217 protein-coding genes, 1 other RNA gene, 8 pseudogenes, 1 riboswitch and 3 other annotated features are annotated in these 209,615 nt (G+C 54.2%); of the genes and pseudogenes, 75 read left to right on the top strand and 151 right to left on the bottom strand.

Annotation, left to right across the window (positions count from 1 at the left end; translation table 11 throughout):
• The 14 genes and pseudogenes from ACTQ33_RS08680 to ACTQ33_RS08615 all read right to left on the bottom strand — a co-directional run.
• On the bottom strand, nt 1-737 hold a 737-nt coding region (locus ACTQ33_RS08680), incomplete at its 3' end, for an IS110 family transposase (RefSeq protein ID WP_441463921.1).
• A gap of 409 nt (nt 738-1,146) precedes the next feature.
• A pseudogene (locus ACTQ33_RS08675) lies at nt 1,147-1,347 on the bottom strand (manganese catalase family protein); the annotation flags it as partial.
• 20 nt (nt 1,348-1,367) lie between these two features.
• A complete protein-coding gene (locus tag ACTQ33_RS08670) occupies nt 1,368-2,933 on the bottom strand; it encodes a recombinase family protein (protein ID WP_441463919.1) in 1,566 nt (521 codons plus the stop codon).
• A 72-nt stretch (nt 2,934-3,005) separates the two neighbouring features.
• Nucleotides 3,006-3,155, bottom strand: a complete 150-nt coding sequence (locus ACTQ33_RS08665; protein ID WP_418523508.1) for a hypothetical protein — start codon at nt 3,153-3,155, stop codon at nt 3,006-3,008.
• Nucleotides 3,156-3,605: 450 nt separating this feature from the next.
• Nucleotides 3,606-3,857, bottom strand: a complete 252-nt coding sequence (locus tag ACTQ33_RS08660; RefSeq protein ID WP_441463917.1) for a helix-turn-helix domain-containing protein — start codon at nt 3,855-3,857, stop codon at nt 3,606-3,608.
• A pseudogene (locus ACTQ33_RS08655) lies at nt 3,838-4,236 on the bottom strand (RNA polymerase sigma factor); the annotation flags it as partial. The gene ACTQ33_RS08660 and the pseudogene ACTQ33_RS08655, both read right to left, overlap by 20 nt.
• A 33-nt stretch (nt 4,237-4,269) precedes the next feature.
• A pseudogene (locus ACTQ33_RS08650) lies at nt 4,270-5,083 on the bottom strand (recombinase family protein); the annotation flags it as partial.
• 85 nt (nt 5,084-5,168) lie between these two features.
• Complete coding sequence (locus ACTQ33_RS08645) at nt 5,169-7,070, bottom strand: AAA family ATPase (protein ID WP_002592865.1); 1,902 nt, start codon at nt 7,068-7,070, stop codon at nt 5,169-5,171.
• Nucleotides 7,071-7,304: 234 nt separating this feature from the next.
• Nucleotides 7,305-7,835 (bottom strand): annotated as a pseudogene (locus ACTQ33_RS08640) (recombinase family protein); the annotation flags it as partial.
• 31 nt (nt 7,836-7,866) lie between these two features.
• Nucleotides 7,867-8,163, bottom strand: a pseudogene (locus ACTQ33_RS08635) (conjugal transfer protein TraG); the annotation flags it as partial.
• The gene (locus ACTQ33_RS08630; RefSeq protein WP_441463914.1) at nt 8,160-8,531 is read right to left on the bottom strand and encodes a PcfB family protein; all 372 of its coding nucleotides are present in this window, start codon (nt 8,529-8,531) and stop codon (nt 8,160-8,162) included. The gene ACTQ33_RS08630 and the pseudogene ACTQ33_RS08635, both read right to left, overlap by 4 nt.
• Nucleotides 8,491-8,670, bottom strand: a pseudogene (locus ACTQ33_RS08625) (DUF6017 domain-containing protein); the annotation flags it as partial. The pseudogene ACTQ33_RS08625 and the gene ACTQ33_RS08630, both read right to left, overlap by 41 nt.
• Before the next feature lie 351 nt (nt 8,671-9,021).
• Nucleotides 9,022-9,249, bottom strand: a pseudogene (locus ACTQ33_RS08620) (manganese catalase family protein); the annotation flags it as partial.
• Between the two features lie 70 nt (nt 9,250-9,319).
• Complete coding sequence (locus tag ACTQ33_RS08615) at nt 9,320-10,204, bottom strand: LysR family transcriptional regulator (protein ID WP_441463913.1); 885 nt, start codon at nt 10,202-10,204, stop codon at nt 9,320-9,322.
• A 176-nt stretch (nt 10,205-10,380) separates the two neighbouring features.
• Here ACTQ33_RS08615 and ACTQ33_RS08610 point away from each other — a divergent pair, with 176 nt between their 5' ends.
• Together ACTQ33_RS08610 and ACTQ33_RS08605 are read left to right on the top strand one after the other, a co-directional pair.
• Nucleotides 10,381-10,602 carry a hypothetical protein gene (locus ACTQ33_RS08610; RefSeq protein WP_441463911.1) on the top strand — a complete coding sequence of 74 codons (222 nt, stop codon included), beginning with the start codon at nt 10,381-10,383 and terminating at the stop codon, nt 10,600-10,602.
• A gap of 1 nt (nt 10,603) precedes the next feature.
• A complete protein-coding gene (locus ACTQ33_RS08605) occupies nt 10,604-11,641 on the top strand; it encodes an alcohol dehydrogenase (protein ID WP_441463927.1) in 1,038 nt (345 codons plus the stop codon).
• Between the two features lie 60 nt (nt 11,642-11,701).
• Here the strand turns inward: ACTQ33_RS08605 and ACTQ33_RS08600 are convergent, their stop codons facing one another.
• Complete coding sequence (locus tag ACTQ33_RS08600; RefSeq protein WP_441463909.1) at nt 11,702-11,872, bottom strand: hypothetical protein; 171 nt, start codon at nt 11,870-11,872, stop codon at nt 11,702-11,704.
• 27 nt (nt 11,873-11,899) lie between these two features.
• Nucleotides 11,900-12,070 carry a hypothetical protein gene (locus ACTQ33_RS08595; protein ID WP_441463907.1) on the bottom strand — a complete coding sequence of 57 codons (171 nt, stop codon included), beginning with the start codon at nt 12,068-12,070 and terminating at the stop codon, nt 11,900-11,902.
• 185 nt (nt 12,071-12,255) lie between these two features.
• Here ACTQ33_RS08595 and ACTQ33_RS08590 point away from each other — a divergent pair, with 185 nt between their 5' ends.
• Nucleotides 12,256-12,477, top strand: coding sequence for a hypothetical protein (locus tag ACTQ33_RS08590; protein WP_441463905.1), 222 nt, complete (start codon nt 12,256-12,258; stop codon nt 12,475-12,477).
• Nucleotides 12,474-13,997, top strand: a complete 1,524-nt coding sequence (locus ACTQ33_RS08585; RefSeq protein WP_441463904.1) for a recombinase family protein — start codon at nt 12,474-12,476, stop codon at nt 13,995-13,997. Before ACTQ33_RS08590 ends, ACTQ33_RS08585 begins: the two co-directional genes overlap by 4 nt.
• 101 nt (nt 13,998-14,098) lie before the next feature.
• Here ACTQ33_RS08585 and ACTQ33_RS08580 read toward each other — a convergent pair.
• Both ACTQ33_RS08580 and ACTQ33_RS08575 read right to left on the bottom strand, forming a co-directional pair.
• Nucleotides 14,099-14,290, bottom strand: a pseudogene (locus tag ACTQ33_RS08580) (manganese catalase family protein); the annotation flags it as partial.
• Nucleotides 14,290-14,745 (bottom strand): spore coat protein CotJB, encoded by a 456-nt coding sequence (locus ACTQ33_RS08575; RefSeq protein WP_441463902.1) that lies wholly within the window; start codon nt 14,743-14,745, stop codon nt 14,290-14,292. The gene ACTQ33_RS08575 and the pseudogene ACTQ33_RS08580, both read right to left, overlap by 1 nt.
• Before the next feature lie 139 nt (nt 14,746-14,884).
• Between ACTQ33_RS08575 and ACTQ33_RS08570 the strand changes: the two genes are divergently transcribed.
• On the top strand, nt 14,885-15,616 hold the full coding sequence (locus ACTQ33_RS08570) for an N-acetylmuramoyl-L-alanine amidase (RefSeq protein ID WP_441463900.1): 732 nt from the start codon (nt 14,885-14,887) through the stop codon (nt 15,614-15,616).
• Nucleotides 15,606-16,964 (top strand): DNA repair protein RadA, encoded by a 1,359-nt coding sequence (radA, locus tag ACTQ33_RS08565; protein WP_441463898.1) that lies wholly within the window; start codon nt 15,606-15,608, stop codon nt 16,962-16,964. Before ACTQ33_RS08570 ends, radA begins: the two co-directional genes overlap by 11 nt.
• A gap of 44 nt (nt 16,965-17,008) precedes the next feature.
• Here radA and ACTQ33_RS08560 read toward each other — a convergent pair whose 3' ends face one another.
• Nucleotides 17,009-18,421 (bottom strand): DHHW family protein, encoded by a 1,413-nt coding sequence (locus ACTQ33_RS08560; RefSeq protein ID WP_441463897.1) that lies wholly within the window; start codon nt 18,419-18,421, stop codon nt 17,009-17,011.
• Nucleotides 18,422-18,435: 14 nt separating this feature from the next.
• Nucleotides 18,436-19,530 (bottom strand): MBOAT family O-acyltransferase, encoded by a 1,095-nt coding sequence (locus ACTQ33_RS08555; protein ID WP_441463895.1) that lies wholly within the window; start codon nt 19,528-19,530, stop codon nt 18,436-18,438.
• 677 nt (nt 19,531-20,207) lie between these two features.
• Between ACTQ33_RS08555 and ACTQ33_RS08550 the strand changes: the two genes are divergently transcribed.
• Nucleotides 20,208-20,978 carry a DeoR/GlpR family DNA-binding transcription regulator gene (locus ACTQ33_RS08550; protein ID WP_441463893.1) on the top strand — a complete coding sequence of 257 codons (771 nt, stop codon included), beginning with the start codon at nt 20,208-20,210 and terminating at the stop codon, nt 20,976-20,978.
• 117 nt (nt 20,979-21,095) lie between these two features.
• On the opposite strand, the gene rplL is transcribed toward ACTQ33_RS08550, so the two are convergent.
• The 7 genes from rplL to rpmG form a co-directional block, all read right to left on the bottom strand.
• Nucleotides 21,096-21,473, bottom strand: coding sequence for a 50S ribosomal protein L7/L12 (gene rplL / locus ACTQ33_RS08545; protein ID WP_441463892.1), 378 nt, complete (start codon nt 21,471-21,473; stop codon nt 21,096-21,098).
• Nucleotides 21,474-21,511: 38 nt separating this feature from the next.
• Nucleotides 21,512-22,042 (bottom strand): 50S ribosomal protein L10, encoded by a 531-nt coding sequence (gene rplJ / locus ACTQ33_RS08540; RefSeq protein ID WP_441463890.1) that lies wholly within the window; start codon nt 22,040-22,042, stop codon nt 21,512-21,514.
• Nucleotides 22,043-22,053: 11 nt separating this feature from the next.
• Nucleotides 22,054-22,193: a sequence feature (ribosomal protein L10 leader region), on the bottom strand.
• A gap of 123 nt (nt 22,194-22,316) precedes the next feature.
• Nucleotides 22,317-23,006 (bottom strand): 50S ribosomal protein L1, encoded by a 690-nt coding sequence (gene rplA, locus ACTQ33_RS08535; protein WP_441463888.1) that lies wholly within the window; start codon nt 23,004-23,006, stop codon nt 22,317-22,319.
• Between the two features lie 89 nt (nt 23,007-23,095).
• Nucleotides 23,096-23,521 (bottom strand): 50S ribosomal protein L11, encoded by a 426-nt coding sequence (gene rplK, locus ACTQ33_RS08530; protein WP_441463886.1) that lies wholly within the window; start codon nt 23,519-23,521, stop codon nt 23,096-23,098.
• 107 nt (nt 23,522-23,628) lie between these two features.
• Nucleotides 23,629-24,156 carry a transcription termination/antitermination protein NusG gene (gene nusG, locus ACTQ33_RS08525; RefSeq protein ID WP_441463884.1) on the bottom strand — a complete coding sequence of 176 codons (528 nt, stop codon included), beginning with the start codon at nt 24,154-24,156 and terminating at the stop codon, nt 23,629-23,631.
• A gap of 9 nt (nt 24,157-24,165) precedes the next feature.
• Nucleotides 24,166-24,402, bottom strand: a complete 237-nt coding sequence (gene secE / locus ACTQ33_RS08520) for a preprotein translocase subunit SecE (protein ID WP_441463882.1) — start codon at nt 24,400-24,402, stop codon at nt 24,166-24,168.
• A 35-nt stretch (nt 24,403-24,437) separates the two neighbouring features.
• The gene (rpmG, locus tag ACTQ33_RS08515; RefSeq protein ID WP_441463880.1) at nt 24,438-24,587 is read right to left on the bottom strand and encodes a 50S ribosomal protein L33; all 150 of its coding nucleotides are present in this window, start codon (nt 24,585-24,587) and stop codon (nt 24,438-24,440) included.
• 242 nt (nt 24,588-24,829) lie between these two features.
• Here rpmG and ruvX point away from each other — a divergent pair, with 242 nt between their 5' ends.
• Nucleotides 24,830-25,243 (top strand): Holliday junction resolvase RuvX, encoded by a 414-nt coding sequence (gene ruvX / locus ACTQ33_RS08510; protein WP_441463878.1) that lies wholly within the window; start codon nt 24,830-24,832, stop codon nt 25,241-25,243.
• Here the strand turns inward: ruvX and ACTQ33_RS08505 are convergent.
• The 7 genes from ACTQ33_RS08505 to ACTQ33_RS08475 all read right to left on the bottom strand — a co-directional run bounded on the left by ACTQ33_RS08505 (nt 25,202) and on the right by ACTQ33_RS08475 (nt 29,355).
• Complete coding sequence (locus tag ACTQ33_RS08505) at nt 25,202-25,594, bottom strand: sulfite exporter TauE/SafE family protein (RefSeq protein WP_441463876.1); 393 nt, start codon at nt 25,592-25,594, stop codon at nt 25,202-25,204. The two genes, ruvX and ACTQ33_RS08505, sit on opposite strands and share 42 nt — an antisense overlap.
• Nucleotides 25,591-25,947, bottom strand: a complete 357-nt coding sequence (locus ACTQ33_RS08500) for a TSUP family transporter (protein ID WP_441463874.1) — start codon at nt 25,945-25,947, stop codon at nt 25,591-25,593. Before ACTQ33_RS08500 ends, ACTQ33_RS08505 begins: the two co-directional genes overlap by 4 nt.
• A gap of 54 nt (nt 25,948-26,001) precedes the next feature.
• A complete protein-coding gene (locus tag ACTQ33_RS08495) occupies nt 26,002-26,724 on the bottom strand; it encodes a tRNA threonylcarbamoyladenosine dehydratase (RefSeq protein ID WP_441463872.1) in 723 nt (240 codons plus the stop codon).
• A gap of 67 nt (nt 26,725-26,791) precedes the next feature.
• Nucleotides 26,792-28,276: a peptidylprolyl isomerase gene (locus ACTQ33_RS08490; RefSeq protein WP_441463870.1), complete on the bottom strand. Its 1,485-nt coding sequence runs from the start codon at nt 28,274-28,276 to the stop codon at nt 26,792-26,794.
• Nucleotides 28,277-28,495: 219 nt separating this feature from the next.
• Nucleotides 28,496-28,699, bottom strand: a non-coding RNA gene (gene ssrS, locus ACTQ33_RS08485) — 6S RNA.
• Between the two features lie 9 nt (nt 28,700-28,708).
• Nucleotides 28,709-28,993 (bottom strand): DUF1292 domain-containing protein, encoded by a 285-nt coding sequence (locus ACTQ33_RS08480; RefSeq protein WP_441463868.1) that lies wholly within the window; start codon nt 28,991-28,993, stop codon nt 28,709-28,711.
• Between the two features lie 86 nt (nt 28,994-29,079).
• Entirely contained in the window at nt 29,080-29,355 is a 276-nt protein-coding gene (locus ACTQ33_RS08475; RefSeq protein ID WP_441463867.1) for a hypothetical protein, read from the bottom strand.
• Nucleotides 29,356-29,552: 197 nt separating this feature from the next.
• On the opposite strand from ACTQ33_RS08475, the gene ACTQ33_RS08470 reads away from it, so the two are divergent.
• From ACTQ33_RS08470 to ACTQ33_RS08435, 8 genes are all read left to right on the top strand, one after another.
• Nucleotides 29,553-32,174, top strand: a complete 2,622-nt coding sequence (locus ACTQ33_RS08470) for a PBP1A family penicillin-binding protein (RefSeq protein WP_441463866.1) — start codon at nt 29,553-29,555, stop codon at nt 32,172-32,174.
• 30 nt (nt 32,175-32,204) lie between these two features.
• On the top strand, nt 32,205-33,068 hold the full coding sequence (locus ACTQ33_RS08465) for a class I SAM-dependent methyltransferase (protein WP_441463864.1): 864 nt from the start codon (nt 32,205-32,207) through the stop codon (nt 33,066-33,068).
• 20 nt (nt 33,069-33,088) lie between these two features.
• Nucleotides 33,089-33,958, top strand: coding sequence for an energy-coupling factor transporter ATPase (locus tag ACTQ33_RS08460; RefSeq protein WP_441463862.1), 870 nt, complete (start codon nt 33,089-33,091; stop codon nt 33,956-33,958).
• A 3-nt stretch (nt 33,959-33,961) separates the two neighbouring features.
• Entirely contained in the window at nt 33,962-34,819 is an 858-nt protein-coding gene (locus ACTQ33_RS08455; protein ID WP_441463860.1) for an energy-coupling factor transporter ATPase, read from the top strand.
• A gap of 1 nt (nt 34,820) precedes the next feature.
• Nucleotides 34,821-35,624 (top strand): energy-coupling factor transporter transmembrane component T family protein, encoded by an 804-nt coding sequence (locus ACTQ33_RS08450; protein ID WP_441463859.1) that lies wholly within the window; start codon nt 34,821-34,823, stop codon nt 35,622-35,624.
• Nucleotides 35,625-35,647: 23 nt separating this feature from the next.
• Entirely contained in the window at nt 35,648-36,409 is a 762-nt protein-coding gene (truA, locus tag ACTQ33_RS08445) for a tRNA pseudouridine(38-40) synthase TruA (protein WP_441463857.1), read from the top strand.
• Complete coding sequence (locus ACTQ33_RS08440) at nt 36,402-37,583, top strand: DUF5711 family protein (protein WP_441463855.1); 1,182 nt, start codon at nt 36,402-36,404, stop codon at nt 37,581-37,583. The genes truA and ACTQ33_RS08440 overlap by 8 nt, the downstream gene beginning before the upstream one ends.
• A 72-nt stretch (nt 37,584-37,655) precedes the next feature.
• Nucleotides 37,656-39,953, top strand: coding sequence for an AAA family ATPase (locus ACTQ33_RS08435; protein ID WP_441463853.1), 2,298 nt, complete (start codon nt 37,656-37,658; stop codon nt 39,951-39,953).
• A 200-nt stretch (nt 39,954-40,153) separates the two neighbouring features.
• Here ACTQ33_RS08435 and ACTQ33_RS08430 read toward each other — a convergent pair whose 3' ends face one another.
• On the bottom strand, nt 40,154-41,461 hold the full coding sequence (locus ACTQ33_RS08430; protein ID WP_441463851.1) for a hypothetical protein: 1,308 nt from the start codon (nt 41,459-41,461) through the stop codon (nt 40,154-40,156).
• Nucleotides 41,458-42,018 carry an RNA polymerase sigma factor gene (locus tag ACTQ33_RS08425; protein ID WP_441463849.1) on the bottom strand — a complete coding sequence of 187 codons (561 nt, stop codon included), beginning with the start codon at nt 42,016-42,018 and terminating at the stop codon, nt 41,458-41,460. The genes ACTQ33_RS08430 and ACTQ33_RS08425 overlap by 4 nt, the downstream gene beginning before the upstream one ends.
• Before the next feature lie 160 nt (nt 42,019-42,178).
• Between ACTQ33_RS08425 and ACTQ33_RS08420 the strand changes: the two genes are divergently transcribed.
• The 6 genes from ACTQ33_RS08420 to ACTQ33_RS08395 all read left to right on the top strand — a co-directional run bounded on the left by ACTQ33_RS08420 (nt 42,179) and on the right by ACTQ33_RS08395 (nt 46,261).
• Nucleotides 42,179-43,684 carry a Y-family DNA polymerase gene (locus ACTQ33_RS08420; protein WP_441463847.1) on the top strand — a complete coding sequence of 502 codons (1,506 nt, stop codon included), beginning with the start codon at nt 42,179-42,181 and terminating at the stop codon, nt 43,682-43,684.
• A gap of 16 nt (nt 43,685-43,700) precedes the next feature.
• Nucleotides 43,701-44,141, top strand: a complete 441-nt coding sequence (locus ACTQ33_RS08415; protein WP_441463845.1) for a hypothetical protein — start codon at nt 43,701-43,703, stop codon at nt 44,139-44,141.
• An 89-nt stretch (nt 44,142-44,230) separates the two neighbouring features.
• Nucleotides 44,231-44,785 carry a M48 family metallopeptidase gene (locus ACTQ33_RS08410; protein ID WP_441463844.1) on the top strand — a complete coding sequence of 185 codons (555 nt, stop codon included), beginning with the start codon at nt 44,231-44,233 and terminating at the stop codon, nt 44,783-44,785.
• Nucleotide 44,786: 1 nt separating this feature from the next.
• On the top strand, nt 44,787-45,173 hold the full coding sequence (locus tag ACTQ33_RS08405) for a (deoxy)nucleoside triphosphate pyrophosphohydrolase (protein WP_441463843.1): 387 nt from the start codon (nt 44,787-44,789) through the stop codon (nt 45,171-45,173).
• A gap of 135 nt (nt 45,174-45,308) precedes the next feature.
• Nucleotides 45,309-45,521 carry a helix-turn-helix transcriptional regulator gene (locus tag ACTQ33_RS08400; protein ID WP_441463842.1) on the top strand — a complete coding sequence of 71 codons (213 nt, stop codon included), beginning with the start codon at nt 45,309-45,311 and terminating at the stop codon, nt 45,519-45,521.
• The gene (locus tag ACTQ33_RS08395; RefSeq protein WP_441463840.1) at nt 45,518-46,261 is read left to right on the top strand and encodes a DUF3169 family protein; all 744 of its coding nucleotides are present in this window, start codon (nt 45,518-45,520) and stop codon (nt 46,259-46,261) included. Before ACTQ33_RS08400 ends, ACTQ33_RS08395 begins: the two co-directional genes overlap by 4 nt.
• A gap of 129 nt (nt 46,262-46,390) precedes the next feature.
• On the opposite strand, the gene ACTQ33_RS08390 is transcribed toward ACTQ33_RS08395, so the two are convergent.
• Entirely contained in the window at nt 46,391-47,761 is a 1,371-nt protein-coding gene (locus ACTQ33_RS08390; RefSeq protein WP_441463838.1) for an MATE family efflux transporter, read from the bottom strand.
• A gap of 174 nt (nt 47,762-47,935) precedes the next feature.
• On the opposite strand from ACTQ33_RS08390, the gene ACTQ33_RS08385 reads away from it, so the two are divergent.
• The gene (locus ACTQ33_RS08385) at nt 47,936-48,505 is read left to right on the top strand and encodes a DNA-3-methyladenine glycosylase I (RefSeq protein WP_441463836.1); all 570 of its coding nucleotides are present in this window, start codon (nt 47,936-47,938) and stop codon (nt 48,503-48,505) included.
• Here ACTQ33_RS08385 and ACTQ33_RS08380 read toward each other — a convergent pair.
• Both ACTQ33_RS08380 and trxB read right to left on the bottom strand, forming a co-directional pair.
• A complete protein-coding gene (locus ACTQ33_RS08380; protein ID WP_441463834.1) occupies nt 48,486-48,677 on the bottom strand; it encodes a DUF6132 family protein in 192 nt (63 codons plus the stop codon). The two genes, ACTQ33_RS08385 and ACTQ33_RS08380, sit on opposite strands and share 20 nt — an antisense overlap.
• Nucleotides 48,674-49,603 carry a thioredoxin-disulfide reductase gene (gene trxB, locus ACTQ33_RS08375; protein ID WP_441463833.1) on the bottom strand — a complete coding sequence of 310 codons (930 nt, stop codon included), beginning with the start codon at nt 49,601-49,603 and terminating at the stop codon, nt 48,674-48,676. Before trxB ends, ACTQ33_RS08380 begins: the two co-directional genes overlap by 4 nt.
• Before the next feature lie 171 nt (nt 49,604-49,774).
• On the opposite strand from trxB, the gene ACTQ33_RS08370 reads away from it, so the two are divergent.
• Nucleotides 49,775-50,434 carry a Crp/Fnr family transcriptional regulator gene (locus ACTQ33_RS08370; protein ID WP_441463831.1) on the top strand — a complete coding sequence of 220 codons (660 nt, stop codon included), beginning with the start codon at nt 49,775-49,777 and terminating at the stop codon, nt 50,432-50,434.
• A gap of 66 nt (nt 50,435-50,500) precedes the next feature.
• On the opposite strand, the gene ACTQ33_RS08365 is transcribed toward ACTQ33_RS08370, so the two are convergent.
• Nucleotides 50,501-51,670, bottom strand: coding sequence for an ABC transporter ATP-binding protein (locus tag ACTQ33_RS08365; protein ID WP_441463830.1), 1,170 nt, complete (start codon nt 51,668-51,670; stop codon nt 50,501-50,503).
• Nucleotides 51,671-52,564: 894 nt separating this feature from the next.
• On the bottom strand, nt 52,565-53,542 hold the full coding sequence (gene pfkA / locus ACTQ33_RS08360) for a 6-phosphofructokinase (protein ID WP_441463828.1): 978 nt from the start codon (nt 53,540-53,542) through the stop codon (nt 52,565-52,567).
• Between the two features lie 310 nt (nt 53,543-53,852).
• Between pfkA and ACTQ33_RS08355 the strand changes: the two genes are divergently transcribed.
• The 18 genes from ACTQ33_RS08355 (at nt 53,853) to ACTQ33_RS08270 (ending at nt 73,588) form a co-directional block, all read left to right on the top strand.
• Entirely contained in the window at nt 53,853-54,575 is a 723-nt protein-coding gene (locus tag ACTQ33_RS08355; RefSeq protein ID WP_441463826.1) for a WecB/TagA/CpsF family glycosyltransferase, read from the top strand.
• 2 nt (nt 54,576-54,577) lie between these two features.
• The gene (locus tag ACTQ33_RS08350) at nt 54,578-55,246 is read left to right on the top strand and encodes a dTMP kinase (protein ID WP_441463824.1); all 669 of its coding nucleotides are present in this window, start codon (nt 54,578-54,580) and stop codon (nt 55,244-55,246) included.
• Nucleotides 55,247-55,249: 3 nt separating this feature from the next.
• A complete protein-coding gene (locus ACTQ33_RS08345; protein WP_441463822.1) occupies nt 55,250-55,804 on the top strand; it encodes a DJ-1 family glyoxalase III in 555 nt (184 codons plus the stop codon).
• A 25-nt stretch (nt 55,805-55,829) separates the two neighbouring features.
• Nucleotides 55,830-57,257: an endolytic transglycosylase MltG gene (gene mltG, locus ACTQ33_RS08340; protein ID WP_441463820.1), complete on the top strand. Its 1,428-nt coding sequence runs from the start codon at nt 55,830-55,832 to the stop codon at nt 57,255-57,257.
• Complete coding sequence (locus tag ACTQ33_RS08335) at nt 57,254-58,474, top strand: peptidase U32 family protein (protein ID WP_441463818.1); 1,221 nt, start codon at nt 57,254-57,256, stop codon at nt 58,472-58,474. The genes mltG and ACTQ33_RS08335 overlap by 4 nt, the downstream gene beginning before the upstream one ends.
• A 50-nt stretch (nt 58,475-58,524) precedes the next feature.
• Nucleotides 58,525-59,730, top strand: coding sequence for a MalY/PatB family protein (locus ACTQ33_RS08330; RefSeq protein WP_441463816.1), 1,206 nt, complete (start codon nt 58,525-58,527; stop codon nt 59,728-59,730).
• A 25-nt stretch (nt 59,731-59,755) separates the two neighbouring features.
• The gene (locus ACTQ33_RS08325) at nt 59,756-60,775 is read left to right on the top strand and encodes an acyltransferase (RefSeq protein WP_441463814.1); all 1,020 of its coding nucleotides are present in this window, start codon (nt 59,756-59,758) and stop codon (nt 60,773-60,775) included.
• A gap of 316 nt (nt 60,776-61,091) precedes the next feature.
• Nucleotides 61,092-63,773, top strand: coding sequence for an alanine--tRNA ligase (gene alaS, locus ACTQ33_RS08320; protein ID WP_441463812.1), 2,682 nt, complete (start codon nt 61,092-61,094; stop codon nt 63,771-63,773).
• Between the two features lie 23 nt (nt 63,774-63,796).
• Complete coding sequence (locus tag ACTQ33_RS08315; RefSeq protein ID WP_441463810.1) at nt 63,797-64,135, top strand: histidine triad nucleotide-binding protein; 339 nt, start codon at nt 63,797-63,799, stop codon at nt 64,133-64,135.
• A gap of 101 nt (nt 64,136-64,236) precedes the next feature.
• A complete protein-coding gene (locus tag ACTQ33_RS08310) occupies nt 64,237-66,483 on the top strand; it encodes a DNA internalization-related competence protein ComEC/Rec2 (RefSeq protein ID WP_441463808.1) in 2,247 nt (748 codons plus the stop codon).
• Nucleotides 66,484-66,488: 5 nt separating this feature from the next.
• Nucleotides 66,489-67,535 carry a DNA polymerase III subunit delta gene (holA, locus tag ACTQ33_RS08305; RefSeq protein WP_441463806.1) on the top strand — a complete coding sequence of 349 codons (1,047 nt, stop codon included), beginning with the start codon at nt 66,489-66,491 and terminating at the stop codon, nt 67,533-67,535.
• The gene (locus tag ACTQ33_RS08300; protein ID WP_441463804.1) at nt 67,532-68,125 is read left to right on the top strand and encodes a toprim domain-containing protein; all 594 of its coding nucleotides are present in this window, start codon (nt 67,532-67,534) and stop codon (nt 68,123-68,125) included. Before holA ends, ACTQ33_RS08300 begins: the two co-directional genes overlap by 4 nt.
• Complete coding sequence (abc-f, locus tag ACTQ33_RS08295; RefSeq protein ID WP_441463802.1) at nt 68,122-70,017, top strand: ribosomal protection-like ABC-F family protein; 1,896 nt, start codon at nt 68,122-68,124, stop codon at nt 70,015-70,017. Before ACTQ33_RS08300 ends, abc-f begins: the two co-directional genes overlap by 4 nt.
• A complete protein-coding gene (locus tag ACTQ33_RS08290; protein WP_441463800.1) occupies nt 70,014-70,751 on the top strand; it encodes a YdcF family protein in 738 nt (245 codons plus the stop codon). Before abc-f ends, ACTQ33_RS08290 begins: the two co-directional genes overlap by 4 nt.
• Nucleotides 70,752-70,931: 180 nt before the next feature.
• The gene (locus tag ACTQ33_RS08285; protein ID WP_441463798.1) at nt 70,932-71,915 is read left to right on the top strand and encodes a tyrosine recombinase XerC; all 984 of its coding nucleotides are present in this window, start codon (nt 70,932-70,934) and stop codon (nt 71,913-71,915) included.
• Nucleotides 71,916-72,028: 113 nt separating this feature from the next.
• A complete protein-coding gene (spoVAD, locus tag ACTQ33_RS08280) occupies nt 72,029-73,045 on the top strand; it encodes a stage V sporulation protein AD (RefSeq protein WP_441463796.1) in 1,017 nt (338 codons plus the stop codon).
• 4 nt (nt 73,046-73,049) lie between these two features.
• On the top strand, nt 73,050-73,406 hold the full coding sequence (spoVAE, locus tag ACTQ33_RS08275) for a stage V sporulation protein AE (protein WP_441463794.1): 357 nt from the start codon (nt 73,050-73,052) through the stop codon (nt 73,404-73,406).
• Nucleotides 73,407-73,465: 59 nt separating this feature from the next.
• The gene (locus ACTQ33_RS08270) at nt 73,466-73,588 is read left to right on the top strand and encodes a hypothetical protein (protein ID WP_441463793.1); all 123 of its coding nucleotides are present in this window, start codon (nt 73,466-73,468) and stop codon (nt 73,586-73,588) included.
• A 53-nt stretch (nt 73,589-73,641) separates the two neighbouring features.
• Here the strand turns inward: ACTQ33_RS08270 and xerD are convergent, their stop codons facing one another.
• Both xerD and ACTQ33_RS08260 read right to left on the bottom strand, forming a co-directional pair.
• The gene (gene xerD / locus ACTQ33_RS08265; RefSeq protein WP_441463791.1) at nt 73,642-74,526 is read right to left on the bottom strand and encodes a site-specific tyrosine recombinase XerD; all 885 of its coding nucleotides are present in this window, start codon (nt 74,524-74,526) and stop codon (nt 73,642-73,644) included.
• 533 nt (nt 74,527-75,059) lie between these two features.
• Nucleotides 75,060-75,455 carry a hypothetical protein gene (locus ACTQ33_RS08260; protein ID WP_441463789.1) on the bottom strand — a complete coding sequence of 132 codons (396 nt, stop codon included), beginning with the start codon at nt 75,453-75,455 and terminating at the stop codon, nt 75,060-75,062.
• 176 nt (nt 75,456-75,631) lie between these two features.
• Here ACTQ33_RS08260 and ppk1 point away from each other — a divergent pair, with 176 nt between their 5' ends.
• A complete protein-coding gene (gene ppk1, locus ACTQ33_RS08255; protein WP_441463788.1) occupies nt 75,632-77,803 on the top strand; it encodes a polyphosphate kinase 1 in 2,172 nt (723 codons plus the stop codon).
• A 110-nt stretch (nt 77,804-77,913) separates the two neighbouring features.
• Here ppk1 and ACTQ33_RS08250 read toward each other — a convergent pair whose 3' ends face one another.
• From ACTQ33_RS08250 to ACTQ33_RS08220, 7 genes are all read right to left on the bottom strand, one after another.
• Nucleotides 77,914-78,912, bottom strand: a complete 999-nt coding sequence (locus tag ACTQ33_RS08250; protein ID WP_441463786.1) for a GGGtGRT protein — start codon at nt 78,910-78,912, stop codon at nt 77,914-77,916.
• Between the two features lie 18 nt (nt 78,913-78,930).
• Entirely contained in the window at nt 78,931-79,623 is a 693-nt protein-coding gene (locus ACTQ33_RS08245; RefSeq protein ID WP_441463784.1) for an iron-sulfur cluster assembly scaffold protein, read from the bottom strand.
• A gap of 230 nt (nt 79,624-79,853) precedes the next feature.
• The gene (upp, locus tag ACTQ33_RS08240; RefSeq protein WP_441463782.1) at nt 79,854-80,486 is read right to left on the bottom strand and encodes a uracil phosphoribosyltransferase; all 633 of its coding nucleotides are present in this window, start codon (nt 80,484-80,486) and stop codon (nt 79,854-79,856) included.
• Nucleotides 80,487-80,488: 2 nt separating this feature from the next.
• Entirely contained in the window at nt 80,489-81,205 is a 717-nt protein-coding gene (tsaB, locus tag ACTQ33_RS08235; RefSeq protein WP_441463780.1) for a tRNA (adenosine(37)-N6)-threonylcarbamoyltransferase complex dimerization subunit type 1 TsaB, read from the bottom strand.
• On the bottom strand, nt 81,186-81,629 hold the full coding sequence (gene tsaE, locus ACTQ33_RS08230; RefSeq protein ID WP_441463778.1) for a tRNA (adenosine(37)-N6)-threonylcarbamoyltransferase complex ATPase subunit type 1 TsaE: 444 nt from the start codon (nt 81,627-81,629) through the stop codon (nt 81,186-81,188). The genes tsaB and tsaE overlap by 20 nt, the downstream gene beginning before the upstream one ends.
• 59 nt (nt 81,630-81,688) lie before the next feature.
• Nucleotides 81,689-81,976, bottom strand: coding sequence for a DUF2089 family protein (locus tag ACTQ33_RS08225; RefSeq protein ID WP_441463776.1), 288 nt, complete (start codon nt 81,974-81,976; stop codon nt 81,689-81,691).
• 203 nt (nt 81,977-82,179) lie between these two features.
• Entirely contained in the window at nt 82,180-83,301 is a 1,122-nt protein-coding gene (locus tag ACTQ33_RS08220; protein ID WP_441463775.1) for a hypothetical protein, read from the bottom strand.
• Nucleotides 83,302-84,415: 1,114 nt separating this feature from the next.
• Here ACTQ33_RS08220 and ACTQ33_RS08215 point away from each other — a divergent pair.
• Nucleotides 84,416-85,636, top strand: a complete 1,221-nt coding sequence (locus ACTQ33_RS08215) for an MFS transporter (RefSeq protein WP_075680193.1) — start codon at nt 84,416-84,418, stop codon at nt 85,634-85,636.
• 80 nt (nt 85,637-85,716) lie between these two features.
• On the opposite strand, the gene ACTQ33_RS08210 is transcribed toward ACTQ33_RS08215, so the two are convergent.
• Both ACTQ33_RS08210 and ACTQ33_RS08205 read right to left on the bottom strand, forming a co-directional pair.
• On the bottom strand, nt 85,717-86,517 hold the full coding sequence (locus ACTQ33_RS08210) for a helix-turn-helix domain-containing protein (protein WP_002575858.1): 801 nt from the start codon (nt 86,515-86,517) through the stop codon (nt 85,717-85,719).
• A gap of 78 nt (nt 86,518-86,595) precedes the next feature.
• Nucleotides 86,596-86,859: a hypothetical protein gene (locus tag ACTQ33_RS08205; RefSeq protein WP_002575859.1), complete on the bottom strand. Its 264-nt coding sequence runs from the start codon at nt 86,857-86,859 to the stop codon at nt 86,596-86,598.
• A gap of 228 nt (nt 86,860-87,087) precedes the next feature.
• Here ACTQ33_RS08205 and ACTQ33_RS08200 point away from each other — a divergent pair, with 228 nt between their 5' ends.
• The 5 genes from ACTQ33_RS08200 (at nt 87,088) to ACTQ33_RS08180 (ending at nt 90,928) form a co-directional block, all read left to right on the top strand.
• Nucleotides 87,088-87,501 (top strand): cysteine-rich VLP domain-containing protein, encoded by a 414-nt coding sequence (locus ACTQ33_RS08200; RefSeq protein ID WP_002575860.1) that lies wholly within the window; start codon nt 87,088-87,090, stop codon nt 87,499-87,501.
• A gap of 111 nt (nt 87,502-87,612) precedes the next feature.
• Nucleotides 87,613-88,008 carry a replication initiator protein A gene (locus ACTQ33_RS08195; RefSeq protein ID WP_441463772.1) on the top strand — a complete coding sequence of 132 codons (396 nt, stop codon included), beginning with the start codon at nt 87,613-87,615 and terminating at the stop codon, nt 88,006-88,008.
• A gap of 173 nt (nt 88,009-88,181) precedes the next feature.
• Complete coding sequence (gene mobV / locus ACTQ33_RS08190) at nt 88,182-89,126, top strand: MobV family relaxase (protein ID WP_002575862.1); 945 nt, start codon at nt 88,182-88,184, stop codon at nt 89,124-89,126.
• A 4-nt stretch (nt 89,127-89,130) separates the two neighbouring features.
• The gene (locus ACTQ33_RS08185; protein ID WP_321118048.1) at nt 89,131-89,322 is read left to right on the top strand and encodes a hypothetical protein; all 192 of its coding nucleotides are present in this window, start codon (nt 89,131-89,133) and stop codon (nt 89,320-89,322) included.
• A 94-nt stretch (nt 89,323-89,416) separates the two neighbouring features.
• On the top strand, nt 89,417-90,928 hold the full coding sequence (locus ACTQ33_RS08180) for a recombinase family protein (RefSeq protein WP_002575864.1): 1,512 nt from the start codon (nt 89,417-89,419) through the stop codon (nt 90,926-90,928).
• Between the two features lie 18 nt (nt 90,929-90,946).
• Here ACTQ33_RS08180 and ACTQ33_RS08175 read toward each other — a convergent pair whose 3' ends face one another.
• From ACTQ33_RS08175 to ACTQ33_RS08155, 5 genes are all read right to left on the bottom strand, one after another.
• Entirely contained in the window at nt 90,947-91,318 is a 372-nt protein-coding gene (locus ACTQ33_RS08175; protein ID WP_441463769.1) for a hypothetical protein, read from the bottom strand.
• 17 nt (nt 91,319-91,335) lie between these two features.
• A complete protein-coding gene (locus ACTQ33_RS08170; RefSeq protein WP_441463767.1) occupies nt 91,336-91,773 on the bottom strand; it encodes a hypothetical protein in 438 nt (145 codons plus the stop codon).
• A gap of 31 nt (nt 91,774-91,804) precedes the next feature.
• A complete protein-coding gene (locus ACTQ33_RS08165) occupies nt 91,805-92,131 on the bottom strand; it encodes a DUF6054 family protein (RefSeq protein ID WP_441463766.1) in 327 nt (108 codons plus the stop codon).
• 38 nt (nt 92,132-92,169) lie between these two features.
• Nucleotides 92,170-92,850 carry a hypothetical protein gene (locus ACTQ33_RS08160; RefSeq protein ID WP_441463764.1) on the bottom strand — a complete coding sequence of 227 codons (681 nt, stop codon included), beginning with the start codon at nt 92,848-92,850 and terminating at the stop codon, nt 92,170-92,172.
• Between the two features lie 75 nt (nt 92,851-92,925).
• A complete protein-coding gene (locus tag ACTQ33_RS08155) occupies nt 92,926-94,017 on the bottom strand; it encodes a PTS transporter subunit IIC (RefSeq protein WP_441463763.1) in 1,092 nt (363 codons plus the stop codon).
• A 169-nt stretch (nt 94,018-94,186) separates the two neighbouring features.
• On the opposite strand from ACTQ33_RS08155, the gene ACTQ33_RS08150 reads away from it, so the two are divergent.
• Nucleotides 94,187-94,705 carry a 3H domain-containing protein gene (locus tag ACTQ33_RS08150; RefSeq protein ID WP_441463761.1) on the top strand — a complete coding sequence of 173 codons (519 nt, stop codon included), beginning with the start codon at nt 94,187-94,189 and terminating at the stop codon, nt 94,703-94,705.
• Nucleotides 94,706-94,744: 39 nt separating this feature from the next.
• Here the strand turns inward: ACTQ33_RS08150 and ligA are convergent, their stop codons facing one another.
• From ligA to ACTQ33_RS08070, 16 genes are all read right to left on the bottom strand, one after another.
• A complete protein-coding gene (gene ligA, locus ACTQ33_RS08145; protein ID WP_441463759.1) occupies nt 94,745-96,718 on the bottom strand; it encodes an NAD-dependent DNA ligase LigA in 1,974 nt (657 codons plus the stop codon).
• A 19-nt stretch (nt 96,719-96,737) separates the two neighbouring features.
• Nucleotides 96,738-97,388: a sporulation protein YunB gene (gene yunB / locus ACTQ33_RS08140; protein ID WP_441463757.1), complete on the bottom strand. Its 651-nt coding sequence runs from the start codon at nt 97,386-97,388 to the stop codon at nt 96,738-96,740.
• Nucleotides 97,389-97,428: 40 nt separating this feature from the next.
• Complete coding sequence (locus tag ACTQ33_RS08135; RefSeq protein WP_441463755.1) at nt 97,429-99,798, bottom strand: ATP-dependent helicase; 2,370 nt, start codon at nt 99,796-99,798, stop codon at nt 97,429-97,431.
• A 64-nt stretch (nt 99,799-99,862) separates the two neighbouring features.
• A complete protein-coding gene (locus tag ACTQ33_RS08130) occupies nt 99,863-100,573 on the bottom strand; it encodes a SigB/SigF/SigG family RNA polymerase sigma factor (RefSeq protein WP_441463753.1) in 711 nt (236 codons plus the stop codon).
• Nucleotides 100,570-101,010: an anti-sigma F factor gene (spoIIAB, locus tag ACTQ33_RS08125; protein WP_441463751.1), complete on the bottom strand. Its 441-nt coding sequence runs from the start codon at nt 101,008-101,010 to the stop codon at nt 100,570-100,572. The genes ACTQ33_RS08130 and spoIIAB overlap by 4 nt, the downstream gene beginning before the upstream one ends.
• Nucleotide 101,011: 1 nt before the next feature.
• Nucleotides 101,012-101,326, bottom strand: a complete 315-nt coding sequence (locus ACTQ33_RS08120) for an STAS domain-containing protein (RefSeq protein ID WP_441463749.1) — start codon at nt 101,324-101,326, stop codon at nt 101,012-101,014.
• 127 nt (nt 101,327-101,453) lie between these two features.
• The gene (locus ACTQ33_RS08115) at nt 101,454-104,090 is read right to left on the bottom strand and encodes a valine--tRNA ligase (protein ID WP_441463748.1); all 2,637 of its coding nucleotides are present in this window, start codon (nt 104,088-104,090) and stop codon (nt 101,454-101,456) included.
• 69 nt (nt 104,091-104,159) lie between these two features.
• Nucleotides 104,160-104,378, bottom strand: a binding site (T-box leader).
• Between the two features lie 96 nt (nt 104,379-104,474).
• Nucleotides 104,475-104,972, bottom strand: coding sequence for a hypothetical protein (locus ACTQ33_RS08110; protein ID WP_441463746.1), 498 nt, complete (start codon nt 104,970-104,972; stop codon nt 104,475-104,477).
• A gap of 13 nt (nt 104,973-104,985) precedes the next feature.
• Entirely contained in the window at nt 104,986-105,471 is a 486-nt protein-coding gene (gene coaD, locus ACTQ33_RS08105; RefSeq protein ID WP_441463744.1) for a pantetheine-phosphate adenylyltransferase, read from the bottom strand.
• A complete protein-coding gene (gene rsmD, locus ACTQ33_RS08100; RefSeq protein ID WP_441463742.1) occupies nt 105,468-106,028 on the bottom strand; it encodes a 16S rRNA (guanine(966)-N(2))-methyltransferase RsmD in 561 nt (186 codons plus the stop codon). The genes coaD and rsmD overlap by 4 nt, the downstream gene beginning before the upstream one ends.
• Nucleotides 106,025-107,854 (bottom strand): excinuclease ABC subunit UvrC, encoded by a 1,830-nt coding sequence (gene uvrC / locus ACTQ33_RS08095; RefSeq protein ID WP_441463741.1) that lies wholly within the window; start codon nt 107,852-107,854, stop codon nt 106,025-106,027. The genes rsmD and uvrC overlap by 4 nt, the downstream gene beginning before the upstream one ends.
• A gap of 87 nt (nt 107,855-107,941) precedes the next feature.
• Nucleotides 107,942-108,202 (bottom strand): HPr family phosphocarrier protein, encoded by a 261-nt coding sequence (locus tag ACTQ33_RS08090; protein WP_441463740.1) that lies wholly within the window; start codon nt 108,200-108,202, stop codon nt 107,942-107,944.
• A gap of 146 nt (nt 108,203-108,348) precedes the next feature.
• Nucleotides 108,349-109,677 carry a GerMN domain-containing protein gene (locus tag ACTQ33_RS08085; protein ID WP_441463738.1) on the bottom strand — a complete coding sequence of 443 codons (1,329 nt, stop codon included), beginning with the start codon at nt 109,675-109,677 and terminating at the stop codon, nt 108,349-108,351.
• The gene (locus ACTQ33_RS08080; RefSeq protein ID WP_441463736.1) at nt 109,674-111,041 is read right to left on the bottom strand and encodes a sensor histidine kinase; all 1,368 of its coding nucleotides are present in this window, start codon (nt 111,039-111,041) and stop codon (nt 109,674-109,676) included. The genes ACTQ33_RS08085 and ACTQ33_RS08080 overlap by 4 nt, the downstream gene beginning before the upstream one ends.
• 55 nt (nt 111,042-111,096) lie before the next feature.
• Nucleotides 111,097-111,777 carry a response regulator transcription factor gene (locus ACTQ33_RS08075; RefSeq protein ID WP_441463734.1) on the bottom strand — a complete coding sequence of 227 codons (681 nt, stop codon included), beginning with the start codon at nt 111,775-111,777 and terminating at the stop codon, nt 111,097-111,099.
• A gap of 13 nt (nt 111,778-111,790) precedes the next feature.
• Entirely contained in the window at nt 111,791-112,204 is a 414-nt protein-coding gene (locus ACTQ33_RS08070) for a ComEA family DNA-binding protein (RefSeq protein WP_441463732.1), read from the bottom strand.
• A 115-nt stretch (nt 112,205-112,319) separates the two neighbouring features.
• Here ACTQ33_RS08070 and ACTQ33_RS08065 point away from each other — a divergent pair, with 115 nt between their 5' ends.
• The 7 genes from ACTQ33_RS08065 to ACTQ33_RS08035 all read left to right on the top strand — a co-directional run bounded on the left by ACTQ33_RS08065 (nt 112,320) and on the right by ACTQ33_RS08035 (nt 117,128).
• The gene (locus ACTQ33_RS08065) at nt 112,320-113,780 is read left to right on the top strand and encodes a D-alanyl-D-alanine carboxypeptidase family protein (RefSeq protein ID WP_441463730.1); all 1,461 of its coding nucleotides are present in this window, start codon (nt 112,320-112,322) and stop codon (nt 113,778-113,780) included.
• A 6-nt stretch (nt 113,781-113,786) separates the two neighbouring features.
• Nucleotides 113,787-114,365 carry a uracil-DNA glycosylase gene (locus ACTQ33_RS08060; RefSeq protein ID WP_441463728.1) on the top strand — a complete coding sequence of 193 codons (579 nt, stop codon included), beginning with the start codon at nt 113,787-113,789 and terminating at the stop codon, nt 114,363-114,365.
• A 60-nt stretch (nt 114,366-114,425) separates the two neighbouring features.
• Entirely contained in the window at nt 114,426-114,791 is a 366-nt protein-coding gene (locus ACTQ33_RS08055) for a nuclear transport factor 2 family protein (protein ID WP_441463726.1), read from the top strand.
• Nucleotides 114,792-114,840: 49 nt separating this feature from the next.
• Nucleotides 114,841-115,347, top strand: coding sequence for a GNAT family N-acetyltransferase (locus tag ACTQ33_RS08050; protein WP_441463724.1), 507 nt, complete (start codon nt 114,841-114,843; stop codon nt 115,345-115,347).
• A 61-nt stretch (nt 115,348-115,408) separates the two neighbouring features.
• On the top strand, nt 115,409-115,861 hold the full coding sequence (locus ACTQ33_RS08045) for a cytidine deaminase family protein (RefSeq protein ID WP_441463722.1): 453 nt from the start codon (nt 115,409-115,411) through the stop codon (nt 115,859-115,861).
• Between the two features lie 37 nt (nt 115,862-115,898).
• A complete protein-coding gene (locus ACTQ33_RS08040) occupies nt 115,899-116,099 on the top strand; it encodes a DUF6440 family protein (RefSeq protein ID WP_441463720.1) in 201 nt (66 codons plus the stop codon).
• A gap of 30 nt (nt 116,100-116,129) precedes the next feature.
• A complete protein-coding gene (locus tag ACTQ33_RS08035) occupies nt 116,130-117,128 on the top strand; it encodes a S66 family peptidase (RefSeq protein WP_441463718.1) in 999 nt (332 codons plus the stop codon).
• 49 nt (nt 117,129-117,177) lie between these two features.
• On the opposite strand, the gene ACTQ33_RS08030 is transcribed toward ACTQ33_RS08035, so the two are convergent.
• The 5 genes from ACTQ33_RS08030 to ACTQ33_RS08010 form a co-directional block, all read right to left on the bottom strand.
• On the bottom strand, nt 117,178-119,499 hold the full coding sequence (locus tag ACTQ33_RS08030; protein ID WP_441463716.1) for a transglutaminase-like domain-containing protein: 2,322 nt from the start codon (nt 119,497-119,499) through the stop codon (nt 117,178-117,180).
• Entirely contained in the window at nt 119,496-120,479 is a 984-nt protein-coding gene (locus tag ACTQ33_RS08025) for a hypothetical protein (protein ID WP_441463714.1), read from the bottom strand. The genes ACTQ33_RS08030 and ACTQ33_RS08025 overlap by 4 nt, the downstream gene beginning before the upstream one ends.
• A gap of 8 nt (nt 120,480-120,487) precedes the next feature.
• Nucleotides 120,488-121,429: an AAA family ATPase gene (locus tag ACTQ33_RS08020; RefSeq protein WP_441463712.1), complete on the bottom strand. Its 942-nt coding sequence runs from the start codon at nt 121,427-121,429 to the stop codon at nt 120,488-120,490.
• A gap of 61 nt (nt 121,430-121,490) precedes the next feature.
• A complete protein-coding gene (locus ACTQ33_RS08015; RefSeq protein ID WP_441463710.1) occupies nt 121,491-122,225 on the bottom strand; it encodes a type 1 glutamine amidotransferase in 735 nt (244 codons plus the stop codon).
• Between the two features lie 11 nt (nt 122,226-122,236).
• A complete protein-coding gene (locus ACTQ33_RS08010) occupies nt 122,237-123,607 on the bottom strand; it encodes a MurT ligase domain-containing protein (RefSeq protein ID WP_441463708.1) in 1,371 nt (456 codons plus the stop codon).
• A 137-nt stretch (nt 123,608-123,744) separates the two neighbouring features.
• Here ACTQ33_RS08010 and ACTQ33_RS08005 point away from each other — a divergent pair, with 137 nt between their 5' ends.
• Nucleotides 123,745-124,509: an exodeoxyribonuclease III gene (locus ACTQ33_RS08005; protein ID WP_441463706.1), complete on the top strand. Its 765-nt coding sequence runs from the start codon at nt 123,745-123,747 to the stop codon at nt 124,507-124,509.
• Nucleotides 124,509-125,594, top strand: coding sequence for an NlpC/P60 family protein (locus tag ACTQ33_RS08000; RefSeq protein WP_441463925.1), 1,086 nt, complete (start codon nt 124,509-124,511; stop codon nt 125,592-125,594). Before ACTQ33_RS08005 ends, ACTQ33_RS08000 begins: the two co-directional genes overlap by 1 nt.
• 50 nt (nt 125,595-125,644) lie before the next feature.
• On the opposite strand, the gene ACTQ33_RS07995 is transcribed toward ACTQ33_RS08000, so the two are convergent.
• The 4 genes from ACTQ33_RS07995 to ACTQ33_RS07980 all read right to left on the bottom strand — a co-directional run bounded on the left by ACTQ33_RS07995 (nt 125,645) and on the right by ACTQ33_RS07980 (nt 127,841).
• Entirely contained in the window at nt 125,645-126,142 is a 498-nt protein-coding gene (locus ACTQ33_RS07995) for a hypothetical protein (RefSeq protein ID WP_441463704.1), read from the bottom strand.
• Between the two features lie 59 nt (nt 126,143-126,201).
• A complete protein-coding gene (locus ACTQ33_RS07990) occupies nt 126,202-126,702 on the bottom strand; it encodes a hypothetical protein (protein ID WP_441463702.1) in 501 nt (166 codons plus the stop codon).
• Between the two features lie 53 nt (nt 126,703-126,755).
• On the bottom strand, nt 126,756-127,109 hold the full coding sequence (locus ACTQ33_RS07985; protein WP_441463700.1) for a type II toxin-antitoxin system PemK/MazF family toxin: 354 nt from the start codon (nt 127,107-127,109) through the stop codon (nt 126,756-126,758).
• 156 nt (nt 127,110-127,265) lie between these two features.
• The gene (locus ACTQ33_RS07980) at nt 127,266-127,841 is read right to left on the bottom strand and encodes a hypothetical protein (protein WP_441463698.1); all 576 of its coding nucleotides are present in this window, start codon (nt 127,839-127,841) and stop codon (nt 127,266-127,268) included.
• A 412-nt stretch (nt 127,842-128,253) separates the two neighbouring features.
• Between ACTQ33_RS07980 and pheS the strand changes: the two genes are divergently transcribed.
• The 5 genes from pheS to ACTQ33_RS07955 all read left to right on the top strand — a co-directional run bounded on the left by pheS (nt 128,254) and on the right by ACTQ33_RS07955 (nt 133,792).
• Nucleotides 128,254-129,279: a phenylalanine--tRNA ligase subunit alpha gene (gene pheS, locus ACTQ33_RS07975; protein WP_441463696.1), complete on the top strand. Its 1,026-nt coding sequence runs from the start codon at nt 128,254-128,256 to the stop codon at nt 129,277-129,279.
• A gap of 18 nt (nt 129,280-129,297) precedes the next feature.
• On the top strand, nt 129,298-132,012 hold the full coding sequence (pheT, locus tag ACTQ33_RS07970; protein WP_441463694.1) for a phenylalanine--tRNA ligase subunit beta: 2,715 nt from the start codon (nt 129,298-129,300) through the stop codon (nt 132,010-132,012).
• A gap of 99 nt (nt 132,013-132,111) precedes the next feature.
• Nucleotides 132,112-132,357 (top strand): IreB family regulatory phosphoprotein, encoded by a 246-nt coding sequence (locus tag ACTQ33_RS07965; protein ID WP_441463692.1) that lies wholly within the window; start codon nt 132,112-132,114, stop codon nt 132,355-132,357.
• Between the two features lie 219 nt (nt 132,358-132,576).
• Nucleotides 132,577-132,867: a hypothetical protein gene (locus ACTQ33_RS07960; protein ID WP_441463690.1), complete on the top strand. Its 291-nt coding sequence runs from the start codon at nt 132,577-132,579 to the stop codon at nt 132,865-132,867.
• Nucleotides 132,868-132,907: 40 nt separating this feature from the next.
• Nucleotides 132,908-133,792, top strand: coding sequence for a C40 family peptidase (locus tag ACTQ33_RS07955; RefSeq protein ID WP_441463688.1), 885 nt, complete (start codon nt 132,908-132,910; stop codon nt 133,790-133,792).
• A 113-nt stretch (nt 133,793-133,905) separates the two neighbouring features.
• Here the strand turns inward: ACTQ33_RS07955 and yajC are convergent, their stop codons facing one another.
• The 4 genes from yajC to ACTQ33_RS07935 form a co-directional block, all read right to left on the bottom strand.
• The gene (yajC, locus tag ACTQ33_RS07950; RefSeq protein WP_441463686.1) at nt 133,906-134,232 is read right to left on the bottom strand and encodes a preprotein translocase subunit YajC; all 327 of its coding nucleotides are present in this window, start codon (nt 134,230-134,232) and stop codon (nt 133,906-133,908) included.
• 66 nt (nt 134,233-134,298) lie between these two features.
• Nucleotides 134,299-135,429, bottom strand: a complete 1,131-nt coding sequence (gene tgt / locus ACTQ33_RS07945) for a tRNA guanosine(34) transglycosylase Tgt (RefSeq protein WP_441463684.1) — start codon at nt 135,427-135,429, stop codon at nt 134,299-134,301.
• 20 nt (nt 135,430-135,449) lie between these two features.
• Entirely contained in the window at nt 135,450-136,484 is a 1,035-nt protein-coding gene (gene queA, locus ACTQ33_RS07940; protein ID WP_441463682.1) for a tRNA preQ1(34) S-adenosylmethionine ribosyltransferase-isomerase QueA, read from the bottom strand.
• A gap of 18 nt (nt 136,485-136,502) precedes the next feature.
• Nucleotides 136,503-138,209 carry a SpoIID/LytB domain-containing protein gene (locus tag ACTQ33_RS07935; RefSeq protein ID WP_441463680.1) on the bottom strand — a complete coding sequence of 569 codons (1,707 nt, stop codon included), beginning with the start codon at nt 138,207-138,209 and terminating at the stop codon, nt 136,503-136,505.
• A gap of 229 nt (nt 138,210-138,438) precedes the next feature.
• On the opposite strand from ACTQ33_RS07935, the gene asd reads away from it, so the two are divergent.
• Entirely contained in the window at nt 138,439-139,530 is a 1,092-nt protein-coding gene (gene asd, locus ACTQ33_RS07930; protein WP_441463678.1) for an aspartate-semialdehyde dehydrogenase, read from the top strand.
• A gap of 69 nt (nt 139,531-139,599) precedes the next feature.
• On the opposite strand, the gene tyrS is transcribed toward asd, so the two are convergent.
• From tyrS to ACTQ33_RS07805, 25 genes are all read right to left on the bottom strand, one after another.
• Nucleotides 139,600-140,823, bottom strand: a complete 1,224-nt coding sequence (tyrS, locus tag ACTQ33_RS07925) for a tyrosine--tRNA ligase (RefSeq protein ID WP_441463676.1) — start codon at nt 140,821-140,823, stop codon at nt 139,600-139,602.
• Between the two features lie 69 nt (nt 140,824-140,892).
• Nucleotides 140,893-141,127, bottom strand: a binding site (T-box leader).
• Nucleotides 141,128-141,160: 33 nt separating this feature from the next.
• Nucleotides 141,161-142,813, bottom strand: coding sequence for a DNA repair protein RecN (gene recN, locus ACTQ33_RS07920; RefSeq protein WP_441463674.1), 1,653 nt, complete (start codon nt 142,811-142,813; stop codon nt 141,161-141,163).
• A 13-nt stretch (nt 142,814-142,826) separates the two neighbouring features.
• Nucleotides 142,827-143,279, bottom strand: a complete 453-nt coding sequence (gene argR / locus ACTQ33_RS07915; protein ID WP_441463672.1) for an arginine repressor — start codon at nt 143,277-143,279, stop codon at nt 142,827-142,829.
• An 8-nt stretch (nt 143,280-143,287) separates the two neighbouring features.
• Nucleotides 143,288-144,148: an NAD(+)/NADH kinase gene (locus ACTQ33_RS07910; protein ID WP_441463670.1), complete on the bottom strand. Its 861-nt coding sequence runs from the start codon at nt 144,146-144,148 to the stop codon at nt 143,288-143,290.
• A gap of 5 nt (nt 144,149-144,153) precedes the next feature.
• A complete protein-coding gene (locus ACTQ33_RS07905) occupies nt 144,154-144,957 on the bottom strand; it encodes a TlyA family RNA methyltransferase (protein ID WP_441463668.1) in 804 nt (267 codons plus the stop codon).
• Nucleotides 144,947-146,794, bottom strand: a complete 1,848-nt coding sequence (gene dxs, locus ACTQ33_RS07900; RefSeq protein WP_441463666.1) for a 1-deoxy-D-xylulose-5-phosphate synthase — start codon at nt 146,792-146,794, stop codon at nt 144,947-144,949. Before dxs ends, ACTQ33_RS07905 begins: the two co-directional genes overlap by 11 nt.
• A 146-nt stretch (nt 146,795-146,940) precedes the next feature.
• Entirely contained in the window at nt 146,941-147,813 is an 873-nt protein-coding gene (locus tag ACTQ33_RS07895) for a polyprenyl synthetase family protein (RefSeq protein WP_441463664.1), read from the bottom strand.
• Nucleotides 147,806-148,036: an exodeoxyribonuclease VII small subunit gene (gene xseB, locus ACTQ33_RS07890; RefSeq protein ID WP_441463662.1), complete on the bottom strand. Its 231-nt coding sequence runs from the start codon at nt 148,034-148,036 to the stop codon at nt 147,806-147,808. Before xseB ends, ACTQ33_RS07895 begins: the two co-directional genes overlap by 8 nt.
• Nucleotides 148,014-149,246 (bottom strand): exodeoxyribonuclease VII large subunit, encoded by a 1,233-nt coding sequence (gene xseA / locus ACTQ33_RS07885; protein WP_441463660.1) that lies wholly within the window; start codon nt 149,244-149,246, stop codon nt 148,014-148,016. The genes xseB and xseA overlap by 23 nt, the downstream gene beginning before the upstream one ends.
• A 1-nt stretch (nt 149,247) precedes the next feature.
• Nucleotides 149,248-150,168: a DNA-binding protein gene (locus tag ACTQ33_RS07880; RefSeq protein ID WP_441463658.1), complete on the bottom strand. Its 921-nt coding sequence runs from the start codon at nt 150,166-150,168 to the stop codon at nt 149,248-149,250.
• A complete protein-coding gene (nusB, locus tag ACTQ33_RS07875; RefSeq protein WP_441463656.1) occupies nt 150,165-150,611 on the bottom strand; it encodes a transcription antitermination factor NusB in 447 nt (148 codons plus the stop codon). Before nusB ends, ACTQ33_RS07880 begins: the two co-directional genes overlap by 4 nt.
• Before the next feature lie 95 nt (nt 150,612-150,706).
• A complete protein-coding gene (locus ACTQ33_RS07870) occupies nt 150,707-151,087 on the bottom strand; it encodes an Asp23/Gls24 family envelope stress response protein (RefSeq protein ID WP_441463655.1) in 381 nt (126 codons plus the stop codon).
• A gap of 62 nt (nt 151,088-151,149) precedes the next feature.
• Nucleotides 151,150-151,707, bottom strand: a complete 558-nt coding sequence (locus ACTQ33_RS07865; protein ID WP_441463653.1) for a SpoIIIAH-like family protein — start codon at nt 151,705-151,707, stop codon at nt 151,150-151,152.
• Nucleotides 151,708-151,723: 16 nt separating this feature from the next.
• On the bottom strand, nt 151,724-152,251 hold the full coding sequence (locus ACTQ33_RS07860) for a hypothetical protein (RefSeq protein ID WP_441463651.1): 528 nt from the start codon (nt 152,249-152,251) through the stop codon (nt 151,724-151,726).
• Nucleotides 152,248-152,733 carry a hypothetical protein gene (locus tag ACTQ33_RS07855; RefSeq protein WP_441463649.1) on the bottom strand — a complete coding sequence of 162 codons (486 nt, stop codon included), beginning with the start codon at nt 152,731-152,733 and terminating at the stop codon, nt 152,248-152,250. Before ACTQ33_RS07855 ends, ACTQ33_RS07860 begins: the two co-directional genes overlap by 4 nt.
• A complete protein-coding gene (locus ACTQ33_RS07850; RefSeq protein ID WP_441463647.1) occupies nt 152,730-153,824 on the bottom strand; it encodes a stage III sporulation protein AE in 1,095 nt (364 codons plus the stop codon). The genes ACTQ33_RS07855 and ACTQ33_RS07850 overlap by 4 nt, the downstream gene beginning before the upstream one ends.
• The gene (locus ACTQ33_RS07845; protein ID WP_441463645.1) at nt 153,821-154,222 is read right to left on the bottom strand and encodes a SpoIIIAC/SpoIIIAD family protein; all 402 of its coding nucleotides are present in this window, start codon (nt 154,220-154,222) and stop codon (nt 153,821-153,823) included. The genes ACTQ33_RS07850 and ACTQ33_RS07845 overlap by 4 nt, the downstream gene beginning before the upstream one ends.
• Complete coding sequence (spoIIIAC, locus tag ACTQ33_RS07840; RefSeq protein WP_441463643.1) at nt 154,222-154,416, bottom strand: stage III sporulation protein AC; 195 nt, start codon at nt 154,414-154,416, stop codon at nt 154,222-154,224. The genes ACTQ33_RS07845 and spoIIIAC overlap by 1 nt, the downstream gene beginning before the upstream one ends.
• 87 nt (nt 154,417-154,503) lie before the next feature.
• Nucleotides 154,504-154,998 (bottom strand): stage III sporulation protein AB, encoded by a 495-nt coding sequence (locus tag ACTQ33_RS07835; protein ID WP_441463641.1) that lies wholly within the window; start codon nt 154,996-154,998, stop codon nt 154,504-154,506.
• A 5-nt stretch (nt 154,999-155,003) separates the two neighbouring features.
• Nucleotides 155,004-155,897 (bottom strand): ATPase, T2SS/T4P/T4SS family, encoded by an 894-nt coding sequence (locus ACTQ33_RS07830; RefSeq protein ID WP_441463639.1) that lies wholly within the window; start codon nt 155,895-155,897, stop codon nt 155,004-155,006.
• Nucleotides 155,898-156,139: 242 nt separating this feature from the next.
• Entirely contained in the window at nt 156,140-156,571 is a 432-nt protein-coding gene (locus tag ACTQ33_RS07825; RefSeq protein WP_441463637.1) for a hypothetical protein, read from the bottom strand.
• Between the two features lie 18 nt (nt 156,572-156,589).
• Nucleotides 156,590-156,961 (bottom strand): hypothetical protein, encoded by a 372-nt coding sequence (locus tag ACTQ33_RS07820; protein WP_441463636.1) that lies wholly within the window; start codon nt 156,959-156,961, stop codon nt 156,590-156,592.
• A 131-nt stretch (nt 156,962-157,092) separates the two neighbouring features.
• On the bottom strand, nt 157,093-159,801 hold the full coding sequence (locus tag ACTQ33_RS07815) for a DNA translocase FtsK (RefSeq protein WP_441463634.1): 2,709 nt from the start codon (nt 159,799-159,801) through the stop codon (nt 157,093-157,095).
• A 24-nt stretch (nt 159,802-159,825) separates the two neighbouring features.
• A complete protein-coding gene (locus tag ACTQ33_RS07810) occupies nt 159,826-160,662 on the bottom strand; it encodes an undecaprenyl-diphosphate phosphatase (RefSeq protein WP_441463632.1) in 837 nt (278 codons plus the stop codon).
• A gap of 80 nt (nt 160,663-160,742) precedes the next feature.
• Nucleotides 160,743-161,432: a ClpP family protease gene (locus ACTQ33_RS07805; protein ID WP_441463631.1), complete on the bottom strand. Its 690-nt coding sequence runs from the start codon at nt 161,430-161,432 to the stop codon at nt 160,743-160,745.
• 130 nt (nt 161,433-161,562) lie between these two features.
• On the opposite strand from ACTQ33_RS07805, the gene ybaK reads away from it, so the two are divergent.
• Nucleotides 161,563-162,033: a Cys-tRNA(Pro) deacylase gene (ybaK, locus tag ACTQ33_RS07800; RefSeq protein ID WP_441463629.1), complete on the top strand. Its 471-nt coding sequence runs from the start codon at nt 161,563-161,565 to the stop codon at nt 162,031-162,033.
• 28 nt (nt 162,034-162,061) lie between these two features.
• On the top strand, nt 162,062-162,331 hold the full coding sequence (locus ACTQ33_RS07795; RefSeq protein WP_441463628.1) for a TIGR03905 family TSCPD domain-containing protein: 270 nt from the start codon (nt 162,062-162,064) through the stop codon (nt 162,329-162,331).
• 103 nt (nt 162,332-162,434) lie between these two features.
• Here ACTQ33_RS07795 and ACTQ33_RS07790 read toward each other — a convergent pair whose 3' ends face one another.
• From ACTQ33_RS07790 to ACTQ33_RS07780, 3 genes are all read right to left on the bottom strand, one after another.
• On the bottom strand, nt 162,435-162,890 hold the full coding sequence (locus tag ACTQ33_RS07790) for a CD1247 N-terminal domain-containing protein (protein ID WP_441463626.1): 456 nt from the start codon (nt 162,888-162,890) through the stop codon (nt 162,435-162,437).
• 37 nt (nt 162,891-162,927) lie between these two features.
• Nucleotides 162,928-163,491, bottom strand: coding sequence for an elongation factor P (gene efp / locus ACTQ33_RS07785; protein ID WP_441463625.1), 564 nt, complete (start codon nt 163,489-163,491; stop codon nt 162,928-162,930).
• Between the two features lie 138 nt (nt 163,492-163,629).
• Entirely contained in the window at nt 163,630-164,127 is a 498-nt protein-coding gene (locus tag ACTQ33_RS07780; RefSeq protein WP_441463623.1) for a YqeG family HAD IIIA-type phosphatase, read from the bottom strand.
• Between the two features lie 183 nt (nt 164,128-164,310).
• Here ACTQ33_RS07780 and ACTQ33_RS07775 point away from each other — a divergent pair, with 183 nt between their 5' ends.
• Nucleotides 164,311-165,081 carry a hypothetical protein gene (locus ACTQ33_RS07775; protein ID WP_441463621.1) on the top strand — a complete coding sequence of 257 codons (771 nt, stop codon included), beginning with the start codon at nt 164,311-164,313 and terminating at the stop codon, nt 165,079-165,081.
• Nucleotides 165,082-165,135: 54 nt separating this feature from the next.
• On the opposite strand, the gene rpsU is transcribed toward ACTQ33_RS07775, so the two are convergent.
• The 22 genes from rpsU to ACTQ33_RS07665 all read right to left on the bottom strand — a co-directional run bounded on the left by rpsU (nt 165,136) and on the right by ACTQ33_RS07665 (nt 190,732).
• Nucleotides 165,136-165,318, bottom strand: coding sequence for a 30S ribosomal protein S21 (gene rpsU, locus ACTQ33_RS07770; RefSeq protein ID WP_441463619.1), 183 nt, complete (start codon nt 165,316-165,318; stop codon nt 165,136-165,138).
• Nucleotides 165,319-165,431: 113 nt separating this feature from the next.
• Nucleotides 165,432-167,864 (bottom strand): leucine--tRNA ligase, encoded by a 2,433-nt coding sequence (gene leuS / locus ACTQ33_RS07765; RefSeq protein WP_441463617.1) that lies wholly within the window; start codon nt 167,862-167,864, stop codon nt 165,432-165,434.
• Nucleotides 167,865-167,882: 18 nt separating this feature from the next.
• Nucleotides 167,883-168,242: a ribosome silencing factor gene (gene rsfS / locus ACTQ33_RS07760; protein WP_441463615.1), complete on the bottom strand. Its 360-nt coding sequence runs from the start codon at nt 168,240-168,242 to the stop codon at nt 167,883-167,885.
• A 47-nt stretch (nt 168,243-168,289) separates the two neighbouring features.
• The gene (locus ACTQ33_RS07755; protein WP_441463613.1) at nt 168,290-169,993 is read right to left on the bottom strand and encodes an LCP family glycopolymer transferase; all 1,704 of its coding nucleotides are present in this window, start codon (nt 169,991-169,993) and stop codon (nt 168,290-168,292) included.
• The gene (gene nadD / locus ACTQ33_RS07750; RefSeq protein WP_441463611.1) at nt 169,990-171,189 is read right to left on the bottom strand and encodes a nicotinate (nicotinamide) nucleotide adenylyltransferase; all 1,200 of its coding nucleotides are present in this window, start codon (nt 171,187-171,189) and stop codon (nt 169,990-169,992) included. Before nadD ends, ACTQ33_RS07755 begins: the two co-directional genes overlap by 4 nt.
• 50 nt (nt 171,190-171,239) lie before the next feature.
• Nucleotides 171,240-171,689 carry a YhbY family RNA-binding protein gene (locus tag ACTQ33_RS07745; protein ID WP_441463609.1) on the bottom strand — a complete coding sequence of 150 codons (450 nt, stop codon included), beginning with the start codon at nt 171,687-171,689 and terminating at the stop codon, nt 171,240-171,242.
• Nucleotides 171,676-172,278 (bottom strand): XTP/dITP diphosphatase, encoded by a 603-nt coding sequence (locus ACTQ33_RS07740; protein ID WP_441463607.1) that lies wholly within the window; start codon nt 172,276-172,278, stop codon nt 171,676-171,678. Before ACTQ33_RS07740 ends, ACTQ33_RS07745 begins: the two co-directional genes overlap by 14 nt.
• Nucleotides 172,275-172,991, bottom strand: a complete 717-nt coding sequence (rph, locus tag ACTQ33_RS07735; protein WP_441463605.1) for a ribonuclease PH — start codon at nt 172,989-172,991, stop codon at nt 172,275-172,277. Before rph ends, ACTQ33_RS07740 begins: the two co-directional genes overlap by 4 nt.
• 12 nt (nt 172,992-173,003) lie before the next feature.
• A complete protein-coding gene (gene ftsY / locus ACTQ33_RS07730; RefSeq protein ID WP_441463603.1) occupies nt 173,004-173,909 on the bottom strand; it encodes a signal recognition particle-docking protein FtsY in 906 nt (301 codons plus the stop codon).
• A gap of 22 nt (nt 173,910-173,931) precedes the next feature.
• Nucleotides 173,932-177,498 carry a chromosome segregation protein SMC gene (gene smc / locus ACTQ33_RS07725; RefSeq protein WP_441463601.1) on the bottom strand — a complete coding sequence of 1,189 codons (3,567 nt, stop codon included), beginning with the start codon at nt 177,496-177,498 and terminating at the stop codon, nt 173,932-173,934.
• A gap of 26 nt (nt 177,499-177,524) precedes the next feature.
• Complete coding sequence (locus ACTQ33_RS07720; protein ID WP_441463599.1) at nt 177,525-178,547, bottom strand: elongator complex protein 3; 1,023 nt, start codon at nt 178,545-178,547, stop codon at nt 177,525-177,527.
• 48 nt (nt 178,548-178,595) lie between these two features.
• Nucleotides 178,596-179,276, bottom strand: coding sequence for a ribonuclease III (gene rnc / locus ACTQ33_RS07715; protein ID WP_441463923.1), 681 nt, complete (start codon nt 179,274-179,276; stop codon nt 178,596-178,598).
• Nucleotides 179,269-180,306, bottom strand: a complete 1,038-nt coding sequence (gene plsX / locus ACTQ33_RS07710; protein ID WP_441463597.1) for a phosphate acyltransferase PlsX — start codon at nt 180,304-180,306, stop codon at nt 179,269-179,271. The genes rnc and plsX overlap by 8 nt, the downstream gene beginning before the upstream one ends.
• A 15-nt stretch (nt 180,307-180,321) precedes the next feature.
• Nucleotides 180,322-181,626 carry a methylenetetrahydrofolate--tRNA-(uracil(54)-C(5))-methyltransferase (FADH(2)-oxidizing) TrmFO gene (gene trmFO / locus ACTQ33_RS07705; protein ID WP_441463596.1) on the bottom strand — a complete coding sequence of 435 codons (1,305 nt, stop codon included), beginning with the start codon at nt 181,624-181,626 and terminating at the stop codon, nt 180,322-180,324.
• Nucleotides 181,623-183,980: a type I DNA topoisomerase gene (gene topA, locus ACTQ33_RS07700; protein ID WP_441463594.1), complete on the bottom strand. Its 2,358-nt coding sequence runs from the start codon at nt 183,978-183,980 to the stop codon at nt 181,623-181,625. Before topA ends, trmFO begins: the two co-directional genes overlap by 4 nt.
• A 44-nt stretch (nt 183,981-184,024) precedes the next feature.
• Nucleotides 184,025-185,329, bottom strand: a complete 1,305-nt coding sequence (gene dprA / locus ACTQ33_RS07695) for a DNA-processing protein DprA (RefSeq protein WP_441463592.1) — start codon at nt 185,327-185,329, stop codon at nt 184,025-184,027.
• 21 nt (nt 185,330-185,350) lie between these two features.
• Nucleotides 185,351-186,109: a TrmH family RNA methyltransferase gene (locus ACTQ33_RS07690; protein ID WP_441463590.1), complete on the bottom strand. Its 759-nt coding sequence runs from the start codon at nt 186,107-186,109 to the stop codon at nt 185,351-185,353.
• Nucleotides 186,106-186,753, bottom strand: coding sequence for a potassium channel family protein (locus tag ACTQ33_RS07685; protein ID WP_441463588.1), 648 nt, complete (start codon nt 186,751-186,753; stop codon nt 186,106-186,108). The genes ACTQ33_RS07690 and ACTQ33_RS07685 overlap by 4 nt, the downstream gene beginning before the upstream one ends.
• 10 nt (nt 186,754-186,763) lie before the next feature.
• The gene (locus tag ACTQ33_RS07680; RefSeq protein WP_441463586.1) at nt 186,764-188,146 is read right to left on the bottom strand and encodes a TrkH family potassium uptake protein; all 1,383 of its coding nucleotides are present in this window, start codon (nt 188,144-188,146) and stop codon (nt 186,764-186,766) included.
• 285 nt (nt 188,147-188,431) lie between these two features.
• Nucleotides 188,432-189,832, bottom strand: a complete 1,401-nt coding sequence (locus ACTQ33_RS07675; protein ID WP_441463584.1) for a M56 family metallopeptidase — start codon at nt 189,830-189,832, stop codon at nt 188,432-188,434.
• The gene (locus ACTQ33_RS07670; RefSeq protein ID WP_441463582.1) at nt 189,829-190,206 is read right to left on the bottom strand and encodes a BlaI/MecI/CopY family transcriptional regulator; all 378 of its coding nucleotides are present in this window, start codon (nt 190,204-190,206) and stop codon (nt 189,829-189,831) included. The genes ACTQ33_RS07675 and ACTQ33_RS07670 overlap by 4 nt, the downstream gene beginning before the upstream one ends.
• Before the next feature lie 61 nt (nt 190,207-190,267).
• Complete coding sequence (locus ACTQ33_RS07665; RefSeq protein WP_441463580.1) at nt 190,268-190,732, bottom strand: hypothetical protein; 465 nt, start codon at nt 190,730-190,732, stop codon at nt 190,268-190,270.
• A 23-nt stretch (nt 190,733-190,755) separates the two neighbouring features.
• Between ACTQ33_RS07665 and ACTQ33_RS07660 the strand changes: the two genes are divergently transcribed.
• From ACTQ33_RS07660 to ACTQ33_RS07650, 3 genes are all read left to right on the top strand, one after another.
• Entirely contained in the window at nt 190,756-191,040 is a 285-nt protein-coding gene (locus ACTQ33_RS07660) for a hypothetical protein (protein WP_441463578.1), read from the top strand.
• A gap of 281 nt (nt 191,041-191,321) precedes the next feature.
• Nucleotides 191,322-191,873 (top strand): hypothetical protein, encoded by a 552-nt coding sequence (locus ACTQ33_RS07655; RefSeq protein WP_441463576.1) that lies wholly within the window; start codon nt 191,322-191,324, stop codon nt 191,871-191,873.
• 21 nt (nt 191,874-191,894) lie between these two features.
• Nucleotides 191,895-192,098, top strand: coding sequence for a hypothetical protein (locus tag ACTQ33_RS07650; protein ID WP_441463575.1), 204 nt, complete (start codon nt 191,895-191,897; stop codon nt 192,096-192,098).
• Between the two features lie 288 nt (nt 192,099-192,386).
• On the opposite strand, the gene ACTQ33_RS07645 is transcribed toward ACTQ33_RS07650, so the two are convergent.
• On the bottom strand, nt 192,387-192,599 hold the full coding sequence (locus ACTQ33_RS07645) for a helix-turn-helix domain-containing protein (protein WP_441463573.1): 213 nt from the start codon (nt 192,597-192,599) through the stop codon (nt 192,387-192,389).
• Nucleotides 192,600-192,764: 165 nt separating this feature from the next.
• Between ACTQ33_RS07645 and ACTQ33_RS07640 the strand changes: the two genes are divergently transcribed.
• Together ACTQ33_RS07640 and ACTQ33_RS07635 are read left to right on the top strand one after the other, a co-directional pair.
• Nucleotides 192,765-194,039, top strand: coding sequence for a tyrosine-type recombinase/integrase (locus ACTQ33_RS07640; protein WP_441463571.1), 1,275 nt, complete (start codon nt 192,765-192,767; stop codon nt 194,037-194,039).
• Between the two features lie 649 nt (nt 194,040-194,688).
• A complete protein-coding gene (locus tag ACTQ33_RS07635; protein ID WP_441463570.1) occupies nt 194,689-195,099 on the top strand; it encodes a hypothetical protein in 411 nt (136 codons plus the stop codon).
• A 442-nt stretch (nt 195,100-195,541) separates the two neighbouring features.
• Here the strand turns inward: ACTQ33_RS07635 and lysS are convergent, their stop codons facing one another.
• From lysS to ACTQ33_RS07595, 8 genes are all read right to left on the bottom strand, one after another.
• Nucleotides 195,542-197,044: a lysine--tRNA ligase gene (lysS, locus tag ACTQ33_RS07630; protein WP_441463569.1), complete on the bottom strand. Its 1,503-nt coding sequence runs from the start codon at nt 197,042-197,044 to the stop codon at nt 195,542-195,544.
• A 21-nt stretch (nt 197,045-197,065) separates the two neighbouring features.
• Complete coding sequence (greA, locus tag ACTQ33_RS07625; RefSeq protein WP_441463568.1) at nt 197,066-197,548, bottom strand: transcription elongation factor GreA; 483 nt, start codon at nt 197,546-197,548, stop codon at nt 197,066-197,068.
• A gap of 94 nt (nt 197,549-197,642) precedes the next feature.
• Entirely contained in the window at nt 197,643-198,818 is a 1,176-nt protein-coding gene (locus tag ACTQ33_RS07620) for a S41 family peptidase (RefSeq protein ID WP_441463567.1), read from the bottom strand.
• 84 nt (nt 198,819-198,902) lie between these two features.
• Nucleotides 198,903-200,174: a murein hydrolase activator EnvC family protein gene (locus ACTQ33_RS07615; protein WP_441463565.1), complete on the bottom strand. Its 1,272-nt coding sequence runs from the start codon at nt 200,172-200,174 to the stop codon at nt 198,903-198,905.
• A 17-nt stretch (nt 200,175-200,191) separates the two neighbouring features.
• On the bottom strand, nt 200,192-201,079 hold the full coding sequence (ftsX, locus tag ACTQ33_RS07610) for a permease-like cell division protein FtsX (protein WP_441463563.1): 888 nt from the start codon (nt 201,077-201,079) through the stop codon (nt 200,192-200,194).
• Nucleotides 201,066-201,755, bottom strand: a complete 690-nt coding sequence (gene ftsE, locus ACTQ33_RS07605) for a cell division ATP-binding protein FtsE (RefSeq protein WP_441463561.1) — start codon at nt 201,753-201,755, stop codon at nt 201,066-201,068. The genes ftsX and ftsE overlap by 14 nt, the downstream gene beginning before the upstream one ends.
• 22 nt (nt 201,756-201,777) lie before the next feature.
• Nucleotides 201,778-202,872 carry a PucR family transcriptional regulator gene (locus ACTQ33_RS07600; protein WP_441463559.1) on the bottom strand — a complete coding sequence of 365 codons (1,095 nt, stop codon included), beginning with the start codon at nt 202,870-202,872 and terminating at the stop codon, nt 201,778-201,780.
• Between the two features lie 220 nt (nt 202,873-203,092).
• On the bottom strand, nt 203,093-203,785 hold the full coding sequence (locus tag ACTQ33_RS07595) for a pseudouridine synthase (RefSeq protein ID WP_441463557.1): 693 nt from the start codon (nt 203,783-203,785) through the stop codon (nt 203,093-203,095).
• Nucleotides 203,786-203,883: 98 nt separating this feature from the next.
• Between ACTQ33_RS07595 and ACTQ33_RS07590 the strand changes: the two genes are divergently transcribed.
• Nucleotides 203,884-204,360, top strand: coding sequence for a DUF4830 domain-containing protein (locus ACTQ33_RS07590; protein ID WP_441463555.1), 477 nt, complete (start codon nt 203,884-203,886; stop codon nt 204,358-204,360).
• Here the strand turns inward: ACTQ33_RS07590 and ACTQ33_RS07585 are convergent.
• Together ACTQ33_RS07585 and ACTQ33_RS07580 are read right to left on the bottom strand one after the other, a co-directional pair.
• Nucleotides 204,326-204,847 (bottom strand): SLOG family protein, encoded by a 522-nt coding sequence (locus ACTQ33_RS07585; RefSeq protein WP_441463553.1) that lies wholly within the window; start codon nt 204,845-204,847, stop codon nt 204,326-204,328. The two genes, ACTQ33_RS07590 and ACTQ33_RS07585, sit on opposite strands and share 35 nt — an antisense overlap.
• Before the next feature lie 113 nt (nt 204,848-204,960).
• Nucleotides 204,961-205,449, bottom strand: coding sequence for an NUDIX hydrolase (locus ACTQ33_RS07580; protein ID WP_441463551.1), 489 nt, complete (start codon nt 205,447-205,449; stop codon nt 204,961-204,963).
• Between the two features lie 134 nt (nt 205,450-205,583).
• Nucleotides 205,584-205,699, top strand: a riboswitch (FMN riboswitch).
• An 81-nt stretch (nt 205,700-205,780) separates the two neighbouring features.
• On the opposite strand from ACTQ33_RS07580, the gene ACTQ33_RS07575 reads away from it, so the two are divergent.
• A complete protein-coding gene (locus ACTQ33_RS07575) occupies nt 205,781-206,536 on the top strand; it encodes an ECF transporter S component (protein WP_441463550.1) in 756 nt (251 codons plus the stop codon).
• Nucleotides 206,537-206,586: 50 nt separating this feature from the next.
• Here ACTQ33_RS07575 and ACTQ33_RS07570 read toward each other — a convergent pair whose 3' ends face one another.
• The 4 genes from ACTQ33_RS07570 to ACTQ33_RS07555 all read right to left on the bottom strand — a co-directional run.
• The gene (locus tag ACTQ33_RS07570) at nt 206,587-207,072 is read right to left on the bottom strand and encodes a methylated-DNA--[protein]-cysteine S-methyltransferase (protein ID WP_441463548.1); all 486 of its coding nucleotides are present in this window, start codon (nt 207,070-207,072) and stop codon (nt 206,587-206,589) included.
• A 52-nt stretch (nt 207,073-207,124) separates the two neighbouring features.
• Nucleotides 207,125-208,654 carry a sodium/proline symporter gene (locus tag ACTQ33_RS07565; protein WP_441463546.1) on the bottom strand — a complete coding sequence of 510 codons (1,530 nt, stop codon included), beginning with the start codon at nt 208,652-208,654 and terminating at the stop codon, nt 207,125-207,127.
• A gap of 178 nt (nt 208,655-208,832) precedes the next feature.
• Nucleotides 208,833-209,423 carry a TetR/AcrR family transcriptional regulator gene (locus ACTQ33_RS07560; RefSeq protein ID WP_441463544.1) on the bottom strand — a complete coding sequence of 197 codons (591 nt, stop codon included), beginning with the start codon at nt 209,421-209,423 and terminating at the stop codon, nt 208,833-208,835.
• Nucleotides 209,389-209,615 (bottom strand): TetR/AcrR family transcriptional regulator (locus ACTQ33_RS07555; RefSeq protein WP_441463542.1); only part of this gene is annotated, 227 nt, incomplete at its 5' end. The genes ACTQ33_RS07560 and ACTQ33_RS07555, both read right to left, overlap by 35 nt.

The following is a 209,615-nucleotide window of genomic DNA, read 5'->3' as shown; positions in this document are numbered from 1 at the left end:
TCACGGATAAGCCGGATGGTATGTTGCAATTCCAGGGATTTGGCAGGCATACAGGACCCAACAGAATTCTGAGCAGCGCTCCGGATAGTAACAGCCATATCCCGACCGTAGCGACCTTTGGAGGCGTTTCCCAAAAGGGTTTTGAGCCTTGTCAGGTGTGCCTTGGCAATCTGTTTGGAACCTGGAAACTCTTCCAGCAGAGCGTAGACAGTCGCCAAATGGAGAGAGGACACCAGCTTCTCCAGTTCAGGGAAGAGAATGCAAACCAGTCTGGAAATTGAGCTTTTCAGCTTTGCTCGTTCTTTCACCTTGTCAAAACGGTATCTGGTGAGTGACTTTAGTTCCTCGTTGTGATATGCTGTATTCGTGTAGGGTTTGAGGCCCACATCGGATAACAGCATAGCAGCAATGGTTCGAGCATCTACACGGTCGGTCTTGGTCTTTCGCAGGCTGAGACTTTTCCGGTAGAGATTCGTGCGTAAGGGATTCAAGACATAGGTGGCCAGACCGTTGTCCAGAAGAAACCCAAGAATGTTGTAGCTGTAATGCCCGGTTGCCTCAAGCCCTACTTTTATTTTGTCCTGCGGTGTAGTACAAGCTCGAATTTTTTCCAGTAGAGCATCAAAACCGTCCATGTTGTTAGGGATAGTAAAAACATCCGCCAGAACTTCACCCTCTGAGCTTACAATGAAGCAATCATGCTTGTTTTTTGAGACATCAATGCCAACAGAAACCACCATAACAAATACCTCCAGAGAAAATATGTGATGCTGCATCCACAGTACACCTTACTTTTGTAGCCTTGTTCCACATAAACCGTCTGGCGGTATTTAACTGATTAACAAAATTGTAAGGGGCTGTGGTTGGAACCTTTCGTGAACCATCTTGTGGTAGGAGCCGCCAACCAATCCACAGCATCCCTTACAGTGTAGCACAGCCCTTGGAGAGGGGCTCTAATAACTACTACTCTATAATACAAGGTAGCCGCCAGGCGGTGAACAAATGGATGCCCGGCCAGTGTGTATCCAGCACGGGTTTTCTCCTCCAAATGGCGGAGTGGTCCTGTTTTTTCGCATAAGGTCCAGTCAAACAAAAAAGCGGGAGCCTGCCAACTTGGCAAGGCTCCCGCAACGTTTTCAGATTTCCTTATAAGTCGATGGCAGGATTCATAAAATAAATGTTTTTCTGATCCAGCTTTTCCCGGAGCAGCTGCATCGCTTCACCAAACCGCTGGAAGTGGACGATTTCCCGCTCCCGCAAGAACTTGATGGCGTCATTCACATCAGGATCATCAGACAGCCGCAGAATATTGTCATAGGTCTTCCGTGCTTTCTGCTCTGCTGCAATCATATAAGAACAACTTTTCATTAAAAGTTCCAATGAATTTCAATGGGAACGTCCCTTGTTCCCGGAATACGCTTGCCAACGGATATATAATCAATCAGCGTTTCCACAATTTCGCGGGTAAGGCGTTCCAAGTTAGTGTACTGTTCAATCAGTTCGCGGCGATTATCGCCCGCCGCAATTTTTTCTTCGATTTCGGATAACTGCTTTTCTCCGTCAGCAATAACGCGCTCCAGGCGGTCGCGGTCTGTGGTAAATTCTTTAGACATTTCCACATAATCGCTTTCGGAAATTAAGCCCTTGACCTTATCCATATAAAGCTCTCTGATACCTTTTGAATACTCTGCAACCTTTTTTTGATAGGTGGCAATATCAGTAAGCAATCGGTTTTTCTGCCCCTGCAAGTTGTCGCAAAACTCAATGTTCTGTTCTAACTCGTCTTTGTCAAGATACTCTGCGGATAATCGGTTCAGCTCGTCTATAACAAGCCGTTCCAATTTATCAACGGAGATAAAGGAGCCAATACAAGCGTCCTTTGCTACATGGCGGTTAGAGCATTGTAAATAATGCTTGCTGCCGCGTTGGGGAGAGGTTTTAGAGGAGCGCATTGTATAACCGCAGTTAGCGCAGCGGGCTTTTCTTGCGAATAAACCGATTGTGCCAACATCAAAGGGTTTTGCCCTTTGTTCGATTAACGCTTGTACTCTGTCCCAAAGTTCTCGGTCAATAATCGGCTCATGCGTCCCCTCGACACGATACCATTGCTCTTTTGGGCGTGGCTTATTTTGCTTTGTCTTATAGGACACGCTGCCGTATTTACCTTGTACCATATTGCCGATATAGATTTCATTTATCAGCATATCAGAAATAGCAAAGTATTTCCAAAGAGTGCTGTTTTTTGTTTTCGGCTGTTGGTAACGTAAACCATGCAGACGCTTATATTCAGTTGGATTAGGTATGCCCCTGTCATTGAGCATACGGGCGATAGCAGTTTTTCCGTACCCCTGTGAAAACAGGGTAAACACTTCTCGGACAACGGCTGCGGCTTCCTCGTCGATTATCAAATGTCCTTTTTGGTCGGGGTCTTTCTTATAGCCATAGAGGGCAAAAGCACCGATATGAAAACCATTTTCCCGCCTGTTCGTCAAGACGCTGCGGATATTCTCGGACATATCCTCTAAATACCATTCGTTGACAAGTCCGTTTATCTGCCGGGACTTTTTGTTTCCTTTGTTTGCGGTATCAGCGTTATCAACAATACTGATGAAGCGAATACCCCATATAGGGAAAAGCCCGTGTATATACTTCTCAACCAATTCCAATTCACGGGTAAAACGTGATTGTGTCTTGCAGAGGATAATATCAAACTTGTGTTGCTCCGCGTCCTTTAGCAGACGGTTAAATTCCGGGCGGCGTCTGTCAGACCCGGTATAGTCGTCATCGCTGTAAATGTTGTAAAGTTCCCACCCCTGTTCCATAGCGTATTGCAATAGCATAGCCTTTTGGTTTTGTATGCTGTTGCTGTCGTCAGTTTCAAATTGCTTGTTTCTATCTTCTTCGGATAAGCGGCAATAAATAGCTACTTTCATGTTCATATCTCCTTAGAGATAGGAACAAGCTGTTTTCTGTACTAATTATACCATACAGAAAACAGCTTGTCATTATCGCCGCGTCGCGGTTACACCTTTATTTTTTTCTAATCTATTGATAAGTTCAATCCACATTTTTGTGAACTGGCTTTTTGAAGTAGTGTTTTCGCCGCTTTTGAAAACACTCTTGCAAGTAGCTTGAGGTTGTTCGTTATTTGCCATAATTAGCCCCCTTTCAAGAATGGCTAATACACTATATGAATAGTGGCAAGTCCACTATTACAACATATAAATGGGCTTTTATCAGACGGTCGATTAGCTTCTCAACCTCACGGGAATTGCACCCCTGCGCGGTTCTCGCGCAGCCCTACCCATTGCCTGCGACGCTTTTAACGCTCGGACTGTGGCTATAAGGGAGTATCATTATGTATTCTGCGCGTCGTCGCTTACAAGTCGCTACACTTGTTTTCCGGCGTGAGTGTTAATCGCTCGGCAATCCGGGGCAGGAAATTCCGCCGGGATTGCGTCATGGCGCACCCGCCGACAGGCTCGGCGCAAAAGGAACGTATCTGATTTGCCCTATACTGCGCCGCCGTTATCTTGCGTCGCTTTCTTTTTCAAGGTACAAAAGACAGAAATATGCAAAGAGGAAAGGGGAGAAACACTTTGCGTTTATTTCTCTGTCTTAAAGGATAGGACAGCCCGCATGAGCTTTGCTTGCAGCCGTTCCCGTAAGTCCTCGTCTATGCCGTAATAGGTGTTGCCGCTTTCGTCGCGGAGCTTTCTCATAGACAGATGGGCTATGTAGCTTTGGTAATGCTGCACCACAATTTTCATGGCGTCGGGGTCGCCCTTTGTCGCGGCTAAAATGACCGGGTAGGGTAATAAGCCGCGCTCGTTTTCATCAAAATTCGTTCCATTCATCAGCGCGTTCCTCCAAAAATCTTTTTAGCAGCTCAAAAGAGCTTGTCCGTCGGTACTGTACTGTGCTGCGGGGTACTTTCATCAGTTCCGCGATTTCAGCGTCGTTCATTCTGAAAAAATAGTACAGCAGTACGGCTTGCCGTTTTTTTTCCGGCAGGGAGTGCATAGCGTCGGCAAGGAGCTTCGCCGTAATTCTCAAACCGCCTGCACAAAAAGCCTCCTCGTTCTCGTCAACAAAATATCTGTCAACGGTGTAAAGCTGCTTTTCTTCGTGCGGGGAAAGGTCTGAAAAGTTGACTTCGTGCTTCTGCCTGCTTTTACGTTCCCGGCAAGCGTCAATCAGTTCATTGCGTAAAGCACGTTTGCAGTACGCATTAAACTCGCATCTCGTTTGCCATTCCAACCGATTAGGGTAGCCATAGCTGACACTGCCGGAGCAGCGCAAGCCCTTTTCCATTCTCGACTTGAAAACGGTCTTGATTTTCCGGCTGGTGTCGGCAACATACCACTCGTTTATCACATCTCGGAAAATGGACATTATATCAAAGCCGTTGGCGGTATCAAGATTGTCATTCGCCGCAATAAAGCGTACATGGTACTCGTCAAAGGTGCGCTTCAAAAGCCCCACTTCGACAACATCACGGCCAATCCTGCTTTGGTCTTTGATAATGACCGTAGCCACATTTCCCGCCCGGATTTCTTCCAGCATGGCGTCCAGCCCCGGACGCTTGAAAGTCGTTCCCCGCACTCCGTCATCGGTGAAGTGCCGGATATTCGTAAAGCCGTTCTTTTGGGCGTAGTCCTCCAAAATGCGCTTTTGGTTTTCTATCGACACGCTTTCCCCGGCTCGCTCATCGTCATGGGAAAGACGCTCGTACAGGGCTGTGATTTTTCCCTTGTCCGGCTGTTTCTTCATGGGGTGTAACCTCCTTTCTTGAGGGTGCGCGCTCCCTTTATCCTTATTGTAAATTACCATTCGGGTCGGTGCAAACGAAACTGACAGGAAAATCCTTTGACATACATTGCATAAGGTTTGGCTTGACGAAAAAGCGGGTCTTGCCGCTTCCGCTGCCGCCTATGACAAGAATGTTTTTGTTTCTCGCGTATTTTGGCTGCTTCGGGCGGCTGTTCATTGTCAGCCGTTCCGTCTGTGTCAGCAGTACATTGTTTTCAAATACGGGGTCGATATATGGCTTAATGTCGGCGGCATTGCCCCATGAAGCGTTTTGTCAAGTGCTTTTTTGAGTTATTGACGCAAATTCTTGTGAAAGTGCGAAAGTGCAAAGTGCAAAGGGTCTGCGTTTTGCACTTTCAGCTTGCGGGTTCGGGCGGCTGCTTCTTCTTGATGAAGTTATACCATTGACCGCCGACACGCCTTGCGCCCAAAATGCTGCCCATGTTGCGCTTGGCGTTCTGTACCGTCCTCTCGGATATTCCGGCTTCGGCTGCGGCCTTTACAATGTCCTCGCTGGCAAGCTCTTTCCCGTCTGCAAGCAGGTCAAGTATCAGCTTCTCGGCTTGTTCGGTCTTGGTGGCGGTGTTCCCGCCCGCGCCGGATAGCAGCTCGTCGGCGGTTATGTCGTATTCGCCTATCCATGAAAAGCCTGTTTCCGGGTCAAGGCAAAAGGCAACGGGCTTGCCCTCCGGCGCCAGGGAAGATTTGTCATGGACGATAACACGCACATTCGGCTCCCGCTTCACGCGCCCGATCAGCAGGACGCTCCTTGCTGCGGCGCGGAAGTCGATAGAACCTAAGCCCCGGTATGCGCTCTGCCCTCCGGCAGCTTTGTTCAAGTGTCCGATAAGGATAACGGCGCACCCGGTACGCTCGGCAACATCGGCAAGACGGCGGAACATGGGGCGCACTTCGTTTGCCCGGTTCATGTCGGTCTTTTCGCCCATGTACGCCTGTATTGGGTCAAGGATAATCAACCGCGCCCCGTTCTGCGTGATTGCCTTTTCTATGCGCTCGTCGGAGAGGGTAAGCTCCCGCTTGGCTTCATCAATCACAAGCACGCGGTCAAGGTCGGCTTCGGCTTCTATCAAGCGGGGCTTGACGGTATCGCCCAGCCCGTCCTCGGCGGTCTGGTAAATCACTTGGAATGGCGGCAGGGGCTTCATTCCCGGCAGCGTTCCCCCGGTGGTGCAGGCAGCGGCAAGGCGTAGGGCAAAGGTGGTCTTGCCCTCGCCGGGGTTGCCTTGCACAATGGTTACTTTCCCGAAAGGGATATACGGCTCCCATAGCCATTCAACGGTCTGCGTGTCAACCTCGCTCATGCGGATAATCTCGACGGTTTCTTCCTGCGGCGGCTCTTTCAGGCCGTAAACTGCTTCCTGGATATACTTCCCGTCTGTGATTTCTGCCCGGTGCTGCAATACCTCGTTCCAGTCCTTAAACAGCGGCACAAGGCGGTGGACGGTCAAGCCCTCCGGCACAAGCTCCGCAAGGCGGCTACAAGCGTCGTTTCCGGCTTGGTCGCTGTCAAGGCAGAGGTAAACGGTCTTGATGTTCGGACGGTCAGAAAGGAAACGCAATAGGGCTTTTTCTCCCACGCCGCCCAATGACAAATAGCTCTGCTTCTGCCATTCCTTTTTGAACAGGCAGAGGAAAGAGAGCAGGTCAACGGGGGCTTCAAAGGCAAAAAGCCTGTCGCCCTCGCCCCGGTAACAGAAATTAAAGGCTTTGTCGCTGCCTTTCACATCGAGCCGGAAGTTTCCCGCCGTTCCCTTGCTGTGGGCGTAGCGCGGTATTCCGTCCTCGTCCCGCCCCACAAATACGGCGTTGTGGTGGGCTGCGTCCTCGTAAATATCGCCGCGGGCAAAGAAAAAGCCCGTCACATCTTCATCAATGCGGCGGGCTGCTGTGAGGTAGTTCCTCGCTGTTCGGTTGTCGCTGTTTGGGGGTGGTAGCCGGAAGTCGGAAAGGGACGCGGGGCAAGGTCTGTCCGGCGGCGGTGCGGCTCCCTTTTCTCCTGTGAGAAGTTCCACGGCTTCGGTGAAGCTCTTGCCGAAAAACTCTATAACAAAATCAACGGGGCCGCCGCCCTTGCTCTGGCTGTGCCTGTACCATTTGTTTCCCCGGACGGTCAAGCTGTCGTGCCGTTTCCAGCGGTATTCATTCCCGGCGCGGGTAAGCTGCTCGCCCTGTGATTGCAGGAAAGAAACAAGGTCGGCTTGATTCGCCCGGTCTATCTGTTCTTGGGTGTAGTACAAAAATCTCAACTCCATTCATCGTTCTAAGTCGTGCCGCTTGGCGCGGGTCTGCTCCGGCTGGTCGGCTTTCAGTGCAATATCAACGCACTTGCGGATATTGTGCAGCTCGGCAACCTCGGCGCGGGTTTCTTTCAGCTTGGTATATTCCGCTGTTCTCTGCCCGCTGAGAGTGGCGTACTCTTTTTCCCATTCAGAGATAGGCAAGGTCTTTGTCCCTTTCGGCAGATTTGCATGGAGATAGCCATAGAGAGCTTCGGTGGCAATCGGCTTTCCACTCATGCCCTTCGTCTTAATGCCGGTCTTTACTTTCTTGCTGATGTCCTTTGCGTACCACTCCGACATGATGTTGATAAAGGGCGCAAACTCCAATGTGTCGGGCTTCTCGCTGTCTATCCCGTTGTTGACCGCGATAAAGCGCACATTGTTCCGTCTGAATATCTCCATAGCGTTGCCGACTTGGAGATAGTCGCGCCCCCAGCGGGTCATGTCTTTCATAATACACACGCCGATTTTACCGTTTTCTACGTCCTCTATCATGCGGGAGTAGGCGGAGCGGTCGAAAAATCTGCCGCTTTCATCGTCGTCAATGTAGTGCCGGATATTCGTCAATTTTAGCTGTCTGGCGTAGCTTTCCAAAAACTTCTTCTGGTTCTGTATGGAGTTGCTTTCGCCGCCGTCCCTGTCCTCGTCGCCTACGGAAAGGCGGGAGTAAAGGGCTGTGATTTTGTTGTAATCATTCATGTGCATATCCTCCTGTGCGTCCATGTAGAGTTCTTTACACTTAAGATTATGCACTCCAACGTGCGCTGCCGTATTCCATGCCTTTGCGATATTTCTTTGCGTTCTTGCCTTTCATATAGACAGCAACCCAGATAACCGCCGCCCCTGCAATGCCGATAAGCAGGTCTGCGGGGTCAAAGCTCGGCAGGGCATTTGAAAAGGCAGCAGAAAAACCGTCCCCGATAGACAAGAGCTTTGCGCTCAAATCTGCGCCGGGGGATAGCCGGAACGCCTGTCCGATTTTATCAAAGAGATACACAAAGAGCAGATACGGGGCATTTAGGATAAGCAGCTTCTTAAAGTCTTGCTTCATAGCGATACCTCCCTGTCCTTGTGCTTTGTCTTTTGACGGTTTGCGTTAAGCTGCTTCGCCGCTTCCCGGAATGTGGCAAGTGCCTTTCGGATAGAGGGCTTTTGCTCCTGCGTCAGCTTCTTTGCGGAAAACTCCTTAAAGGCTGCGGTCAGCGCGTCGGCGTCCCGTCCCTTGAAAAAGACAAGGTAACGGGGCGGCGTTTCGGTAGCGTTTTTCTTTAAGGCAAAGTCAATCCCATATTTCTTCGCCGTATGCTCAAAGGCTTTGATATTCTCACTTGTGATTTCGATATTGGACAGTCCCGCGTTCTGCTTTGCAAGCTGCTTTAGCGTCGATACTTTCCCGGTTGATGTAGGACAGCCCCGCAAGGGTGTAGTCCCAATTCTCCGGCAAGGACAACATTTGCGATAACAGCCCTTTTGCCTTTAAGGATAGTTCCTTGTTTCGTAAGTGGTGGTTGCTCATTACGGTATAGCCCGTGTTGCGCTCCACGCGGAAAACTGCCATAGCTTCATCACTCCTTTGCTGTGGTTTTGTTACGCAGTAGAACAGCGATTTTGAGAGAAAAGGTATAAACCCTTTGCCCTTTGAAAATAGCATCTGTAAAGCCGCTTGCAGCAAGGCTTTTTCTACCCCTACTGCGTAACATGAGGGCATGAAAAAAGCGGCGTTCCTATATTCCCAAAAGGGAAGTAGTAAACGCCGCCTTTGCGGTACATTTTTAGTTGAAAACAGCTTGTCCTATCAGTATTTTGTGGCAAGTTGTTCTTATCACAACGCAGCCGGAAAAGACTTGTCCTACAAAGAATGTAGTGTTTATGGGGCTTTTCAGCTTTGTTGTTCTTACGCAGTCGTACCATCCGCTGCCATATCTTCCGACAGATCCGCAATGGGATCGCCGCTGCACTGCATACCAGCAGCGCTCCAGGGGGTACCGGAAGCTGCGGTAGGGTAGACAGCAGCCGTATGATCCACGAAATAGGGGGCGAAGCCCTTAGATTTGATCTGTTCCTCAGTGAGGTTCCGAGTCAGCTGGTGGACTATGGCACCGATCATCTCTAAGTGTCCCAGTTCTTCTGTACCTACAAACGATTCAAAATGGAACCGTCATAGTTTCTCCGCTGTTGCGGCTGCTGGATGAATGCTGTCCCCTAGGTCATTCTGTCAGGTGCATCTGTTGTTGCAGCTGCTGTAAAAACAACTCCGCTGGTTTGGAAAACAGTTGGGATTTCTTCCAGACCAGATACATACCCAATTCCAGGCGTGGCTCCAATGGCCGAAAGCAGAGACTGCTACCGGTGGTATTGATCAGTTTGTCCAAGGCAAACGCATAGCCCATACCCTCATCCACCATCAAAGAAGCATTGAAAATCAAATTGTAGGTGGCCACGGTATGCAGTTCTGAGGCTTCCCGACGCAGCCATCGATGGAGCCCCCCTTTATTATCCATCTGCCGGGACAGAATCAACGGTTGGTCCCAAAGATCCTCCGGGGTGACCGCCGCTTTCTGTGCTAACGGGCTGTCCCGCCGCATTAAAACCCCCCAGGTATCCCGCATGGGAAGTTCCAGATAGTGATATTTTGTTTTATCAATATCCCCCAGGAGCATACCGAAGTCCAGCAGACCCTTATCCAGCTGTTCGCAGACATCCGCAGCGTCATCGCTGACGATGTGGAACTGTACTGCTGGGTATTGCTCCTGCAGAAAGCAGGCAACCCGAGCAATCTGCCGGACACCGTCGGTTTCTCCGGTGCCGATATAGATATCTCCGCTGACGGTTTCCGAGGACTGCATGATCTCCTTTTCCGTCCGTCCAACCAGGTCCAGGATTTCCTGCGCTCGCTTTCGAAGATGCTGCCCCTCTTCTGTCAGAGTAATGGTTCGATTGCCTCGAATCATCAACTGCTTGCCTAATGTTTCTTCCAACTCTTTGATCTGCCGGGAAAGCGTGGGCTGGGTCAGATGCAGCGATTGGGCCGCCGCAGAAATGCTCTGCTCCCGGGCAACCGCCAGAAAATATTGTAAAACCCGTAATTCCATGGATACCGCCTCCTTGTCGTTTTCAGTATATCGTCTTTCTTGTGGACTGACAAGAGATCGGTGCACACATACCCTGTGACGGTCTCGCCATGCCGTCTCGTTTTGTTTTACAATCTGTGAAGAATCTGCTATACTATTGGTGTAGATCCACCGGACGAAAAAAGGGAGTGATCGAAATGCAGCAGTACGGCAATATCAGTGGTGTTTCCGATGTGGCAGCCTTTGAAATTGCTCCAACGTATATTGACGTCAAGTTTCACAATTCTTCCAGAATTTATCGGTATTCCTACACTTCAGCCGGAGAAAGCCATGTGGAAACCATGAAGCAGCTGGCAGCGCAAGGCTACGGTCTGAACGCCTACATTAATAGAATGGTGCGGTATCGATATGAAAAATGAAATGCTTGCGTACACCTATGTCCGGCAAGGGGAGTTTGCGTTACAGCGGAAACCCACGCCAGTATTGGAACAGAAACGGGATGCCATTGTGCGGGTGACGCTCAGCAGTATCTGTACCAGCGATCTGCATATTAAACATGGTTCTGTTCCCCGGGCGGTACCGGGTATTACAGTGGGCCATGAGATGGTAGGTGTGGTGGAGGAAGTTGGCAGCGAAATCACTGCACTCTGTCCTGGAGACCGAGTGGTGGTCAATGTGGAGACGTTCTGCGGCCAGTGCTTTTTTTGCCGACATGGCTGGGTCAACAACTGTACAGACCCCAACGGCGGTTGGGCCCTGGGCTGCCGGATTGACGGTGGCCAGGCGGAATATGTACGGGTGCCCTATGCCGACCAGGGGTTGACCAAAATTCCTGACAATGTAACGGATCTTCAGGCTTTACTGGTGGGTGATGTATTGGCCACTGGCTATTGGGCCGCAAAAATCTCGGAGATACAACCCCAGGATACGGTGCTGATTTTGGGCGCAGGTCCCACAGGTCTATGTACGCTGCAATGTGTCCGGCTTCATAACCCACACTGCATTATCGTATGTGACCGGGATGTTGAACGATTGGCCTTTGTGCGTCGTCACGATTCGGGTGTAATTGCCGTGTTACCGGAAGAACTGTTGGCAGCAATTCGACAGTACAGCGCTCACGGCGGCGCCGATGCAGTGCTGGAGGTGGCAGGCAGTCCCGATACGTTCCGTATGGCTTGGGAATCTGCCCGCCCCAATGGTATTGTTACGATAGTAGCTTTGTATGACGGACCACAAGTGCTGCCCCTGCCGGAGATGTACGGTAAGAATTTAACCTTTAAAACGGGTGGAGTAGACGGCTGTCATTGCCAGGAAACCCTGTTGCTGATTGCCGAGGGCAAATTGGATCCTACGCCGCTGATCACACATCAATTCCCGCTGTCAGAAATCGAACGGGCTTATGCGCTGTTTGAAGCGCGTCAGGATGGCGTAATCAAAGTGGCTATCCGATGTAGTTGATGCAGAATTACATAGTTGCAAAACCGGCTCTGCCTCAAACGCAGAGTCGGTTTTTTGCGGTTATTTCCGGCGGCGCAGGAACCGAACTACCAGCACAATCAGTACAGCAATTCCTACAAGAGCCAACACAAACAGCAGTAATTCCGTTTGACCAGCCACAAAGACAGCCGTTGGGCCATCCGCGCCGCCGATGACACCAAGAGAAAATAGAAATGTGGAATAGATCTGCACTGGAATGCTCCTTTCTGGAAAGTATGTTCAGTATTTCACAACAAAGTAAATTGCATAAACCCAGCTGAGCAACCCGTGAAAAATTGCCCATCCAACGGAATGCCAAGTGGTGTAGCTGATGACCATGGCCAAGGCGCTGCCAAAGGATATGCCGGTTTTGACAGTTTTGTGGACGATATTCTGTTTAGACTCTTCCATGAGTTACTCCTCCTAAATTTAAAACGCATATCCACCAATATCATAGCACAATTTCCGATTTTTGCAAGAATATTACTGGTTTTATCATTTGGTAGGCAACTATAACGGATGGCAAAGAAGAGCATCTTCCCCAGTCAATTTGGACGCCTAAACCGCATAGATTGGACCGAAAGGAGACATGTGATATGGGCAAACAATTCGCAAAGCTGAAACAGATTCTTCAGGACCACCCCATTACGCCAGAGACAGATGCGTTTTTTTTATATCATTTGAAAAAGGCGTTGCTGCTGGCTTTAAAAGAACAGGGGCAACTCGGCGCTATGCAATGCCGCGCAGCTTGTGACCGGCTGGAACGACAGCAACGAAATGCCATACGGCCATCGTCGGTTACGGGAGAATCAGTATGATCTACGTCGCCAGCTATTGCCGCGTGTCCACCGATCAGGAAGACCAACACAATTCTTTTGCGTCGCAGCAGCGGTACTTTCAAGACTACATTCAGCATCATCCCGATTGGGAGCTGTATGCCGTCTATGCCGACGAAGGGATCACCGGAACCAGCACCAAAAAGCGCGCCCAATTTAATCGGATGATTGAAGATGCCCATGCCGGAAAATTTCAGCTGATTCTGACAAAGGAGGTCAGCAGGTTTTCCCGCAATATCCTCGATACCATCACCTATACCCGTGAGCTGAAAACACTGGGTGTAGGGGTCCGCTTTTTACTGGATGGTATTTGTACGCTGGATTCTGATGCAGAACTTTATCTGTCCATTATGGCCTCCATGGCCCAGGAGGAGAGTCGTAAGACGTCTAGCCGGGTAACCTGGGGGCAAACCCGACAGATGGAAAAGGGCGTGGTATTCGGCCATTCTCTGCTGGGCTACACGGTGCAAAATGGAGTGCTTACCGTGGAGCCGTCCGGTGCGGAATTGGTCCGGCGGATTTTTGAACTCTACGCCTTGGAAAAAATCAGTACGGTTGAAATTGCACGGCTTCTAACCCGAGAAGGACACCGGACGCATAATGGCCGTGGGAAATGGACAGCGAACGGTGTGCTTAAGATTTTGAAAAATGAGAAATACATGGGAGACCTGGTGCAGAAAAAAACGTATACACCGGATTATCTAACCCACGAAAAGCGAAGAAATGCCGGAGAAATCCCATTAATCCGCATAGAAAATCACCATACCCCCATTATCGACCGTACACTCTGGGACATGGCCCAGGCACAGATGGCAAAAAACCGAAAACAGCCCGGCAGCGGCGGACAGTCCAATCGATACATCTTTTCCGGAAAAATTCATTGCGGCCAATGCGGCGGCATCTTTGTGGGAAGATTTCGGTATGCGAAGGATGGTACCAAAACGCGCCGATGGTGCTGCAATACAGCAGCAAGAGACGGTGCGTCTACCTGTTCTGTGGGAAAGCTGGTACGAGATGATGACGCTATGCACATGCTGCGCACAGCACTGATGCAGCTATCCATGGACCGCGATGCCATTGTCGCTCACGTGACAACACTGGCTATGGAGGTGATCCGAGCCAACGGATGGGAGTTGACAGAGGCCCCAGAACAGGTGGAAGCAGAGATGGCACAAATCCAGCGCAAAAAAGAGGCGGCCATGGACGCTTGCTTTTCTGGTCAGATCACTATGGAAGATTTGCAAGCCATGCAGCAGCGGTATACACAGCAGCTACAGCAGTTGGGGCAGCGGCATGCAAAGGCCCGGCAGCTACAAGCAGCCGGTCAGGACTTGGAGCAGCGAAAAATGGAGATTGCAGCCCAGCTCCAGTCCATTTTGTATTTGGAGACAGAAAGTGACGTATTCTGTAAATCTATTCTGGAACGATTGACTGTGTGGAAGGATCGCCACATGGAACTGAGACTACAGCATCTGCCCCAGGTATTCTGCTTCATGGAATAAGGGCTTGTATGTTGAATAAACAGCGGTTCTATGCTACAGTATCTTTGTATGGATTCAGGCTGGAATAACAGCATGACGCCTATGGTGTTACAGTTTGACCCTTCTGTACCGATGTCGGTCAGCAAACCTTTCAACTCCGGAAACGGCATGGAATACCGCTGGGACAGATAGCGCAGGGAAGCGCCGAGCTCACCGTCCGGGCCACCATACTGGGTCAGTATGATGGTGGCCAGATCTGGATTGGTATGGGCGATACGTACCGGGTATTGGAGCTTTTTCTCATAGACGAACATTACTTGGTACCTCCATCCTTCACATAATCCCAAGGCCAGGGGTCTTGCAGCCAGACGTAGTTTCCGTCTGTGACGCCGTTATTTTGCTGCAGAGGACCATATTGAGCTTCATAGGTCCGGCGGCCCTGCTCATAGAGTCCGGCATACTGTTGGAACAGTTTGGTGGCCTCCACATCATTCTGATGGGTGTCCAGATAGAGACCCAATTCATGCATGGCGAAACTCAGAGCCATCAGTTCGCCCATAGGTGTATTTTTTTCTGTTCGATTGACCAAACCCATAAAAGGCAAATCCAGTCCGGGGAACAGCGTACCTCGGATCAGAGCTTTGGGGGCTTGATAGGTCTCGGAGTTTTCCCGCTGAAAGGGAACAAAGGGGTTAGCCAAAGGTGCACAGGCCGGCAGACAGCCGTTTTTGTCATTACAGGCAGCCGGTCGGATTACAGTGGTATCCAATGAAGATTCCTCCTTCTGTCATACTGCTGGGGAGTTCCCCACGATGCAGTCTATGCCAACGACTTTCGACGTGTTCCAACGACGGCAGCTTTTAGCATATTTGCACCAAAGGACCGTATGCTGTAGGGGGGTGATATGAATGAAAAAACCACTGGCTCTATGGCTTGGATGTTTGGTTCTTTTTATCAGTTTGACGCTGGCAGGGCTGCAATCCGGCAACCGTACTACCCACAGCGGTATGGCTGCTGTCCTGGGCAGTACGGCAGATGGCTATACAGTGGTGGTGGATGCCGGTCATGGCGGGGAGGATGGCGGCGCCACGTCCATTTCTGGCGTACAGGAAAGTCGGCTCAACCTGGAGATTGCCCGCCGGACGGATACATTTCTGGCCTTTCTGGGGTTCCCGACAAAAATGATTCGGGAAAGCGACACTGCCATCTATGACGCTGCGGCAGAAACCATCAGTGAGAAGAAAGCATCCGATCTGAAAAATCGGGTACAGATTGCCAACCAAACACCAGGCGCTGTTCTGGTCAGTATCCATCAGAATATGTTTGAAGATGGCCGCTATTCCGGCGCTCAAGTGTTTTACGCTGCAACGGAATCCAGCAGGGAACTGGCAGAACGGATGCAGGAAACACTGCGCAGCGCAGTAGCTCCGGATAACCAGCGGCAGACCAAACCGGCGGAGACCGTCTATCTGATGAATCATATCCAATGTCCCGGTATCCTCATTGAATGTGGATTTCTCTCCAATGAAGCGGAGGATCTGCTGTTGCAGGACGGAGATTACCAAAAGAAACTGGCCCTGGCCATTGGTGTCGGCATCAATGGCTGGGCCGCAGAGGAGCAGAACAAACGTGAAGTCTAAAACCATCTATTTTTGTACCAGTTGTGGCAATGAGACCATGAAGTGGCAGGGCCGTTGCCCAGCCTGCGGCGCGTGGAATTCCATCGAGGAATACAAGGAACAGAAATCGCCCCTGCCCAAAACGGCTTCGCCTGTCCGTGGAACAGTTCGGAAACCCCGAACCCTGGCCGAAGTGGAGGGGACCGAGGAAATTCGATTTTCCTCCGGTTCCGCCGAGCTAGATCGGGTTCTGGGCGGCGGAGCCGTCAAAGGCTCGCTGGTTTTGGTAGGCGGTGCGCCGGGTATCGGTAAATCCACTTTATTGCTGCAAATCTGCCGCCATGTGTGCCAGGAACACACCGTACTGTATGTCTCCGGCGAAGAAAGCGAGCGGCAGCTGAAAATGCGGGCTCAGCGATTGGCCGTGGATAGCGAAAAGCTGTTGGTTCTGTCGGAGACCAGTATGGGTGAGATTCTCAGTGCCGTCGGCGAGGTTCAGCCCGACATTCTCATTGCCGATTCCATTCAAACATTGTACGACGCCGACAGCACTTCCACTCCTGGCAGTATTTCCCAGGTAAAGGACTGCACCATGTCGCTGATGCGGCTGTCCAAGGCGTATGGCATCACAGTGTTTGTGGTGGGCCATGTCAATAAAGAGGGCGCCATTGCCGGCCCAAAAGTTCTGGAACATATGGTGGACTGTGTCCTGTATTTTGAGGGCGACCGCAGCACCAACTATCGCCTTTTGCGGGCAGAAAAGAACCGTTTCGGCTCCACCAATGAACTTGGCGTCTTTGAAATGATCGATACGGGCTTGAAAGAAGTCCCCAACCCCTCGGAAATGCTGCTGGCGGGCCGTCCGCTGAACACGCCGGGCACTTGTGTGGCCTGTGCCATGGAAGGGACACGGCCGGTGCTGGCGGAGGTCCAGGCGTTGGTGACAACAACCACCTTCAATGTACCCCGTCGTACCACAGACGGCTTTGACTATAACCGGGCTGCGCTGCTGCTGGCTGTCATGGAAAAGCGCGGCGGGATGAATCTGTCGGCCTGTGATGCGTATGTCAACGTTATCGGCGGTCTGCGTCTCGACGAACCGGCGGCAGATTTGCCGGTAATATTGGCGGTTGCTTCCAGCTTTCGAGACAGTCCCATTTCGGACGCATTAGCGGCGGTTGGCGAGGTTGGTCTTACCGGTGAAATTCGGTCTGTGTCCAATCTTCCCCAGCGATTAGGGGAAATTGCCCGTCTCGGCTTTAACAAGTGTATCATTCCCCGGCAGGGAACAGAACAGTTGATTGCGCCGAAAGGCATGGAACTGCTACGGGTCTGTAATATTCGAGAAGCCATTGAAATCGCGCTGTAATCAGCAAGAAACGCTCGACCCGCTGGGCCGAGCGTTTCTTGCTGTCAGGAGGGAATCAGGCGATTCAGCAGACTGACGTAGTAGGAGTTATTGATCATAAAGGGATAGTTGATCACCAGCAGATCATCCACGCCCTGCTCCTTGGCAAAGGCGGGCAAATCTAAACTGGGCTTGCCATCCTGATTAAATTGCCGAGGATCAATGACGACTATCTTGCTGTAATGGCTGGTGAGGAATGGAACAAAGGCATTGCCGTAGGACTCTTTCAGCACCATGCAAACCGGGCCGTCCTCAACGGCTGTCTCCACCACACATACCGGCGTATCGCCGCCAATAAAGCAAAGATATTTATTGGACACATTTTCCGCCAACTTGGTGTAGACAACGCTGATGGCAATTCCATCCGACAACGTAGCATCGGAGTAATACTTGGCATGGGTCTCTACGATGGGTAAATAATAGGTCAGTGTGTCAGGATTATCTTTGAGGGCTTGGCTCTGGGGGTACTTCTGCGTATAGGTGTACATGGAGCCCAGGAAATTCTCATAGGTGCCGGTTTGAAACTGATTCAACGGTACCGGGTCGAATCCCGTAGCCTTGCAGTACTGGGTATACGCATAGTAGGCGCCCAAAGCGGTCCAATGGTGATCAGTCCGGAAATAAATGTATTCATTGGCATGGTTCCGCAGCGCCGAGTAAGCGTCCACGGTCACAATATTATTGTTCATAGCGCCGTAGCACCGATTGATCATGTCCTTTTGGGAGTGGGAACCGGTGTGGAAGCTTTCCGGGGAGTAGAATTCACCAGAGTTGGGCGTCACCAGGGAAATGGTCCGCACATCGGGCCCCAATGCCTGAGACAGGTTGTTGACCGCATCGGCATAGGAGTCAATGACCTCATTGTTTGCTGTAGGGATATCCATGGCGTTGTCGCCATCAACATAGATCGTGCCGATAGCCGTACCTTCATTTTCATCAGGAACGTCAATCTCCGGCGGCGTTGTGGTTTCTTCATTAGTGTTATCGGTAGAGGGTGTTTGCTCCGGTGTATTGGTCGACGGGTCTTTGGTCTCCGGAGCAGTGGTGTTGCCGGAATCTTCAGAATTATTGAGGGCGTTCTCCACATCGTGGAGGGACTCGCCGCCCTGTTCCGCGCCGCCGTTAAAATCGATCGCCAGATAGTTGTTGTCGCCGCCACCAGAGTAATAATAAAACTTGTTCAACTCCTGATTCAGGGGCATCAGCTTTTCCCGGAACGGAAATGTATCCGTATAGTAGGACTCCAACTGCTGTACATAGGAGCCGTCCAGCAACGCACCCCAGGAGAATTTGGGCTTTTCAATCTTGCGGTTTTCACCGGCCAAAACCGTAGGGTCCGTATCCAGCAGGGAGATCGCGCCGACGGCGGTCAGCACAGCCAGCAAAGCGCCCATCAGACAGATATACAGTTTTTTCACGAAAACACCTCCTGTCAGAAGCGGAAATAAAGGAATGGGTTGAAACTGGAACCGATGAGGGAGACAATCGACAGGCCCAGCAGTACCAGATCGAATCCATAGACAACCAAGGTGTAAACAATGCGCTTTTTGGGTTTGAACTTGGGATTTTCTGCACAGAGGCCGCTGAAAATCATACCAATAAACCGGGGAATAGGGGTGCTACCCAGAATGCAGACCAGCAACAAAGGTAAATTATTCAGCAGTGTGATATTCATCTGCGTATCGGTGAAACCGATACCTACCTGGCCAAAGAGCAGCCCAAAAGTTTGGCCCAGCTGGGTCAAATTCGTGCAGTAGAACAGGACCCAGCCCAAAACCACCAGGAAGAAGGTGCCCAGACACCGCAGAACCGTGGGGATTTTCTCCAGAACATGGGGGATGGACTTTTCGATGTACAGCAGCACAAAGAAATACAGGCCCCAAAGCGCAAAGTTCCAACTGGCGCCGTGCCACAAACCCGTCAATGTCCAAACGACAAGCAGATTGAGGACGTGGTGACGGCGATTACCACCTAACGGAATATAGACGTAGTCTCGGAAAAAGCTGCCCAGAGAAATATGCCAGCGCCGCCAGAACTCTGTGATTGAGCGAGACATATAGGGCAGGTCAAAATTTTCCGAATAGCGGAAGCCGAATACACGACCTAGACCAATGGCCATGTCTGAATAGCCGGAAAAATCAAAATAAATTTGGAACGTATACATCAAAATGCCCAACCAGCCGCCCAATGTCGTGGTAGCTGACAACGTACCACCTAAAAGTTGTGTGGCTACCTTGCCCGCATAGTTGGCTAAAAGGACCTTTTTGGCCAGACCAATGCAGAATCGCAGCAATCCATAAAAGATACTGGCATAGTTGATTTTCCGCTGGGAAAGCTGGGGTTCAATCTCTGAGTATCGGACAATGGGGCCTGCAATCAGCTGTGGGAACAAAGACACATACAGCAGGAAGTCTCGGTAGGAACGCTGAACCGCTACCTGACCACGATAAACGTCAATGACATAGGATAGGGTCTGGAAGGTGTAGAAGGAAATGCCAATGGGCAGGGAGACCTGTGGAGCAGTCAAATGAAGTCCCAAGAGGTTCAAGTTTTCAACCAAAAATCCAATGTATTTGAAATAGCCTAGCAATGACAGGTTAAAGATGACGGAGAGGATCATCCATAGCTTGCCACGTGGATTGTCTGGGCCGCCAATCAATCGCCCAATCAGATAGTTTATAAACGTGGAAAAGAGGAGAAGCAGTACATACAACGGCTCGCCCCAGGCATAGAAAAATAGGCTGAATACAACCAGGACCCAGTTTTTATAGGAAATGGAAGGTCTGGCAAAGTAGAGCAAAACACAGGCTGGTAAAAAAAGAAACAAAAATATCAAACTGGAAAAAACCATGGACGCCCGTCCCTTCACAAATTTACATAATCACAGACCAATGGGGGCTGCTGTGATCTATGCTATCAAAGGATGACGAAAAAAGCAACTATCAATTTGAATTTTTCAAAGAGAAATTTGCGATATTCCCCTGTAAAATACGTTTTCATGGGCAAAAAGCTACAAAAGTGTGACAAAAGAAAAAAAGGTAACAATACTAGTCGAAAAAATTTTAAAAAGTTACGGTCTATGGAAGAAACCAATTAAAACAATGTAATCCAACATAAAACTTGATTTTTTTAGAATACAGGATATAATGAACAGGAGAGAACAATCTGCGGAAATTCGCTCCGCACGGGATAAGGTGGGACCATATGCTTGCTATCGAACGGAAAAACGAGATTCTCAATAAGCTTCGGCTGGAACAGCGGGTACTTGTAAGCCAGCTGGCGGCACACTATGGTGTGACCGAAGAGACCATCCGCCGGGATCTGGACAAGCTGGAAAAGGAAGGCTACGCCACCAAGACGTATGGCGGTGCCATTTGGGGCAACAGCACAAAGACGGACTTGTCGTACACCATCCGCAACAAGACCAATGTGGAGGCAAAACGAACTATTGCCAAGCTGGTGTGCAGCCAGATTGTCGATGGGGACCATATCATGCTGGACGACAGCTCTACCTCTCTGTATATTGCCAAACAGTTGAAGGACAAAAAAGAGTTGACCATTATTACTAACTCTGTAGAGATTGTGGTGGAGCTCAGCGACGTGGAGGGCTGGAATATCCTGCTTACCGGTGGACGCCTCAAACGGGATACCATGGCACTGGTGGGCTCCCAGTGCCACCAAATGTTGCAGAACTACCACGTAGACAAGGCCATTATGTCCTGTAAAGGCGTAGACCCAGTCTCCGGCATTACTGATTCCAGCGAAGACCACGCATCGACCAAGCAGGCCATGATGCGCGGTGCTAATATACGGATTCTGGCGGTGGATTCCTCCAAGTTCGAGAAGATCTCCTTTGTCAAAATCGCGGAACTAGATCAAATCGATTGTATTGTTACAAACCGACCGCCGGAGAAATCGTTTTTACAGTTATTAGAGCAGCGTCAAGTGCAATGCATCTATCCAACCGAAGGATAGTGAAGTGGGCGGCCCGCAAGTATCGTGCTTGCAGACCGCCTACTTTACAATGCAAAAAAGAGCTGCCGGGAAACCCAGCAGCTCTTTTTGCACAAATTAAAGCCAGCAAGAAATTTCTTACTTGGCCTCGGCCTCAGCGCCAGCCTCCTTCAGCTTGGCAACCAGAGCCTCGGCATCGTCCTTGGACATAGCCTCCTTGACCTTGGCAGGAGCACCGTCAACCATAGCCTTAGCTTCCTTCAGGCCCAGGCCGGTAGCCTCACGGACAACCTTGATAACAGCAATCTTGTTGGCGCCGGCGCTCTTCAGCTCGACGTCGAACTCGGTCTTCTCCTCAGCAGCGGCAGTAGCAGCGCCGGCAGCGGGAGCAGCAACAGCGGCAGCAGCGGCGGAAACGCCGAAAGCCTCTTCCAGAGCATGTACCAGCTCGGACAGCTCCAGAACAGACAGAGCCTTAACTTCCTCGATCATAGCCAAAACTTTTTCGCTAGCCATTGTAAATATCCTCCTAAAATGTAGTTTAGAGTCGTAAATTAGCCTTCAGTGGTCTCAGCAACAGCAGTATCGCCGCCCTGAGCCTTGCAGATCTGGTCGAGCACGACGGCCAGGCTGGTGATGGGAGCCAGGAAAGTACCCAGGACCTGAGACAGCAGAGCATCCTTGGAGGGCAGCTCGCCAAAAGCGTTCAGCTCTTCGGCAGTCAGAACGCTGCCTTCAATGATGCCGCCCTTGATCTTCAGCAGATCCTTGTTCTTCTTGGCAAACTCGCAAACAATGCGAGCGGGGGCGATGGGATCGCCGGTGGTGCAGGCCAGGGAAGTGGTGCCGTTGAGCAGCTCATCGAACTGGTTGTAGCCAATCTTGTTGGCGGCAAATCGAGTCAGAGTGTTCTTGACAACCGTGTACTCCACACCGGCAGCACGGAACTGGTTACGCAGCTCAGTATCCTGAGCAACCGTAATACCCTTGTAGTCCACAAAGACGGCAGCGGTAGCACCCTGCAGCTTCTCAGCCAGAGCATCAACGGCAGCCTTCTTGCTTTCCAGTACCTTTGCGTTGGGCATTTGAAGTGTCACCTCCGAAAAATAAAGTGTCCTCGCGCCAAAAGACGTGAGGACACAGAAAAAAGCTTATACTGTGCAATCACCTCGGCAGGATGGGATGTCCCATTACGGCGTAGCCTCCTGCTGTCTCTGGCAGCTTGATTATTATAGCTTGCAGCTGATAAAATGTCAAGCACTTTTTTCTAAAAAATCGAAAAACCATGGCATTGCACAGTCTCACGAAAACCCGCCGGCGTAAACCGGCGGGGAAACTAGATTCGTTTGATCGAATCTCTTAGTACTTGCTGGTAGAAACCTTCACGCCGGGGCCCATGGTGGAAGCCAGGACGCAGCTTCTGATATACTGGCCCTTGGCCGCGGAGGGCTTGGCCTTGATGACAGCGTTAATCAGGGCCTCAAAGTTCTCGGTCAGCTTCTCAGCGCCGAAAGAAACCTTGCCGATGGGGCAGTGGATAATGTTGGTCTTATCAAGACGGTACTCGATCTTACCAGCCTTAATCTCCTTAACGGCAGCAGCAACGTTAGGAGTAACGGTACCGGCCTTGGGGGAGGGCATCAAGCCCTTGGGGCCCAGGACCTTACCGAGACGGCCAACAACACCCATCATGTCGGGGGTGGCGACAACGACATCGAAGTCAAACCAGTTCTCCTTGGTGATTTTCTCCACCAGCTCCATGCCGCCGACATAGTCCGCACCGGCCTCCTTGGCCTCGTCCACCTTGGCGTCCTTGGCGAACACCAGGACCTTGCGGGTCTTGCCGGTGCCGTTGGGCAGAACGATAGCACCGCGGACCTGCTGGTCAGCGTGACGGGAGTCAACGCCGAGCTTGATGTGAATCTCAACAGTCTCGTCAAACTTGGCGGTGGCGGACTTGACAACAAGGCCCATGGCCTCAGCAACGTCGTACTGGACACTGCGGTCGATCAGCTTAGCGCTGTCGGTATATTTTTTACCTCTGAACAATGTAATATCCTCCTTAAAGTGGTGATGCGGAATAATCCTCCCACATTTTGAGGCACGGCAGCAACTGCCGTATGGCCTCGGTCAGCATTTTACTCGACAACTGTAACGCCCATGCTGCGGCAAGTGCCGGCAACCTGAGACATGGCAGCCTCAATGCTGGGGGCGTTGAGGTCGGGCATCTTCTTCTCAGCAATCTCACGAATCTGAGCCATGGTGATGGTGCCAACCTTATCCTTATTGGGAACGCCGGAACCCTTCTCCAGGCTGATGGCCTTCATGATCAGAGCAGGGGTGGGGGGCGTCTTGGTGATAAAGGTAAAGCTGCGGTCGGCGTAAACGGTAATCACAACGGGGATCTTGAAACCGGCCTGATCCTTGGTACGCTCGTTGAACTCCTTGATGAACTGCGCGATGTTCACGCCGTGCTGGCCGAGAGCGGGACCGACAGGGGGAGAGGCGGTAGCCTTCGCTGCCGGGATCTGCAGTTTGATATAACCTGTAACTTTCTGTGCCATTACAGAGCACCTCCTGAAGAAAATGTGGTATTGGTACGCCCGTCCGGCGTACATTGGCGGGGTTTAGCACCCCTCCCACGTTCCTTGCCGTCAAATGCGGCGAGTACTTATGTTTCGTCGAGTAATTCGACCTGTTCCAGATCTAACTCGACAGGTGTTTCACGTCCGAGCATGGTGACGAGAACGCGCACCTTGTTGCCGGGGATGTCGATGGACTCGACTGTGCCGGTAAAATTGCTCAGTGTGCCGTCCACGATGGTGACACGGTCGCCTACACTGTAGGAGACAACAACCTCGTGCTTTTCCACGCCCATCTGGGCCACTTCCTCATCGGTGAGGGGAGTGGGCTTGGTGCCGGATCCGACAAAGCCCGTGACGCCACGGACGTTCTTAATCACGTACCAGGACTCATCGGACATGACCATCTTCACCAGCACATAACCGGGGAAGACTTTGCGCTCATAGGTCTTGGGGCCCTTTTCGGTGAGTTCGGTGACCGTCTCCAGTGGAATCGAAACCTCATGGATCAGATTCTCCAGATGCCGGTTTTCCACCGTCTTTTCGATGGTGGCCTTTACGGTATTTTCGTAGCCGGAGTATGTGTGAACCACATACCATTTTGCAGTATCCGCCATGAGAACACCTTAACCCTTGACCAGGGAGATGATACCGTTGACGACCAAACCGGCCACGGCGTCAAACGCCCAGATAAAGATACCCACCAGCAGCACGCAGAACAGCACAATAATGGTATTGTTAATCATCTGCTGCTTGGTAGGCCATACGACCTTTTTCAGCTCGCTTCTGAGCTCGCGGAAGAAGCGCTTGGTTTTAGAACCGACGCGGACAAAAAAGTTTTCCTTTTTGCTTGCTTCTGCCATAGTTTACACCCTTTCAGCAGTGCAGAATCACTGCATTACTTCGTCTCGTTGTGGATGGTATGCTTTCTGCAGAACTTGCAGTACTTCCGCATCTCCAGACGATCGGGGTCGTTCTTCTTGTTCTTCATGGTGTTGTAGTTTCTCTGCTTGCACTCAGAACAACGAAGGGTAATCTTTACACGCATGTTTCGGCACCTCCTTAAATATTGCCTCCCTGTATCATCACCGGCTATCATAAATTTAGAGGACGGCGCACCGTCGGTCCGGGACTGAAAAAGGGCATAAAAAATAAACCTCTTTTTCACAGGTGAATCTATTTTATCACAGAGAAAGCGGCCGGTCAAGCACAAAATATAAAAAATCACTGCTGTTTTCGCCGGTTGACGCCTGTGATACAATGGAGAAAACGTAGGAGGTATGCAGTCCAATGCGAATTATGGCAATCGATTACGGGGACGCCAGAACGGGCGTCGCCATTTCCGACCTGACCGGCTCCATTGTAGGTACGACCCTAGTGGTTCCGTCTTATAACCGGGAGAAAACCCTGCTCCAGCTCAAGCAACTGGTAGAGCAGCACGGTGTGACAGAATTGGTCATGGGATTCCCCAAGAACATGGACGGAACCGAGGGCCCCCGTGCAGCACTGTACCGGGAATTTGCCGCATTGCTGCAAGAGGCCACAGGGTTGGAGCCTGTACTCTGGGATGAACGACGTACCACAGTGGATGCTCACCGCATTCTTTCGGACAACAACCGCCACGGCAAAAAACGCAAGGCGACCGTGGACGCCGTAGCGGCTTCACTGATCCTGGAAGGGTACTTGGCGTTTCGCCGGCGGTGATGTTTTTTTTCGGAGCTCCAGTACACCAATCACCAGCAAAAAGATACCAAAAGCCTTTCGCAGCAATGCCGCATCCAGGCAGGAAGCCGCCCAGGCACTGAGGGCTGCTGTCACCACACCGGCCAGGATGGCCGGAACGGCAGCCCGCCAGTAAATCTGTCGATTGTGAATGTGGAAAATCAGACTGATAGAAGCGGCAGGCAGGAAGTAAAGCAGATTGATGGCCTGTGCGGTCTGCTGCTCCATATCCAGAACGGCGGTCATCCAGATCATCAGCAGCGATCCACCCCCGATGCCGAAGGCTGACAGAACGCCGCAGACAGCACCCGCCACCGCCGCGCCCCAGCTCATACCAAAAGCCGGATGCCGCCCCAGAGGATCAAAGCACCCAGCAGTTTGTGCAGCACTCCGGCGGAGACACGGCGAAACAGCAAACCGCCAACGGCACCGCCCACAGCGCCTCCGATCAGATAGGGAAGCGATTCCGCCAGTGGCAGAGGCGCATGGCAACCATAAACCACAATGGAAACGATGCACAACGGCAATATGATGCTGATAGCAGTGGCGAACGCATGTTTGTCCGATAAACCGCACCAGCCGATGAGCATAGGAACCAGAACCATGCCGCCGCCAGCACCCAGCAACCCGTTGATGGTTCCGGCCGCAGCGCCGGACAGGGCGGCGCGCCATGTAATACGTTGCAAAAAAATCCCTCCATTCCCCATCAGTTTGGGCAATGAAGGGATTTTTTATACAGTTTATCGCGGCGCGATTTGCAGCAATTCCCGGACCACATGACCGGCAATCATCAATCCTGCCACAGAGGGGACCCAGGACACAGACGCCGGGATACTGCGGCGGCCCGGCGGCGGCGTCTCCAGTTCCAGCGGCTTGGCCGGCGGCTCCTCACTGAACAGCACCGTGTGGTGCTCAATACCGCGATTGCGTAATTCTTTGCGCATGACACGGGCCAGGGGACAGCCGGTAGTCTTTGCAATGTCGGTGATGACAAAGCGGGACGGGTCCAGCTTGTTGCCGGTACCCATGGAACTGATACAGGGAATACCCATCTGCCGCGCCGTCTCGATCAGGCTCAGTTTGCAGGACACCAAATCGATGGCGTCTACAATGTAATCATAGTCGGCGTTATCGAAGAAGCGGCCTTTGGTCTCGGCATTGTATAGTTCCGGAATAGAGACCGCCTGACACTGGGGATTGATATCCCGAGCACGTCGGGCCATGACGTCGGACTTGTACTGGCCCAAGGTGGAATGGAGCGCAATGAGCTGGCGGTTGAGATTGGTCTCACCAACGGTATCATTGTCCACAAAGGTAAGACGGCCGATTCCCGCCCGGACCAATGCCTCCGCACAGTAACTGCCCACGCCGCCAATGCCGAACACAATCACATGGCAGCCACTTAGCCGTTCCAGGCCGTCAGGCCCCAGAATCATTGCTTCCCGCAGAAACGCTGGATTCATAGAAAAAACCTCCGAAAAGTCAAGCAAGAGGCGGACAGGGGAGTCCGCCTCTTGGATAGGGTTGCAGTCAGTCGGCGTCGGTGAAGAGCATGCCGAAGCTGTGAGTTGTCACGGTCTGGGCTTCGCCCAGCCCCACAATCCAGTTACTGACATCGTTGGAACGCATAGCAGTTTCCGTGCGGTAGTCCATGGCGTTACCGCCCTCGCCAACATAGTACATGACGTGGTACCCGTACTCCGACTCCACAATGCCCGTATCGCCGGGCTTCCGGGATTCGTCAAAGCACCAGTCCTCAAAGGGTTCCACCATATCGCCGGGGCAGATATTCTCAATGAGGCCACCTTCGGCAGCGGTGCTGTCTGCAGAGTGCTCAACGGCCAGGGCGGCAAATGCCTCCTCTGTCTGATCGCCAGCTAAATACTCGTCCAGAATCTCCTGGGCACGAATCTCGGCTTCCGTATCAGCCACAGCCTCGTCATCGGATTCCGTTGCCTGAATGAGGATATGGCGAACTGTGCGGGTATTGACATTGAACTTTTCAGGACCACTGACAAACATGACCACTTTCCAGGAGCCGTCTTCATTCTCAATGGCTGTAGTATCGCCATAGGCGCGAGACGTGTCTGTGAGCCAATCCTTGATGTTTTCAGGCAGACTGTTAGCGGTAGCCTTGGAGGTCAGTGTGGCATCGTCGTCCGCATAGGTGCTCTGCTGATCCTCAGAAGCATTCTCACGGGCCTGCTCGGCAAAGGCAGTCTCGTCGCCCTGAACAGCCTCTGCCATTTCCTTGGCCTGTGCCTCAGAAGCGGCATTGTCCACGATGGTGTTTCCTTCTTCGTCAGTCTCGGTGCTGTCCACGGAGCAGGTGAAAGAACGATAGTCGTAGACGTCCAGTTCCTCCTTGTGCTCGCTATAGTACGTGGCAATGTCGTCAGCCGTATAAGTCAGGCTATCGGAATAGACGGCCTGATAGGAAGTGGCTACCTGTAGCAGTTCCCGATATGTGCGGAAATTGTCAGTGTTGCTGCCGGTGCCATAGGCGCTGGACAGATAAGCGTTGGCAGAAACGCCCTGCGAAGCAGCCTGGGAGGAAAGGCTGGCCATATACTCATCCACAGCGGCGGTATCATCATCCGTCATGGTATAGCCGGCTTCCATAGCCGCGTCATAGACACCATAGGTTTCGGCAATCAAGCCGTTGGTTTCCTCATTGAGATAATCAGCCCAGGTTTGTCCGGTAGTCGCGTCAATCACCTGATCGGCCAAGGATTTGTTGGGGTCTGTCATATACCCGGCAGCACTCTTCGTATATACATCTTTATAGAAGTAGTTATACATTACCGGCGACAGCTCATGGGAGCCGACCGTGGCGGCCGTGGTGTGATTTTGCAGCAGGCCGGAGTTAAGAATGGCAAAGAAGATCGCCAGTACCACCAATACGGCTACACCGATACTGCCTGCAATCCATGCGCCGCGGCTGCTGGAATCATTTTGGGAAGCGGCGGCGGGAGCTTGGTTCTGCCGGCGCTTTTTCTGCTGGGAAGCGCTCATACGTTAGATCAATCCTCTCATAGTACTTACTGCTGTAGGAGTGAATAGGTCAATGATTTCCAAAGCCCCCACAGCCATATAGCGGCATTCATTATAGGACATTTCCCCGATGTATGCAAGTTTTTTCTGAAAATGTGAACAACCAGGGTAAAAAGTTTACAAATAAAAAGAAACACCGCATTCACTGCGGTGTTTCACACAAGGTACTTCTCAACAAGAATAAACCCCGCTTCAGCCGTGTGGATCCAGTTATAACCTGCACGTCTCGGCAGGTGGGTCGCCTCTTCTGCGCTTCACTGCTTCCAACTTCCATTGCCGGTCAAAGCCGGAACGGGAGGCCTGCAATCCACGCAGAAAGTTTTCCAGCGTCCCTAGGAAAAAATGTGGGTTTAAAAGAACCCATCACGCACCAAGCAGGGAACATAGCGGTGGTTATTGGAGTTCGGTTTCCTCGTCGTCGTAAAGCAGGTCCATCATGGCGTTGTAGACCTCTTCCAATTCCTTTTCATCCTCAATAGCCAGGAGCATTTCCTCCCCGTCCACTTCGGAGGATTTCAGAATGCTGACCTCCATATCGCCGGTGTCATCGGCGTCGGCAGGAATCAGCGCCAGATACTCCGCGTCCTTGTATTCAAACTGCGCCAGAATCTCCAATTCATAGGAGCGGCCATCTTCGTCGGTAATGGTGATCAGATTATCACCGAACTGCTGATCCATGGGCTTCCTCCGTACTTGTTCTTGATACCGTTATTCTAATCGGAGAGACGAAGAAAATCAAGAGGAAAATCACAATAGATTTTCTTTCAAGAACAAAAATCTTCCAGAGCCCGCGTCAGCGCGGCGCTGTCAGCCAGTTCCAACCCCTGCTGCAGCAGCTGACGGTCCTGTTCCGTGAGCATGGCAGCTGGAACAGCGGAACGCAGATGCCAGTCTCCAGTGCAGTGGTCCCAGACGGCGATGAAGCCATCTGCAATGGTCATGGTATAGGCCGGAACGGCAGCCCGAACATTGAATACCATAGAACAGAGCAGCAGCACTGGAATGACCAACCGCCACAGAAAGCAGGTATGCACCTTCATGTCGTTCACCTCATGGACAGTGTGTCCCGTACCGATGATTTCTATCACCGTAAAAATTTTGTAACACAAGAATTTGACAGATGTGATATAATAAATCATACGCTGGAATCGTATCGCTTTCCGAATAAGAAATACATCTGAAACACAGGATATTTCTGCTGTTTATTCCATGAAAATAGAACTTTGGAGGTGCTTTTATGGCGTCCAATCCCGAGATGCAAAGGCCTTCGGTCGCCCGCCGGATTTTTGGTGCTATCGGCAAATTTTTTGCCGTTCTAGGCAAAATTCTTGGCACACTGCTGCTGGTAGGTCTGCTGACAGGATTGATCTTCGGTTGTATTTTTGCAAAATACGTCCAGGAGGTTTTGATTCCGCAGTCCGACGTCCCCCTGGAAAACTTCACGCTGGACCAAACCAGTGTCATCTATTATACTGATCCGAACACGGGGGAGGCGGTAGAGCTGCAACGGCTCTACGGCAAAGAAAACCGCACTTGGGTCACCTACAACAAAATTCCCAGAGATCTGGTCAACGCTGCCATTGCCATTGAAGATAAGCGGTTCGAGGAGCACCAAGGCGTGGACTGGCTGCGTACTGCCAGCGCCAGCGCCAATATGTTTCTCGGCGGTGACTCCACTTATGGCGCGTCCACCATTACCCAGCAGTTGATCAAAAACCTCACCGAACGGGATGAGGTGACCGTCCGCAGAAAGTTGCTGGAAATTGTCAGTGCCTTGGAATTTGAAAAAGATCACTCCAAACAGGAGATCATGACCTGGTACCTCAATACGATCTATTTGGGAGAGGGCTGTTACGGCGTTCAAAGCGCCGCCCGTGTCTACTTCGGCAAGGATGTATCGGAACTGACCACAGCCGAGTGTGCTAGCCTCATCGGCATTACCAAGAATCCGTCCTATTATGATCCCTATATTAACCCGGAAGCCAACCGGGAACGGCAGCTGACGATTCTGTGGGAGATGTACGACCAGGGGTACATTCTGACAGAAGAAGCCTACCGAGCCGCCGTCAATCAGGAGATGGTGTTTACCAACGCCAGCGGTCAGGAGACGGAAGGTTACGATGACAACAGCGAGTATTATTCGTATTTTGTAGATCAGGTAATCCGCGACGTGACGGAAGATCTGTGCAAGACGTACAACTACACAGAGGAAATCGCGGAACAGGTGGTGCGTTCCGGCGGCCTGTCCATCTACTGCACCATGAATCCGGATGTTCAGTCGGTGGTAAACGAGGTATACGAGAATCTGGATAACATTCCAAAAACCGACAGTGCCCAGCAGCTGCAATCGGGCATCGCTATCATCGACAATCAAACCGGTGATCTGGTGGCCGTTTCCGGCGGCGTCGGTGAGAAAACGGGCAGTCTGACCTTTAACCGGGCCACCCAGGCCCTGCTGTCGCCAGGTTCCACCATTAAGCCCCTGACCGTTTACGGCCCGGCCTTTGACAAGGGCATTATTACCCCGGCCACCGTATATGACGATACGCCCTATTCCTTTGAGGGCGGCGCCTGGCCAAAGAATACCAACCGCAGTTATTCTGGTTTAATGACCATTCGTTCCGCCATCAGCATGTCCACCAACACGGTTGCCGTCAAGGTCCTAGCGGACCTGACGCCGGCCTACAGCTATCAGTTTGCCGTAGAAAAGCTGGGCATGGATACGCTTGTGGAACAGGAGGTCATCGGTGGCAAGACGTATTCCGATATCAATCTTGCGCCCTTGGCCATGGGTGGTTTGACTCACGGCGTCACCATTGAGGATATGGCGGCGGGATATGCCACCTATGCCAATGGCGGTGTATACCGGGAACCCCGCACCTATACCAAAGTAACCAGAATGGTGGATAACCGGGAGGAAACGGTGCTCAACAACACGCAGGATACCGTCACAGCCGTCAGCACCAAGGCGGCATGGTATATGACCGATATGCTGCAATACGCTGTGGAGCACGGTACCGGTTCTCCCGCCAAGATTGAAAATATGGCAGTAGCCGGTAAAACCGGTACCACCACCAGCGATTTCGACCGTTGGTTCTGCGGTTATACACCCTACTATTCTGCTGCCGTCTGGTGCGGCTATGATGTGCCGGAAGAGGTCAACCTGACGGAATCCTCTACCAATCCTGCCGCGTATCTCTGGCAGAAGGTCATGGCGCAAGTTCATGCGGGACTTCCGTCGGCAACCTTCCAGCAACCCACAGATGTGGTGGAAGTATGGTATTGCCGCGACAGCGGTCTGCTGGCCACCGACGCTTGTAAGAGCGATCCCCGCGGTTCCCGCGTTGTCAAGGGTTCCCTTGCCATGGATGACGCGCCGACAAAATACTGTGACGTACACACCTATGTGGATCTGTGCGATGAAACGAACCAGGTTGCCAATGAATTCTGCAGTCAGGTAGAAGGTAACGGTACTCATACAGTGGCTCTACTAAACCTGAACCGCAGTTTCCCCATATCCGGCATTGTGGTTGCAGACCAGCAGTATGCCATTTACAGCGGCTCTATTCCCAGCGGCTATTATCCGGCGCTCAGTCCGTCTGGCACCAGCATGGGACAGACGTGTACGGTGCATACAGAGGAGAGTTTGCCGCCGGAAGAGCCGGAGGTGCCGGAGGACCCGACAAATCCAACGGACCCTGCAGACCCCAACCAACCGGTGGACCCCAACGCTCCCGTGGATCCCAACCAGCCCGTCGATCCGAATCCGGAAATACCTGATGGGGAAGGCGGCACAACGGAGCCGCCGTACCACGGCTGGGAGGACCCAGCCAACGGTGGAGTAGTCCCCAACGATTGACGATATTATAAACAGAGTGAGGAATTATCCATGTGGAGAGCGGAAAAATGGAAGGATTATGAGGTCATTGACACCTCGGACGGCGAAAAGCTGGAGCGCTGGGGAAAATTTACCCTAGTGCGTCCTGATCCCCAGGTTATCTGGAATACGCCGAAGAAAAATCCTCTGTGGAAACACTACGACGCCCGGTATGCCAGAAGCAACAGCGGCGGTGGCAAATGGAATGCTAACCGCCTGCCGGAGCGCTGGCAGGTGCGTTACGGAACGTTGACATTCAATGTCAAGCCCATGAACTTTAAACATACCGGCGTCTTTCCGGAGCAGGCGGCCAACTGGGATTTCATTCAGGAGCAGATCGCCAAGGCGGGACGACCCCTCAATGTGCTGAACCTGTTTGCTTATACCGGCGGCGCCACCTTGGCCGCTGCAGCCGCCGGGGCCTTGGTTTGCCATGTGGACGCCGCCAAGGGAATGGTAGCTTGGGCCAAGGAAAATGCCAAATCCTCTGGGCTGGAAAGTGCCCCTATCCGGTGGATTGTGGATGATTGCGCCAAATTTGTAGAGCGAGAGATTCGTCGCGGCCGCCGCTACGACGCTATCATCATGGACCCTCCTTCTTATGGTCGCGGACCATCCGGAGAAATTTGGAAGCTAGAAAAAGATCTCTATCCTTTTTTGCAGTTGGTAGCTGGTGTCCTGTCTGACGACCCGGCCTTCTTTATCATCAATTCCTATACAACCGGTCTGGCCCCATCGGTCCTGGGTTACCTGCTGGACACCGTTGTATCATCCAAATACGGCGGTCATACGGAATGTGACGAGTTGGGGCTGCCCGTCACCGATACGGGACTGACGCTGCCCTGCGGCGCCACAGGCCGGTGGACTAAAGATTGAAAGAAAAGAGAACAAAGCCTATGGAACAAGCAATCCGCGTGGACAACCTGACATACCGCTATCCAAAGCAGGAGGATGCTCAGGAGATAGAAGTCTTTTCGGGCCTGGATTTAAATATTGAGCAGGGCAGCTTCGTGGCAATCCTGGGCCACAACGGCTGTGGTAAATCCACGCTGGCCAAGCATTTCAATGCCATTTTGCTGCCCAGCGGCGGCAAAGTATGGGTCTACGGCAAGGACACCACGATGGAAGACGAGCTCATAGCCATTCGGCGGGCTGTGGGCATGGTGTTTCAGAATCCTGACAATCAAATTGTTTCCAACGTGGTGGAGGAGGATGTGGCCTTTGCACCTGAGAATCTGGGCGTGGAACCGGAAGAAATCCGGCGTCGGGTGGACGAGGCGTTGCGCATGGTAGGGATGTATGAATTCCGGGAGCACGCACCTCATCTATTGTCCGGTGGTCAGAAACAGCGGGTTGCCATCGCCGGTGTCATTGCCATGCTGCCCAAATGCATTGTGCTGGACGAGCCCACGGCCATGCTGGACCCCCAGGGCCGGCGGGAGGTGCTGGAGACGGTACACCGCCTCAACCGGGAGCGTGGTATTACAGTCATTCTGATCACCCACCACATGCGGGAAGCCGTGGATGCCGACCGGGTCATTGTTATGAGCGGCGGCAAAATTCTGGCTGACGGTACGCCCCGGCAGGTTTTTTCCCAGGTCGAGTTGCTCCAGTCGGCCCAACTGACAGTGCCGGAGACGACGCAACTACTGTATGCGCTGCGGCAGCAGGGCGTAGATGTACCGCTGGATGCCCTGTCGGTGGAGGAATGCGTACAGGCCATTTACCGAGTCTTTGGAGCCGGTACGGCATTGGAGGAGAAGTGAAGCGTGGAGCCCATCATTGAAACTAAACAGTTGTGTCACGCCTATGGCGTGGGCACTCCCTTTGAACGACATGCCCTGCAATCAGTGGATTTTTACGCTGAGCAGGGGGAATTTATCGGCCTGATCGGCCATACGGGCTCCGGCAAGTCCACATTTATTCAGCATCTGGATGGTCTGCTGCGACCCTCCAGCGGCCAAGTTCTGTTCCGCGGAGAGGATATCTGGAAAGATAAGCAGTTCACCCATCAGATTCGCTTCAAGGTGGGACTGGTGTTTCAGTATCCGGAATACCAGCTTTTTGAGGAGACGGTCTTTGCCGATATTGCCTTTGGTCCCAAGAATATGGGCTTGGATGAAGAAGAAGTGCGCCGTCGGGTTCTGCGGGCCGCTGGATTTGTTGGCCTGGAGGAGTCTGATTTGGAACGCTCTCCCTTTGATTTGTCCGGCGGTCAGAAGCGCCGGGTTGCCATTGCCGGCGTCATTGCCATGGAGCCGGATGTATTGATTCTGGATGAACCCACAGCAGGCCTGGACCCCAATGCAAGAGAAATCGTTTTGCAGAATATTCGCGATTATCAGCAGGCACAAAATGCTACAATCCTCATGGTCAGCCATTCCATGGAAGAAGTGGCAGCCAATGTGGACCGGCTGTATGTGATGAACCACGGTACTGTAGCCATGACCGGCACGCCCCGGGAGGTCTTTGCCCATGCGCAGGAACTGACGGAGATGGGGTTGGATGTGCCGGTAGTCACCGCCATTTTCCACCGCCTGCGGGAACTAGGCCTTGATGTGGACCCCAGCGTGTACACGGTGGAGCAGGCTGTGGCTGCCCTTGGGGCTTTGAGGGGAGGGGCATAAGGTGCTGAAAGATATCACTCTGGGACAATATTTTCCCGGCAACACCGTGGTGCACCGGCTGGACCCCCGTACAAAGCTGTTGATGGTGGTACTGTTCATTGTAGCACTGTTCACGGCGGAGGGACCCATCGCTTATCTTACGGTATTTCTGTTCCTCGGTGTTGCTGTGGGACTGTCCAGAATCCCGCCCCGCACCATTCTCAAGGGTCTCAAGCCCTTGGTGGTCATCATCTGTTTGACAGGCCTTCTAAACCTGTTCTATACGCCTGGTACCCCTGTGGTCACGTTTTGGATTCTAACCATTACCCGGGAGGGCATTTTCAGTGCCCTCTTTATGATCTGGCGGATTCTGATGCTGATTACCGGTACGTTTATGCTGACCTATACCACGTCGCCCATCGCTCTTACCGACGGTCTGGAGCTGCTTCTGAACCCACTCAAGCGCATCAAGGTCCCGGTCCATGAGCTGGCCATGATGATGAGCATTGCCCTGCGCTTTATCCCCACCCTCATTGAGGAGACCGACAAGATCATGTCGGCCCAGAAGGCCCGGGGCGCCGACTTTGAGACCGGCAGCATTTTGCAGCGGGCCAAGGCGCTGATTCCCATTCTGGTGCCGCTGTTTGTTAGCGCTTTGCGCCGTGCCGATGAGTTGGCGGTGGCTATGGAATGCCGTTGCTATCAGGGCGGCAAGGGCCGGACCCGCATGAAGCGGCTGCGCTTCGCCGGTCGGGACTATGTGACCTTAAGCCTTGGCATTCTGCTGGTGGCGGCCATGATTGTTCTGCGCGTGGTGGGAATCTGATTTTTTCCTGGAGGAAACCGTATATGCGGAATATCGCATTATTTTTGACTTATCTGGGCACAGCCTATCACGGCTGGCAGGTGCAGAAAAACGACGTCACCGTAGGGGAAACCATGGAAAAGGCCACAGCGGCAGTGGTGGGCCACAAGATCAAGATGACCGGCTGCGGCCGTACCGACGCCGGTGTCCATGCCAAACGGTATGTCGCCAATTTCCGCACCACCTCCCGCATTCCTGTGGACCGGCTGCCCTATGCCCTCAATACCCATCTGCCAGAGGACATTGTGGTGACGGACGCCATGGAGGTTCACGACGGCTTTAATGCCATCGGCTCCTGTGTCCGGAAGGAATACACTTATCTGATCTACAATTCCCGTATCGGTGATCCCTTCTATGTCAACCGGGCCTGGTTTTATCCCAAACACTTGGATGAAACCATCATGCAGCAGGCAGCGTCCCAGTTTGTAGGCACCCATGATTTTGCCGCCGTCCGCAGCGTTGGTACCGTAACCAAGACTACGGTCCGCACCGTGTACTATTACGATGTGGAACGGCAGGGAGATCTGATTTATTTGCGGGTCTGCGCCGACGGTTTCCTCTACAATATGGCCCGCGCGATGGCCGGCACAGTAGTCTACTGCGCTGAGGGTAAGATTGCCCCGGAGGAAATCAGCGTGCTGTTGGAGAGGGGAGATCGGACAGCTGCCGGACCGACCGTACCGCCGGGCGGACTCTACATGACCCATCTGTGGTACGATGACGGGCAGGTGAAGTTCCATGTCTGAGTGGGATACATCCAAAGTCACCCCGCTCCACCCGGAACAGGCGCGGCGGCGCCGATACCGGCGGCGTCTGCGGTGGCTGATTATTGTGACAGTTGTTGTGCTCGCGGTTCTGGCATTGGTTTTGTTTTGGAGAGATCTGAACTTTGACCGTTTTCGGCGCTGGGTGACGTATATGGGCGTGGAGCCGGGCGGGACTTACGGCAGTTGCCAATATCCGGCCTATGACAGTAACACCTATGCCATTTATGAAAACGGACTGCTGGTAGCCACCAGCAGCGGACTAATGCTCTATGATGAAACCGGCAGTCCCTCGACAAATGTGAGCGCCGCCATGGATAACCCCAATGTGAACATAGCTGGGAATTACGCTGCGGCGTGGGACATTGGCAGCACAACCCTCTGTGCTGTGCGCAATGGCGAAGAGCATCTGAACCGAACATTGGATCACACCATTCTCGATGTGGATTTGTCTGCCAACGGCGACATGGTCTTTGCCAGCAGCGCCGACGGCTACCGTACCATGTTGACCATGATGGACAACCAGACGCAGGAACGGTTCAAGTGGTACTCGTCCGGCCAGTATTTGCCGCTCTGTGCTGTAAACAACGGCGGCACCCAGCTGGCGGCAATTGCGCTGGGGCAGGATCAAGGCACGTTCACCAGCAGTCTGCTACTGCTGGACCCCACTGTGGCGGACCAGGAGCCGGTGCAAATTTCGCTGGGCAATCAGCTGATCTATGAGCTGGACTATTTACAGGATCGTTACCTTTGCGCCGTAGGTGAGACCAGTTTGCAGCTGCTGCGTACCACTGGAGAGGTCTACGGCACCTATGGATACAACGGGGAACACCTGATGAAATATGATATCGGCGGCGACGGCTTTGTGACATTGGCATTGAACCCCTACCAGACCGGTTCTCAATATGTGTTGAAAACAGTGGATTACAACGGTCAGGAACGGGGAAGCCTCGCCTTGGGGCAGGAGGTCCTGCACTTGTCGGCCGCTGGAGATTATGTAGCCGTTTTAACGGCTTCGGGGCTGCAAATTTATACATCCGACCTGCGGCTCTACGCGCAAACCGATGGTGTCCTGGGTATCACCCAGGTCCTCATGCGGGAGGATGGTACGGCTGTTCTGGTGGCGGCGAACCATGCGTCGCTGTTCCTGCCATAAAAATTCATTGCATTTTTGAGCAGCTGTAGTATAGTATGAACCATGGAATCCTTCGATAAGGAGATTAGTGATATGCACCCAACCTTATGTTCCAACTGTAAGAAAAATGTTGCAGTCATTTTTATCACAAAAATTGAAAATGGCAAAACGGTCAATGATGGTCTCTGTCTCAAGTGCGCCAGGCAGCTGGGCATCAAACCGGTGGACGATATTATGAAGCAGATGGGTGTCACAGACGAAGATCTGGAGACCTTATCTGACGAAATGATGCACATGATGGGCAATCCATCCAACCCCGGCGAATTGACAGACCCGGCGGAGGATGACGAATCCGACAGCCGCACAGCCACATTCCCGTTTCTGAACAAGCTGTTCGGTGGTGAGCGGGGGGACCAGTTGGCCCAGCCTGTGGAACCGGAACAGCCCAAGGAAAAACCTTCCTCCGGCCGCCGGGACAAGAAGCGCAAGTTCCTGGACAGCTACTGCCTGAACCTGACGCAGAAAGCCCGGGACGGCGGTCTGGATCAAATTGTGGGACGGCAGGTGGAGACTGAGCGAGTCATCCAGATTCTCAACCGCCGCCAGAAAAATAATCCCTGCCTCATTGGCGAGCCCGGCGTTGGTAAGACTGCCATTGCCGAGGGCCTGGCGCAAAAGATTGTCAGTGGTGACGTTCCCTTCAAGCTGCGGGATAAAGAGGTTTATCTGCTGGACCTGACAGCTCTGGTGGCTGGGACCCAGTTCCGCGGTCAGTTTGAGAGCCGTATGAAGAGTCTGATTGAAGAGATCAAAAAGACTGGCAATATCATTCTGGTCATCGATGAGGTCCACAATTTGGTGGGCGCCGGCGATGCAGAAGGCTCCATGAATGCCGCCAACATCCTTAAACCCGCCCTATCTCGTGGAGAGATCCAGGTCATCGGCGCCACTACCTTTAATGAGTACCGCAAGTATATTGAAAAGGATTCGGCTCTGGAACGCCGCTTCCAGCCGGTGACCGTCAACGAACCCACCATGGAAGAAGCCATTGCCATCATCCGCGGTATCGCCCACTATTATGAGCAGTACCACGGCGTGGAGATTCCGGCGGAAATTGCGCGCCAGACAGTCATTCTGTCGGAGCGGTATATTACTGACCGGTTCCTTCCCGACAAGGCCATCGATCTGTTGGACGAAGCCTGTTCCGATTTGAATCTGCGCAGCAAAACCATTAGCCGTATGGGAGAACTGCGAAAAGAACGGGACGATTTAAATTTGGAGATTTCCATGCTGACGGAGCAGACGGAGGAAGAGCACTATGAGCGTCTGGCAACCCTGCGCAGTAAGTGTTTGCAGGTGGAAGCTGAACTCAATGCACTGGCCGCTCAGCCCCGGCCTCAGCTGACCATGGAAAATCTGGCCCGTATCATCGAATTGTGGACCAAGATCCCTGCCAGCAAAATTCAGGCGCAGGAGTATGAGCAGCTTAAGAGTTTGGAAGACCGTCTCAAGACCCGCATCATCGGGCAGGATGAAGCCATTGCCGCCGTTTCTGCTGCCATTCGCCGCAGTCGCGTTGGTATCGCTGTGAAAAAGCGCCCTGTTTCCTTTATTTTTGTCGGGTCTACCGGCGTCGGTAAGACAGAGCTGGTTCGTTGTCTGGCTGATCAACTCTTCGACTCCACCGAGTCGCTGATTCGTCTGGATATGTCCGAGTATATGGAAAAGCACTCGGTTTCCAAGATTATTGGTTCGCCTCCCGGCTATGTAGGCTATGACGAAGCCGGGCAGCTGACAGAAAAAATACGCCGCAAGCCCTATTCGGTGATTCTGTTCGACGAGCTGGAAAAAGCCCACCCCGATGTGCTGAACATTCTGCTGCAAATTTTGGATGACGGCCGCATTACCGACGCTCAGGGACGTGTGGTCAACTTTGAGAACACCATCATTGTCATGACCTCCAATGCCGGTTCCGAGCGTAAGGGCGGCTCCTTGGGCTTCGACCGGACGCTGACAGATCAGAGCCGTGACAAGGCCATGAAGGCCCTCAGCGACTTCCTGCGGCCTGAATTCCTCAACCGGGTGGATGAGATCATCTGCTTCAATCGTCTGACGGAAGAGAACTTCCAGGCCATTGCCGCTATTATGCTGGGCGAATTGAAGACCGCTCTGGAAGAGCGCGGCGTAGCACTAACCTGGTCCGACGATGTGATGACTTGGCTGACGAAAAAATCCTATTCCGCCACCTATGGTGCCAGAAATCTCCGTCGTACCATTCAAAAGGAGATCGAAGACCCCATCGCGGAGGCCATCATCGATAGCTTCCAGCATCCCATTCATGCCATTGCGCTGCAAGCTGGAGAAGACAAAATTCAGCTGTCCGTATCATAACGTAAAAAAGTTTCCCGTCTCTTGTGAGATGGGAAACTTTTTTTGCCCACTGGGAACTGCCGGCAGCAGATTTTGTCTATTATTTCGAGAAGTTCAATTAGGGGAAGCAGTCCATGAAAGAGCGAGTCATCCGCCCAATGTTTCTGACTGCCGCCCTGTCTATGGTCCTATCAAAACCTACGATGGAAAGAAGACGTTGTTCAAGGCTGCAATACCATCAGTTGTTTGTAAATCCACTGGGGATCCACACTCTTGGACTGGACTTCCACAATGATATCGCCATAGCGAACTCCAAAATTCATACGGGCACCATCACTGTCACCAGCGTCAGCGGCAGTATCGGCCCGGGTGGAAAGTACTTCCCATGTTAGCTCTTCCGCTTCAAAAATGGGATGCTCCACCATCTTTCGTAGGTATTCCGGCACGGAATCCGCCCGCGGAATGGGGTATCGGGACAGGTCATATGTTTCCGGTTCAGAGATATCAACCAGATAGTCTGCATCCTCTGTTGTCATGTACCGAACCTCCCAGCGCAGCTGACCATATTCGCTGGTCCAGAGACCCCAAAGAGCATTGGTATTCTGATCTTGGTACCGGCAGATAGATTCTTCTGCAAATCCCGACGGTGCTGTTGGCAGAAACCAAGCACCAAAGTCTGGGTCTGCCAGCGCCTCCGTCTGGGACAGGTTCTTGTCCTGCCATGGAGGAATTTCTACAGCTGTAACGGCTGAAAGATTTGGCATACCTTGCTCATAGAATGTAAAGCATTCCAGAATGTCCTCAAAATCGGCCTGAGCTTGTTTTTTTGCGTCAGCTGTCGTATGCAGGGAGAGCGTAAACCAGATACCGTGCATCTGCGATTCCGCCCGCAGACTGATACCGCCGGATGGGTCCACCCACCGTCCCAGACGATATTCCACACCGTTGCAAGTGGAGGGAACCGCTTCCTCCGGCAGCAGAAAGCAGGGCGAAGGTCCATCCGGGGACAGGGTGACTGTAACGGTCGTGTCCGGTTGGGACGTGGTAACCCACAGAACCACTTCCAGCAGGTTGCCCTCTCCATCGAATCCGGCTTCGCCGGAGAAGGTCATCCATTCCAACCACATACCAGGCTGCACGGCATCCAACTCCGTTTGGTCCAGGGCCTCCTGGAAATAGCCGGGACTATACTGCCTTGCTGCGTCCACCATATGGTCAATTTCGTTGTAATAGAAGTCCCACACAGAAGCTGGCCTCTCCACGTCTTCTGTTGTTTCACTTTGCGTATCTTCCGCGTCTGGTATGGTAACGGGCGGTAGTCCACTTTCTGTACCATTGGGTGGCACAGGCTGGCCTGGCGTTGGAACTTGTCCCAGCCAGAGACCTCCGACGGCGGCCAGCAGGGCAATACAGGCTGCAACGGCGGCCCAGCGGTGATTGGGGCGGACCGGTTGACGGGGGATTGCGGCGGCCTCCACATACACGATGTCCACCAGGGACAGCTTATCCAGTAATTCGCTGCCTCTCATAGTTCATAGCCCTCCTTTTGCAGATACTGCCGTAGTTGTCTGCGGCAGCGAAACAGCGTGGTCTTTACCTTGCTCTCGGTACAGTGCAGCGCGGCGGCAATGGATGCAATATCATCCAAATACCAATAACGCCGCAGAAATATATAACGCTTTTCCTCACTCAGAGTCGCCAAATAGCCGTTAATGATTTGCCGTAGCACCGTATCTTCCAGGCAACAGGCAGCGTCATCAGGGGTGGGAATACACTGTTCCAGTTCGGCACTGAGGGTACAGATTTCCGCGCTGCGCTTGAGACGGCTGCGGTGTCGGCAGCAGTTCAGTGCCAGATGGCGGGTGATTCTGGCCAGATAGGCATAGAGATAGTCTCTCGGCTCATGGGGCGGTATGGAACGCCACGCCTCCCAGTAGGTATCGTTTTCACACTCCTGCGCCGCACCAAGGTCTTTTACCATACCCAATGCCAGTCTCCGCAGACGGGCGCCGTATTTCTCACCAGTGTGGCGGATGGCCGATTCATCCCGATGCAGATACAGCTCCACGATCTGCACATCTTCCATGGCGGATTCCTCCTTTCGCTCTGTCTCTTCACCCCAATAAGCGCCGCAGAGCCAGGTAGCGTTACAGCATTTGTGGCAAGAATTTCTGCTTGATAATATCGAACAAATGTTCTATTATATAGATAGTATTTGAAAGACCTGCGGAGAGGAGGACCGCACCGTGCGCAGCTATCTTGCCATTGACTTGAAATCCTTTTATGCTTCCGTAGAATGCCTGGAACGGGGCCTGGACCCTATGACTACCAATCTGGTGGTAGCTGACCATGCCCGCACAGAAAAAACTATCTGCCTGGCTGTCAGCCCATCTCTGAAATCGTATGGGATATCCGGTCGAGCCAGACTGTTTGAGGTGGTCCAGAAGGTGGCAGAAGTCAATGCCCGCCGCCAATGGCTGGCTCCTGGACGGAAATTGTGCGGCGCGTCCAGTGACGACCGACAGTTGAAAACCAATCCGGCACTGGCGCTGGAGTATATTGTAGCACCGCCCCGTATGGCCCACTATCTGGAGTACAGTACCCGCATCTATCAAGTCTATCTCAAGTATGTAGCCCCGGAGGATATCCATGTCTATTCCATCGACGAAGTCTTTATAGACGTGACCCATTATCTGGGGCTTTACAGCTTGACGCCCCGGCAGTTGGCACAAAAAATATTAAAAGATGTTTTGGAAATCACCGGTATTACCGCCACTGCCGGCATCGGCACCAATCTGTATCTGGCCAAAATTGCCATGGATATCGTAGCGAAACGGATGCCTGCCGACCAATACGGCGTCCGTATTGCGGAGCTGGACGAACTCAGCTACCGGCGGACGCTGTGGGCTCACCGGCCTTTGACAGACTTCTGGCGTATTGGCCGCGGCTATGCCAAAAAGCTGGAGCGGCACCGGTTGTTTACCATGGGTGATATCGCCCGCTGTTCTCTGGGCAGACCCACAGATTTTTATAACGAGGAATTGCTGTACCGGCTCTTTGGTATTCAGGCGGAGCTGCTGATTGATCATGCCTGGGGCTGTGAACCCTGTACTCTGGCAGATATCCGTTCCTATCAGCCGGAGAGCCGCAGTACTGTCTCTGGACAAGTGCTGACCTGTCCCTATCCCAGCGATAAAGCAGCGCTGGTGGTTCGGGAAATGACCGACGCGTTGAGCCTGGAACTGGTGGAAAAGGGGCTGGTGACCGATCAACTGGTGCTGACGGTGGGATATGATATTGAAAACCTCAAAGACCCGGAGAGGCGGCGGCGTTATGCAGGACCGATCACCACCGACGGCTACGGCCGTCAGGTCCCCAAGCAAGCCAATGGCACGATCAATCTCAATGGTTATACCGCTTCCACCCGAGAGATGATTGGGGCCATTATGGACCTGTACAGCCGTATTGTGGACCCGTCTTTACTTGTTCGGCGCATGAGCGTCACCGCCAATCATCTGTTGGCGGAACAAAACGTGATCCAGCGGCAGCCGGACGTACAGCTGGATTTATTTTCAGACCGACAGGCAGAGTCGACCAGGCAGTTGGCACGGGAACGGGAACGTCGAATGCAGCAGGCTCTGATTGCTATCCGAAAGCGATACGGTAAAAATGCGGTCCTCAAAGGCATAAGCTATGAAGAAGGCGCTACCGCCCGGGAACGAAACGGGCAAATCGGCGGACACCGGGCATAAAAAGGGGGCACACAGCATGGAACACATGGAACACGGGCACAGATATGATGATATTCTCTACCGGTCCCGGCCGGTATCCGTCCGCCACTTGCCCATGTCTCTGCGGGACAGGGCGGCACAATTTTCGCCATTTGCCGCTCTATCCGGCCATGAAGAGCAGATCAATGAGACGGCACGGCTGACGGATGGCCGCGTGGAACTCAGCGAAGAAGCCCAGACCGAATTGGACCGGACCCAACAGTGGCTGCTGGACCATCTGTTTCAGCAGCCGACAGTGTCTGTAACGTATTTTATACCCGACAGCCGCAAGAGCGGCGGTGCCTATCAGACCGTAACCGGCATTGTTAAAGGCGTGGACCCTTGCCACCGCTGGCTATTGTTGGCCGACGGCAGGCGCATTGCCATGGATGAGGTACTCCTTCTGAAACTCTGTGATGCCGCAGAAAAAGCAGAATAACTTGCCGCTCTCACACCGTATTCATTCTTGAAAAGGAAGCAATATTTGCTATAATAGAACGGAACAACCAGAGAAATGGAGCATTACCCATGGAACAGCCCAATGTAACCGTCATACCCAGCCGCCGCAAAACCATCTCCATTGCCATAGAGCGAGACTTGCGGGTAGTGATGCGGGTGCCATTGGGGACGACGCAAGCAGAAATTCGGAATATATTGGAAGAGAAGCGATCTTGGCTTCAATATCATTGGGAACTGGCGCAACAGCGGCAGAAGAATGCGGCACCGCCTTTGACAGAAGCCGAACTGCGGGCGCTGACAGAAGAAGCAAAAAGGGTGTTGTCTGCGAGGGCAGCATACTTTGCGCCGCTGGTGGGCGTCACCTATGGACGCATCACCATCCGCCATCAAGTTTCCCGGTGGGGCAGCTGTTCAACCAAGGGCAACCTAAATTTTAACTGTCTTTTGATGCTTTGTCCAGCGGAAGCAGCGGATTATGTCGTTGTCCATGAATTGTGCCATCGACTGGAAATGAATCACTCCGCCGAATTTTGGGCCCATGTGGCGCGGGTCATGCCAGAGTATGCGGTCCACCGCCGGTGGCTCCGGGAACATGGTGCACAACTGATTGGGAGGTTACGATAACATGGTGGAAGTGGTGGCAGCGCTGATTTGGGACGGCGACCGATTTTTGATCTGTCAGCGACCGGCCCACAAAGCCCGTGGACTCCTGTGGGAGTTTGTAGGCGGCAAAGTGGAGCCGGGAGAGACGAAAGAACAGGCGTTGATTCGGGAGTGCCGGGAAGAATTGAACATCGAATTAGAGATCGGCGCACCCTTTATGGACGTACAGCACCAGTATCCGGACCTGACGGTACACCTGACGCTGTTTCTGGCAGCAATCCGGCAGGGCACACCTCAAATGTTGGAGCATAATGATATTCGCTGGATTACCGTACCAGAAATTCCGCAATACGAATTCTGTCCAGCCGATGTGGAGATTCTGGAGAATATCCAAGCCGTTTACGGTTAATCTGTCATTGCAGGAGCAAACCGCTCCTGCAATTTTTTATCTCACCTATTGACAAACATCTTTGTCAATGCTATGCTATGTATGACAATGATCTTTGTCATATTGGAAAGCATATTTGTCAAAGGAGGGCTGCACATGCCATTGGGAAATCGGCTCAAGGAATTTCGGGCAGCCGGTGGCCTCAACCAGCAGGAGCTGGGGACCTTGGTGGGCGCGTCCCGGCAAACCATCAGTCTCATTGAGCGCGGTGATTATAACCCGTCCATCACACTGGCACTGAAAATTGCCCGGGTATTCGGAAAATCGGTAGAAGAGGTCTTTTATCTCACCGGGGAGGAAGAAGCATGAAAGCAGAAAGAACAAAAAAACAAATTGCCCTTCGATTTTTTCTGGTGATCGCAGGGTGCGGTCTGCTGGGCGCAGGCGCCGGGCTGGCTCTGGTGAAAGCCGGTACCAGCGCGATAGAGTGGATGGCCGAATTGGAACACCTACTGGCCGGATTTGGTCCCTGGTGGTATCTACCCGGCGCGGTGCTGTTAGTACTTAGTACCGGTTACTATGTGGCTGGGAAGCGGCAGCTACCCCATACAGAAGAGGAGGAGGAGTTCCGTGCAGCTGACCGGCTTTTAGAGCTGTCCATGGTCTTCAGCGGCATTACATCGGTTTATGCGGTTGTCGCTATGGCGCTGAGTTACTTCGCCCCCATTGGGCCTTCTATCCTGCTACTGCTTGTGGAGGTCGCCTGGACCGTAACCATTCAATCCAAAACCATAAGTGCCATCAAAGTTTTGTATCCTGAAAAGCGCGGCAGTGTATGGGATACTAGATTCCAAAAAGACTGGTACGGCAGCTGCGACGAAGCGGAACAGCAGTTAATCGGACAATGCAGCTATCAGACGTTTTTGACCATGAACCGAGTCTATCCCGTTGCCATGGTGCTGTTGGCCCTTTTAGCTCTGTTTGATATGGTGACGCCCTTTGCCTGTTTTCTGGTTGGTCTCCTATGGCTGATCCAGCAAACAGTGTATATGATCACAGCCCATAAAAAAGAGTACGGGAAAGCACGTAGCGGTAAGGTTCGGTTATAACCGCAGTAACCATAGCTTTATGGAATAATTTACTCATTTTATGCCAAGTTTAATCTCATTTGTTTTCAACTAGCGTAAAATAACCCTGGTGGAACCACTATAAGGCAGCGATTCCACCAGGGTTATTTATTATTCCTTGTTGAGCAGCGGGGACGGCTGTAAACGACGGCGCAGCACTGCAATACACCGCATACTGGCCGGGATCAGGAACAGGTCAGCCGCAATCCACGCCATCGGCGAAGCAAAGCAGACGGCATTAAAACCAAATCGGGGAACAAACCACAAAGCGATGACAGTACGAGCCACCATTTCCAGAAGACCGGCAAAGATGGCAAAAACGCTGAAGCCCATGCCCTGAATGGAAAATCGGACCGCGTTGACAAGCGCCAGCGGGAAAAAGAACGCGGTCAGTGTGACAATGTATTGACTGGTTAGAGAGATAATGCGCTCCAACTCTGCTTCGGTGGGATCCATAAACAGCATAGTAGCCTGTGGGGCAAACAAGGCCATAGTGCCGAACGCCAGCAGGGAATAGCCCAGACCCAGGACCGCGCTGGCCCGAAGGCCCTGTCCCAGACGATTCAGCTTACCAGCGCCAACATTTTGGCCGCAGTAAATCGCCATGGTGCTGCCCAGAGCGTCCAGCGGGCAGCACAACAGCTGAAACAACTTGGTACCGGCAGTGACAGCAGCCACGCTGAGGGTACCCAGCGTATTAACAGCTGTCTGCAAAATGGTGGATCCGATAGCGGTGACGGAGTATTGCAATCCCATGGGTAGCCCGATATAGCAAAGCCGCATACAGAGCTGAGCATCTATACGCCGTTCTGTTCCGGTCATTTTCAGGACATGGAATTTTTTCCGCATATAGAACAAACAGGCAATTCCAGAAATGCCCTGGGACACCACTGTGGCAACCGCCGCACCAGCCACGCCCATATGGAACCAGAGAATCAGGGAAAAATCCAGGAAAATATTAAGGATGGACGACAGTGCCAAGAAATACACCGGCGTTTTGCTGTCGCCGAGTGCCCGGATGATACCGGCCAGCAGGTTATAGAGAAATGTGGTGGGAATGCCCAGAAAAATGATAAAAATATAGCGGTTGGCGTTATCAAAAATATCCGACGGCGTCTGCATCAACCGCAGAATCTGTTCACAAAGGAGGGCGGTCACAGTGGTCAGGACCACAGCAAAGGCCGCCGAAAGATATGCGGCATTGGCGGCAAAACGGCGCATGGTGCTCAGGTCATTGGCACCGACCTGCTGGGCAACCGGAATAGAAAAACCATTGCACAATCCCATACAAAAGCCGATTACCAGAAAGTTGATGGCACCGGTAGACCCGACGGCCGCCAAAGCCTGGGCGCCCAACAACTTTCCGACAATCATGGTATCCACCAGATTATAGAATTGCTGAAACAGCATACCCATCAGCATGGGAATGGCAAACGTCAAAATCAGGTGCAGTGGTTTTCCTGCGGTCAGGTCTTTTCGCATGGGATGATGTCTCCTCTTATCGATGCTGGAATCTGTTGCCACTGTAGCAACGGTTACTCATTATACATCCGATGCGCACTGGTGTCCAGAGTATTTTTTCCTAAATATCTTGTCAGATAGGCCAGCAGGAACTATACTAAAAAACAATAGAAACAGTATGGCAGGTGAACGATCATGCAGCGGTGCTTTTGGTGTAATGAAAGTAATCCGGTCTATGTGGCCTACCACGATACAGAATGGGGCGTTCCACAATTCGATGACCGGTATCTTTTTGAAATGCTGGTGCTGGAATCCTTCCAGGCCGGATTATCCTGGGAATGCATTCTGAACAAACGCGAACACTTTCGTCGGGCATTTAGTAACTTTGACCCGGAGATCATCCAAAACTATGACACAGAAACGGTGGAACGGCTGATGCAGGACACGGGCATTGTGCGCAACAGGCGGAAGATTCTGGCCGCCATCTGCAACGCTGCCGTATTCCTGGATATCATCGCAGAACACGGCAGCTTTCTCGCATATTTAAAAACCTTTTGGGATGGGGTGATCCGCATGGAAACAGGGAAGACCCATTCTGACCTTTCCGACACACTTTCCAAGGATTTGCAGCAGCGAGGAATGAAGTTTGTGGGTACTACTATCCTTTACGCATATCTTCAGGCCATCGGAATTGTTAATTCCCATGAGCCAGACTGTTTTCTCCATGGAACGCTCTCTACGCCGTCTACGCCGTTTTCTCCGTGACGACGCCTAAAAGTCCGCCAATCAATGCGGTATAGACCATAGTTCGGACGGGACTGGATGTGATGGCGCAACCGCTGGTGCAGCCCCAAAATCGGTAATACACCCAGCCCAATCCTGCACCGATGCCAATAAAGAGCACATAACGCAGCAGTTTTCCGGGAGTCCATTTCATGGCCGCCCCTCCTTAGTCAAATACGCTTCGATCTGGTGTACCGCAGCAGCGCCGTCGGAGACCGCCGTAACCACTTGCCGCAGATCTTTCCGCCGTACATCACCCACAGCATAAACGCCTGACACATTGGTTTCCAGAGACTCTCCGGCGTCGATGTAGCCGTTCCGGTCCAGAGCAATCTGGCCGTCCAGCAATTCGGTGGCGGGTTTCCGGCCAATACTGACAAACACACCCTCACAGGGAATCACTGACTCTTGACTGCTCTTAACATTCCGAACGCGAACACCGGTAATACGGTCTTCGTGAAGCAGCTCCGTCACCACAGAATCCCAGAGGAACTGCACATTGTTGGCCTCTTCCAGCGCCTGCTGGTCAATCTGATCTGCACGCATGGTATCACGACGGTGGATAATGATTACCTGCTTTGCCACACGGGACAGCAACTTAGCGTCGGCAGCAGCCGAATTGCCGCCACCCACTACAACTACTGTACGATTGCGGAAAAACATACCATCACAGGCGGCGCAATAGCTGACACCACGGCCTACCAACTCCCGCTCCATTGGTATACCCAGGGGTCTGGGATTGGCACCGGTGGCCAGAATCACTGTTCGACCCAGATAGTCTCCGTCGCTGGTATGGGCGGTTTTGACATCACCGGCCAAGTCCAGAGAGTGGACCTCCGTCATCACCGTTTGGGCGCCGAAGCGTTCAGCGCCCTGCTGCATTTGCTGTGCCAGAGAAAAACCGTCGATGCCATCAACAAACCCGGGGTAATTGTCGATCTGATGGGACAGCGCCATTTGTCCACCGGGCGCCAGCTTTTCCAGAACAATGGCATCTAGGCCGGCCCGGGCAGCGTAAAGCGCAGAGGTGTATCCAGCAGGTCCGCCACCAACAATGAGAATATCATAAATATGGTTCATATAGATTTCCTGACTTTCTAGCTTTTTTTATTGACAGTATACCCAGCCGCGGTGAAAAAATCCGTGATTTTGTCACCGAAGTGGGTGCAGCATTGACATGGAGACTGTCCTTTTTTATACTAACAGCAATCCGGTTAGATTTCCAATCCGGTTGGTAATGAGGTGAGATATATGGAATTTGCGCAGTTTTTTCCCGTATGGGACAAGCTGACCGCAGCACAGCAGACATTGCTGATGGACTCTGTCACAGAGCGCACAATTCAGAAAGGGGAGACGGTCCACAATGGGGCCGTATCCTGTACCGGTGTGCTGCTGATTCACAGCGGTCGCCTTCGGTCATACATTCTGTCGGAAGACGGCAGGGAAGTGACGCTATACCGGCTGTTCGACCGGGATATGTGTTTGCTGTCTGCGTCCTGTATGCTGCGTAGCATTGCGTTTGAAATCGTGGTGGAGGCAGAGGAGCAGACAGATCTTTGGGTGATTCCTCCGGAAACCTACCGGGCTATCATGGAAGAATCGGCGCCGCTGGCCAATTATACCAACGAAATCATGGCCAGCCATTTTTCCGATGTCATGTGGCTGGTGGAGCAGATTCTTTGGAAGAGTCTTGACAAACGTCTGGCAGAATTTCTTCTGGAGGAACAAGCCATCTGCGGCGATACCACGTTGAAAATCACCCATGAGATCATCGGCAATCATCTGGGAACAGCTCGAGAAGTCATCACCCGTATGTTGCGATATTTCCAATCAGAAGGCTTGGTAAAACTGACACGAGGTACTGTGGAACTGACAGATATACCTGGTTTAGCGCATCTATGCGGCCATTAAATACAGAAATAACCCCGGACATGAGTTTCACGTCCGGGGTTATGCATAACTACAATGCTACCTACATCAAATCAGGTTCTTCTCCGTATTGGGGTCAAACAGGTGGATGCACTCAGGCAGGAAGTCCAGCTCCACCTTGTCCGTGTGGTTACCGGTACCCAAGGTAGAGACAATTGCAATGATCTCCGTACCGTTGGCGTTAACATGAAGATGCTGCTCGCTGCCCATCATTTCGCAAACTTCCAGATTTGCGGGGATACCTCCATGCTTCAGCTGTACATGGACCGGACGGACACCGGCAACAACGGCGCCGGGCTGACGGTTGGAAGCCTTGAGTGCCTCCTGCTGCTGGGTGCCTAGAACGAAACGGCGGCCCAAAATCTCCACAGCGTACTGGCCGTTCTCCAGAAGCAACTTGGCGTCTTTGAAGAAGTTCATCTGCGGCACACCGATGAAGCCAGCAACAAAGATATTAGCAGGGTGGTTGAAGACCTCCTGAGGCGTGCCGATCTGCTGAATGAAACCGTCCTTCATGATGACAATGCGGTCGCCCAGGGTCATAGCCTCGGTCTGATCATGGGTAACATAGATGAATGTGGTGTTGATACGCTGGCGGAGCTTGATGATCTCAGCACGCATCTGGTTACGCAGCTTGGCATCCAGATTGGAGAGGGGCTCATCCATCAGCAGAACCTTGGGCTCACGGACGATGGCACGGCCAATTGCCACACGCTGCCGCTGGCCACCGGACAGAGCCTTGGGCTTGCGGTCCAGGTACTGTGTAATATCCAGAATCGCAGCCGCTTCGCGAACCTTCTTATCAATTTCGTCCTTGGGCATTTTCTTCAGCTTCATGGAGAACGCCATGTTTTCATAAACGGTCATATGGGGGTAGAGCGCATAGTTCTGGAAAACCATGGCAATGTCGCGGTCCTTGGGCGCCACGTCATTGACCAGCTTGCCGCCAATGTACAGCTCGCCATCAGAAATCTCTTCCAGACCGGCAATCATTCGCAGCGTAGTGGACTTACCGCAGCCGGAAGGACCGACGAGAACAATGAACTCCTTGTCGGCAATATCCAGGCTGAACTGCTGAACAGCTACGACGCCTTCGTCTGTAATTTGCAGATTGGCCTTGGGCTCGTCAGACACATGGTCTTTCTTCTTCTTGACCTTCTTGCCGCCGGCGGCGTTGGGATAAATCTTCTTGATGTTTTTCAAAACCAGGTTTGCCATAAGTACTTACCTTAACTGTTGTGCCTCCGCATGCAACAGCCTCGCAGCCGATACAATTCATCGGACTGCTTTACGACAGGTCTCCACACTGCCGCACCGCAGGTAACGCGGGATTTCCTCCTTTAATTTCAGAAACTGGCCGCAAGGAGTGGAGTGCGGTCAGCCCTTCAATCTATATGCCAGTGCACAATGTACACAAAGCACCTGAACTGGGGGAGGAGTGTTCAAGCAGCAAGTCATGCCAGCGACGCCGTCCTCCCATATTTCCGGCCTGTTCCTACGCAGTCATACCAGTCCTGTGCCATCTGCACAAAACGGTAGTCAGAGCATAACAGCCATATATCAGTATTACAGTATCATATAATTACACGCCTGTCCAGACCTAGAGCGGACTTTAAACAGTATTTTGTACAAAAAGTACAATGGCAGTGCAATAATATGTAAATCTTGCCTAAATTCAAAAAAAGAGAACGACGCTGCCCATCAAGGGCAACGTCGTTCCGTTCGCTGGGAGAGAGAAGAAAGAGAGGTGTATAACGCAACACAGCAGTTTTGGAATGCTGTGGGTCTGTCTTTGATGATTGCAGTATAACCGGTAAATTTGAAAGAATTATGAACAAACAGCCAATAATTTTTGAACTTTTTCGTTAAAAAACTATTGCATTTTTGTTCATGACCTGTTCAAAGTCCCAAGATACACTGATACCATCAAGGCAGGCCCCCTCGTTACAAAGAGATAACGGCACGGCTGGGCAACCTTTTTTCATATTCTCCTTCTTTTTTCTTCCTTTCGACGACAGGCGGGTGGTATATCCATCCGCCTGTCGTCACTTTGTAAAAATGTACCGGCAGCCCGGTGGGCTGCCGGTATGATACTTTGTGATCTAATAAGAATCAGACGCCTGTCATGGCTTCCAGCACATCGTACTGTTGCTGGGAGAGGGTCTTTTTCATGGACAGGCCTTCGGCCAAATCCACATCCTGCAAAATGCCGCGCACCGTACAGACCAATCGGTTCTGACGGCCTTCCGCCAAAACCTGCACGGCGTGGTAACCCATCCGGGTTGCCATCACACGGTCACGGGCAGAAGGCGTGCCGCCGCGCTGAATATGACCCAAAACAGTGACACGGGGATCCAGTGAGATGGTTTCCTTGATCTTTTGTGCGATTTCCATGGCGCTGGAAACACCCTCAGCCACCACAATCATATAGTGAGTTTTACCACGCAGTCTGGAGGTGCGAATCTTCTCAATCACGTCCTTTTCAAAGTCCAGAGGCTTCTCCGGAACCAGAACCGCCGTGGCACCTACAGCAATACCCACATACATGGCCAGGTGGCCGGCATTGCGGCCCATGACCTCCACCACAGAACAGCGTTCGTGAGACTGCATAGTGTCACGCAGCTTATCAATAGCTTCCACTGCGGTGTTGGATGCCGTATCGTAGCCCAGTGTGTAATCGGTACAGGCGATATCGTTATCAATGGTGGCGGGCACGCCTACCACGGGGATACCGTAGGTGGATAGCGCCTGGGCGCCACGGAAGGTACCATCGCCACCGATGGCAACGATGCCGTCCAGTCCCAACAGCTTGCAGGTATCCACCGCTTTCTTTTGGCCTTCCTCTGTCATAAATTCCTGACTGCGGGCCGTATACAGAATGGTGCCTCCACTGCTGATAATATGATTGACACTTTCAGCATCCATTTTTACAATATCTCCGTGAATCAGTCCATTCCATCCGCGCCGGATGCCGACACACTCAATACCGCGGTAGATGGCGCTTCGGACCACGGCACGAATGGCTGCGTTCATGCCTGGGGCATCTCCACCGCTGGTCAAAACACCAATGCGCTTAACAGTACTACTCATATTGAACACCTCATTTAATATTGGACTGCCGGACTGCTCCGCAGGCAGGGACTTGCGCCGCTGCATCCGTTTTGGCAATATGGGCATATGATTATTTTAATTGTGTAAAAAGAAAATGTAAACTGTCAAACTGCTGATTATGCTCCGATTTTTACGCCGCCACAGGCGCTTCACTGTACAATTTGAGCAACACTGTCTCCTCCATGCTTCTGCCCATTTCACACCATGGAAGTTGTTGAGACCATGGACAAATGGGTGGCTCTATGGTATGATAGCGCTGTATGTAACGCAAAATCTGGAGGTATTCTCTGTGAAAATTGATGTAATGGGCGTCCAGTTCGACAATGTCACCATGAACGAAGCGCTGGAACAGGCCGAGGCGATCCTGGCAGAAGGCCGGACTGTCTACTGTGTAACGCCCAACCCCGAAATCGTATATGAGGCCATGGGCGACGCCTCCTTCCAACAGCTGCTCAACAATGCCGCCTTGGTGTTGCCCGACGGCGTGGGAGTCCTGCTGGGAGCGAAGATTTTGGGAACGCCTTTGAAGGAAAAAGTCTCCGGTGTCGATTTTGCCACCCATTTGCTCCCCATTTTGGAGCAACATGGGAAAACGCTCTACTTATTGGGCAGCAAGCCCGGTGTTGCAGAGTTGGCAGCCCAGAATATGTTGGCCCACTGCCCAAAGCTGCAAATCTGCGGAATGGCTGACGGCTATTTCAAAGAGGAAGCCCCTGTGGTGGATGCCATCAACCGTGCCGGAGCCGATGTACTCTTTGTCTGTCTCGGCTCTCCGAAACAGGAACGGTTTATGCAGGCCCATGTACAGGATTTGAATGTGTCCCTGATGATCGGGCTGGGCGGCTCTCTGGATGCATTTGCCGGTACGTTCAAACGAGCGCCGGACTGGGTCATCCGCATCGGTATGGAGTGGTTCTACCGGCTGTGCAAAGAGCCGCGTCGCTGGAAACGCATGCTGCGGCTACCGAAATTTGTGGTGGCTGTGACAGTCAAACGTCTGAGAGGTGCCTGAACATGGGAAAACTAATTGTTTTGGAGGGTACTGACGGCTGCGGAAAGTCCACCCAAGTCCGTTTGCTGACGGAGAGGCTTGCCCGGGAGGGCAAAGACTTTCGACAACTGCGGTTTCCTCGGTATGATCAGGAGTCCTCAGCATTGATTCGTCTGTATCTGGGCGGTGCTTTTGGCCAGGACCCGAACGCCGTTAACGCCTACGCAGCATCCACCTTTTATGCCGTGGACCGCTATGCATCCTATTTGCAGGATTGGGGAGAGTACTACCGTAACGGCGGCGTCCTCATCGCCGACCGCTACACAACTTCTAATGCCATTCATCAGGGGGGCAAGCTGCCAGAAGGGGAGAAGCATGACTTTCTCCGTTGGCTGGAGGAATTGGAATATGAACGCATGGAACTGCCCCGACCGGATCGGGTCCTGTGGCTCAACATGCCGGTGGAGCAAACCTTAATTTTAATGCAGCACCGGCAATGCACCAGCGGCAGCTCTGCCGATATCCATGAACTGGACGAGGGGTATCTGCGCCACTGCTACGATACCGCTCGAGATACCGCCCATTTCTGCGGCTGGACCACCATTGACTGTGTCCGCAACGGTGTAATCCGACCGGCAGAGGAAATCGCACTCGAGATTTATACAACTGTATTGGACTGTATGGAGGAATAAATTATGGTATATGTCATTCTTGGAACCGGATTCGAAGAAGTCGAGGCCATAGCCCCGGTAGATATTCTGCGCCGTTGCGGCGTCAAAGTGAAGACAGCTGGTATCGGCGGCCTTCAGATCACCGGTTCCCATAATATTACCGTTACCGCAGACTGCACGGTGGAAGCAATGGATCTGGATGCCATGGATATGATTGTACTGCCTGGCGGTTTGGGTGGTGTGGCATCCATTAACGGTTCGGAAACGGCGCTGGCTGCCGTCAGCAAGGCCTGGAACGACGGAAAGTATGTGGCTGCCATCTGCGCCGGGCCCACGGTGCTGGCCCGTCTGGGCCTGACTTCCGGCAAAACCGTCACTGGCTATCCCGGCACGGAGCCGCAGTTGGGTGATTGCCGGTATGTTCCGGATGCACCCGTAGTGGTAGATGGCCGCCTGATCACCAGCCGCGGTCCCGGCACAGCGATGCTGTTTGGTTGGAAACTGGCAGAGATACTGTGCGGTGCAGAAGCTGCCGCACAAGTGGCCGCCGGTATGCTGCTGACGGAAGCACAGTCCTGAACCCCTACAGAAACGGAGTTATTGTATGGCAGATGAACGCTGGCTCAGAGATTTGAACCACGACCCGGACCTGGTACGTCTGGCAGGGGATGATGTGGACGAACTCATTAAGAGTACCAGAGAAGAGCTGGACTATGCGGATCGGATCATGCGGTCCGGGCGGCCGCAAGAACCGGAGTATTCCGCACCGCAGTCTTATCAAAAAGAAGTGTTTCAACCGAAGATCCCCGATATCTATGCGGATTGGACACAGGAGGAAGAGGAACCGGAGGAACCCATTAAGCCGCCGAAGAAGCGTTTGGCAGCCGGATGGCGGGTTTTGATCTATGTGTTGTCCGTCGTGGCCGCTTCGGTGCTGTTGGCCTTTGCCGGCTGGCACTGTGCCGACGATGTCATGGCTCTGACGAAGCCGGATCGGTCGGTCAGCATTACTGTAGGTGAAAATGACACCATAGCCGACATTGTGGATACCCTGAAGGCCAATGATCTCATCGATCTGCCGTGGCTGTTCCGCTTTTACTGTTGGTTCTCCAATGCCGAGGAAAAAATTGTCCCCGGTACGTATGAACTCAACAATGTATATGACTATCATGCACTGGTCAGCGGTATGTCCGGTAACTCCAACCGGATTACCCGTACCGTGACCATCCCCGAAGGCTACAGCTGCGATCAGATTTTTACCATGTTGGAGCAGGAGGGTGTCTGCCGCGCTGAAGACCTTTACGACGCTGCGGCCAACAGTCAATTTTCCTATGACTTTTTGCAGAGCTTGCCCTACGGAAAGAAAAACCGGCTGGAGGGCTACCTGTTCCCGGATACGTACGAGTTCTACTCGGTCAAATCGGAAAAAGATAACAGCAACGTCGATTGGACGTGGCCCGACGGTGCGGTAGGCGACGATCCGGAACGGGTATTGGAAAAGTTCCTCGACAATTTCCAGCGGAAATTTACTGAGGATATGAAAACTTCCATCGATACGCTGAACCAGGAACTGACAGCTCGCATGGAAGCCAACGGTTTCAGCAGCGAAGAAATTGCCGCTGGTCAAATGGACCTCCACAAAATTGTGATTGTCGCATCGCTGATTGAAAAAGAGACCGCCTCTGTATCCGAATCACCTTTGATCAGTTCCGTCATCTATAACCGTCTTTGCAGCAAAGACTATCCGCTGCTGCAAATCGACGCTACCGTGCTCTATGCGTTGGGTGAGCATAAGGAAACCCTGACAGCAGAGGATCTGATGGTGGACAGTCCCTACAATACTCGCCGGTACCCTGGTTTGCCCGTCGGTCCCATCGCCAATCCGGGTCTGTCCAGCATTCAAGCAGCACTGAATCCTGAAAATACCGATTACTTCTTCTATGCCCTGGATACGGATGGTACCCACCACTTCTCCGAAACCAACCAGGAGCATGAGCAATTCCTTGCCCAACTGGAGAATGATGCAGAATGAGAAAGAAACCGGAACTGCTGGCCCCGGCCGGCGATATGGAACGGCTGCGCCTTGCCGTTCTCTACGGCGCCGACGCCGTGTATCTGGCCGGCACCAGCTTCGGCATGCGCTCCTTCGCCGGTAATTTTACCGACGAGGAGCTGCCCGTGGCGGTGGAGTACGCCCACAGCCACGGCGTCCGCGTCCATGCAACGGTCAACACCATGCCCCGTTGTGACGAAATTACACACTTGCCCGCCCACCTGGAACGGCTCAATGACGCAGGGGTGGATGCGCTGATTATGGCAGATCTGGGCGTTTTTCAGATGGCAGCAAAATACGCTCCCAACTGTGAACGTCATGTGTCCACCCAGGTGTCCATTGCCAACGACGCTTGTGCCACTGCCTGGTATGAATTGGGCGCTAAGCGAGTCGTGTTGGCACGGGAACTGACTTTAGAGGAAATCCGCACCATCCGGTCCAATACGCCCAAGAAGTTGGAGTTGGAAACCTTTGCCCATGGCGCCATGTGCGTCAGCTATTCCGGCCGCTGCCTGCTTTCCAACTACATGACCGGCCGCGACTCCAACCGTGGTGCCTGTGCCCAGCCCTGCCGCTATCAGTACGCACTGGTGGAAGAAAAACGGCCCGGGGAGTATTTCCCGGTCTTTGAGGACGAAAAAGGTACCTATATTATGAATTCCCGGGATATGTGTATGATCGACCATCTGGACGATCTGATGGACGCAGGAGTGGACTGCATCAAGCTGGAAGGCCGGGCCAAGTCTGCCTACTACGCTGCCATTGTCACCGGTGCATATCGCCATGTGCTGGACGATGTGGCCGCAGGCCGTCCTGTGGACCCGGTCTGGCGGGATGAAGTAGAGCATGTCAGCCACCGCCACTATTCTACCGGCTTTTACTACGGCGAACCAGGTCAGTATACTGAGAGTGCACGGTATCTTCGGGAATGGCAGGTCATTGCAATGGTGACAGCCTGCGATAATCAGGGTAATGCCACACTCAGTCTGCGCAATAAATTTGCCGCTGGAGATACAGTAGAGCTGGTGGGGCCGGACACAAAACCCTTTTCCTTCACCGTTCCCATGATGAAAGACTTGGACGGCAATCCCTTGGCAGAGCCGCGAACGCCCCAAATGGAATTTCGTATGAAATTGCCCAAGGCAGTTCCAGCTTGGTCTATTCTGCGCCATGCTGTGGCGCTGTCCGGCAAATAAATAACTGCGGCTCCGGATTTCCGGAGCCGCTTTGCAAAGGAGCGTTTGTCATGGAGTTTGACTTTACCTCAGTGATCAATCGCCACGGCTGGGATGCACAAGCCGTGGACAATTTGGGCCAAGGCAATGCACCCCAGCCGCCCAAATCGGGATTCGACTGTATCCCTATGTGGATTGCCGATATGAATTTTGCCACTGTCCCGGCAGTACCGGAAGCCTTGGTACGCCGGGCCGCACACCCTGTCTATGGGTATTTCCAACCATCGGACGCATATTATGAGGCCATCTCCCAATGGCATCAGACGCAGAAGGGGACAGCACCAATTCCCAGAGAGGCTATCGCCTATGATAACAGCGTTCTGGGCGGCATTGTCAGCGCCATGGCGGCTATCTGTCCCAAGGGTGGACCCGTGCTGCTCCATACGCCGGGCCATGTGGGATTTACCCGTGTATTAAAGGCCAACGGCTACAATATGGTTTTCAGCCCGCTGGTTCGGGATGAAGATGGCGTATGGCGCATGGATTTCGACCAGATGGAACAGGCCATCCGGGAGAATCATATCCATGCCGCCATTCTCTGCTCGCCCCACAATCCTTCGGGCCGTGTCTGGGAACGGTGGGAGTTGGAACGGGCCATGGAGCTGTTCCAAAAATACGATGTTTATGTAATTTCCGATGAGATCTGGTCTGATTTGTTATTGGATGGTAACCGGCACATTCCCACCCATTCCATATCTGAAGATGCCAAACTGCGGACCATCAGTTTGTATGCGCCATCCAAGACCTTCAATCTGGCCGGCCTGATTGGCAGTTATCGCATTATCTACAATCCCCGCCTTCGAGACCGGGTGGAGCAGGAGGCCGGGCTCTCGTTCTATAATCATATGAACGTGATGACGATGCACGCCCTGACCGCAGCCTATTCTGAACAGGGTGCCCGGTGGATGCTGGAACTGCGGCAGGTGCTCTCTGATAATGTTCATTATGCAGTATCGTTCATTCGGGAGTACTTCCCCGGCGTAGAAGTTGCCATGCCGCAGGCTACCTATTTGCTGTATTTGGACTGTGCCGGCTGGTGTAAAGAACACGGCATCTCTTTGGACCAGCTATTGATGCAGGGGAGCGATGTGGGCGTCGGATGGCAGGACGGCCGGAAATTCGGCGGCAAGTGTCATATCCGGATGAATGTAGCACTGCCCAAAACGCTGCTGGAAGAAGCATTTTCCCGTCTGAAACAGTTTGTGTTTACTGCATAAGTATACAAAAAGGGAGAGAAAGAACGTGGCAGAGAGAAACTACAGCGTCGATCTCGTCAAAACCATTGCCATTGTCTGCGTCATCATCATTCACACCTGTTCGCCGGGCTACACAGTGTTTGCATCCTTTGACTGGAATGCGGCACTGTTCTGGGGTGCATTGGCCCGCCCGGCGGTTCCACTGTTTCTGATGTGCAGCGGAGCGCTGCTTTTGTCTCCGCAAAAGGAGTTGGGACTGAAAAAATTGTTCTTTCACTCCATGCTGCGTCTTGTTCTGGCACTCTTTTTCTGGGCCGCATTCTATGCGGTCTATCACCTGTATATGGAGGGAACCTTTACAACGGTGGCACTGGTGCGGAGTATCAAAGATATTATCCTGTTCCGGCATGAGTTCCATTTGTATTATCTGCATATTATCCTTTTGGTGTACCTGTTTCTGCCGGTAACCCGTCTCCTCATTCGTAACGCCAACCGGGAGCAGCTGAACTATATTATTGCTGTCTGGTGCGCGTTAGGTATTTTATATCCTACCGTCCGGACCTTCTGGCCGTTCCGTCTACTGGGTGGGATTCCCGCACAATGGGCCATGAATATGACATATGCCGCCATCGGCTACGGGATTTTAGGATACTATTTGCAGAAATATCCGCTCAGCCCCCGAACTTCGGTTATCCTGTGGTCAGCAGGCTTTGCGCTGACCTGGGGCGGCTCCTGGTGGAATTCCATGGAGCAGGAGCAATTTTACCAGCAGTTTTTGCAGGGAATGAGCCCGGGCGTCGCCATGATGGCCGCTGGCGCTTACGGTGTCTGTCTCAGCCACGCGCCGCACACAGAGCGAATCCGAGCGGTATGCCGATACATATCCCGCGGTTCATTCTGCGTCTATCTGGTTCATGTGCTATTCTATTATATGGTTCTGAATCGGGTAACACAGCTGCCGTGTCTACTGTCGATTCCTCTGTTCAGCTTTTTGATCCTGGCGCTGTCTTTGGCGGTTTATGCGGTATTGTCCCGTATTCCTGTTGTACGCCGGTGGCTGATTTAATGGGGAAACCCATTGACAAACGAAAAAACTGTGATAGAATAGGAAAGAAAATACGCAGTGCAATGAGGAAACGAGCGGTTTTGAAAGGCCCAAGCGAGAGGGGAGACGGTGCAAGCCCCTTGGTTGGAAAAAATCGCAGCCACTTCCGAGCAGGCCGTGAGGAGCGGCCCGGTTCATCCCCGATATCCGATGGCTGAGATACCGGTTTTCCGGGTAATCAGGGTGGTACCGTGAAGCAGCCGCTTCGCCCCTGTTTTGGGGCGAAGCGTTTTTTTATTGCACTGCAAGCGATTGAATAATGGAGGTATCCAAACCCATGGCACAGAAAAAATACGGACTCAATGAGCTCCGCGAAATGTTCCTGAAATTCTTTGAGACAAAGGGCCATCTCCGCCTGCCCAGCTTTTCCCTGATTCCCCAGAATGATGCGTCCCTGCTGCTGATCAACTCCGGCATGGCGCCCATGAAGCCCTTCTTCACCGGTGAGCAGGAGCCGCCCCGCCATCGCGTCTGCACCTGCCAGAAGTGTATCCGTACCGGCGACATTGAGAACATCGGCAAGACTGCCCGCCACGGCACCTACTTTGAAATGCTGGGCAACTTCTCTTTCGGCGATTATTTCAAAAAGGAGGCAATTCACTGGGCCTGGGAGTTTTTGACCTCTCCCGAGTGGGTAGGGCTGGACCCCAACCGTCTCTATCCCTCTGTTTTTGCCGGCAATGAGACTACCCCCGCTGACGATGAAGCGTTCCGTATCTGGAATGAGGAGATCGGCATTCCTGCTGAACGCATTTTCAAGTTCGGCAAAGAGGATAACTTCTGGGAGCATGGTTCCGGCCCCTGCGGCCCTTGCTCTGAGATCTACTATGATCGCGGAGAGAAGTGGGGCTGCGGCAAACCCGGCTGCACCGTAGGCTGCGACTGCGACCGCTATATTGAGGTGTGGAACGTGGTGTTCTCTCAGTTCGACAACGACGGTGAGAACCATTATACCGAACTCAAGCAGAAGAACATCGATACCGGCATGGGCCTAGAGCGTTTGGCCTGCGTGTGCCAGGATGTCGCCTCTCTGTTTGACGTGGACACCGTCATGAACATCACCAACAAGGTCAGCGAAATTACTCATGCCCACTACGGTGAATCCAATGCCAAAGATGTTTCTCTCCGCGTCATCACCGACCATATCCGCTCCGCCACCTTTATGATCTGCGACGGTGTTTTGCCGTCCAATGAGGGCCGCGGCTACGTTCTGCGCCGTCTGCTGCGCCGCGCCGCCCGCCATGGCAAGCTGCTGGGCGTCAATGAGCCTTTCCTGTATACAGTCTGTGATACGGTGGTTCACGAGAATGAAGGTCACTATCCCGAGCTGCGGGAGCGCCAGGGCTATATCACCAAGGTCATCCGTACCGAGGAAGAGAACTTCGCCAAAACCATTGATGGCGGCATGAACATCTTCAACGAAATGCTGCGGGGCCATCAGGAGAAGGGCGAAAAGGTCTTTTCCGGCGCCGATGCGTTCAAGCTGTACGATACCTACGGTTTCCCCATTGATCTGACCATGGAGATGGTGGAGGAGCAGGGCATGACCGTGGACCAGGACGGCTTCAAGGCTCTGATGGACGAGCAGCGTCAGCGCGCCAGAAAGGCTCGTGAGGCCCTGGGCGATTTAGGCTGGGCCGGTGTAGAGTTCGGCAAGGACGTCCCCGAGACCCAGTTTGTGGGCTATGAAACCGGCACCGTCACCGATGCCAAGGTGGTAGCTCTGGTAGTGGAAAACGAACAAGCCGAGGAGCTGATGCCCGTCGTTGACGCCATCGTGGTTCTGGACAAGACGCCCTTCTACGCGGAAATGGGTGGCCAGGTTGCTGACCACGGCCAGATTGTCATTGATGGTGAGCACGGCTGCTGCTTCCAGGTAACCGACGTCCAGAAAAACAAGGGCGGCAAGTTTATGCACAGTGGTAAGCTGGTGGAGGGTACGCTGAAATTGGGCAATACCGTTCGGGCTCAGATTGATCCCGTCCGCCGGAAGGCCATTATGCGTGCGCACTCCGCCACCCATCTGCTGGATGCAGCGCTGCGCGCTGTTCTGGGCGATCACGTCCATCAAGCCGGTTCTCTGGTGGAGCCCGACCGCCTGCGCTTTGACTTTACCCATTTTTCCGCACTGACAGCAGAAGAGCTGAGCCGTGTGTCTGCCATGGTAAACGAGATGGTGCTGGAGGGATATCCCGTCATCACCGAGGAAATGCCCATTGAGAAGGCTAAGGAGCGCGGCGCCATCGCCCTGTTTGGCGAGAAGTATGGCGACGTGGTCCGCGTTGTGGAGATGGGCAACGGCTTCTCTGTGGAGTTCTGCGGCGGCACCCATCTGGACAATACCGCCAAAGTTGGTGTCTTCCACATCACCAGTGAGTTCTCTGTGGCCTCCGGCGTTCGCCGCATTGAGGCTACCACTGGCGCCGTTTCTCTGGAAACCATGAATCACAATCAGGAGAAACTGTTTGAAGCTGCTGCCGTGCTCAAGACCAAGCCCGGCGAACTGCGGGAAAAGGCTGAGCAGACCATTGCAGAACTGCGGGAGCTGCGCCGCATGGTGGAGCAGTTTAAGGCCAAAGAGGCGGCCGGTGAATCGGAGCGCTTCCTCATGGGTGGCCATGCCGTGGGCGATTTGAAGGTGCTCACCGCCACGCTGCCCAATGCCGACGCCAATAAGCTGCGCCAGATGGGCGATATGCTTCGAGACAAGCAGGCCAATGTGGTGGCCGTTCTGTCCACAGTTAACGACGGCAAAATCACCTTCCTGGCTGTTTGCGGCAAGGAAGCTGTCGCCAAGGGCATCAAAGCCGGTGAGATCATCAAGAGCATCACTGCCATCTGCGGCGGCAAGGGCGGCGGCAAGCCTGACTCTGCCATGGGCGGCGGCACCGATGTTCTGAAGCTGGATGACGCTCTGGCCACGGTGGACAATCTGGTGGCCGAAAAGCTGGGACTGTAACGCAATAGAAAGGGGACTGTACTATGTCTGACTGTCTGTTCTGTAAGATCATTTCCGGGGAAATCCCTTCCAACAAGGTCTATGAGGATGAAATTTGCTACGCCTTTTATGATATTTCTCCCATGGCCCCCACACATTTTCTGGTGATTCCCAAGGTTCATTTTGCATCGGCCGCCGAGGTGACGGAGGAAACCGCCCCTGTCATTGGCCATATCTATATGGTCATTGCAAAGCTGGCCAAAGAAATGGGATTTGCCGATGGATTCCGTGTGGTCACCAACTGCGGCGAAATTGCCGGACAGACGGTGCATCATATTCATTTCCATGTCCTTTCCGGTAAACAGTTGGGTTCGTTCAACTAAACCAGCCGTACGCAGGGACGCCGCTTCAGTGGCGTCCCTGTTTTGCTTGCGTATGAGACCGGAAAATGGTAGAATGGGTCTGAGGTGAGAATGTGCGAATTTTGGCCCTATTTGCTGCCGGTTTTTCCGGGGCAGTCCTCTTCAATATGATGGGCCTGCCATATGGTACGGTACTGTCGGGCAGTTTGCTGGCTGTGGCTGTGGTACTGTTTCTGCTGCGCTGTCCATGGTCCATACGGCTCGGGTTGGTAGCCCTGGGCGCTTCCATTGGTTTGGTCTGGTCCTGGTCCTATGTGCAGCGGGAGGTACGCTGGACGGATGACTACGATGGCCGTGTACGAACATTGTCAATGGAGGCTGCCGCATACAGCAGGACCACGGCATATGGTACCGCTACGACCGTTTCCGGCGTGGTAGATGGCCATTCATTCACTGCTGTACTCTACGGTGAATATGATTTATCACTGAAACCAGGCGATATGGTTCACGGCTTGGTAAAACTGCAATCCACCGATACCTACTGGGGAGAAGAAGATCTCTTTTACGGGACGCGCGGCGTGGACTTTACGATGCGTCTGTATGATCGGCACCAAGTTCAAAAAGCCGATTCGATTCCCGTCCGATATTGGCCACTGTATTTTTCGCATATTCTCCAGGAGCAGTTGGGAAAACTGTTGCCGGAAGTTGAAAAGGGCTACGCCGTAGCACTGCTCAGCGGTGACCGCGGCGGCCTGTCTGAACTATTTCAGACACAGCTGAGCCAGTCAGGCACCAATCATATCGTGGCTGTCTCCGGAATGCACATCGGCATTCTGATGGGCGCTATTATGCTGTTGTTAGGACAGTACGGCTGGAAATCTTCTGTTGTCGGTTTACCTCTGATCTGGATTTTCGCTTTGTCGGTGGGTATGACGGCCTCTGTGGTCCGCTCGGCGATAATGTTCAGTTTATTGCTGATCGCATATTTGGCACATCGAGATAACGATATACCGACGACGATATTACTGGCGTTGCTTCTGATCATTCTGCCTAATCCCAGAGCCATTCTGGATGTGGGATTGCAGTTGTCCTTTACCTCGGTAACTGGTATTTTACTGTTCTCCAGCCGGATTTTTCAGCGGTTTTGGACATCGCAGCCCATACAGTGGCTTGTGTCCCAGCACCGGATATTCCGCAAACTGATACGGCCGGTCTGTGCCGGCGTCGCATCTTCTATTGCAGTCATTCCGCTGACCATGCCATTGAGTCTGCTATATTTTGACAGCTTTTCTCTCGTCACACCCTTGAGCGGAGCTGTGATCGTGCCGTTGATTCCCGCGTGTTTTCTGCTTTCCATGATTGCGGCACTGATCAGTTTGCTCTCTATGCCGATGGCTATAGTTTTATCGTATCCGCTGCAATGGTTGATCGGTATGACCATGGGATTGACCCGTTGGGTGGCCGGTCTGCCGTTCGCCTGGATGACCATGGACAATGGATACGCTCTCATTTTTCTGGTTCTGTTTTATGGTATCGTACTGGTCTTGCTGCTGGACTTTGCGCAATCCATCCGGCTTTGGATACCGGTTGCCGCCATCGGTTGCTCATTCCTAGGCTGTCTGCTGCTGAGTTCTCTGGAATATGACCGGGCGCAGTTATCTGTAACCATGCTGAATGTGGGACAGGGGCAGTGCATTTATGTGGAATCCAAGGGTATTTCCGCCATGTACGATTGTGGTGGGGAAGACCGTCCCGCCGCTCGCGCCGTCAGCTTTCTCCATTCCGCTGGACGATTCCGGCTCCACGTCCTATTGGTCAGTCACTACGACAGCGATCACGCCGGTGGAGTTCCGGAATTGCTTCGTTCTGTGAGGGTCGATACCATTTATCTGCCTGCAACAGCTGATGACGGCGATATGCAGGCGCAGATTGTAGCCGCCGCGGAGGAAACTGGAACACAAGTGTACTTCGTAAAGCAGGATCTGACCATGACGTTCGGCGCTTCGGTATTGTCGGTTTATGCGCCGGTTTTTGCTATAGACGGGAACAACGGCAGTTTGTCGGCCCATTGGCGGTATGATCAATTTGATGTACTTATGACCGGCGATATGGATACCACCGCAGAACGGATACTGCTGAACCGTCAGAGCCTTTCTGCTATTGAAGTTCTGGTGGCAGGCCATCATGGAGCCGCCACCTCCACCGGAGATACGCTGCTGGAGCAGTTGACACCAGAACTGGTTTTGATCTCCGTCGGTGCGGAAAATTCCTACGGGCATCCGGCAGCGGAAACGCTGGAGCGGCTGCGGCAGTCGGGGGCGTCCGTCTATCGCACGGACCAATGCGGTAATATTACCATTCGGAGGTAACTTTCATGGCAAAAAAGCCATCTACAGATAATGAGGCCTATCAGCAGTTAAAGGCGGAGATCAAGCAGAATGCGCTGCGCTCCTGCTATCTCTTCTACGGGGAAGAGGCCTATCTCCGGGAAGCCTATCTGGGGCAAATCCGTAAAAAGCTCCTGGATGGTCCGGCTGCGGAGTTCAATTTTCATCGGTTCCGCAAGGACTCTCTGGACTGGGATCAAGTATCTGCCGCTGTGGAAGCCATGCCTATGATGGCAGAACGTACCCTGATTCTGGTGGAGGACGTGGACCTCTATAAGGAGTCAGACACATCTCGAGAAAAAATTATCTCCATCCTGGAAGACTTGCCGGATTACTGCTGTCTGATTTTTATTTACGATACTGTGGACTACAGCCCAGATAAACGGCTGAAAAGGCTGCACGCCGCACTGTCACAATATGCGTTGGCTGTGGAATTTCGCAAGCAGTCTGGCAGCGAAATGCGCAGTTGGATTCAGCGGCAGGCCCGCAAAGGCGGCAAAGTCATTGATAACGCCACAGCGGACTATCTGGCCTTTCTCAAGGACAATTCTCTCAGTGCCCTGGTAGGTGAAATTGAAAAGCTGACTGCCTATGCAGGCGGAGAGGCTATCACCAAGCTGGATGTGGATACTGTGGTGGAACCAACCTTGACGGCGGCTACCTTTGATATTTCCAACGCTTTGGCTGACGGCGCTTATGAACGGGCACTGCTGAAGCTGCGGGATCTGCTGGCGTTGCAGGAGGACCCGATTTTGCTGCTCGGTACCGTAGCAGCTCAAATGCGGCGGCTGCTTTATGGCCGCGTACTCTATGAAAACGGTAAGTCACCGGAGGAATTGGTAAAATTATTGGGCGGTTCGCCCTATGGTGCCCGGATGACCATGGACAGTGTGCGCAAACTGACGTCGGCCTTTTGCAAACGGGCGGTGCTCCTGTGTCTGGAAGCAGACCGCCGGATGAAGACTTCACGAGATACGCCAGAACGTATTCTCGAATTGCTGATTTTACAGCTATCCAGGGAGGCGCGGCCATGATCCGGATTCGGGAAGCCATCGTCGTAGAAGGGCGATACGACAAAAATACCCTGTCCCAGCTGGTGGATGCCCCCATCTTTGAAACGTCCGGCTTTGGCGTTATGAACAACCGAGAACTGTTGGCCTTTTTGCGAGAAGTGGCCCGCCGACGGGGACTGATTATTCTCACGGATTCTGACGGCGCTGGGTTTGTGATCCGCAATTATCTCAAAGGCGCGCTGCCGAAGGAGCAGGTACTTCATGCCTATATTCCCGATATAACGGGTAAGGAGCGCCGCAAGCGCCAGGCAGGTAAGGAAGGAAAGTTGGGCGTAGAAGGGATGACACCGGAAATTCTGCTGAGAGCCCTTCGGGATGCCGGTGCGCATATAGAAGGGGAGACGGCACAGGCAGCAGGGGAGCCTATTACCAAACTGGATTTATTTGAGCTGGGCCTGTCCGGTACCGCCGACAGCAGCGAACGGCGATCCGCTTTAAAGAGAGAACTGTCCCTACCGGAGCATCTGAGTGCCAACGGCTTACTGGACGCTCTCAATATTCTGTTTCGCCGTGAAGAATTTCTGGAACGATACAAAAGGAGCAATCCATGATCGATATTTCTGTGAAAAATCTGGTCAAATCCTATGATGTAGACGTAAATTTAATTGATGGCCTTTCCTTTGATATACAAGAAGGGGAGAGGGTAGCCATTCTCGGCCGCAACGGCGCCGGTAAGTCGACGCTGTTTAAAATACTCACCGGTGAAATCGACTATGATACCGGGGAGATCAGCATCGCCCCCGGCAAACGAATGGGACTAATTTCCCAGATTCCCCACTACCCGCCGGAGTACACTGTGGAAGATGTGCTGCGCTCCGCGTTTCAAGACTTGCAGAACATTAAGAAGAAGCTGCGGGCCTTGGAGGAGCAGATGGCCCGGCAGACGTCGCCGGAGATTTTGCGGCAATATGACGATCTTTCTAACCGGTTTACCGCCGGTGGCGGCTATGAAATGGATGTGGCAGCCGACAAAACCTGCAACGGCCTTGGTATCCCGTCGGATATGCGGGAGCGGCTGTTCTGCGAGCTGTCCGGCGGTGAGAAAACCCGGGTAAACCTGGCCCGTTTGCTACTGGAAAAAACCGACATTCTGCTATTGGATGAACCCACAAACCATCTGGATCTGAAAAGTGTAGAATGGTTGGAGGACTATATTCTGCGGTTTAAGGGAACCGTGCTGGCCATTTCCCATGACCGATATTTTCTGGACCGGGTCATTGACCGGGTCATAGAACTGCGGGGCGGTCGGGCAGAATTTTACAGCGGCAACTACTCATTCTATGTGGAAGAGAAGCAGGCCCGGTATGAATTGCAGTTGAAGCAATACGAGCAGGAGCAGGCAAAGCTGAAGCAGCTGGGCTATACCGTGGAGCGGATGAAAGGCTGGGGTATCAATAACCGTTCCATGTACCGTCGGGCCATGTCCATTCAGCATCGCATGGAGCGGATTGAGAAGACGGAACGGCCCCAAAAGGAACAGACCCTGTCGGTTCGTTTTGCAGAGAAGTCCTTCCACGGCGACGAGGTATTGAAAATCAAGGACCTCTCCAAAAAATTTGGAGACAGAACGCTTTTTTCCAATGTGGACCTGCTGATCGAAGGCGGTCAGCGGATTGCATTTTTGGGGGACAACGGCACCGGTAAATCTACCTTCCTCAAAATCATTTTAGGGGAGGAGCCACCCACCACCGGCCGTCTGCGATTTGGACCGTCGGTGAAATGGGCGTATTTGCCGCAGATCATCCACTTTGCCCACCCGGAGCGCAGCCTTCTGGATACCATGCTGTACGAAAAGAACTGTACCACTCAGATGGCCCGCGACCGGCTAGGCTCATTTATGTTCCGGGGAGAGGACGTATTCAAGCCGGTTTCCAGCCTGTCCGGTGGTGAGCAGTCCCGATTGCGGCTGTGCATGCTCATGGATGAAAAAATCAATCTGCTGATCCTGGACGAACCCACCAATCATCTGGATATTGCATCCAGAGAATGGATTGAGGCTGCTCTGGAGGAATACGAGGGAACGCTGCTGTTCGTCTCCCATGACCGTTACTTTGTGGATCGGTTTGCCACGCGAATTTGGGAGCTGAAAGACGGGAGCATCCGTGACTTTCCCTGCGGTTATCAGAAATATCGCTCCATCTGTGAGCATGAGCAGCAAGCAAAACCGGCTGTCCCAACACCCACTGTGCAGGAGAAAAAAGAGATCAGGGAAAAGCCAAAGGGTGGTACGAAAAATCTCGATAAGCAGATTGCCAGATTGGAACGGGAAATCGAAAAACAGGAAGAGGCTGTGGCGGCCTTTGATCCGCAAATTGCAGCAGCATCCAGCGACTATCAGGAATTGGCCCGGCTAATGGAGGAAAAGCAGCAAGCAGAGGAACAGTTGGCAGCTCTCTATGACCAGTGGGAAACGCTGTCGGCCCAGTTGGAGGAACGGTCATGAAGCGAGCAGCGGCTGGTAGTGTTTTGATTGTCCTGGGCGTGATTCTTGTATTGCTGCCATATGGCCTGATCATGACCAGCTTATGTCTTTGGGGCTACGCGGGGCTGCTGCTGGTTGACGCATGGACCGAGCGTTTTTCCTGGCACAGGAGGATACGAATGATTTTAATCAGTCTTGGTGGAGCCGTATTTCTATTCTTGTCCGTCGGTATGATCTATGTGGGCAGTCGTGCCGAAAGTCAGTGGGAACAGGCGAAAACGTCTTCTTACGCCATTGTTCTGGGGGCTCAGGTACAGGGGAATCAGCCGTCCAGAACATTGCGGCAGCGGCTGGATGTGGGATTGCTGTATCTACAGGAAAATCCAACCGGAGTACTGATCGTTTCCGGCGGTCAAGGGCCTGATGAAGACGATACGGAAGCGGCCGTTATGTACGCATATCTGGAACGCCATGGCGCCGATATGCAACGTGTCATCCAAGAACCTCAGGCATCCAACACCCGGGAAAATCTGATGTTTTCTGCGGTGCTGGCACAGAAAGCTGGCTGCAATGCGGCACAGCCGACCATCATTACCAGTGAATATCATCTGTGCCGCGCCCAATATATCGCCGGAACGCTGGATATGGAGCCCACAGGGCTAGGCAGCAAAACCACACCATGGATTTTGATGTGGAACTACGAGTTGCGTGAGGTTTTTGCTCTGGTGAAAGCCTGGTTTGTAGCCAGTACATAACACACCCAATGCGCAGACCGTTTTGATGGTCCGCACATTGGTGCAAATGCTCCGATGATACGCCAGGGGAGTAGATTACAGGCCCCATAGCCATGGAAAGAACACCTTTACAGCCCCCACCCCCAACGCAACAAAATAAAAATTTTGTTGCGTTGGTGGTAATTAGACAAAGGAGACTCTATGAATACCAATGATTGTCCGCAAATCCTGCGGGAATTTCTCAGCTACCACGAAACCATCAAAGGCCAATCGCTCAAGACCGTTTCCGAATACTATTTGGATTTACGGATGTTTTTGCGGTTTATGAAGCTTATGCGTCTGGAACTGCCATACAATACGCCGCTGGATTCCATCTCCATCAAAGATGTAGATTTGGAGTTTCTGCGCAATATCCATGTGACTGATATCTACGATTTTCTATCGTATCTGGCCAATGACCGCACCACTGGAGAATCACCGTCCGACAGCGGCATCGGCGCGGCCGCCAGAGCGCGAAAACTGTCAGCTATTAAGTCCTTTTTTAAGTATCTGACGGTCCGCACAAAACAGCTGGAGGAAAATCCCGTCCAGGACCTGGAATTTCCCAAGCTTCGGAAAGCGCTTCCCAAATATCTTACGTTGGAGGAATCCAGCCGTCTTCTCCAATCTGTGTCCGGTCCCAACGCCAAGCGTGACTATGCCATTTTGATGATCTTTCTCAGTTGTGGCATCCGCCGTTCTGAGTTAGTCGGTTTAAACATTACGGACATCTACGAAGACCGTATCCGCGTTGTTGGCAAAGGCAACAAAGAACGCATTGTCTATATGGGCAGTAACTGCAAACAAGCCATCGATGACTACTTGATCGAACGCAACAAAATCGAATTAACGGATAATCGTGCGCTGTTCGGCTCCCGTAACGGCAATCGGATCAGTGTTACTGCCGTACACCGTCTAGTCAAAAAGCACCTCCTGGATGCGGGTTTGGACGCCACGCAATTTTCCGCCCATAAGCTGCGCCACACAGCCGCCACGCTTATGTTGTCCGGCGGTGTCGACGTGAAGACGGTCCAGGAGGTTTTAGGCCATGAACATCTGAATACAACAGAAATCTATACCCACATTGAAAACACCGAATTGAAAATCGCCGCAGAAGCCAATCCCATCTCCAAGCTTTCCAAATGACGACTTCCCTACTGCATCATCCCGGGCCCCGTTCGATCAGCGGGTCCCGGTTAATTTTTTCCGGACTGCACATACTATTGCCAAATCTCATGTTTGTGCAGGAGTTGATAAAATTGAGCGTACAGCGCACTGGCCGCCAAACTTTGGTGTTTCAACATCGTCCGGTTCTTCTGACCACCGCCGCTGTCGGCGGGAAAAAAGAACTGGAAGGTCCGCTGCACCAATGGTTTGACCATCTAAATCCCGATACAAAATTTGGACAGCCCTCCTGGGAGAAAGCAGAAACCCAGATGCAGTCCCTGGCCGTGCAAACGGCGCTGGAGAAAGCCCATTTACAGCCAAAAGACATTGATATTCTCTTTGGCGGCGATTTGCTGAATCAATGTATTGGAACCAGTTTTTGTCTGCGTGATTTGAGCATTCCGTTTCTGGGACTGTATGGAGCCTGCTCCACCATGGCGGAGAGTTTGCTGTTAGGCTCCATGGCCATCAGCGGCGGCTTTGCACAACGCGTCATTGCCATGACCTCCTCTCATTTTGCCTCTGCAGAGCGGCAATATCGATTCCCGCTGGTCTATGGTGGGCAGCGTCCACCTACAGCCCAGTGGACTGTCACCGGCTCCGGATGTGCCCTACTGGGCCGAGAAGGCAGCGGGCCGCGGATCACTGCCGCCACCATTGGACGTGTAGTGGACTGGGGCATAAAAGACGCCAACAATATGGGCGCCGCAATGGCACCCGCTGCCTATGATACACTGACACAACACTTTGCGGATTTGAATACCGGCCCCAACGCCTACGATCTCATTGTCACCGGCGACCTGGGGCAGTTAGGATGGCAGATTGTCGGTGACCTGTTCGCCAAAGATGGCGTTGCCATGGATGGTGTGTATCAAGACTGCGGCATCATGATCTATGACCAGGAGACACAAGACGTCCATGCAGGCGGTTCCGGCTGCGGTTGCAGTGCGGTAGTCCTGTGTGGCTATTTGTATCGGCAGATGCTGGAACACCGCTATCGAAAAATACTTTTCTGCGGTACCGGCGCACTACTGTCGCCCACCTCTACCCAGCAGAAAGAATCCACCCCAGGCATTTGTCATGCCATTGCCATAGAACTGGAGGATTGAATCTATGGAATATCTTAAAGCATTTTTAGTTGGTGGTGCCTTCTGCGCCCTGGGTCAAATTCTCATTGATCGTACCAAACTGACACCGGCCCGGATTCTGGTCAGTTTTGTGGTAGCCGGTGTCATTTTAGGCGGTCTGGGTGTCTATGAGGCCATTGTGGACTTTGCGGGAACAGGCGCTACCATTCCCCTAACGGGCTTTGGCTACACATTGGCCAAAGGCGTTCGGGAATCTGTACAGGAAAACGGATGGGTAGGTGCACTTCTCGGCGGCGCCACAGCCAGTGCAGGCGGTGTAACAGCAGCAATTTTTTTCGGATATCTTGCCGCATTGATTTTCAAACCGAAGGATAAAAGCTGAAAAATGGGATAACCTATCTCTGCGGAACACCGCAAATATTGATTTGGGAGGACTCCAAAATGGATAAGGCAACCAATCAGAACAAGAATCAGAAGATGAAGAACAAAGCGCAGAACATGGAGCAGAACAAGGCTCAGAATGGCATGGAGAACAACGGTCAGAAGCAGGACTGCAGAGGCTGATTTCCCCTGCCAATATCGGAAAAGAGTGGCCACTCTCCGGAGTGACCACTCTTTTAAAATGCCTTGGGGTGAAATTTATTATAAACATTCTTTAAGTTTTGTTTGACTAGCTGGGTGTAAATATGTGTGGAAGAAATATCGCTGTGCCCAAGCATCTCCTGTATCGACCGCAAATCGGCACCGTTCTCCAGCAGATGAGCCGCAAAGCTGTGACGCAGTGTATGCGGCGTAATATCTTTGTCGATCTCCGCCAGTTCCTGATAATGCTTGACAATCTTCCAGAATCCCTGTCTGGACATACGCTCACCGCTCAGGTTGACAAACAAAGATTGCTCCTCAGGATGTGCGATCAACTTGGGCCGAACATCCTGAATATAATCCGTCAACGCCTGCACAGCTGCGGGATATAGCGGAATGATACGGCTCTTCCCTGACGGCCCGCACTTAATAAAGCAGCCTGGCAAATTGACATCGCTGACATTCAAAGAAATCAGCTCTGTCACACGAATACCGGTGGCATACAGCAGTTCCAGCATGGCCTTGTCCCGAAAACCTTTTGCGTCGGTACACTTGGGCTGTGACAGCAACAGTTCTACCTCTTTGCCGGTCAGAATTTGCGGCAGCTTCTTCTCAGTCTTCTGGACCTGAATGTTCCGAACTGGATTCTCTCCAACACACCCGCTGTTCAAAAGATAATGATAGAAGCATTTCAGCGAAGCCAGGGTACGGGAAATGGTAGCAGGCGATTTGCCCTGCTCTGTCAGCCAGTGGGTATACGCGATGATCTGCGGTCGCTCCACAGTCTCCGGCTCCAGTTCCTCAGCCTGCAAATAGTAGATAAACTGCTGTACATCTCGCATATACGAAGTAATGGTATTCCGAGAAGCCTGTTTCTCATTCATCAAATAGTTCTCGAATCCATCCAGTAAAGTTGCCATGTCTCTGTCCTCTTCTTTGCCATGATTCACCGCTCTGTCTCCAAATCAGTCTATCAATCTCCGATTTGTAAACCGGCAGGCAGTATGAGCTAAACCGGCAGAGTAAGCGGTATCAAATTGTTGTAGAAAAACGCTTTTACCGCAACAGCACAAAAACAAGCGGAAAGCGGAAAAACAAACGATCAGAAGGGTACGGCAAACTGCACTGGATCAATGTGTGAGGGTGTACGATGCGCATTCAAACGGTCGGAGCAATACTCTCTACCGCATAATGCTGGAGGCAAACAGATGTAATATCTACCAGACATTCTCGATACGGTTACTATACCGGAATCAAGGGAGAATTTCAAGGAAAATACGAAAATTTTCAAATATTTGTGCAGAATGACGTAGTATTATGTCTACTGATTATGTCAATATAGGTTTATTCGCTTGTTTTTGGGAGAATAAAAAATAAGCAAATTGCACAAAGTCATGAAATGCAGGATTTTATGCAAATACATTTCAAAGCATTTCGCAGGATATCTTGCATCTTATCGTCGTGTCAACCGCATCCCCAGCAGACCACTCACAAAAACAGCACATGCAATGATAATCCAGAGAACGGCCCCTTCATTGCCACCCCCCTGCGGCCAGACCGCGTTGTTGAACAGTGCGAATAGCGCAGTCCAGAGAATCCCGTATCCGCAAGCAATGGGCAGCGGATATTTACCGATCAGTTTAATCATAGGCAGCGGCGCCAGAAGGTAGAATACCGCCGCTGTCAGATAGGACAGATAACGAATGCCCGTCTGCGGCACCCACTGACGTATGGCGACCATGCCGCTGAAAGCTGCAACTGCTAATAACAACACCAGCGGTACAATCATACCCCGGAGTATCAGCTGCCACAGCTTCCATTGGCCGGTCCGTTTCGCAGTTCTTGTCATGATGGTCCACTCCTTTTATCTGCTTCAATTTACCTATATTAGATGCCTCGATTTCCAAATTTTTTTAAAAACACCGTGGCAACTTCCTGCTATATGTAGTATGATAATGGAAGGGTAAATATGAACGTACCATAGAAGGCCCAAGAGATTGTTGTGACACACAAGGAGAGGTTATCATGTCTGAACATCCTGCGAAACAGCCCCGAGATTACAGTTATACACAGAATCGTGAACTCAGTTGGCTCCGCTTCAATCGTCGTGTACTGGAAGAGGCCGCCGATCAAACGGTTCCGTTGCTGGAGCGGCTAAAATTTATTTCCATCTTTACCAGCAATCTGGATGAGTTTTTCATGGTACGTGTCGGCAGTTTGTTTGATCTGTCGTTGATTTCTCCGGACGAAATTGACAACAAGTGCAATATGACGCCGGGCCAGCAGTTAGAACGGATCTATGAGACCATCCCTGGCCTGGTAGCTTTGAAGGACCAGATTTTTCACACAGTCACTCACCAGTTGGCGCAGATAGGCATTCTCGACCTTGGTTTTTCCGAACCGTTGCCGGAGGAAAAAAAGTTTATCAGCCAGTATTTCAAAGCAAAGGTTCTGCCCATACTGTCGCCGCAGATTGTTGACGTACATCACCCCTTCCCTCACCTGGTCAATAAGGGGCTTTATATCGCTGCGCTGCTTCAGGATAAAAAAGAGGGACAGTCTCTGGGCCTGATTCCTGTACCGGACGCATTGCCGCAGTTTATCATCATGCCGGACCATCCCAATCACTATGTTCGGACGGAAGATGTGATCCTGCAATGGGCGCCCACCCTCTTCGGCAGCTATAAAGTGCTCAACGCCTGTGTAATCTCCGTGACCCGTAATGCAGACATCGGCTTCGACGAAGAGAAGTTCGACGATAACGACGGAGATTTTCGTAACCGCATGAGCAAGCTTTTAAAGAAACGCTCCCATCTGGCCATCGTCCGTCTGGAAATCAACGGCACTGCCGAGGGCGACTTCCTCAAAATGCTCAAACGCCGCATCAATGTCCACGACCATCAAATCTACTTCGATCAAGCACCGTTAAACATGAAATATGTTTATGGTCTGATCAAAGCCCTGCCGGAGACAACTGTCCAGCCTCTGGAATTCACCCCCTATGTCCCCCGTTGGCCGGAATGTCTGGACCCCAATCGCAGTATGATCGAGCAGATTCAGCAGCGGGATCAAATGCTCTTTTTCCCCTTTGATAAAGTAGACCCGTTCTTGCGGCTTCTCAGCGAAGCGGCAGACCGACCGGATGTGGTTTCCATTAAGATCACCATCTACCGACTGGCTTCTTCCTCCAAAATCGCCCATATCCTCTGTCGGGCTGCTGAGAATGGGAAAGAAGTTACGGTCCTGATGGAACTGCGAGCCCGGTTCGACGAGGCCAATAACATCTCCTGGTCTCGTCTGTTGGAAGACGCCGGTTGCCGTGTTATTTACGGCGTAGAGGATTTCAAATGTCACAGTAAGATCTGCCTGATTACCTTGCGTCAAAAAGACCAGTTACGCTACATCACGCAAATCGGCACCGGCAACTACAACGAAAAGACCAATACCATGTACACCGACCTGAGCCTGATGACCGCATCGGAGCAAATCGGCATCGACGGCACCGTGTTTTTCCAGAACATGCTGGTGGGTAATCTGGAGGGCAGCTACAATCATTTATTGGTGGCTCCCGTCGGTATCAAACAGCTGCTGCTGACCATGATTGACCGAGAAATTGCCAAAGGCCCCAATGGGTATATTTGTATCAAAGCCAACTCCATGACGGAACGTGAAGTCATGGATAAGCTCTCCGAGGCTTCCTGTGCCGGCGTAAATATCCATTTGATTCTCCGTGGTATCTGCTGCTTACGGCCTGGAATTCCCGGCAAAACTGAGCACATCCATGTCACCAGCATTGTAGGCCGGTTTCTGGAGCACGCCCGCATCTACTGTTTTGGACGTGGAGACGACGCCAAGTATTACATTGCCTCCGCCGACCTGATGACCCGCAATTTAAACCGCCGTGTGGAAATTGCGTGTCCTGTAGAGGACCCAGAGTTGTGCCAGATGCTCCAGGAGATTTTGACTACAGAGTTGGCCGACAATGTCAAAGCCAGCAGCCTGCAGCCGGACGGCTCCTATTTCCGAAAAAGCAACGCCACTTCCCATATTGACAGCCAAGCCAGTTTTATGGAGCATTCTCTACACAAACCAGTGCCGGTACAGAAGAAGCCGGACGGGAGCGCCAAAACATCTCGAACTCTCTTGTGGAAAAATCGATTTTTAGGACTCTTTAGCGGAGCACAGAAAAAGAAATAATGGATCGTAAAAACCGCCGCCATTCCCCTTTTTTAAGGAATGGCGGCGGTTTTTATCGACGGATATAGTGCCAGACCCCAAGAGGGTCTGGCACAAAAACGCAAAAGAAATTACTTCAGACTCTCAGCAACCGCAACAGCACAAGCCACAGTCATGCCCACCATGGGGTTGTTACCAGCGCCCAGGAAGCCCATCATCTCAACGTGAGCAGGCACGGAGGAGGAACCGGCAAACTGAGCATCGCTGTGCATACGGCCCATGGTGTCGGTCATACCGTAGGAAGCAGGACCTGCGGCCATGTTATCGGGGTGCAGCGTACGGCCGGTGCCGCCGCCGGAGGCAACAGAGAAGTACTTCTTGCCCTGCTCGATGCACTCCTTCTTGTAGGTGCCGGCAACGGGATGCTGGAAGCGGGTGGGGTTGGTGGAGTTACCGGTGATGGAAACATCCACGCCCTCCAGGTGCATGATCGCCACACCCTCACGGACGTCGTCAGCACCGTAGCAGCGGACATTGGCACGCTCGCCCTCGGAATAACGGATCTCCTTGACAATGTTGACCTTGCCGGTGGCATAGTCAAACTGCGTCTGGACGTAGGTAAAGCCATTAATACGGGAAATAATCTGAGCAGCATCCTTGCCCAGGCCATTCAGAATGACGCGCAGGGGCTCCTTACGGGCCTTGTTGGCGTTCTTGACGATACCGATGGCGCCCTCAGCAGCGGCAAAGGACTCGTGGCCAGCCAGGAACGCAAAGCACTTGGACTCGTCGCTCAGCAGCATGGCGCCCAGATTGCCGTGGCCGATGCCAACCTTGCGATCTTCAGCAACAGAACCGTCGATGCAGAAAGCCTGCAGGCCCTCACCGATCGCCTTGGCAGCCTCTGCGGCGGTCTTGACACCCTTCTTCAGTGCAATGGCAGAACCCATGCAGTAAGCCCAGGCCGCATTCTCAAAGCAGATGGGCTGAATGCCCTTGACGATTTCATAGGGATCGAAGCCCTTCTCCTGGCAAATGGCGCGGCACTCCTCGATATCCTTGATACCGTAGTTGGCGAGGACACCGTTGATCTTGTTGATTCTTCTCTCGTAGCTTTCAAACAGAGCCATTTTCGTTGTCCTCCCCTCTTATTCGTGACGCGGATCGATGTACTTGGCAGCGTTCTCGAACTGACCATAGTGGCCCTTGGCCTTCTCCATGGCCTCATTGGCGTCCATGCCGCCCTTGATGGCATCCATCATCTTGCCAAGGTTGATGAACTCATAGCCAATGATCTCATTGTCCTTGTTCAAAGCAACGCGGGTGCAGTAGCCCTCGGCCATTTCCAGATAACGGGGACCCTTTTCCTTGGTGGCAAACATAGTGCCGACCTGAGAGCGCAGGCCCTTGCCCAGATCCTCCAGGGAAGCGCCGACAGCCAGACCGTCCTCAGAGAAAGCGGACTGGGTGCGGCCGTAAACGATCTGCAGGAACAGCTCACGCATGGCAGTGTTGATGGCGTCGCAAACCAAGTCGGTGTTCAGTGCCTCCAGAATGGTCTTGCCGATAAGGATTTCGGAGGCCATAGCGGCGGAATGGGTCATACCGGAGCAGCCCAGGGTCTCTACCAGAGCCTCTTCGATGACGCCGTTCTTGACGTTCAGGGTCAGCTTACATGCACCCTGCTGAGGGGCACACCAGCCAACACCGTGGGTGAAGCCGCTGATGTCGCTGATTTGCTTTGCCTGCACCCACTTGCCCTCTTCAGGAATGGGAGCGGGACCATGGTATGCGCCCTTGGCAACGGGGCACATATGCTGTACTTCTGCCGAGTAGATCATGGTAATCTTCCTTTCAGTCTTATTAACTCATGGAAAGGCCTGTCCAATAGACCTCAACATAGTTGCAAAACAGAAATATCGGAACAATTTGTTCCAATATAATTATAACGGATAGCTTGTCCCGGTGTCAAGGCGAAGAACTACGCAATTTCGCAGTTCCTCGGGACGGATTCTCATATATTTTCACAAAAAGACACGGCGCTTTGCCAAAAGCGCCGTGTCGCCGCAGGTTATTTGGTACCGAAAATCCGGTCACCGGCATCGCCTAATCCGGGGACGATATAGGCGTTTTCATTCAAGCATTCGTCCAGCGCAGCCAGGAAAATATCCACGTCAGGATGGTCCTTTTGCACGGTTTCCACACCCTCCGGCGCTGCCAAAATATCCATCAGCGTAATGTTTTTGCAACCGTACTTCTTCTTCAGAAGTGCAATCGCCGCAGAGGCGCTGCCGCCGGTGGCCAGCATGGGATCCACAACAAACACCTGACGTTCTGCGATATCGGGCGGCATTTTACAGTAATACTCCACAGGCTCGTGGGTCTCCGGGTCCCGGAACAGGCCGATGTGTCCAACCTTCGCCGACGGGATCAGATCAATGATGGTGTCCACCATACCCAAACCAGCCCGCAAAATGGGGACAATGGCCAGCTTCTTGCCTGCCAGGACGCGCACCTTGGCCACAGCCACCGGCGTCTCCACCTCCACCTCTTCGGTAGGCAGATTACGCGTGGCTTCATAGCACATCAGGGCGGAAATCTCTCCGACGATCTCCCGGAATTCCTTGACTCCGGTGCGCTTGTCGCGCAGAATCGCCAGCTTATGCTGGATCAGGGGATGATCCAGAACGTGAACAGTTCCCATAGTTATTGGTCTCCTCTCGTCGATTGTAAACGTTCCAGCCGTTCCCGTTCTGCCTGACTCAGGCGCAGATAGGAAGGCGTCATCGATGCGCCGTCACAGGCAATGCCCTGCTCCAGCCGCTGCTGTGCGGCTAAGGCGACACCGGATGCCCGCTGGTGACGCAAATGCTCCGGCATCAGGCAGAGATCCGGCAGCTGTTCTCCGAGGGTATTATAGCACAGCCATGCACCATCTCCAACTAAAATTTTTCGTCCTTCCACAGCTTGCAGCTTTTTGCACAACTCCTCCAGAGAGATGGCGCTGTCCTCCAAAAGCCGATGGGGCACGCCATGTTCCATCCGAAATATGGCCGTATAGACCTGGCTACGGCGTGCATCCATAGCCGGGACCACAATTCCGTCCGCCAAGCCACTGGACCACGCCATGGCTTCCAGCGTAGAAACGCCGCAGCAGGGCAACTGCCGCCCCCAAGCGAAGCCTTTGGCCGCTGCCACACCGATACGAACTCCCGTAAAACTGCCGGGGCCGGCTGCCACAGCCACAGCGTCCACTTGTTCCACAGTCAAGTCACAGTTGCACAGCAAATCCTCCGCCAGTTTCATGGCGGTTCGGCTGTGGGTCTGGCCACTGTTTTGATAATATTCAGCCAGAAGGAGACCGTCGTCCAGCAGCGCCACCGATACCGCCTTTGCCGAGGTTTCAAATGCTAAGATTCGCAAACCGCTGTCCCCCTTCAATCGAAATTACACGTTGTTCAGGATCATCATTTACCTTACGCAGTTCCACACGGATTGGGTTCTCCAGCGCTTCCTCCACGTTTTCGCTCCACTCCACAGCACAAACGCCGCCACGGGTCAGGTAGTCCTCCCACCCAATATCAAACAGTTCGTCTGCCGAATGCAGTCGGTACATATCGAAGTGGAACAGCGGCAAACGGCCGCTTAAATATTCGTTGACCACCGTATACGTAGGACTGGTAACGCGGTCTGTGATGCCGAGACCCGCCGCCAGGCCCCGAGTAAACGCTGTTTTACCGGCGCCCAGATCACCGGTATAGGCCAGTACATCGCCGGGCAGTAGGTGCTGAGCCAGAGCCGCCCCCAGCCGTTCCGTCTCCTGGGGAGACCGGGTAATAAACTCCATAATAATTAAACACTCCAAACGGTTTTATCTGTTCATTCTATCACAGGAAACGGCAGGCATCAATCCTTTTGCCTTTTATATTCGTCAATCAGAATCTTGGCGGCGTCAAAATCCAGTCGTTCTTCCATCGCCATGCGTTTGATAAGGCCGATATACGGATCGGCGTCCGCCGTCTCCCCCACCCGAATTTTTTGAATCAGGCGGTCCAGCCGCAAGCGAACCGTGGGATAGGTGATGCCATACTGCGACGCCACCTCCTTCAAGGACCCCGAGGCCAACACAAAGTTTTTCATAAAAGCAACGTCTTCCAGCTCCAGATTGTGAAGCCATTCCGGTAAAAGCTGCATTGCCACACCTCCTTATTTTTATTATATTTTTTAATATTATTAAAGTCAATATTAAATATATTGAAAAATATTCTTAAAATTATGTTGGAGAGGCGACAGACGATTCCCCATTTTTCATCTACGAAAAACCCGGCCTGTGACAGATGCACAGGCCGGGTTGCATATGTGGAGTGAGACGTTCTCTTTTCATTGGATAAACATAGTCACAGCAGCGTAACCGTCATATTCCGCTCTTGCCTCTCGCGGAAAAAAATTTGCCATTGAACCGTATCAAACGGTTTAAATCGCAGTGCGGAACAGGCGGCATGGTACGGCTGATCACCCGACTGCATTCCATAAGTAAAGGCAATCGGCCCATCTGTCCCGCCGATCATACCAACACAGGCAGCATTGGGGACTTGCAAATTCGCTGCCGCCCCAGGTCTAATCCGCGGTGCGTCACCAGTCGCAGAGTCCCGAACGCAAAACTGTCTTTCCTGTACATCAGGCTCCAATGTAAATGTCATTGCGATGTAGTGCCGGGGGAACTCCATATGCTGCACATCTGAATGGTCAAAACATTGTTCCTGTCGTTCAAACTTCTGCACTGTGAGAATGTGCTGCATACCGGTCACCGGATTGGTAACCGTATGCATTTCACCGGGACCTTCGACTGTAAATTTCGTTCCAGGCAGGAGCATGGGTTGATGAGTCATAGTAAGCTCCAGAGACCGGAGTTTCGGCAACTGCATTGCATCCCAAGGGTAGAGCGAACGCTGAATCACCCAGCCATCCGACGGGTTGAGATGGTAGTGCTGCATAGCTGCCAGCATCAGTTTTTCCGCATGCTCCGACAGATCAGGAATCCATACCATCGCACAACCGCGATTATTATGCAACTCAGCCCCATTCACACGGATCGTTCCGCGAAAATGGAATGTCAGCGGATTCTCCCGTTCTATCTGTTGGCGCTGTTCTTCTGCAAATTCATGCTCGTTCTCCGGGGTAACACCCCATTGGTCCAGAAATGCCCGGATAGCGGCCCCATCCACACGCAGCAGGATTTCCAGCACTACGCCTTGCCGGCAGGTATATACGGATGGAATATACCACTCTCTGTCCGCCCAGTGAAACCATTTCTCCACAGAGATTTCCTCACAAGGTTCCTCTGTATGCTCCTGTTTCCAAAATGTATCATAGTATACGTTCCACTGTAAATCATTTGATTCATCGGGCTCCGGCAGCTCTTCCTGTGGTACAGTCTCATAGTATTCCTCACCGAACGGAATCCGACGGTAGTCAAACGACTGCTGCAACCGCCGAATGTAGGAATAGGGCTGTTCCATTGGCTTTAGCCCTGTCTGTTTCGAAAGTCGTTGAGCCGCCGTTTTAGCTTCATCCAGAGCTTAGGTCAGTTTACAAGGAACTACACGCAGACCGTGAAACGGGCTGCTGACAACAAACGGCGCTATGCTCCCGGCTGGGTGCATAGCACCTGTTTGTTGCGGGGGTTTCCAAAGGGGGCAGCGCCCCATTTGGCACACGACTTTGCGGAGCAAAGTGTAGTGTGTTATACGCTCTGTCGGCGTTGCCCTGAAAATACCGTTGCCGCCGGGGAGGGCAAGGGCATTTGACGCGGCAGGAAAGCAGGGCTTTGTTTGGGGCTGGTAAGCCGGAAACAAAGGGCTGATTTCAGCAGCAGACAGGGCGTATTATGAAAGCCCCCGTCCCTCGTCCTCCGCCCCCGGCCTATGGGACAAAAAGTCCCAAAGCTCTGGACACCGTGACCAGATGTGTGGCCACACTCCGGGAAAAGTAGCAGGACGGCAGGAAACCGTCAAGGCTGAAATGAATGGGCTGACGCCCGGCCTTGACCGTTCCCCGCCGCCCCGCTGGATGGGTGGACAAGGTGGCCAATCCCTAAAAGTGTTTGGCCGCACTCGTTCATTTTGGGGCCTTTCTTCTCCCAAAATTGAAATGGGCGGGAAAGCCCTAAAATGGCTTTCCCGCCTTGATTACCCATTAGCAAAGACGGGCGAGACTGTCAACGGCGGCGCTGAAAGCGCCGTTCATCTTGACCGTTGACTGGCTCGCCTGGCTTTGCTACTGCCCGTAAGAGATGGAAAAACAAGATGGAAAACAAGGTTAAAAATGGTTGACAAGTCTATCGGATGTGTGTTATACTGTGCGACAGTTTGAGATTGGAAGGAGGCTTACGTGTGTTAATTTGTGTACGCTAATAAGCAATAAAAAGTAGAAGTACCTTTCCACATGATGGTGGGCTTTTTTTGCGTGCGTATGCAAAGGAACACGTAGGTTTGACACGAGCAGTCTTTGAACTGTATCGTGGTGTTTTTTCGTGCTTTGTTGTTATGCAGGCGTCTGCCCTCTCTGTGGGACAACGCCTGCTTTTTATTGCAGAAACAAAGGAACAATGCAATAAAAAAGGAGGTTCGCATTATGACCCAAAACAACAATTCATGGAGAAAAACTTATTTTACACTTCTTGCCGGACAAGCAATATCCTTTATTAGCAGCGGTATTTTGCAAATGGCCATTATCTTTTATTTGGTTGCGAAAACTAATTCTGCAATCATATTGACGGCGGCAACACTGATTGGATTTTTGCCGCAAGCCTGTTTAGGCCCGTTTGCAGGTGCTTTTGTTGACCGGCACAGCCGTAAAAGCGTAATGATTGGTGCGGATTTGATAATTGCCGCCGCTGGCGGTATTCTGGCGCTGGTGGCGTTTTACATGGAATTGCCCGTATGGTCTATTATGGTTGTCCTGTTAATCCGAAGTGCGGGAACTGCTTTTCATTCTCCAGCATTCAGCGCAGCAACACCTATGATTGTGCCAAAAGAGGAACTTACAAAATGCGCTGGTTACACGCAGACCATGCAAGCAGTAAGTGCGATTATCAGTCCAGCTGCCGCAGCGTTTTTATATGCTGTTTGGCCTCTTAATGCAATTATATTGTTAGATATTGTGGGTGCAATCCTTGCCTGTGTGACTGTTGCGATTTCGTCCATACCAACGCCTGAACTATGTCCAGAAACGAAAAGACAACAGTTTTTACAGGATATGAAAGAGGGGTATGTGGTATTAAAGCAAAACAGGGGCCTCTTTGCTCTGCTCTGGATTGGTGTAATTTATATGTTCTTTTATATGCCAATCAGTACGCTTTTTCCTCTCATCTGTATGTCATACTTCAAAGGAACACCGGCCCATGCCTCTGCCGCTGAAATTGCTTTTGCGGTTGGTATGCTGCTTGGCGGAGTCATTCTGAGCATTTGGGGCGGTTTTAAGAAACGGCGGTACACCATCGGTCTTTCCGTTCTCCTGATGGGCGTTAGCATTATGCTCTCCGGGCTTTTGCCGCCAGACGCATTTCTTGTCTTTGTTGTGTGCTGTACTGTTATGGGAATTTCCGCTCCATTTTACGGTGTGCAAAATGCGATTTTTCAAGAAACGGTCAAACCAGAATATCTGGGGAGAGTTTTTTCTCTACTGACAAGCGCCGCTTCCCTCGCCATGCCGTTTGGCCTTGTCATTTCCGGGCCTCTGGCGGAGCGGCTGGGAGTTGAGAAATGGTTTGTCATTTGCGGAATTGGCATTATCATCGTTGCGCTTGCCGTATTTTTACTACCCGGTTTGAGAGAGATTGACAATACGCAATAATCAACTGCACCTTTTTCTATTACTAAACAAAATGCCTGGATGGTGGTTCTGAAAAACCAGAACCGCCGTTCAGGCATTTTTTATCTTCGTCCTCTCTGCGGTTTTGGATTCTTCAGCAAGTCGGATTTTTCCGCAATCTTTTTCAGCCACTTCCGTTCTTCTACTGACAGCTTCCTAAAATTCAGCTTGAGCCGTTTGCAGATAAACGCCAAGTACGCTTGTTCCGTGTCGCTGTCCTGGCTGACGATTTCACCAGCAGTTTCCAGCATTTCTTTTAGCGGGTTATCCTCTGGGACGCTGAAAAAATCGTCCTTGTGTGTTTCCCGCAGAGCAAGGGCAATCCCGTTTATGTCCCGTTGTATCACATAGCGGCAAAACTCGTCCTCATCAATATGGGCGGTGATAAGCTGTCTTAACTGCGTATCACTCATGCCAGGATTATGCTTTTTTATAACAGTTGCGCTCATCGTGTCCACTATGGCGTTTGCACCCTGCGCCTGTTTCAGTGCCGTTCCGTTCACATAGATTTCAAGGTCAGCCATCAGCCGGGGGAAATCCGGGTGCGCCGCCAGCTCACACAGCAGGGTATTGTCTATCCTCCCGCTTTTCAGCAGGTCAATCATTTCATCACTCAAACGCAGGTCTGCAAGATCGGCGTTTGGGTGATTTTTCATTTCAGACAGCCCCAGCAGATAATCAGCGGTCACACCGTAAAACTTCGCCAGCCGGATAAGGGCATAGTGGCTGATGTCCTTGAAGTCTTCCGTTTCGTAACTGCCCAGCGCAGACTTGGAAAGCCCGGTCTGCTCCGCAAGCTGCCCCAGCGTCAAGCCACGCTCCACACGTAGGTCTTTTAATCGCTCTTGTATGGATAAAGACATATTCACCCTCCTTGCTAGCTCAACGAAAGAGAAGCCGTTATGCTATGTACTATGCTCATAGCATAACGGCATAGGCATTTACAGTTTTATTTTACCATTTGCTACATCTTCACGAAATTTATCAACAAGCTTCGCTGTCAGCTTGGATTTACCGTAGTGTTCAAGTACAAAAGTACGATAACTTTTTCCATCTACAAGCACATCACTTTTTCTGGTCAACAACCAATTTCCGTTACCTCCTCCCTGTTCTCTAATATTCCAGTCTTTCCCATATCTTTTATAGATTTCATCTTTTTTACCTTGAACAGACATTGATTCGCTTGGAATATAAACAATTTGCATAATAGCTCCTCCTTTATTTTGTGCAAGAAGACCAGAAACCTGAATTTGTCTTTTATCTTTTTTTGATTATATCACAAATCCGAGAGCGTGGAAATAGGGAGTTTTTCAGGCTGATTTCCTACCTCTTGGATATACGGCACAGGCGGTCAAAAAGGTGTAGACTTGGGATAGTTCATCGATGGACAAGCACCTTGGAAACAGAACACGCCAAAGAAAACGGAGGGACGCATGAGCAAAAGACCCTATCAACACCTGCCGCCGCTGGAACACAGGCCGGACGGCTCCCCCTACCGCATAACCCCGCCCCAGAAGAGACGAGCCAGCGGCCTGATACGCCGGGAGTGCTGCAACTGCGAGGACGGAAACTGCCTTGCGCTGGACGATGGCGACACCTGCGCCTGTCCGCAGATGATTTCGTTCTCCGTCTGCTGCAAGTGGTTCCGCTGGGCGGTCTTGCCGCTGGACAGGACGCTGGAAGCGGAGATTTACCGGGACAGGGACTTGAAACGCTGTGCGGAGTGCGGCGGTGTGTTCGTCCCGAAGTCCAACCGGGGCAAATACTGCCCGGACTGCGCCGCCAGAGTTCACAGGCGGCAGAAAACAGAAAGTGAGCGGAAAAGGAGGTCTGCTGTGGACAGTTAAGAGCGGGAAAAGCCTTGATTTGCAAGGCTCCGCAAGCCCTCAACCGGGGCGGCTGGTATCATTTATCATTCGCCCCGGAAAACGGGCCTCTAACCGTCCACAAAACACGCTATGACAAACACGATTTATATTCACCAGCCGGAAAAGGCGTTCAGTTTCACCCGGCTCCTCAATTTCCTTTTTGAAGCACCCACATTCCAGCCCTTGAGCAACGAAGCGAAGGTGCTGTATGCCTTTGTCCTGCGCCGGGCGGAGTTGTCCCGGAAGAACGGCTGGGCGGACGAGTACGGGCGGGTCTACCTGTACTACCCCATCTGCGAGGTGGTCGCTTTGCTCCGCTGCGGGCGGCAGAAAGCGGTCAACACCCTGCGGGAGTTGCAGTATGCGGGGCTGGTGGAAATCCAGAAACAGGGCTGTGGAAAACCCAACCGCATTTACCCGAAATCCTATGAAGCGGTTCCAAACACCGACTTCAAGAAATCCGGTTATGGTACGCCGGAGGGCTGAAAACCGTACTTGGCGAGTACGAAAATCAATCCTCTTGAAGTACGGAAATCTGACGGTATATAGAAATACAGAGATTAAAACCATCTATTTACATTCATTCCATTCCAATCCTATCAGAGATATTTTCGGCGGGAAAACCCGCCGGAAAGGAATGGAATGGGGAAAGGAGTTCAATGGCACAACACGCAATTTTGCGATTTGAGAAGCACAAGGGCCACCCGGCGGGGCCGCTGGAAGCCCACCATGAACGGAAAAAGGAGCAGTACGCCAGCAACCCGGACATTGACACCAGCCGGAGCAAGTACAATTTCCACATCGTCAAGCCGGATGGCCGCTACTACCATTTCATTCAGAGCCGCATCGAGCAGGCCAGATGCCGCACCCGCAAGGACAGCACTCGGTTTGTGGACACGCTGATTACCGCCAGCCCGGAGTTTTTCAAGGGCAAGTCCCCAAAGGAGATAGCGGCCTACTTCCAGAGGGCGGCGGACTTCCTCATTGACCGGGTGGGCCGGGAGAACATCGTTTCGGCTATGGTACACATGGATGAAAAAACGCCCCATCTGCACTTGGTCTTTGTGCCGCTGACAAAGGACAACCGCCTGTGCGCCAAAGAAATTATCGGCAACCGGGCCAATCTGACGAAGTGGCAGGACGATTTTCACGCCTGTATGGTGGAGCAGTACCCCGACCTGGAGCGTGGGGAAAGCGCCAGCAAGACGGGCCGGAAGCATATCCCCACCCGGCTGTTCAAACAGGCGGTCAACCTCTCCAAACAGGCGAGGGCCATTGAAGCGGTTCTCTCCGGCATTACCCCGCTGAACGCCGGAAAGAAGAAAGAGGAAGCCCTCTCCATGCTGAAAAAGTGGTTTCCGCAGATGGAGAACTTCTCCGGGCAACTGAAAAAATACAAGGTCACAATCAATGACTTGTTAGCGGAAAATGAAAAGCTGGAAGTCAGGGCAAAGGCCAGCGAAAAAGGCAAGATGAATGACACGATGGAACGGGCGAAGTTAAAAAGCGAACTGGACGATATGCGGCGGCTGGTTGACCGTATCCCGCCGGAGATTTTAGCGGAACTGAAACGGCAACAGCGGCAGCATGGAAAGGAAAGGTGATCTTATAAGTAATATCAGATACAAAAAGGAAATCGAAATCGTGACTTTTCAGGGAAAGGAAATCACACTGGAAAATCTCTCCCCGGTGTTCACGCCGGAACAGGAAGCAGCCAAACGCCGGGAACTGGAACAGCAGCTTTATGAGGTGTTCCGCAAGTACGCCGACAAGCGGGAGAGTGAGGAAGCCGGGACATAAGGTTTTCCAAACCCATCATTGATTTGCGGGGCTGCTGGCGGTATAATAGAACTGTCAGCAGCTCCGTTTCTTTTTTAAGAAAAGGAGCGACAATATGAACAATCGGATAGACGCAATCTATGCAAGACAATCGGTAGACAAAAAGGACAGCATTTCCATTGAAAGCCAGATTGAATTTTGCAAATACGAGTTGAAAGGCGGTAACTGCAAGGAATACACAGACAAAGGGTACAGCGGCAAGAACACAGACCGTCCGAAGTTTCAAGAACTGGTGCGGGACATCAAGCGGGGCTTGATTGCAAAGGTCGTGGTTTACAAGCTCGACCGTATCAGCCGTTCCATTCTGGACTTTGCCAACATGATGGAGCTGTTCCAGCAGTACAATGTGGAGTTTGTGTCCTCTACGGAAAAGTTTGATACCTCCACGCCGATGGGACGGGCCATGCTGAATATCTGTATCGTGTTCGCCCAGCTTGAACGGGAAACGATACAGAAGCGGGTAACGGACGCTTACTACTCCCGCAGTCAGCGGGGCTTTAAGATGGGCGGGAAAGCCCCTTACGGCTTCCATACGGAGCCTATCAAGATGGACGGTATCAACACAAAGAAGCTGGTGGTAAACCCGGAGGAAGCGGCCAATATCCGGCTGATGTTTGAGATGTACGCCCAGCCCACAACTTCCTACGGGGACATTACCCGGTACTTTGCCGAACAGGGGATTTTGTTCCATGGCAAAGAGCTGATACGCCCCACGCTGGCGCAGATGTTACGCAATCCTGTCTATGTGCAGGCAGACCTTGATGTGTACGAATTTTTCAAAAGTCAAGGTACAGTCATTGTCAATGACGTTGCCGATTTTACGGGCATGAACGGCTGCTATCTGTATCAAGGGCGAGATGTAAAGGCCAGCAAGAAAAACGACTTAAAAGACCAAATGCTGGTACTGGCTCCCCATGAGGGTATCGTCCCCTCCGACACCTGGCTGACCTGCCGCAAGAAGCTGATGAACAACATGAAAATCCAGTCTGCCCGGAAAGCCACCCACACATGGCTGGCAGGAAAAATCAAGTGCGGGAATTGCGGGTATGCTCTTATGAGTATCTACAATCCCTCCGGCAAACAGTATCTCCGCTGCACGAAACGGCTGGACAATAAAAGCTGTCCTGGCTGTGGGAAAATCATCACTTCGGAACTGGAAGCGGTTGTTTATCAGCAGATGGTAAAGAAGCTGGCAAGCTACAAGACGCTGACAGGAAAAAAGAAAGCGGCAAAGGCAAACCCGAAAATCACCGCCCTGCAAGTGGAACTTGCCCATGTAGACAGCGAGATTGAAAAGCTGGTGGACAGTCTGACGGGGGCAAACAATGTCCTGTTCTCCTATGTGAATGTGAAGATAGCGGAACTGGACGGGCGCAAGCAGGAACTTCTGGCAAGGATAGCGGAGTTGACTGTGGAGGCCATCAGCCCGGAACAGGTCAGCCAGATTTCCGGCTACCTCGATACCTGGGAGAATGTATCTTTTGATGACAAGCGGCGTGTGGTGGATTTGATGATCACCACCATAGCCGCCACAAGCGACAGCTTGAACATCACATGGAAAATCTGACTGGCGGCACCCCTCCCGTCAGATACCTACCCTGTGTAGTCCCTTGTAAACTGTACTTTCCTGCTCTTTCAAAAATATTTCAAACTGTTCCTTTGACCACTGCCAGCATTGTTCAATGGCGGCTTCACCTTTGCAAGCCAAAATCAACTGTACAAACTCCGCAAAGGACTTTGCTACCGGATGGACATACTCACCCGGGCCGTTCATAGGGCTGACAGCAAACACCATTTCTCCAAAACCTTCCACCATACAATAATGGATGCCATCCACGCCGGAAGAAGCAATGACTTCAGCACCGACTGGTGTGCAAAAATATGCACAATGGTCCCCACCACACTCCAGTCCGAAGGCCGTCAAATCGAATTTTCCATTTCGATAGTCTTTGTACAAATGCACTGTATTCCCCCCTATTGGTCCGGTTCTTCCAGGACCCAAGGGAGCTGGGCAGAAAATATCAAGTCAAACTGCGGTTCTGGGAATTCAGGCGCCCCATAGGGATATGGGTCATGACCACAGCACCCGGTACCCCAATGAAAAACACGTACGTCATGCGGGTCATTCTCACTCAGAATCTGGCCCGCCAGCCGGTAGCAGAATTGATACAGATGTTCGCCATCGGTTGAGTACAGTTCACAGACATAGGTTGCCTTCTCCGGTGGAATCTGGAGCTGCCCAAGCAGCTTTATAACCGGAGAAGGCAGTTGTTTTTGCTGCGCCAGCTTTAGAAAATTACGGCAGTGTCCGCAATCGCAACCCCATGGTGCCGCATAATGGTACCATGTCGCTGTAGCATCCAGATCAATCATGACCTGCGAACCAAAAAGCTCCCCCGCATATTGTCTCACTAACACGTCTCCTTCCCATTTACTCCTCAAATTATAGAATCTCCCGCAATTTGTCCAGGAAGGCTTCTTCGCCCCAAGTGTTAATCTTAAAAAAGACAGCCTGGCTGCCACCAGATGTAATGGCGGAAAGCTGTATAGCATCCGTGCCGTTCTGAAACAGTGTCACATTCAAACTGACGCGGTTGCTGCCCGCAAAACTGTATCGTTCAAACACCCGGACGCTGCATCTGGCGTCACCGATCCGAAAGTCACTGGAATCTTCCATGGATGCTGATATACTGCCGTTTATAATCCCCTCTTCTATTTTTTTCAAAATGTTATCAAAATTACCCGTCAGGGTTTGCTCTAACTTTGCCATGTGCTCCTCCCCTTCTATTGTTAGTGGTATGTAATGGATTATCTGAGAATAACAGTTGGATACTGTTCCAACACTGTCACATTGGGCACCTCTTCACCATATCGGGCAAGGTTTTTGGCCGCTTTTTTGCAGATACCGCTGCTGTCGGTTTCCGGCTCCGGCATATGATAAATCCATGCATGACGGGTTGTTTCCCGCAGCAACTGCCGTGTCTCCGGGTAAGACAGGTATACCGCATTGAAAAAGCCGTGGTCTGCTATGCGACCATGCAAGAAGGCGCGATGCTTTTCCGGCGACAGTTCCGCATCGGCTGTCAGATAGAAGCTCGTCTCCCCCGCCTGAACAAAGAATGTATAATGCTTGGCCCATACATAATTGCAGGGCATATGTTCATGGTATTGATATTCCACTGTAAAGGCCCCAGCTTGCAGGATGCCATGGTCCGGCATCTCCGGTGTAGGAAAAAAGGTCACCACTCGGGGATGGTTTCGCAAAAACGCTGCGTTGTCCAGCTGATCATAGTGGTCCGGGTGCAGATGTGAGTAAAATAAACCGTCTATGTGCGCATCCGGCGGCAGTGTTCCCTGGATGATTTGTTTGGCTAACGCTCGATCTATCTGTTTGAAGCTGCCATGGCAGCCATTGAGACCGTCGATCAAAATGGCAGAGTTACCGTGGCGCAGCAGCAGACCGGTGCTACACAAAAGAGTTGCTTCCATTGCCTACCTCCCAAAAAACTCCGAGAGCAGACGCCCCCGGAGTTTATTGTATTTCCGATACAGCCAAAAGGCAAGTTACAGTTTCAGATCATTCTCTCGAATCCAGCCTAGGCGGCGGCATGCCAGTCCCAAAGCCCAGCAAATAACCGCTGGCAGGATAAAGCAGATCAGCGCCATGCCAATCCAATCCATAGCCGTGACAGCTGCCTTGGTTCCAGCCGCCACATCGTTCACCCAGCCGGTATAAACGCCGATGGGACCCACAAAACCACAGGTACCCATACCAGAGGACACCGGCGCACCGTTCATCTCCAAACGGAACACACAGGTTGCAATGGGTCCGGTAATGGCCGACGTCAGGATGGCCGGAACCCATATGCGGGGGTTCCGTACGATGTTACCCATTTGCAGCATGGACGTACCCACGCCCTGAGACACCAAGCCGCCCCAGCTGTTTTCCCGGAAACTCATAACAGCAAAGCCCACCATCTGCGCACAGCATCCGGCCACAGCCGCACCACCTGCCAAGCCCGTAAGGGACAGGGCAGCACAGATGGCCGCACTGGAAATGGGCAGCGTCAATGCAATACCCACAATTACCGACACCAGAATCCCCATTAGGAGAGGCTGCAATTCCGTGGCCCACATAATCAACTGCCCCACCGAGCTGGCCGCCGTGCCAATGGCCGGCGCCCACCAAGCCGACAGGCCCACACCAACGGCAATGGTCACCAAAGGCGTCACCAGAATGTCCACCTTTGTCTCTTTGGAGACCAGCTTACCCAATTCCGCCGCCAGTATGGCCACAAACAGAACGGACAGCGGGCCGCCTGCCCCGCCCAGCGTATTGGCCGCAAAACCCACAGTCGCCAAAGAAAACAACACCAGTGGTGGGGCCTGCAACGCATACCCAATTGCAATAGCCATAGCAGGGCCGCTCATGGCCGAAGCCAGTCCGCCCACCGTATAGGAAATGGCATGGTCGCCGGTGCCCAAAGTTGCCACCGTGCGGGTCAGCCAGTCGATGCCGAACTGCGTACCTACCGTATCAATGATGGTGCCGATCAGTAAACTACAAAACAAACCCTGAGCCATGGCGCCCAAGGCATCCACACCGTACCGCTTGGCAGATATGACGATGTTCTTCCGTTTCAGAAATTCTTTCACACGCTCTCCCGCTTTCTGTAAATCTAACTGACAAGACAGTTGACAACCCTATTATACTGATTGCATCGCTAATGTCAATCACTTCTGCAAAAAACAGAATTCTTTCTGAAAATTCCATTGACAAGACTGCGGTATATTGTATATGATTACACAAAAAGGAGTGAGTTCCATGGATGGACGGCAGCGCAGAGCAAAAATTGCCTCTTTATTAAACAGCAAGCACCCCATGACTGGGTCGGAACTGGCCCGATGTCTCGGCGTCAGCCGTCAAATCATCGTGCAGGATATCGCCCTGATGCGAGCAGAAGATAAAAATATTTTATCTACGAACAAAGGGTATCTGATCTATGATTCCGCCGATGTACAAACCTCCTGCCGCCGGGTATTTCATGTGCGCCACACCACGGATCAGCTGTTGGACGAATTGACAGCTATTACGGAATTGGGTGGTCAGGTGCTGGATGTCAGTGTAGAACACAGTATTTACGGTCAGCTGCGCGTAGACCTCTTTATTCGTTCTGTACAGGACGCAGAAGAATTTGCAGCCAAATGGAAACACGCCGATGCTGCGCCTTTAAAGGAGTTGACCCAGGACACCCACTATCACACGGTGGCCGCTAACTCTGAGCGGCTGCTGGATCTGATTGAGGCTGAACTGGATCACAAAGGGTATCTCATCAAAGCATGATAATGGGCGGGTACACACGATGTGTACCCGCCCATTTCGTTATTCGATCATCTTCAAAAACTCTTCTTCTGTCAGCACCGGGATCCCCAGTTCATTGGCCTTACGTAGTTTAGATCCGGCGTTCTCACCGGCTACCACATAGGTGGTCTTTTTGGAGACAGAGCCGGATGCCTTGCCACCGAAAGACTCAATCTTCTCTGTAGCAGCGTCTCTAGTAAATAATGTCAATGCACCTGTCAACACAAAGGTCATACCAGCAAACCGTTGATCTACCACTACAGCCTTAGATTTAAAGTTGACACCGGCTTCCCGCAGCCGTTCAATCATATGGCGGGACTGAGGGTTGGCAAACCAACGGACAATGCTTTCGGCGGTAATCGCACCGATATCCCGTACCTCCGTCAGAGCAGCTTCATCGGCCTCCATCAGCTGGTCCAGGCTGCCAAAGGTGGAGGCCAGCACCTTTCCGGCCTTGGCGCCCACCTGCCGGATTCCGAAAGCAAACAGCAGGCGACTGAGATCATTGTCCTTACTTTTTTCAATGGCCGCCATCAGATTAGCCGTGGACTGCTTGCCCATGCGGTCCATGGCTTCCACCTGCTCCGGGTCCAGATAGTACAGGTCCGCAGGAGAGTGCACCATGCCCTGCTGAATCAGCTGCTCCACAATGGCGCTGCCCAGCCCGTCGATATCCATGGCATCCCGGGATACAAAATGGCTGATATTGCGGACCAGCTGCGCCGGACACTCAGCACCGGTACAGCGGATGGCCGCCCCGTCCTCATCTCGTTCCACCGGGCTGCCGCAGACGGGGCACGACTCCGGCAGCAAATACGGTACAGCGTCAGCGGGCCGCTTTTTCTTCACAACCTCCAGGATCTCCGGAATAATCTCTCCGGCCTTACGGATACGGACCGTGTCGCCGATGCGCACATCCTTGGCAGTGATGAAATCCTGGTTGTGGAGGGTGGCATTGGTAACGGTGGTACCGGCCAGCCGCACAGGCCGGACTACAGCCTTTGGTGTCAGGACGCCGGTACGGCCCACCTGCACAAGAATTTCTTCCACCACTGTCTCCTTGATTTCCGGCGGATACTTGTAGGCCGCTGCCCAGCGCGGAAACTTGGCGGTGCTGCCCAACGTCTGCCGCTGAGACAGGTCGTTGACTTTGACAACTGCGCCGTCGATATCGTAGTTCAAGCTGTACCGGCCTTCATCCACGGCCCGGACCGCCGCCTCCACATCTTCCTCTGATCGGCAACAAGTATAGGGAATAACTTTGAACCGCTTTTCCCGCAGATAGTCCAGCGTTTCACTGTGACTGGTAAACACAACACCTTCGGCCAGCTGTAAGTTGAACACCAGAATATCCAGTTGCCGCTGGGCCGCAATTTTAGGGTCCAACTGCCGCAGCGAACCGGCGGCGGCGTTGCGGGGGTTGGCAAAGAGGTTTTCCCCTTCCTCTTCCCGCTTTGCGTTGAGCGATGCAAACACCGACTTGGGCATGAACACCTCGCCCCGAACAATCAATCGTGAGGGTGCATCCTCCAATGTCATGGGAATGGAGCGAATGGTTTTCAAATTCTCCGTCACGTCCTCGCCCACCAATCCATCTCCACGGGTAGCGCCCCGAACAAACTTCCCGTCCACATACTCCAGGGCCACGGAAAGGCCATCCACTTTAGGCTCCACGGTATACTCTACCTGGGGCAAAGATTCCCGAACACGTTGCTCAAATTCTTCCAGTTCCTCTACGGAAAACACATCCTGGAGACTCTCCAAAGGCACCACGTGTTCCACCTTTTCAAATTGGGGCAGGGCCTCTCCACCCACTCGGCGGGTAGGTGACAGGGGCGACGCCAGTTCCGGGTTCTCCGTCTCCAAAATTTCCAGACGGCGCAGCATCTGGTCGTATTCATAGTCCGCGATCTCGGGACTGTCCATCACATAGTACAGATAATTATGCCGTTCCAGCTGTTTTGTCAGCTGTTCGATTTCTTCTCTGGGATTCATCACATTTTTGCATCCTTTGTCAAGTTGTCCGCTGCACTCCATCGATGGCCAGATAACTCTCCGGCACCGTACCCACAATGACCGTCTCCGCCACCACCACCTGGGACGAGGTATCCACCTGCTCAGTGCCGGCCGGCGTCACAATGGTCATATCGATGGTGATGGTCATAATGATCTGATGGAGCGTCTGATTAATACCTGCCTGGGTAAACTGGTTGGAAAAGGCCGCCTCTGAGGAACGAACTGTTAATACCTTGACCGGTAGGTACGGCCCACGTCCGGAAAACAGCGCCGGAATCAGCAGGTTACCAATTGGTATGCCGATCTCATCCACATTCAACTGTAGAATTTCCTCGTTGACTGTATCAAGAATCCGGGTTTTTAGCGCATTCATCTCACTGATATTGGTTTTGAGCGCTGTTACGGCTCCCGCGTCATCCTTCTCCAACAGCACCATATTGGAATAGTCCACTACGCCGTCCCGAATCTGCGCGTCAATGGCGTCGTTGATGAGTCGCGCCGTCTGATTGGTAACCCGTGTTACAGCCAATTCCTCCACGATAGGGAACAGCCGCATTCTCATCACTGCCGCCGGGATCAGCAGTGCCAGCAACAGCAGAACCACCATCCAGCGCCGCCGCAGTCGAATCTTTCGGTATTTGATTGCCATCGCCACCACCTCGCCCATGTCTATGGGCGAGCGACGGCAATTATGACAGCTTTTTCATATGAGCCCCAGCCGTTCTAGCCATGACCCGCTTGGTGCCTACGTTGTCAAATGCAATTTCCAGCAGGGCATCGTTCCCCATCGGCGTCACCGCAAGAATCATACCAGTACCAAAGGCCGTATGGCAAACCCGGGTTCCCTTCGTATAACTCATGGCCTCCACCGGCTGGGTAGAGCGATTCGTCAACGACGAGTAATCCTTTTTGGGTTCCCGCTTGGGGATTGACTTCTGCTGCGCTGCCTTGATCTGCGCCTCAGTCCTGCCGGTGGTGTACTGGGCCGGGATTTCCTGCACAAAGCGGGATGGCCGGTTTACTGAAGTTCGGCCATAGAGCATCCGTTGCCGGGCATGGGTAATAGTGATACTTTCCTTGGCGCGGGTAATGGCCACATAGCAGAGACGCCGTTCCTCTTCCATCTCCTCCGGCTCACCGATGGCCCGGGAACCAGGGAACAGTCCCTCCTCCATGCCCACCAGGAACACATGGGGAAATTCCAAGCCTTTGGCAGAATGAATGGTCATCATTACCACTGCATCCGCGCCCTGATCGTACTGCTCCAAGTCCGTATAGAGAGCGATTTCCTCCAAAAAACCGTTGAGCGTCGGTACATCCTGATTCTCCATGTAGCTGAGAATACTGGATTTCAACTCGCGGACGTTCTCGGCCCGGGTCTGGCTTTCTGTGTCGTCTTTGGCTTCGAGCATAGCAAGGTAACCGCTGCGAATCAATAGTTCGTCGTAGAATTCTGCCAATGTCAGCGTCTCCAGCAATTCCTCGCATCCGTCGATCATGTCGGTAAAGGCTTTCAGCTTATTGGCCGCTTTTTCCATAGCTGGATACTCCCCTGCCCGGGCAATCACTGAATAGAGCGGACTCCCCTCTGCTTCAGCCAGTCGTTCTGCCGTCTCCACGGTCTTAGGGCCAATACCGCGCGGCGGATTGTTGATGATTCGCCGCAGACGCAGCGTATCGCTGCGGTTGTTGATGACCGACATGTAGGCCAGCATATCTTTAACCTCTGCCCGATCGAAGAACCGCATACCACCCACGACCCGGTATGGAATACCATTGCGTTTGAACGCATATTCCAGCGCGTTGGATTGGGCGTTAGTCCGATAGAGCACCGCGTAGTCCTTGAGGTTCTGCCCTCGGGAACGGGTCAAGATGCCGTTAGTGACAAAATTAGCCTCGTCAGATTCGTTGTATGCTTCATACAGTCGGATTTTCTCCCCATCATCGTTTTCCGTCCAGAGATTTTTGCCCTTACGCCCCTGGTTATTGGCAATAACAGCATTGGCAGCCGCCAAAATGCACTTGGTAGAGCGATAATTCTGTTCCAATCGAATGAGTCGCGCACCCTTATACTGTTTCTCAAAGCCCAGGATATTCTCAATGGTGGCGCCGCGAAATCGATAGATGCTCTGGTCATCGTCACCAACCACGCAGATATTCTCATAGCCGCCGGACAGCAGCTGGGCCAGCAGAAACTGCAAATGGTTGGTATCCTGATATTCATCGATGAGGACATAGCGGAACTTCTGCTGATAATGGTTCCGCACGTCCTCATGCTCCTGTAGCAGCTGTACTGTCAGCAGGATGATGTCGTCGAAATCCACCGCATTAGCTGCTCGCAGCCGTTTTTGATACTCGGCATAAGCCTTGGCGATGCGCTCCATGCGGTAATCTCCAGCAGCCTCAGCTTGCCGCGCAAAGTCCTCCGGCGACTGGAGTTTGTCCTTTGCTTTGGAAATCAAGTTCAAGCACAGCCGGGCCGGCAGCAGTTTATCATCCAGGCCCATGTCACGGACCACGTCCTTCATGACCCGTTCCGAATCGGCAGTATCGTAAATAGTAAAGCTGCGGTCATATCCCAGTCGTTCGATATCCCGGCGCAAAATCCGGCAGCAGGCGGAATGGAAGGTCATGGCCCACACATCGTTGGCATCGGGACCCAGAATCGACTCCAGCCGGTCCTTCAACTGGTTGGCTGCCTTATTGGTAAAGGTGATGGCGATAACATTCCAAGGCGCCGCCGGACGGCAAGCGCATAAGGCGTCCACCCGACGACGATCCTCTTCACGAGGATAATCCACAAAAGACTCCAGCAACGCCACATCCTCCTCTGTTGGAGGAAACGGTATCTCATCGGAGTCAGAGGCACAACCGTAGCGCAGCAGGTTTGCAATCCGATGAATCAACACGGTGGTTTTACCGGAACCTGCGCCGGCCAGCAAAAGAAGCGGCCCTTCCGTGGTCAGGACCGCTTGACGCTGCTCCGGGTTCAGTCCCGCAAATTGCGATGCGATCACCGCCCGGCGGGCAGCAAGAAAACGTTGTTCCAATGTGCTCATAGTTTCACCTTGTAATTTCTATAGATGGAACTATTTTATTATATTTTTCCCCTTTTGTCGAGCACTATTCCAAAATGGTTTCCCGCAGATGGGTCAGTGCTTTCTTTTCAATACGCGACACCTGGACCTGGGAGACACCCACAATGGCCGCTGTCTTTTCCTGAGTCAACCCGCGGAAAAACCGCAGGACCACCACCATACGTTCCCGCTCCGGCAGCTTGGCAATGGCTTCCCGCAGCGCAATGCGCTCAATCAGTTGGTCCTCTTGGCTTCCATCAGTGAGAACCGCCTCTAATGTAAAACCATCCTCCCCGGTTTCCCGTTGGATAGATTCTGCGGCCGAGGTAGCTGTCTCGGCCATGGCGATTTCCTCTACAGTAAACCCCACCTGTTCCGCAATCTCCGACAAGGTCGGCTCCCGTCCCAATTCCCCTGTCAGCCGCTGGCGGGCCATCTTGACGGCAGCAGCACGTTCTTTGAGACCGCGGCTGACTTTCACCGCCCCATCGTCTCGGAGAAACCGCCGGATCTCTCCGGCAATCTTCGGCACGGCATAGGTGGAAAATTGGGTCCCGTACTGGGTATCAAATCCGGCCACCGCCTTGAGAAATCCTACGCATCCCAGCTGGTAAAGGTCGTCCGGGTCCACACCCCGGCCAAAATACCGCCGTGCCACGGACCAAATAAGCCCGGTGTTATCAACCACCAGCTGTTCCCCAGCTTGCCGGTCTCCCTGTTGGGAACGGACAATCAATTCTTCCAGAGCCGCACTCACGGGCGTTCTCCTCGTTTTACAATCTTCCGCTTCATATGTACCGTAGTACCCTTTCCCGGCTGAGAAGTCACCCGCAGTTCATTCATAAAGCTCTCCATGATGGTAAACCCCATGCCGGATCGTTCCGCGCCGCCGGTGGTGAACAACGGCGTCTTTGCCTGGTCAATGTCGGCAATGCCTCGTCCCTTGTCCCGAATGGTCAGGTCCAGCACACCGTCGCCGGTGATTCTCGCTTTTAATGTAATGATGCCAATTTCATCGGGATATGCATGGACAATGCAGTTGGTTACCGCCTCGGATACCGCTGTTTTGATATCGCCCAGCTCGTCCAACGTCGGGTCCAGCTGGGCCGCAAAGGCCGCCACAATGGACCGGGCCAGCCCCTCGTTCACCGATTTGCTGGGAAAGGTCACCTGAATCTGGTTTTCATATTTCATCTTATGTGCCGCTCCTCTCCGGTATCTCAATGAGTTTTGCCATACCCGCCGCCTCCAACACCTTATAGGGTTGGGCCGGAATGTTTTGCAGGCGTATTTTGCCGCCAATCTCCCGCATCCGGCGAACAGCGTTGATGACGATGGCGATGCCGCTGGAATCCATAAATGTCACATCCCGAAAATCCAGAATGCACAACGCTGGCAGGTAGGTATCTATCTTACCGCCAATGGTTTCCATGGTCTCCCGGGCACTGTGATGATCAATCTCGCCGCTGAGGGCAATGGTCAACTGCTTGTCCTGCAGATAACTGGTCATGGGCTCTCATCCTCTCCGCAAATAATAAAAGCGCACACGGAGACAATTCCGTGTGCGCTTATTATACAGTTTTTGGAAAATAAATCCTGTCGAAGTCCGCCACAGAGGACGAAGTTTTCCGGGATTTTTACTTTTTCAGCCGCTTCTCGGCCTCTTCCAGCTGAGCGATCAAAGCCCGGGCCTTCTCAGCCTTTTCTTTCTCCGCATTGACCACATTTTCCGGAGCACGGGAAACAAAGTTCTCATTGCTGAGCTTACCTTCGATGGATGCCAGATTCTTTCTTGCTTTCTCCAGTTCCTTGGCGATACGCTCCAGCTCCTTCTCGATGTCCACCAGCTGGTTCATGGGAATGAACATCTCCGCATCGGCAGTAACACAGGAGACCATGTCCTCATGACCCGCGGGAGCGGTATCCGCAACCACCACCTGATCAGCGTAAGCCAGACGGGTGATGAAACCGGCGCCCTGTTCAAAAACATCCCGCTTGCCCGTGACCACATAAAGGGTAGACTTTTTGGAGGGCGGCACGTTCATTTCCGCACGGCGGTTGCGGACGGCACGGATGGCGTTCATAATCGCCTCCATGGCCGTCTCTTCCGTCTTGAAGCACAAATCCTCCCGGAACTTGGGCCAGGACTGGACCATGATGCTGTCACCCTCGTGGGGAATGGCTTGCCAGATTTCCTCCGTGAGGAAGGGCATAAAGGGATGCAGCAGCTTCAGGAACTGATCCAGCACATACAGCAGCACTTTCTGGGCCACGGTCTTGCTGGCCTCGTCCTCGCTGTAAAGCCGGGCCTTGGTCAGCTCGATATACCAGTCACAATAGCTGTCCCAGATAAAGTCGTAGACCTTCTGAACGGCAATACCCAGCTCATACTTGTCCAGGTTCTCAGTAACCTCTGCGATGAGGGTGTTGAGCTTGGAAAGAATCCACTTGTCGGCCAACTCCAGTTCCTCCATGGCCGGCAGCTCGTTCTTCTCAATTTTCAGATTCATCAACACATAGCGGCTGGCATTCCAGATCTTGTTGGCGAAATTGCGCATGGCCTCGCAGCGCTCCACATAGAAACGCATGTCGTTGCCGGGAGAGTTGGCGGTGACCATGTTCATGCGCAGGGCGTCAGAGCCAAAGCGATCGATCATTTCCAGAGGATCAATGCCGTTGCCCAGGGACTTGGACATCTTGCGGCCCTTATCATCGCGGACCAGGCCGTGAATCAGCACCGTGTGGAACGGCGGCTTGCCGGTGTGCTCACAGCCGGAGAAGATCATACGGGCCACCCAGAAGAAAATAATATCGTAGCCGGTAACCAGTACATCAGTGGGATAGAAGTATTTGAAATCCTCCGCATTCTTATCGGGCCAGCCCAAGGTCTCAAAGGGCCACAGGGCAGAAGAGAACCAGGTATCCAGCACATCCTCGTCACGGGCGATATTCTTACTGCCACACTTCTCACAGCAAGTGGCATCCTCGCGGGACACGGTCATATGGCCGCAATCGGCACAGTACCAGGCCGGAATCTGGTGGCCCCACCACAGCTGACGGGAAATACACCAGTCGCGGCAGTTTTCCATCCAGTTGGTATAGGTCTTGGTAAAACGCTCGGGAACAAATTTGGTTGCGCCGCTGTTGACACACTCCAGCGCAGCCTCTGCCAGAGGCTGCATCTTGACAAACCACTGGGCGGAGATAATGGGCTCCACATCGTTGTGGCAGCGATAACAGGTACCCACGTTATGGGCGTGGTCCTCGATCTTTACCAAGTAGCCCTGCTCCTCCAGGTCGGCCACAATGGCCTTTCTGGCCTCGTAACGGTCCATACCCTGGTACTTGCCGCCGAACTCGTTGACCTTGCCGTTGTCGTCCAAAACGCGAATCACTTCCAGGTTATGGCGCAGGCCAACCTCAAAGTCGTTCGGATCGTGGGCGGGGGTCATCTTCACGCAGCCGGTACCAAACTCCATATCCACATACTCATCGGCTACAATGGGAATTTCCTTGTTGACCAGAGGCAGGATGCAGGTCTTGCCTACGATATTCTGATACCGCTCGTCGTTGGGGTTCACAGCCACACCGGTGTCGCCCAGCATAGTCTCAGGACGGGTGGTGGCCACGATAACGTCGCCGGAACCGTCGGCCAGGGGGTAACGCAGATGCCACATATGGCCGGGCTTGTCCTGGTACTCCACCTCGGCGTCGGACAGAGCCGTGACACAGTGGGGACACCAGTTGATGATGCGGCTTCCCTTATAGATGAGGCCCTTTTCATAGAGGCTGACGAATACCTCGCGGACAGCATTGGAACAGCCCTCGTCCATGGTAAACCGGGCCCGGTCCCAATCGCAGGAGGCGCCCAGCTTTTTCTGCTGCTCCACAATGCGGTTGCCGTACTTATGCTTCCAGTCCCAGACCTTCTCCAGGAACTTCTCACGGCCTAGGTCATAGCGGGTCAGGCCCTCCTTACGAAGTTCCTCTTCCACCTTGATCTGGGTAGCAATACCGGCATGATCCACGCCGGGCAGCCACAGGGCAGAATAACCTTCCATACGCTTAAAACGGATCAGCACATCCTGCAGCGCCGCGTCCATGGCATGGCCCATGTGCAGCTGGCCGGTCACATTGGGAGGCGGCATGACGATGGTAAAGGGTTTCTTTTTGGGGTCACGCTCGGCGTGGAAGTAGCCGCCCTTCTGCCACATTTCATAGATGCGGCTCTCCACTTCCTGCGGCTCGTAGACCTTGGACAGTTCTTTTGCCATAGTGTTTCTTCAACTCCTGTCAATTCTTTCGCAAGGGCAGGGAGAAATAAAAATTCCCGACAGCTGTGCTGTCGGGACGAAATCAACATTCCGCGGTACCACCCGGTTTCCCACTCTAATAAAGCGGGCCACTTGCGCCTCTGTAACGGGAGGACCCGAAGGGGCCTACTGCATCGGTTCAGCCCTCCGCTCAAAGGGGACGTTCCAAAGCCGCACCGCAGACTTGCACCATCCGTCTGCTCTCTGAAAGGGGCCGCACTTTGTACTCTTCCTCGTCATCGCGTTTCCAATATTAATTCGATGATACACCATCTTTGGGAATTTGTCAATCTATTGTACGGAAAAAGCGGACAGCCACCCAAAGGCGGCCGTCCGCACAATCACTCAGATATCCTCGATAATAGGAGAAGGCTTCTTCTCCTGTGGGTTGGTCAAGGCGTTGAACTTGGCACGGGAATCCTGTACACGGGCCAGTGCCTCGCTGATGGATTCTTCGGTGCGCTTCAAAGCGTCATCTACAAACTCATTGGTTACCTGGCGCAGCTCCTTAAGCTTCACCTGAGCTTCCTTAATCATTTCATTGGCCTCGTTCTGCGCCTCCAGGTAAACATTTTCCTTGGAGATCATCTGCATGGCCCGCTGTTCGGCCTGCTTGAGGATATTTTCCGCCTCCTTTTTGGCGTTGGTGATGACCTCGTTACGGGATTCCACAATGGTCTTGGCCTGCTTCATCTCGCCGGGCAGCTGACGGCTGACTTCGTCCAACAGATTCAGAACCTTGTCCCGCTCAATCACACACTTGTCGGTGCCCAAGGGCAGCGACCATGCATCCCGGATAATGTTGTATATGCTGTCAATGATTTCGTCAATGCTGTTCGCCATGCTACATTTCTCCTCAAACAGTTTGATTCATTCGTTTTACGCAGTCAGGAATGATCTCCTCCGGCAAAAAGTCGCTGAGATCGGCGCCGTGACTGCCCAGCTCCTTGACCACACTGGAGCTCAAGTACATAAACTGGTGTTCCGACGTTAAGAACATGCTGTCCAGATTGGGATTCATCTTGTGGTTGATGAGCGCCATCTGAAACTCTTTCTCAAAATCTGTCGCAGCCCGCAAGCCCTTGACTACCACGTTGACGTTGTTCTGCTGGGCATACTCCGCCAGCAGCGCCGAGGAGCTGTCTACGGTCACATTGTCCAGGCCCTGCGTCACACGGCGGATCATATCCACCCGCTCCTCCAAGGTGAACATGGGCCGCTTATCCACGTTGACCATTACACAGACGATGAGGCGGTCAAAAATCTTGGCGGCCCGCTGGATGATATTCAGATGCCCTTTGGTAATGGGGTCGAAGCTGCCGGGGTAAATGGCTGTTGTCATGGTTCCTCCCTATGGCTGTCCTTGCGGTACAGCGTGACCAGTGTCTTTCCGTAGCGGTAATCCTTACCGGACGAAAGGCCCGGAAACTGACCGGGGTGGGGTTTTTCCACCGGTCTCTCGCAGATTATTATACCACCGTCTGATAAAATGTCAATTTCCGATATTTTCTGTAGTGCTGTCTCCAGAAACACCTCGGCATAAGGCGGGTCCAGAAAAATCATGTCAAACGTCTGACGGCACCGGCTCAAGTAGTCCAGATAATCCCCCTGGACCGTCTCCGCCCGGTCGCTGAGACGGGTGCGCTTTAAATTCTCCCGTATCAGCGCCACGGCCTCTCGTCGGGCATCCACAAAGACGGCATGTTCCGCTCCACGGCTCAATGCTTCAATCCCCAGCTGGCCTGTGCCGGCAAACAGGTCCAGAACCCGGCGGCCCTCAATTTCAAACTGAATGATACTGAATACCGCCTCTTTGACCCGGTCGGCCGTGGGACGGGTCTGTAGCCCGTCGGGGGTCTTGAGCCGGACGCCTCGAGCGGTTCCCGTAATGACTCTCATGGTGTTTCCTCCTCTGTATGGGGATGGTAATGGGCATAGACCGCCTCTGCCGCCCCCTGGGGCAGCACCTCTAGCAGCTGTTCCCGAGTGGCTTCCCGGATACGCTTCATGGATTTGAATCGTCGCAGCAGCTGCTCCCGCCGTTTGGGTCCGATGCCCTCGATAGCGTCCAACTCCGAACCCCGCATGCGGCGGCTGCGGAGCGTCTGGTTGTAGGTGATGGCAAATCGGTGGGTCTCCTCCTGGATGCGGCCCACCAGCGCAAACACCGGCGGCTGCCCGGCAATGCCGATTTCGCTGCCGTCGGACCGGGTTAATGCGCGGGTCCGATGGCGATTGTCCTTGACCATGCCGAAGACTGGAATCCTCAAGCCCATGTCGGCCAGCTGCCGTTCCACCACACCGGCATGGACTGCACCGCCGTCAATAAACAAAGCGTCCGGCTTTTCGGAAAATCCCTCATCGCCTTGGAGCAGACGGCGAAACCGGCGCTCGATAATCTGCCGCATGGATTCATAATCATTCTGGTCATCCAGTTCCTGCAACTTGAAATGCTTATAATCCCTTTTCAGCGGTTTGCCGTCCTGAAATACCGTCATGGAAGCCACAATGTCCGATCCAGCCAGGTTGGAGATATCGTAGGCTTCAATGCGCTCCAACTTGTCCATGTTCAGCATGGAGCAAAGCATACCCAGCGCGCCCTGGACCCGTTCCTCCCGGGATGTCACCCGTTCAGCTTCCTCCCTGGCGTTTTTGTTGGCCAATTCCACCAGCCGGACGTTGTCTCCCCGCTGCGGCACCCGCAGATGGACTCGACGGCCAAACTCTTCCCGCAACAGCTGTTCAAATAACTCCGCGTCTTCCATGGCAAAGGGCAGTAAAATTTCTTTGACGATGCCCTGTCGGGAAAGATAATACTGTTTGACCAGGCTGGATACCGCCTCTTCAGGACTGTCAGCCGGCGGCAAGATCTGATAGTCTTTATCCAACAGGCTGCCGCCTACATAGTGCAGCACGGCAAAGCAAGCCTTGGCCTCACTCTGATAGAAGCCCACCACGTCGGTATGGGCCATGGTGCCTGCCGTCACCAGCTGTTTCTGGCTCAACGCTTCCAGAGAGCGCAGCCGATCTCGCAGGGCTGCCGCCTGCTCAAATTGCAGGCTGTCGGAAGCGGCCAGCATTTTCTCCCGGATATCTGCCGCCACATCCTGATATTGTCCCCGCAGCGTCTTGACCACCTGATCCATGGCGGCCCGGTATTGCTCCCCGGTCTGCCGGGGCTGGCACCATCCATCGCAGACGTTCATATGAAAGTTGAGACACGGCCGGTCCTTACCAATATCCCGCGGGAACTGCTTGTGACAGCCCGGTAGCTTCCAGGTAAGACGGATGGTGTCCAGCACGCTTTGGGTCACGCCACGACCGCCGAAGGGGCCAAAATATTCGGCTCCGTCGTTCTCCACCCGGCTGACAATTTTCATGGTTGGGTACGGCTCCCGCAAGTCAATGCGAATATATGGATACCCCTTGTCATCCTTCAAAAGGATGTTGTACTTGGGCATGTGCCGTTTGATGAGGGAACACTCCAGCACCAGAGCCTCAAACTCCGACCGGGCCACAATGGTCTCAAAGGAGTGAATATGCGACACCATCAGCCGCGTTTTGGGCGTGTGGGACGCGGAATCCTGAAAATACTGGGAGACACGATTTTTCAGCCGCTTGGCCTTGCCCACATAGATGATCTGACCCTGCCGGTCGGACATGAGATAGACGCCCGGTTCATAGGGCAGCGACAGTGCTTTGTCCCGCAATTCTTCCTTGGTCATAGTCCCTCCAAACCGTAAAATGAAAATGGCTGTCTCGCGCCGCGGAGCGATCACGCGGTCATCGAGACAGCCATCCGACGATGTGAATCAGAAAATTTCCTTCACGAGCATCTCAGAGAGGGCAGTAACAGCCTCCTGCTCATCGGGGCCCTCGGCAATCAGATTCACGCGGGTGCCCTTGGTAATCCCCATGGAAAGAACACCCAACAGGCTCTTGGCGTTGATACGGCGTTCCTCCACCTCAACCCAGATGCTGGACTTGAACTCGTTAGCCTTCTGGATGAAATAGGTCGCCTGCTTGTTGTGCAGACCGGATTCACATTTTACGATAGACTGCTGCATGTACATTTTGGTGTCACTCCCTCAAAGTTTGGCGTGTGTCTCGCATACCAGCTATTTGTATGATAGCGAATATATGAAAAATTGTCAATCTTTTTTGATTGATTTCACTAAAAGAACTGCGCTGTTTTTCCAGTCCATTCCATATCCGCCCCTTATGGCAGATTGTCCGCCGTGTAAAGCCGGTTTAAGCTATAGACGGAAAAACCGGCGCTTTCTCCGTTGACCGTGATCTTCACCTGCCGTACCGGGTCCAGAGACAGCAGCGTTTCCACAATGGAACGAATGGCCATTCGTTCCGCCGTGCCATCCCCTGCGCAATTTAACAGTGCACTGGAAAAATCCGCCTGACAAAATCCGTCGCGCACATCGACCCATTGGAGGGTTGTCCCAGACGGCAGCGAGTTTTTCAGACCGTTTCGATCGGAAAATGCAGTCAATTTCTCCAAAAGCGTCTGTTCTATGGGAATCTGGGCCAGCTGCCGCACCGATACCGGTACCGGCGACAGCAAAATATCGCTGCCGCCCCAGACATAGAGGGTCGCGTCCGTCTCATTCAAGCCCTGACGTACCACGTCCATAGCCGTTTCGTCCCGGACCAGCTCTCGATCCAGATCCATGGTGTAGTACAATCCCACAGGCTCCCCTTCCACCAGTATCCGCACCGTGCGGATGGTATCCAGCTCCGTCAGCGAATTGACCAGAGATAATACGGTCATCCGTTCCATCAAACCCGCCGTGGGCTTATTGTATAAAAATTCAGCCGACAAATCCACGGTGCAGCAGCCATCCTCCACAGAGAGCTTGCGCAGAACCGTACCCTCCGGCATCGTGGCCACCTGCCCCGCCTCCGCAGGGCCGGCCAACAGCTGCTGTACCACATAGGTCGGAATCTCCCCCGCTGACGCGAAGATTTCCTCCCGTTCCGCCGAGACCAGATAGCGGCCGTTGGCATCCGCAAAGTAGAGCCGCACCGTTGTGGCTGTATTGACTGTACTGCTGTCGAGATAGAGAAACTCCTGTCCAGTCAGCACCGCCGCACTTTCTCCGATGGCGGCGTCTGATGCCGTCTCCAGACAGACCCCCTTGAGCTCCGGCAGCTGCATGGCCGTCCGGGTCAGACAGGCGGCAGCCAATGTCTCCGACATGCCCCCCAGCTGATCCCACGGCTCGTTGAGTACCATCGTCAGGACACCATCATCCAGAGAAATTTCTACGCATTGCAGTCCCTCTGGGAACGGAGAAACCAGGTCTGCCCGGTCCGGCCCGGCCAGATATCCGTTGAGAATCTCTTTCCAGTCTCCCAACGGTTGGGACAGTGACCGGATTTCACTGCCCAGAACGCCCTCATTCTGTCCAAAGGAGCGCTCCGACTGGAGGTAATAGCAGGAGAGGTCCCAAGTTCCCGGATCGATTGGGTCATTGGAGCAAGCCGTCAGCAAACCGCCACACACCAGCAACATCCACAGGATTACCCGTTTCATGTCTCTTCCTCCATACCAAAAAACGGAAATGTCAGCGTGAATCGCGTACCGCCTTCTTCCCTCCGCTCTACCGTCACGGTACCATAGTTTCGTTCCACCAGATCATGGACGATAGACAGTCCCAGTCCACTGCCGCCAGCCTGACGGGAGCGGGCCTTATCCACCCGATAGAACCGGTCAAACACATAGGGCAGCGATTCCTCTGGGATGCCGATGCCGCCATCCTCCACAACCAGTACCACATCCTCTCCTTCCCGCTGTAGAAACACGCCCAAATATCCGCCGTCCACGTTGTATTTAATGGCGTTTTCCACCAGATTGAATGCCATCTGATAGATATCGTCTCCCCGAGTAACCACTGTGCACCCCGGGTCCAGTTTCGTTTCCAGCCGAATTTGCCGCAGCTGCGCCAGGGGGGTCAGAAGCCGTACCGCTTTCTCCACCACCGGCCCCGGTTCCATAACCATAAAGTCCTCTTTTGGCGCATCCTCCAGTCGATTCAGTTCCAGGAGTTTCTGCGCAATCCGGGTCAGGCGGTCGGCCTCATTGCCGATATCACCTACAAATTCCCGCACCGTATCCATGTCCATCTCGTTTTGCAGAATCGAATCCGACAGGAGTTTGATCGATGCCAACGGCGTTTTCAACTCGTGGGAAGCGTCGGAGACAAATTGCTGGCGGGTAGCCTCAGAGGTCCGCAGACGTTCCGTCAGCTTATTGAACTCTTCGGCCAATACGCCCACTTCATCGTGGCCCCACAGGGCAATCCGGTGGGTGTATTCCCCTTCCCGCAGCAGCTGGATGGAATCCAAAATCAGCCGCATTCGCCGGGAGAAAATCAGGGCAAACAGAATGGAAAACAGCACGATTGCCGACCCCAGCACCAGGGAAATCCGCACGAGGTTCAGTTCCAGCGCCGCGATGACAGCGCCCAAATCCGTATCGTACTCCATGAGATAAACTGAGCCGATCAGCTGATCGCTGCCATTGTAGATGGGCATACAGGCCCGGCTTTCCAACGCTGCGCCGTCATAGATGCAATAAAACACCACGTTACCCTGTAACGCCGTCACCACCTCGGAAAAGAGAATCATGCGGCCCGTGGCATTGTCCTTGGTCAGCGAGTCGTACACCGCTTTGCCGGTGGCGTCGGTCACCGTAACCCGGTTGGCGTCCAGATCACCCAGTAGCGCAATAACCTGAGCCACATTGTCACCACTGAGCCGCTCCAAACCGGCCAGCGACGATACCACCAGCTGCACCTTACCCTGGAGAGATACCTCTTTGCTGCGGAACATCATGTCCCGGGTGGTGCTGGCAGAATAGACGTTGAGAAACACCAGCACCACAGCTGTAATCAGCACGTATGTCAGGGCATAGCGGATCTGCGAGCTGCTGCGCAGAAGCAGCAGCCGTCGTTTAAGCTTTGAAATAGTAGCCCACTCCCCATTTGGTCAGGATATATTCCGGCGAAGCCGGATTGTTTTCCAATTTTTCTCTCAGGCGTCGGATATGGACGTCCACTGTGCGGATATCGCTGCGGTACTCATATCCCCAGATGGTATCCAGAAGGGATTCCCGGGAGTAAACCCGATTGGGATTTCGCATGAGCAGCTCAATCAGGTCGAACTCCTTGGCGGTCAAGTCCACCAGCACATCACCCTTATACGCATTGCGGCCGTCGACGTCCACTGTAATATGCCCATGAGTCAGCCGATTGGGACGCTGCTCCACCTGCTGGGGACCGGCCCGCCGCAGCAGCGCGCGGACCCGTGCCTTCAACTCCAGAATGTTGAACGGTTTCGTCAAATAGTCATCGGCGCCCTGTTCAAAGCCCATCAGCTTATCCATATCGTCGGCCTTGGCCGTCAGCATGATGATAGGCACGTTGGAAAACTCCCGGATTTTCTGACAAGCTCCCAGTCCGTCCAGTCTGGGCATCATCAAATCAAGTATAATTAAATCCACAGACTGCTCCCGGGCAATTTTCACGGCCTCTTCGCCGTCATAGGCGGTAACTACTTCATAACCGTCGTTTTCCAAATTAAACTTGATTCCCTTGACCAGCAACTGCTCGTCGTCCACTACCAATATTTTCATTGCATCCTTGCTCCTATTTCACACAGATGAGGCCGTCCAGCGCCTCCAGCTTCTTTTCTCCGATGCCGCTGACCTCCATCAAGTCCTCCGGCAGAGCGAAGGGGCCGTTGCTCTCCCGGTAATCGAGAATCCGCTGGGCCAATGTCTCTCCAATGCCCGGCAATTCCATAAGTTCCTCCAGCGTAGCTGTGTTGAGATTCACCGGCCCTCTGGTAGACGGTTCCGCTTCTTCCACAGGGGTCTCCTGCTCCGGCAGCTCCGTGGTCTCCTCCAACTGTTCCGCTTCCGGCTGGGGTTGGGTCTGGACAATGACCGCCGCCGTACCATCGGGCGTAGCTGTGGTCCGTCCTACAAAATATCCGCTGGTGAACAATCCGCCTGCCAGCAACAGCGCCAGAATCCAGTATTCCGGTTTCCACGGACGCACGGCAATCCCCCCACATTGACATCATCAAAAAATTTGGTATAATCATTTCTATTGGATTATAGCACAGTTTTCGGCTTGTACGCAATGTCCCCACCTGTTTTTTATGGAGTGAATCATGAAAAAGAAAAAAATTCTTTCCCTGTTTCTGAGTGTTCTGATCGCGTGCTCCTGCATGTATCCTGTTTCCGCCACCAATGACGGCACCACAACAGAGACGGAAGCCACCGCCTCTGTTGCTACCGCAGATACTACAGCAGGTACCACCGTCGTCAATACCGGTGTACCTTCCCATACCGTCAAAGCCAAAGCCGCCCTGCTGCTGGAATTGAGCAGCGGTCAGGCACTGGTGGAACAGAACGCAGACCAGCAAGTGTATCCCGCCAGTTTGACCAAAGTCATGACCTGTTTGCTGACGCTGGAGCACGGCACTCTCACCGATACGGTCACCGTATCGGAAACGGCTTTGCAAAATTTGGACGCCGCCGGCAGCACCGCCGGTCTGAAAGTCGGTGAGCAGCTGACGGTAGAGGAATTATTGTACTGCATTATGCTTTCCTCGGCCAATGAGGCTTGCAATGTGGCCGCCGAATATATCGCCGGCTCCGTAGATGCCTTTGTGGACATGATGAACGAAGAGGCCAAGGCTCTGGGCTGCACGGGCACCCATTTTGCCAATCCTCACGGTCTCCACGATGAAAACCACTACACCACCGCCCGAGACCTGAGCATCATTGTGCGGGAGGCCATGAAAAGTCAGACATTTCTGACCATCACCTCCACAGTGACCCACACGGTACCGGCAACCAACCTCTCTGAGGAGCGGGAATTGTTCACCACCAATCTTTTGGAGACGCCCGGCACTCAATATTACTATGAGTATGCCTCGGGTATCAAAACCGGCTTCACCACCCCTGCCGGCCGCTGTCTGATCTCCACCGCCCAGCGTCCTGACTCGGACCTGCATCTTCTGTCGGTGGTCTGCGGCGCCGAAGACGTGACCGCAGAGGATGGCTCCATCATCAATGAAAATTTCACCGAGACAAAAGCACTTTTTGAATACGGCTTTGAAAACTTCTCCTTTGACACGATACAAGAGGCTACACCGGTCACGGAGATTCCCGTGTTTCACTCCGCCGGAGTCGATGCCGCAGTTCTGGCTGCCGATCAAACCATCACCGCTGTGATGCCAAAGGACTATGATGTGACACAGCTGGAGAAGAGGCTGTATCTGGATAGTCCCAACGGTGTAGAGGCCCCCATCACCAAGGGACAGAAGCTGGGCACCATGACCGTCAGCTATCAGGGACGGGAACTGGGTACGGCCAATCTGGTTGCCATCACCGATACGCCCCGTTCGGAACTGGCCGCGCAAGTCAGTAAAACCAGTAATTTTTTGACAGAACATCCGCTCTTGTCGGTCATCGGCGGTGTAGTCCTGCTCTTTATCCTGTACCTGATCATCAATAATATCCAGCGGGCCAGACACCGTAAACGTCGCCGCCAGCAGATGGCCAGACGCCGCCGCCAGCAGGAAATCATTGAGTTCCCGGGAAATCGAGACAACCGTTGGGAGTGAGTGAGAATGACCATGGACCAGCTGCGGCAGACGTGTCTGAATTGCCGCCAGTGTAACCTCAGTGAAACCCGGAACCATGTGGTCTTCGGCGTAGGGCCGGAGGAGACGCCGATTTTGTTTGTGGGAGAAGGCCCCGGCCAGCAGGAGGATTTACAGGGCGAGCCTTTTGTAGGTCCGGCGGGAAAGCTCCTGGATGATATGCTCTCCATTATTGATCTCAGCCGCCGCAACTGTTACATTACCAATATTGTCAAATGCCGTCCGCCTCGAAACCGCGATCCATTGGAGACGGAGCAGCAGGCCTGTATCGGTTATTTACGGAAGCAAACGCTGCTGCTGAAACCGCGTATTCTGGTCTGCCTGGGGCGAATTGCCGCCACACGTCTCATTGATGAGCAGCTTCGCATTACGCGGGACCATGGAAAATGGTTCCAAAAGGGCGGTATCTGGATGATGGCTCTGTACCATCCCTCCGCCCTGCTGCGGGATGTGACCAAGCGGCCCGACACGTTCCGGGATTTGAAGGGTCTACAAGCCAAAATTCGGGAAGTCTGTCCCGATTTCTACGACACTATGACACTGTAAAAAGAAACCTGGCAAACAGCCCAATCCATATAGCCAGGTATAGGTATAAAGGTATAAATTATGGATATCCAACAGTATTGGGCAGCAACTGCCACCCAGGATGCTGCCCGTATGCGCACTTTTTTCCATATAGATGCCATCATCCGATGGCATAACACCAATGAGCAATTCACGGTGGAAGAATTTCTCCGTGCTAACTGCGAGTATCCCGGAACGTGGTATGCAGAATTGGAACGCATCGAACAGCTGGACAATCTCTTGATTTCTGTAACCCGTATTTATTCTATGGAGCCTGCGGAATCTCATCATGTTGTTTGCTTTATGCAGCTGAAAGATGGCCGAATTGCCGCTATGGATGAATATTGGGGCGAAGACGGCGCCGCTCCCCAATGGCGCCTGGACAAGACCATTAAGGAACCGCCATAAAATTGTAGATTGTTATGGCCTAATCGCAATACAGTTATGGAGTGTTTGTATGGATCAATTTATAATTCGTGAAGCGCTGCCTGAAGACGCGGAAGCTGTTTTGGCCTGTCTGAAGCAGGCCGGTGGTGAAACAGACAATCTGACCTTTGGCAGCGAAGGGTTGCCCTTTACCGTAGAGCAGGAGCGCGTCTTTCTCCAGGAACAACAGGCAAGCGACCACGGAGTGTTTCTCTGTGCCTGGGACGGCCCCCATCTGGTAGGAACCGCAAGCCTGCAGCCCCTTCCCCGCCGGATGTACCATCGGGCAGAACTAGGTATTTCTGTGATAAAAGCATACTGGAGCCGCGGTATCGCCAGTCAACTGCTGGAGCAAGTAATTGCCTATGCCAAGTCCCACGGCATCGAGCTTCTGAACCTGGAGGTACGCAGTGACAATGCGCGAGCCATCCATCTGTATGAAAAATATGGATTTTGTTCCATCGGCACTTCGCCCGCTTTTTTTAAGATCGGAAATCAATATGCCGATTGCATACTGATGTATCTTGATCTGCGGTAGGGCAATACCGCCTGTGTTATGATCCATGCAATAGCAGTTGTCCCATCAAGGAGGAGCTAAAATGGACATATGGGAGCAGCTCTATCAAAAAGCGAATGAGCAGTACGGCCCCAGAGAGGTCTCCCCTTTTATATATGCCCATCATGTTGTGTGTGCATTGGAAAGCGAGAACGGGGAAATTTTTACAGGTTTTTGCATGGAAAGCTGCTGTGGGGTACTGGATTTGTGTGCCGAACGGGCTGCGGCGCTCAATATGTACCTGAACATTGGGCAGACCAGAATTAAGCGACTGATTGCCTTTCGGGACCGGCCCCCTTACGGCGGCGGCAGCGGTATGCCCTGCGGTGCCTGCCGGGAATTTCTGATGCAGCTGGACCGGCGGAACAAGGACATGGAGATTTTGGTAGATTATGCATCCCGGGAAACTGTAACGTTGGAAACCCTTCTCCCCAACTGGTGTGGCATAGAGCGTTACAGCAGCTCGGCCTGCATCACATCGTCACCTGTGGTATAACTGGCAAGTGCTTCGTTACACGTTTGGAGGGATTGTAGTGTCCAAAAGCGAACGATTTGAAAAGGTGTATTCTCAGGGTGCGCTAAACACCACAGAAATCTGGGTAGACCGGGAAACCGGCGTCAACTATGTTTTCCACGCTTCCGGCAATGCCGGTGGCCTGACGCCGCTGCTGAACCGGGACGGAAAGCCCGTCATCTCCCCCATCCTCAATTCCTCACCCAAGTCTTCCGTCTGAGAAATCCCTGTGGAAAGCGAGACAGCCCCCATGAAAGCCCACAAAATTTCCATACCCTGTACCATTGGCGTCTTTTCCTCCTCCTCCCCTATCTCCGCCACTGTGCCGGTCCGATATGATCGTGGCGTAACCTATCTGGAGTCCAAAGGATTCACCGTGGTTCATGGGCAGCAATACCAGAAACAGGATTTTTACCGTTCGGGCTCCATTCAGGAGCGGGCAGAAGAGTTCAATCAGCTGTTATACCGGGAGGATATCTCCATTCTGATGGCTTCCATCGGCGGCAACAACACCAATTCCATACTGCCTTACATCGACTATGACTATTTAAAGGCCCATCCAAAAATCATCATTGGATATTCCGATGTGACGGCGTTGCTGCTGGCCATTTATGCCAAAACAGGATTGGTGACCTTTTACGGCCCGGCAGTGGCCTCGTCCTTCGGCGAACTGCCGCCTTTTGTGGACGAGACCTTTACCGCTTTTTATGAAATGGTCAGCGGCAAGCTCTCATATCCCCGTACCTTTACCATCCCGCCGTTCTGGACCGACGAATTTCTTGACTGGAGCACCCAGAACCGCGCCAAGGAACAGCAGCCCAACGACTGGCGCTGCATCCATCCCGGCGTGGCTGAAGGCCGGTTGATCGGCGGCAACCTCAACACCATGGAGGGCTTTTTCGGCACCGACTATATGCCGGAAATTCAACTGGGTGATATCCTGCTGCTGGAGGATTCTTTGAAGGACGCCTGTACCATTGAACGTTCTTTCTCTCTACTGAAGCTGTCTGGTGTTCTTGACCGGGTCGGCGGCATTCTGCTGGGAAAGCACGAGAAATTCGATGACAACGGCACCGGCAGACAGCCCTATGAAATTCTTCTGGAGGTATTGGGGGCGCCGAAGATTCCCATTCTGGCCGAGTTCGATTGCTGTCATACCCATCCCATGCTGACCATGCCCATTGGCTGTCCAGTACGGCTGAACGCCACCAATCGGCAGGTCACATTGTTGGAATCCCCTTTTGCATAAAAAATGATCACACGGGAAGTCTTACTGCTTCCCGTGTGATTTTTCACGCTTATAGGATGCCCACAATCCACCGAAGCCAGAAGCGTCGCAGCTTGGGCAGCTGGTTCAGTTTTTCCCGTTCTCGCAGCCAGAGCAAGGCGGCCTGCCGCCGTTCTTCCTCTGTGATGCCCTGGCGGCTGTATTGTGCCTTTTGGGCCAGGGATTGCAAGGTGGTAGGGTCGGTTCCCCAAGATTGCAGCTGCTCCAGATGACGATACATAGCTATCACCGCCCCGCTGTAGTCGCTGTCGTAGAACTGCCGTTCCCGTCGCCGGGTACAGTACCAGCTGTGGATTGGGAATAGTGCCACTACCAGCAGCGCTCCCATCGTCCAGAACACCCAGGGTGGCGGAACCCAAGCATCTCCACTTTCCTCTGTTGGCTCTTCGGTAGGTTGCTCTGGTGTGTCAGCCGTCTCCGGCTTTGGCTGCTGGATGGACTGCTCCGGTGTCTCTTCCGTCGCTTCCGGTTCCTCATCCAACACATCCGGTTCCGTCGGTTCCTCCGGTTCCGGTGCTGTCTCTCCAATGCCCTCGCCCGGCGCCAAGCCAATCTCCGAGGGTGGCGTCATTTCCACCGGATACCAGCCGTAGCCGTCCAGGTAAATCTCCACCCAGGCGTGGGCATCGGAATCCAGAACTTCCACCTTGCCAGAAGCCGGGATTTTAGTCAAATAACCCGTCACATATCGGGCTGGGATGCCGCTATATCGCAACATCAACGTACCGGCGCTGGCGTAGTGGACGCAGTAGCCCTGGTGGCTTTCATTGAGGAAATAATCCACAAAGTCCTCGCCCTCCGGCGTTAGCGGCGTGTTCAGATTATACTCTGTCATCATCGCCAACATGTTGGCAATCACCTTAGCATGCAACACCGCAAACGGTTCTTCGCCACTAATCATTTGATTTCTATTCTCATAGGCACTTCCGGATATGACACTGTCAATTATTATAACACTGTCAATTTTATGATCATTTCCCGACCCGACCAAATCGGAATATGCCTCCATAAACCGCCGATACGTCTCCCCAAATCCATCCGGTACATCGAGATAATTTTCATAGACAAACTGCCGATATTCTGCCTCCGCTACCGCCGCTTCCCACTGCGTATTTCGGCTCAACACCTGAATTTCCTCCGGCGGGATAAAATACACATTTTTAGTACGGATGCCAAAATCCCTCTGCAAATGCGTATCATTGACAAAGCTGACATCCATGATTTCATCCGGACGGCTCAGCAGCTGATACGGTGTAAACATCCATCCGGACAGGGACCTTGGATAGGTGATGGTCAGTTCATAGTACCGGCTGCTGCCAGAGGCCAGAGCCGGAAAATTCACCGGTGCAAAACCCTGGACCGAATTGGACTGGCCGTCGTCGCCCAAGCCGTTTTCATAGACCTGTTCCGGCAGATCCGCCCATTCCTGCCCCGTGTACACCGCCGCCGAAGTCCCCCGCAGATAAACCGTGCCGTGGTAGTCGCTCTCCACCTCCAGCACCACATTCTCCCGAAAGGTGCGAGGCCCGGCGCTGGACAGGCTGACGCTGACCTGGTCACCTCCCGGCAGCGCTGCGCCCAGATTGCCGAGGATTCCTTCCTGCATCAAGCCACTGCTGGCTGCTTCCAGTTCTGCCCGCAGTCCCTCAGTCCACTGAGGGCGCTGGTACTCCTGTCGGGGCAGCAGAGCCGTCACCAGACCCAGCGCCACCAGCAGCGGCGGCAGGGCCACCCAGGCCTGACGGACACTACCTGCCCGGTCAAATCGATGGCTTCGGCCCGTCAGCAGCAGCAAACAGCCGCCAAGGGTCAAAGCCAGCAACCCCACCCAGGACAGTTCCCGTTCAAAAACCACCGCCGGAACCAACCATGGCCCCGTCAGCGCCCACGTCAATGCTGCTGAGCGAATCAGCAGTACCGTCATACCCAGTGTCATCGACAGCAACAGCGCAAAGTATGTGATCGTCCATAAAACGTCCCGGGCCGAACCGGTCAACCACTGGGACTCTACCTCCACCGGCACCGCCAGGGCGGTCAATGCCTGCTGTAACAACTGGCATCCGCCGGACAGCCATATGGCATGCCAATACCACCCCGTCAGCGCCAGCAGAACCGCAGCACTCAGAAGAAAGAACCGTCGTTTCGGCAGCCGCACCAAAATCCAAGGAACAGCCACCGCAGGCAGTACCGCCCGCAGTAAGAAAGATTGCACAGACAGGTTCAGCCCATAGACACACCGCAAAGACCAGAGAAATCCCCCCTGAATCAGCATCAGCAGCAGTAAATCCAGTGCCATTTCACTGAGTACCGCCCGCTTATCGACCTGTCTCATGGCTCATCCTCCCCCACCGGCTCCAAATGGTAATAATACCAGTCTGCGGTCTGCCGCAGCCCCTTAGGGAATCGGTGGCCCTCCAATGGTGCAGGCTGGGACAACAGCACGCCGAAGCAGCGGCGCAAATCGCCCTGACCCCGCAGGATAAACCGGAACGGTTGGCCGTTCTCCGGATGCACCCATTGGATCTCATGGGCTTTCTGCTGCTCCAACAGGGCATGACTCAAAGACCACAGCCGATCCAATACCCCATCCAACAAATCCAGCGGTCCCAGATGGTCGAAGGTCAGCACCGGCATCGCCTCCGGGTGCTCCAGCACCTCCCGCAGAATCAATTCCTCACTTTTAGACGACAGCTTCCAGTGGATCATCCGCACCGGGTCACCGGGCTGATAAGTTCGCAATTCGTATTCCTCACCCATACCGCCGCCCCGCCGGGGCCGCTGGGCCGTAGTCTGTCCCTGGCTTTGAGCCGTCTGTGGCAAGGGTTCCGGCTCCACAGACCTGGGCAGCACCGCCGCCTGGGCCGTCACAATCACCTGCCGCCGGATGGCAATGAGCCCCAGGGCATCATACACACGTACCCAGCGCACGCTTGCTTCCCAAATGCCGCAGTGGATGGTATCCATGGGCAGTCGGTCTTTCAATGTTGCCGGGAGGCGGTGATACCGTATGGTTTTTCCCATGGTAACGCCCGTCAAAGTCTGGTGCAGCGTCAATCGGACCTTCACCCGCGGCAACGGAAGCCGGGCCGTATTGTACACGGTGATTCTCCATTGGTTTTCCTCGCCCCGGCAGCACTGTCCTTTGTATCCCTCTACATGGACCCGACAGCCCAGCATGGCCGGCAGACTGACTACCAGAGAGAGCACCGGCATAATCAGAACGATCAACAGTCCATAGGCTGCCAGCCAGCTGTCCACATAGAGGAACAGCCAGAAAAAGGCTGCCAGCACCGCCAGGTACAGAATCCGCATACGGGCTGTCATGGCTTCTGTCCCAGTCGGGGCATTGGAACCGTGTGCAGTACCTCTCTTAGTGCCGTTGCACTGGACTCCTGTCCTCCGGTAACCGGAATCATCCGGTGGGCCAGCGTATCCAGGAGCAATCTCTGTACATCCTCCGGCACCACATAATCCCGGCCCTGCAAAAAGGCGTAGGCCCGGCTGATGGCCGCCAGGGACAGTGTCGCCCGGGGGCTGCCGCCCTGGAGAATGGCCGGATGGTTCCGCGTAGCCCCCACCAACGCCACCAGATACTCCAACACCTGATCCGACAAATGAACCTGTTCCACCATTTGCCGCAGACGCAGCAGTTCCTCATGACTTAGAACCTGCCGCACCGTTTCCAGGGACGCACCCTGCTGCTTGCGCCGCAGCATTTCCACCTCGTCGTCTGGTGTCGGATAGCCGATAGACAGCCGCACCATGAACCGGTCCAGCTGGGAATCCGGCAGCAGCTGTGTGCCGGACGCGCCCACGGGGTTCTGTGTGGCGATGACCACAAAGGGCTTGGGAATTTCGTGGGTCACACCATCCACCGTCACCCGTCCTTCCTCCATGGCTTCCAGCAGCGCCGACTGGGTGCGGCTGGTGGCACGGTTCAGTTCATCGGCCAGAAACAGATTGCACAGCAGCGCACCGGGCTGGTACTCCAGCTGGCCTGTAGCCCGGTTGACCATGGAAAAGCCCGTCAAATCCGACGGCATCACATCAGGCGTAAACTGTACCCGGCCATATTCCAAGCCAAGCGCCCGGGAAAATCCCAGGGCCATGGTGGTTTTACCCACGCCGGGGATATCCTCCAGCAGGATATGGCCTCCGGCCAAAATTGCCATAAGGACCTTGGCCAGAATGGCATCTTTGCCGACAATGACCTTCTTCACTTCGGCCACCACAGAGATGGCCTGCCTCGCTGTCTCTGTCAAACAGCTCCCTCCTTCTTATGAAAACGGCGGAACGCCTCCGCGCTCCGCCGACATTCTGTTGCTACTTTGCTGCTTGCAGTCGGTTTTTCATATAGAGATGGGCAGTCTGCTCCAACGTATCATCCAGTGGCTCCAACTGCACTGTACCGTATTTATATGCCAGAGCCGTGGTCAAGATATGGTCGCACAGCACCGGATTTTTCGGCAGCAGACAGCCATGGGAATAGGTGGCAAATACATTGTTGTACCGGGCGCCCTCTCCCCCGTCTTCACCGTTGTTGCCGTGGCCGACCAGGATTTTCCCCATGGGCCGTACGCCGCTGCCCAGATACGTCTTGCCCGAGTGGTTTTCAAATCCTACCACGGTCTGGCCGTTCAGCTCCTCGCAGGTAAACATATAATTTCCAATCATGCGCTCCTTGGAGCCAATGGTGTACAAATCCAACGCGCCGATAAAATCGCACTGGACACCATCCCATGTTTTATAGTAAGCCCCCAGCATTTGATAGCCGCCGCAGATGGCCAAAAAGGATTTACCATCGGCAATCGCCGCCTTGATCTCGTCGGCCTTGCCGCCGCCCAGATCGCCCAGCAGGACCTCCTGCTCAAAATCCTGGCCGCCGCCGATGAAAAACAGGTCATAGTCGGCAGCGTGTAAAGGCTCACCGATGGATACGCCTGTTGTGACCACATCGATACCTCGCCAGTGAAGACGGTGCTCCATGCAGATGACGTTGCCCCGGTCTCCGTAGAGGTTGAGAACGTCAGGATAGAGATGACAGATTTTCAGTTCCATGGCGTCCTCCCTTATTCCCAGAAATCCTTGAACCCGTACGTCTTGCTGATGCGTTCCCGCAGACCCAGCATGGCCGTATAGGTGGGCATGATATAGACAGGCTTGTCCTGTGCGATACACGTTTGAATCAGTTGATCGTAGTCCTTGATGACCTGGAGTTTCTCCAGGGGCAGACCGGCGTACTTGAAGCGGATGGCCATGTCGTCGGCCCGAACGCCGGAGACAATGAGGCCGCTGAGCTTGTCACCCATATTCACAACCCGTTCAAAGTCCACATCCCAAATCCAGCTGACGTCCTTTCCGTCCTGGGCCCGGTCATTGAGGCAGACCACAAACAGAGACGGCTCAGTTGTGTTGGTCAGGAAATTCAGCACCTGATTACAGCCGGCGGGGTTTTTAATCAGAATCATTCGCAGGCTGCGGCCCTCAATGTCAAACTTCTCCATCCGGCCGAAACCACAGGCAAAGGACGACAAGGACTTGGAGACGGTTTCCAAATCCAGGCCCAGCGCCTTGCCACAGGCCATCGTGGCGCAGGCGTTATAGATGTTGTAGCCGCCGGGAAGATTGACTGTGGTATCGTAGGTCTTGCCGTCGGCGGTCATGACCACCTCCGACTTCTCTGTGTCGGTAGAACGAACCTCCGTCACGGAAACATCGGTCTTTGGACGGCTGTAGCCGCAAGCTGGGCAACGATAACCGCCCAAATGGCCATAAGTCACATAATCATAGACATATTCATGCTTGCAGCGGATGCAGTAGGGGGCGTCGGACAGCTCCGCCACCCGCTCCTTATAAATGGGAACATCCACACCGTAGAACAACACAGGGTTGTCCACTTCGTCGGCCAGGGACCGGGAAAGAGAGTCGTCGGCGTTAAAACACAAGGTGGCGTTTTTGCTGTTTCCGATACCGATGCGGATATTGTCCAGAGTGTGGGTCACCTCGCCGTAGCGGTCCAGCTGATCTCGGAACACATTGGTCACCACCACCACCTTGGCATCCACATAGCGGCTGATGGCCTTGAAAGCCGCCTCGTCAGCCTCAATGAGGGCATAGGGGTACCGGCACTTGCCCGTCAGGGACGAGTGCATGGCAAATTCCGCAGTGACGCCGCTGAGAAGGTTGGCGCCGGACTTGTTGGCAAAGAAAGAAATTCCAGAATCGGTCAAGGCCTGTTCAATCATACGGGAGGTAGTGGTCTTGCCGTTGGTGCCCGTGACGAGAATGGTCGTCACGTCCTTTGCCAGCGTGCCCAGCAGATGGGGACACAGCTTCAGTGCAACGCGGCCGGGAAAGTCCGTGCCGCCCCGGCCCAGGAGCCGAATGGCGAACCGGGCCAGTTTGCAGGATAGAATGGAAAAAAATACAGAAACTTTCATGGTATGGATTATAACACGAATTCTCGCCGTTTACAACCATGGGACCATGGCCGAAAAATCCAGTTGCACAACGGCATTGAATTTGTTACAATCTGTAACAGCATGAAATATTTTGTCGATTTGGAGGAATGGATTCCATGCGTTTCGTATCGTGGAACGTCAACGGTCTCCGAGCGTGCTTGCAGAAAGAGTTTCTCACCTCGTTTGCCGCGCTGGATGCCGACTGTTTCTGTCTACAGGAGACGAAACTACAGGCGGGTCAACTGGAACTGGAGCTGCCCGGTTATTATCAATACTGGAATTACGCTGAGAAAAAGGGTTATTCCGGCACAGCCATTTTCACAAAAACTGAACCATTGTCCGTCACCTATGGTGTGGGGGTTCCGGAGCTGGACACCGAGGGGCGGCTGATTACCCTGGAATTTGCATCGTTCTATCTGGTTACCTGCTACACGCCCAATGCCCAGGACGGTCTCAAACGCCTCGACCACCGCATGGCCTGGGATGATGCTTTCCGGTCCTATCTGGCCGCGCTGGACGCCCAAAAGCCCGTCATTGCCTGCGGCGATCTCAATGTGGCCCATCAAGAGATCGACCTGAAAAATCCAGGCCCCAACCGGGGCAACGCCGGTTTCTCCGACGAGGAGCGCGGCAAGTTCACCGATCTGTTAGCCACCGGGTTCACGGATACGTTCCGCCATCTGCACCCTGACGCCACCGGCGCCTATTCCTGGTGGAGTTACCGGTTCAACGCCCGCAAGAACAATGCTGGATGGCGTATTGACTATTTCCTGGTTTCCAACCGCATGGCCGGCGCCGTAACTGACGCCGCCATCCATAGCGATATTTTCGGTTCCGACCACTGCCCTGTCAGCATCACATGCAAGGAGGATACACTGTGATGATCAAAACACTGTTTCGCCGCGGTACAGCGCTGCTTTTGACGCTGGCCGCCGTTCTATCTCTGACGGTTCCCACGCTGGCCTTTACCAATGCCAGCGATTGGGCCCTCTCCAACCTCAACGAAGCCCAAATGCTGGACCTGCTGCCAGATGCCCTGGCCAATGCCGATATGAGCATTGACATCAACCGCATGGAGATGTGCTATATCGCCACCCTGGCCTATGAAAAACTTACCGGTAATACCCCCCACCCCAACCGCACCGATTACTTCACCGATACCAACGACCCCCTGGTCTGTGCCGCCTATGAAATCGGTATTGTGGGCGGTTATCCCGACGGTACCTTCCGTCCCAATCAGCTCCTGACGAGACAGGAATTTTTCGTCATTATTTCCAACCTCAACCGCTGCGTCAATATGCCCATTCATTTGACCAAGGATTATTTGGCCGGTTTTATCGACCGCGATGAGGTCGGCACCTGGGCAGAGTCCGCTGCGCAGGAGGTCGTCGGCTTGGGTATCGTTGGCGGCACTACCGCCGGAAACGCCACCTATTTGGACCCCACCAGCACCACCTCCCGTCAGCAGGCCATTGTCATGTTCCTGCGGTGCTATAAAAATGCCCAGGCTTTTCTGAACACCGACTGGCTGACAGAGGAAGAAGTCAAAAAGCTGGAAGAAGCCGCCAAGGAAGAAGCCGCTTCCTCCGAGGCCGCGCAGTTGGTCAGTTACGCCCTGGGGTTCGTGGGCTGCGACTACGTCTTCGGCGGCAACGGTCCCACAGTGTTCGACTGCTCCGGCTTCACCAAGTATGTCTATGCACACTTCGGCTACTCCATCAACCGTGTGGCCAACGATCAGGTGAAAAACGGTGTCTCTGTGTCCTTCAACCAGCTGCAGCCCGGCGACCTGATCTGCTTCAGCAACACCTACTCCTCCAGCGCCTGGATCACCCATGTAGGCATTTACATCGGCGACGGCAAGATGGTCCACGCCGCCAACACCACCCGCGGCGTCACCGTGGATACCATTACATCCGGTTATTACTACAATCACTTCGCAGCCGCCCGCCGCATTCTCAACTAAGACCCAACATAAAAACGGATGCTGTCCCACACGGTACAGCATCCGTTTTTTTACGACGGTTCCGACCTTGGCCGCCATTCCTCCGGCAGCTGGTCGGTGTCCAAGACCATCCAGGTCCGCCCATCCAACTCCGTGGGCGTACAATACCGCAGCACCGGCAGATAGTCCACCGGCTCTCCACGGTGATACGGCAGCGCCAGAAGCAATTTGCCATTGGACTGTCTGGCACGGCCGCCCGCCACCGTCACCGGTCCCACGGCTCCCTGCCATGGTTGCCATGCGCCGGGCGGTCCGCCAACGGTCACCGTCTCCAAACGGTCCAGCGGACAGGCTGAGCAGGCAAACCGCCGGTCCAATGTCAGCTGTCCCCCCTCCGGCATCAATACGCCCAGGAGCACGTCCTGCCCGTCCACTGTACCGTAGGCCCGCAGGACCTCTGAGGACACGGTTTCACAGACGCAGCGAATCCGGTGGTACAATCCTTCCCGCGTCACGGTGGCATGGCCCACGGTATCGCCGCCATAGCGCATGGGGATTTCTCGTTCCATACAAAACACCTCCCGTTCTCCATGTTCCATGGATATGCGGGAGGTGTCTGGATATTCCATTACTTTACCAACAGCTTGGCCGTGCCGGTGGCCTCCAGAACACAGTCGGCCCCGGCTACATACAGGTGATTGGCCGTCAAACTGCCGCCGGCGGAGACCGCTGTACCAGCGGTAACATCGGTGAGACCGCTGCCCACCGCTTTGACCGAGCCGCTGAGCACCAGCACTTCCCCGCCGGTCCGGACAGTGAACTGCTGCCCGGCCGTCAGAGACTGGGTGGAAAAGTCGTTCTTCTCCGCCGTCACTGTCTGGCCGCTCATGGTTCCCTTCAGTTCGGAAACCTGTTGGGAAAAGCTGGACGACAATTTCTGGCTTTCCGCCTGGATATCTGCCTCCACATCCTTGAGGAGATTGGTCCGGTACGTCCCCGTCAGGTAGCTGAGGCTTACCAGAGGGTCCGATGCGGTATTGTTGCCGGAGACGGCCATGGTCAGGCCCACAACCGCTGTGACAGCCACGGCAATGCCGAAAATTTTTAGACAGATGCGATGTTGTTTCATGGATGGTTTCCTCTCAAACTACGTGTCGATAGTTTGATTATAGCGGAAATCCCTTAGTTGTGCAAGCCAAAACTGACAGCGATGGCCGAGTCCACTCGATCCATCAGTTCCGGGTCCAGCCGTCCCATATGTTCCCGCAGCCGTCGCTTGTCAATGGTCCGGATCTGTTCCAGCAGCACCACCGAGTCCTTGGTCAGGCCCACATTATGACCCGCCAGGTCGATGTGCGTCGGCAGCTTTGCTTTTCCCGTCTGGCTGGTGATGGCCGCCGCGATCACCGTTGGTGAGTGGCGGTTTCCCATATCGTTCTGCACGATGAGCACCGGGCGAGTCCCGCCCTGCTCACTGCCCACCACGGGGCTCAGGTCGGCGTAAAAAATGTCGCCGCGTTTCACGTTGGTATCCATAGGCTTCACACTCCGCGAAAAAATGTTCCCAACGTTACACACCCCGGTGAAGCGGTATGTAACGTGGTCAACCATATTCTCCCACGCAGTGACCGGATCTATACCGTTCTTCGGCTCCCGCATCATTCTATGTCTGTCCCGTTCGGTCGGACCCTGTTATTCCATGGCAAAATTGGAAAGTTCCGCCTGCAATATACAGATGCCTTCATAGTAGACCTCGGCCCACAAAGGCACGCCCGCTTCATCGAAGGCCGTGTACACCGTCAGCGCGTCCTGCTCATATCCCACCTGGTAGGTGACGAGGAATCCGCTGTCCGCCGCTGTCTGGGACTCAATATACCCACCGGTCCATGCCTGCCCCAGCAGCTGGGGCAGTGCCAGGGGCGCTGTCTTACCACTGGCCAGTGTGCCCAATTCCAGAGCCGTACCGTCAAAGGCCACTGTCCCGTCCGTTCCCTCCATGGTTGCTGTGATGCCGGCAATGGACTCCGGTTCCATCACCGTCAATTCCGCCCGGTCCGTCCGGGGCTCATAGACACAGTCAAGGCCAAAGGTATAGACCCGCTCTCCATAGTCCGCCGTTGCCTGGGCGGTAAAGCTGCATTGGTCCACCGCCAACAGATCGGTACGGAACGACAACGCCTCCTGTACCGGCGATGTCTCCTCGCCTCCACAGGCCGCCAGAGTCAGGCAAAGCCCCGCCGCTACAGCCCCTTTCCAGATTTTTCTCATGGTTTTCACCTCCGCTGATCCACTGGGGACACAGCGTGTCCCATCTGCAAGGATATTTATGCAAACGTCCCAGGTTTATTCCATTTTGGAGGTTGCATCTTTCCAGAGGCTGTGCTAGAATACTACTTGATATGAAAAAAGCGATGAACGGGCTGCCGCCCATCGTCGGAACAGGTACAGAGAGGACCGGCTGCTGGGAAGGTTCCCTGTTCGATGGAAGGCTTTCTCCCGGGAGTTGCCCCTTGAAGCCCTATGCGGGTGGTAGAGCGGGCCGGGTCACTCCGTTAAAGGTTTTAAGTGCGCTGTCAGGCGAATTGCGGGTGGTACCGCGGAAGCATAGCTTTCGTCCCCTTTGGGGAGGAAGGCTTTTTTTATTGCCTGAAGTCACAGTTTGATGATAAGGAGAACGACTATGAAAGAACAGCTTGAATCGATCCGTCGCCAAGCATTGGACGCCGTAGCCGCTGCCGCCGATCCGGCCCAGCTGGAGGAACTGCGGGTCCGCTTTCTCGGCAAAAAGGGTGAACTGACCACCGTTTTGAAACAGATGGGCAAGCTCTCTGCAGAGGAGCGCCCTGTCATGGGCCAGATTGCCAACGATGTCCGCGCCGCCATTGAGTCGGCCATGGAGACCGCCAAAAAGGAACTGGTGGCCAAGGCATTGGAACAGCGGCTTCTGGATGAGGCTCTGGATGTGACGGTTCCCGGCACCGAAGCCAAAATCGGTCACCGTCACCCCATGTATATCGCCCTGGATGAAATTAAAGAAATCTTTATCGGCATGGGCTTTACGGTCCTGGACGGCCCCGAGGTAGAGCTGGCCGAGCTGAACTTCGACCGTCTCAATGCCGAAGAGGGCCATCCCTCCCGCGACTGGTCCGACACATTCTATTTTGATACCGACAGTCGTGTGATGCTGCGGTCCCAGACCAGCCCCATGCAGGTCCGTGCCATGGACACCATGGATCTGCCCATCCGCATCATCGCCCCCGGCCGCGTCTACCGCAAAGACGAGGTGGACGCCACCCACTCCCCCATGTTCCATCAGGTGGAGGGCATGGTCATCGACAAGAACGTCACCATGGCTGATCTGAAAGGCACCCTCAATACCGTTGTGGAACAGCTCTATGGCAAGGGCACCAAGACCCGTTTCCGGCCCCACCACTTCCCCTTCACCGAGCCCTCCTGTGAGATGGATGTCCAGTGTCACAAGTGCGGCGGCGTGGGCTGTCCCACCTGCAAAGGCGAGGGCTGGATTGAGCTCTTGGGCGCCGGTATGATTCACCCCAGAGTGCTGGAGATGAGCGGCATCGACCCCAACGAGTATTCCGGCTGGGCCTTCGGCATTGGCCTGGAGCGTACCGCCATGCGCCGCTTCAAGATCGCCGACCTGCGTCTGATCTTTGAGAACGACGTGCGGTTCCTGGAGCAGTTTTAAGAAGGGAGCGTAGGAAACATGAATCTGAGCAGAAAGTGGCTCCGCGAGTTTGTCTCCGTGGATGCTGATGATAAAGACTTCGCCGAAACCATGACCCTCTCCGGCTCCAAGGTGGAAACCACCGAAGACCTGGGTGCGGAGATTTCCAATGTCGTTGTGGGCCGTCTCCTGTCTATGGAGCGCCATCCCGACTCCGACCACATGTGGGTCTGCCAGGTGGAGGTGGGCCAAAGTGAGCCCATCCAGATTGTCACCGGCGCGTGGAATATTCATCCCGGCGATCTGATGCCCGTGGCTCTGCACAAATCCACCTTGCCCGGCGGCGTAAAGATTCAGAAAGGCAAGCTGCGCGGCATGGTATCCAACGGTATGTTCTGCGGCCTCTCCGAACTGGGTTTGGATGAGCGGGATTTTCCCTACGCCGCCATCACCCCCGCCGCCATTTTGGGCGACTATAAGCCTTTGGACAAGGACAAGCCCTCGATCCCCGCTGATATTCAGCCGGGTCACAAAATTTATGGCCCCGTGGTGGCTGCCAAGGTTCTGGCATGCAAACCTCTGGGCAACGGCACTTTCCATATTTCCGTGAACCTGGGTGACACCACGGCTGAGACCGACACTATGTGCCCCAACATCCATGCCGATGACCTGGTGGCTTACAACACCAAGGACAACGCCATTTGCACTCTGACAGACCTCCACGCCCAACAGGCGGAGTTCCCCCACTGCATCCCCGACGGCATTTTTGTCCTACAGGAAGAGGGTATTGCCCCCGGCGACGACATCAAGCCAATCATCGGCGCCGACGATCATGTGGTGGAGTTTGAAATCACCCCGAACCGTCCCGACTGCCTTTCCGTCATCGGTCTGGCCCGGGAGGTAGCCGCTACCTATGATGAGCCCATGAACCTCCACACCCCTGTGGTAAAAGGCGGCGGCAGCGGTAACCTGATGGAACTGCTGGACGTGGAGACCCCCGACCCGGAGCTGTGCCCCCGGTATACAGCCCGCATGGTTCGCAACGTCAAGATTGCTCCCTCCCCCAAGTGGATGCGGGAGCGGCTCCGCGCCATGGGCGTCCGTCCCATCAATAACATTGTGGATATCACCAATTACGTTATGTTGGAGTACGGCCAGCCCATGCACGCCTTCGATTACCGTTACGTCAAGGGCGGCAAAATCATTGTGCGCCGGGCTAAGAACGGCGAGGAACTGACCACCCTGGACGGCAATGTCCGCAAACTCAATTCCTCCATGCTGGTCATTGCCGACGACGAGCGTGCCGTCGGTCTGGCCGGCATCATGGGTGGTGAGAACAGCGAAATCGTGGACGATACCGTGGACGTGGTTTTTGAATCCGCCAACTTCAACGGCACCGCCATTCGCAAGGCCGCATTGGCCCTGGGTATGCGCACCGAGGCCAGCGCCAAGTTTGAAAAGGGCCTGGACCCCCTGAATACCTTGCCTGCCGTGGACCGTGCCTGTGAGCTGGTGGAACTGCTGGGCGCCGGTGAAGTGCTGGACGGCGTTATTGATATTCTCAACTATGTGCCCCAGGAGCACACCATCCGTATGGACCCCGACCGGGTCAACGCTCTGCTTGGCACCGACATTCCCGCCGTAGATATGTACCAGTATCTGGAGCGGGTGAGCATTGTCACCAAGAAGAAGGATTTCCCCAACGGCCCCGCCGATGTGGTGATTCCCTCCTGGCGTGCCGATGTGGTCGGAATTGCCGACTTAGCCGAAGAGGTGGCCCGATTCTACGGTTACAACAAAATCCCCTGCACCCTGATGCGGGGCCAAACCACTTTGGGCGGTTATTCTCCCGAAGAGACGCTGGAGCGCCGTCTGGGCAGCCTGTGCCGTGCCATGGGCTACGATGAGATCATCACCTATTCCTTTATTTCTCCCACCTGCTACGACAAAATCCGCTGGCCTCAGGCGGACGCTCGCCGTCAGTCTTTTAAAATCCTCAACCCCCTGGGCGAGGACACCTCCATCATGCGGACCACGGTGCTGCCCTCTATGTTGGACATCCTGACCCGAAACTACAACTATCGCAACCAGAACGTAAAACTGTACGAGGTAGGCCGCATCTATTTGCCCGACGGTAAAGACGGGCTGGCCAACGAGCAAAAGGTCCTTTCCATGGGTGCCTACGGCAGCGATATGGATTTCTATGCCCTCAAAGGCGCTGTGGAAGCAATCCTCGACGATCTGCGGGCCGAAAACGTGCAGTTTACCGCTCCCGCTGTTTCCAATCCCTCCTATCATCCCGGCCGCTGCGCTGAAGTCTTTGTGGACGGCTGCCGCGTCGGTGTGTTGGGACAGGTTCATCCTTTGGTGGCTCAGGATTACGGAGTGGACGCCGCGTTCTACTGCGCTGAACTGGACTTCTCCCAGCTGATGGCCGCCCAGGGCGCTGATCCGGAATACGTTCCCCTGCCCAAGTTCCCCGCTGTCACCCGTGACCTGGCACTGGTCTGCGATGAGTCTGTCACCGTGGGCGCCTTGGAGAATTGCATCGCCGCTGCCGGCGGTAAGCTGCTGCGGAAAGTCACGTTCTTTGACGTCTACCGCGGCAAAGGTATCGATGCGGGCAAAAAGTCTGTCGCTTTTTCCCTGGAGCTGCGCGCTGATGACAAAACCCTCAGCGATGAAGACATTGCTCCCGTCATTTCCAAGGTCCTCGGCGCTCTGGAAGAGCAGCTGCACGCAGTGCTCCGCTGAGATCGGACAAGCTTTCCGGCTGTGTCGGTGGAAGTTTTCCTTTACAACGCATCATTTCTATTATATGATAGGAGTATTCCAGGTAAGGAGGCAGACCGTATGGATGATAATACGATCAAGTTTGTGGTCCCCGATGAATCTACGGCGGAGATGAAGCAGATCCTGACGTCTGTTTACCGTTCTCTCAGCGAAAAGGGCTATAATCCCATCAATCAGATTGTAGGGTATTTGCTCTCTGAGGACCCGACGTATATCACCAACTTCAACAACGCCCGCAGTCTCATCTGCAAACTGGATCGGGATGATCTTTTGCAGGAGCTGGTCCGTCACTATCTGTTCGACTGACCGCCGGCCGGCGTCGAAGAAGGGGAACCTCGGTTCCCCTTCTTGTTTTCTGTTTGTAACCTTTCCATGCAGATTTTCCCCAATCAATCACATCCATTTCCTTTTTTGTGAAAAATTTCAAAAATAATTGGACCAAAGTGTAATGTTATGTCAATTACCTATTGACAAGTGGGATACAATGTGTTACAATTTGGTTACATTTTAATCAGGAGGGTAACAATGTCTGAGAAAAATGCAGTTCTGAAGTACAAGGGCCGTCCCCTGCTGCGGAAGGACAATGTTGTTTATTACGGCAATATGAGCGACTCCCATATTGTGATGCTGCAGATCCTCGAGTCCAAGAAAGACGGTGATCTGGAGCTGGCCACCAAGGTTTCTGTACAGTTACAGCTGACGGACCCCGACGCCAAGCCTCGGGAGCGCATTGTTAAGAAGAGTGAAAAAGACGGTTTTTACACGGCATTGGATGTGGGCTGTGTATGGCTCGATCGGGCTCTTGCCGCTAAGTAAGTTTCATGGAATCTGCAAATGAGAGAGGTATCGAAGTAGAATGAACCGAGCAAAACGTCTGTTGATCCTGTCCACGATGGCGGTTGCCGCCACAGCCGCCATTTCCATCAGCGCTTCCGCCACGGAATTGAAAACCGGCATCGGTGTTGTGGAGACCAGCCTGCGTCTGCGGGAATCGGCCTCCGCCAATTCCGACACCATTTCCATCGCCTCCCCTGGCGACAACGTGGTCATCATCCGTGAGGTCGACGGCTGGTATCTGGTGGATTACAATCTGGATATCGGCTATATGAGCGCGGATTACATAACCTTCAAGGAACGGGAAAACGTGGAGCTCGGCGACGGTCGAATCAATACTTCCAGCGTTAACCTGCGGTCGCAGCCCTCCTCCTCCAGCGATCTGGTCTGCCAGATGCAGTATGGCGATGAGGCGTATATCATCGGATTCAACTGCGGCTGGTACAAGGTCCAGTATGAGGGACAAACCGGTTATATCAGAAGCGATCTGATGGAGTTGACGGAAAAGCCCATCTATAACTCTTCCGCCGGTTCTTCGGTCAGTGTTGGCCAGCAGGCTGCCGATCTGGGTATGCAGTATCTCGGTGTCCCCTATGTCTGGGGCGGCACAACGCCTTCCGGCTTTGACTGCTCCGGCTTTACCCGTTACGTCTACAAGCAGTTGGGTTACACCATCAACCGTACCGCCGGCCAGCAGCTGGGCAACGGTTACGCCGTCAGCAGCCTGCAGCCCGGTGATTTGGTGTTCTTTGACAATACGTACGCCACCAGTGCCGCCGCTTCCCATGTGGGAATCTACATCGGCAACAACCAGTTTGTGCATGCTGCCTCTGGTGGTGTCAAGGTTACCAACCTCAGCGACAGCTACTATGCCAGCCGCTATATCGGCGCCAGAAGAATTGCCTGATAAAAAACTCCGACAGTCCGGTTGGTACTGTCGGAGTTTTTCTGTTTTGATTCCCTGTCCCCTGCCGGACAGCTAAAAAACGGTACCGCATGAAGCGCGGTACCGTTTTCTGCTTACTTCTTTTTCTTCTTCTCTGCTCTGGCATCTTCTCTAGCCTTAGCAGCAGCCTTCTCCGCTGTCTCGTTGCTGGAAATGGCCCACTTGGCCAGCTCCATACGGACGCGGTCGGCACTGGTCTCAATGACGATGTTGTCGTCCTTGATGTGCACCACTTCACCGACGATACCGCCAATCGTGATGATCTTGTCGCCAACCTTCAGCGCATCGCGCATTTCCTGCATGGCTTTCTTCTTCTTGTTTTCGGGACGAATCACGAAGAAGTAGAACACCAGGATCACGACAGCAAACATCATGATGGTTGACATTGCTTCTGCACCCATTTTGTTACCTCCATTCGGGCATTTGCTTTATTATAGCCAATATTATCTCTGTTTTCAAGGGGAATTTTAAATTTTCTGCGCCAGTTTTTCCGAGTACTCCGCACGAAACGCATCAAATTGATCGTTGTCCAGTGCATCACGAATCTTCTGCATCAGCTGGTTATAAAAATACAGATTGTGCATGACGGACAACCGCATGGCCAGCATCTCCTCTGCCTTAAACAAGTGGCGGAGATAGGCGCGGGAATACCGTCTGCACACCGGACAGTCGCACTGGGCATCAATTGGACCTTCATCCCGCTCATACTTGGCGTTCTTTAAATTGATGGAACCACTCCAGGTAAAGAGCTTTGCATGGCGGGCGTTACGGGCCGGCATGACGCAGTCGAAGAAGTCCACACCACGTGCCACAGCCTCAATGATATTGGACGGGGTCCCAACACCCATGAGGTATCTGGGGCGGTCTGCGGGCATCCAGGGTTCCACTGCTTCAATGATATGGTACATGACCTCCGTGGGTTCGCCCACCGCCAGTCCGCCAATGGCATAACCAGCCAGGTTCAGCTTGGCGATTTCTTTCATATGCCACATCCGCAGATCATCATAGGTGCCGCCCTGGTTGATGCCGAACAGCACCTGCCCGGGATTCACTGTGCCGGGTAGCCCATTGAGCCGGTCCAACTCGTTTTTGCAGCGCACCAGCCAGCGGTATGTCCGCTCACAGGACCGCTTTACATAATCATAGGGAGCAGGATTTTCAATGCATTCGTCAAAGGCCATGGCAATGTCGGAGCCCAGGTTGGACTGAATTTGCATGCTCTCTTCGGGGCCCATAAAGATCTTCCGACCGTCTACATGGGAGGCAAAATGGACACCCTCTTCCTTGATTTTCCGCAAACTGGCCAGGGAAAACACCTGGAAGCCGCCGGAATCAGTAAGCATAGGACCATCCCAGGTCATAAACTTGTGCAGGCCGCCCAAGTCGTGAATCAACTGGTCGCCTGGACGCACATGAAGATGGTAGGTGTTGGACAGTTCCACCTGACAACCAATGTTCTTCAAATCGGCGGCGCTGAGGGCGCCTTTAATAGCGCCCTGGGTGCCCACATTCATAAATACCGGCGTCTGTACGGTACCGTGGGGACAGGTGAACTCACCCCGGCGGGCCGTGCCGTTTTTCTTTTTTACTTGAAACAACGTCGTTCCTACTTTCTCAGTCAGATATCATTGGCAATGAACATGGCATCGCCGAAGGAGAAAAAACGATACCGCTCTTTTACCGCCTCGGCGTAGGCCGCCAAGATGTGCTCTCGTCCGGCAAAGGCTGAAACCAGCATCACCAAGGTACTCTCCGGCAGGTGGAAATTGGTAACCAGAGCATCCATCGCCTTGAACCGGTAGCCGGGATAGATGAATATTTCCGTCCAGCCGGACCGCTCCACAAAGGTGCCGTCATCATTGGCCAGAGATTCAATGGTACGGCAGGAGGTGGTTCCCACGCACACAATCCGTCCCCCTTGCCGGCGCGTCTCATTGAGGATATCCGCCGTCTCCTGGGAGATCTCACAAAATTCGCTGTGCATATGGTGGTCCGCGATTTCGTCGGCTTTGACCGGCCGGAATGTACCCAGCCCCACATGGAGCGTCACATAGGCCAGCCGAACGCCTTTGGCTTCGATCTGCTGTAACAGTTCCGGCGTGAAGTGCAGGCCCGCCGTGGGAGCGGCCGCCGAGCCGTTGATCTTGGAATAGACCGTCTGATACCGCTCGCCGTCCTCCAACTCCTCCCGGATATAGGGCGGAAGAGGCATTTTTCCCAGTTCTGCCAGCACCTCCAGAAAAATACCGGTGAACGAAAACTGCACCAATTTTTTGCCGTCTTCACCATCGCCCACCACCTTGGCCGTCAAGCGGCCGTCTCCGAAGGACAGTTCCGTCCCAATGCGGCACTTGCGGCCTGGCTTGGCCAGACACTCCCAAGTGTTGTCTCCCAGGTCCTTCAACAGCAGCACCTCCACCGCGCCGCCGGTGGGCTCCCGATGGCCCAGCAGGCGGGCTGGAATGACACGGGAATTGTTCAGCACCAGGCAGTCGCCAGGTTTGAGAAATTCCGGTAGTTCATAAAAGTGATGGTGGCCTGTTTTTCCCGTTGCCCGGTTTAACGTCAGCAGCCGGGAATGGTCCCGATGTTCCAGAGGTGTCTGGGCAATGAGTTCCTCCGGCAGTTCATAGTAAAAATCGCTGGTTTTCAAAGTCGCATCTCCATTTTCTCACTGGATCGTAATGCCAGTGTAGTAGAATTTCAGGATATCCTCATAGGTGTATCCCTGCTGTCCCATAGCATAGGCGCCCCATTGGCTCATGCCGATGTTGTGACCGTAACCGCCGCCGGTGATGATCCAGCCCTGACCGCTGCCAGTCTGTGTGCTTCCGGAACCGCTGCCGCTGCTTTCTCCGACGGTTACGGTCCCGCTGCCGGTGATGACGGTAGCAGGCGCCGTCACCTGCTGGGTCCCGCTGCCGGTGATGACGGTGATGGTATCGGATTGGGTTGTGGTGTTGCCGTCATAGACCGAAAAACTGGTGTCTCCGGTGGTGGTCGAAGCATTTCCCGACGGCTGACTGCCAATGGGCGTAATCTGGAACCGACGGCTCATATAGGTGACGCCGGACAAATTTTGCAATACCCGTACATTATCCCCGGTAAAGGTAAATTTCTTACCACTGCCGTCTGTAACGGTCAGTTCGTTGACATTACCCATAGCTGTGGTCTTCGTCACTTCCAGGCCTGTAACTGTACCGCAGTTGTATCCCCTGTTTTGCAACAAGCTTTGAATGTCAGATGGTGTCACTGTGTAACTCCAGCTTTTGCCGTTAAAAGAAATAGACGTCTCATAGGGATCCAGTTTGCCTTTGAGATACGGCACATCGCTGCCCCATGCGTTGATCGCGTCTTCCGTTGCGCCGCCGTCAGAGGAGAAGTACAGCGCCTCGATCAGTTTTCCATTATAATAGGCGCACTGGCCGCCGGTCTGTTCCACGGCGTCCAGGACCAGTTGGGCCCCTGCACCCGTATAAACACCGCGATACACCTGGCAGTCGGTGGTGTTGCAGATGTCAAAGCCCAGGGCATTGTGCTTGGTGGTGGCCCTTGAAAAAGTCCGGATGGCCACAGCACCGGCTTTCAACGATTCCAGATCGTTATTGACCACAAACTCATACGGCAGGACACCGGACACGTACAGGTCCTCATTGACAAAGTTAATGACGGAAATATCGTTGCCGCTGCGGCGCATATACTGGAATCCGCCGTAGTACCGATATCCCTTGAACCAGGTCTGCGCCCGCTCACCGCTGCTCATGGGCTGGATGCCCAGATAATCGCCGTTGTTGTCAAACTCAAACAGAATCTGTCCCGTTGCCGTATTGACAACAGTATAGCACGTCTTACTGCCGCCTACCACCTGCGCGCCGTTATAAGCTGCGGCATCTGCCTCAGCGTTAACTGCGGAAGAATAAAACTCGAACCGGACCACATATTTTCCATTGACATAGGCCGGGAAGCCGTAGGGATAGGCCGCCGCTGCCTGGGCTGCCGCCTCATAGGTGGCATAGGTATCGGGCATTTGAATATGGTAAGCGCCGATGAGCTGATAGTCCGCCGCTGTAGGGGGCTCATAAAAGCTGCCGCCGGACAGATAGAGATTGGCGTCCTTGCAGACGGTGATTTTTTCCTGAGTCGTGCTGCCAATGGGTGAAAACGTGCCGCTGCTGCTATATGTACCAAATTGATAACCGCTGCCCACCTCATTGGCCAGATTGGCCGAGGGGAGCGCGTTGCTGCCGTAATACAGACCCACACGAATGACACGGTCAGAGAATGACGCGTCAGCCTGATATGGAATATAGGCCGCAAAAAGTACACAAGTCAGAAACACCAGCCCCAATCTGGCAAATTGTCTGATTTTTTGCGTCATATTGCCCTCCATTTCGGAAAATAAAACAGAAAAAGTAGCCAATGCGCACATTGACTCCACATTAGCAATGTGATATGATGATGAAAGACAAGAGTCTCTGCCTCACGGTCACCCGTGCCATAGGCAAAGGTTATTATACCGCAAAACGTGTTTTTATTCAACCTAAGGCCGGAATTTTCTTTCCTCTGAGACCAATTTCGACCGGCGGTATCATAAAGGAGAATGGAAAATGGAACAGAAATACAAAGTGGGTATCATCGGCGCCACCGGAATGGTGGGTCAGCGCTTCATCACCCTCACCGACAACCATCCCTGGTTTGAGACGGTTGTCCTGGCAGCCAGCAGCCGCAGCGCCGGCAAGACCTATGCTGAGGCTGTAGGCAGCCGCTGGGCCATGGAGTCCGAGATGCCTGCCTGGGCCAAGGATATGGTGGTCATGGATGCCGAAGCCGATGTTGAAAAGATCGCCGCCATGGTGGACTTCGTGTTCTGCGCTGTGGATATGAAAAAAGAGGAGATCAAGGCCCTGGAAGACCGTTACGCCAAGGCCGAGTGTCCGGTGGTTTCCAACAACTCCGCCCATCGCTGGACCCCCGACGTGCCCATGGTGGTGCCGGAGATCAATGCCGACCACATCAAGGTCATTGACGCCCAGCGCAAACGCCTGGGCACCAAGCGCGGCTTTGTGGCGGTCAAGTCCAACTGCTCTCTGCAAAGCTACGTTCCCGCTCTCCATCCCCTGCTGAAATACGGTGTGGAGAAGGCGCTGGTCTGCACCTATCAGGCCATTTCCGGCGCGGGCAAGACCTTTGAGACGTGGCCTGAAATGGTGGACAACGTCATCCCCTACATCGGCGGCGAGGAAGAGAAGTCCGAGCAGGAGCCCTTGAAGCTGTGGGGCCATGTGGACGGTGATCACATCGCCAACGCCGAGGGTCCAGCAATCACAGCCCAGTGTCTCCGCGTCCCTGTGTCCAACGGCCACATGGCCGCCTGCTTTATGAGCTTCAAAGAGAAGCCCTCCATGGAGCAGATCAAGTCCGACTGGGCCGCGTTCTCCGGCCGGGCCCAGGAACTGAACCTGCCCTCCGCGCCCAAGCAGTTCCTCCACTACTTTGAGGAAGACAACCGTCCCCAAACGAAGCTGGACCGGAATCTGGAGAACGGCATGGCCGTTTCCATTGGCCGTCTGCGCCCCGACACCCAGTATGATTACAAGTTTGTCTGCCTGAGCCATAACACCCTCCGCGGCGCTGCCGGCGGTGCGGTACTGCTGGCCGAACTGCTGTGTGCCGAGGGATACATCGATCACATCCAATAAATATACTTATAAAAACGGCGTACCGTGATGCGTTTCACGGTACGCCGTTTTTATTACTTGCAGTTGATCTTATGCCAGGATGGCTTTATGGTAGACCTTTTTACCCTTGCGAATCTTCACACCATCACGGAGCTGTGCCTCGGAAATCGTCAAGTCAATGGCAGCAACCTTTTCTTCTTCCACGAAGATACCGCCTTGCTGGACCAGGCGACGGGCTTCGCCGTTGCTCTTGGTCAGGCCGCAGGCCGTCAGCAGGCTGAGAATGCCAATACCGCCGTCGGTGAGCTGGTCGGCGGTCAATTCGGTGGTGGGCATATTGGTATCATCGCCGCCGCCGGCAAACAGCGCATGGGCCGCCGTCTTGGCCTTTTCGGCCTCCTCTTCGCCATGGACCAGCTTCGTCAGCTCATAGGCCAGAATCTCCTTGGCCTCGTTGAGCTGGCTGCCCTCCCATTTGTCCATCTCATCGATCTGCTCCAGAGGCAGGAACGTCAGCATCCGGATGCACTTGAGCACGTCGTCGTCGCCCACGTTGCGCCAGTACTGGAAAAACTCGAAGGGGCTGGTCTTGTTGGGGTCCAGCCACACAGCGCCGGAAGCGGTCTTGCCCATCTTCTTGCCCTCAGAATTCAACAGCAGAGTGATGGTCATGGCGTGGGCGTCCTTGCCCAGTTTCCGGCGAATCAGCTCGGTGCCGCCAAGCATGTTGCTCCACTGGTCATTGCCGCCAAACTGCATATTGCAGCCGTAATGCTGGAACAGGTAGTAGAAATCGTAGGACTGCATGGGCATATAGTTGAACTCCAGGAAACTCAGGCCCTTTTCCATGCGCTGTTTGAAGCACTCAGCCCGCAGCATGTTATTGACGGAGAAGCAAGCGCCGATCTCCCGGATGAAATCCACATAGTTGAGTTTCAGCAGCCAATCGGCGTTATTAACCATCTGGGCCTTGCCTTCGCCGAACTCAATAAACCGCTCCATCTGCTTTTTGAAGCAGTCGCAGTTATGCTGGATGGTCTCCTGGGTCATCATGGAGCGCATGTCGGTGCGGCCCGAGGGGTCGCCGATCATGGCTGTGCCGCTGCCGATGAGCGCAATGGGACGGTTGCCAGCCATTTGCAGCCGCTTCATCAGGCACAGGGCCATAAAGTGGCCCACATGGAGGCTGTCAGCCGTAGGGTCAAAGCCGATATAGAAGGTGGCCTTGCCGTTGTCGATCATTTCCCGGATTTCTTCTTCATTGGTGACCTGGGCAATCAGGCCGCGGGCCACCAGTTCGTCATAAACTTTCATCTGGTGATATCTCCTTTTCTGATTTTAAAAATTGCCACAGGCAACAGAAAAGCCCCCTGCTCCTGTGGAGCAGAGGGCGTAAACTACGCGGTACCACCTCTGTTCGCCGCCTTCTCGCAAAGGCAGCCTCATGGAGTACAAACATACTCCGGCGCTGTAACGGGCGCGCCCGTCGAGCCCTACTCTCTCTCGTTTCAGGCCGCCGCTCCGGGAGGTATTCCCGCCGCTTCCCTGCCGATTTCCACCAACCACCGGCTCTCTTTGAGGGTTTGACGACGCTACTATTTCCCTTCTACGCATTTAACAGTTTGCAATATACCACAAAAAATTTCGCTTGTCAATGGCGCAGCATCTCTTCCGCACTTTTCAGCGTCGTATCCGTGATGACCGCGCCGCCGATGATGCGGGCAATCTCCTGTTTGCGGCCCTCCATGTCCAGGGGTGTCACAGAGGTATACGTTCTCCCCTTTCGGACCGCCTTGGAGATATACAGATGGGTATGGGCCATGGCCGCCAGCTGCGCCAGATGGGTTACACAGAGGATTTGCTTTGTCCGGGCAACCTGACAGAGCTTTTCCGCCACCTTCTGGGCGGCTTGTCCGCTGACACCGGCATCCACTTCATCAAAAATCAGCGTCGGCACGTGGTCCTGCTCCGCCAGCACATTTTTCAGCGCCAGCATGATACGGGCCAACTCGCCGCCGGAAGCCACCTTGCTCATGGGCTTCAAATCCTCGCCTACATTGGCTGACATGAGGAATCGCACCTCGTCCATACCTGTGGCTGTCAACTCCAGTTCTTCAAACTGGCAGACAAACTGCACCTTGGGCATATCCAGCTGGGCCAGCTCCGACAGAATGCGTTCCGCCAAAGCATCCGCCGCGGCCTTACGAATTTTCCGCAGGGCGAGTCCCGCTTTTTTCGCCTTGGCTTCCTGCTTGTCCAAATCTTTTTGCAGCTGTTCCAATCGGTCGCTGGAAAATTCGATTTCATCCAGTTCCCGACGGCATTTCTCCAGAAATTCTAGGATATCCACACAGGTAGCGCCATATTTGCGCCGCAGCTTGTGAATAACGTCCAGCCGCTCCTCCAATTGCTCCAGCTCCCCCTCTGAAAAGGAAAGACTGTCGCGGAGGTCCCGCAATTCCTCCGTGATATCCCGAATCAGATAGGCGGCATCGGTCAGGCGGGTTTGCAGCGGCTCCAGACTTTCATCAAACCGGCAGAGACTTCCCAGGGAACGCTCGGCGTCGGTCAGCAGACTGCACGCTCCGTCGCTGTCCTCGCCGCCGTACAGCGCGTTGACCGCCGCACACAAACCGCTTTTCATCTTCTCCGAGTTTTGCAGCCGTTTGCGCAGCGCTTCCAGCTGCTCATCTTCTCCGGGTTTCAGTTTGGCGCTCTCAATTTCCTCGATCTGATAGCGCAGCGTTTCCACCCGCCGCAACTTCTCGCTTTCGTCCATGGACAGGCGGCGGATTTCTGCTCTTGTTTGCTGTACTGTTTCAAAGGCCGCCGTATAGGCGGCCAATTCGGCTTCATCTTTGGCAAATAAATCCAAATATCGCAGGTGGTTTGCCTCGTCGAACAGCTGTTGGGAATCGTGCTGGCCGTGGATGTTGATCAGCTGAATCCCCAGTTTTCTCAGCAGCGCCACGGTGACGGGGCGACCATTGACCCGACAGACATTTTTGCCGTCCAGCCAGATTTCCCGCTGAATCAACAATTCCTCCGGCTGGTACTCCACCTGATTTTCTGCAAACCATTCCAGAGGGCCGATACCGGTGAACACAGCGCTGACAAATGCCTTGTCACAGCCGGTACGGATCACATCCCGATAGGCCCGCTCGCCCAAAATGGCGCTGATGGCGTCGATGACAATGGACTTACCGGCGCCGGTCTCACCTGTAAGCACGTTGAATCCGGCGTCAAAGGTAATATCCGCCTGTTCAATGACGGCAATATTTTCAATATGCAGCACGGATAGCATAGCGGTTCCCCTTTTACTCCAGGAGTTTTTTGATTTCAGAGCAGAACGCGGCGGCAGAGGCCGTATCCCGCATGACGAGAAATGCCGTATCGTCACCAGCCAGGGTGCCCACCACCACCGACATATCCATGGCATCAATGGCGGCACAGGCGGCATTGGCCAGACCAGGCATGGTTTTGATCACCACCATGTTTTGGGCGTAGTCGTAATGGGTGACACACTCGCGAAAAATGGTATTGAGCCGGTTGGAAAAGGTGCCGGTTTTTTCCGCTGTGGCCGCCGTATACCGGTAGCTGCCCATGGGTGTCAGCTCTTTGACAATGCGCAGTTCCTTGATGTCCCGGGAAATGGTGGCCTGGGTACTCTGGTAACCGCTCTGCTGCAACGCTTCCAGGAGCTGCTCCTGGGTTTCGATGTTGCGGCTGGTGATGATCTCCATGATCTTCGCTTGTCTTTGGGTTTTCATACGACACCTCACCTGTCAAAGAACTTATTGTTGATGATCTCAAAAAAACTGGTACGTTTCAAGCGGACCAGCCGCGTCTCATAGCGGGAACGCCGGACACGGACAATGTCACCCAGGTTCAGCCGGATGGCCCGTCCACCGTCCGTGGAGAGAAACGCGTTTTTCCGGCCGGTCTTGCCGATGCGCACGGTAATTTCCCGGTCCTTGGACGTGACAAACGCCCGGGCCTGGACCGTATGGGCACAGATGGGCGTGACGATAATATTTCTCGCCGTAGGCTCCACCAGAGGCCCCCCCGCCGACATGGAATAGGCCGTGGAGCCCGTAGGCGTACAGATCAGCACACCGTCGCCTGCAAAGCTGTACGCCTGGACGCCATCACACAGTACTTCCATTTGGATGACCCGGGCCACTGCCCCTTTGGTGATTGCAATATCATTGAGGGCTGTATCCGTATAGATGATCTGGCCCTCATGCTGGACTTCCACCGACAGCATCATGCGCTTCTCAATGGAATACTGGCCCGATGCCAACCGGGACAACTGGCTCAGCTCCCCGGCTTCCAATTCCGCCATAAAGCCCATGGTGCCGATATTGACGCCCAGTACGGGAATGCCGTGATAGGTGGCCGCCTTGGAGGAATGGAGAATGGTGCCGTCGCCGCCAAAACAGAGCAGCATATCCGCCGACTTCAGCTCTTCATTGAGATTGCAAAACGTCTTATTGGCAGGCAGTTCAAAATTTTTGTCCACACCGAAGGGAAGACAAAGCCGCGTCTCCACACCGGCCGCACGCAGAATCTGCTCAGCCTGGTCGGCATATTTGAAATTCCGATCCCGGTAGGGATTGGGGGTCATGACTACTTTCATACGGTTTATCCCTTCAATGTTTCGTGGGCTTCCGCCACCAGGGCCGCCAAATCGGGAACGTTCCGAACACCCGGTTCCCGGCTCAGATGGCCTAGAAATTCAATATTTCCCTCCGGTCCTTTGACCGGAGAGAACGTCAGATTGCGGATGGTAAATCCCAGCTCATCAGCCAGGGACACGAAGTGTTCCAGTACTTCCTGATGAACGGCCGGGTCCCGGACCACGCCCTTTTTCCCCACCTTTTCCTTGCCGGCCTCAAACTGGGGCTTGATCAGGCACAAAACCTGTCCTGTGGGCTTCAACAGCCGGGCAATAGCCGGCAAAACGATTTTCAGGGAAATAAAGGAAACATCCACCACCGACAGGTCCAGAGGTTCTCCCAAATCCTCCGGCTGCACATAGCGGATATTGGTCCGTTCCATGCAGACCACCCGGGGGTCCTGGCGGATTTTCCAGGCCAGCTGGCCATAGCCCACGTCAATGGCGAACACCTTGGCCGCGCCCTGCTGTAACAGACAATCCGTAAAGCCGCCGGTGGAAGCGCCGGAATCGCTGCAAACGTAGCCGGTGGGGTCCACACCGAAATCCCGCAGGGCCTTTTCCAGCTTCAAACCACCGCGGCTCACATAAGGGCAAGTCTGTCCCCGCACCTCTATTTCCACAGTGTCCTCATAGGACATGCCCGGCTTATCGGCCTTCTGGCCGTTCACATAGACGTCTCCGCTCATGATGACGGCCTGGGCCTTGGTCCGTGTCTCCACCAATCCCCGGGACACCAGCAGCACGTCCAGTCTCTCTTTATGCTTCATGGTCCAGCACCTCCCGGATTCCCGCCAGCAGACCTGCACAGTCCATGCCTGTGGCCTCGTACAGTTTGGCTACCGCACCATGGGTCACATAGGAATCCCCAAAATTTCTCTTGCCGACCGCGGCGGCAATGCCCTCCTGTTCCAGCCGGGCAAACAACTGGTTGGCCAGGCATCCGGCGTCCACTGTCTCCTCCGCCACAAAAAGTTTGCCCGTTTTACGCACCGATTCCAACACCGGCGTCATGTCCAGGGGTTTGATCTGGGTCAGCTTGACCACTTCCGCATGGATGCCCTGTTGTTTCAGCGCTACCGCCGCCTCCAGCACCGTGTTAATCATGGTACCGTAGGACACCAGTGTGATATCCGTTCCCTCCCGCAGGCATGGTTCCGTACAGACAGATTTGAGGAACCCGTCGCCGCCGCGGGGATAGCGAATCGCCACCGGTCCCGTCATTTCCAATGCGGCCCGGCGCAGCATCGTCCGCAGCTCCGCCTGATTGGCCGGACATAGGATCTGCATACCGGGAACCTGCTGGAGATAGCCGACGTCGAAAACGCCGTGATGGGTCTCGCCGTCCTCTCCCACCAGGCCCGCCCGATCCACAGCAAAAATCACATGGAGGTTCAGCAAACCCACGTCATGGAGCATCATGTCGAAGGCTCTCTGCAAAAATGTGGAGTAAATGGCCGCCACCGGAATCATGCCCTGCTTGGCCAGGCCCGCCGCCATAGCCACAGCATGGCCCTCGGCAATGCCCACATCAAAGAAGCGGTCAGGATAGGCTGCGGCAAAGCCATCCAGCCCCGTGCCGGGCTTCATGGCCGCTGTAATGGCGCAAATGCGCGGGTCTTCCGCCGCCAACTCCTGCATGGTATTGCCAAAGGTGGCCGAGAAGGTCACGGATTTGGATGGCTGGGTGGCGCCGGAAGCGGTGTCAAAGGCTCCAACGCCGTGGAATTGGTCAGGCTTCTCCTCAGCAGGCCCATAGCCGGAGCCCTTTTTGGTAATCACATGGAGCAGCACCGGTTCCTGCATTTCCCGGGCATAGCGCAGCAATTCTGTCAGGCGGCGGACGTTGCTGCCGTCCACAGGGCCAATGTAGTTAAATCCCATATCCTCAAACAACGTAATGCCGATCAGGTGGCGTTTCAGAAATGCCTTGAGCCGATGAGTCGACCGATAGAGGGCATTGCCGCCGGGAATAGCCCTTGTAAACTTGCGATACGCCATTTTAACGCCCAGATATCCTGGTTTCGTGCGAATCAGCTTCAAATGGCGAGAAATACCGCCGACATTGGGGGTGATGGACATGCCGTTGTCGTTGAGAATGACAATCAGCGGTTCCCCACTGGCCCCGGCATCGTTGAGTCCCTCATACGCCAAGCCGCCGGTGAGCGCACCATCGCCCAGCAGCGCAATGACGCTGTAGTTCTGTTTTTGCAGCGTTCTGGCCCGGGCCATGCCCAGCGCCACGGAGACAGCATTGGAAGCGTGGCCCGCAATAAAGGCGTCGTGCACACTCTCCGACGGTTTGGGGAATCCGGCAATGCCGCCGAAGGTCCGCAGCTGACGGAATTGCTCCTGCCGTCCCGTCAGAATTTTGTGGACATAAGCCTGATGGCCCACATCAAAAATAATGCGGTCTTGGGCTGTGTCAAAAACCAGGTGCAGCGCCAGCGTCAACTCCACTACACCCAGATTGGAGGCCAGATGGCCGCCGGTACGGGAGATATGTTCCAATAGGAACTCCCGGATTTCCCGACAGAGCTGCTTCTGCTGCTCCGGCGTCAGCTGTAACAGCGCCTCTCGGGAGTGGATTGTATTCAGCAGTGTCAAAACGTCACAACCATTCTATCGTGTTCAGAAAGCAAAAACGCGTCCGTTCAGTATTTAGTAGTGTACCATACAATGAATGTATATACAAGATAATATTCATGAACAAGGTAAAAAAATGCCGCACGGTGTCGTGCGGCACAGGAAATTCAGTGATCGCGCCGGACCAGCCAATGGGCCAAGTCCCGCAGAAACTCCGGCGTTGGGAACACCGACAGGGCCGCAACAGCCCGTTCCGTCTCCTCCTCTACCATCTTCTGGCAGCGGTCCACGCCGTAAAGCCGGACAAAAGTATTTTTGTGCTCGTCCATACCAGTTGCCTTGCCCAGTTTCTCGGCGTCGCCGATGACGTCCAGAATGTCGTCCCGAATCTGGAACGCCAGACCCACGCCGTCGGCGTACTCCGTCGCCGCCTGTATCATCTCCGGACTGCCTCCGGCGGTGGTGACACCCATCAGGCAGGCAGCCCGCAGCAACGCACCCGTCTTCATCTGCTGCAGCTGATGAATATAGTCGGCCTCCAACGGTCGGGTCTCCCCTTCCAGGTCCAGAACCTGACCGCCCACCATGCCGCGGGCACCGGCACAGCCCGCCAGAATGGCCACATTTTTCGCAATGACCGCCGGTGCAGCGTCGGCAGCGGCCGCCGTCTCAAACGCCGCCGTCAGCAGGGCGTCACCAGCCAGCACCGCCATGGCTTCCCCATAGACCTTATGGTTGGTGGGACGGCCCCGGCGGAAATCGTCATTGTCCATACACGGCAGATCGTCATGGATCAGGCTGTAGGTGTGAATCATCTCCAGAGCGCAGCCAAACGAAACAGCCTTCTGCCAATCGCCGCCGGCAGCCCGGCAGAATTCCATGGTCAGCACCGGCCGCAGCCGCTTTCCTCCAGCCAGCAGGCTATAGCGCATGGACTCCAGCAGCGTCTTCTGCGGCGCCGGCTCCCAGACAAACTGCTGATTCAGAAAGCGCTCCGCCGCGTCTACATATCGTTGCAGTTGCTCTTGAAACTCACTCATGGCTCTCAAACTCCATTTCCTCCGGCGCACCGTCAGCGCCCTTTTTCAGTTTGACCACCGTCAACTCCGCCGCATCCAGCAGAGCATTGGCCGATTTGACGAGGGCCGTTCCCTCTTCAAACAGGGACAGCGCTTCTTCCAGCGGCAGTTCTCCGCCCTCCATCCGCCGTACAATCTCCTCCAGGCGTTGCACCGACGCTTCAAAGGTCTTGGACTGTTCCATGGGGCATGTCCTCCTTCTCTAATTCCTCTATCCGGGCCAGGGCGTTACCATCGGACAGACAAAGCTGTACCTGCTGGCCCACAGACAGTTGTTCCATCGATTTTACCACACAGCCCTGCTGTTTTACCACCGAGTAGCCCCGTGCCAGGACCTTCAACGGACTCATAGCATCCAAGGCCGCGGCCAAGGCGGAAAAGTTCCGCCGCTTCCGTTCCAGGTGGTGCTGAGCTGCCAGAATCATCCGTTCCTGCGCACGGTCCAGCATCAGCCGCCGATCCTCAATATAGTGCATTGGACTTTGGAGCACGCGGCGGCTGCTCAGTGCATCCAGCTGCTGCCGCGATAGCTTCAACCGCCGCTCCATGGCGGCGCACAGCCGCTTTTCATAAGACGCCAGACGCTGCCGCAGCTCCGTCTGATCGGGGGCAATCAGCTCCGCGCCGTTGGATGGCGTAGCTGCCCGCACATCGGCTACAAAATCCGCAATGGTGACGTCCGGCTCGTGTCCCACCGCCGACACCACTGGGATTTCCGACTCATAGATGGCCCGGGCCACCCGTTCATCATTGAACGCCCACAGATCCTCCATGGAGCCGCCGCCACGTCCCGTCAAAATCACATCGCCCAGCTGCCAGCGGTTGGCGTATCGAATGGCCCCGACAATCTCCCTTGGGGCCTCCTCCCCCTGGACTCGCACCGGCAGCAACAGCACTTTACTCAAAGGATACCTCTTACGCAGCACCCGCAGAATGTCATGAATGGCTGCACCGGCGCCGGAGGTGATAACGGCAATGCGGTGGGGATAGGGCGGCAAGGTTTTTTTATGCTCCAGAGCAAACAATCCCTCTGCCTGGAGCCGCTCTTTCAACTGCTCATAGGCCACATGGAGGTCACCCACACCGTCCACCATCATGCTTTCACAGTACAACTGATAGCCACCGTCCCGTGGATAGACGGTAATGCGGCCCACTGCCAGCACTTTCATACCGTTCTGGGGCTGAAACCGCAGACGCATGGCGCTGTTGCGGAACAAGACGGCCCGCAACGCCCCTTCGCTGTCCTTCAGCGTAAAATAGTGGTGGCCCGACGGATAGACCTTGTAGTTGCTTAACTCGCCGCGGATACAGATGCCGTTTAAAAACGGATCACTGTCGAATTTATCTTTTAAATAGGCGTTGATCTGCGACACTTCATAAACGGGGTACTCCATACTATGCGCCCTCCTGTAACCATGTCAGTACCGCGATGCCCATGGCATTGTCGGTGGCGTACTGGGGTGGGCAGAACACGGCATCAAAGCCCGTGGCCTGTTGGCGCAACAGACTGTTGGATGCCACGCCGCCGGAGAACACCACCGGCAGACCGGGATATGCCGTTCGGGCGTGGTTCGTGGCTGTCAGCACCGCCCCGATGACGCTGCGCAAAGCGTAGGCAGCCGTCTCGGCGGGGCTATGGCCTTCAGCGTACTGCATCACCTTGTTTTCTACGCCGGACAGAGAAAAGGTCAGATCTTTACACTTGACCCGAAAGCACTCCTTCGCATCCGTCTCCTGGGATAATGCGTCGATGGATTTGCCCGCCGGAAACTGCAAGCCCAGCAGTTTGCCGGTGCGGTCGATGAGCTGACCGGCAGAAATATCCGTGGTGCCGCCGATCTTGGTACCCCGGGCTGATTTGCCCCAAGGTTCTACCAGCAGCAGTTCTGTGGTACCGCCGGACAGGTGCCAGGCCAAATGGGGCTGTTTCAACAGTTCCAATCGGTTCGACGACCAAAGTGATGCGGCAATGTGGCCCTCCTGGTGGGAAAAGCGATACAGGGGCACATCCAGCGCCGCCGACAGCACCGTGGCCTGGGACTCCCCTGCCAGAAAGCAGGGCATATAGGAGCCTTCCACGGGCCGGGGCCGGGTGCTGACGCCCACGGCGGTAATCTGCCCCAGGTCCCGTTGTTCCTTTAAATGCGCAAACAACTCCGGCAGCCGCTTCACATGGGCAAAGAGCGCGTCGCTCTGGCGCAGGCCCAGCTCCCCCGGCTTGACATCGAGAAGCCGGGAGCAGTTTAGGCCATCCTTGCCGTCAAAACAGGCCACCGAAGTTGTGTAGTTGCTGGTATCGAAACCGAGGCAGCTCATTGGGCGACCTCACGGGCAAAGCTGCCCAGAATGCCGTTGACAAAGGATACCACATCCTCGTCCTCGTACTTGCGGGTCAGCTCCACGGCCTCACTGATGGCCGCGGACGTGGGGACATCCTCCACATAGAGGGACTCGTACATGGCCAGCTGCATAATAGATCGGGCCAGCCGGGAAATGCGGTCCAGATTCCAGCCGATGGCATATTTGGTGATATAGCCGTTGAGTTCCTCCTGCTTCTGCTCGATGCCGTTGACCACCTGGGCGATATAGGCCAGCTGCTTCTGATTGGGACGCTCGGCGTAAATATCATTCTCCTCCTGCAGCGTCTCATAGTAGTCCTGGGCAAAGCGGGAGACCATGGCCTCGTCGGCGGTTTCCTTTGTATAATTGATGCCGTAGATCAGATGTACCACAATCTCGCGGGCGTTGGTTCTAGTCATAATCTCGATTCCCCCATGTTATAGTAGATACATTATAGCGAAAAGAATCAAAAAAATAAACCCTCTGTTTTCACAAAGGGTTTATTTTTCGGAAATTATTTTTTTGTTTCCTTGGGCAGCGAGATGCCGCAGATGTCCACATTGACGCTGCGCACCGTGGCGCCGGTCATGGATTCCACCGCCGTGACCACCCGCTCCTGGACATTCTTGGCAATGTCAATAACGGAGTAGCCGAACAGGGCCACCACATAGCAGTCGATGGCGATGGAGTCATCGTGGATGGTGATCTTCACGCCGCGGCCCAGGTTTTTCCGGCCCAGCAGCTCGGCAATGTCGGAGCCGAGGTTGGCGCTGAGGCCACAGACGCCTTCCACCTCGCTGGCCGCCAGGGCAGCGATGGAGGCGATGACCTCCTGAGAAATGTGGATGGAGCCGTTCTCCTGCGTGGCAGACAGATATTCCTTGTTTTCACCCATGGGGAATCCCTCCTTGATGGTACCATTTTACCACAATTCAGGAAAATTACAAGGAGATTCTTTTACTTGACCTCGATCACCCGAATTTGGGACAGGGTGTAGTCCGACTGGGACGTGACGATATCAGAGATCAGGGCCACATCGGTGGCACTGAGGCCCTCCGCCGGCGCCGACACCGCAATGGAAATATTGTCCTCATTCATGTACGCCACGCACTCCTCGTAGCCCTTGGCCACCACCAGACTTTCAATTTGTGACTCTGCCAGGGCATCGTTGACGATGCTGTTAAGCTGGCCGGAGACCTCCGACACGTCTTCCTCTTCCCCGGCGTAGGAAATGGTCTCCTGCAGCGTCTCCACGGCACTGTCCCGGGCCGTCTGACGGCTGAGCCGCACCTCGGCAAAGTAGTCGTTGACCGCGCTGCCGCCCCCTTCGCCGCCGGTTTCTGTCACCGCGCCGTCGTTGGACAGCACCAGATTCTCTCCCATGACCTTCTGTGCATCCAGGGTGTCCGCCAGATTGGTGGTATTCTGCTGGTTGTAGGACCAATTGAGATACACACCTGCACAGACAAACATCAGCACCACAGCTGTCACCGCATTCCGCTTCCAATTCTTCATTGTCCATTCCTCCTGGTTATTTTAATTTGATCACTGTGATACGGTCCGCCCCCAGCCCTGTGAGACTGGAAACCGCGTTCACCAAATCCAGCCGGACCGAAGCTTGGTCCGCTCCCTCCGCGGCAATAACCGCCCCCATAAAGGTAGGTTCCACGGTCTGGACCACCACCGGTCCCTCGCCGCTCTGCACCGTTTCAATGGTAACGGCTGTTGTCTTTTCGTCGCTGCCGTCAGTCACCTCCTGGGTACTGTCGGTCTGGTAGACAGTCCGGGGGCCTGCCGCGTATTGCAACAGCACCTCCACCCGCCCAGCGCCTTCCATATTGCTCAGCAGGGACGCCAGGCGCTGTTCCAGCTGCTCCGGTCCGTTGCTGGAGACCACGACCGTCTCCTCCGGAGCCGCTGTGGTCTCCGGCACTTCCGCTTCCTTTGTGGGCCAGGCCAGCAGCACCAGCCCCAGCAGCAAAATGGCCAGAGGATATTTGAATTTTCCCAGGACCTGCAAATTGTGATGCAGACCCGCTTTCCAGTTGGTTTCCTTCATGGTTCGTGCCACTCCTGTCGTTCTGCCGGGATTGCCAGTTCTGCCTCCAGCGCCCGCTCCAGCTGTTTCTGCCGGGTTGGGTCGGCCGCAGCGGTAATGTCGGCGCTGTAGGGGTATGGGTATGTTCCGCCAACGGCTACCGTCACCTCCACGGCCTCGGGCCATATATTCAAGTCCTCAGCCCTGTCCCATATATATGTCTCCGCATCCCGCTTTATGATATCGGCCACCCATTGGGTATTGTCGATGGTGACGCCCCAGGCTGCTTCCTCCGCCTGCATCTTGGCACGGGACATGGCCTGAGCCAAAGCATCCACATCGACCCGGGCCAACGGCCCCAGCGCTACCAGAATCATAGCCAGGCCGCACAGAAAACTGAGGGACCGGTGGACCGCCCCCTTAGGCACCAGAGCCAACAGGACACCAGCCAGCATGGCCATTGCCACCACCGAGAGCAGATACTGCCGTACCGCCTCGCTCATGAACTCACCACCTTTAGGGAACAGACGCAGGAAATCAGAAGCATAAAGGCACTGGCTCCTGTCATACCCATCAGAAATCCCATAACATCGGATACACTCTCGATGAGGTCCACCAGCGGCTTTTCTCCCACAGTGGAGCTGAGCGCCGCCGTCAGCTTCAATAGAAGATGCTGGACGCCCAACCGGATCAACGGCAGCAGGCAGATGGCAACGACCACCAACATGCCGAACACTCCCGCCGAACTGCGTAATATCCCGGCACTGACCAGCACCGTCTCCGACGCATCAGAAATCATGCCGCCCACCACCGGCACCGCTGCGCCCATGGCGAGCTTTGCCGCTTTTAGCGCCGACTGGTCCGTCGCGCCGGACAAGATACCCGACAGGCTCAGATAACCGGTGAACGCAAACACCGTCAGTTTTAGGCCATTGGTCACAATCCACCGCCCCAGCTCCCGCACTCTGGCCAACGTCTGATTGCCCAGAACGGCATTGGCCGCCGATACGGCCAGATAGGCGTATAGAATTGGAATAAGAATATAATTGATGACGGTCATTAAAATGTTGGACACCAGTACCGACGCGGCGTACAGCGCTCCGGCGGAACTGACGCCGCCGCTGGCTGCCGTGGCCGCCGCCATGACGGGCAGCAGCAGGCTGCTGAAACTCTGCAATTCCTGTAAGGTCTCCCGCCCCAGTCCCACCATGGTGTGTACGTTGGCGGCACTGAGCAGCGTAATCGCAAGGGTTCCCGCCAGCAGCACGGCGTTTTTGGAGAGCTTCGTCTCCATTTGGGTCACCATGGAGCAAAGAATGACCACAGCCATCAACGAAATGGCCGTTCGGACACCACTGAGGATCACCGTATCCAACTGGGGCAGCAGTTTCTGCCAGATGGATGACAAGCCATGGCTCAGGTCGGTTGTTTCCACCGGGGACAGGTCTTCTACCAGCGTCGCCGTTTCGCCGGTCAGTCCCTCCTGCAATCCGTCGATACCGATGGCCTGCCGCTGTTCCTCCGCCAGATCGGTGGCCCCCACAGTCACCGCCAGCAGCAGTGCCGCCAAACAACTCAGCAGCCATCGTCTCATGGAGCAGCACCTCCCAGCAGCGTGTCCAGTAGGTCCAGCACCGCTGTGATCAACGGCGTGGACAAGTACAGAGCCATGGCCGTGCCGCACAGCTCCACCATACGGGCGATCCCGTTTTCTCCGGCATCACTGCAAATTCCAGCGCAAATATGGGTCAGAATCCCGATAAGGGCCGTCTTGACCACCGGCGCCAGCACAGCGCCATGGACACCGGACAGTGTTTCCAACCGTTCCAGCATGTCCATCACCGGCTGCAACGTGGTGGCGGCGTAGAAGCACAACGCGCTGATACACACCAGAGACAGGACCAGGGCAAATTCCGTCGTCCGTTTCCGCAGGAGCAGGATGGCCAGCACCGTCACCAGGGCCAGGGCCAGAATCTTCAAAAACGGTTCCATCAGAATTGAAACAGGTCCTTGACCAGATCGAATAATTCGGCTATGCGCTGCACGACGATCATGAGCACCACCACCAGCCCCGCCAGTGTGGTCATGGTGGCCTGCTCCTCCCGGCCCGACCGCACCAATACCTGGTTGAGGATGGAGACGATAATACCGACGGCGGCAATTTTAAAGATCAGATCAATGTCCATGAGTCTGCCTCTCTTCTGTTCCAGATTGGGGAGCCTGTCCCCCTCGCCATAGTGCAGTCTATGCCGGTCCTGCGGCCCATATGTCTCCTACCATGCCAGAATGGCAATGGCCAGCCCGGCACAGACGCCCAGAGTGCAATAACTGCGGATGCGTCCGGCCTGCTGGGCCCGTGCTTCGTCCAGCCGTTCCTGCAGCCGCTTCTCTGCCAGAGCAACGGCCCGCAGTTGGCTGTCCAGGTCATACTGTCCCAGACCGTTCCCCAACTGCTGTAAAATTCGGCGGGCCTGGGGTGTAAAACTGGACCGCATAAGATTTTTCCGCATAATAACGGCCACAGACCGTTCCTGCCGCAGGGCCAAATCCCGGGCCATAGCCTGGAAAAAAGCCGCCACCGCTCCCTGACTCGCATGGGCCAGCGCCTCCATGGCCTCCGGTAAAGGCGTCCGGCGGAACGAGAGTTCGCTGTGCAACAGTTCCATAGCCGCCAACAGCTGCCGCAGCAACACATTGGACCGGTATACCCCCAAGGCCATGGAGCCGCCGGTTCCGGCGGCCCCCAAAAGTACCATCAGGATTCCCATGGTTTTCAGCATCCTTCCTCCACCCTTTCCAATGTCCAGCGGCGCTTCCCATCGAGAAACACCAGATTGGCAAAGATTTTTCGCTTGCGCAGCTTCTCATACAACGCCCGCCGCTGCCAGTCCTCCCGCCCAAAGGCGTGAGCCGTTGCCAGCAGACGGACGCCGCAATATCCCGCCCGGACCATGGCACGAATGTCGGCCTTAGCCGTGATTTCATCCACGGCTACCCAGTGTGGGCTCATGGTGCGCACCAGCAGTTCCAGTCCCTGGTCCTTTGGTATCCCGGTCAACACATCGGTTCGACGGCCCACCTGCATTTGTGGCTGTCCCCGGACCGACGCCGCAATCTCTCCGCGGCTGTCCACCACACCCACCCGCCGGTCCAACCGGTCCGATAGCTGGCGGATCAAATCCCGCAGCAGCGTCGTTTTACCGCTGGCGGGAGGTCCCACCAGCAGCACATTGCCGGGATTGGGACCCAGGGCATCCAGCAGCGCTGTCGCACAGCCCAAATGCTGCCCCGCCACCCGCAGATTGACCGACGAGATATCCTTGATGGTGGCAATGCGGCCATCCTGTACCACAGCCGTACCGCAAAGGCCCAGACGGTGCCCCCCTTCCAGTGGCAGATATCCCTGTCGCAGGCACTCTTCCACCGCGTAGGTGGAATAGGACGATGCCAGATTTACCAGATGTTCCAGCAAGTCCCGGGTGCAGAGCATGGGGCGGGTCAAACTCAATGGCTGCTCCCGGCCGCCGCAGACCATAGTGATCTCGCTGCCGCACCTCAGCCGCAGTTCCTCCAGTTGTTCTTCCTGTTCCAGCGGCAACTGGGACACCATGGCCGCCAATTGGGGCGGCAGCACAGAACAGACTTGACGCAGTTTTCGTTGGTACATACGCTTCCCTCCGCTTCACCTTATGTGGCGGCAGCCCGGTCTATGCTCCTGGATGGATGCAATAATGCCGCTTGGCCGCTTTGGAGATCAACAAGCGGCAGTCTCGCCGAAACAAAAACAAAGTGCCTGTCACTTTCACTGGAAACTGACAAGCACTGTTTGATTCTGTATTCGGTTTTGAAGTGAGAAAGGCGTGGCGTGTCTCTGTGCGCGAATGCGCATCTTCTCATGGTATTTCGCTCTCATAATTGGTCTGTCTTATTTCTTCTATGTACATATCGAAAAAGTAAACCACTCACTCCGACAATTCCCATGACAATTTGAACCATTTTTATAATATCATGCCAGGAGTGTAGGAAATAGCCATCCAGTATATCAAAGAAAATGGAAGGTATCCGAATCAGAATTTGCAGGAAGAATGCAACAGCTGCAAAAATAACCGTTTGCCGGCACAATGCCACCCCCAGCAACGCAAACACGATCAGGGAGAATCCACAATACACAAGAGAACAAAACAATGCAAAGATGGCCGCAAATCCAGCAAATGACATCAGCTGATACGCTTCCTTTGCGAACTGTGCTGTTCCCACAAAGGACAGGAGAAGAATCAAAAAATCAAGGATCAGAAATGATTTCAGTGGCGTTCCAAACGATTTATGCTTTCCTGCGCCCACGCCGGCTCACTCCTTCCGCTATTGATGAAATAGAATTTCGATATCACCATCCACAAATCCAATTCCCACGCCACTTTTGCTTTTGAGAAGATCTGCATACTGGCCTGTTTGGAGATAGTTCTGCAACACGCCCATCATGTTCTGCAAAACAGTGTCCCATTTTGCAGAATCTCTCCACTGAAAGGGGATTTCCCGTGTCATAAAATTCGTCACTTCATCACACGGCCAGTCTGTATCCTCCAAATCAAAGCGGCTGGCGCCAATCAGCTCCATAGACCATTTCCCGCTTCCATCATCATACAGGTTGAAGCAAAATGCCGTGACGGCATCAGGAACATCTTGTTTTAGTGCAGAATCAATCCATTTTGATACTTTGTAATATAAAAACATTGTAATACCCTCATATTTTTGCCACCCAATGCGTCCAGTGGTTGAAAAAATGTCCCCGACAGATACCGCTAAGGCAATACCTGCCGGGGATGCTCAAAACCATTCGGCTTTTTTTACAGATGGTACAGTTTTTAGGGAATCTCTTCCTCTACCGGCGGTTCCGGTTGGACGGTGCCGCCGTTTTTCATCACTTCCCACTGTTCTCGCGTAATGAGCAGCTGGCGGGGTTTGGAGCCTTCAAAGGGACCCACAATGCCCCGGTCTTCCATCTCGTCCACAATGCGGGCCGCCCGGGCATAACCCAGCTTCAGTCGCCGCTGAAGCATGGAGACAGAAGCCTGTCCTGTTTCCAGAATGACCTCCACAGCATCGGGCAGCAGCTCGTCGCCCTCGCCGCCGCTGTCGGCCGCCGCATTGCCGCCGCCGTCTCCCTTTCCGCCCTGCTCCATCTTCTGCTCGATCTGCGCTTGGACCTCGTCGGAATAGTTGGGGGTCGACGACTGCTTGATAAAGCTGACCACCTCCTGGACCTCTTCATCAGTGATGAAACAGCCCTGAACACGTTTAGGCTTGCCCTGGCCCAGGGGCGCGTACAGCATATCACCCTTACCCACCAGTTTTTCCGCACCCTGGGTGTCCAGAATGATGCGGGATTCCATGGCGGAGGCCACAGCGAACGCAATACGGGAAGGAATATTGGCTTTCATCAGACCGGTGATAACATCGGCGGAAGGACGCTGGGTGGCGATGACCAGGTGGATGCCGGAAGCACGGCCCATCTGTGCAATGCGGCAGATGGATTCTTCCACTTCCTTGGCGGCTACCAGCATCAAATCGGCCAGCTCGTCGATGACCACCACCACCTGTTCCATGGGCTTGCGCTCATCGTCCATGGATTTGACCAGCTTGTTATATGAGTCCAGGTCTCGAACACCGGCATCGGCCATGGCCCGATAGCGGCGCATCATTTCGGTGACAGCCCATTGCAGCGCGCCCGCCGCCTTCTTCGGGTCTGTGACCACGGGAATCAAAAGGTGCGGAATGCCGTTGTAAATGCCCAATTCCACCATTTTGGGGTCCACCATAATCAGACGAACCTCGTCGGGTCGGGCCTTGAACAGCAGCGAAATGATCAGGGAGTTCATACAGACCGACTTACCGGAACCGGTGGTACCGGCAATCAGCAGGTGGGGCAGCTTGGCAATATCGCCAATAATACGGTTGCCGCCGATATCCTTGCCCACGGCAAAGGAGATCTTCGACTTGCTCTGCTCAAACTCCTTGGAATCCAACACATCCCGGGCCAAAACGGTGCTGACCAACCGGTTGGGCACCTCGATGCCCACCACGGAAATCTTGTTGGGGATAGCGGAAATACGTACACCGGACGCACCTAGAGACAGGGCGATATCGTCGGCCAGATTGGTAACCTTGGACAGCTTGACGCCCCGGTCCAGTTCCAGTTCATACCGGGTCACCGACGGGCCGCGAGTGACGTTAACAATATGTGCCTCGATATTGAAGCTCTCAAGTGTGGCGTTGAGGCGCTCGGTATTTTCCCGCATTTCCTCGGTGCCGTCCACGTCGCCGCCCTGGCTCATACGCAGCAGGGAAACCGGTGGGAATACGTATTCGCCGGTCTCTCCCCCACCCATTGTGATTTCCATGGAAATCTCTGCGGCGGACTGCTGCGCGTCGGACGCTTTGACCTTTTGGGGTGTCTCCTCCACCGGCGAAGACTGCACGGGTGGCTCCGGTGTTGGAGCAGCCGGTGCAGGGGTAGCCAGTGCAGGGGCGGACGGCGCAGGGTTCACCGGGACTATGGGTTTCGGCATGGGACGAACGGGCGCATCGAAAACCTCCAGCAGATCGTCGTCCAGCACCTCCCGGACGGTCTCCTGCTCCTGATCGACCGTCTGCTTCTCTTCCGCTTCCTCCGGCGGCAGCTCTCCCGCCGCCTTCTGCTGCTGTTCCAGCAGATACTGATCCGGCGAGCGCAGCCCGTGAGTGACCTTGGGCGCAGGCTGTTCCTGCGGCGGCAGCAGCGGCTCATCCACCGGCAAGTCGAAATCGGCGGCACTGCGGGCCTGACGCTCCTGGGCCTGCTGTGCCTGTCTGGCCAGCTGCTCCTGCTTCTTCTCCCGACGCTGCTCCACCCGTTCAATGTGCCGATTAGCCACATGATTGACAATGGTCGCCGCCGTGTCCACCGGCTCTTCCTCCGGCGGGTCATACTCCGGCAGCCGGGGCCGATTGCGGATAGCCTGCATAACACTGACAATGGTCATGTTCAGTGCGCCCAGCAATCCAATGACGAAGATGACCAGAAACAACACCACGGCGCCCACGGTGCTGAACAGGCTGGAAAACAGCATAGCCAACATGCCGGAAATCAGGCCGCCGGCGGTACCGTTGATGCCGCCGCGCCAGAGAATCCCCACCACAGCGCCGGTCCACTCAGGCTTTACACCGCCAAAGAGCTGCCCCAATGCTCCGGTGGCGATGGGCAACAGGAAGGCACAGACCATGCGGAACTTCACCGGACGGCCCCGATGGAACAGGAGTATCCAAAAACTCAGCAGCAAAATCACCGGCAACAGGTACAGGCCGCTGCCGATAAGACCACGGGTTACATCCCGCAGCAACTTAATGAAAAGGGCGTCCACCCCAAAGCATCCCAGCAGCAGAAAAAAGCCCAGAAACAGGCAAACCACCGCCCCTACTTCTCGGTGAATGGGCTTTTTCCCCGTGGAACGCTGGGCCGAAGTCCGCCGGGTTGTCGACTGTTTGGCCGATTTACCGCCGGACGTGGAACGAGGTTTCTTTTTCGTTTCAGCCATGATACTTCCTCTTTCTACAGGATATCAGGGCACGATCAGAGACAGAATCAGTGTCACCAGACCGACACCCCAGCAATAATAGGCAAAGCCGCCAAACCGGCCCTTGCGGGCGATAAACCGCAGCAGACTGATGGAAGCATAGCCGGAAACCATGGCCACCACCACACCCACCAGATACATGGGCAGCAGAGATGGATCAATACCTTCCTTCACCGCGTCCACAATGCTTAGAATATTGGCGCCCAAGACGGCGGGAATGGACATGAGGAAGGAAAACTTTACCGCATATGTACGATCAAATCCTCTGGCCATACCGGCGGAAATGGTTGTGCCGGAGCGAGACAGACCCGGTACCACGGCCACCGCCTGGGCCAGACCCACCAAAATAGCGTCAGCCATGGTAGCAGTCCCGGCCGTCTTGTGCCCCCTGGGCATCCGGTCCGACACAAACAGAAGCGTACCGGTCAGCACCAGCGCAAAGGCGATAAAAAAGGTGTTCTGATACAGCAATTCCACACGGTCCTTGATGGGGAACACCAGCAGCAGCGGCAGGGTGGCCACAATGATCATCAAAATCATGCGGCGGGCCGGAATGTCCGGCGTCTGCCCCTGGGGCAGCTTGCGCAGATGAATCATGCTGAAAAATTCCCGCAGCAGCTCAGCAATATCCCTGCGGTACGCAAAGAATACAGCCACCAACGTACCCAAGTGCAGCAGCACATCGAAAAACATGTGGTCATGCTCCACATCGGTCAGCTGAAAAAAGTGCTGAAACAGCGACAGGTGTCCCGAGCTGGAGATGGGCAGGAACTCCGCGACGCCCTGCACCAAACCCAGAATGATGGCAGAGATGTAACTCATGAAATATCCTCCTGTAGTTGTTTATAAACTCATCGTATAGTTTATCACAACTACAGGAGAAATTCCACAACTTTCCCAAGTCATTTTTTTGCAGATTGCTTGCCGGCCTGTTTTTCAATCTGACGGTGCAAAACTTCCAGGGCATCGCCCAGGCTACCCAGCCGGTCGATCAAGCCGCAGTCCACCGCCTCTTTGCCGTAGATCACCGTACCTACATCAGACGCCAGTTCCCCGGTGGCCATCATATATTCCAGGAATTTATTCCGTTTAATCCGGGAATTGGCCGTGACAAATTCCACAATCCGCTCCTGAATCCGGTTAAAATACTGGTACGTGGCCGGAGCTCCCACCACCGTGCCGGAAATCCGCACCGGATGGATAGTCATGCCCGCCGATGGGGCAATCAGACATTTTTTCGCCGATACGGCCAAGGGCACACCGATGGAATGGCCGCCGCCCAATACCAGGGACACCGTGGGTTTTTTCATGCCGGAAATCAGCTCGGCAATGGCCAGCCCCGCCTCGATATCACCGCCGACTGTGTTGAGCAATAGCAGCAATCCATCAATCTCCTCGCTTTCCTCAATGGACGCCAGCAATGGCAGAACGTGTTCGTATTTTGTGGTCTTCACCGTATCGGGCAGCACCTGATGGCCCTCGATCTGGCCGATAATGGTCAGCGTGTAAATGGTGCCCCCGTTCGTTCTCGTCGTGGTTCCACCCAACTCCGTCAGCTGCGTATCCGAACGACATTGTTTCTCTTGTTCCATGTGGTCACACCTCCATACAGCGTTCATCCCTAGTATGCCCACTGCGTCGGCGCGTAACCACAGAAGATACCATTCCCCATCTTGCGTCTATGAGCAAATTGTGGTATTATTAGAAATTGAGGTGCTGTTTATGACGAAAACCAATGTGATGCGGCTGCTGGATCAGGCGAAAATCCCCTATCGCACTGCATCTTATGACTATGACGAAAACGACCTCAACGGTATGCACGCCGCCGAGGGCATCGGCATGGAGCCGGAAACCGTTTTTAAAACCCTGGTCGCCCGGGGAGAAAAGCATGGATGCTGTGTCTTCTGCATTCCTGTCTGTTGTTCTCTTGACCTGAAAAAAGCCGCCCGGGCTGCCGGCGAAAAAAAGGTGGATTTGGTGCCGGTGAAGGAACTGCTGGGGTTGACGGGCTATATCCGCGGCGGATGCAGTCCCATCGGTATGAAGAAGGATTTTGCCACTTTTCTGGAGGAAACGGCCCAGCTTTGCGATGAAATCGCCGTATCTGCCGGTCAGCGGGGCGTTCAAGTCATTCTCTCCCCGGACGATTTGTGCCGGTACCGTTCCGCCGCTTACTGTGATTTGACAGAATAACAGACTATAAAACGGGAGGAAACTACCAATGACGTTTGAATTTAAGACCAAGGGCGTATGTTCCCGGATGATTCACTTTGATCTGGATGGTACCATTGTCCGCAACGTGGAATTCACCGGCGGCTGCAACGGCAATTTGCAGGGTATCGGCGCTTTAGTAGAAGGCATGGAAGCAGACGAAGCCATCCGCCGTCTCCAAGGCATCCGCTGCGGGTTCAAGGAGACGTCCTGCCCCGATCAGCTGTCCCAGGCCCTGGCCGCTGCCTGTGCCAAGTTGGCGGAAAAGAAGAGCTCCTGAGCGTTTCTTTTCTCTTGGAATGAATTAAAATTGATCCCATAGCACGCAAAAACGCCGGAGCAGATGCTCCGGCGTTTGTTCTATCATCTTATGCGGTTGGCAATCAGCAGCAGGAGTCCTCAGACTCTTCCTCGTCCACCTCAAACTCCAGGGTCTCGTTGCACTTGGGGCAGGAGACAGAACCCTGCGCAATGGTGTCCTCGTCGATGGTGATGATTTCATTACAGACGGGGCACTTCACCTCATAAAGGACATCGTCATCATAATCGAAATCCACATCCCCGTCGTCTTCATCCTCATCGTCGTCACAGCAGCAGCAGTCGTCATCCTCGTCCTCATCGCCGTCCAAGTACTCCTCAATGGCGTCCAGTTCTTCCTCGATCTGATCCAGTTCGTCGGAGACAGCCTGGGCATCCGCCTCGATATCGGAAATGGCGTAGGAAACGTCCTCCAGCATATCCACAATGGCAGACAGCAGCTTGCCCTCGCCCTTGTCGGTGTCGATCTTAAGGCCTTCCATCAGACCTCTGAGATATGCGGATTTTTCAGAAAGCGTCATGGTAGTTTCTCCTTTCGCTTACATAGGATGATACAAATCAGGCCTTGGCGCGGCTCAGATATTCGCCGGTACGGGTGTCAATGGTGATCTTGTCGCCCTCGTTGATGAACAGGGGTACACGGACCTCGGCACCAGTCTCCACGGTGGCGGGCTTCAGGGTATTGGTGGCAGTGTTGCCGGCCAGACCGGGCTCAGTCTCGGTGACAACCAGATCGACAAAGTTGGGAGCTTCCACGCCGAACACGTTGCCCTTGTAGGACAGGACGGTGCAGGTGTCGTTCTCCTTGACAAAGCGGAAGCTGTCATCCAGAACGGCCTTGTCGATGGGGATCATGTCGAAGGTCTCCATGTCCATGAAGTAGTACAGGTCGCCGTCGGAGTAGGAGTACTCCATCTTCTTTCTCTCGACGAAAGCGGTGGGGTACTTGTCGTTGGGGTTGAAGGTGGTCTCAGTCACGCCGCCGGTGATGACGTTTCTCATCTTGACGCGGACGAAGGCAGCACCCTTGCCGGGCTTCACGTGCTGGAATTCCACGATCTGCATGACCTTGCCTTCCATCTCGAAGGTGACGCCGTTTCTAAAATCGCTGACAGAAATCATACTTTGATGTTCCTCCTAAATCTTGCTGCCACTGTACATGGCTGTTTGAATTACAAACATACATAGCTAATGATATGATATCCCATTTTCTTTAAAAAAGCAAGCCCATTCCCGCCAATGGCGCAAAAAATATCCAATTCAACGGCGACGGCCCCGCGCCAGGAAGATAAATGGCTGCTCGGCTACGTTGCGCAGCTTCAGCCAAATATTATGCAGGCGAATGGGTGTGACGAGAATGGAGGTCAGACCGCCGCAGTTAGCGCCCAGCACATCTGTAAAAATCTGATCGCCCACCAACGCCGTCGTTCTGGGGTCCAGATGGTAACGGGTCAATGCCTCCCGGATGCCTTTCTGAAATGGTTTTCTGGAATGGGTCACACAGTGCAGACCATGAGCATTGCAGAAGCGCACTACCCGCTGGTTCCTGCTGTTGGACACAACGCACAGAAAAATCTCCGACTCCTGCATGGCCGTGAGCCAGCGGTCCATGGCCTCGGTGGGTTTGTCGGTGGTGTACGGTACGATGGTATTGTCAAAATCCATAAACAACGACCGGATGCCGTACTCCCCCAGGAGTTCCGGCGTCAGGTCCGTCAGATGTTCCACGATCAATCGCGGCAAAAGAGATGCAGGCATACTTCAACCAACTTTTTCATAAGAGTAGAGTGCCGAATACCGACACGGATACCAGGGCGGCAGCGCCGGTGTGGTATATTGCCGTGTCTTTCGGATATTCCGCCAAGGGCGGAAAAACAGCTGAAAATCAAGGTATAATCGCCGTTCTGGATTTATTATACCATGGTATAGGAGGTTTGTAAATTGTCCATCCCCATCTACCTGGCATTTTCCCCCGAGGAGGCGGCGGAGGCCGCTGCGGCCTCCGCCCATCTGGCCTGCATGGGCTATCAGCTGGCTCCGGACACCCCGGCCCTGCTGGCTCCCAGCGACGCGCCGGAGTTTCCCTGCATGCTGCTGCTCCAAGACAGCACCCAGCCGATCTACGAACCCACACCAGAGCTGGTACAAATGATCGTCCAATATGCCGCCGCCCGCCACACCGGGCTCCTCTGTGACGTCTCCGGCAAGCCCACAGAATTCTGGCTGCGGATGGTGGCACAGCTGGACCGCGCCGCCGACGAGGCGAAGCTGTCCATGTGGACCACCACCGCCTGCGCCGATGCAGCGCCCCACAGCGCGGTCTTGGTGCCATCTCCCTGTGTCAGTGGCCGGTACGAGGACCATCTGGCGCAAGCCGCCGCCCGGTGGCCGGGACGCTGTGTACTGGAACTGCGCCCCCTGCGCTGCCGTATGCCGCTCCCCTGCCCTGTCGGCAATGAAATTGCCCTGTCGCCCCAGGACCTACAGGCGTTCCTCCACCGGGACCCCGGCGGCATCTATCCCTGGGAGCCTCTCCGCTGCATGTACAAACTGGTATGGGAGGACGGCGTCCCGTCCCTGCTGCTGTTTGATACGGCAGAAACCATGGCTGAAAAGGTACAAGATGCGGAATCCGCCGGATTCACCGCCGCTGTAGGCCTTCTGCAAGAGGCGGCGCTGTTTCCCATGACCCCCGTCCCTTCCCAAACATAGGAAAAGCGCCCTGCCATTCGGCAGGGCGCTTGGCCTACTGTATCACAGAGGGGATCAATAGAACTTTCTCTTGTTCTTCCGAGCAGCTTCAGACTTCTGCTTGCGCTTCAGGCTGGGGCTCACGTAATGCTCTCTCTTCTTGACCTCAGCGATAACGCCGGCCTTGGCGCAGCTTCTCTTAAACCGCTTCAGAGCACTCTCCAGAGATTCATTCTCTTTGACGTGAATTTCAGACATTGATTTCCCTCCCTCCGACGCGTCCGGTTCAATCCAGGACACTTTCAGGGCCATATCCATGGCTAGAATATTATACGTAAAATCATCCGTAATGTCAAGCGTTTTTTCTGAATTTATTTGATAATAACGTTGACCAGTTTATTTTTGACGACGATGGTTTTGATGATCTTACCGCCCAGTTTCTCCAAATTCCGCTGGACCACGTCCGTGGCGTGAGCCTGGGCAATGACAGCATCGTTGTCCAGGTCGGTGGCAGCCTGCATGGTGCCGCGGAGCTTGCCGTTGATTTGAATGGCCATCTCCACAGTGGCATCCACAGTCTTGCTTTCGTCGTACTGAGGCCAATCGGCTTGGCAAGCCATCTTGCCGGTCTCGGCGGCAAAGCCTTTCATCTCCCACAGTTCCTCCACCATATGGGGTGCAAAGGGACTCAGGAGCAGCAGCAGGCAGCGAATGTCGCCCTTGGAACAGCCGTTGGCCGAGAAGGTGTTGACCAAAGTCATCATGGCGGCAATGGCTGTGTTCATCTTCAGGTCGTCGATATCGGCGGTAACCTTCTTGATGGTCTTGTGGATGGCAGACTCGTTGGCCGGGGTGATAGCATCGCTGTCAGTGCAGCCCTCGGCCAGATTCCAGACACGGTCCAGGAACCGCTTGGATCCTTTGACGGCCTCGTTGGACCAGGCGGCGGCCTTTTCAAAGTCACCGATAAACATAATATAGGTGCGCATGGTATCAGCGCCGTACTGCTCCACCACATCGTTGGGGTTGACCACGTTACCGCGGGACTTGGACATCTTTTCGCCGCCTTCGCCCAGAATCATACCGTGGCTGGTACGCTTCTTGTACGGCTCCTTGGTGGGCACCACGCCGATATCATAAAGGAACTTATGCCAGAACCGGCTGTACAGCAGGTGCAGCGTCGTGTGCTCCATGCCGCCATTGTACCAGTCCACGGGAGACCAGTATTCCAACGCTTCCTTGGAAGCCAGCGCCTTGTCGTTGTGGGGGTCCATATACCGCAGGAAGTACCAGCTGGAACCGGCCCACTGGGGCATGGTATCGGTCTCCCGTTTGGCCGGACCGCCGCAGCAGGGACAGGTGGTGTTGACCCAATCGGTCATCTTGGACAGGGGTGATTCGCCGTCATCGGTGGGTTCATAGCTCTCCACGTCCGGCAGCAGCAGGGGCAATTGATCCTCGCTCAGGGGCTGCCAGCCGCACTTCTCGCAGTAGACCATGGGAATGGGTTCACCCCAGTAGCGCTGGCGGGAGAACACCCAGTCACGGAGCTTATAGTTGACCTTAGCCGCGCCGATGCCCTTCTCTTCCAACCACTTTGTGATGACAGGAATGGCGTCCTTGACAGTCAGGCCGTTGAGAAATTCGGAATTGACCAGGATGCCGGTCTCGTCCTTGGCAGTAAACGCCGCCTTCTGGACATCCTCGCCGCCGGAGACCACTTCGATGATCTCGCAGCCGAACTTTTTAGCAAACTCCCAGTCGCGGTCATCATGGGCAGGCACAGCCATAATGGCGCCGGTACCGTAGGTGGCCAGGACGTAATCGGAAATAAAGATGGGAATCTCCTTGCCGTTGACAGGGTTGATACCCTTGACGCCGTCCAGGCAGACGCCGGTCTTTTCCTTGTTCAGCTCTGTGCGCTCCAGGTCGGACTTGGACGCCGCAGCAGCCTGATAGGCCTTGACGTCATCGGCATTGTGCAGCTTGCCGCTCTCCAGCCAATTCTTCACCAGCTCATGCTCGGGAGAGAGCACCATATAGGTGGCGCCGAACAGCGTGTCGGGCCGGGTGGTGAACACCACAATATCGTCGCCGGTAGTGGCCTTGAAGGTCACCTCAGCGCCGGTGGAACGGCCAATCCAGTTCTTCTGCTGGGTCTTGACCCGCTCGATGAAGTCCAGATCGTCCAGGTCGTCAATGAGACGCTGGGCGTACTTGGTGATGCGGAGCATCCACTGGCTCTTCTCCTTACGGACCACGGGCGCACCGCAACGTTCACAGACACCGTCCACCACTTCCTCATTGGCAAGGACGCACTTGCAGGAAGTACACCAGTTGACCGGCATGGTGGTCTTGTAGGCCAGACCGTGCTTCCACAGTTGCAGGAAAATCCACTGGGTCCACTTGTAGTAGCTGGGATCGGTGGTATTGATCTCCCGGTCCCAGTCAAAGGAATAGCCCAGCATTTGCAGCTGGCTGCGGAAGTTCAGAATGTTGTCGTGGGTCACCTTGGCCGGATGGATATGGTTTTTGATGGCATAGTTCTCCGTAGGCAGACCAAACGCATCATAGCCCATGGGGAACAGAACGTTATAGCCCTCCATGCGCTTTTTGCGAGCCACCACGTCCATGGCCGTATACGGTCTGGCATGGCCCACATGGAGGCCCTGGCCAGAGGGGTACGGGAACTCAATGAGACCGTAGAACTTGGGCTTATCGCCGCCGGTCACTGCCGCAAAAGGCTTGGTCTCCATCCATTTGGCCTGCCATTTTTTCTCAATGGCTGTAAAATCGTACTTCATTGTCTCTCTTCTTCCTTCTTATTCCGTAATCACGCCGTCCAGCGGAACCGGCGTTGCATCGTTCCAGAGCCGCTCCAGATCGTAAAACTTCCGTGTCTCGTCGGTAAACACATGGACCACCAGACAGCCGAAATCCAGCAGCACCCAAGTACCGCTGCGATGGCCTTCCCGGCGGAGTACCGGCTCGCCCAGCTTGTCCAGCGTTTCCTCCACGGCGTCACACAGCGTCTTGACATGGGTATTGGAGCTGCCGGTGCAGATCAAAAAGTGATCGGCCAGGGTGGAGACATCCGTAATGGCCAGGAGTCTGATATCGATGCCCTTCTTATCATCCAATGCCTTGGCGGCCGCCAGCGCGACCTCTTTCGGTGTTAACAATTCCATCATCCTTCCGATGTTTTATCTTGGTTTTGATCTCCGCTGTTTCAGGCCTGCGGGTCCAGAACGCCTACGCCGGTGGAACCGCTGCCGGTGTCTGTGGGTTCCGCCGGATTCGGTGTGGTAGTGGATGTCTCCCCACCATCTGACGGCGTGGTCGTACCTGGGTCTGTTGTCGTTCCAGGGTCCGTGGTACCAGGCTCCGTCGTGCCTGGTTCAGTCGTACCCGGCTCGGTCGTACCAGGTTCTGTGATTCCCGGCTCTGTCGTACCGGGTTCGGTCGTGCCCGGCTCAGTCGTGCCGGGTTCGGTTGTACCCGGCTCGGTCGTACCGGGTTCGGTCGTGCCTGGCTCAGTCGTACCGGAGCCGCTGGTGCCGGGATCGGTCACGCCGGGATTTGTGGTACCGGGTGTCTCCGTATCTGTATCATCCGGCTTGGTAGTGGCTGTGGAACCGCCGGAGGAACTGCTGGAAGAGCTGCCGCTGGAAGAAGAATTGCCGGAGGAACTGCCGCCGGAACTGCTGGAAGAACTGCCGCCGGAGGAAGAGCCACCGCTGGAAGAAGAACTGCCGCTGGTGCGGATGTGCAGACTGCCCAGGGAAATATCGGCGTCATAGGGGTTAAAGTATTCGTTCACAACCTCCAGCACCTGACTGGGATACAGGGAATAATACGAGCCGCCATTGATCCAAACACCTGCGCCGGGCAATGTGAAGGTCTCCATTTTGGACATATCGCACTTCAATGCCTCCTGGGCAAAATACAGCATATTGCCCAGAGTGAGGTCTGTTTTTACATGCTTGATGGCCGATTCTACGATGGGCTGGATGTTTGCCAGCGTTTTCAGGGAGAACAGCTGCTCTGCCGCCGTCTTTACAAAGTCCCGCTGAACCTCCGTCCGGCGGATATCGCCGGCGGCGTAGCCGGAGCGGTATCGGACCACACCGATGGCCTGATCGCCGGTAAGCGTCTGCTCGCCGGGATATAGATCAATATAGAGATTTTGGGACGGGTCGGAATAGTACATTCTCTGCGGCACATCAAAGGTGACGCCTCCCATGAGATCGATGATCTCCACGAAAGCTTCCAGATTCACTTCCACATAGCCGTCCACCTCGAAGCCCAGAATGGAGGCCAGCATCTGCCGCAGAGCTTCGATTCCATCGTCTCCGCCGCCGGCACCGCCGTAGACGGAGTTGATCTTGGGTACAGAATAGTTGCCGTAAACCAGCGTATCCCGGGGGACGCTCATCAGCGCCACCGTATGGTCTACAGTGTTCATATGGGCAATCATAATGGTATCCGTCAGGAAACTGCCCTTATCGGTGCCTACAACCAATATATTATAGACGCCGTCTACCAGACTGCCCGGCGCTTCAAACTGGGCTTCCACCTCTTGCCCATCGTCGTTGACATAGGTAAAGGCCGGTTTCTTCTGATCCTTGTCCTTGGATAGGCTGACGCTCTGATTGGTGCCGGGCCGCTCCGGCGGCTTGATCATCGCTTTGGCCACGCCGAAAATCACAGCCACCAGCACCGCCACCGCCACGCCCAGCAGAATCAAGCCCCGCTGCGTACCGTTGAGCCGGTGCTGCTTGCCGGAAGCTCCCGCCGCTGCCGGTTTCTGCTGCGCCTTGGACGCTGGATTCGCTGACGCCTTCTGTTGTGCCTTGGATGGTGCTGGGCTGCTTTTTCCGCTCCGTTGACCGCCAGTTTGTTTGGTCGTGTGTTTTCCTCCGAAAAGCTTCATTCTTTTGTCCTTTCGCTCTGTAAATAGTCTCGCGCCTCGACCGTATACCGGTCCAGGGCTTTGCCCTCACTTTCCAGCAGCGCGATGGACATCTCGAACCCACACAGTAACGCCGCATCCAGATCCCGCTCCGTCAATTCCCGGAGGGTCTCCACGCCGTCGAACTTCCGCTGGGGTTCCATATAGTCCGAAATATAGAGGATTTTCTCCATCAAGGTCATGTCCGCCTTGCCGGTGGTATGCCAGTAAATGGCGTTGTACACCTCATCGCATTCGCCGAAAATGTGGCGGGCCACAGCAGCGCCGGTCCTGGAATGGAGCAATTTATAATGTTCGCGCTCAAATGCGTTAGTCATAATACCATATTTTTCACACAATAGCAACTGTGCTCTTTTTCCAAGAGCCTTGGTCACATCATGAAGAATACCGCAGCGGGCCGCGATGGCCTCGTCAGCGCCCCACCGGCGAGCCAGCCGAGCCGCCGTCTTACAGCAGCCGACCACATGGGGGACCCGCTTGGGATCGTGGAGAGAAAGGCTGATTTTCCGCAGCTGTTCAAAGGGAAGATTTTTCCAGTTTTCCGCCGTTCTGTAGAGGCCATTCTGCCGGATGTACTCCAACAGACGCGGCGCCAGATAGGTATCGGCACACTGGAAGTGCAGCATGCGCCGGGTTTCCGTGGAGGACATATCCTCTACCTGGTTGTCCAGCACCACCACCTCGGCGTCGAACTGCTTGCGGAGCTTCTCGGCCTGTTCCTGCATCCGGGCCGTCAGGTCCGGGTCCGCCGTTTCCCGGTGGACCACTGCCAGCACCGCATGGCGGCAGATTTTCTCCGGCTCATGCCAACTGTCAAAGGACAAAAACATATCGGTGCCCATGAGCAGATACAGCCGGTCGTCGGGATACCGCTTGTGCAGCGCGTGCACCGTATCCGATGTATAGCTGGGTCCGTCCCGCCGCAACTCCTGGTCGTCGATGACCACCCGTTCCATCCCTTCTGTTGCCAGACGCAGCAGTTCCAGCCGTGTCTCGGCGTCGGGTGAACCGGGCTCCAGTTTCTTGTGGGGCGGCGCCAGAGCCGGGATCAGGATCAGCCGATCCAGGTCCAGCGCCCGCACCATTTCCCGCATGGCCAGTGTATGGCCCACATGGGGCGGATTAAAGCTGCCGCCATATATACCGATTCTTCCCATACCACACGCCCCCAATTCTTACAATTTCGTACCGCCATCGGCGGCGGCCCTTATTTTTTGCGTTCCTTGGCCGCGGCAATGGCAGCCTCCTTAAAATAGGCGTTGCGCTTCTCCCGCTCTTCTCTGGCCTTCTTGCGGCGTGCCTGGACACCGGCCCGGACAGGGTTGACTTTCTTGGCCGCCTTAGCCTTGGCCTTCTCTTTGGCCCGTTCCGCCTGACGCTGGGCCTCCAGCTTCTTGGAAAACCGGTAGATGACAAACTTGGAGCCCACGCACTGGATTCCGTCGGCGCCGGTGGCCTCACAGATGGCATCGGACACTTCCCGAGCGCTCATCAGGGCCGTCTCCAGGACCCGGCCCTTGACCAGTTCCCGGGCATCCAGCAGGGTTTCGGCCTGGGCGATGACGTTTTCCGTCACACCGCCTTTGCCCACCATCAAAACTGTGTCCAGCGTATTGGCTTTGGAGCGCAGCTCCGCCCGTTCCTTACTTGTCAACATATTGTAACTCCTTGTTCAACTGTTCTGTAAACCGCTCCAAAGCCTTGGCTCTGTGCGAAATTCGATTCTTTTCCTCGGCAGGCAGCTCCCCAAAGGTTTGCCCCAGAGACGGCACCAAAAAGATCGGATCATAGCCGAAGCCGCCGTCACCCCGGACCTCCCTGGTGATGACGCCCTCGCATTCGCCCCGAGCCTGAATTTCCCGTCCGTCCGGGAAACAGGCGGTGATGACGCTGACAAACCGGGCAGTCCGCCGGTCGTCCGGCACCTGTTCCATATTTTTCAACAGATAGGCCGTCCGGGCCTCATCGCTGTCCAGTCCGCCGTACCGGGCCGAATAGACGCCGGGCGCGCCGTCCAGAGCGTCCACCACCAGGCCGCTGTCATCGGCGATAGCCGGCAAACCGCTGGCCTTCATGACGGCCATGGCCTTGAGACAGGAGTTCTCTTCAAAGGTCGTTCCTGTCTCCTCCACTTCCAGATCGATGCCTACCTGAGACTCCAGCAGCACCTCCACCGGTATGTCCCGCAGCATAGTCTGTAATTCCCGCAGCTTTCCTTTATTTTTACTTGCCAATACCAGTTTCATACCAGTTCCCCCAGCACGGCCTTCTGCATGGCATGCAGCTCGGCGTTGCCCTTGGCGCACAGGCGGACCAGTGCTTGCTGCTCCTCCAGCGTAAAGGGCCGTTCCTCACCGGTTCCCTGCAATTCAATGATGCGGCCGTCGTCGCTCATAACACAGTTTAAATCCACCATGGCGTTGGAGTCCTCCTCATAGCACAGGTCCAACAGCAGTTCATCGTGGACAATACCGGCGGATACGCCCGCCACATAGCCCTTGAGGGGCATGGCCTCGATCTTTCCCTCCTCCAGCAGCTTGCGGCAGGCCAGAGCCAATGCCACAAAACCACCGGTGACGGAGGCGGTACGGGTACCGCCGTCACCCTGGAGCACGTCGCAGTCAATAGTGATGGTATGTTCGCCCAACAGTTCCAAATCCACAGCACTGCGAAGTGCACGGCCAATCAATCTCTGAATCTCGGCGCTTCTGGGGGCCAGCTTCAATTTGCTGACGTCCCGCTTGGTCCGTTCCCGGTTGGCCCGGGGCAGCATGGAATACTCCGCCGTAATCCAGCCGCCGGACTGGACGTGGGGCGGCACCCGCTCCTCCACCGAAGCGCAGCACAAAACCATGGTATTGCCCATCTCAATGAGGCAGCTGCCCTCGGCGAATTTGGAAAAGCCGGTAGTCAGCTTCACCGGCCGAATGGCGTCGTTGGTTCTTCCGTCGATTCGCATGGCGACCCTCCTTTAAATCAGCGCGTCTACAAACGCACGGGCGTCGAAGGGCATGAGATCGTCGATCTGCTCGCCGACGCCGATATACTTTACGGGAATTTGCAGCACATCGGCCACAGCAATGACAATGCCGCCTTTGGCCGTACCGTCCAGTTTTGTCAGAACCATGCCGGTGACGCCGGCAATCTCCTGGAACTGCTTGGCCTGAATGAGACCATTCTGCCCGGTAGTACCGTCCAGCACCAGCAGCACTTCCTTGTCAGCCTCCGGCAGCTCCCGCTCCAGAATACGGGCAATCTTGCCCAGCTCGTTCATAAGGTTCTGCTTGTTGTGGAGCCGTCCGGCCGTATCGCAGAGGATGATATCGGTGCCTCTGGCCCGGGCCGCGGCGATGGCATCATAGACCACCGAAGCCGGATCGGCGCCTTCGTGCTGGCGAACAATCTCCACCCCGCTGCGCTCTGCCCAGATTTCCAACTGGTCGGCAGCGGCGGCCCGGAAGGTGTCGGCGGCGCACAGCAAAACCTTTTTCCCCTCTTCCCGCAAGTGGTTGGCCATTTTGCCGATGGTGGTGGTCTTGCCCACACCATTGACGCCGATGACCAGGACCACAGACGGCTTGGTGGTGGCTTTCAGCGCCGTGTCGCCCACTTGCAGCATCTCCACCAGAATATCCTTGAGAGCGTTGCGGACAGCATCGTTGTCCTTGAGCTTCTGTTCCTTCACCCGGCGGCGCAGCTGTTCCACAGCCTTGGTTGCCGTCTCCACGCCCAGGTCTGCCAGAATCAGGCTTTCTTCCAATTCCTCATAGAACTCCTCGTCGATGGTGGCAAAGCCGGAGAAAATCTCGCCGAGAGACGACTCCATGGCCTTACGGGTTTTGGTGAGTCCTGTTTTGATTTTGTCGAAAAATCCCATGGTATCCTACCTTTTCCGCCGGTCAAATGCCCAGCTCTTTTGTCATTTGCTCCATATCGATATGGAGGATGGTGGAGACTCCCTGCTCCTGCATGGTGACGCCGTAGAGGACGTCCGCCGCCTCCATGGTCCCCCGCCGGTGGGTGATTACAATAAACTGTGTCTCCCGGCACAGATTTCTCAAATAGGTGGCAAACCGATGGACGTTGCTGTCGTCCAGGGCCGCATCAATTTCGTCCAGCAGGCAAAACGGCGTGGGGCGTACCTGCAAAATGGCGAAATACAATGCAATCGCCACAAAGGCTTTCTCGCCGCCCGACAGCAGCGTCAGTGTTTTCAGCTGCTTCCCAGGCGGCTGCACCTGGATTTCGATGCCACAGCCCAACGGGTCCTGGGCGTCTTCCAATTCCAGGGAAGCCTTGCCGCCGCCAAACATCTCACGGAACGTCTCGGCAAAGTGCGCGTTGATCCGGTCAAACTCCCGGACAAAGATTTCCGTCATCTCCTGCGTCAAGGAGTCGATGATATCCGTCAGTTCTCCCCGGGCCTGCAGCACATCCTGCCGCTGGCCATCCAGAAACGCATGCCGTTCGGAAACTCGATCATATTCCTCAATGGCCCCCAAATTGGGTGTACCCAGTGCGCTGAGTTTCCGCTTGAGATTCTGAATCTCCCGCCCAGTCTCGGCGTCGGTCTGGATGGGCGCAGCCACCGCTGCCGCTGTAGTGGGCGTCAGCTCATACGTATCCCACAGACGGTCGATAATCTGTTTTTCCTCCAGTTCCGCCGTGGTCCGTTTCTGTTCCAGGCGGGCGCACTCCCGCTCCAGCAGCAGAATCTCCTTATTTCGCTCCTGGGCGGCTTTCTCCGTCCGGGTTTTTCTGGCTTCCAGCTGCATCCGGTTCGATAACGCCTGCCGCAGCTGCTCGCGCTTCTGCTCCAACGTCTGTACCACGCCTTCCCGGCGGGCAACAATGGTCCGCGCCTGATCGGCAAACACCTGTAATTCCTGTTGCTGTTGCTGCTGTAACAGCAGTTTGGCGTCCCGCTGGTCCTCCAGCTGATCTTGCAGCGCCGTCAGCTGCTCCAAAGCATCACGGGCTGTACGCTCTCCCGTCTCCAGAGATGCGGCTTCCAGCCGCAGCGCCGTATGTTGTTCCTGTACGGCAGCGTATTGGGCGGCCGTCTTCTGTTGGTCCGTCTCTGCGTCCACAATCTGCTGTTGCAGCTGCTCCCGGCATTGGGTCAATTCTGTCAGCTGCTCCGCCAGCTCCTGCCGCCGTTGGGCCGTTCCGGCCTGTCCCCGGTCCGCCGCCGCCTCTTCCCGGCGGCGCTGCTCCAGCTGCTCAGCGGCATTTTCAGCTACCAACTGCCGCTGACGTACCTCGCCTTCCAGACGGAGGACCTGGTCCTCTGCCGCTCGCAGCTGGGCTTCCGATTGGGCCAGCTGGCTGTCAGCCTCACACTGGGCCTCCTGGGCCTGCCGCAATTTCCGGTCCAACTGTTCCTGTTCCTGGCGCAGTTCCGCCGTCTCGTTCTCCAGTCGCTGTAACTGATTGGCCCGGGATAGAATACCCACATTGCGGGCCGTCGAGCCGCCGGTCATGGAACCGCCGGCATGGAGCACCTGACCGTCCAGCGTGACGATCCGGAAACGGTGTCCATAGGCGCGAGCCATGGCAATGGCGTTGTCCATGGTCTCCACAATGACGGTTTTCCCCAGGAGGTTGGAGAAAATCTCCCCATACCGTTCGTCACAAGTCAGCAAATCCACAGCGACACCCACAAATCCGCGGCACTGTTCCAGGCCCCGCTCCTGCAACCGGCGGCCCCGGATGGTTTCCAGGGGCAGGAAGGTGGCCCGTCCGCCGTCGCGCCGCTTCAGCAGTGCAATAGCGGCCTTGCCATCCTCCTCCGCCGTGACCACAATTTGCTGCATAGCCGGGCCCAGAGCCGTCTCCATGGCTACGGTATACGCTTCCTCTGTTTGCAGCAGCTTGGACACAGGGCCGTGGATATGCGCCAGCCGCCCCCGTTCCGCTTCCTGCATGACAATACGCACCGCCTTGGAAAAGCCCTCGTACTCCTGCTCCAATTCCCGCAGCATCCGCAGTCTTGCCATAGCCGCATCCAGGACCTTACCTGATTCGGCCCGCTTCTGCTGTACCGTCTCCAGGGCGGTCCGTCGGTTGTCCGCCCGCAGTCTGTGGCCTGCCACAGCATTGGCCGTTTCTGTCGCCGCCTGCCGTGCCGCTTCCAGTTGTCCCTGGGCCTGATTGCGCTGTTCCATTGCGTCGGCCAGTCTGGCCTCCGCTTCCGCCGTCTGCCGGACCAAATCACTTTTGCGGCTCTCCTGTTCCGTCAGAGATTGTTCCAGCGTTTCCTGTTCCCGGTGGCAGTTGTCCAATCGCGCCGCCACAGCCGTTTGCTCCAGTTGCAGCTGGTGCAGATGGTCCTGGGCCGACTGGGCCTGCCGCTCCCAGCGGTACAGAGTTTCCTCCATGGCCTCCAGTTCTTCGGCACATTGGCTCCGCCGCTGCCGCAATTCGGCCAGCTGCGTCTCCCGTTCCGCCATCTGACTGCGCAAGCCGCCGGAACGGTCTGCCTGCTGGGCCAGTTCCCGGCCGATCTGCTCCAATGTCTCCTGGCGGTTGGCTTGGTTGGTCTCCAGAACCGCCTGTTCGCTGTCATAGCGATGGATCGTATTCTCCAGGCTGTCAACGGAACTGCGCAGACCGTCCGTGCGCTGGTCCTGCTCCCGCAGTTCTTGGCCTAAGGCTTCCGCCGTCTTATACAGGCCCTCCAGCCCATCATGGGCCTGCTGCAACTGGTCGGCAGCGGCAGCGTGGTCGTCCCGTGCCTTGCAGGCCGCCTCTCCCAGTCGGGCCAGCTGGGCCAGCCACAGAGCCGTCTCCTGTTCTTTCAGCGCTTGCCGCAATTCCAGATACATCCGGGCCTGTTCCGCCTGCCGGCGCAGCGGTTCCAGCTGCAACTCCAACTCCGCAATCTTATCGCCGATGCGAAGCAGATTGTCCTCGGTACCCGCCAGACGCCGTTCCGTTTCCTCCTTGCGGTGGCGATACTTGGAAATTCCTGCCGCCTCCTCAAAAATCTCACGGCGGTCGGTGCTCTTGACCGCCAGGATTTCATCAATGCGGCCCTGGCCGATATTGGAGTAACCCTCCCGGCCCAGGCCCGTGTCCATCAGCAGTTCATGGATATCCCGCAGGCGGGCCGACTGCCGGTTGATGTAGTACTCGCTCTCGCCGCTGCGGTAATACCGGCGGGTGATCATGACCTCCGGCGCGTCCACCCGCAAGGACCCGTCTCCATTATCCAGCAGCAGCGCCGCTTCGGCAAAGCCCACCTGAGCCCGTTTGGCCGTGCCGCCGAAGATGACGTCCTCCATTTTGGCGCCTCGCAGACTGCGGGAGCTCTGCTCGCCCAAAACCCAGCTGACGGCGTCGGAGATATTGGACTTGCCGCTGCCGTTGGGCCCCACAATGGCGGTGATATCGTGGCCGAACTGCACAACGGTCTTATCAGGGAAGGACTTGAAGCCCTGCATCTCCAGCGATTTTAAGTACACGGTGCGTCCATCCCCTTTCCACGGTCTTATCTGTTTATTTTATCAAGACTTTCCGACGATTGCAAGCGGATTTCCCAATCTTCCATGGGTTCCTGGACGATCCGCAGACTGTGCAGGCCATACCGCTGCCGCAGCCAGTTGATGTTGCACCGTTTTTGCCCCGTCATCAGGCTGACGCGGTTGGGCGCAACGGCCAGCACCGTGTCGCTGCCCGGCGTCACCGTCTCCAGCAGCGCCTGGGCCCGGTTGCGGTAGACGCGGCTCTTGACCAGCTCCCCCAATGCCGGGTGATATGGTCCGGCCACCACCGACTTTGCCAGTTCCTCAGACGGCTGCAATCCAATGCGCAGCACAGGAATAGCACGGCGCAAGAAGCATTCCAGAATCTCCGCTCCTAAGGCCGTTGCTTCCTCCAGTGTCTGGGGACGATACGACCCGTCCGCATACCGTTCCGCAAGCACCGTCCCCCGGACCACCACCGTGGGATAGAGCCGAACGCCGTCCGGCTGCAACGCCGCCAGCGCCCAGGCTGTTTTTAAAGCGCTTTCATCGGTTTGCGCCGGTAAGCCGGTCATCATCTGCAACACAACGGAAAATCCATACTGCCGCAGCAGCGCCACCGCCGGGGCCACCACCTCTCTGCCGTGTCCGCGTCCGGACGCTTTGAGAACCGCATCGTCCATGGACTGGCATCCCAATTCCACTGTGCGGACACCGCCTCGCCACAGACGCTCCAGCGTCTCCGGTGTGATGGTGTCGGGCCGAGTAGAAACCCGGACAGAGCCAACGGCCTTCGTCCGGAGAAACGGCCCAACGGCGTCCAGCAGTTCCTGCTGCTGTTCCGCGGGAATGGCTGTAAAGCTTCCGCCGTAAAAGGCAACCTCCGCCCCCTGGCCCGCCAGAGGCAGCGCTTCTGTCAGCAGCCGTGTCACATCCGTCGCCGTGACCGGACGGTGACAGCCGGAAATGGTCCGCTGGTCGCAAAAAACACACTGATGGGGACAGCCCCAATGGGGTACAAAAATGGGAAGAATACGATTGCGCGCCATGGTTCCTCCAAAAAGGGCGCAGAGTTGTCTCTGCGCCCGTGATCGATTTCATTCATTGGGATACAGCTTTTCAATGGCCTGCTCCGCCGCCGCCTGTTCAGCCCGCTTCTTGCTGGAGCCGCTGCCGATGCCCACCACTTCCCCGTTGAGGGTGACCTCCACCCGGAAGGTCTTGTCATGGTCGGGGCCGGACTCCGTCAGCAGCGTATAGGCCAAAACCTGGTTCTTTTTCCGTTGCACCAGTTCCTGCAAAGCCGTCTTATAGTCGCAGTTGCGGGGCCTGCCCTTGGGAACATCCGTCAGGATGAGCCGGTCAATGATCCCCTTGGCCGCCTGAAATCCGCCGTCCAGATAAGCCGCCGCGATGACGGACTCCACGGCGTCGGCATTGATGCTGTTGCGGGTGCGGCCGCCGCCCTGCTCCTCACCATGGCCCAGCAGTAAATGCTTGCCAAGGCCCAGCTTGGCCGCCACTTGGGCCAAGCTCACCTCACAGACCAAGTCGGCCCGCATCCTGGTCAGATCACCTTCGGGATGGTCGGGGCACTTGCGGTACAAGTACTCCGCCACCACAAAGCCCAGGATGGAATCTCCCAAAAATTCCAGACGCTCATTGCTGGCCAGACTGTTTTTCCACTTCTCATTGGCGTAGGAACTGTGGGTCAGAGCGTTTTCCAGCAGCCGCCTGTCCCGGAACGTATAGCCCAGCGCCTTTTCCAATTCACTCAGCATGGTCCAACTCCTTTGGAACGGTCAGATACTCCATATTGGCCTCGATGGCTCCCACCAGATCGCTCTGCACCGTCTCCACGGCCTGCCGCACCGCATGAAACACAGCCAACTCATCGGAGGAGCCGTGGGCCTTGATGACGGGCTTAGTGACCCCCAGGAACGGCGTGCCGCCCACCTCCCGGTAGTCCATTTTCTGCTTCAGTTCCCCCAGGCCCTTCTTGCAGAACAAGGCGGCCAATTTGGTCAGGCTGTTCTGGAGAAATACCTTTTTCATTTCGCCGGTGACCAGCTTGGCCGTACCCTCCATGGTTTTCAGGAGGATGTTGCCGGAGAATCCGTCGGCTACCACCACATCGGCGCCGCCCAGCGGGACATCCCGCGCTTCCACGTTGCCGATAAATTGAATGGCTCCCGCCTCCGACAGCCGCTGCAGCAGGCCATAGGTCTGGCGTTGCAGCTCCGTACCCTTGGAGTCCTCAGCGCCGATATTCAGCAAGCCCACCCGGGGATGCTCGATACCCAATGTAGCCTTGGCATAGAAAGAACCCATACAGGCGAATTGCAGGAGAAATTCCGGTGTACACTCGGCATTGGCGCCGCAGTCGATGAGGACACAGCGGCCCGTGGCCGTAGGCAGAATGGGCGCCATGGCCGCCCGGCGAATGCCGGGAATACGTTTGACAATCAGCGTAGCCGCCGTCAGGACAGCGCCGGTGCTGCCGGCGGAGATAAAGGCATCGCCCTTGCCTTCCGACAACATCCGCAAACCCACCACCATGGAGGAGTCGCGGCGCTTGCGGACCACTGTGGCCGGGTCGTCGTGCATGTCTACCACGTCCTCGGCGTTGGCCACTTCTACACCCTTGGGAAGGTTGGTAATGCCTTGCTGCTCCAGCGCCTTGAGGATATCCGCACCACGGCCCACCAGGACCACTTCGGTATTCAACTCCCGGGCCGCGCGTACAGCGCCGGAGACGACGGCGTTGGGGGCGTTGTCTCCACCCATGGCGTCAATGATGATTCTCATGACCGCGCTCCTTTCTCACAGTATTGGTAACATGGCGTCAATCCGCTCCAGGGCCCGGTTGGCAATGGCCAGGTTTTTATTGGCCTTGCCCTTTACTCGGTAGCCCAAAGGCTCGATGATGCCGAAATTCACATTCATGGGCTGGAAGTCGCCGACGCTGCCCTCGCTGATGTACCAGGCCAGTGCGCCAATGGCCGTCTCTCTGGAAAACTCCGGCAAGGGCTTCTCCTGGACCTTGGCCGCCATGGCCAGAGCCGCCAGAAAACCGGATGCCGTAGATTCCACATAGCCCTCTACGCCGGTCATCTGCCCGGCAAAAGCCACCAGCGGGTTCCGCCGGTCGGCATAGTACCGGTCCAGCAGCTGAGGCGAGTTGAGGAACGTATTGCGGTGCATAACACCGTACCGGACAAACTCCGCATTGCGCAATGCTGGAATCATAGAAAACACTCGTTTCTGTTCCGGGAATCGCAGGTGGGTCTGGAAGCCTACCAGGTTATAGACCGTACCGGCGGCGTTATCCTTGCGCAGCTGCACAACGGCATAGGGTTCCATCCCGGTGGCGGGATTTTTCAGTCCCACCGGCTTTAACGGTCCATAGCGCAGCGTATCCACACCCCGGCGGGCCATTACCTCCACAGGCATACAGCCCTCAAAAACCATTTTATCCTCGAAGCCGTGGACTTCGGCCTCCTCCGCTGTTTTCAGTGCTTCCACAAAAGCCAGATACTGCTCCTGATCCATGGCGCAGTTGATATAGTCGGCGGTGCCCCGGTCGTACCGGGAGGCAAACCAGGCCTGTTCCATATCGATGGACTCGGCAGACACCAGCGGAGCGGCGGCATCAAAGAAATTCATATAGTCCGCACCACCGAAATAGTTGTGGATGGCCTCACTTAGGGCGTCGCTGGTGAGCGGGCCCGTGGCGATAATGACAGGGCCTTCCGGCACCTCTGTCACCTCGGCCTCGGTCACATGGATGTGGGGATGGCTGCGAATGCGTTCCGTCACTAGCGCCGAAAAGCCGTGACGGTCCACCGCCAACGCGCCGCCCGCCTCCACACGGGTTTCCTCGGCGCACCGGAGAATCAAGCTACCGCAACGGCGCAGCTCCTCCTTCAACAGGCCCACAGCGTTTTCCAGACGGTCTCCCCGCAAAGAGTTGGAGCAGACCAACTCGGCAAAATCCGCGCTGTGATGGGCCGGGGTCATCTTGTGGGGTTTCATTTCCACCAGTTCCACATCAATGCCCCTCTGGGCCAGCTGCCACGCAGCCTCGCACCCAGCCAAGCCCGCGCCCACTACGGTCACAATACTCATGCGGTCTCTCCCTTCTTGCCGTCCTCATCCTGCTTCTTGGCCGTCTTTTTCGTGGCCGCTGTCTTTTTGGCGGTCGTCGCCTTTTTGGCGGCGGTGCTCTTCTTTTCGTCGGTCTTCTTGGCCGCCGCCGCTTTTTTAGTGGTGGATTTCTTGGCCGCTGTCTTGGTGGGCGCTGTCTCGTTGTCAGCTGCGGCGGTTTCGCCCTCCGTCTGCCCTTCCGTCTCGGCGGCCGCCTGTCCCGGCTTCTTCCGATAACCACGCTGGTCCTCCGGCAGGAAGTTCTCGCATTTCTCATTGATACAGAAAGGCTTCATATGGCCGCGGCCCGACTTCTTGAACATGGTTTGACCACAAACAGGGCAATCCAGCTCTGTTGGCACATCCCAGGACATAAATCCACACTCGGCCCCCTGCTCACAGGCATAATAAGCATAGCCTTTTTTGGACTTGCGCTTGAGCATGCCGCTGCCGCACTTGGGACACCGGCCCGGCATCCGCTCCACGATGGGTTTCGTATTCTTGCACTCCGGGTAACCGGGGCAAGCCAGGAACCGGCCGAAGCGGCCTGTCTTGACTACCATATTCCGGCCGCAGACCTCACAGATCTCGTCGGTGACCTCCTCCGGCACCTTGAGACGCACGTCCTTCAGTGCCTCCTCGGCATCGGCCAACTCCTTGCTGAAATCCGTGTAAAAATCAGCCAAGACCTTTTTCCAGGGCAGCTTGCCCTCCTCCACCTGGTCCAGCTTCCGTTCCATACCGGCGGTAAATTCCACGTCCACAATGTCATTGAATCGCTCCACCATCAAGCCGTTGACCACCTCGCCCAAGGGCGTAGGCGACAGGCGCTTGTCCTGCTTGATGACATACTCCCGGTCCTCAATGGTGGAAATTATGGTGGCATAGGTGGACGGACGGCCCACGCCCTTTTCCTCCATGGCACGAACCAGGGTGGCCTCGGTGTACCGGGCCGGAGGCTGGGTGAAATGCTGATCCTGCATGGTGTCCACCCGCTTCAATGGCTCATCCTCGGTCAGGTCCGGCAGCGGGGACTGAACTTCCTCGGCTTCATCGTCTTTTCCCTCTTCATAGACGGCGGTAAAGCCGGCGAATTTCAGACTCTGGTGGTTGGCCCGGAACACGTTGTCGCCGCAGGTGGCTTCGATGGCAATGGCGTCATAGAGCGCATTGGCCATCTGGCAGGCCACAAACCGGCTCCAGATCAGCTTGTAGAGCCGGTACTGGTCCTTGGTCAGGTCTCCGGCAATGGTTTCCGGGTCCAGCCGCACATTACTGGGGCGGATGGCTTCGTGGGCGTCCTGGGCAGCGTTCTTCGTCTTGAACTGCCGGTGCGCACCATTGTGATAGGCCGCGCCGTAACGGCTGATAATGAACTCCTGGGCCGCCTCCAGCGCGTCATCGGACAGACGGGTGGAATCGGTACGCATATAGGTGATGAGACCCAACGTCCCCTCGCCGGTAATGTCAATGCCCTCATACAGCTGCTGGGCAATGGCCATGGTGCGTTTGGGGGTCATATTCAGCTTCCGGGACGCCTCCTGCTGTAGGGTAGACGTAATGAAAGGCGGCGCGGGAGAGCGCTTCTTCTCGGTCCGTTTGACACTGGACACCTTGAAGCTGCCCCGTTCCAGAGAGGACACCACCGCCTGGACTTCTTCAAGATTCTTCAATTCCCGCTTTTTGGGGTCGCCGTAAAACCGGGCCTGGAACTTACCGGGCTTGCCCATCCGCTCCAGCACCACATCCAGCGTCCAATACTCCTGAGGCTCAAAGGCACGGATTTCATTCTCCCGATCCACCACCATGCGGGTAGCCACCGACTGGACTCGTCCGGCGGACAGTCCCCGGCGGACTTTCTTCCACAGCAGAGGACTCAGCTGATAGCCCACAATCCGGTCCAGAATCCGCCGGGCCTGCTGGGCGTCTACCAAATCGTAATCGATGCCCCGGGGTGATTCAATGGCTTTGGTGACCACATTTTTCGTAATCTCGTTGAACGTCACCCGCAGTGTCTTCTCGTCGGGAATGTTTAAAAGAGTTTTTAAATGCCAGGAAATGGCCTCGCCTTCCCGGTCCGGGTCGGTGGCCAGATAGATGTTTTCGCTGCCCTTGGCCGCTTTTTTTAAATCGGCAATGACCGCTTCCTTGCCCTTCATGGGGATATAGTGGGGTTCAAAATTATTTTCAAAATCGACGCCCATCTTGCTTTTGGGCAGGTCCCGCAGGTGACCCATACAGGCCTTGACCTGATACTTAGGCCCCAGATATTTACCAATGGTTTTGGCCTTGGACGGGGACTCCACGATCACAAGATTCGTCTGTTCGCTCGCCATGTACGTTCCTCCAACTTGCCGGCATCCACCGGCAGGATTATTGTTTATGACTGGTCCTTGGCCAGCTCATAACGGCTGCCCGGCAGCCGGCGGATATATTGTTTGATCTCCAGCATGGTCAGTGACGCCAGAACGGCACTGGTGTCCATACGGCAGGCGGCTGCCAATTCATCAAGGCACAGGGGCCGCTGCAAATGCAGCAAAATATTCTTCTCGTCGGGTGTCACCCGATCAAGGATGGCTTGTACGTCAATATACCCGTCTGATTTCTCCTTGTCAACGGATTTTTTGTCGGACCGCCTCTTTCCGACGGTTGGACTAGCCACGGTCTGCTGTTCCATAACAGCAGGCGACTCCCGGATTTTGTCCGGTTCCGCCGTCGGGAAAAACGCGTCTTCCTCCTCGTTCTCCTCCCGCAGATATTGCCGCGGCGCTTCCTTGGCTGCCGCAAACGTGGACTTGGCGCTGTAACGGCGAATCCGATTGGGATAGAGATGTTCATATTCCTGCATGACATCCCACCCATCCTCTACCAGGGCCGCCCCCTCCTTCAGCAGGCGATTGCTTCCGGCGCAAGTGGTGACACCGGCGTTTCCGGGCACCACAAAGACATCCCTCCCCTGGTCCAATGCGTGTTGCGCCGTAATCAGCGCACCACTTTTGGCGGGTGCTTCCACAATGACCACACCGCAGGAAAGGCCACTGATAATTCGGTTGCGGACGGGAAAATTGCTGCCCCGTGGTGGCGTCCCCGGCGGGTATTCGCTGATAAGGCAGCCGTGGGCCCGGAGATCATTATAAATCTGCCGGTTTTTGGCCGGATAGACGATATCCAGTCCACAGCCTAGCACACCGATGACCATACGCCCTGTGGGAATCGCGCCGGTCATAGCCATGGCATCGGCGCCATGGGCCATACCGGAGACGACAATGCCACCGCTCATGGCAATCTGATAGCCCAGCCGTTTGGCACAGGCCATGGCATAGGGGGAACAGTGGCGGGAACCGACGATGGCAATGACCGGTTCATCGTCCAAAGCCGGTAAGACGCCGGTATAGTACAGGACCGCAGGCGGGTCCTCGATATTGCGCAGCCGCTGCGGATAGGCCACATCCTGCAACGTGAGAATGTGGATCTCCTTCCGGGCGCAGGAGCGCAGAATTTGCCGCGGCTCCTCCAGGGATTTGTCCAACAATGCCTCGATTTCCTTGGGCGTCAATCTGGCCCGGCGGTATTCCGCTTCACCGGCGTGATAGACATCCTGAGGCGTCTCAAAACAGGAAAGGATTTTTTGAATGGTCCGGTTTCCAATGCCTTTTCTGGTTGTCAGCCAGATCCAATAAAGCATGGCCGCCCCTCCTTCTCTCTCTTATCGCGTTCCCCGCATCTGCCACAGAACAATGGTGGCCGCCACCGCGGCATTGAGGGATTCACAGCGGGGATTCATTGGGATAATGGCCTGCTGCTGGGACAGGGCCAACAGCTCCGGGCTGACGCCCCGGCCTTCGCTGCCGATGACCACCGCCGCCCGCTCCAGGGGTAACGTCCGAATGTCCACGGAGCGCTCCGACAGGGCCGTGGCAATCAGGGGAATTTCCGCTGCCCGGCAGGCCGCAGCAATCTCCTCTCGCCCGGCCATTTGGGGCCGGGTCCGAAAAATCGCCCCCATGGTGGCCCGGACTGTCTTGGGACTGTACGGGTCGGCACATCCCTCAGCCAAAACCACCGGCACTTCCATGGCGTCGGCGGTCCGCAGAATGGTTCCCACATTGCCCGGGTCCTGAATACCGTCGAGAATCAGGCACCCGCCGGTGAGGTGCAGCGGCTCTGGTCGGGGCAGAGCACAGAGGAAGATAGCCCCCTGGGGCGTCTGCATCTGGGAGACGCTCTCCATAACGTCCATGGGCACTCGTGCAACTCGCACCGTATCCGGTACCGGCGGCAGTACCACAGTCTCCGCAGCGATGATGGTTTTCACGCCGGCGTCCCAGCGTAACGCCTCTTCCAGCAGCTTTGTGCCGTCTCCGGCATATTCTCTGCACTGCTGCCGGTAGCTGCGGGAAGTCAGCAGTTTTTTCACATGCCGCAGCAGAGGGTTCTGACGGCTGGTGATCCGCTCCTCCCTCATCGCTTTTGCAGCTTGGCCAGCTGCTCATTGGTGCCCATGGCCACCAGTACCGTACCGGGCTCCATATGGGCGTCGGCGCTGGGCATGACCTGGAGCTTGCCGTTGACTTTGACGGCCAGAACGTTGATGCCATATTTGGCCCGGACATTGAGCTCTCGGATGGATTTTCCCACCCAGCTCTCCGGCACAGCCACATCGGCGATGCCGTAGGTGTCGGACAGCTCAATAAAGTCCAGAATATTGGAGCAGGACAGGTTCTGTGCCAATTTGGCCGCCATTTCCCGTTCAGGAATCACAACCCGGTCGGCACCCACCTTTTCCAGCGCCCGCTTGTATGCTTCGTTGCTGGCCTTACAGATGACCGCCGGTACCCCCAATTCCTTCAAGGTCAGCGTGATGAGAATGCTGGCAGCTAAGTCCTCGCCGATGGCTACAATGGCACACTCAAAATTCCGCACGCCCAGAGCCCGCAGCACCGCTTCGTCCCGGGCGTCGCCTACAGCAGCGTGCGTCACCCGGTCGGAAATCTGCTGAATGTTTTCCTCTTTGGCGTCAATGGCCAGGACCTCATTGCCCAGCTCATAGAGCCTTGTTGCAACCGAGGTGCCGAACCGGCCCAGGCCGATGACAATATACGTTTTCATATGGTCTCTCCTATCCAATGAGCACTTTTGTCTCCGCGTAGTGGTATCGCTCCTGTACCTGACTGCTCATCAGGAAGCCCAGACTGATGGTGGTAATGCCCACCCGTCCAAAGAACATAAATATAATGAGCAGAATCTTGGGGCCCACGTCCAACAGGGGCGTGATTCCTGTGGTCAATCCCACGGTACCCAGGGCTGACGCCGTCTCATAGAAGCACTGTGTAAAGGTGAATCCGCTGCGGGCACTGAGATAGACTGCCCCGCCAAAGGCCAGCGCTACCATCAGCAGCATCACCGTCATGGCCTGACGGATCTGTTCCTGGGAAATGGTCCGATGGAACACCGTCACCCGAGAACGGCCCCGGGCAGCGCTGAGGGTTGCCAGAATCAAAATGCCAACTGTGACAGTCTTGATACCGCCGGCGGTAGAGCCGGCGGAACCGCCAATGAGCATCAGCAGTGACGACACCGCCTGAGAAGGCTCCGACAGTCCCCCCTGGGAGATGGAAGCGAACCCCGCCGTGCGGCAGGTCACCGATTGGAAAAGACAAGCCAGAATCTTTTCCCACACGGTGTATGTCCCGATGGTTTCCAGGTTATTCCACTCCAGCAACGCAAACAGTGCCGCGCCGCCCACAATCAGTGTACCGCTGATGACCAGCACCAGCCGGGTGTGCACGGCCATCTGGCGGCCCTGTTGGTGGAATCGGGACAGATCGGCCCAGACGTAAAAGCCCAAACCGCCCGCCACAATCAGCGTCATAATCACCAGATTGACCACCGGATCGTGGACAAACAGGGACACACTGCTATCGGGCTGCAAAACACCGAAGATATCAAAGCCCGCGTTACAGAACGCCGATACCGCGTGGAAAATGCCGAATCGAAGCGCCTGCCACAGCCCGTACTCTCCCAGGAACCGGATGGTCAGAATCAAGGCTCCGGTGCCTTCAAAGAAAATGGTCCAAATCAGCACTGTGCGCACCAAGTGCACAACGCCGTCCACATTGTTGAGGCTGAAGCCCTGGGCCATGATCAATCGCTGCTGTAAGCCGATTTTCCGGTGCAACAGGAAGAAGAAGACGGAAATCACCGTCATAAAACCCAGGCCGCCGATTTGAATCAGGCACAAAAGGACAATCTGGCCAAAGCCTGTCCACTGGGTATAGGTGTCCACCAGAACCAGGCCCGTTACACAGGTGGCAGACGTGGCGGTGAAGCACGCCGTCAGAAAGCCGCAGCTCTCGCCGCTGCGTGAGGAGATGGGCAGCATCAGCAGAAGCGTCCCCAACAGAATCACGGCAAAAAAGGACAGGACAATATACTGCTCTGTCCGAATTTTATACGATTTTTTCCCGCGACTCATGAGAAATTGCAGTAATTTTTCCCTCAAAACACGACCTCCAAGCACTTGTTTCAGGCCTTCCGTTACCCTTCATCATGTGCATATACATTTATAACATACGCCCATTCCCGTGACAAGTCAATAAAATTTCGCAGGAGACGGGAAAAATTTGTGGATTCGTCCGGAAAAACGCCGCCGCACCGGATAACCGATGCGGCGGATTGGGACTCTGAAAATCAGCTGTTATGGTTCTGCAATGCTGTTGTCCTGCACAAGAATACCACTTTCCAGCAGTTCGTTGAGAATATTGGGACAGTAATAATATTGCGGCTTCTACGGCCCCAGCCAGTGCATGCTCTGAATGTAGTCCTGGTACAGCGTAACCGCCCTCTGCTCCCCTCCACTCCGGTACCACAATATGATAAATGATTCTTGCAGTCCCAGTTCAAAGCCATACAGCAGCTGATTGATACGGTATGCCTCATGCTGCAACAGATAGTTCCAAAGGGCCGTTTCATCGGTGACACGGTAAAAAATCTTGTCCATGCCGGAATCCGTCAGGGTATAGGCTTCCTCCACTGTGATGGTATCTGTAGCGGCGCCATCCAGCAGCAGCGTGGAACACCGCTTCGGCAAATAGCCGACGGTGATATTACCCATGGTAGTGAGCAGCAACGTAAACGCCACCGTTGTCACCACAAAGCCACTGGTCCGCTTGCCGGGATTCATCACTTGCCGCAGCCGGTAGCGCAAGGCCCCGGCAGAGGCCGACAGACAGGTGGTAAAGCCCCGTTGGTCTCCGGCGGTCCGCAGCAGCAGTTCCGCATAGGGGCGGCGGCAATCCCCATCCATGGAATGCAGTACCGTTTCGTCACAGCTCAATTCCAAATCGTCGGCGCTACGCCGCCGGGCCAGCCACATCAGCGGGTTCCACCATCCAAGCGCCGTACAGAACAACAAATAAAATTTTGCTTCACTGTCTCTCCTACCGATATGGACCATTTCGTGGCGGAAAATCAGCTGCAATTCCTCCATGGTGTATGTGCGATCCGGCAGAACAATGCGGGTACTGCGGGAAAACAGGCCAATGGTCATGGGGGTCTGCACTGCGGGCGACCGCACCAGCCGGTAACGCTTTTTACGCTGCCCCGCATGGTCCCGTTCCCGCTCCAGCAGGTTCAGAATGTCCGGCTCCATTACCGGTTGGGCCTGGGAAAGCACCACATGGCGGAATCGCAAATGTGCGCCGATTCCCCACAGCATAACCGCCGCAAATCCTGCCAACCAGACAATTCCCAGTCTCACAAACCACCGTCCCGGCAGCTTCAAAACCACGCGCGGTATGCCGGTGCGGAAAGTGCCATTGGAACAGAGATACAAATAATTGGGCAGCATCCACAGGATAGCGCAAACCGATGGCCGCAGGCGGCGGCGCAGCAAAGGCAAAAACGCCATCAGACACGCTGTATACAAACTCAGCTGTATCAGAATGGTAAACCCCATGGTAAGGATGGTTTCCGCCATGGCCCGCAGCCCAAACTGGTACCACAAAAGCGGTACCAAAACGCCCAGCATTGTCGGCAGCAGCCCCACCGGAAGAAACGGTGTATACCGCAGCTTTTTCGGTTGTATTTCCCGGTCCTCTTCCCGCTCATCATGCAAATACAAGGCCCAGGCCAATGCTGCTGCCAGAATCAATGCAAGAATAACCTTGAGAAGCAGAAAAATGCTCATAGCTGCCCCCTTTCCAGCAGGTCCCGCAGCTGCTGCAGCTCCTCCTCTTTCAGGCCGCTGTCGCACAGCGCCGACGCAAAGGCGGAAAGGCTTCCGCCGCATACTTTATCGATGAACCGGCGGCTCTGACTGGTCAGATAGTCGTGCCGCGTCACCAGTGGCGTATACAGGCTTCGTCTCCCCTCCTTTGCCACGGAGAGAAATTCCTTTTCCACCAGTCGGCTCAGCAATGTCAGCAGTGTTGTCACCGCCATGGGATGGGTCTGTTCCACAATGGCCTCTATGTCGGTACGCGACACCGGCGGTTCACACGCCCATATAGCCTGCATAACCTCCAATTCCGCGTCCGGCAGGCGGCGAATGGTTTCTTTCATGGTCTCACCAACTTTCTACAGTTGTAGTATATTATAATACTACAACTGTAGAACACTCTTGTCAAGTGTTGGGATGGTCTGATTCCTCAATAGACCGTTTAAACAGGAACCAGGTACACACAAAATAACTGAGTAGAAGCAACAGCAGGATTCCCCCCACTGTTCCAATTTGTGCCATCAATGTGCCGAACCCGATATAAGCCGAAATCTCTGCTGAAACAGTCTGCATAAAATAGAGGATGACAGCCCCTGTGACTAGAATTGCAGCACCAACTGGTATCCCGAACCAGACGCCCAGCTGTTGCAGCACCAGGGTCCCAATGCGCCGTTCCTCAACACCCAGCTTGCGGAGCACCGAAAAGCGGTAACGATACTGTCCGGCATCCAAAAGCTGCTGCAACGACAGGACTGTAAGACAAATGACCATCAGCACAACCGCGCCATACAGCATCGCTGCTTGCAGCACAAACATGCTTGCTTTTGTATTGCTGATTTGCAGCGTACGCAGCCGAATGGCATAGTCCACACCGGTGTCGGATGGGTCCGGATATGGACAGCTATGGTGTTGATTATACCGAGTTAGACAAATGGGGAGATCCAGTTTTCGATCTGGAAGAGATTGAATGCTGCTGCGACCGAGACACAGAGTATGAAGTTCATGAGGCTCTGGTTAAACAGTTCCGCGACACACCTATGGAAGATTGCGATGATTACGATTTATGGTGCTGCATCGAAAAAACTTTTACAGCTAACGCCAAAAAGATTGTCCAAATCTTCATGGATTATATTCGTCCAAGATGCGAAGAGATCTCAAATAGCGAAAGAGGTGCTTAGATGCTCTGTCAGGGATGTATCTGCAATCGCTGTCCACACGGATTACAGTGCTATATTTGCAATAATGAACTTGATGGGCACCTGTTAATATCGGAGGGATGTCGCGGCGATCGTGTCAATTCTGTATGCCCGCTCGAAGATATTTCACCGGAACACGCAGAGCCGTTAAGGCAAATCATCAAAGCAAGAGACGCCTTGGCAATGGAAAGATATTTTGATCCGGTTTCCGGGGCATGGTATACTGAAAGCAAAAATCACCACCCATAAGGAGGTGCGCGGTGATGGCGAACAATGTAAAGCTGTTTGACACATACGGAGTTTTGTATATCGGAGTGGCCGAGTTCTTCTTTGACATCGAAGACCTCCCTATCATTCAGAGCCGTACTAACTGGTATGTTGATAAAGGCGGATATTTAACGAGCAGTTATTATTACGCCGGCATCCGGCGCATTGTTCGCTTTCATCGCATTGTAATGCACGCCGGCCCGGATCAATATGTTGACCACAAAAATCGTAAGCGCTACGATAACCGGAAAAACAATCTCCGTTGCTGCAGCTATGCTGAGAACAACCGGAATCGCGGCTTGCGTTCGACTAATAGCTCCGGGGTTATCGGCGTCTCCTTTGATAAACGAAGAAAAAAGTGGACGGCAAGTATCACTTTTAATAGCAGAAAGATATTTATTGGGCGTTTTGAAAATAAAGAAGACGCCATCATGGCTCATCTCAAAAAGGAAATTGAGCTGTTTGGCGAGTTTGCTCCGCAACAAGCGCTTACAAACAGTCTGATTGAATTTGCAGAATGCCTAATTCTGAATAAAACGTGCCTTTGATTAACAAAAAGGAGACTCTATATGAGAGCAACAAAACAATTTAACACCGTAGATACCCAAAACAAGATCGCGATCACTACCGACGAGCTTCAGGCCATGTTAAGTTGTGGGCGGCATTCCGCAGTACAGATCGGCGATGCTGCCGAAGCTCGTATTCAAATTGGAAAGCGGATCTTTTGGAACGTGGAAAAGGTCAAAACATACGTTGATCTTATCTCTGGATAGGCTGACCATTAGCATTTTGTTGTACCGGCTATCTATTGTATAGGAGGTTCATATGGCTTTTAATCTTACTGTCACACGAGACAGCATCTTTATCAATGGAGAAACAATTTCTCCCCCGCCTGGGAAGCGTAGTGGGCACACTACAACAGCCGTTGTCAATAATCGTATCTATGTTAATGGGTTTGAGTATGTCAACGGGAAATGGAAGCGGACTTTGAAAGCTCTCTGGTACCATCTATTCTAATGGCAAAAAAAAGAGCGTAGGGTTATTCCTACGCTCTTCTAGCTTTAGATTTCTTCACCATTATCATTTCTAATAAACCGTCCCTCAAAATGACAATCAAGGGCAGACGCGATCTCTATCAATTCTTTTTCACTAAGATTATCTCGTCTAAACTTCCCACTCAAATTTTGAGAAGTGCAGCCAATTCGAGCAGCCAAATCTTTCAGTGTCATATTGCGTTTAATTAAAGCAATCCGAATTTTTTCAGCCATTGGCATATCAACACCTCCCCGCCCACAACCTTATTGTAAACCGAGCGACTGAAAAAATCAACATTGAGTTTCAACCGTAACTATGTAAGGATTCCCACTTGACACAAGTAATTGCTAAAGATATTATGTAACTGGAAAATTACCATTTTGATGAAGTAAGGAGGGGTTGGTATGGCTGGATTAAAGCGAACAGATAACAAAGGACGTATTCTCAAAGATGGAGAAACACAACGAAAGGACGGGACTTACCGTTATACCTACACCGATGCAGACGGCATTCGGCATGATGTTTACAGTAGACGCCTTGTGCCGACCGATCGCATTCCTCCAGGTTGCAAGGATGACCTTAGTTTACGAGAGAAAGAGCGCAAAATCAACCGTGACCTAGAAGACGGAATTAAAGCTTCCGTTGAAAATAAGGCTACGCTCAACGAACTGTTCGATCTCTATATGGCAAACAAACCAGAATTAAAAGACACCACCCGTAGCAACTATCTTTATATGTACAATAAGTACGTGAGAGATAGTATCGGGAAAAAGAAGATCTCTGAAATCAAATATTCTACCGTCAAAGCGTTTTACACCGGTCTGATCAGAGATAAGGGATTCAAGCCAAATTCAATGGAAATTATTCACACTATTCTCCACCCTACTTTCACATTAGCAGTTAGAGATAACTATATTCGCATCAACCCCGCAGCCGGCGCAATGGCAGAGATCAAGAAAAGCTACAACTGGGAAAAACCCAAGCGTCACGCTTTAACCATTGCAGAGCAGTCTGCGTTCATTGACTATATGAAAACTCATAAAGTCTATCAGCATTGGCTTCCTTTATTTACTGTGTTGCTTGGCACAGGGTGCCGAATTGGAGAAGTAATTGGCCTGCGTTGGGAAGACTGCGACTTCGAGGAAGAGATTATTAGTATCAACCATAATATGGTGTACCGGAAATACGAGGGCGAAGAAAAAGCTCGCTTTCATATCGTCACTCCGAAAACAAGTGCCGGCGTCCGAATAGTTCCTATGTTGTCTGATGTTAAAACTGCTCTACAAGCAGAGTGGGAATTGCAGAGTATTACAGGATTTAACGACTCAATCATTGATGGATATACAGGATTTATTTTTCAAAATCGCTATGGAGATCCACTATCTCCTCATAGCGTTAATCGTGCCATCGACCGAATTTGTGCTGCGTACATTGAAGATGAAACCATTAAGGCCGATCGTGAAGGACGAGATCCTGTGCTTATTCGACACTTCTCTGCTCATAATCTAAGACACACATTTTGTACAAGATTTTGTGAGAATGAAAAAGATCTAAAAGTGATTCAGGAAATCATGGGCCATGCAGATATTGAAACGACGATGAATATCTATGCCGAAGCAACAAAAGAAGCGAAGAAGCGTTCATTTGCAAACCTTGAAGGGAAAATAAAAATTTCTTAACAAGGAGGGCTGGAAATGGGGAAATTGATAGATCTCACCGGGCGCACATTTGATATGCTATCGGTTATAAAAAGAGTTGAAGACAACAAGCCTGGACGGCCTATGTGGATGTGCAAGTGCGAATGCGGGAATATAGTTGTCGTGTCGTCCACCAACTTATTAAAAAAGAATGGCACAAAATCTTGCGGATGCCTAAGGCATAAGTCATCATCTTTGATTGATCTTAAAGGCATGGTCTTTGATAAGCTTACAGTGATTCAAAAGGATACGACTGCAAAACCAGGTAAGGCAAAGTGGATCTGCCAATGTGAATGTGGAAATGTTGTATCTGTACTGTCCGAAAGTCTTCGTAATGGCAAAACGACATCTTGCGGATGCGCCAGATCACAGCTTAAATATAACCTTACCGGGATGCAGTTTGGGCACCTTGAAGTAATAGCACCAGTACAAAATGAACGTATTGCCAGCAACGAGACACGCTGGAAATGTAAGTGTCATAATTGTGGTCGCATAATTGAGGTTAGCAGCTACTGGCTGCGCCATAGCAACCCTTATGGGCACTGCAAATGTACTAGGTTCAATAAACCATAGGTTGTATTTGTATCTATTTGGTAGTATAATCAATAAAAGAAAGAAGGGATAAAATGACATGAAACGAATCTTCGGCTTTATATTTATGTTAACCACACTCTCCCTATTGCTTACAGCTTGTGGGAGCAGCGGAGATACGATAGCAGGGACGTGGATTGTATCTGGCTATGACTGTAACGGAGAATATGTCTCTACAGACGACATCAGCGAACTATATGGAGAAACCTCTGTAGGCTTTAATAAGATCTCTATAATTTTCACAAAGAGTGGGAATGCCACACTAATCAGGCCCGACTACGTTGACAGCACAGAAGAAATAGAGCTTTCTTACACCGTGCAGGATACGGTAGTCGAACTATACGACCCAGACGAGGCAACAGACTATGAACTGCTTAGTTATGATGGAGACGAGCTTCGCGTTGAGATAGCAAACGGACTCACGGTTATACTGGAAAAAAGCAAGACTTAATATAAGGCCGCTTACGCGCTTTTAGAGCGGACATTGGATCTATCAACACTCGTACACTATTCGATGTCTAATCTTCTCTCCTGAGCCACCCCTGAGCGGCATACAAAAAAAATAGGGTACAGACTTCCTTAACGGATTTCTGTACCCTTGTTTTTATACAAAAAAATAAGGGAGCCGGTACTAGACCGACTCCCTATATCGTTTGTTTGATTAGCGCGAATGCCCATTTTAGACCGCATAACGCGGCCACTCCAAGCATAACACTTGGCTGGTCCTGCCGACCTAATCGGTCAGATCCACTCTCCTACCCTCCCACACTTCTGTGTGGTATTCTCAGCAAATGTGGTAACGCTGTGGTAAAATAAAGTCTGACCTTCAATGAACCACAATATATAGTGTTTGCAACAGCAAATATCACTCTATATCGTGTATTTTTTGGATATTAGTCTGCGAGGGGCTTCATGGTGGGGAACAGAATCACATCACGGATGGAATCGGCGCCGGTCAGCAGCATCACGCAGCGATCAATACCGATACCCAAGCCGCCCGTGGGGGGCATACCGTATTCCAATGCAGTCAGGAAATCCTCGTCCATCATACCGGCCTCATCATCGCCCTTGTCCCGCAGCTCCACCTGCTTTTGGAAGCGGCTGCGCTGATCAATGGGGTCATTCAGCTCGGAGAACGCGTTGCCCATTTCGCTATGGCAGATGAACAGCTCAAAGCGCTCTGTCAAGCGGGGGTCCTTGGGGGACCGCTTGGCCAGCGGAGACACATCCACCGGATGCATGGTGATAAAGGTCGGCTGAATCAGCTGCTTTTCCACCCGCTGGTCGAAGCACTCATACAATGCGTTGCCCCAGGTCTTATCCGCCGTCTCCGGCAGCTCCACGCCGATGGCGGAGGCAGCGGCCACCGCATCCTCATCGCTGTCGATGGTCATGAAATCGATGCCGCAGTACTTCTTGACGGCTTCGTGCATGGGCATACGGGGCCAGCCGGGCGCCAGATTGATTTTCTCGCCCTGCCATTCCACCTCATAGGTCCCCAGCAGCTTCTGCGCGGCAGAGGTCAGCAGGTCTTCAAAAAGGTCCATCATATCATTGAAATCAGCATACGCCTGATAGAGCTCAATGGTGGTAAACTCCGGGTTATGCTTGGGGTCCATACCTTCATTTCGGAAGATACGGCCAATTTCATACACGCGGTCCATGCCGCCGACAATCAGCCGCTTCAAGGGCAGTTCGGTGGCAATCCGCATATACATATCAATGTCCAGCGTGTTATGGTGTGTAATAAAGGGACGTGCCGTAGCGCCGCCGGAGATGGTGTTCAGCACCGGCGTCTCTACTTCCATATAACCGCGGTTGTCCATGAAGTCACGGACGTGCTTAATGAACTTGGAGCGGATTTCAAAGTTCTTACGGACTTCGGGATTGACAATCAAATCCACATAGCGCTGACGATACCGGGTCTCCTTGTCGGTCAGGCCGTGGAATTTCTCAGGCAGCGGCAGCAGGGATTTGCTCAGCAGCGTCACCTTCTCCGCCCGGACGCTCATTTCACCCCGCTGGGTGCGAAATACGGTGCCATCAACGCCGACAATGTCACCGATGTCATACTTCTTGAAGAAGTTATAGCACTCCTCGCCCACTTCGTCCTTTCGGACATACAGCTGAATGCGACCGGTCTTATCCTGCAAATCGCAGAAACTGACCTTACCCATACCGCGCTTGCTCATAAGACGGCCAGCCACAGACACCGGCTGATTCTCCATGGCGTCAAAATTGGCCTTGATGGTAGCGCTGTCGCTGGTCACATTAAATTTTGTCAGCTGGAACGGGTCATTGCCGCTCTCCTGTAGCTGGCTCAGCTTCTCCCGACGAATGCGCACCTGATCGCTGTACGACACCTCGGGCTGTTCATTTCTCTTTTCTTCAGACACTGGGTTACCTCCTTTGTCGTATCAGGCCTTCTTCTCCACAGAGATGATTTTGAACTTCAGCATGCCCACCGGGGCCTCCACCTCTACTGTGTCGCCCTCGGTCTTACCCACCATGGCGCGGCCAAAGGGAGAATCATCGGAGATGCAGCCTTCCATGGGGTTGGCCTCCTGAGAGCCAACAATGGTATAGGTCTCCGTCTCGTCCACATCCAGGTCCAGGACAGTGACAACACAGCCCAGACCGATGCGGCCGCTGTTTTCCTCGCTGGCGTCATCGATGATGACAGCATGGGCCAGAATGTTCTCCACCTCGGCAATGCGGCCGTAGAGCTTGGCCTGCTCGTTCTTGGCCTCGTCATATTCACTGTTCTCAGAGAGGTCGCCAAAACTGCGGGCCTCTTTCAGATGCTCGGCCACCTCTTTTTCCCGGGTGGTCTTGAGGTAGTGGAGCTCGTCCTCCAGCTGCTTCAGGCGGGCGCTGCTGATCTTATATTCCTTAGCCATAGATACGATCCTTCCAAATTTTATCATTTATTGTACAGACAAAGATTTGTCTGATGCGTTATCTTGTTGATTATAGAAGATTCCGGTTCCTTCGTCAAGTAGATTCTTGGAACAATGCCAGAGCCGCCTGCATCTGCGGGTCCTCCTCCATCGGCAGCTGGTTATAATACAGCTTGACGGCCTCTTCGTCGTTCAGCTCCACCACCACGTCGGGAGTAATGCCCACGCCGGTGAGGCTGACGCCCTTTGGCGTATAGTATTTGCCGATGGAAATGGCGATGGCCGAGCCGTCCGACAGGGGGAAGGTACTTTGGAAATTGCCCTTGCCATACGTCTGGGTACCGACTATTTCCGCTGCGTCATACTCCTGCAATGCTGCGGCAAAGAACTCCGCTGCAGAGTAGGATTCATGATTGACCAGCACCGCCATGGGCAGGTCCACACAGGCGGCATCGGATTCGTCGATTTCCTCCTCACCGGCATAGTCCACACTGCGGAACAGCACGCCCTCCGGCAACAGATAATCCAGCAGCCTCACCAGCTCCGTTTTCATACCGCCGGGGTTGTTGCGAACATCGAACACAATGGCTTTTGCCCCTTCGACCTGGGCCTGTTCCACGGCGGCCATGCTTTGGCGGGCACAGTCGGCGTCAAAATTGGCAATGGTGATGACAGCAATTTTATCTTCGGTCATGGTGTAGGTGGCCACCGCCTGCTGGACATTGCCCCGCTTCAACGTCACATCATAGGGTTCCCCATCGCGGCTCAAAGTCAGCTGTACCTCTGTCCCCTCTTCGCCCCGGACCCGGTTCACAGTTTCCTCCTGCCCCAGCTCCGTCACCGACTCCCCTTCCACATGGGTCAGCACATCGTCCACCTGGACGCCGCCTTGGTCAGCCGGTCCGTCGGCAGTAACTTCCATAATGCGGAACCCGTCCAGTCCGTCCTCTGCCTGAATGGTAACGCCGATGCCCACATAGGCGTTGTTCATCTGCTCCAAATAGGCGTCGTAATCATCGGCGGAGATATAGTAGCTCCATTCGTCGCCGGTGGCTGCAATCATACCGGCGGCTGCCCCGTCGGCCAACCGCTCCGGGTCGTACTCATCGATAAAGTACGCATCCAGATACCGGCTGATTTCCTCGGTCTTGGCTGTCCACGGTGTGGACGGTATGGCGCTGCCCAGCTCCCGGTAGGTGATGCAGAACGTCACCGCCGCGCTGGCGGCCATCAATCCCAGGACCATGGCTGCTTTCCAGAATTTTTTCAAGGTTTGACTCCCTTCTGCCATAAAATCAAGGACACCCACAGTGTGCCCCGCTCCGGGCACACTGTGGGGCTTTGGAATCTTCGGTTAGATAGAGATGTAATCCATGGGGTTGACATTGGAGCCGCCGTAGAACACCTCAAAGTGCAGGTGTGCGCCGGTGCTCCAACCGGTGCTGCCCACATAGCCGATGATGTCGCCCTGATTGACATAGTCGCCCACAGACACCACATAGTTGGTCATATGGGCATACAGACTGCCAAAGCCGTCATTATGGCTGATGGAGACATAATAGCCGTTAACACTGCTATAGGTAGCCGTGGTCACGGTACCGCTCTTAACAGCATAGATGGGCGTGCCGGCACCGGCAGCCAGGTCCACGCCGGAGTGCATGGAATAGTAACCGTAGATGGGGTGCTCCCGGTAGCCGTAGGCACAGGACACATAACAGCTGCCTGCCGGCAGCGGGGACACAAAGCCGCTGCTGCTGGCGCCGCCGCTGGGACGGCTGATGTTGCCGCTGGCAGCCTCCTGACGGGCCTGCTCAATCTTCCGCTGTGCCTCCTCGTCGGCCAGTGCGTCCTCGTAAGCCTTCTGGGTATCCAAAATCTGCTGGCGTACTTCCGCCTCCAGGGCGTCATATGTCTCGCTGGCGGCTTTCAGCTCGTCCTGCTTGCTCATGAGCTCGGTGATCATGGCGTCAGCTTCGGCACGCTGCTCGGACAGCTGCTGCTCCAGCACGTCCTGCTCCGCCTTGGCGGCCTCCAGTTCGGCGCGGCCCGCCTCCACTTCCGCCTTGGCAGCGGAAATCTGGTCGGCCACATCCCGCAGCTGCTGCAGCATGATCTGGTCAGCCTCGCTGATCTCGTAGATCATATCGATACGGTCCAGCAAATCGGTAAAACTGCTGGCATTGAACAGAACCGACCAATAGGACACGTTGCCCGTCTCCTCCATGGCCCGCAGACGCAGCTTATACTGTTCATTGAGCTTCGTCTCATTGTCCAGCGCCTGATCCAGCTCCTCCTGCTTGGCGGCAATCAGCAGATTATACTGTTGAATCTGCTGGTTCAGGTTTTCCACCTGCTGGCGGGTCAGCTCAATCTGCTGATCGATGTTGGCTTTCTTGTCCACAATGGACTGCGTTTCCGATTGATTATCGGCAATCTGCTGTTGCAGGTCCGCCGCCTGTGCGGCGATTTCATCAGCCTTGCTCTGCAAGTCGTTGATCTTGTTCTTCAACTCCGACGACGAGGCCGCCGATACGGGAACCGGCAGCACACTGAGAAATACGCCGCCGAGCATCAGCACAGACAGAATAATGGCTACGATGGATACAAGTAATCTGCGTTGTTTCATGGTATCCTCCCAGATGATCAGACGTTCAGGAATTTACGGATGGAAAGAAGACTGCCAAAGACGCCCACCATAAAGCCGGTGATGGCATAGGCGGCAATCATCAGATACAGGACCTCGGAGAAGGGCACCACGGTGAACAGCCGCAGCGTATCCACCGAAGCAATGCGCTCCGCCACCAGCTTATACAGGCCCCACTCCAGGAAAAAGGCCACGGCAGCGCCGAACATGCCCAGGAGGAAGCCTTCCACCACATAGGGCATCCGGATAAATCCGTTGGTGGCGCCCACCATGCGCATGACCGCGATTTCATCCTTACGGTCATACATGGCCAGTTTGACCGTATTGGAAATGATCAGCAGGGACACCACCAGCAGTACCGCAATGATGGCCACAGAAGCAATGCGCAGCACATGCTGCAATGTGGTGAAGCCCTCCGAGATCTCGTAGTGGGCCGATACATCGGCCACCCCCTGAATCTGCCGCAGATCATTTTCCGTCTGCCGCATAAGGGTGTTGTCCTCCAGCGTAATCACAAACCGGTCCCGCAGCGTGTCGGATTGCAGTCCGGCAAAGGCGTCGGGATCGTTCTGTTCTTCCACAAAGTTTTTCAGGGCCTCTTCCCTGGAAATAAACTGGGCGTTGTGTACATTTCCAATCATATTGATCTGCGACCCGACGCTCTTAGCCTGATCTTCCGTATAGGTTTCGTCAATATAGACGATCATTTCATTTTCCTGTTCCAGCTCCGTCACCATGACGCTGAGGTTGTACAGGATCAGACTGAAGCTGCCCATGATGATCAAACAGGCAACGGTAACGCAGACCGCCGCGAAGGACATAAAGCCATGGAGGAAAATGCCCCGGACGCCTTCGCGGATCAGATAACCAAATTTATTCCTCTTCATACGTATAGTACCCGTCCATTCCGTCGCTGATGATTTTGCCTTCGTCGATGGCCACCACACGCTTGGTAAAGCGGTTGACCAAATCCCGTTCATGGGTAACCACCAGAACGGTGGTGCCCAGGGCGTTGATGTGCTCCAGCAGCATCATGATCTCCAGAGAGCGGGCCGGGTCCAGATTGCCCGTGGGCTCGTCGGCGATGATGATGGAGGGATTGTTGACCAGCGCTCTGGCGATGGCCACACGCTGCTGCTCGCCGCCGGACAGTTCGTTGGGCAGGCGGTGACCCTTCTTGTCCAGGCCAACCAAACCCAGCACATAGGACACCCGCTTGTGGATGACCTTCTCCTTGGCGCCCACCACTCGGATGGCGAACGCCACGTTTTCATAAACCGTCTTGTTCTCAATGAGCCGGAAGTCCTGGAACACCACCCCCAGGGTGCGGCGCATAAACGGGATGGAACTCTGTTTGATGGATTCCACTTTAAAACCGTTGACCTGCACCGAGCCGGAGGTGGGCCGCAGCTCCGCCGTCAGCAGCTTGATGAGGGTGGACTTACCGGAACCGGACGGTCCCACCAGAAAGACGAATTCTCCGTCATCGATGCGAAGATTGACACCCCGCAACGCCTTGGTGCCGTTGTCGTAGGTTTTCTTCACGTTCTGAAACTCAATCATGTCATCACTCCAGAATGTATACTCAGATCAGACGGTTCTCCCTGGATACCAGGTATTTCTTGACCATCAGGGCCACCTTGAAGATGATGGCGTGGTCAAATTCCCGCAGATCCAGACCCGTCAGCTTCTTGATCTTTTCCAGACGATACACCAGTGTGTTGCGGTGGACAAAGAGCTTGCGGGATGTCTCCGAAACGTTCAGATTATTCTCAAAGAACTTGTTGATGGTAAACAGTGTCTCCTGGTCGAGAGAATCAATGGAATTTTTCTTGAAGACCTCGGACAGAAAAATCTCACATAGGGTGGTGGGCAACTGGTAGATCAGACGGCCGATACCCAGATTCTCATAGCTGAGGATGCTCTTTTCCGTGTCGAAAACCTTGCCCACCTCGATGGCCACCTGGGCCTCCTTATAGGCGTCGGCCAGCTCCCGCAGATGGTTGGCGATGGTGCCGATGCCAATGGCCGTCTTGATGAACAGCTCAGCTTTGAGGGTATCCTCCACCGACTGGGCGATCTTGAACAGCTCCGCGCTCTCCACATTGGCCGGGACCTGCTTGACAATGGCGATATCCGTCTCATTGATGCTGAGCACAAAGTCCTGCTGCTTGTCGGTAAACATATTTTGCAGGACATCCACTGCCGCTACATCAGCCCGTCCAATCTGGCGGATCAGAAATACGGCACGCTGCACATCGGTGGCAAAATGCAATTCTTTGGCTCGGATGTAGATATCGCCCGGCAGAATGTTGTCGGTGATAATGTTCTTGACGAAAGTACCCTTGTCGTGCTTTTCCTCATAGTAGGTCTTGGCGCCGTTAAGTGCCACATAGGCCATAATACACAGGCTTCTGGCCGCCTCGTCGTCGCCGTCGGCAAAAACGGCATAGTCAAAATAAGAACTCCAGCTGGACAGCGGTTTAAACGTCTTCTTATCCACGATAACAATGGAATCCGGCGCACTGTTGAGCTTGATGACTGCGTCCGACCATTTCTCCCCAATCATGGCAGTATCACTGCACGAAATCACATTACCATCAGAGTCAATGACGCCGATCATGCGATCGGTGGCATCCTTCATCTGCACGATGACGCTCTGAAACACCCGACTGGACATATGATGCCCTCCCCTTCAAAATAACGCATAACAACGGAATACACAAATATTCACATAGATTCTACAATGCTTTTGTCCATATTTCAAGAGGTATTTGACATTTTATTTCAAAATGATCGCCGATATTTGTTTCTTTTTGCCATATGCCGCCGGAAACATCCCGATTTTTCAGGAAAACAGCGGTCTTTTCCCGAAAAATGGTTGTGCATAATGACCAAGTTCACAGTTGTAAAATTTCTTCCTCTTTCAGAACCCGGCAGCCGCCTTTGGGAAGATTCCCCAATTCCAGTGGTCCTTCCGCCACACGCTTGAGGTAGCGAACATACAGGCCACGAGAGGCCATCATGCGGCGGACCTGATGATATTTGCCCTCGTGGAGCACAATGCGGCTTTTTCCCGGCCCCAGCGGCGTCAGTTCCGCAGGCAGGCAAATATCCCCGTCCCGCAGCACAATGCCCTGTTGAAACGCCTCCACATCGGCAACAGTACTCTCTCCGTCGTGCTCCGCCTCATAGACCTTGGACACCCGATGCTTTGGCGAGATCAACCGGTGCAGCAGTGCGCCGTCGTTGGTCAGCAGCAGCAGCCCCTCCGTTTCCTTATCCAGCCGTCCCACCGGCGACAAGCCCATGGCGCGATACGGCTCGGGAATCAGCTCCATCACTGTCGGGTCCCGTGGGTCCTCTGTAGACGTCACATAACCGGCCGGTTTATGGAGCATCAGCACCACGACACCAGGACGGGTGATGGGCTGACCATCCACCAATATGGTATCGGCTGCGGCGTCCACTTTCTGCTCCGGGGTACGGGCCGCCTGGCCGTTGACGGTGACTCGTCCGGCCCGGATGATTCCTTTTAACTCTCTGCGGGAGGCCACACCGGCCTCCGACAGCACTTTGTCCAACCGCTGCATACGGTCCCTCCTGTTATGGTTTCCGGCTTGTCATATTTGTCCCACAGGACGAATACGCTATAGCACCAATGGTAAATTTCAGATTGGGGGAAAACAACATGGTAGTTGTCACCACAAAAGTATCCAAGGGAAAACTGGTCGCCATTCTGCTGATCCTTGCGGTCATCGTGGGTCTGCTGGTCACGCTGGGGTCCAAGGCCGACCAGGAAGCCGACGCCGCCGCGGAATCGGCCCTGACGGTCTCAAACAATGAAGAGCGGGTGGCGTATCTGCAATCCCTGGGCTGGGACGTCGCTGAGGAACCGGTGGAATCCCAGGAAGTCCGCATTCCGGCGGAGCTGCCGGATGTTCTGGTACAATATAATGAGTTGCAGAAAAGCCAGAACTTTGACCTGACCCGCTACGCCGGTAAAACCGTCTCCCGCTTTGTCTACGAAGTCCTCAACTATCCGAACAGCGCCGAACGGTTTTTTGCCACGCTGCTGGTCTACGAGGACATGGTCATCGGCGGCGACGTGACCTCGGCCAGTCAGGACGGGCTTATGCAGGGCCTGCAATTTCCGACGGGTCATTGACGATTTCCCACAGGGAAATTACGGGAATCCGGGCCAGCTGCGCCTGACGGACCATCCAGCCGGTACCGCCCTTGCCGCCGTCATAAAAGCTGACCACCACATCGCACCGCTCCAGCATCCACTGATTGCGCCGCATCATGCACTGGGGTGTGTACTCTTCCTGTATCAGGATCACATGGCGGCAGGCGCCACACAGACGGTGATAGCGCCGCCGGTCCGCCGCCGTCCATTGATCCGCTTGTCCCCGGCATGGCAAAACCGCCCACAGCTCCGTCTGTGGGCGTTCTTCCTGTAACCGCAGCACCGCTTCGGCAAACAGGGTGTCGCTGCCCCTGGCCATGCCGCAGAGAAACACGTCCACGCCCTTGTCGCTGAGATGGCGAACCGTCCCCAGCAGGCAGTCTTTCAGCAGATCACAGCGGGGGTCCTCCTCGTGCTCGCCCCAGGGCAGCCGCCCGGGCCGGTGTCCCGTAAATGCACAAATCAAGGGAGTAACCTCCTTCCCGTTTCCCAAAATGATAAAAAAGTCTGTTGGTTTTCCGCTTCACCGTCTCCATGTCCCTAGGCAAAGCCGTGGGCGCTGGGGAGGGTAGCGGTTTTTCAACCTTGTAGTTTCTGCAAAAACTGCTGCATTCTTTTGGTTACCAGTTCCTGTTGTGTCATCCGGAGCAGCGCATCCCGGCTCACCCATTGATAATCTGTGGTTTCGCCCTCCTGCAAACGCACACTTTCTTTCTCACAGCTTGTGACGCACAAAAATTCCACATAGATAGATCGGTTGGTCTCCGATACCACGCGTCCCACCTCGGTTAATTGTTCCGCAGCAATTCCGGTTTCCTCTAAAAGCTCCCGTGCCGCACATTCCGCAGGACTTTCTCCTTGCAGCGCGGACCCTCCTGCCGTCGCTTCCCACATACCCCCAAACCGCTTACACCCGTCCCGGAGCATTAGCAAATAGGTACCGTCTGTGTGCTTTACGATGATATCACAAACCAGATGGAACAGTCCGGCCGGGATGGCCTCTCCACGAATCAGCGTCACGCCCTCCACTCGATTGAGCTGTGCATCATAGGCGTCCCATATTTCCATATTGTTCACCTCACAGCAGTTGCTCTACCAGTATTTGTTCAGTATTTGTCGAACAGTATACCATACTTCGCTCCGCAAAAAAAGGGTTGCAATTCCATCACACCATGGTATAATACGGGTGTAGCAACTGAATAGCATGTCTTCGGGGCAGGGTGAAATTCCCGATCGGCGGTGACAGTCCGCTAGCGGCAACGCATGAACCGGTGCAATTCCGGTACCGACAGTATAGTCTGGATGGAAGAAGATATGGCGTGTCCCCCCAATGGGTTCGTCGTCACCTGGAAGACAAGTCTTTCAGGTGTTTTCTATTTTTACGACGAGGTGATTCCTAATGAAAGAACTTCTGCAAACCGCATCCGAAAACGTTTCCTTTCTGCTGGTGAGCCTGCTGGTCTTCGCCGCTTTGGTGGCTGTAGCCAAGCTGGCTGAACGGCTGGTCCATGCCGACCTGCACCGCCCCACCCAGTCCCGTTACATTGCTTTTGTGGCCATGTCCGCCGCATTGGGCGGTATTCTCATGTATTTTGAGATTCCCCTGTTCTTCGCCCCTTCCTTCTATGAGCTGGATCTTAGCGAGATTCCAGTGCTTATCTGCTCTTTCTATCTGGGGCCTGTGGCCGGTGTTATCACTGAGTTTCTGAAGGTTGTGATCAAGCTGTTCCTCAAGGGTACTTCCACAGCTTTCGTCGGTGACTTCGCCAATTTTGTCGTAGGCTGCACCTTCATCCTGCCCGCCACCATCTTCTATCACATCCGCAAGACCAGAAAGATGGCTGTCATCGGCATGGTGGTTGGCACCGTCGTTATGGCTATTTGCGGCAGCCTGTTCAACGCCCTGTACCTGCTGCCCACGTTCTCCGTCCTTTACGGCATGCCCCTGGATGCAATTGTCGGCATGGGTCAGGCCGTCAACCCCGCCATCGACAGTGTGACCATGCTGGTGCTGCTGGCTGTTGTTCCCTTCAACATCCTCAAAGGCGCCGTGGTCTCCGTGGTCACCTTTGCCCTCTACAAGCGCACAGAGCGCGCCCTGTCGAGAGCGATGCTGCCCCAGCAGCGTCCCGCCCGTCACGGCACGGTTTCTTAAACGGTACACAAAAACGCCGCACCGGTCATCTTCCACCGGTGCGGCGTTTTTTACAGGCGATATGGGATATGTTCCAGGTCCAGCAGAAGTCGCTTCCGCTCCAGGCCACCGGCATATCCGCCCAGGCGGCCATCGACCGCCAACACCCGGTGACAAGGAATGACAATGGAGATAGGATTTCGTCCCACCGCGCCGCCTACCGCACGGGGTGAGGAATGCAATATGGACGCCAGTTGGCCGTAGGTCCGGCTCTCCCCTGCCGGAATCTCTCCCAGCAGCGCCCACACCTGCTTGTCAAAGGCGCTGCCCTGGGGCCGGACCAGCCCGGGAAACGGTTCCAGCTGCCCCGCAAAATATTGGTTCAACCAGTCCCGCAGCTGTTCCAGCACCGGCGACGGCTCCATTCGCGTCTGGTCCAAATCGTGTTTCCCGCCAAATTTGCGCTGTCCCTCCAGCCATAGTCCCACCAATGTCTCGCCATCGGCCAGGGCCGTCAGCATTCCCAGTGGTGATTGAATTTTGGCAAGATACATCATAAGATACCCCCCAAAAACGGTGCGCTGTCTCTCCACAGCGCACCGTTAAACCTTACATGGATTTCACTTGATCGAACTGGTCGCGGACCACCTTGGACGGCGCGGGCGTCAGCAGGCTCACCACCACGATGGCAGCACAGGCCAGCAGGAATGCCGGCAGCAACTCGTAGAGGTTCCATGCGCCACCCAGGGGCCGCACGAGGTACTTCCACACAAAGACCATGACGCCGCCCACTACCATACCGGCCAGAGCGCCATATTGATTGGAGCGTTTCCAGAACAGCGCCGCCAGAACCACGGGACCGAACACCGCACCGAAGCCTGCCCAAGCGAAGGAGGCAATGGCAAACACGGAACTGTTGGGGTCCCGGGCCAGATACACACCGATGAGGGCAATCAAAACCACTGTCGTCCGGGCCACCAGCATGGTGGTTTTTCTGGACATTTTGATCCGTAAAAAGTCCTGCATCAAGTTCCGGGAGACGCTGGAGGCCGCCGCCAGCAGCTGGGAATCGGCGGTGGACATGGTGGAGGCCAGAATGCCGGCCAGAACCAGACCGGCCACACAGGCTGCCAAAACGCCGTGACTGCTCAGCAGATCGGAAAACCGGACGATTACCGTCTCGGAATCGCTGCCCACCAAAACGGGGATAGCGCCGGCCTTGGTAGCGGCATTGCCCACAATGCCGATGGCCAGGGCCACAAACATGGCAATGACGACCCATCCGGTAGCCACCCGCCGGGACAACTTCAATTTCTCTGCGTCTTCAATGGCCATAAATCGCAGAAGGATGTGCGGCATTCCAAAATAGCCCAGCCCCCAAGCCAATGTGGAAACCACTGTCAGAATGCCATAGGGCTTAGCGGTACCGCTTGCCACATCATGGGTGGCGGTCAGTCCCAGGTAGCCCGGCAGCGACCGGGCGTTATCCAGAACATTGTCAAAGCCGCCGGCCACATGGACGCCGAACAGCAGCACGGCAAACAGGGCGATGGTCATAATGATCGACTGGATAAAGTCGGTGGTGGAAGCCGCAAGAAAGCCGCCCATGGTGCAATACAGGACGATAACGGCGGCGCTGATCAGCATAGCCGTCACATAATTGACACCAAAGATACTGGAAAACAGCTTACCGCAGGCGGCAAAGCCGGAGGCCGTATACGGAATAAAGAAAATCAGAATGAATACGGCAGCAATACCACACAGCAAGTTTTTCTTGTCGCCGTAGCGATTGGAAAAGAAGTCCGGTAGAGTGATGGAGCCGGTGGCGTGGGTGTAGCAGCGAATACGCTTCGCTACAATGAGCCAGTTGATATAGGTGCCCAGTACCAGGCCCAGGGCCGTCCAGCCCGCATCGGCCACGCCGGTTAAGTACGCCACACCGGGCAGGCCCATCAAAAGCCAGCTGCTCATATCGGAGGCCTCGGCGCTCATGGCTGTCACCAGAGGGCCGAGCTTGCGGCCACCCAAATAAAAATCGTCGGTATCGTTGTTTTTCTTGGAGCAGACATAGCCTACATAGAGCATACCCAGTAGGTATACGGCAATGGTGGCCATGATGCACAGATGTGCAGTCGTCATAGGGATTCCTCTCTTCCTTCCGTGGGAAACGGTATTGCAGAATGGAGGTATCTTATCATAAATAAAATTAGACTGCAATGCAGAACGTAGTTCAGACTTATTTCTTAATTTTCCTTGAAAACGCCCTAATATCAATGAATTTTATCCGTACAAAAACAGAAATGTTTTCAGACGATGATTAGGAATTTTTTCGGATTTCCCGCAGTAGCATGGGCATCACTGTTTTTGCATAGGATTTTAGGGAGTAATCGCCGTTACAGATGCACCAATCGTACATCAACGCTCGCTCGCACAGGGCGTACAGCTTGGTGATCTCATTGACCGAAAGATCGGTCCGCAGCTCTCCCCTGCTCTGACCTTCTTGAACAATCTGCCGCAGCAACTTGTAATAGATGCGGTTGTGGTCCAGCAAATGCTTTTCGCCCTTGGTGGTCAGCTGGGTAGAATACAGCCGGGCCAGCAGGTCCAGCGAAACAGAGTTCTCTATGAGTTGAAACAGCTCCTGATTGAGATACAACAATTTTTCAAAGCTGTCCATATCGTCGGTCAGTGTGGGAATCAATTCCTCGTACTTCTCGTCAAACAGCATGGACAGAGAACTGAGCAGCGCGTCCTTGCCCTCAAAATAGTGGTAGAAAGAGCCTTTGGAAGTCTCCGACAGTTCGATAATCTCATCGACGGTGGTGTGGTCATAGCCCTGCTCATAAAAGAGCCGCCAGGCCGCCGAGACGATTTTACGTTTGGTATTTTGGCCTCGTTTGTTCTTCATGGCTTCCTCCCGTAGCACAAAAGCCCGCCAGTGTTCCGGCGGGCTTTTGTATTGGTCTTACTCGTTGTCCCAGTTGTGCCAACAGTTCGATAATCTCATCGACGGTGGTGTGGTCATAGCCCTGCTCATAAAAGAGCCGCCAGGCCGCCGAGACGATTTTACGTTTGGTATTTTGGCCTCGTTTGTTCTTCA

It is taken from the genome of Candidatus Avoscillospira sp. LCP25S3_F1, assembly GCF_052117125.1.
In the GTDB taxonomy this organism is placed as follows: domain Bacteria; phylum Bacillota; class Clostridia; order Oscillospirales; family Oscillospiraceae; genus Avoscillospira_A.
This window is presented reverse-complemented; position numbering and strand designations above follow the sequence as displayed.

Bases quoted from the DNA above. Each gene is read 5' to 3' on its own strand.
- ACTQ33_RS08160 (WP_441463764.1), bottom strand. From the start codon at position 92,850: ATGGAAGCAACTCTTTTGTGTAGCACCGGTCTGCTGCTGCGCCACGGT.
- ACTQ33_RS07860 (WP_441463651.1), bottom strand. From the start codon at position 152,251: ATGAAGGAAACCAACTGGAAAGCGGGTCTGCATCACAATTTGCAGGTC.
- ACTQ33_RS08440 (WP_441463855.1), top strand. From the start codon at position 36,402: ATGTCTGAGTGGGATACATCCAAAGTCACCCCGCTCCACCCGGAACAG.
- ftsE (WP_441463561.1), bottom strand. From the start codon at position 201,755: ATGATTGAGTTTCAGAACGTGAAGAAAACCTACGACAACGGCACCAAG.
- trmFO (WP_441463596.1), bottom strand. From the start codon at position 181,626: ATGAGTATTGTGACCGTAGTGGGCGCGGGCTTGGCTGGGTGCGAGGCT.
- ACTQ33_RS08205 (WP_002575859.1), bottom strand. From the start codon at position 86,859: ATGCAAATTGTTTATATTCCAAGCGAATCAATGTCTGTTCAAGGTAAA.
- ACTQ33_RS08200 (WP_002575860.1), top strand. From the start codon at position 87,088: ATGAGCAAAAGACCCTATCAACACCTGCCGCCGCTGGAACACAGGCCG.
- ACTQ33_RS08290 (WP_441463800.1), top strand. From the start codon at position 70,014: ATGAAGCGAGCAGCGGCTGGTAGTGTTTTGATTGTCCTGGGCGTGATT.
- ACTQ33_RS08330 (WP_441463816.1), top strand. From the start codon at position 58,525: ATGGAGTTTGACTTTACCTCAGTGATCAATCGCCACGGCTGGGATGCA.
- ACTQ33_RS07980 (WP_441463698.1), bottom strand. From the start codon at position 127,841: ATGAGAAAAATCTGGAAAGGGGCTGTAGCGGCGGGGCTTTGCCTGACT.
- xseB (WP_441463662.1), bottom strand. From the start codon at position 148,036: ATGGAACAGTCCAAGACCTTTGAAGCGTCGGTGCAACGCCTGGAGGAG.
- ACTQ33_RS07685 (WP_441463588.1), bottom strand. From the start codon at position 186,753: ATGAAAACGTATATTGTCATCGGCCTGGGCCGGTTCGGCACCTCGGTT.
- ACTQ33_RS07580 (WP_441463551.1), bottom strand. From the start codon at position 205,449: ATGGAAATATGGGACGCCTATGATGCACAGCTCAATCGAGTGGAGGGC.
- ACTQ33_RS08370 (WP_441463831.1), top strand. From the start codon at position 49,775: ATGGAATTTGCGCAGTTTTTTCCCGTATGGGACAAGCTGACCGCAGCA.
- ACTQ33_RS07655 (WP_441463576.1), top strand. From the start codon at position 191,322: ATGGCGAACAATGTAAAGCTGTTTGACACATACGGAGTTTTGTATATC.
- yunB (WP_441463757.1), bottom strand. From the start codon at position 97,388: ATGGCAATCAAATACCGAAAGATTCGACTGCGGCGGCGCTGGATGGTG.
- ACTQ33_RS08430 (WP_441463851.1), bottom strand. From the start codon at position 41,461: ATGAGAGGCAGCGAATTACTGGATAAGCTGTCCCTGGTGGACATCGTG.
- tsaE (WP_441463778.1), bottom strand. From the start codon at position 81,629: ATGGAGTTTATTACCCGGTCTCCCCAGGAGACGGAACGGCTGGGGGCG.
- uvrC (WP_441463741.1), bottom strand. From the start codon at position 107,854: ATGACCAAGGAAGAATTGCGGGACAAAGCACTGTCGCTGCCCTATGAA.
- plsX (WP_441463597.1), bottom strand. From the start codon at position 180,306: ATGAGAATCATCATTGACGCCATGGGTGGAGACAACGCCCCCAACGCC.
- ACTQ33_RS07855 (WP_441463649.1), bottom strand. From the start codon at position 152,733: ATGAGCGAGGCGGTACGGCAGTATCTGCTCTCGGTGGTGGCAATGGCC.
- ACTQ33_RS08570 (WP_441463900.1), top strand. From the start codon at position 14,885: ATGAAAAAACCACTGGCTCTATGGCTTGGATGTTTGGTTCTTTTTATC.
- nusG (WP_441463884.1), bottom strand. From the start codon at position 24,156: ATGGCGGATACTGCAAAATGGTATGTGGTTCACACATACTCCGGCTAC.
- ACTQ33_RS08195 (WP_441463772.1), top strand. From the start codon at position 87,613: ATGACAAACACGATTTATATTCACCAGCCGGAAAAGGCGTTCAGTTTC.
- ACTQ33_RS08610 (WP_441463911.1), top strand. From the start codon at position 10,381: ATGCAGCAGTACGGCAATATCAGTGGTGTTTCCGATGTGGCAGCCTTT.
- ACTQ33_RS08025 (WP_441463714.1), bottom strand. From the start codon at position 120,479: ATGCGGATTCTGTACCTGGCGGTGCTGGCAGCCTTTTTCTGGCTGTTC.
- ppk1 (WP_441463788.1), top strand. From the start codon at position 75,632: ATGTCTGAACATCCTGCGAAACAGCCCCGAGATTACAGTTATACACAG.
- xseA (WP_441463660.1), bottom strand. From the start codon at position 149,246: ATGGAGTACCCCGTTTATGAAGTGTCGCAGATCAACGCCTATTTAAAA.
- coaD (WP_441463744.1), bottom strand. From the start codon at position 105,471: ATGACAACAGCCATTTACCCCGGCAGCTTCGACCCCATTACCAAAGGG.
- asd (WP_441463678.1), top strand. From the start codon at position 138,439: ATGGAACAGAAATACAAAGTGGGTATCATCGGCGCCACCGGAATGGTG.
- ACTQ33_RS08285 (WP_441463798.1), top strand. From the start codon at position 70,932: ATGAATACCAATGATTGTCCGCAAATCCTGCGGGAATTTCTCAGCTAC.
- rplJ (WP_441463890.1), bottom strand. From the start codon at position 22,042: ATGCCCAACGCAAAGGTACTGGAAAGCAAGAAGGCTGCCGTTGATGCT.
- ACTQ33_RS07990 (WP_441463702.1), bottom strand. From the start codon at position 126,702: ATGAAACAACATCGCATCTGTCTAAAAATTTTCGGCATTGCCGTGGCT.
- ACTQ33_RS07675 (WP_441463584.1), bottom strand. From the start codon at position 189,832: ATGAGCATTTTTCTGCTTCTCAAGGTTATTCTTGCATTGATTCTGGCA.
- efp (WP_441463625.1), bottom strand. From the start codon at position 163,491: ATGATTTCTGTCAGCGATTTTAGAAACGGCGTCACCTTCGAGATGGAA.
- ACTQ33_RS08350 (WP_441463824.1), top strand. From the start codon at position 54,578: ATGGGAAAACTAATTGTTTTGGAGGGTACTGACGGCTGCGGAAAGTCC.
- ACTQ33_RS08465 (WP_441463864.1), top strand. From the start codon at position 32,205: ATGTGGAGAGCGGAAAAATGGAAGGATTATGAGGTCATTGACACCTCG.
- ACTQ33_RS08670 (WP_441463919.1), bottom strand. From the start codon at position 2,933: ATGAAAGTAGCTATTTATTGCCGCTTATCCGAAGAAGATAGAAACAAG.
- ACTQ33_RS08605 (WP_441463927.1), top strand. From the start codon at position 10,604: ATGCTTGCGTACACCTATGTCCGGCAAGGGGAGTTTGCGTTACAGCGG.
- recN (WP_441463674.1), bottom strand. From the start codon at position 142,813: ATGCTATCCGTGCTGCATATTGAAAATATTGCCGTCATTGAACAGGCG.
- secE (WP_441463882.1), bottom strand. From the start codon at position 24,402: ATGGCAGAAGCAAGCAAAAAGGAAAACTTTTTTGTCCGCGTCGGTTCT.
- ACTQ33_RS08385 (WP_441463836.1), top strand. From the start codon at position 47,936: ATGCAGCGGTGCTTTTGGTGTAATGAAAGTAATCCGGTCTATGTGGCC.
- ACTQ33_RS08595 (WP_441463907.1), bottom strand. From the start codon at position 12,070: ATGGAAGAGTCTAAACAGAATATCGTCCACAAAACTGTCAAAACCGGC.
- trxB (WP_441463833.1), bottom strand. From the start codon at position 49,603: ATGAACCATATTTATGATATTCTCATTGTTGGTGGCGGACCTGCTGGA.
- ybaK (WP_441463629.1), top strand. From the start codon at position 161,563: ATGACGAAAACCAATGTGATGCGGCTGCTGGATCAGGCGAAAATCCCC.
- ACTQ33_RS08470 (WP_441463866.1), top strand. From the start codon at position 29,553: ATGGCGTCCAATCCCGAGATGCAAAGGCCTTCGGTCGCCCGCCGGATT.
- ACTQ33_RS07870 (WP_441463655.1), bottom strand. From the start codon at position 151,087: ATGGGTGAAAACAAGGAATATCTGTCTGCCACGCAGGAGAACGGCTCC.
- spoIIAB (WP_441463751.1), bottom strand. From the start codon at position 101,010: ATGAAATATGAAAACCAGATTCAGGTGACCTTTCCCAGCAAATCGGTG.
- topA (WP_441463594.1), bottom strand. From the start codon at position 183,980: ATGGCGAGCGAACAGACGAATCTTGTGATCGTGGAGTCCCCGTCCAAG.
- leuS (WP_441463617.1), bottom strand. From the start codon at position 167,864: ATGAAGTACGATTTTACAGCCATTGAGAAAAAATGGCAGGCCAAATGG.
- ACTQ33_RS07955 (WP_441463688.1), top strand. From the start codon at position 132,908: ATGAACCGAGCAAAACGTCTGTTGATCCTGTCCACGATGGCGGTTGCC.
- ACTQ33_RS08260 (WP_441463789.1), bottom strand. From the start codon at position 75,455: ATGACAAGAACTGCGAAACGGACCGGCCAATGGAAGCTGTGGCAGCTG.
- ACTQ33_RS08505 (WP_441463876.1), bottom strand. From the start codon at position 25,594: ATGAGCTGGGGCGCGGCGGTGGCGGGTGCTGTCTGCGGCGTTCTGTCA.
- ACTQ33_RS07985 (WP_441463700.1), bottom strand. From the start codon at position 127,109: ATGGATACCAACGTGAAACGCGGCGACATTTTTTACGCCGACCTGAGC.
- ruvX (WP_441463878.1), top strand. From the start codon at position 24,830: ATGCGAATTATGGCAATCGATTACGGGGACGCCAGAACGGGCGTCGCC.
- ACTQ33_RS07865 (WP_441463653.1), bottom strand. From the start codon at position 151,707: ATGAAGAATTGGAAGCGGAATGCGGTGACAGCTGTGGTGCTGATGTTT.
- upp (WP_441463782.1), bottom strand. From the start codon at position 80,486: ATGGGAACTGTTCACGTTCTGGATCATCCCCTGATCCAGCATAAGCTG.
- ACTQ33_RS07905 (WP_441463668.1), bottom strand. From the start codon at position 144,957: ATGAAGCATAAAGAGAGACTGGACGTGCTGCTGGTGTCCCGGGGATTG.
- greA (WP_441463568.1), bottom strand. From the start codon at position 197,548: ATGGCTAAGGAATATAAGATCAGCAGCGCCCGCCTGAAGCAGCTGGAG.
- ACTQ33_RS07805 (WP_441463631.1), bottom strand. From the start codon at position 161,432: ATGGAACAAGAGAAACAATGTCGTTCGGATACGCAGCTGACGGAGTTG.
- ligA (WP_441463759.1), bottom strand. From the start codon at position 96,718: ATGAATCCCAGAGAAGAAATCGAACAGCTGACAAAACAGCTGGAACGG.
- ACTQ33_RS08400 (WP_441463842.1), top strand. From the start codon at position 45,309: ATGCCATTGGGAAATCGGCTCAAGGAATTTCGGGCAGCCGGTGGCCTC.
- ACTQ33_RS08495 (WP_441463872.1), bottom strand. From the start codon at position 26,724: ATGAATCCAGCGTTTCTGCGGGAAGCAATGATTCTGGGGCCTGACGGC.
- ACTQ33_RS08110 (WP_441463746.1), bottom strand. From the start codon at position 104,972: ATGGCGAACAGCATTGACGAAATCATTGACAGCATATACAACATTATC.
- rplK (WP_441463886.1), bottom strand. From the start codon at position 23,521: ATGGCACAGAAAGTTACAGGTTATATCAAACTGCAGATCCCGGCAGCG.
- ACTQ33_RS08475 (WP_441463867.1), bottom strand. From the start codon at position 29,355: ATGAAGGTGCATACCTGCTTTCTGTGGCGGTTGGTCATTCCAGTGCTG.
- rpsU (WP_441463619.1), bottom strand. From the start codon at position 165,318: ATGTCTGAAATTCACGTCAAAGAGAATGAATCTCTGGAGAGTGCTCTG.
- ACTQ33_RS08150 (WP_441463761.1), top strand. From the start codon at position 94,187: ATGGATGGACGGCAGCGCAGAGCAAAAATTGCCTCTTTATTAAACAGC.
- ACTQ33_RS08245 (WP_441463784.1), bottom strand. From the start codon at position 79,623: ATGATCTACTCGGCAGAAGTACAGCATATGTGCCCCGTTGCCAAGGGC.
- ACTQ33_RS07720 (WP_441463599.1), bottom strand. From the start codon at position 178,547: ATGGCGCGCAATCGTATTCTTCCCATTTTTGTACCCCATTGGGGCTGT.
- ACTQ33_RS08380 (WP_441463834.1), bottom strand. From the start codon at position 48,677: ATGAAATGGACTCCCGGAAAACTGCTGCGTTATGTGCTCTTTATTGGC.
- ACTQ33_RS08035 (WP_441463718.1), top strand. From the start codon at position 116,130: ATGAAAGCCCACAAAATTTCCATACCCTGTACCATTGGCGTCTTTTCC.
- ACTQ33_RS07755 (WP_441463613.1), bottom strand. From the start codon at position 169,993: ATGAAGCTTTTCGGAGGAAAACACACGACCAAACAAACTGGCGGTCAA.
- ACTQ33_RS08250 (WP_441463786.1), bottom strand. From the start codon at position 78,912: ATGGCTCTGTTTGAAAGCTACGAGAGAAGAATCAACAAGATCAACGGT.
- ACTQ33_RS08390 (WP_441463838.1), bottom strand. From the start codon at position 47,761: ATGCGAAAAGACCTGACCGCAGGAAAACCACTGCACCTGATTTTGACG.
- ACTQ33_RS08065 (WP_441463730.1), top strand. From the start codon at position 112,320: ATGAAAAAGAAAAAAATTCTTTCCCTGTTTCTGAGTGTTCTGATCGCG.
- ACTQ33_RS08005 (WP_441463706.1), top strand. From the start codon at position 123,745: ATGCGTTTCGTATCGTGGAACGTCAACGGTCTCCGAGCGTGCTTGCAG.
- ACTQ33_RS08060 (WP_441463728.1), top strand. From the start codon at position 113,787: ATGACCATGGACCAGCTGCGGCAGACGTGTCTGAATTGCCGCCAGTGT.
- ACTQ33_RS08215 (WP_075680193.1), top strand. From the start codon at position 84,416: ATGACCCAAAACAACAATTCATGGAGAAAAACTTATTTTACACTTCTT.
- ACTQ33_RS08460 (WP_441463862.1), top strand. From the start codon at position 33,089: ATGGAACAAGCAATCCGCGTGGACAACCTGACATACCGCTATCCAAAG.
- ACTQ33_RS08165 (WP_441463766.1), bottom strand. From the start codon at position 92,131: ATGGCAAAGTTAGAGCAAACCCTGACGGGTAATTTTGATAACATTTTG.
- ACTQ33_RS08585 (WP_441463904.1), top strand. From the start codon at position 12,474: ATGATCTACGTCGCCAGCTATTGCCGCGTGTCCACCGATCAGGAAGAC.
- ACTQ33_RS07960 (WP_441463690.1), top strand. From the start codon at position 132,577: ATGTCTGAGAAAAATGCAGTTCTGAAGTACAAGGGCCGTCCCCTGCTG.
- ACTQ33_RS08180 (WP_002575864.1), top strand. From the start codon at position 89,417: ATGAACAATCGGATAGACGCAATCTATGCAAGACAATCGGTAGACAAA.
- ACTQ33_RS07740 (WP_441463607.1), bottom strand. From the start codon at position 172,278: ATGAAACTGGTATTGGCAAGTAAAAATAAAGGAAAGCTGCGGGAATTA.
- yajC (WP_441463686.1), bottom strand. From the start codon at position 134,232: ATGGGTGCAGAAGCAATGTCAACCATCATGATGTTTGCTGTCGTGATC.
- ACTQ33_RS08315 (WP_441463810.1), top strand. From the start codon at position 63,797: ATGTCTGACTGTCTGTTCTGTAAGATCATTTCCGGGGAAATCCCTTCC.
- xerD (WP_441463791.1), bottom strand. From the start codon at position 74,526: ATGGCAACTTTACTGGATGGATTCGAGAACTATTTGATGAATGAGAAA.
- ACTQ33_RS08045 (WP_441463722.1), top strand. From the start codon at position 115,409: ATGGACATATGGGAGCAGCTCTATCAAAAAGCGAATGAGCAGTACGGC.
- ftsY (WP_441463603.1), bottom strand. From the start codon at position 173,909: ATGGGATTTTTCGACAAAATCAAAACAGGACTCACCAAAACCCGTAAG.
- ACTQ33_RS08345 (WP_441463822.1), top strand. From the start codon at position 55,250: ATGGTATATGTCATTCTTGGAACCGGATTCGAAGAAGTCGAGGCCATA.
- ACTQ33_RS07640 (WP_441463571.1), top strand. From the start codon at position 192,765: ATGGCTGGATTAAAGCGAACAGATAACAAAGGACGTATTCTCAAAGAT.
- ACTQ33_RS07635 (WP_441463570.1), top strand. From the start codon at position 194,689: ATGAAACGAATCTTCGGCTTTATATTTATGTTAACCACACTCTCCCTA.
- tyrS (WP_441463676.1), bottom strand. From the start codon at position 140,823: ATGAAAGTTTATGACGAACTGGTGGCCCGCGGCCTGATTGCCCAGGTC.
- spoVAE (WP_441463794.1), top strand. From the start codon at position 73,050: ATGGAATATCTTAAAGCATTTTTAGTTGGTGGTGCCTTCTGCGCCCTG.
- mobV (WP_002575862.1), top strand. From the start codon at position 88,182: ATGGCACAACACGCAATTTTGCGATTTGAGAAGCACAAGGGCCACCCG.
- ACTQ33_RS08615 (WP_441463913.1), bottom strand. From the start codon at position 10,204: ATGGAATTACGGGTTTTACAATATTTTCTGGCGGTTGCCCGGGAGCAG.
- ACTQ33_RS07880 (WP_441463658.1), bottom strand. From the start codon at position 150,168: ATGAGCTGCCTCGGTTTCGATACCAGCAACTACACAACTTCGGTGGCC.
- ACTQ33_RS08410 (WP_441463844.1), top strand. From the start codon at position 44,231: ATGGAACAGCCCAATGTAACCGTCATACCCAGCCGCCGCAAAACCATC.
- ACTQ33_RS08550 (WP_441463893.1), top strand. From the start codon at position 20,208: ATGCTTGCTATCGAACGGAAAAACGAGATTCTCAATAAGCTTCGGCTG.
- dprA (WP_441463592.1), bottom strand. From the start codon at position 185,329: ATGCTTTATTGGATCTGGCTGACAACCAGAAAAGGCATTGGAAACCGG.
- ACTQ33_RS07995 (WP_441463704.1), bottom strand. From the start codon at position 126,142: ATGGAACGAGAAATCCCCATGCGCTATGGCGGCGATACCGTGGGCCAT.
- ACTQ33_RS08270 (WP_441463793.1), top strand. From the start codon at position 73,466: ATGGATAAGGCAACCAATCAGAACAAGAATCAGAAGATGAAGAACAAA.
- ACTQ33_RS07780 (WP_441463623.1), bottom strand. From the start codon at position 164,127: ATGCCTGCATCTCTTTTGCCGCGATTGATCGTGGAACATCTGACGGAC.
- ACTQ33_RS08135 (WP_441463755.1), bottom strand. From the start codon at position 99,798: ATGAGCACATTGGAACAACGTTTTCTTGCTGCCCGCCGGGCGGTGATC.
- ACTQ33_RS08405 (WP_441463843.1), top strand. From the start codon at position 44,787: ATGGTGGAAGTGGTGGCAGCGCTGATTTGGGACGGCGACCGATTTTTG.
- ACTQ33_RS08490 (WP_441463870.1), bottom strand. From the start codon at position 28,276: ATGAGCGCTTCCCAGCAGAAAAAGCGCCGGCAGAACCAAGCTCCCGCC.
- ACTQ33_RS08225 (WP_441463776.1), bottom strand. From the start codon at position 81,976: ATGCAGCTTTTACCGGAATGGCTTCACAATCTGGAGCTGGAAGACGTT.
- mltG (WP_441463820.1), top strand. From the start codon at position 55,830: ATGGCAGATGAACGCTGGCTCAGAGATTTGAACCACGACCCGGACCTG.
- ACTQ33_RS08335 (WP_441463818.1), top strand. From the start codon at position 57,254: ATGAGAAAGAAACCGGAACTGCTGGCCCCGGCCGGCGATATGGAACGG.
- ACTQ33_RS08055 (WP_441463726.1), top strand. From the start codon at position 114,426: ATGGATATCCAACAGTATTGGGCAGCAACTGCCACCCAGGATGCTGCC.
- ACTQ33_RS07935 (WP_441463680.1), bottom strand. From the start codon at position 138,209: ATGACGCAAAAAATCAGACAATTTGCCAGATTGGGGCTGGTGTTTCTG.
- ACTQ33_RS08415 (WP_441463845.1), top strand. From the start codon at position 43,701: ATGGAACACATGGAACACGGGCACAGATATGATGATATTCTCTACCGG.
- ACTQ33_RS07845 (WP_441463645.1), bottom strand. From the start codon at position 154,222: ATGGAACCGTTTTTGAAGATTCTGGCCCTGGCCCTGGTGACGGTGCTG.
- ACTQ33_RS08210 (WP_002575858.1), bottom strand. From the start codon at position 86,517: ATGTCTTTATCCATACAAGAGCGATTAAAAGACCTACGTGTGGAGCGT.
- ACTQ33_RS07820 (WP_441463636.1), bottom strand. From the start codon at position 156,961: ATGTTTTTATATTACAAAGTATCAAAATGGATTGATTCTGCACTAAAA.
- ACTQ33_RS07850 (WP_441463647.1), bottom strand. From the start codon at position 153,824: ATGAGACGATGGCTGCTGAGTTGTTTGGCGGCACTGCTGCTGGCGGTG.
- ACTQ33_RS08300 (WP_441463804.1), top strand. From the start codon at position 67,532: ATGATCCGGATTCGGGAAGCCATCGTCGTAGAAGGGCGATACGACAAA.
- pfkA (WP_441463828.1), bottom strand. From the start codon at position 53,542: ATGAGTAGTACTGTTAAGCGCATTGGTGTTTTGACCAGCGGTGGAGAT.
- ACTQ33_RS07895 (WP_441463664.1), bottom strand. From the start codon at position 147,813: ATGAGTGAGTTTCAAGAGCAACTGCAACGATATGTAGACGCGGCGGAG.
- ACTQ33_RS07600 (WP_441463559.1), bottom strand. From the start codon at position 202,872: ATGTCCAGTCGGGTGTTTCAGAGCGTCATCGTGCAGATGAAGGATGCC.
- ACTQ33_RS08050 (WP_441463724.1), top strand. From the start codon at position 114,841: ATGGATCAATTTATAATTCGTGAAGCGCTGCCTGAAGACGCGGAAGCT.
- ACTQ33_RS07690 (WP_441463590.1), bottom strand. From the start codon at position 186,109: ATGAGGGAGGAGCGGATCACCAGCCGTCAGAACCCTCTGCTGCGGCAT.
- ACTQ33_RS08090 (WP_441463740.1), bottom strand. From the start codon at position 108,202: ATGTACATGCAGCAGTCTATCGTAAAATGTGAATCCGGTCTGCACAAC.
- spoIIIAC (WP_441463643.1), bottom strand. From the start codon at position 154,416: ATGGACATTGATCTGATCTTTAAAATTGCCGCCGTCGGTATTATCGTC.
- ACTQ33_RS07830 (WP_441463639.1), bottom strand. From the start codon at position 155,897: ATGTACCAACGAAAACTGCGTCAAGTCTGTTCTGTGCTGCCGCCCCAA.
- ACTQ33_RS08030 (WP_441463716.1), bottom strand. From the start codon at position 119,499: ATGAGACAGGTCGATAAGCGGGCGGTACTCAGTGAAATGGCACTGGAT.
- nusB (WP_441463656.1), bottom strand. From the start codon at position 150,611: ATGACTAGAACCAACGCCCGCGAGATTGTGGTACATCTGATCTACGGC.
- ACTQ33_RS07790 (WP_441463626.1), bottom strand. From the start codon at position 162,890: ATGACGCTTTCTGAAAAATCCGCATATCTCAGAGGTCTGATGGAAGGC.
- rph (WP_441463605.1), bottom strand. From the start codon at position 172,991: ATGCGAATCGACGGAAGAACCAACGACGCCATTCGGCCGGTGAAGCTG.
- ACTQ33_RS07615 (WP_441463565.1), bottom strand. From the start codon at position 200,174: ATGAAACAACGCAGATTACTTGTATCCATCGTAGCCATTATTCTGTCT.
- pheS (WP_441463696.1), top strand. From the start codon at position 128,254: ATGAAAGAACAGCTTGAATCGATCCGTCGCCAAGCATTGGACGCCGTA.
- ACTQ33_RS08425 (WP_441463849.1), bottom strand. From the start codon at position 42,018: ATGGAAGATGTGCAGATCGTGGAGCTGTATCTGCATCGGGATGAATCG.
- ACTQ33_RS07565 (WP_441463546.1), bottom strand. From the start codon at position 208,654: ATGACGACTGCACATCTGTGCATCATGGCCACCATTGCCGTATACCTA.
- rplL (WP_441463892.1), bottom strand. From the start codon at position 21,473: ATGGCTAGCGAAAAAGTTTTGGCTATGATCGAGGAAGTTAAGGCTCTG.
- ACTQ33_RS07575 (WP_441463550.1), top strand. From the start codon at position 205,781: ATGAAAGAACTTCTGCAAACCGCATCCGAAAACGTTTCCTTTCTGCTG.
- ACTQ33_RS08365 (WP_441463830.1), bottom strand. From the start codon at position 51,670: ATGGCAAACCTGGTTTTGAAAAACATCAAGAAGATTTATCCCAACGCC.
- rpmG (WP_441463880.1), bottom strand. From the start codon at position 24,587: ATGCGTGTAAAGATTACCCTTCGTTGTTCTGAGTGCAAGCAGAGAAAC.
- ACTQ33_RS07835 (WP_441463641.1), bottom strand. From the start codon at position 154,998: ATGGGAATCCTGATGGTACTTTTGGGGGCCGCCGGAACCGGCGGCTCC.
- ACTQ33_RS07815 (WP_441463634.1), bottom strand. From the start codon at position 159,801: ATGGCTGAAACGAAAAAGAAACCTCGTTCCACGTCCGGCGGTAAATCG.
- ACTQ33_RS07590 (WP_441463555.1), top strand. From the start codon at position 203,884: ATGGTAGTTGTCACCACAAAAGTATCCAAGGGAAAACTGGTCGCCATT.
- ACTQ33_RS07645 (WP_441463573.1), bottom strand. From the start codon at position 192,599: ATGCCAATGGCTGAAAAAATTCGGATTGCTTTAATTAAACGCAATATG.
- ACTQ33_RS08220 (WP_441463775.1), bottom strand. From the start codon at position 83,301: ATGGAACAGCCCTATTCCTACATTCGGCGGTTGCAGCAGTCGTTTGAC.
- ACTQ33_RS08395 (WP_441463840.1), top strand. From the start codon at position 45,518: ATGAAAGCAGAAAGAACAAAAAAACAAATTGCCCTTCGATTTTTTCTG.
- ACTQ33_RS07560 (WP_441463544.1), bottom strand. From the start codon at position 209,423: ATGAAGAACAAACGAGGCCAAAATACCAAACGTAAAATCGTCTCGGCG.
- argR (WP_441463672.1), bottom strand. From the start codon at position 143,279: ATGAAAACCCAAAGACAAGCGAAGATCATGGAGATCATCACCAGCCGC.
- ACTQ33_RS07965 (WP_441463692.1), top strand. From the start codon at position 132,112: ATGGATGATAATACGATCAAGTTTGTGGTCCCCGATGAATCTACGGCG.
- ACTQ33_RS08480 (WP_441463868.1), bottom strand. From the start codon at position 28,993: ATGGATCAGCAGTTCGGTGATAATCTGATCACCATTACCGACGAAGAT.
- ACTQ33_RS08120 (WP_441463749.1), bottom strand. From the start codon at position 101,326: ATGACCAGTTATCTGCAGGACAAGCAGTTGACCATTGCCCTCAGCGGC.
- rsmD (WP_441463742.1), bottom strand. From the start codon at position 106,028: ATGAGAGTCATTACGGGAACCGCTCGAGGCGTCCGGCTCAAGACCCCC.
- ACTQ33_RS07650 (WP_441463575.1), top strand. From the start codon at position 191,895: ATGAGAGCAACAAAACAATTTAACACCGTAGATACCCAAAACAAGATC.
- abc-f (WP_441463802.1), top strand. From the start codon at position 68,122: ATGATCGATATTTCTGTGAAAAATCTGGTCAAATCCTATGATGTAGAC.
- ACTQ33_RS07595 (WP_441463557.1), bottom strand. From the start codon at position 203,785: ATGCAGCGGTTGGACAAAGTGCTGTCGGAGGCCGGTGTGGCCTCCCGC.
- ACTQ33_RS07570 (WP_441463548.1), bottom strand. From the start codon at position 207,072: ATGATGTATCTTGCCAAAATTCAATCACCACTGGGAATGCTGACGGCC.
- ACTQ33_RS08115 (WP_441463748.1), bottom strand. From the start codon at position 104,090: ATGGCAAAAGAACTGTCCAAGGTCTACGAGCCGCAGGAAGTGGAGAGC.
- ACTQ33_RS08660 (WP_441463917.1), bottom strand. From the start codon at position 3,857: ATGAATGGAACGAATTTTGATGAAAACGAGCGCGGCTTATTACCCTAC.
- ftsX (WP_441463563.1), bottom strand. From the start codon at position 201,079: ATGAAGAGGAATAAATTTGGTTATCTGATCCGCGAAGGCGTCCGGGGC.
- ACTQ33_RS08085 (WP_441463738.1), bottom strand. From the start codon at position 109,677: ATGAAACGGGTAATCCTGTGGATGTTGCTGGTGTGTGGCGGTTTGCTG.
- ACTQ33_RS08590 (WP_441463905.1), top strand. From the start codon at position 12,256: ATGGGCAAACAATTCGCAAAGCTGAAACAGATTCTTCAGGACCACCCC.
- ACTQ33_RS07795 (WP_441463628.1), top strand. From the start codon at position 162,062: ATGACGTTTGAATTTAAGACCAAGGGCGTATGTTCCCGGATGATTCAC.
- ACTQ33_RS07670 (WP_441463582.1), bottom strand. From the start codon at position 190,206: ATGAAAGAAACCATTCGCCGCCTGCCGGACGCGGAATTGGAGGTTATG.
- holA (WP_441463806.1), top strand. From the start codon at position 66,489: ATGGCAAAAAAGCCATCTACAGATAATGAGGCCTATCAGCAGTTAAAG.
- ACTQ33_RS08000 (WP_441463925.1), top strand. From the start codon at position 124,509: ATGATCAAAACACTGTTTCGCCGCGGTACAGCGCTGCTTTTGACGCTG.
- ACTQ33_RS08015 (WP_441463710.1), bottom strand. From the start codon at position 122,225: ATGGAACTGAAAATCTGTCATCTCTATCCTGACGTTCTCAACCTCTAC.
- ACTQ33_RS07910 (WP_441463670.1), bottom strand. From the start codon at position 144,148: ATGAAAGTAGTCATGACCCCCAATCCCTACCGGGATCGGAATTTCAAA.
- ACTQ33_RS08665 (WP_418523508.1), bottom strand. From the start codon at position 3,155: ATGGCAAATAACGAACAACCTCAAGCTACTTGCAAGAGTGTTTTCAAA.
- nadD (WP_441463611.1), bottom strand. From the start codon at position 171,189: ATGGGAAGAATCGGTATATATGGCGGCAGCTTTAATCCGCCCCATGTG.
- alaS (WP_441463812.1), top strand. From the start codon at position 61,092: ATGGCACAGAAAAAATACGGACTCAATGAGCTCCGCGAAATGTTCCTG.
- ACTQ33_RS07660 (WP_441463578.1), top strand. From the start codon at position 190,756: ATGGACAGCTATGGTGTTGATTATACCGAGTTAGACAAATGGGGAGAT.
- ACTQ33_RS08435 (WP_441463853.1), top strand. From the start codon at position 37,656: ATGCACCCAACCTTATGTTCCAACTGTAAGAAAAATGTTGCAGTCATT.
- ACTQ33_RS07810 (WP_441463632.1), bottom strand. From the start codon at position 160,662: ATGAGTTACATCTCTGCCATCATTCTGGGTTTGGTGCAGGGCGTCGCG.
- pheT (WP_441463694.1), top strand. From the start codon at position 129,298: ATGAATCTGAGCAGAAAGTGGCTCCGCGAGTTTGTCTCCGTGGATGCT.
- ACTQ33_RS08010 (WP_441463708.1), bottom strand. From the start codon at position 123,607: ATGAAAGTTTCTGTATTTTTTTCCATTCTATCCTGCAAACTGGCCCGG.
- ACTQ33_RS07745 (WP_441463609.1), bottom strand. From the start codon at position 171,689: ATGTTGACAAGTAAGGAACGGGCGGAGCTGCGCTCCAAAGCCAATACG.
- truA (WP_441463857.1), top strand. From the start codon at position 35,648: ATGCGGAATATCGCATTATTTTTGACTTATCTGGGCACAGCCTATCAC.
- ACTQ33_RS08075 (WP_441463734.1), bottom strand. From the start codon at position 111,777: ATGAAAATATTGGTAGTGGACGACGAGCAGTTGCTGGTCAAGGGAATC.